The sequence below is a fragment of the Pseudomonas sp. 10B238 genome (genome assembly GCF_000970615.1).
Taxonomy (GTDB): domain Bacteria; phylum Pseudomonadota; class Gammaproteobacteria; order Pseudomonadales; family Pseudomonadaceae; genus Stutzerimonas.
The window spans coordinates 1-167,921 of the sequence record NZ_KQ033939.1 but is presented as its reverse complement, the minus strand read 5'-3'; the positions used below and the strand labels follow the sequence as shown (position 1 = coordinate 167,921).

At 61.9% G+C, this 167,921-nt stretch carries 157 protein-coding genes and 7 pseudogenes; 96 read left to right on the top strand and 68 right to left on the bottom strand.

Going from position 1 to position 167,921, the window contains the following annotated elements; translation table 11 throughout:
* A partial coding sequence (locus tag RT21_RS18980; protein ID WP_046163974.1) for an HAD-IC family P-type ATPase occupies positions 1-1,222 on the bottom strand: 1,222 nt, incomplete at its 3' end.
* A gap of 307 nt (positions 1,223-1,529) precedes the next feature.
* Between RT21_RS18980 and RT21_RS18975 the strand changes: the two genes are divergently transcribed.
* Together RT21_RS18975 and RT21_RS24200 are read left to right on the top strand one after the other, a co-directional pair.
* On the top strand, positions 1,530-2,162 hold the full coding sequence (locus tag RT21_RS18975; RefSeq protein WP_036998676.1) for an HAD family hydrolase: 633 nt from the start codon (positions 1,530-1,532) through the stop codon (positions 2,160-2,162).
* A 34-nt stretch (positions 2,163-2,196) separates the two neighbouring features.
* A pseudogene (locus RT21_RS24200) lies at positions 2,197-2,322 on the top strand (arsenic resistance protein); the annotation flags it as partial.
* Between the two features lie 193 nt (positions 2,323-2,515).
* Here the strand turns inward: RT21_RS24200 and RT21_RS18970 are convergent.
* The gene (locus RT21_RS18970) at positions 2,516-3,409 is read right to left on the bottom strand and encodes a cation efflux transmembrane domain-containing protein (protein ID WP_046163957.1); all 894 of its coding nucleotides are present in this window, start codon (positions 3,407-3,409) and stop codon (positions 2,516-2,518) included.
* Positions 3,410-3,503: 94 nt separating this feature from the next.
* Between RT21_RS18970 and cadR the strand changes: the two genes are divergently transcribed.
* A complete protein-coding gene (gene cadR, locus RT21_RS23355) occupies positions 3,504-3,908 on the top strand; it encodes a Cd(II)/Pb(II)-responsive transcriptional regulator (protein ID WP_082082189.1) in 405 nt (134 codons plus the stop codon).
* A gap of 22 nt (positions 3,909-3,930) precedes the next feature.
* Here the strand turns inward: cadR and RT21_RS18965 are convergent.
* Positions 3,931-4,791 (bottom strand): annotated as a pseudogene (locus RT21_RS18965) (DUF4158 domain-containing protein); the annotation flags it as partial.
* A 129-nt stretch (positions 4,792-4,920) separates the two neighbouring features.
* Between RT21_RS18965 and RT21_RS18960 the strand changes: the two are divergent.
* Positions 4,921-5,475 (top strand): annotated as a pseudogene (locus tag RT21_RS18960) (IS3 family transposase); the annotation flags it as partial.
* A gap of 270 nt (positions 5,476-5,745) precedes the next feature.
* Here the strand turns inward: RT21_RS18960 and RT21_RS24480 are convergent.
* Entirely contained in the window at positions 5,746-5,958 is a 213-nt protein-coding gene (locus RT21_RS24480) for an MbcA/ParS/Xre antitoxin family protein (RefSeq protein WP_082082188.1), read from the bottom strand.
* A 468-nt stretch (positions 5,959-6,426) separates the two neighbouring features.
* Here RT21_RS24480 and RT21_RS18955 point away from each other — a divergent pair, with 468 nt between their 5' ends.
* Positions 6,427-7,647: a Fic family protein gene (locus tag RT21_RS18955; protein WP_052724768.1), complete on the top strand. Its 1,221-nt coding sequence runs from the start codon at positions 6,427-6,429 to the stop codon at positions 7,645-7,647.
* Between the two features lie 56 nt (positions 7,648-7,703).
* Here the strand turns inward: RT21_RS18955 and RT21_RS18950 are convergent, their stop codons facing one another.
* Positions 7,704-7,994 (bottom strand): helix-turn-helix domain-containing protein, encoded by a 291-nt coding sequence (locus RT21_RS18950; protein ID WP_046163955.1) that lies wholly within the window; start codon positions 7,992-7,994, stop codon positions 7,704-7,706.
* 86 nt (positions 7,995-8,080) lie between these two features.
* Here RT21_RS18950 and RT21_RS18945 point away from each other — a divergent pair, with 86 nt between their 5' ends.
* Positions 8,081-8,506, top strand: coding sequence for a hypothetical protein (locus tag RT21_RS18945; RefSeq protein WP_046163954.1), 426 nt, complete (start codon positions 8,081-8,083; stop codon positions 8,504-8,506).
* 247 nt (positions 8,507-8,753) lie between these two features.
* On the opposite strand, the gene RT21_RS23345 is transcribed toward RT21_RS18945, so the two are convergent.
* Complete coding sequence (locus RT21_RS23345; protein ID WP_082082187.1) at positions 8,754-9,137, bottom strand: antitoxin Xre/MbcA/ParS toxin-binding domain-containing protein; 384 nt, start codon at positions 9,135-9,137, stop codon at positions 8,754-8,756.
* Positions 9,138-9,773: 636 nt separating this feature from the next.
* Here RT21_RS23345 and RT21_RS18940 point away from each other — a divergent pair.
* Entirely contained in the window at positions 9,774-10,658 is an 885-nt protein-coding gene (locus RT21_RS18940) for a sugar nucleotide-binding protein (protein ID WP_046163953.1), read from the top strand.
* Positions 10,651-11,580, top strand: coding sequence for an NAD-dependent epimerase/dehydratase family protein (locus RT21_RS18935; protein WP_046163952.1), 930 nt, complete (start codon positions 10,651-10,653; stop codon positions 11,578-11,580). The genes RT21_RS18940 and RT21_RS18935 overlap by 8 nt, the downstream gene beginning before the upstream one ends.
* Positions 11,581-11,654: 74 nt before the next feature.
* Here RT21_RS18935 and RT21_RS18930 read toward each other — a convergent pair whose 3' ends face one another.
* On the bottom strand, positions 11,655-12,341 hold the full coding sequence (locus RT21_RS18930) for an OmpW/AlkL family protein (protein ID WP_046163951.1): 687 nt from the start codon (positions 12,339-12,341) through the stop codon (positions 11,655-11,657).
* Positions 12,342-12,539: 198 nt separating this feature from the next.
* On the opposite strand from RT21_RS18930, the gene RT21_RS18925 reads away from it, so the two are divergent.
* Genes RT21_RS18925 through RT21_RS18900 form a run of 6 tightly spaced genes read left to right on the top strand, consistent with a single transcriptional unit; the run spans position 12,540 to position 17,418 of the window.
* Positions 12,540-13,310 carry a DUF3450 domain-containing protein gene (locus RT21_RS18925; protein ID WP_046163950.1) on the top strand — a complete coding sequence of 257 codons (771 nt, stop codon included), beginning with the start codon at positions 12,540-12,542 and terminating at the stop codon, positions 13,308-13,310.
* Positions 13,307-14,653 carry a MotA/TolQ/ExbB proton channel family protein gene (locus RT21_RS18920; protein WP_046163949.1) on the top strand — a complete coding sequence of 449 codons (1,347 nt, stop codon included), beginning with the start codon at positions 13,307-13,309 and terminating at the stop codon, positions 14,651-14,653. Before RT21_RS18925 ends, RT21_RS18920 begins: the two co-directional genes overlap by 4 nt.
* Complete coding sequence (locus RT21_RS18915; protein WP_046163948.1) at positions 14,646-15,191, top strand: MotA/TolQ/ExbB proton channel family protein; 546 nt, start codon at positions 14,646-14,648, stop codon at positions 15,189-15,191. The genes RT21_RS18920 and RT21_RS18915 overlap by 8 nt, the downstream gene beginning before the upstream one ends.
* A 10-nt stretch (positions 15,192-15,201) precedes the next feature.
* On the top strand, positions 15,202-15,615 hold the full coding sequence (locus tag RT21_RS18910) for an ExbD/TolR family protein (RefSeq protein WP_045430526.1): 414 nt from the start codon (positions 15,202-15,204) through the stop codon (positions 15,613-15,615).
* Positions 15,615-16,325, top strand: coding sequence for an energy transducer TonB (locus RT21_RS18905; RefSeq protein ID WP_046163947.1), 711 nt, complete (start codon positions 15,615-15,617; stop codon positions 16,323-16,325). The genes RT21_RS18910 and RT21_RS18905 overlap by 1 nt, the downstream gene beginning before the upstream one ends.
* A 1-nt stretch (position 16,326) precedes the next feature.
* A complete protein-coding gene (locus tag RT21_RS18900; protein WP_046163946.1) occupies positions 16,327-17,418 on the top strand; it encodes a tetratricopeptide repeat protein in 1,092 nt (363 codons plus the stop codon).
* Between the two features lie 321 nt (positions 17,419-17,739).
* Here RT21_RS18900 and RT21_RS18895 read toward each other — a convergent pair whose 3' ends face one another.
* The 4 genes from RT21_RS18895 to RT21_RS18880 all read right to left on the bottom strand — a co-directional run bounded on the left by RT21_RS18895 (position 17,740) and on the right by RT21_RS18880 (position 20,880).
* Positions 17,740-18,252, bottom strand: coding sequence for a DUF3299 domain-containing protein (locus RT21_RS18895; RefSeq protein ID WP_046163945.1), 513 nt, complete (start codon positions 18,250-18,252; stop codon positions 17,740-17,742).
* Positions 18,253-18,260: 8 nt separating this feature from the next.
* Positions 18,261-19,526: an ABC transporter permease gene (locus RT21_RS18890; protein WP_046163944.1), complete on the bottom strand. Its 1,266-nt coding sequence runs from the start codon at positions 19,524-19,526 to the stop codon at positions 18,261-18,263.
* Positions 19,527-19,529: 3 nt separating this feature from the next.
* Positions 19,530-20,237 (bottom strand): ABC transporter ATP-binding protein, encoded by a 708-nt coding sequence (locus RT21_RS18885; RefSeq protein ID WP_046163943.1) that lies wholly within the window; start codon positions 20,235-20,237, stop codon positions 19,530-19,532.
* A gap of 70 nt (positions 20,238-20,307) precedes the next feature.
* Complete coding sequence (locus RT21_RS18880) at positions 20,308-20,880, bottom strand: DUF2796 domain-containing protein (RefSeq protein ID WP_046163942.1); 573 nt, start codon at positions 20,878-20,880, stop codon at positions 20,308-20,310.
* Positions 20,881-20,987: 107 nt separating this feature from the next.
* On the opposite strand from RT21_RS18880, the gene RT21_RS18875 reads away from it, so the two are divergent.
* Positions 20,988-21,329: a hypothetical protein gene (locus RT21_RS18875; protein ID WP_046163941.1), complete on the top strand. Its 342-nt coding sequence runs from the start codon at positions 20,988-20,990 to the stop codon at positions 21,327-21,329.
* Positions 21,330-21,350: 21 nt separating this feature from the next.
* On the opposite strand, the gene RT21_RS18870 is transcribed toward RT21_RS18875, so the two are convergent.
* Positions 21,351-22,211: a KPN_02809 family neutral zinc metallopeptidase gene (locus RT21_RS18870; protein ID WP_046163940.1), complete on the bottom strand. Its 861-nt coding sequence runs from the start codon at positions 22,209-22,211 to the stop codon at positions 21,351-21,353.
* Between the two features lie 89 nt (positions 22,212-22,300).
* Positions 22,301-22,735, bottom strand: coding sequence for a DUF411 domain-containing protein (locus tag RT21_RS18865; protein WP_046163939.1), 435 nt, complete (start codon positions 22,733-22,735; stop codon positions 22,301-22,303).
* A gap of 173 nt (positions 22,736-22,908) precedes the next feature.
* On the opposite strand from RT21_RS18865, the gene RT21_RS18860 reads away from it, so the two are divergent.
* Positions 22,909-23,448, top strand: a complete 540-nt coding sequence (locus tag RT21_RS18860; protein WP_046163938.1) for a DUF4345 domain-containing protein — start codon at positions 22,909-22,911, stop codon at positions 23,446-23,448.
* A 90-nt stretch (positions 23,449-23,538) separates the two neighbouring features.
* On the opposite strand, the gene RT21_RS18855 is transcribed toward RT21_RS18860, so the two are convergent.
* The 3 genes and pseudogenes from RT21_RS18855 to RT21_RS18845 form a co-directional block, all read right to left on the bottom strand.
* Entirely contained in the window at positions 23,539-24,321 is a 783-nt protein-coding gene (locus RT21_RS18855; RefSeq protein WP_046163937.1) for a type IV pili methyl-accepting chemotaxis transducer N-terminal domain-containing protein, read from the bottom strand.
* 157 nt (positions 24,322-24,478) lie between these two features.
* Positions 24,479-25,087 (bottom strand): two-component system response regulator NarL, encoded by a 609-nt coding sequence (gene narL / locus RT21_RS18850; protein WP_231108059.1) that lies wholly within the window; start codon positions 25,085-25,087, stop codon positions 24,479-24,481.
* A pseudogene (locus RT21_RS18845) lies at positions 25,065-27,083 on the bottom strand (ATP-binding protein). Before RT21_RS18845 ends, narL begins: the two are co-directional and overlap by 23 nt.
* A gap of 228 nt (positions 27,084-27,311) precedes the next feature.
* Here RT21_RS18845 and RT21_RS18840 point away from each other — a divergent pair.
* From RT21_RS18840 to glp, 11 genes are all read left to right on the top strand, one after another.
* Positions 27,312-28,913, top strand: a complete 1,602-nt coding sequence (locus RT21_RS18840; protein ID WP_046163936.1) for an MFS transporter — start codon at positions 27,312-27,314, stop codon at positions 28,911-28,913.
* Between the two features lie 15 nt (positions 28,914-28,928).
* The gene (locus RT21_RS18835) at positions 28,929-29,387 is read left to right on the top strand and encodes a universal stress protein (RefSeq protein ID WP_045430483.1); all 459 of its coding nucleotides are present in this window, start codon (positions 28,929-28,931) and stop codon (positions 29,385-29,387) included.
* Positions 29,388-29,401: 14 nt separating this feature from the next.
* Complete coding sequence (locus tag RT21_RS18830) at positions 29,402-30,889, top strand: MFS transporter (RefSeq protein ID WP_046163935.1); 1,488 nt, start codon at positions 29,402-29,404, stop codon at positions 30,887-30,889.
* A gap of 104 nt (positions 30,890-30,993) precedes the next feature.
* Positions 30,994-34,749: a nitrate reductase subunit alpha gene (locus RT21_RS18825; protein WP_046163934.1), complete on the top strand. Its 3,756-nt coding sequence runs from the start codon at positions 30,994-30,996 to the stop codon at positions 34,747-34,749.
* A gap of 99 nt (positions 34,750-34,848) precedes the next feature.
* The gene (gene narH / locus RT21_RS18820; RefSeq protein WP_046163933.1) at positions 34,849-36,387 is read left to right on the top strand and encodes a nitrate reductase subunit beta; all 1,539 of its coding nucleotides are present in this window, start codon (positions 34,849-34,851) and stop codon (positions 36,385-36,387) included.
* A gap of 3 nt (positions 36,388-36,390) precedes the next feature.
* Positions 36,391-37,146: a nitrate reductase molybdenum cofactor assembly chaperone gene (gene narJ / locus RT21_RS18815; RefSeq protein ID WP_041014930.1), complete on the top strand. Its 756-nt coding sequence runs from the start codon at positions 36,391-36,393 to the stop codon at positions 37,144-37,146.
* Positions 37,139-37,936: a respiratory nitrate reductase subunit gamma gene (gene narI / locus RT21_RS18810; RefSeq protein ID WP_046163932.1), complete on the top strand. Its 798-nt coding sequence runs from the start codon at positions 37,139-37,141 to the stop codon at positions 37,934-37,936. Before narJ ends, narI begins: the two co-directional genes overlap by 8 nt.
* Positions 37,937-38,018: 82 nt before the next feature.
* A complete protein-coding gene (locus tag RT21_RS18805; RefSeq protein ID WP_046163931.1) occupies positions 38,019-38,975 on the top strand; it encodes a peptidylprolyl isomerase in 957 nt (318 codons plus the stop codon).
* Between the two features lie 172 nt (positions 38,976-39,147).
* Positions 39,148-40,137 carry a GTP 3',8-cyclase MoaA gene (gene moaA / locus RT21_RS18800; protein ID WP_046163930.1) on the top strand — a complete coding sequence of 330 codons (990 nt, stop codon included), beginning with the start codon at positions 39,148-39,150 and terminating at the stop codon, positions 40,135-40,137.
* A gap of 231 nt (positions 40,138-40,368) precedes the next feature.
* Entirely contained in the window at positions 40,369-40,914 is a 546-nt protein-coding gene (moaB, locus tag RT21_RS18795) for a molybdenum cofactor biosynthesis protein B (RefSeq protein ID WP_014821507.1), read from the top strand.
* The gene (gene glp, locus RT21_RS18790; RefSeq protein ID WP_046163929.1) at positions 40,911-42,143 is read left to right on the top strand and encodes a molybdopterin molybdotransferase MoeA; all 1,233 of its coding nucleotides are present in this window, start codon (positions 40,911-40,913) and stop codon (positions 42,141-42,143) included. Before moaB ends, glp begins: the two co-directional genes overlap by 4 nt.
* Before the next feature lie 55 nt (positions 42,144-42,198).
* Here glp and RT21_RS18785 read toward each other — a convergent pair whose 3' ends face one another.
* The 8 genes and pseudogenes from RT21_RS18785 to RT21_RS18755 form a co-directional block, all read right to left on the bottom strand.
* Positions 42,199-42,750, bottom strand: a complete 552-nt coding sequence (locus RT21_RS18785; protein WP_046163928.1) for a cytochrome b — start codon at positions 42,748-42,750, stop codon at positions 42,199-42,201.
* Between the two features lie 202 nt (positions 42,751-42,952).
* On the bottom strand, positions 42,953-44,365 hold the full coding sequence (locus RT21_RS18780) for an ATP-binding protein (RefSeq protein WP_046163927.1): 1,413 nt from the start codon (positions 44,363-44,365) through the stop codon (positions 42,953-42,955).
* Positions 44,359-45,018, bottom strand: a complete 660-nt coding sequence (locus tag RT21_RS18775; protein ID WP_046163972.1) for a response regulator — start codon at positions 45,016-45,018, stop codon at positions 44,359-44,361. The genes RT21_RS18780 and RT21_RS18775 overlap by 7 nt, the downstream gene beginning before the upstream one ends.
* Positions 45,019-45,080: 62 nt before the next feature.
* Positions 45,081-45,731, bottom strand: coding sequence for a tetratricopeptide repeat protein (locus tag RT21_RS18770; RefSeq protein WP_046163926.1), 651 nt, complete (start codon positions 45,729-45,731; stop codon positions 45,081-45,083).
* A complete protein-coding gene (locus RT21_RS18765) occupies positions 45,728-46,561 on the bottom strand; it encodes an SDR family oxidoreductase (RefSeq protein WP_046163925.1) in 834 nt (277 codons plus the stop codon). Before RT21_RS18765 ends, RT21_RS18770 begins: the two co-directional genes overlap by 4 nt.
* Positions 46,548-47,219 carry an iron-containing redox enzyme family protein gene (locus tag RT21_RS23930; RefSeq protein ID WP_200598896.1) on the bottom strand — a complete coding sequence of 224 codons (672 nt, stop codon included), beginning with the start codon at positions 47,217-47,219 and terminating at the stop codon, positions 46,548-46,550. The genes RT21_RS18765 and RT21_RS23930 overlap by 14 nt, the downstream gene beginning before the upstream one ends.
* Before the next feature lie 27 nt (positions 47,220-47,246).
* A pseudogene (locus RT21_RS18760) lies at positions 47,247-48,683 on the bottom strand (AMP-binding protein); the annotation flags it as partial.
* Positions 48,667-49,356: a thermostable hemolysin gene (locus RT21_RS18755; RefSeq protein WP_046163923.1), complete on the bottom strand. Its 690-nt coding sequence runs from the start codon at positions 49,354-49,356 to the stop codon at positions 48,667-48,669. The gene RT21_RS18755 and the pseudogene RT21_RS18760, both read right to left, overlap by 17 nt.
* A 191-nt stretch (positions 49,357-49,547) precedes the next feature.
* On the opposite strand from RT21_RS18755, the gene RT21_RS18750 reads away from it, so the two are divergent.
* From RT21_RS18750 to RT21_RS18725, 6 genes are all read left to right on the top strand, one after another.
* Positions 49,548-50,231, top strand: a complete 684-nt coding sequence (locus RT21_RS18750) for a response regulator transcription factor (protein WP_003302056.1) — start codon at positions 49,548-49,550, stop codon at positions 50,229-50,231.
* Entirely contained in the window at positions 50,221-51,498 is a 1,278-nt protein-coding gene (locus RT21_RS18745; protein WP_046163922.1) for a sensor histidine kinase, read from the top strand. Before RT21_RS18750 ends, RT21_RS18745 begins: the two co-directional genes overlap by 11 nt.
* Positions 51,499-51,579: 81 nt before the next feature.
* On the top strand, positions 51,580-52,257 hold the full coding sequence (locus RT21_RS18740; protein WP_041014918.1) for a class I SAM-dependent methyltransferase: 678 nt from the start codon (positions 51,580-51,582) through the stop codon (positions 52,255-52,257).
* Positions 52,258-52,259: 2 nt separating this feature from the next.
* The gene (locus tag RT21_RS18735; protein ID WP_046163921.1) at positions 52,260-52,979 is read left to right on the top strand and encodes a lipopolysaccharide kinase InaA family protein; all 720 of its coding nucleotides are present in this window, start codon (positions 52,260-52,262) and stop codon (positions 52,977-52,979) included.
* Positions 52,969-53,397, top strand: a complete 429-nt coding sequence (locus RT21_RS18730; protein ID WP_082082186.1) for a diacylglycerol kinase — start codon at positions 52,969-52,971, stop codon at positions 53,395-53,397. Before RT21_RS18735 ends, RT21_RS18730 begins: the two co-directional genes overlap by 11 nt.
* A 10-nt stretch (positions 53,398-53,407) precedes the next feature.
* Positions 53,408-55,573 carry an LTA synthase family protein gene (locus RT21_RS18725; RefSeq protein ID WP_046163920.1) on the top strand — a complete coding sequence of 722 codons (2,166 nt, stop codon included), beginning with the start codon at positions 53,408-53,410 and terminating at the stop codon, positions 55,571-55,573.
* 63 nt (positions 55,574-55,636) lie between these two features.
* Here RT21_RS18725 and RT21_RS18720 read toward each other — a convergent pair whose 3' ends face one another.
* Genes RT21_RS18720 through RT21_RS18710 form a run of 3 tightly spaced genes read right to left on the bottom strand, consistent with a single transcriptional unit; the run spans position 55,637 to position 57,067 of the window.
* Positions 55,637-56,098: a periplasmic heavy metal sensor gene (locus tag RT21_RS18720; RefSeq protein ID WP_031298365.1), complete on the bottom strand. Its 462-nt coding sequence runs from the start codon at positions 56,096-56,098 to the stop codon at positions 55,637-55,639.
* Positions 56,099-56,128: 30 nt separating this feature from the next.
* Entirely contained in the window at positions 56,129-56,650 is a 522-nt protein-coding gene (locus tag RT21_RS18715; protein ID WP_046163919.1) for a diheme cytochrome c, read from the bottom strand.
* Positions 56,651-56,659: 9 nt separating this feature from the next.
* The gene (locus RT21_RS18710; protein ID WP_046163918.1) at positions 56,660-57,067 is read right to left on the bottom strand and encodes a DUF1924 domain-containing protein; all 408 of its coding nucleotides are present in this window, start codon (positions 57,065-57,067) and stop codon (positions 56,660-56,662) included.
* A gap of 141 nt (positions 57,068-57,208) precedes the next feature.
* Between RT21_RS18710 and RT21_RS18705 the strand changes: the two genes are divergently transcribed.
* Positions 57,209-58,780, top strand: coding sequence for a 2Fe-2S iron-sulfur cluster-binding protein (locus tag RT21_RS18705; protein WP_046163917.1), 1,572 nt, complete (start codon positions 57,209-57,211; stop codon positions 58,778-58,780).
* Between the two features lie 165 nt (positions 58,781-58,945).
* Here the strand turns inward: RT21_RS18705 and RT21_RS18700 are convergent, their stop codons facing one another.
* From RT21_RS18700 to RT21_RS18690, 3 genes are all read right to left on the bottom strand, one after another.
* Entirely contained in the window at positions 58,946-60,340 is a 1,395-nt protein-coding gene (locus RT21_RS18700; RefSeq protein WP_046163916.1) for an MBL fold metallo-hydrolase, read from the bottom strand.
* 69 nt (positions 60,341-60,409) lie between these two features.
* Positions 60,410-61,498 (bottom strand): tRNA (uridine(54)-C5)-methyltransferase TrmA, encoded by a 1,089-nt coding sequence (trmA, locus tag RT21_RS18695; RefSeq protein WP_046163915.1) that lies wholly within the window; start codon positions 61,496-61,498, stop codon positions 60,410-60,412.
* A gap of 121 nt (positions 61,499-61,619) precedes the next feature.
* Positions 61,620-62,915 (bottom strand): NCS2 family permease, encoded by a 1,296-nt coding sequence (locus RT21_RS18690; RefSeq protein ID WP_046163914.1) that lies wholly within the window; start codon positions 62,913-62,915, stop codon positions 61,620-61,622.
* A gap of 357 nt (positions 62,916-63,272) precedes the next feature.
* Here RT21_RS18690 and RT21_RS18685 point away from each other — a divergent pair, with 357 nt between their 5' ends.
* The 4 genes from RT21_RS18685 (at position 63,273) to RT21_RS18670 (ending at position 67,792) form a co-directional block, all read left to right on the top strand.
* Positions 63,273-63,875 (top strand): nucleotidyltransferase family protein, encoded by a 603-nt coding sequence (locus RT21_RS18685; RefSeq protein WP_046163913.1) that lies wholly within the window; start codon positions 63,273-63,275, stop codon positions 63,873-63,875.
* 199 nt (positions 63,876-64,074) lie between these two features.
* Positions 64,075-64,608: a (2Fe-2S)-binding protein gene (locus RT21_RS18680; protein WP_046163912.1), complete on the top strand. Its 534-nt coding sequence runs from the start codon at positions 64,075-64,077 to the stop codon at positions 64,606-64,608.
* A complete protein-coding gene (locus tag RT21_RS18675) occupies positions 64,605-65,591 on the top strand; it encodes an FAD binding domain-containing protein (protein ID WP_046163911.1) in 987 nt (328 codons plus the stop codon). Before RT21_RS18680 ends, RT21_RS18675 begins: the two co-directional genes overlap by 4 nt.
* A complete protein-coding gene (locus RT21_RS18670) occupies positions 65,588-67,792 on the top strand; it encodes a xanthine dehydrogenase family protein molybdopterin-binding subunit (RefSeq protein WP_046163910.1) in 2,205 nt (734 codons plus the stop codon). The genes RT21_RS18675 and RT21_RS18670 overlap by 4 nt, the downstream gene beginning before the upstream one ends.
* A gap of 110 nt (positions 67,793-67,902) precedes the next feature.
* Here RT21_RS18670 and RT21_RS18665 read toward each other — a convergent pair whose 3' ends face one another.
* The 4 genes from RT21_RS18665 to RT21_RS18650 all read right to left on the bottom strand — a co-directional run bounded on the left by RT21_RS18665 (position 67,903) and on the right by RT21_RS18650 (position 71,357).
* Positions 67,903-69,129, bottom strand: a complete 1,227-nt coding sequence (locus RT21_RS18665; protein WP_046163909.1) for an MFS transporter — start codon at positions 69,127-69,129, stop codon at positions 67,903-67,905.
* A gap of 280 nt (positions 69,130-69,409) precedes the next feature.
* Positions 69,410-69,799, bottom strand: coding sequence for a carboxymuconolactone decarboxylase family protein (locus RT21_RS18660; RefSeq protein ID WP_046163908.1), 390 nt, complete (start codon positions 69,797-69,799; stop codon positions 69,410-69,412).
* A 56-nt stretch (positions 69,800-69,855) separates the two neighbouring features.
* A complete protein-coding gene (locus RT21_RS18655) occupies positions 69,856-70,233 on the bottom strand; it encodes a MerR family transcriptional regulator (protein ID WP_082082185.1) in 378 nt (125 codons plus the stop codon).
* Positions 70,230-71,357, bottom strand: a complete 1,128-nt coding sequence (locus RT21_RS18650) for a methyltransferase (protein WP_046163907.1) — start codon at positions 71,355-71,357, stop codon at positions 70,230-70,232. Before RT21_RS18650 ends, RT21_RS18655 begins: the two co-directional genes overlap by 4 nt.
* Before the next feature lie 223 nt (positions 71,358-71,580).
* Here RT21_RS18650 and RT21_RS18645 point away from each other — a divergent pair, with 223 nt between their 5' ends.
* Positions 71,581-72,357, top strand: a complete 777-nt coding sequence (locus RT21_RS18645) for a ferredoxin--NADP reductase (RefSeq protein WP_046163906.1) — start codon at positions 71,581-71,583, stop codon at positions 72,355-72,357.
* Between the two features lie 118 nt (positions 72,358-72,475).
* Here RT21_RS18645 and siaD read toward each other — a convergent pair whose 3' ends face one another.
* From siaD to ettA, 5 genes are all read right to left on the bottom strand, one after another.
* Positions 72,476-73,261: a biofilm regulation diguanylate cyclase SiaD gene (siaD, locus tag RT21_RS18640; RefSeq protein ID WP_046163905.1), complete on the bottom strand. Its 786-nt coding sequence runs from the start codon at positions 73,259-73,261 to the stop codon at positions 72,476-72,478.
* A gap of 9 nt (positions 73,262-73,270) precedes the next feature.
* Entirely contained in the window at positions 73,271-73,648 is a 378-nt protein-coding gene (siaC, locus tag RT21_RS18635) for a biofilm regulation phosphoprotein SiaC (protein ID WP_045430385.1), read from the bottom strand.
* Between the two features lie 20 nt (positions 73,649-73,668).
* Positions 73,669-74,214 (bottom strand): biofilm regulation protein kinase SiaB, encoded by a 546-nt coding sequence (gene siaB / locus RT21_RS18630; protein WP_046163904.1) that lies wholly within the window; start codon positions 74,212-74,214, stop codon positions 73,669-73,671.
* Positions 74,215-74,242: 28 nt separating this feature from the next.
* On the bottom strand, positions 74,243-76,234 hold the full coding sequence (siaA, locus tag RT21_RS18625) for a biofilm regulation protein phosphatase SiaA (RefSeq protein ID WP_046163969.1): 1,992 nt from the start codon (positions 76,232-76,234) through the stop codon (positions 74,243-74,245).
* Positions 76,235-76,386: 152 nt separating this feature from the next.
* Positions 76,387-78,054, bottom strand: coding sequence for an energy-dependent translational throttle protein EttA (gene ettA, locus RT21_RS18620; RefSeq protein WP_046163903.1), 1,668 nt, complete (start codon positions 78,052-78,054; stop codon positions 76,387-76,389).
* Positions 78,055-78,269: 215 nt separating this feature from the next.
* Between ettA and RT21_RS18615 the strand changes: the two genes are divergently transcribed.
* The 6 genes from RT21_RS18615 to RT21_RS18590 all read left to right on the top strand — a co-directional run bounded on the left by RT21_RS18615 (position 78,270) and on the right by RT21_RS18590 (position 85,855).
* Complete coding sequence (locus RT21_RS18615; RefSeq protein WP_234463551.1) at positions 78,270-81,278, top strand: bifunctional diguanylate cyclase/phosphodiesterase; 3,009 nt, start codon at positions 78,270-78,272, stop codon at positions 81,276-81,278.
* A gap of 131 nt (positions 81,279-81,409) precedes the next feature.
* Positions 81,410-82,663 (top strand): serine hydroxymethyltransferase, encoded by a 1,254-nt coding sequence (gene glyA, locus RT21_RS18610; protein WP_046163902.1) that lies wholly within the window; start codon positions 81,410-81,412, stop codon positions 82,661-82,663.
* A 174-nt stretch (positions 82,664-82,837) separates the two neighbouring features.
* The gene (locus RT21_RS18605) at positions 82,838-84,190 is read left to right on the top strand and encodes a cache domain-containing protein (protein WP_046163901.1); all 1,353 of its coding nucleotides are present in this window, start codon (positions 82,838-82,840) and stop codon (positions 84,188-84,190) included.
* 34 nt (positions 84,191-84,224) lie between these two features.
* Positions 84,225-84,863, top strand: a complete 639-nt coding sequence (locus RT21_RS18600; RefSeq protein ID WP_046163900.1) for a response regulator — start codon at positions 84,225-84,227, stop codon at positions 84,861-84,863.
* Between the two features lie 100 nt (positions 84,864-84,963).
* Positions 84,964-85,425, top strand: coding sequence for a methyltransferase family protein (locus RT21_RS18595; protein WP_046163899.1), 462 nt, complete (start codon positions 84,964-84,966; stop codon positions 85,423-85,425).
* A gap of 58 nt (positions 85,426-85,483) precedes the next feature.
* Positions 85,484-85,855, top strand: coding sequence for a PilZ domain-containing protein (locus tag RT21_RS18590; RefSeq protein WP_046163967.1), 372 nt, complete (start codon positions 85,484-85,486; stop codon positions 85,853-85,855).
* An 8-nt stretch (positions 85,856-85,863) separates the two neighbouring features.
* Here RT21_RS18590 and radA read toward each other — a convergent pair whose 3' ends face one another.
* Complete coding sequence (gene radA, locus RT21_RS18585) at positions 85,864-87,225, bottom strand: DNA repair protein RadA (RefSeq protein ID WP_046163898.1); 1,362 nt, start codon at positions 87,223-87,225, stop codon at positions 85,864-85,866.
* A 115-nt stretch (positions 87,226-87,340) separates the two neighbouring features.
* Here radA and RT21_RS18580 point away from each other — a divergent pair, with 115 nt between their 5' ends.
* Positions 87,341-87,775: a CopD family protein gene (locus RT21_RS18580; protein WP_046163897.1), complete on the top strand. Its 435-nt coding sequence runs from the start codon at positions 87,341-87,343 to the stop codon at positions 87,773-87,775.
* Between the two features lie 156 nt (positions 87,776-87,931).
* Here RT21_RS18580 and RT21_RS18575 read toward each other — a convergent pair whose 3' ends face one another.
* Positions 87,932-88,201, bottom strand: coding sequence for an HP1242/YdcH family protein (locus tag RT21_RS18575; protein WP_045430358.1), 270 nt, complete (start codon positions 88,199-88,201; stop codon positions 87,932-87,934).
* 210 nt (positions 88,202-88,411) lie between these two features.
* Here RT21_RS18575 and mscL point away from each other — a divergent pair, with 210 nt between their 5' ends.
* Positions 88,412-88,822, top strand: a complete 411-nt coding sequence (gene mscL, locus RT21_RS18570) for a large-conductance mechanosensitive channel protein MscL (protein ID WP_046163966.1) — start codon at positions 88,412-88,414, stop codon at positions 88,820-88,822.
* A gap of 47 nt (positions 88,823-88,869) precedes the next feature.
* Here the strand turns inward: mscL and RT21_RS18565 are convergent, their stop codons facing one another.
* The 6 genes from RT21_RS18565 to RT21_RS18540 form a co-directional block, all read right to left on the bottom strand.
* Positions 88,870-90,906 carry a nitric oxide reductase activation protein NorD gene (locus RT21_RS18565; RefSeq protein ID WP_046163896.1) on the bottom strand — a complete coding sequence of 679 codons (2,037 nt, stop codon included), beginning with the start codon at positions 90,904-90,906 and terminating at the stop codon, positions 88,870-88,872.
* 77 nt (positions 90,907-90,983) lie between these two features.
* Positions 90,984-91,799, bottom strand: a complete 816-nt coding sequence (locus RT21_RS18560; protein ID WP_046163965.1) for a CbbQ/NirQ/NorQ/GpvN family protein — start codon at positions 91,797-91,799, stop codon at positions 90,984-90,986.
* Positions 91,800-91,806: 7 nt separating this feature from the next.
* Complete coding sequence (locus RT21_RS18555) at positions 91,807-93,177, bottom strand: cbb3-type cytochrome c oxidase subunit I (RefSeq protein WP_046163895.1); 1,371 nt, start codon at positions 93,175-93,177, stop codon at positions 91,807-91,809.
* A gap of 45 nt (positions 93,178-93,222) precedes the next feature.
* A complete protein-coding gene (locus tag RT21_RS18550) occupies positions 93,223-94,092 on the bottom strand; it encodes a c-type cytochrome (RefSeq protein WP_045430347.1) in 870 nt (289 codons plus the stop codon).
* A 198-nt stretch (positions 94,093-94,290) separates the two neighbouring features.
* Positions 94,291-94,623 (bottom strand): cupin domain-containing protein, encoded by a 333-nt coding sequence (locus RT21_RS18545; RefSeq protein WP_046163894.1) that lies wholly within the window; start codon positions 94,621-94,623, stop codon positions 94,291-94,293.
* A 115-nt stretch (positions 94,624-94,738) separates the two neighbouring features.
* Positions 94,739-95,770 (bottom strand): cytochrome-c peroxidase, encoded by a 1,032-nt coding sequence (locus RT21_RS18540; RefSeq protein WP_046163893.1) that lies wholly within the window; start codon positions 95,768-95,770, stop codon positions 94,739-94,741.
* A gap of 424 nt (positions 95,771-96,194) precedes the next feature.
* Between RT21_RS18540 and RT21_RS18535 the strand changes: the two genes are divergently transcribed.
* The 5 genes from RT21_RS18535 (at position 96,195) to RT21_RS18515 (ending at position 100,948) form a co-directional block, all read left to right on the top strand.
* Positions 96,195-98,645 carry a Lon protease family protein gene (locus RT21_RS18535; RefSeq protein ID WP_046163892.1) on the top strand — a complete coding sequence of 817 codons (2,451 nt, stop codon included), beginning with the start codon at positions 96,195-96,197 and terminating at the stop codon, positions 98,643-98,645.
* A 175-nt stretch (positions 98,646-98,820) separates the two neighbouring features.
* Positions 98,821-99,156 (top strand): PA4575 family protein, encoded by a 336-nt coding sequence (locus tag RT21_RS18530; protein ID WP_045430335.1) that lies wholly within the window; start codon positions 98,821-98,823, stop codon positions 99,154-99,156.
* A 165-nt stretch (positions 99,157-99,321) separates the two neighbouring features.
* Positions 99,322-99,810 (top strand): TIGR00645 family protein, encoded by a 489-nt coding sequence (locus tag RT21_RS18525; RefSeq protein ID WP_045430332.1) that lies wholly within the window; start codon positions 99,322-99,324, stop codon positions 99,808-99,810.
* A 111-nt stretch (positions 99,811-99,921) separates the two neighbouring features.
* Complete coding sequence (locus RT21_RS18520; RefSeq protein WP_046163891.1) at positions 99,922-100,227, top strand: DUF6482 family protein; 306 nt, start codon at positions 99,922-99,924, stop codon at positions 100,225-100,227.
* A gap of 103 nt (positions 100,228-100,330) precedes the next feature.
* Complete coding sequence (locus tag RT21_RS18515) at positions 100,331-100,948, top strand: BamJ family beta-barrel-assembly machinery protein (RefSeq protein WP_046163890.1); 618 nt, start codon at positions 100,331-100,333, stop codon at positions 100,946-100,948.
* 10 nt (positions 100,949-100,958) lie between these two features.
* Here the strand turns inward: RT21_RS18515 and RT21_RS18510 are convergent, their stop codons facing one another.
* Positions 100,959-101,186 carry a PA4570 family protein gene (locus RT21_RS18510; protein ID WP_046163889.1) on the bottom strand — a complete coding sequence of 76 codons (228 nt, stop codon included), beginning with the start codon at positions 101,184-101,186 and terminating at the stop codon, positions 100,959-100,961.
* Between the two features lie 153 nt (positions 101,187-101,339).
* Positions 101,340-102,308: a polyprenyl synthetase family protein gene (locus tag RT21_RS18505; protein ID WP_046163888.1), complete on the bottom strand. Its 969-nt coding sequence runs from the start codon at positions 102,306-102,308 to the stop codon at positions 101,340-101,342.
* Between the two features lie 248 nt (positions 102,309-102,556).
* Between RT21_RS18505 and rplU the strand changes: the two genes are divergently transcribed.
* The 5 genes from rplU to RT21_RS18480 all read left to right on the top strand — a co-directional run bounded on the left by rplU (position 102,557) and on the right by RT21_RS18480 (position 106,233).
* The gene (gene rplU / locus RT21_RS18500; protein WP_003302133.1) at positions 102,557-102,868 is read left to right on the top strand and encodes a 50S ribosomal protein L21; all 312 of its coding nucleotides are present in this window, start codon (positions 102,557-102,559) and stop codon (positions 102,866-102,868) included.
* 35 nt (positions 102,869-102,903) lie between these two features.
* Entirely contained in the window at positions 102,904-103,161 is a 258-nt protein-coding gene (gene rpmA, locus RT21_RS18495) for a 50S ribosomal protein L27 (protein WP_019339713.1), read from the top strand.
* A gap of 163 nt (positions 103,162-103,324) precedes the next feature.
* Positions 103,325-104,542: an Obg family GTPase CgtA gene (cgtA, locus tag RT21_RS18490; protein ID WP_046163887.1), complete on the top strand. Its 1,218-nt coding sequence runs from the start codon at positions 103,325-103,327 to the stop codon at positions 104,540-104,542.
* 104 nt (positions 104,543-104,646) lie between these two features.
* Positions 104,647-105,765 (top strand): glutamate 5-kinase, encoded by a 1,119-nt coding sequence (gene proB / locus RT21_RS18485; RefSeq protein WP_046163886.1) that lies wholly within the window; start codon positions 104,647-104,649, stop codon positions 105,763-105,765.
* Positions 105,766-105,774: 9 nt separating this feature from the next.
* Positions 105,775-106,233: a CreA family protein gene (locus RT21_RS18480; RefSeq protein ID WP_046163885.1), complete on the top strand. Its 459-nt coding sequence runs from the start codon at positions 105,775-105,777 to the stop codon at positions 106,231-106,233.
* Positions 106,234-106,331: 98 nt separating this feature from the next.
* Here the strand turns inward: RT21_RS18480 and rpsT are convergent, their stop codons facing one another.
* Entirely contained in the window at positions 106,332-106,610 is a 279-nt protein-coding gene (rpsT, locus tag RT21_RS18475; protein ID WP_003281567.1) for a 30S ribosomal protein S20, read from the bottom strand.
* A gap of 217 nt (positions 106,611-106,827) precedes the next feature.
* Here rpsT and murJ point away from each other — a divergent pair, with 217 nt between their 5' ends.
* The 6 genes from murJ (at position 106,828) to ispH (ending at position 114,461) form a co-directional block, all read left to right on the top strand.
* The gene (murJ, locus tag RT21_RS18470; RefSeq protein WP_046163884.1) at positions 106,828-108,375 is read left to right on the top strand and encodes a murein biosynthesis integral membrane protein MurJ; all 1,548 of its coding nucleotides are present in this window, start codon (positions 106,828-106,830) and stop codon (positions 108,373-108,375) included.
* A gap of 84 nt (positions 108,376-108,459) precedes the next feature.
* The gene (gene ribF / locus RT21_RS18465; protein ID WP_046163883.1) at positions 108,460-109,410 is read left to right on the top strand and encodes a bifunctional riboflavin kinase/FAD synthetase; all 951 of its coding nucleotides are present in this window, start codon (positions 108,460-108,462) and stop codon (positions 109,408-109,410) included.
* A gap of 1 nt (position 109,411) precedes the next feature.
* Entirely contained in the window at positions 109,412-112,243 is a 2,832-nt protein-coding gene (gene ileS / locus RT21_RS18460; RefSeq protein ID WP_046163882.1) for an isoleucine--tRNA ligase, read from the top strand.
* A gap of 189 nt (positions 112,244-112,432) precedes the next feature.
* Positions 112,433-112,936 carry a signal peptidase II gene (lspA, locus tag RT21_RS18455; RefSeq protein ID WP_046163964.1) on the top strand — a complete coding sequence of 168 codons (504 nt, stop codon included), beginning with the start codon at positions 112,433-112,435 and terminating at the stop codon, positions 112,934-112,936.
* The gene (fkpB, locus tag RT21_RS18450) at positions 112,929-113,366 is read left to right on the top strand and encodes an FKBP-type peptidyl-prolyl cis-trans isomerase (RefSeq protein ID WP_045430300.1); all 438 of its coding nucleotides are present in this window, start codon (positions 112,929-112,931) and stop codon (positions 113,364-113,366) included. Before lspA ends, fkpB begins: the two co-directional genes overlap by 8 nt.
* A 150-nt stretch (positions 113,367-113,516) precedes the next feature.
* Entirely contained in the window at positions 113,517-114,461 is a 945-nt protein-coding gene (gene ispH / locus RT21_RS18445; protein WP_046163881.1) for a 4-hydroxy-3-methylbut-2-enyl diphosphate reductase, read from the top strand.
* A gap of 18 nt (positions 114,462-114,479) precedes the next feature.
* Here the strand turns inward: ispH and RT21_RS18440 are convergent, their stop codons facing one another.
* On the bottom strand, positions 114,480-114,983 hold the full coding sequence (locus tag RT21_RS18440) for a GspH/FimT family pseudopilin (RefSeq protein ID WP_046163880.1): 504 nt from the start codon (positions 114,981-114,983) through the stop codon (positions 114,480-114,482).
* 137 nt (positions 114,984-115,120) lie between these two features.
* Between RT21_RS18440 and RT21_RS18435 the strand changes: the two genes are divergently transcribed.
* From RT21_RS18435 to speA, 10 genes and pseudogenes are all read left to right on the top strand, one after another.
* Positions 115,121-115,690, top strand: a complete 570-nt coding sequence (locus RT21_RS18435; protein WP_082082183.1) for a GspH/FimT family pseudopilin — start codon at positions 115,121-115,123, stop codon at positions 115,688-115,690.
* Positions 115,680-116,117, top strand: a complete 438-nt coding sequence (gene pilV, locus RT21_RS18430) for a type IV pilus modification protein PilV (RefSeq protein ID WP_046163878.1) — start codon at positions 115,680-115,682, stop codon at positions 116,115-116,117. Before RT21_RS18435 ends, pilV begins: the two co-directional genes overlap by 11 nt.
* Positions 116,114-116,197: pseudogene (locus RT21_RS24475) on the top strand (prepilin-type N-terminal cleavage/methylation domain-containing protein); the annotation flags it as partial. The gene pilV and the pseudogene RT21_RS24475, both read left to right, overlap by 4 nt.
* Positions 116,198-116,254: 57 nt before the next feature.
* Entirely contained in the window at positions 116,255-117,157 is a 903-nt protein-coding gene (locus tag RT21_RS18425) for a PilW family protein (protein ID WP_177327106.1), read from the top strand.
* A gap of 17 nt (positions 117,158-117,174) precedes the next feature.
* A complete protein-coding gene (locus tag RT21_RS18420) occupies positions 117,175-117,666 on the top strand; it encodes a pilus assembly PilX family protein (RefSeq protein WP_052724767.1) in 492 nt (163 codons plus the stop codon).
* A 21-nt stretch (positions 117,667-117,687) separates the two neighbouring features.
* Positions 117,688-122,673 carry a PilC/PilY family type IV pilus protein gene (locus tag RT21_RS18415; protein ID WP_046163875.1) on the top strand — a complete coding sequence of 1,662 codons (4,986 nt, stop codon included), beginning with the start codon at positions 117,688-117,690 and terminating at the stop codon, positions 122,671-122,673.
* Positions 122,670-123,122: a type IV pilin protein gene (locus RT21_RS18410; protein WP_046163874.1), complete on the top strand. Its 453-nt coding sequence runs from the start codon at positions 122,670-122,672 to the stop codon at positions 123,120-123,122. Before RT21_RS18415 ends, RT21_RS18410 begins: the two co-directional genes overlap by 4 nt.
* A 54-nt stretch (positions 123,123-123,176) precedes the next feature.
* A complete protein-coding gene (gene thiO, locus RT21_RS18405; RefSeq protein WP_046163873.1) occupies positions 123,177-124,265 on the top strand; it encodes a glycine oxidase ThiO in 1,089 nt (362 codons plus the stop codon).
* A gap of 393 nt (positions 124,266-124,658) precedes the next feature.
* Positions 124,659-125,030 (top strand): translation initiation factor Sui1, encoded by a 372-nt coding sequence (locus RT21_RS18400; RefSeq protein ID WP_046163963.1) that lies wholly within the window; start codon positions 124,659-124,661, stop codon positions 125,028-125,030.
* Between the two features lie 120 nt (positions 125,031-125,150).
* A complete protein-coding gene (speA, locus tag RT21_RS18395) occupies positions 125,151-127,064 on the top strand; it encodes an arginine decarboxylase (RefSeq protein WP_045430274.1) in 1,914 nt (637 codons plus the stop codon).
* A gap of 234 nt (positions 127,065-127,298) precedes the next feature.
* On the opposite strand, the gene RT21_RS18390 is transcribed toward speA, so the two are convergent.
* Together RT21_RS18390 and RT21_RS18385 are read right to left on the bottom strand one after the other, a co-directional pair.
* Positions 127,299-127,640: a zinc ribbon domain-containing protein YjdM gene (locus RT21_RS18390; protein WP_046163872.1), complete on the bottom strand. Its 342-nt coding sequence runs from the start codon at positions 127,638-127,640 to the stop codon at positions 127,299-127,301.
* A 157-nt stretch (positions 127,641-127,797) separates the two neighbouring features.
* Positions 127,798-128,280 (bottom strand): acyl-CoA thioesterase, encoded by a 483-nt coding sequence (locus tag RT21_RS18385; protein ID WP_045430271.1) that lies wholly within the window; start codon positions 128,278-128,280, stop codon positions 127,798-127,800.
* Between the two features lie 356 nt (positions 128,281-128,636).
* Here RT21_RS18385 and RT21_RS18380 point away from each other — a divergent pair, with 356 nt between their 5' ends.
* Together RT21_RS18380 and RT21_RS18375 are read left to right on the top strand one after the other, a co-directional pair.
* Entirely contained in the window at positions 128,637-129,317 is a 681-nt protein-coding gene (locus tag RT21_RS18380) for a c-type cytochrome (RefSeq protein WP_046163871.1), read from the top strand.
* A gap of 92 nt (positions 129,318-129,409) precedes the next feature.
* Positions 129,410-129,613: pseudogene (locus RT21_RS18375) on the top strand (hypothetical protein); the annotation flags it as partial.
* Here RT21_RS18375 and cynS read toward each other — a convergent pair.
* The 5 genes from cynS to RT21_RS18350 all read right to left on the bottom strand — a co-directional run bounded on the left by cynS (position 129,614) and on the right by RT21_RS18350 (position 137,923).
* Positions 129,614-130,063, bottom strand: coding sequence for a cyanase (cynS, locus tag RT21_RS18370; protein WP_045430260.1), 450 nt, complete (start codon positions 130,061-130,063; stop codon positions 129,614-129,616).
* A gap of 118 nt (positions 130,064-130,181) precedes the next feature.
* Positions 130,182-130,943 (bottom strand): phytanoyl-CoA dioxygenase family protein, encoded by a 762-nt coding sequence (locus tag RT21_RS18365; RefSeq protein ID WP_046163962.1) that lies wholly within the window; start codon positions 130,941-130,943, stop codon positions 130,182-130,184.
* 239 nt (positions 130,944-131,182) lie between these two features.
* Positions 131,183-134,839: an AAA family ATPase gene (locus RT21_RS18360; RefSeq protein WP_046163870.1), complete on the bottom strand. Its 3,657-nt coding sequence runs from the start codon at positions 134,837-134,839 to the stop codon at positions 131,183-131,185.
* Positions 134,836-136,071 carry an exonuclease SbcCD subunit D C-terminal domain-containing protein gene (locus RT21_RS18355; RefSeq protein ID WP_046163869.1) on the bottom strand — a complete coding sequence of 412 codons (1,236 nt, stop codon included), beginning with the start codon at positions 136,069-136,071 and terminating at the stop codon, positions 134,836-134,838. Before RT21_RS18355 ends, RT21_RS18360 begins: the two co-directional genes overlap by 4 nt.
* 979 nt (positions 136,072-137,050) lie before the next feature.
* On the bottom strand, positions 137,051-137,923 hold the full coding sequence (locus RT21_RS18350) for a helix-turn-helix transcriptional regulator (RefSeq protein ID WP_046163868.1): 873 nt from the start codon (positions 137,921-137,923) through the stop codon (positions 137,051-137,053).
* 318 nt (positions 137,924-138,241) lie between these two features.
* Here RT21_RS18350 and RT21_RS18345 point away from each other — a divergent pair, with 318 nt between their 5' ends.
* Positions 138,242-138,457 carry a hypothetical protein gene (locus tag RT21_RS18345; RefSeq protein WP_045430251.1) on the top strand — a complete coding sequence of 72 codons (216 nt, stop codon included), beginning with the start codon at positions 138,242-138,244 and terminating at the stop codon, positions 138,455-138,457.
* Positions 138,458-138,473: 16 nt separating this feature from the next.
* On the opposite strand, the gene RT21_RS18340 is transcribed toward RT21_RS18345, so the two are convergent.
* The 4 genes from RT21_RS18340 to RT21_RS18325 are packed head-to-tail and all read right to left on the bottom strand — an operon-like array spanning position 138,474 to position 141,092.
* Positions 138,474-139,817 (bottom strand): sensor histidine kinase, encoded by a 1,344-nt coding sequence (locus tag RT21_RS18340; RefSeq protein ID WP_046163867.1) that lies wholly within the window; start codon positions 139,815-139,817, stop codon positions 138,474-138,476.
* The gene (locus RT21_RS18335) at positions 139,814-140,479 is read right to left on the bottom strand and encodes a response regulator transcription factor (RefSeq protein WP_046163866.1); all 666 of its coding nucleotides are present in this window, start codon (positions 140,477-140,479) and stop codon (positions 139,814-139,816) included. Before RT21_RS18335 ends, RT21_RS18340 begins: the two co-directional genes overlap by 4 nt.
* The gene (locus RT21_RS18330; RefSeq protein ID WP_045430242.1) at positions 140,479-140,784 is read right to left on the bottom strand and encodes a PepSY domain-containing protein; all 306 of its coding nucleotides are present in this window, start codon (positions 140,782-140,784) and stop codon (positions 140,479-140,481) included. Before RT21_RS18330 ends, RT21_RS18335 begins: the two co-directional genes overlap by 1 nt.
* Positions 140,784-141,092 carry a PepSY domain-containing protein gene (locus RT21_RS18325; RefSeq protein WP_019339745.1) on the bottom strand — a complete coding sequence of 103 codons (309 nt, stop codon included), beginning with the start codon at positions 141,090-141,092 and terminating at the stop codon, positions 140,784-140,786. Before RT21_RS18325 ends, RT21_RS18330 begins: the two co-directional genes overlap by 1 nt.
* A gap of 161 nt (positions 141,093-141,253) precedes the next feature.
* On the opposite strand from RT21_RS18325, the gene RT21_RS18320 reads away from it, so the two are divergent.
* Both RT21_RS18320 and RT21_RS18315 read left to right on the top strand, forming a co-directional pair.
* Positions 141,254-141,613 carry a copper-binding protein gene (locus RT21_RS18320; RefSeq protein ID WP_046163865.1) on the top strand — a complete coding sequence of 120 codons (360 nt, stop codon included), beginning with the start codon at positions 141,254-141,256 and terminating at the stop codon, positions 141,611-141,613.
* Positions 141,614-141,718: 105 nt separating this feature from the next.
* The gene (locus RT21_RS18315) at positions 141,719-141,985 is read left to right on the top strand and encodes a PepSY domain-containing protein (protein ID WP_045430236.1); all 267 of its coding nucleotides are present in this window, start codon (positions 141,719-141,721) and stop codon (positions 141,983-141,985) included.
* A gap of 12 nt (positions 141,986-141,997) precedes the next feature.
* Here RT21_RS18315 and RT21_RS18310 read toward each other — a convergent pair whose 3' ends face one another.
* From RT21_RS18310 to RT21_RS18290, 5 genes are read right to left on the bottom strand one after another with little or no spacing between them, the layout of a single operon-like run.
* A complete protein-coding gene (locus RT21_RS18310) occupies positions 141,998-143,656 on the bottom strand; it encodes a GMC family oxidoreductase (RefSeq protein WP_046163864.1) in 1,659 nt (552 codons plus the stop codon).
* Positions 143,646-144,287, bottom strand: a complete 642-nt coding sequence (locus RT21_RS18305) for a gluconate 2-dehydrogenase subunit 3 family protein (RefSeq protein WP_200598848.1) — start codon at positions 144,285-144,287, stop codon at positions 143,646-143,648. The genes RT21_RS18310 and RT21_RS18305 overlap by 11 nt, the downstream gene beginning before the upstream one ends.
* On the bottom strand, positions 144,287-145,258 hold the full coding sequence (locus RT21_RS18300; RefSeq protein WP_052724766.1) for a hypothetical protein: 972 nt from the start codon (positions 145,256-145,258) through the stop codon (positions 144,287-144,289). The genes RT21_RS18305 and RT21_RS18300 overlap by 1 nt, the downstream gene beginning before the upstream one ends.
* A 10-nt stretch (positions 145,259-145,268) precedes the next feature.
* Positions 145,269-146,378: an enolase C-terminal domain-like protein gene (locus RT21_RS18295; RefSeq protein WP_046163862.1), complete on the bottom strand. Its 1,110-nt coding sequence runs from the start codon at positions 146,376-146,378 to the stop codon at positions 145,269-145,271.
* Positions 146,375-148,186, bottom strand: coding sequence for a thiamine pyrophosphate-requiring protein (locus tag RT21_RS18290; RefSeq protein WP_046163861.1), 1,812 nt, complete (start codon positions 148,184-148,186; stop codon positions 146,375-146,377). The genes RT21_RS18295 and RT21_RS18290 overlap by 4 nt, the downstream gene beginning before the upstream one ends.
* Before the next feature lie 335 nt (positions 148,187-148,521).
* Here RT21_RS18290 and RT21_RS18285 point away from each other — a divergent pair, with 335 nt between their 5' ends.
* From RT21_RS18285 to RT21_RS18205, 17 genes are all read left to right on the top strand, one after another.
* Positions 148,522-149,409 (top strand): pseudouridine synthase, encoded by an 888-nt coding sequence (locus RT21_RS18285; RefSeq protein ID WP_200598849.1) that lies wholly within the window; start codon positions 148,522-148,524, stop codon positions 149,407-149,409.
* A 310-nt stretch (positions 149,410-149,719) separates the two neighbouring features.
* Positions 149,720-150,496 (top strand): DNA-formamidopyrimidine glycosylase family protein, encoded by a 777-nt coding sequence (locus RT21_RS18280; protein WP_046163860.1) that lies wholly within the window; start codon positions 149,720-149,722, stop codon positions 150,494-150,496.
* A gap of 68 nt (positions 150,497-150,564) precedes the next feature.
* Positions 150,565-150,987, top strand: coding sequence for a DUF192 domain-containing protein (locus RT21_RS18275; RefSeq protein ID WP_046163959.1), 423 nt, complete (start codon positions 150,565-150,567; stop codon positions 150,985-150,987).
* A gap of 200 nt (positions 150,988-151,187) precedes the next feature.
* Complete coding sequence (phnC, locus tag RT21_RS18270) at positions 151,188-152,039, top strand: phosphonate ABC transporter ATP-binding protein (protein WP_046163859.1); 852 nt, start codon at positions 151,188-151,190, stop codon at positions 152,037-152,039.
* Positions 152,040-152,101: 62 nt separating this feature from the next.
* Complete coding sequence (phnD, locus tag RT21_RS18265; protein WP_046163858.1) at positions 152,102-153,112, top strand: phosphonate ABC transporter substrate-binding protein; 1,011 nt, start codon at positions 152,102-152,104, stop codon at positions 153,110-153,112.
* A gap of 52 nt (positions 153,113-153,164) precedes the next feature.
* Complete coding sequence (phnE, locus tag RT21_RS18260) at positions 153,165-153,959, top strand: phosphonate ABC transporter, permease protein PhnE (RefSeq protein ID WP_046163958.1); 795 nt, start codon at positions 153,165-153,167, stop codon at positions 153,957-153,959.
* Between the two features lie 16 nt (positions 153,960-153,975).
* Complete coding sequence (gene phnF, locus RT21_RS18255) at positions 153,976-154,698, top strand: phosphonate metabolism transcriptional regulator PhnF (RefSeq protein ID WP_256203900.1); 723 nt, start codon at positions 153,976-153,978, stop codon at positions 154,696-154,698.
* A complete protein-coding gene (gene phnG, locus RT21_RS18250) occupies positions 154,698-155,150 on the top strand; it encodes a phosphonate C-P lyase system protein PhnG (RefSeq protein WP_045430216.1) in 453 nt (150 codons plus the stop codon). The genes phnF and phnG overlap by 1 nt, the downstream gene beginning before the upstream one ends.
* A complete protein-coding gene (gene phnH / locus RT21_RS18245) occupies positions 155,150-155,749 on the top strand; it encodes a phosphonate C-P lyase system protein PhnH (RefSeq protein WP_046163856.1) in 600 nt (199 codons plus the stop codon). The genes phnG and phnH overlap by 1 nt, the downstream gene beginning before the upstream one ends.
* Positions 155,749-156,873, top strand: coding sequence for a carbon-phosphorus lyase complex subunit (locus tag RT21_RS18240; RefSeq protein ID WP_046163855.1), 1,125 nt, complete (start codon positions 155,749-155,751; stop codon positions 156,871-156,873). The genes phnH and RT21_RS18240 overlap by 1 nt, the downstream gene beginning before the upstream one ends.
* The gene (locus RT21_RS18235) at positions 156,870-157,754 is read left to right on the top strand and encodes an alpha-D-ribose 1-methylphosphonate 5-phosphate C-P-lyase PhnJ (RefSeq protein WP_046163854.1); all 885 of its coding nucleotides are present in this window, start codon (positions 156,870-156,872) and stop codon (positions 157,752-157,754) included. The genes RT21_RS18240 and RT21_RS18235 overlap by 4 nt, the downstream gene beginning before the upstream one ends.
* Positions 157,751-158,563, top strand: a complete 813-nt coding sequence (gene phnK / locus RT21_RS18230; protein ID WP_046163853.1) for a phosphonate C-P lyase system protein PhnK — start codon at positions 157,751-157,753, stop codon at positions 158,561-158,563. The genes RT21_RS18235 and phnK overlap by 4 nt, the downstream gene beginning before the upstream one ends.
* 661 nt (positions 158,564-159,224) lie before the next feature.
* On the top strand, positions 159,225-159,926 hold the full coding sequence (phnL, locus tag RT21_RS18225) for a phosphonate C-P lyase system protein PhnL (RefSeq protein WP_046163852.1): 702 nt from the start codon (positions 159,225-159,227) through the stop codon (positions 159,924-159,926).
* Positions 159,916-161,061: an alpha-D-ribose 1-methylphosphonate 5-triphosphate diphosphatase gene (locus RT21_RS18220; protein ID WP_046163851.1), complete on the top strand. Its 1,146-nt coding sequence runs from the start codon at positions 159,916-159,918 to the stop codon at positions 161,059-161,061. The genes phnL and RT21_RS18220 overlap by 11 nt, the downstream gene beginning before the upstream one ends.
* On the top strand, positions 161,061-161,621 hold the full coding sequence (gene phnN / locus RT21_RS18215) for a phosphonate metabolism protein/1,5-bisphosphokinase (PRPP-forming) PhnN (RefSeq protein WP_046163850.1): 561 nt from the start codon (positions 161,061-161,063) through the stop codon (positions 161,619-161,621). Before RT21_RS18220 ends, phnN begins: the two co-directional genes overlap by 1 nt.
* Positions 161,612-162,358, top strand: a complete 747-nt coding sequence (gene phnP, locus RT21_RS18210) for a phosphonate metabolism protein PhnP (RefSeq protein ID WP_046163849.1) — start codon at positions 161,612-161,614, stop codon at positions 162,356-162,358. The genes phnN and phnP overlap by 10 nt, the downstream gene beginning before the upstream one ends.
* 51 nt (positions 162,359-162,409) lie before the next feature.
* Complete coding sequence (locus RT21_RS18205) at positions 162,410-163,660, top strand: MFS transporter (RefSeq protein WP_046163848.1); 1,251 nt, start codon at positions 162,410-162,412, stop codon at positions 163,658-163,660.
* An 11-nt stretch (positions 163,661-163,671) separates the two neighbouring features.
* Here the strand turns inward: RT21_RS18205 and RT21_RS18200 are convergent, their stop codons facing one another.
* Positions 163,672-164,139 carry an Lrp/AsnC family transcriptional regulator gene (locus RT21_RS18200; RefSeq protein ID WP_045430192.1) on the bottom strand — a complete coding sequence of 156 codons (468 nt, stop codon included), beginning with the start codon at positions 164,137-164,139 and terminating at the stop codon, positions 163,672-163,674.
* 239 nt (positions 164,140-164,378) lie between these two features.
* Here RT21_RS18200 and RT21_RS18195 point away from each other — a divergent pair, with 239 nt between their 5' ends.
* Entirely contained in the window at positions 164,379-167,849 is a 3,471-nt protein-coding gene (locus tag RT21_RS18195) for an indolepyruvate ferredoxin oxidoreductase family protein (RefSeq protein WP_046163847.1), read from the top strand.
* Positions 167,850-167,921 lie beyond the last annotated feature (72 nt).

The following is a 167,921-nucleotide window of genomic DNA, read 5'->3' as shown; positions in this document are numbered from 1 at the left end:
CCCATGCAAAGAATGTCAGCAAGGCGATACCGATGACCGTCAGCACGAAATAACCTGCAACCGTGTCTGCCATTCGCTGCATGGGTGCTTTGGAGCGTTGTGCATTCGCAACCATCTGGACGATTTGTGAAAGCATAGTCCCGGAGCCAACCCTGGTGGCTCGCATGACAAGCGAGCCGCTCGTGTTCATCGTCGCGCCGATAAGCGAATCGCCTGTCCGCTTCGTCACCGGAACCGGCTCGCCCGTTAGCATGGATTCATCGACGGCGCTCTCGCCCTCCAATACCTCTCCATCAACGGGTACCTTTTCACCAGGACGAACGCGCAGATGGTCGCCCTCATGAACATGTGTGAGCGGGATGTCCTCCTCTGAACCATCTTTGGCGATACGGCGAGCGGTTTTAGGTGATAAGCCAAGCAGGGACTTAATTGCCGAGGACGTCTGCGAGCGGGCCTTCAATTCCAGCAACTGGCCCAGCAGAGTCAATGAAATGATCACCGCGGCGGCTTCGTAATAAACGCCTATCCGGCCGCCTACTGTGAATGACTCTGGAAACATGCTCGGTAAGAGGGTTGCTACGACGCTGTAAATATAGGCAGCCCCCGTGCCAAGCCCGATCAAGGTCCACATGTTTGGGCTGCGATGTTTGACCGAGGCGAGACCGCGCGCGAAAAATGGCCAGCCTGCCCACAAGACAACCGGGGTCGTGAGGGCCAGTTCAACCCAGTTCTGGCTAGCCCCGTGAAACAGCGGTATCGCATGTCCCGCCATTGCCAACAGGGTTACTGCTACGGTCAGGGGCAGAGACCACCAGAATCGCTTCGAGAAGTCCTTGAGTTCGGGATTCTCCTCCTCGTCGAGTTCAGGGATCAGAGGTTCCAATGACATCCCGCAGATAGGGCAATCACCTGGACCCATTTGGCGGATCTCAGGGTGCATCGGGCAGGTGTACTCGGTCGTTGCATCACCGGCGGACGCCTTCTGTGCGGGCGGCGTGGATGCCTGAGGCGATGACCCATGAGCCTGCTGTGCAGCAAGATATCTAGCAGGGTCAGAACGGAACTTGGTCCGGCACCCCTGGCTGCAGAAGCGGTAAGTGGTTCCTTGGTAATCCTGCTCATGCTCGCTGTTCTCTTTCACCTTCATCCCGCAGACCGGGTCTGTGAGCGGTGCTGATCCTTTCGTTTGGTCAGGCTGATGGTGGCAATGCGAGGAGGTCATGCGGGCTCCTTATGGATTGGTTAGCAACGAACAGCCTACTGCGGGGACGTTTGTGGTTTTTCCGATGCTTACAGCGTCCGACAACCAATATATGCAAAGCGTCCTGACCAAAGGCTGAAGTAACCATTACATTTCTGTCAGGTTCTCCGGTATGTCAGGTCGTACGAATGCTGAAGCGAGCTGCTGAAAAAAGTAGCTCGCGCGAATACCGCTTGCTGGCCTAGCCTATGTCTCCCTTATCCGAAGCCCGGCCGCTTTCTTTTAATGAATACCGAACCGTGCAAAGCCTAAGCGCAGGTGCTCTGTTTTGATAGAAGCCGTAATTTTTGATGTCTATGGCACACTCCTGCAAATCAGTGAACGACGGCGGCCATTTCGCAAGCTCTTAAAACAGGTACGCAGCCAAGGTCGTCAACCTAGGGCCGATGATGCCAGGACATTGATGACACGAAACTTGGGGCTGGCCGGCGCCGCCGACCTGTTTGGTACACAACTAGGTAACGATGAGCTTGCTATTTTGGAGCTTGATCTCTACGCGGAACTGGCCAGCGTGCGTCCCTATGATGATGCCCTGCGGGCACTGGAAAGCCTTAAGAGAGCGGGGCTGAAAGTGGCGCTGTGCTCCAACTTGGCTACCCCCTATGCCATACCTGCCAAGTTGCTACTGCCTGAGTTTGACGCCTATGCCTGGAGCTTCGAGGTGGGCGCGATCAAACCGGAGCCAGCGATCTACGAACATCTGCTAAAGCGGTTGGGTTGCAAAGCGTCTTCCATTGCAATGATCGGCGATACATTGGAGGCCGATGTGTTCGGTCCCGAAAGGCTGGGAATGCATGGCTTCCACCTCCAGCGCGATGCCATCCGTGGTCCTGACCGATTAGCTAGCCTGATCGAATTTGCAGACCACATTTTGGGCACGGGGACTGTCACTAGAACGTAGCACTAGCGCACATCGAGATCGCCTCCAGCTATCGGCCTTCAGTTCAAGCACTCACAACTCGCTTGTAGTGCTTTTCCTGACGATGGCGCTCCCAAAGTCCGTTCGCGCATTGGCCGCAGCGGTTGTGATCACTCAGGCATTCGTAGAGCTGATTGGTTAAGCGGGGCTACCACCAACAGCGTGAAGGAAAGCCGATCAGTGCGGCTTCGTCTCGCTGATGGACTTTGCAGCCCACGTTCTACAATACCCACCATCCGCTAACGGCTAAAGCTGCGTCGCCAGTTTTAGCTGACGCCGCTAGACCCGGATGGCTTAGAGGCATGACGACGCCTTTTTCTGTAACGGGAGCTTCTTTAGCTCTTGAGCGCCAGAATACGCCGAGCGCCGTTTAGAACGATGAATCCCACAACGGTACCGATAATCAGGTCTGGGTAGTTGGACCCAGTCCAAGCGACGAGCGCTCCGGCGACTATAACCCCCATGTTGATGACCACATCATTGGCGGAGAATATCCAGCTCGCTTTCATGTGAGCACCACCTTCCCGGTGTTTGGAAATAAGCAGCAGACAGCCCGTATTGGCGAGCAATGCCAGGAACGCAACGGCGATCATTATCAGCGACTCGGGCTCACTACCGAATACAAAGCGCCTAATCACCTCTACGAGCACGCCGAGTGCCAAAATTAGCTGGAGAACACCAGCAAGGTGTGCAGCACGCACCTGCAGACTGACGCTACGTCCAACTGCATAAAGGGCTAGGCCGTACACTGCCGCGTCAGCGAACATATCGAGCGAATCGGCAATCAGGCCCGTGGACCTGGCGATCAGGCCAGCGGTCATCTCTACCACGAACATGAAGGCGTTGATGCCTAACAGTAAACGCAGGGAGCGGGATTCCTGTGTAGAGTCCGCCGAATTCTCGGCGGCTTTGATCATCTCTGGGTCGGCAGCGACGGTTTTCTGAAGAGTGGCGCCTAGCCCTAACGTCGCCAGCTTTGTGGTTATGGGCTCAACGGCACCGCAATGCATGACATCTAACCGACGGTCCGACAAATCAAAAGTCAGCTTCCGAATTCCGTCCAAACCACTCAGGGCCAAGCGGATCATTCGCTCTTCTGATGGACAATCCATTTTTGGCACGGCGTAAACACTGACCCATTGTGCTGTCGTATCGGCAGGGTTTTGCACACCGGCATCGGCGGCTGGTGTCGCATCGCAGCCGCAACGATCGCCATCGGATTTGCTCATGATACGGCTCCACTTGAAATCGAAGATGGGATCATTAAAAACCTTATAGCTACCATAAGGTCAATAACGCAGAGAACCGAAGAGGATTCGCGCGATGCGCATTGGTCAGTTAGCAAGGCTAGTAGGGATTGATACACAGACGATCCGCTTCTATGAGCAGCAGGGATTGTTACCTCCGCCTAATCGTCAGCCGAACGGCTATCGGGTTTACAACGAGAAGCATGGCGAGCGGCTAGCGTTCATCCGACGCTGCCGAATTCTGAATCTTTCACTTCCAGAAATTCATGCACTCCAAAGTTACCAAGATGACCCTGGCCGGCCTTGTGCGGCCGTTAATGCCTTGCTTGATGATCACATTTCTCAAGTCAGGTCTCAGATAGCCGCTTTGCAATCACTGGAACGACAACTCGTTTCGCTGCGGGCAAATTGCAACGATGGGCGGGAAGTTAAGGCTTGTGGAATTCTCGCGGGAATAAGCGAGGACGCATGCGTTAAATGAATGGCGTTCGGCGCGCGGGGCTGAACATCTCGGCCATATGATCCCGGGTCCGCATGCGCATGCGGTAGATTAAGGCCAGCATCAGCGTGTAGCGCTTCGGCAGTAAGCAGTCCTTCAACTCGGCTACGTCCGACGCCGCGGCTTGGGCAGCAATGTGGCGGATCTTAGTGTCGACAATTCCTTCAAAAATGGAACCCAGATCCCCGAAGCTCTCTAGCTAAGCCAGATGGTCGATCAGTACCTCTAGGTGCTTGCGAGATGGCTTCTTGGGTGACTGCTTCAGCGTATTGAAGTCACTCTGGCGTCGGCCGAAGTCAGTGTCGAGCAGATCCTTTAGCTTGTGGATCACCTCGACTGGCGTTCTGGTTACTACGAGGTTGAATATTGCCTCTTGGGATTCGGCATGAATTCGCTCAGCGAGATCATTTAGAGTCGAGTAATCTTGGCAGATCAGCTCTTCGATTACGGAGTTGATGATGTCGGCGCGCTGGTCAAGCACAAACGACATCGCTTTGGCATGCCGCTCGGCGAGCTCCATGGCATCGGAGCCGTAGAATACCGTCACACCGAGGCGAGCTCGGATCGCGTTCATGTGGCGATATTGCTGGAACCACTTGTATTCCGCGAGTTTCACCTTGCTACGCTGACCTAACTCTCCGCGAATGAAGTCCACCAGTTGACCAGGGACGTCGGTGATATCAGGAAAATATCGGAGCACCTGAAAGGTCTTGAGAAGAACGGCGAGATTGAGGTGAAAGGGGGCCTTGGACTTGCTCCGTACCCACTTAATCTCATCATCTGAGAACGAAAAATCACGCTGCAGTTCAGCTTTTGAATACGCCTTTGGCAGGGTGGGATACGCCGTACGCTCTAATGAAGCCATAGGAACTCCTTTTCTGAGGAGTCAGAAAAGATAGTCCACGATCAGAGGCTGTGCGGTCTATTTGGTAAACTCGTTTGGCATCAACACGTTACGAGCGGAGTGAGTGAATTTTCCCTTTATCTCGGCATGACCCCTCCAGTGGCCTCACCAAATCATCTTGAGCGTCGATTCAATGTCACCGAACCCAACAAGGTCTGGGTTACGGACATCACCTACATCCGCACCTATGAGGGCTGATTATTTTTGGCGGTGGTACTCGATCTGTTTTCGCGGCAGGTAATCGGTTGGTCGATGAAGCAGCAGATGACCAGCGACCTGGCTATCGATGCATTGCTGATGGCGGTTTGGCGGCGTAAGCCAAAGCAGGAGCTGATGATTCACTCAGACCAAGGTAGCCAGTTCAGCAGCGGCGACTGGCAGAGCTTCCTGAAAACCAACAACTTGCTTGGCAGCATGAGTCGACGTGGTAACTGCCATGACAACGTGGTAGCGGAAAGCTTTTTCCAGTTGCTGAAGCGAGAGCGGATCAGGCGAAAGATCTACAGCACCAGGCAAGATGCTCGCGCTGATGTGTTCGACTACATCGAGATGTTCTACAACCCAAAACGCCGGCATGGTTTCAACAACCAGCTGTCGCCGGTAGAGTTTGAAAAACGCTATTTCCAGAGCCTGGAAAGTGTCTAGGAAATCCGGGGCGATTCATGCACCATCATTTGCCTCCCCCTCACGCAAGGATTGGATCTCACCGCTTTCGATCTCTGCTGAGTCTGGGGAAGTTCCAGCAAAGCAATGAAAAGCCTTTTTAGACATACTCGATTGACCACTTCTGGCCCAAAGCGGACTACTACTCAGTGATAAACCAAGACTCTACTGCGGTTTGGCAGAGGCTAAGGATCGAGCCCTAGCGCTAGGCTCATTCGGATTATCGCCATAGCCGCATTACTAGTTACGCCACTAAACTACGCCGCCATAAGCAATAGCCCACAGTACTCTCCGGACTTCCTGTGCGCCACGGACGGAGGAGCAGCTGATAACTGGAGAGTTTCCACCAAGCGCTAAGTTTGGTCTGGCCATCCACTCCGACGCGAGTGCGCGATCCTCGAAAACTTGCTCCGCTAGATCCTGCACGTCTTTAAGCAGTTCTTTTTCCACCACATTTGGTTCCATATTCAGTCACTCGAATCACGGTCCGTGTTGATGACAGCCATTTGTAGCGACGTGCGACTAGCTATGTGGCAACAGGCCAAGCGCAACACTACAACGTCTTCGCGCTCGCTATTCTGTTCAGACTGCGCTTGCCTGTTGCGCTTGGCTTGCCGCCAGACTATCAGTCGGATGACGAAGCTTACTTCTCATATAGATTAGCGTGCCATGCAAGGAAGGGGATTCTGCTTCAGCAGGCGAACTAGGATATTGCTTGACGAACATTTGATAACAAGCACGTCAGAGGCTTCTGAAGTGCAGCCAGGCAGCATCCGCGCAGGTGCTGAGATGTGCTATGAGATGTGCAGAATGGAAACACTCGGAAATACGCGGCGCCGCATTCGGCGAGTGTTACAGGGAGAAATTGTAGGCAGGGAAATGTGCATATGTCATTGTAAGCAGACCAGCGAATAAGCGCGGCAGGCGATTCCGATGACGCTCATCTCTTCAAAGAGCTGGCTGGACCCAGTCCTTCCCGAGCTGCTTCCCCAGTCGATCATCGACAAGGCCGACGCACTTCCTGTCAAAGTGGGGTTTCTTGCCGGCCGGCTTGCTCCTGAAACGGCTGCTCGGTTGAGTAATTTGCTGCTCATCACCAATGCCTACTATTCGAACCTGATCGAGGGCCAGTACTGCGAGCCAGCCTCGATGCAGAAAGCACAAAGCACAGCGAGGAAGGAACGCCAGCTGCTCCGGGACCTTACCGTTCAGCATATGGATACGCAGCGGTTGTTCGAGCGCGCCATGCGCTGGAGGCGCCCTGAGTTCCGAGCCATGTTTTCGCCCCAACTGATTTGTTCCGTGCACGAGCGGCTTTTCAGCGGGACAGGCGAAACCAGCCGGCGTATGTCAGACGGCAGGTTCCTGGTGCCCGGACAACTGCGTAGCGGGCCTGATGACGAAGTGGTAGTTAGGAATCACGTCGCACCAGCCGCGGCGGCCGCCCGGTCGATGCTAGAGCATCTGCAAACATTCTTTGGCTCGAGTCTGGATCCCCGGCGCCGGCTTATCGCTGCGCTTGCCAATCACCACCGACTGGCATGGGTTCACCCGTTTCTCGACGGCAACGGCCGTGTGGCGCGCATGATGACGCATCTGCAGCTCGCTCAGCTTGGCCTTCAACCGTACCTTTGGTCCCTGTCGCGTGGGCTGGCTCGCCGGCACGATGACTACTACCGAGTGCTGTCTATGGCAGATCGCCCGAGAGAGGGTGATTACGATGGCCGCGGGCAGATGTCGCAAAAGTACTACTTCGCTTTCATCGAGTTCATGCTCGATGTCTGCCTCGACCAGGTCGATTACATGACCGAGGCTCTAAACAGAGAAAAGCTGCGGGAAAGGGTTATCCGGTCCTTCAAAACGAATGAGCGCCTTTTGGCTATCGGGGCTCGAGCGGAAAGTGCACCGGTTGTGCTGGCCTTGCTTACACAAGGTTTTCTGCCTCGCAGCGAGTTCAAGGCGTTCACTGGACTGTCGTCGCGTGCATCAATCGATGAGCTTTCCCGGCTAGTTGGTGCTGGGATTGTTGTCAGCCCAACGCCCAAGTCGCGAACAGTCGAGCCGGGCCTTCCGGCGTGGTTTGCTCAAGACATCTTCCCTGATCTTCATGTCTCTTCCGGTAACAGGCCTGCAGGCCTGGGCCTTGTGATGTAGCCCTTACAGCCGCGTTAGCAGCTGACGCCATCACCCTCCCGTGTTCGGCATAAATTTCACTCTTCAGCCCGAAGGTATGGTTGAACCTGAGCAGCTACCAAAGCTAATAGTTGCTCAAAGTCTTGATTTTGATCCTTTACTAAATACGCCCTAAACAGCAGGGACAATGGATGAATTCCCAGGCGACCAGCAAGTTCGTCGACCTTCTCTAAAGTCGGACTTTTGAGTCCGCGCTCCAAGATGCTGAGGTAGGTACGACTGCTAACGTCTGAAAATGACTCCTGAGTCAGTCCTTGCGCTTTGCGAGCGTCTCGAAGGGCTTGCCCGAATGCTTCATTTAGCTCCATTTCGCCAACCCGCAAAAGGAACTATAAGGCACTAGCGCACACTATAGAGCTACAAACTATAGTGTTCATTTCTGGTGGAGGTCTTTATGTTTACCACGCACCTGCAAGCTCTTGATTTAGGAATCGAGCCGAACGGACTCGGTTTCCAGCTATGGGACACCGTAGAGATGCTCGGCCAGTCGTCATGGTTTTTTGTGAACATAGCGATTGGTTCCGGAGCAAATATCTGTCCGAAATCTGCATTTTTTGCCAGTTGGCGCAATCTGGATGAGCTATTGAAAGCCCAGAATGAGGAACTAAGCGTAACTAATGTCATGCTTGTTAGTTCGCCGGTTCTCAATGGGACTAAACACTGGCGGATGGAGAGACTGGTGTCACTTTATCTTGCCCTTGAGCAGGCCGGGGGCGAGCTCCGTTGTGTCTATGATGTAGCTGACACGACCTATGTAGAGCCCAGCACCGTCGCGGCGTTGGTTGGAGAGTTTTTGATTTACCGAGAAAGCGGGTCTTGACTAACCCGATGGGTCCTGACGACACCCAGTTATTTTCTCATTTTTAACGAGAAGCCACATTTACACGCCCAAAAACAGTTGCTGCCTTTAGCTTGTCGTTTGCAAAGTTGGACGGCACAACCCTGGTGTTACGTCTTGCCTAGGTCATGCGGATGAGAGATTAGCTTGAGTGAGCGGCAGGTACGAATGATGGGGTTTTATTTTTTAAAATCGAATGCGGATATATTCAAACAAAGCGCGTTAAAATCTAGAAGTAGCCACTCTTTAATTGCGCCAATCGTTCCATTACTTCGTCCATGCGTCCGCCTCTTGCTGCCTCGAGAGGGCTGAGGCCATTGAGGTAACCTTTAGGATTCGATAACCAGCGATCAGCCATCTCTCTTGATGAAAATATTGTCAGAGCGAGATTCTCGAGTTGCTGCACTTGATAGTGATTTTCATGGCATGCGTCGGACATGGAGGGGGCTTCCGGATGCACCGGCGAGCTTGTTACGACGATGCGTTTCATTCCGTCAGCTGTTACCTCCCAAATATATAATCTATCGCCGGCGGTAATATGCATTGATCTAACCAATTGCTCCGGAAGCTCTATAAGATATTTTCCGCTAATGTGCTTTACAAAGGTATGCATAATTTCCCCATTTTCTGCTTGAAAAGCTGAGTCTCAGGGTGTCCCGCAGTTTCGCACAATCATAGAGGATACTACTTAGCCCGGGCTGGTTATATGCGTGATTGAACCTATTAGTAAAGCCCAGTCTTGCTCTTCTCATGATTTATTTACAGATACTTTCGTCGGTCCTTCACTGATGATACTCATCAGTAGCTAAAGCTTCGTTCATAGTGCGGTCTGCAATGTGTTGCCGTTAGGGGCGCGATTAATCATTTCGTAGAGCCATTTCTCCATCGTAGGCTATAAGCCATGAAGCTGCTTCAACTGGCTTGGGCAAGGCAGCTGACTTATAGCAGTCTATGCGTGAAATGGGCCTATTGTTCAGAAGGGCGCGTGACGTTACGATATGTGAGCACATGCTGCATGCAGCAAAAAAGGCAGCTGGCCAAAAACAGCATGCTGGACCGAGCGCATCGCTCGGCTAGCAATATCATCGTGGAAAAGCGATTTTGTAAAGATTTTCTACCTGTTCAGGCTAAAACCATACGAATTTCTTTACAGTTCAGTATCTGCGCGGTGTTGGATGGCGCGCAGCTGAGGGGTAAGCAAAATTTTCGTAAGCTGCAAGGTAGATACTACCATTTTAGAGTTCACTCCATGCGAATGCGCCTGATGCTGTTGGGCGGCGGTAATGCCCTGGGTCAGGCGCTTATCCGCCTGGGTGCCGAGGAGGACATCGGCTTCCTCGCGCCACGCCCGCCCAGCCAGGGCTGGGATGCGCCAAGTCTGACTACTTTGCTCGACGATAACCGCCCGGATATCGTGATCAACCTCGCCTATTACTTCGACTGGTTCCAGAGTGGGCGTGTCGATGAAGCGGTGCTCGCCAGTCAAGAGCGCGCAGTCGAGCGCCTGGCCGAACTGGGCCAGCATCATCAGTTTGTACTGATGCAACCGTCCAGCTACCGCGTCTTTGATGGGGCCAGAACCACCTCCTACAGCGAGAAAGACGAGGTGGCGCCGTTGGATGCTCGCAGCTGCGCCCTTTGGCGTATGGAGCAGAGTGTGCGTTCGCTTTGTCCTCGGCACGTTTTGCTGCGGTTTGGTTGGTTGCTCGACGATAGCTCAGAGGGCTTGCTGGGTCGGTTCCTTCAGCGTCTTGAGCAGAACGACGAGCTGTGTCTCGCTGATGATCGTCGCGGCAACCCCACGCCCGTTGAAGATGCTGCGCGGGTCATTCTGGCTGTGTTGAAGCAGCTCGATTGCGAGGCGCCGTTGTGGGGCACCTATCACTATGGTGGGCACGAGGCGTCAACCCCGTTGGTGGTTGGCCAAGCGCTTCTGGCCGAAGCGGCTAACCATCGCCAGCTGGCGGTTGCGAGCCTGACTCCCATCGCACACGCCGCCTGCTCGGATGCAGCGGACGAGCCGCAGCATGGCGTGCTGGCGTGCAAGAAGATATTCAATACCTTCGGCATCAAGCCGCGCGCCTGGCGCACTGGGCTGCCGAGCCTGCTGGAGCGCTACTATCGACATGGCTGACTTACCGATTCTGGTTACCGGTGGCGCCGGTTTCATTGGCTCCAACCTTATCGATGCGCTTGTCGCGCGAGGCTACCCTGTTAGGGTGCTGGACAACCTGTCCACCGGAAAACGCAGCAATTTACCGGACGATCCGAGCGTTGAGCTGATTGTGGGTGATGTGGCGGATGCACAAGCCATGCGCAGCGCAGTTCAGGGCTGTCGCGCCGTTGTGCACCTTGCCGCGGTGGCGTCGGTACAGGCTTCGGTCGATGACCCGGTTGGCACGCACCAGAGCAATCTGGTCGGCACGCTGAATTTGTGTGAGGCCATGCGCGAGGCGGGCGTACGCCGGGTTGTTTTCGCTTCCAGCGCGGCGATCTACGGCAACAATGGCGAAGGCCAGCCCATCGACGAGGACACGCCCAAGGCGCCCTTGACTCCATATGCGGCGGACAAGCTGGCCAGTGAGCACTATCTTGATTTCTACCGGCGTCAGCATGGGCTTGAGCCGGCAGTCTTCCGCTTCTTCAATATTTACGGCCCTCGGCAGGATCCATCCTCTCCCTATTCAGGTGTGATCAGCATTTTTACCGAGCGGGCACAGAAGGGATTGCCTATTGCTGTTTATGGGGATGGACAGCAGACCCGGGATTTCCTCTACGTAGGCGATCTGGTAGAGCTCCTGCTGCAGGCGCTAGAGCTGCCTGTTGTGGAGGTGGGGGCTGTGAATGTTGGTTTGAACCAGTCGACCTCTTTGAACCAGCTGCTCGATGCGGTTGGCGATGTGCTGGGCGGATTGCCCGAGGTGAGGTACCAGGCGGCGCGACAGGGAGACATCCGTCATTCGCGAGCTAACAATACGCGGCTGCTGCAGCGCTATCGTTTACCTGAGCCTGCTACCGGAATGCGCGAGGGTCTAGCGAAATTGCTAGGTTTGTAGCGTTTTCCGCGGGCATAGAAAAGGCGCCGAGAAGGCGCCTTTGTCTTGTCTGAGATTCGGCAATGCCGACGGATTCAGAACTTGTAGCCGAGACCGACCATGTACACCATCGGATCGACGTCCACATCGACTTTGACCTTGGCGCCGCCGTAGTTCGTTGTGCCTGTCGTATCGATGTCGATGTAGCGAACCTGGGCGTTGATCATCACATTATCGGTCAGCATGTAATCCATGCCCACTTGTGCAGCCAGACCCCATGAGTCCTTCATGTCCAGACCGCTGAAGCCTTTGCCCTCGGCTTCGCTGCTGAGCTTGTCATCGAAGAACCAAGTGTAGTTGATGCCAGCGCCTACGTAGGGTTGGAACGCTGACTTGCTGTCGAGCGGGTAGTACACGACGCTTAGGGTCGGCGGCAGGTGCTTGAGCTCGCCCAGCTTGCCGTTCAACGCGGCAAAACCGCCGGGCATGCCAGCAACACCGACGTCATGGGTGAAAGGGCTAGCGGCGAGCAATTCGATGCCGACTTTGTCGGTAACCATGTAGGCGAAGTTCAAGCCCAGCTGGGTATCGCTATCGAGGGTGGCCTTGGTTCCTGCAACGCTCGTGGAGAGCGCGCCTACATAGATGTCACCGCTTTCCTCGCGCGGATCAACAGTGATCGCACCAGCACGGACAATCACGTCACCAGCCTGATGGGCCTGGGCGAAAGGGGAGGCGAGGGCTACGGCCAGCACGGACGCGGTAAACAGGGTCTTGCGCATAATGGAACTCCATCCAGACATGGTGTGTTGCGACTGGTGGCCATGGTAGGGCGTGCGAGCCCGCCGACTTTGATCCAGCTCAACGAAACGTTCCGCTTTATCCGGGCTGCGACGTATTGCCCGGGTTGCCTTCTTTTGCGGATCTAGATGATAATGTTTCTCTTTTCTGGTCTGACCTTCGTCTGCAAGGACCCATCAATGCAAGCCCTTATACCCCGCCTCTTGGCGGTCGCCGTGTTGCCCTGCTGCATGCAGCTCCATGCAGCTCCGCTGGACGCTGCGCTGGAAGAAAGCCAGCAGCTGGCTGCTGAGGCCAAAGCCTCGCAGGCGCGCATCGAGCAACTCGATGACGCGACGCGGCAGATGCTCACCGAATACCGCAACGCCGTTCAGCAGGCGGAGGCCTTGAAGGCCTACAACGAGCAGCTGGTCGAGCTGACCGCTGCGCAGCGCAAGGAACTGGACGGATTCCAGCGTCAGTTGGACAGCATCGAACGCACCCAGGAAGCCGTTGCACCGCAGATGGGGCGGATGATCGAAGTGCTCGAGGAGTTCATCGCGGCAGACCTTCCGTTCCTCCCCGACGAGCGCGCCGATCGCCTCGCCAGCCTGCAGGACATGCAGGCGCGCGCAGACGTCAGTCTCGCTGAGAAATACCGGCGCATCCTCGAGGCCTATCAGATCGAGAGCAATTACGGACGCACTCTGGAAGCCTGGCGCGGTGAGCTGCCGGTCGAAGGTGGCAGCCGCAGCGTTGAGTTCCTGCGCCTGGGGCGGACCATGCTGTATTACCAGACGCTGGATGCTCACGAAAGCGGATGGTGGAATCCGCAGACCCGCGCCTGGGAAGTACTCGATGGCAGCGCGCGTCGACCAATCACCAAGGCCATCGCCATCGCTCGTCAACAGCAAGCCCCAACCTGGCTCGAACTGCCCATCAAAACCCTGGCCAAGGAGGCTGCGCAATGAGCCGCTTGTTGACGTTGTTGCTCATCGGCTTGTTGCCGGCAATGGCTCAGGCTGCCGAACCGTTGAGTCCTGACCAGCTGCTGCAGCGCATTCGCAGCGAACGCGCCGCGGAAGTCGACGCCATGCAAGCGCGCGAGCAGGCCTTTATCCAGAATCGCAGCGAGCAAGCCCAACTGCTGGCGCGAGCCAACGCCGCGCTTGAACAACAGAAAGCCGAAGCCGAGCGTCTTAAGACAGAATTCGACCGCCAGGAAGCCGCGTTGGCCGAGCAGGAAAAGCTGCTGGCGCAGCGCGTCGGTCACCTTGGCGAACTGTTCGGCGTGGTGCGGCAGAGTGCTGGTGACATCGCTGGGCAATGGCAGGACAGCCTGCTCAACGCGCAATACCCAGAGCGCCTGCAGCGCCTGCGGGCATTGGCGGAAAGCCGCACGCTGCCGTCAGCTGAGGATCTGGACAGCTTCTGGATGACCCTGCTTGAAGACCTGACGGCCAGTGGCCAGGTGGAGCGCGTCGAGCTGCCGGTAGTGGGCGTCGACGGGCAGCGCACCACTCAGCCGGTCCTGCGGGTCGGTAACTTCTCGGCGTTCACCGCCGATGATTTCCTTCGCTACGACAGCGACGCCCGCGAATTGCTGACGCCTAGCCGCCAGCCTGCCGGCATGGGGATGGTCAATGACTATGTCGACAGCAGCGAGGCGTTGGCCACTCTGCCGATCGATCCGAGCCGCGGCTCGTTGCTGGCTCAACTGCAGCGTCAGCCGCAACTGTGGGACCGCGTTCAGCAGGGCGGGCTGGTCGGCTGGGTGATTCTTGCCTTGGGTGCCGTCGGCCTGATCCTCGCCATCTGGCGCATGGTCTACCTGGCACGGGTTGGGCGAGCAGTGAGCCGGCAGACGCGCGAGCTCAATCAACCGCGTGACGACAACCCGCTGGGGCGCATCATCGGCGTGTTGGGACCGAAGCCACAGCTGTCCGATCTCGAGACGCTTGAGCTCAAGCTCGACGAGGCGATCCTTCAGGAAACACCGCCACTCGAACGCGGTCAGCCACTACTCAAGTTGCTTAGCGCCGTCGCGCCGTTGCTCGGCCTGCTGGGTACGGTGACGGGCATGATCGTGACCTTCCAGGCGATTACGCAGAGTGGCGGTGGTGACTCTCGGCTGATGGCTGACGGTATTTCCCAGGCATTGGTAACCACGGTGTTGGGTCTGGTTGTGGCAATACCGCTGTTGTTCCTGCATAGCCTGCTGGCCAGCCGCAGCAAGGCGCTGATCCAGCTGCTCGAACAGCAAAGTGCTGGCTTGATCGCGCTGCATCTTTCGGGGACTCCGCGTCGTGACTGATCTGCATGGCCAATGGCTGCGTCTGGTCGACAGCGGTCATGCGCTGCTCGACTTCATGGCGGCGGGCGGCGCAGTGATGTGGGCGCTGGCTGCGCTGTGCGTGCTGTATTGGACGCTGGTCTTTGAGCGTTTGTGGTTCATGCGCCGGGTGTTTCCGCGCTGGGTGGAAGCCCGGCGCCAGGCCTGGGGTCAGCTGCCCAACGAACCTGGCAGCTGGCAGCGTGCGGTACGCAGTGCCTGGCTCGCTCAGGCGCAGCAACAGCTTTCCGGCCCGCTGCGGATGAGCAAGACCATGGTGGCGATGTATCCGTTGCTCGGGTTGCTTGGCACCGTGACCGGCATGATCGCGGTGTTCGATGTGTTGGCACTCAACGGTACCGGCAACCCCCGCGGCATGGCAGCGGGCGTATGGCAGGCGACCCTGCCAACCATGGCCGGCATGGTGCTGGCCATTACTGGACTGTTCAGCCTGGCGCGTCTCGAACGTATTTCGCGCCTGGCTCTCGACCGGCTGGCCGACCAGCTGCGTCACGATTGAGGATTTACGGATGCGTATGCGTCGTCATCATTATCAGCAGGAAGAAGACACCGGCATCGACTTGACGCCGATGCTCGACGTGGTCTTCATCATGCTGATCTTTTTTATCGTCACCAGCTCTTTCATCAAGGAGTCTGGCGTCGAGGTTCAACGGCCACAGGCTGACACCGCCAGCGCGCAGGACAAAGGCAACATCCTGATTGCGGTGACGGCCGATGGTCAGGTCTGGATCGACAAGCAAGCCGTGGACGTCCGCAGCGTGAGGGCTCACGTCGAGCGCATGCGTGTCGACCAGCCGGAAGGCGCAGTCGTGGTGCAGGCCGATCAGGATGCGCGCACCGGTCTTGTGGTTCAGGTGATGGATCAGGCACGTCTCGCCGGGGTTCAGGACGTCGCCCTGGCCGCCAGTTCGGGAGCGCAGTGATGGTTCGTGGACTGACCCGCGTCGGGTTGTCCTTCATCGCTGCCTGCGTGGTGGCGTTGCTGTTGTTTGCGTTGATGCTGAGCATGGTTAACCCGCCCCGTAGCGAGGTGGCCGACGACCCGGTTGCCATCGCCAATTTCGTGCGGATGGACAACCGCAACGAAAGCACTGCGACCCGCTCGCGGCAGCAGGCACCGCAACCGCCTCAACCCAAGACACCCCAGACCCCAACGCCGCCGACGCCGAGCATGGCCACTCCGAGTGCCAATCTGCCGAAGCTTGATCTGCCCTTGCCGAACATCGATACCGGTGTGTCGGTTGCAAGTGCGCCCGCGCCCAGCCTCGCGGGACTGACGGCCGCCTCTGCTCCGGCAGCACCGCCCGCACCCGCAGCGCCGTCAGCGGACGAGACGGCATCGCAATCTGGACCTGAGCAGGAGGTCATGCCGCTCAATGATGTGCGTCCGGAATATCCCTATCGGGCGCGTCAGCGCGGTATCGAGGGCCATATCAAGCTCGCGTTTACCATCACCGCCGCCGGTAAGGTCGAAAATATTCGAGTGATGGAGGCTTCGCCGCCGAACGTGTTTGATCGCGAGGCCCGTCGTGCTGCCGCCCGCTGGCGTTTCGCACCGCGTACCGAAAACGGTTCTGCGGTATCGCGCGAAGCCGTTAAAACCCTGCATTTCCGCCTGCAAGGAGAACGCTGACATGCCCCGTTTGCTGTTATTGATCTCGTTGTTGTTTGCTGTATCAGCTCAAGCGGCGCAGAGCATCGATCCCTCGGTGTTCAAAGCGCTGGAACGTGCCCAGAGCGCGCAGGAGAAGGGGGACTACGGCGCTGCCCACCGAGCGCTCAAACAGGCCGAGGCGAAACCGGGCAGCGCAGAGGAAGCACTGTTGTGGCGCAGCCGTGCCTATCTGTCCTGGGCTGAAGGCAACAATCGCCAAGCGCTGGAACTGCTCGACAAGGCGATCGCCAGTGGCAAGCTTGACGAGTCGATACTGCCCAACGAGCGGCTCAATCTGGCGAAACTCAACCTGGTTGAACGCCGCTATGCCAAGGTCGTCAGCCTGCTGGGCTCACCCGCCAATGCAAGCGAAGAAGTCCTGCAGATGCTGGTGCAGGCTTATCAGGGGCTCGGGCAGCATGCCAAGGCATTGCCACTGGCCGAACGCTATGTCCAGGCCAACCCCAACGCGGCCGACACCTGGTTGCAGTTTCTGGTAGCCGGTAACGCTGAGCTGAAGCGTTACGAGACAGCAGAGCGCTGGCAAAGCAGGCTTCTCGCCCGCCACCCGAATCAAGCCAAGAGCTGGCGGCAATTGGCAGGCTTGCAGCAGATGGCCGGCGATGAGGACAAGGCGCTGGCAACCCTGCGTGCGGCCCATGCCAAGGGGCTGCGCTTCAGCGAAGCCGAGCTGGACAATCTGGTATTGCTTGCCGGTGCCGCTGGCCAGCCCTGGCAAGGTGCGAAGCTGCTGCAGGGCATGCTTGAGTCACGCCTTCTAGCCGGCGATGCCAAGCGGCGTGAGCGTCTGGGCATGCTCTGGTGGCAGGCACGCGAGCGTTCGGAAGCGGCGCAGATCTACCGCGATCTCGCGGCTCAATCCGGTAGCGCCAAGTTCTGGCTGAACGTTGCTCAGTTGGAACTGGAGCAAGCCCACTGGCAGGCTGGTCTCGATGCGCTGAAACAGGCCGAGCGCGCAGGCGCCGAACGGCGCAAGGTTCGTTCCTGGCGCGAGTGGGCCGAAGGCGAGCTCAGCTTCGAGCGGCAGCGCCAGGTTGCCAGTACTCGTTGATCGGGTTGTCTGGACCGTTTGAGAAGGGGTGTCCAAGCAACTTCGGGCCAATCAGGCCTAGCGCGGAGCACGCTGCATAGCAGATGCACACAGAACCCCCGCCACAGTGGCGGGGTTTCGCGTTTATGCGTTATGGACATAGAGCGCTGATCGACGCACAGCGGTTCGGCGCAAATAACACGCATCGCTATCAGCTCGTACATGGAGTGCGTTGACAGCAGGCATCCCAGATGCCAATCAGCACCCGCATGAATGGCGTGGGGGCAGGAGTGGTATTGCCCGATGCCGCTCAGCTTGCCGTTCAGGCTGGGTTTCGCTGCCTTATTCCAGCTCGTAGAGGTAGATCTTCTGCGCTTCCATGCGATACCCGGCATCGGCCAGTTCGCTGGTGGCGTGTTCGACTTTTAGCGGGCCTTCGATCCAGAAGGGCTGGTACAGCTCGTCCACCTTTACGCCAAGCTCGCTGGTGGCATGCACGATCTGGTTGGAGGGCGGTGGCGGCACGTGAATACAGGCGCCGAAGTAGGGCACCAGCAGAAACTCCGTCACTCGCCCATCCTCGCTCATGTCCAGCGGCACAATGTAGCCGGGCAGCTTGACCTGAACGCCATCTAGCTCTTTGACGACCGGCTCGGCCGGCGATTGTTGAGCCGCTGCCGGACCCGCTTCCGCAGCGAGCGCATCGGCCAGTTGCGACATGTCGTGAAGCGCCACAGGCGGTGGAGGTGGCGGCGCGTCTGCCGGGATCAGGTCCGACCATTGCAGCTCACGAACATCGGCAATCGCGAAGGGCGCCGCGAGGGCGAGCAGGGTGGCAAGCAGCAGGCGAGACATGGAATTCCTCATAGTCTGATCGACAGGCCGTCGGCCAGCGACTGCCGATAGGCGCGCCACGCTGGCACACAGCCCATCAACAGCCCAGCCATCAGTATGCCCGCCAGCAATGACCACTCATAGGCGCTTGGCAGCGCCAGCGGCAGATAAAGACCGTAGTGACTTTGCAGCGGCCCTTGCGCGACCGCAATGGCGATATACAGCAGCAAGAGCCCGAAAAGCGCACCCGCAAGTGCCAGGCTGAAAGCTTCGACCACCAGCAGGCCGGCGATATGCCAAGGCCGCGCACCAACCGAACGCAGGATCGCCATCTCCCGGCGCCGCTCGTTGAGGCTGGTGAGAATGGCGGTGAGCATGCCGATCAATCCGGTCAGCACGACAAACAAGGACACCACGAACAGCGCCTGTTCAGCCGTGCCCATCAGGCTCCAGAGCTCCTGCAGCGCCACGCCGGGCAGAATCGCCAGCAGCGGCTCGCCACGATAGCCATTGATTTCGCGCTGCAGCGTGAAGGTGGCGATCTTGCTGTTGAGGCCCAACATGAAGGCAGTGATCTGTTTGGGTTGTAGGTCTAGCTGGCGCGCCTGTTCGGCATCGATGCGCGCTGCACCTCGCGCCGGCATGCCGTTCTGCCAGTCGATATGCAGCGCCTCCATGCCTGCCAGATTGATATGCAGCGTGCGATCCACCGGCGTGCCGGTGCGCTTGAGGATGCCGACTACACGAAAAGGCTTGTCGTCATGTTTGACCAGGCTGACCGTGGCGACGCCATGCGCCAGCACCAGCTGGTCGTCCAGCGTGTATTTCAGTGCCTCGGCCACTTCGGCGCCCAGCACCACTTCAAACGGGTCGTCGGCGAATGGCCGACCTTGCGCCAGTTGCAGCGGCTGCTTGCGACCGTAACGGTAATGGTCGAAATAGGCGCTGCTGGTGCCCATCACGCGATAGCCGCGGTGAGAATCGCCCAGCGAAATGGGAATGGCCCAGCTGACTCTGGGATGCTCGGCGAAATGCTCGAAGCTCTCCCAACGGATATTGTTAGTGGCATTGCCGATCCGGAACACCGAATACAACAACAGATTCACCGAGCCGGAGCGGGCGCCGACGATCAGATCGGTGCCGCTGATGGTGCTGGCAAAGCTGGCGCGGGCTTCGGTGCGCACCCGCTCTACGGCAAGCAGCAGGCATACCGAGAGCGCAATGGCGAATACGGTGAGCAGGGCAGTGAAACGGCGGTTGTTCAGGCTCGCCAAGGCCAGACGCAACAGGTACATGGCCTATATCTCCGGGGCGCGAGCGGCGCGATTGAGGTCTGCCAATGAGAGGCTGCGGTCGAACAGTGGCGCCAGGCTCTGGTCGTGGCTGACGAACAACAGGCTCGACCCGGCCTGTTCGCATTCGGCAAACAGCAACTGCAAAAAAGCTTCTCGACTGTCAGCGTCGAGGGCAGAGGTGGGTTCGTCAGCGATCACCAGTTCCGGCTGCCCGATTAGTGCACGCGCTGCGGCGACGCGTTGTTGCTGGCCGATCGACAGCGCTTCGGCACGTCGATCGAGCAGGCTTTTCGGAATGCCGAGATGCTGGAGCAGGCTTGCCGACGCTTGCGCAACGCTGCCGTGCCGCTGGCGGGCGCGCTCGGCTCTTGTCTTGGAGAAATGGCAGGGCAGGCCGACGTTTTCGGCCACCGAAAGAAAGGGCAGCAGGTTGAACTGCTGGAAGATGTAGCCGGTGTGGTCGACCCGGAAGCGATCCCGAGCACCGGCAGACAGCGCGGCGAGGTCGGTGCTGAGCAACTGGACCGTTCCGCGTTGGGCTTTCTGTACGCCGCCAATCAGTCCGAGCAGGGTCGTCTTGCCGCTGCCCGACGGACCCTTGAGAAACAGGCTCTGGTTGCGCGCCAGCGTGAAGCTGGGGATGTCGAGCAGCTCTGCCTGGCCCGGCCAGGCAAAACCCAATTGGTGCAGTTCGAGCAACGGTGCGGTCATCGAGATGATCCGTGTCAGGCGAGCCGGTGAGTTTACTGCGTCGGGCCAGGCGGCGGCAGACGGGATCGGATCAGAACGTCGCGCGTGGCTGGTCCGCGGTGAGTTGCACGCCCCGTTGACCCTTTGGACCGATCAGCTGTGCCTGGATTTTCTGAGTGCCGGGGAACGCCTTGAACAAGCCTTGCAGATCGAGCGCCTGCAGCGCTTGGGACGTGGCGCAATCGAAGCGGTAGTGCGCGTGAATTTCGCTGTGCTGGCTTTCATGTTCTTCATCGTGCTCGTCATGATGGTCATGGGCTTCGCCTTCGAATAGCGGACTCTCGAGCTCAGTTTCAGCCAGGGTGCAGCCGGCTGCTGCAGGCAGGCCAAACAGGCTGTTCGGTTGTTCCAGCTGTTTGCGAGCGTCGGCAATCTTGCGTTTGTCTGCATCGCTGCTCGGCGCATGCTCGAACCCCACCAGATTCATCGCCGGGCTGCGCAGCTCGATTTCCAGCGTGGAGCCGTCCAGCGCCGCATCCAGTTCCGCAGCGCCATGCTCGTGGGCGCTGAGACTGTCGTGGTGCGCATGGTCGTGATCGTGTTCAGCAGCCAGAGCAAAACCGGGCAGTAAGGCGAAGGGCAGGGCAAGCAGCAGACGGCGCATGGTGATCTCCATATGGTTGAGAGTTACGTTATAACAAACGTGCGTAACGCCTGGCCAGTGTCCACCTCCCATGGGAGCATGCGATCTAGTTTTTCAGGAGAGTGGCGATGATTCGAATTCGCGGCCATGTGGGCGATCTAGCGGTCGACCTCAGCATTGATATGGACGATCACGATTGGGCGCAGTTGGGGCGTCAGATGCCCGCTGCACAGGTTACGGCTGCCCCGTCGCAACCGGCCGACAAGCCTACCGTTGACCCTCATTGGCACGAGGCGCAGCAGTTGCTGCGAACGGCACAGAACATGGACGGGCCTCAGCTGTTGGCTGAGCTGCAAGCGCTGGCGGGCAGCGCTCAAATGGGCAAGCGACTGCTGGTGCGCTTGCGCCACTGCGCGCAGGTCAAGGTGGATAGCGGTGCGGATGCACCTGTCTATCGCTGGGTCGACTGAACGGCGCGACTGCGATCCGGGTTACAGACGCTGCGTCTGGAAGGTATCGCAGCGTGTCGGGTCGCCACTGTCGAATCCAATACGAAACCACTTCACCCGTTGCGCAGAGGTGCCATGGGTGAAGGCATCTGGAACGACCCGGCCCTGACTTTGTTGCTGCAAACGGTCGTCGCCGATCGCGTTCGCCGCATTCAGTGCTTCCTCCAGATCCCCCGCCTCAAGCCAGTCATGACGCTGTTGGGCGTGGTTGGCCCAGACCCCTGCGAAGCAATCCGCCTGCAATTCCTGGCGAACCAGAAGGCCATTGTCGCCCTCCATGCGCGCGCCGCGCTGACGGGCAGCCTGCATCTGCTGCGAGACGCCTAACAGTGTCTGTACGTGGTGGCCGACCTCATGGGCGATCACATAAGCCTGAGCGAAATCGCCCGCGACCGAAAAACGCGACGCCATGTCGTCGAAGAACTGCAGGTCGAGATACACCTGCTGGTCGCCCGGACAGTAGAAGGGGCCAACCGCGGAATTGGCGAAGCCACAGGCCGAGTTCACGCCACCACGAAATAGCACCAGCGTCGGGTCGCGGTACTGCTGGCCGGACTGCTGAAACAAGGCGCGCCAGGTGTCCTCGGTGTCGCCCAGGATGGACTGGACGAAGGCAACCTGCGGGTCCTCACTATTGGCTGGGGCGTTGCTCTGCTGGGTCGTTGCGGGACCTGATTGGTCGGCCAACTGACCGAGAATCTGCATGGGATCCTGGCCGGACAACAGGCCGATTACCACCACGATTGCGACGCCCGCCAGGGTCAGGCGCCCGCCACCGATGCCCCCGCTTCGGCCGCGAGCGTCCACCACATTGTCACTGCGACGAGCCTTCTTCCAACGCATGCCTGAGTCCTTCTGTCAGTTCTTACCTGAGTCAGACCGGCCTCAGCCTCAGCAAATTCAGCGGCGCTACAAACGTTTCGTCTGTTACGTCAGTCTGCCGGGTACTCGGCCAGCACCGACTGCTCACCTTCGTCGCTCACAGCGATTACTTTGAACGCGTCTTTACGGTCGCCCATCTCCATACCTGGCGACCCCATCGGCATGCCGGGTACCGCGGCACCGATCAGATCGGGCTGTGCTCGAAGCTTGAGAATGTCGGCAGCCGGGACGTGGCCTTCGACGAATTTTCCATCGATCACGCCGGTATGGCAGGAACCCAGGCTATGGGGCACGCCGAGGCGGGTCTTGACGGCGGCCATGTCGGGTTCAACGTGGTCGTCGACCTCGAACCCGTTGGCTTCCAGATGCTCTATCCAGGCCTTGCAGCAACCGCAATTGGCGTCGCGGTGCACCTCGATCGCGATGGGCTCGGCCGCTTGAGCGAGGCTGGCGAAAAGAGCGGTGGCAAGCAATAAACGACGCATGAAGGTCTCTCCGGCGGGGTTGAGCGCAGCATAGCCCCATGCTCGCAGGCACCCAAGCCTGCTGGTGTGAGCGAATGTCACAGGAGTCGGCGAACAAGCATGGAGCGAACCAAAACGGGGCGATCCGGTCGGATATCCATCGTGGTGCGGAGCCGCTGTGAGGAGAGTTTTCGATGCGTTTTGCCCGTTTCGTTCTGCTCGCGCAGGCATTGGTGATGGCCTGTCTCAGTTTGGCCTACTGGCTGTGGCCTCACGAGATGGCCAATCTCAACGGCATGCTGCTGATGGAAACCGCGTCGGTCAGTCACATGCGTGTCTATTACGGCGGCCTGCAGCTGGGGCTGGCATTGTTCCTGATCTGGGCCGTTCGTGCACCGGAGCGAGCCCGGCCAGCGCTGATCATGCTGGTGATGACCATGGCGGCGCTGGTGCTGGGGAGGCTGGTGTCGCTCTGGCTGGATGGCGGTGACTTGGTCGGCTTCGATCTCGCCTCCACGCTCTATCGCGTGCTGGCTGTGGTGTTCGCCGGTCTCGCCTGGCGCGCTATTCGCGAGCGTCCGGAGCCAGAGCCTGAGCGCCTTGAGCCTGCCACCCATCGCCTCGTCAGCGAATCACCGATGCCATTCAAGCTTGGCGACACGCCTCCGGCCGTAGAGCCTGCGTCCGGTGATGCGGCACCGCAGCCGTTCCGCCGCGGGGATCCGCTCGCCTGACCGATGCCGCCGGAAGCAGGTCAGCTTCGCATTGGCGCTGACGAAGCGCCGTTGCCTCTCGGTTGAGCCGGAGGGCTCTGCCTCGTGCACTCATCGGCCGCTACCGGCCAGGCGTTCATAATCCAACGTTAACTGTTCAAGCTTGCGCAGCAGCGAGTCGCTGGTGGTGACGATTACGGTCGGCACGAAGCGTGAATCGTCCGCCAAGGTGAATCCGGCCCGGGCGAAACGCCATTGGGTATCGATCTTTTCGAGCTGGCTGACGATTTGCGCGGTGTTCTGCGGCGCGGCCTTCAGCTCATTCAGCCCGTGTTCGAACTCCGTAACCGCCGCGTCGAAGTCGCTGCGCAAGCGCTGCTCTGGAAGCTTCCAGCTCATGGCCAGGTAAAGCATGGCGATGCGCTGACTGAGCATGCGTTGGCGCCCGCTGCGATTGACCAGACGGGCCGCCTGATTGCCGCTGTAACGCTCGATTTTCCCGACCAGCGCTTCGCTCTGGCTGAGGAAGCGGTCAGCCAGGCGCAGGAGTTCGGCGGATTGGCTGCGGTCCGGGCGGCTCAGAGCCAACTGACGATACTGGTGCCAGGTGTCAGTTGCCTCGTTCAATGCTTTGCGGATATCCCCGTCAGCGGCGTATTCATCGAGCCACTGAGCATTCTCCTCGACGCTGGCAATGCTGTTGTCGAGCTGACTGGCGGCGAGGTCAACACGGGTGTCGGTGCCGATCATCAGGTACGTCTTGGCGATGCGTTGGCTGAGCATACGCTGCATGCCGGCTCGGTTGACCGCTTCAGCGTCGCTGATGCCTGCTTGGCAGGGAAGGCTGCCAAGCAGGCCGAGTAGCAGTGCAATGGTTAACGGAAATTTGAACATGGAGCGCTCCTGACGTCCGGACGGGCGCGATGCTGACGGTTCGGTCAGTCGGCGTGGCGAGACGATAGAGCCGTGCGCGCTAACGGCATTGATGGTTATCAAGGGCGCTGGAGTGTTGTTGCAGCCTGAGCCGTGGCGCACACCGGGCGCATCCGGTTCAGCCTTTGGCCTCGTTCTCCAGTACCCAGACCGCCGCTTCCACCCGCGAACGCAGGCCCAGCTTGTGCAGCAGATTCTTAACGTGGACTTTGACGGTGCCTTCGGTAATGCCGAGCTTACGGGCAATCATCTTGTTGCTCTGGCCCTTGGCAATCAGGCGCAGGACCTCTTTTTCGCGCTTGGTCAGGCTGGAGAATGGCACCTGGCCGGTGGGTTTCGGACGTACCCGGATCGCTTCGGCGAGCACCTGGGTCAGTTCGGGGCTCAAGGCCATACGGCCGGTCGCCGCCAGGCGGATCTGCTCGACCAGTTGTTCGGCGTCCATGTCCTTGAGCAGATAGCCGTCCGCACCGTTGCGCAGGGCTTCGAGTACATGGCTTTGTTCATCGGAGACGGTAAACATGACGATGCGTGCGTCGATGTCGGCATCGCGCATGCGGCGGGTGGTTTCCAGTCCGTCGATACCCGGCATGTTGAGGTCCATCAGGATGAGATCGGGCTCGGTCTGTTGCGCGAGGTGGATGGCGTCCTCGCCGTTACCCGCCTCACCGACCACCTCCAGATCACTTTCCAGTTCCAGCAGGTCACGCAAGCCTCGACGCATCATGGGGTGGTCGTCGACCAGCAGGATTCGTGCAGTAGTCCCTTCGTTCATGCGTGACATGTTCCTGGCTCCGGGGAAATGTGGCGGTAGGCGGGCGGAAACCTCAGGTACACCAGCGTGCCTCCGGCGGGGCGCCGACCGATATTGATGGTGCCGTTCAGGCTGTTGGCGCGCTCGCGCAGGATGATCAGGCCGTAATGGCCGGCACGCTGCTCCTCGGGGTTGATGCCAATGCCGTCGTCCTCGATCCTCACGTGGATGGTGCCGATGCTGTCCTGCGTCAGGCTCAGCCAGCAGTGCTCCGCCTCGGCATGCTTGACCACGTTGCTAAGCGCCTCGCGGACGATCTGCAGGCAGTGCACTTCCTCGTTGGGCGTGAGCGGGCAGTGATCGAGCTGATAGTCACTCTCGACCTGCAGTCCCGAATTAGCGCTGAACTCTTCGATCGTTGCATACAGCGCCGGTTTGAGCCCTGGTTCGTTGACCTTGATGCGAAAGGTGGTGAGCAGTTCCCGTAGCTGGCGGTAAGCCGCGTTCAGGCCCTGATCGATCTGCTGCACGCTGTCGTCCAGTTGTGCCTGGTCGCTTTGCTTCTGCATCAGACGCTTGAGGCGTGCCAGTTGCAGCTTCTGCGCGGCCAGCGCCTGGGCCAGTGAATCGTGCAGTTCACGGGCGATCACCGCCCGCTCCTCCATCAGTGCCAGGCGTGCCTGTTTCTGGCCCGATTGAGCCAGGCTCAGCGATGCGGCGAACAGGTCGGCCAGGGTCGTCAGCGGTAGCGTCTGCCAGGGCTGCAATGGCTCGCCTGGGCGATAGGCCACCCGCAGCGAGCCCAGGTCATCCGGCCCGGAGCGCAACTCGAACGTCAGCAGTTTTTCGCCGCTCGGCAGTCGGCCGCTCTGGTTCACCGGGCAGGCATCGCACTGGGGTAGCTGGCAGTATTCCGGCGGCTGCAAATCGTGCGAAGTCATCGCCGTGTGGCTGCCCGCTTCGGCGGAACGGTTCAGGCACAGCGATATCGGGCCGGTGTCGAGGACCTGCTGCACCTTGTTGAGTTGCGCGCCCATCATCTGCGTGGGGTCGTCCGGTTTGCTGTAGAGCAACCGGGCGCTGTCGAACAACAGCTGCAGCGTGGCGTTGCTGCGGGTCAGGGCGGCTGTCTTGTCATCCACCTTCTGTTCCATTTGCGCGTAAAGGCTGGCCAGTTCCTGGCTCATTTGGTTGAGCGTGCGGGCCAGCAGGCTGAGCTCGGTATCGCCGGGGATCTGCACCTGGCCGCTGAAGTCGCCCTTGCCGATATCGCGCGCCATCTTGGTCAGGCTGCGCAGTGGCGTGGCCAGGTTGTTGTGCAGGCCGTAGATGAGCACGAAAGCGATCAGCACGATGACGAACAGGGTGCTGGCCTGCAGTGCGCGGATGACGCTGAGCTTGCCTTCCGATGCCTCCTGCAGCGTACGGACGAAGGTGTCCAGCTCACTGACGAAGGCCGGCGCCTCTCGACGGTAGTCCTCTAGCCGCGCCGGTTGCGCATCAAGCAATGGGCGCATGTCTTGTTCCCAATGCTGCGAAACCGCAGCGTGCAAAGCCGGCAGACGGGTGCTGCCGTGGCGGTGCAAGGCCGAGCGCAACGAGGCGGAGCGCAACGTCTGCTGCAGGGTTTCGATGCGCTCGTAGAGCAGCGCCTGCGAGCCGTGTTCGGCAGTGAAAGCCAGGCGGTAGGCCTGCATGCGCAGACTGCCGGCCTGATTGATCGCCTCGGCATCGCCTTCCAGGGCGTCGGCCAGGTAGAGGTTGGCAAGCATGCTGAGCAGCGAGACACCGATGATCACCACGAAGGCCACCAGCGTGTTGAATACGATCGAGTGACGGGTGGAGAGCGGCTCGCTTTCGGTTGAAGGCATGTTCGGCTCGACGGTCGGACGATGCCTCATTCTGCGCCTCGTCGATCCCGCTGACCACGGGTGAGAGCGTACCTCCAATGCGTTTTGGCCCCCTTCAGGCCCCCCGCAACTGACCCCGTGATGCTACCTAACCTACTGATTCGCTAACGGTTTGACTGTTGGAAAAGGAATACCTCGGAAGGGGTAGTCAAAGAGCCTGTGGCAAAACGCCAGTTTCGCTGTATTGACTCCAGTCAAATTCGGATCGATCCCCCCCGCTTAGCGTGCGAGCCATTCCTGAACCCGCTGCGCTTGCAGGCAGGGTCTTGGCGCCAAGAGGATCGACCATGAGCAATATCGAAAAGTGGGACGTGGAGGACCAGATCTTCTGGGACACCACTGGCAAGCGGGTCGCCAATCGCAATCTGTGGATCTCTATCCCGAGTCTGCTGATGGGCTTCGCCATCTGGCTGATGTGGGGCATCGTCACGGTGCAGATGCTCAACCTGGGCTTTCCCTTCGCGCCCGCCGAGCTGTTCACCCTGACCGCCATCGCCGGCCTCACCGGCGCCACTCTACGCATCCCGGCGTCGTTCATGATCCGCATCGCCGGCGGGCGCAACACCATCTTCCTCACCACCGCATTGCTGATGATTCCGGCGGCCGGTGCGGGCATTGCGCTGCAGAGTCAGGACACGCCGCTGTGGGTATTTCAGCTGCTGGCCTTCCTCTCCGGTATCGGCGGCGGCAACTTCGCCTGCTCGATGAGCAACATCAGCACCTTCTTCCCGAAGAACCAGCAAGGATTGGCGCTGGGCCTCAACGCCGGCCTCGGTAACTTCGGTGTCACCACCATGCAGATCCTGATCCCGCTGGTGATGACTGCCGGTGTGTTCGGCTTTATCGCCGGTGACCCGATGACACTGGTCAAGGACAGCGGCACGTTGATCGGCGGCATTCCTGCCGGAACCGATACCTGGATCCAGAATGGTGGCTGGGTCTGGCTGCTGTTCCTGGTGCCGCTGGCTTTCGCCGGCTGGTTCGGCATGAACAACCTGCTGGTGATCTCGCCGACGCCGGGTTACCCGCTGAACGCCTTCGGCAAGATTCTCGGTCTCTACGCCGTGGCCTTTTTCGCCGCCGCCGTCGGCCTGTACCTCTACTTGCCTGCGCCGACCGGCCTCGGCGTGCTGAATATGTGGGGCGTGATGCTGCTGACCATCGGCGCGACGCTCGGCATGCTGCGCCTGCTGCCGGGCAGCATCAGCCCGAACATCAAGCGCCAGTTTGCGATCTTCCGCGACAAGCACACCTGGTCGATGAGCGTTCTCTACATCCTGACCTTCGGCTCGTTCATCGGCTTCTCCATGGCGCTGCCGCTGTCGATCACGGTGATCTTCGGTTTCATGAACGAGGTCGGCGCTGATGGCGTGGTGACCCGCGTCGCCAACCCCAACGCACCGAGTGCGCTGACCTACGCCTGGATCGGGCCGTTCATTGGCGCCCTGATCCGCCCGCTGGGCGGTTGGATTTCAGACAAGGTCGGCGGCTCCATCGTCACCCAGGTGATCTCGGTGGTCATGGTTGGCGCCTCGGTCGCGGCCGGCTACGTGATGCAACAGGCCTACGGCTCGGCCCAGCCTGAAGAGTACTTCTTCCTGTTCCTGGTGCTGTTCCTGGTGCTGTTCGCCGCCAGCGGCATCGGCAACGGCTCGACCTTCCGCACCATCGGCGTCATCTACGACCGCGAGAAGGCCGGCCCGGTACTCGGCTGGACCTCCGCTGTCGCCGCCTACGGCTCCTTCGTCGCCCCGATCGTGATCGGCGAACAGGTCAAGGCGGGCACCCCGGAAGTGGCGATGTACGGCTTCGCGGTGTTCTACGCGCTGTGCCTGATCCTCAACTGGTGGTTCTACCTGCGCCCCAACGCCTACGTGAAGAACCCCTGAGTCCGGAGAGCCGCCATGAACATCATGCTTGCCTACGACAACTCGCGTAACGCCCGGAAAGCCCTGGACGCCACCCTCGAGATGTTCGGTCCGCTCAACCCCCTGATCATGCTGATCGGGGTGGTGGAAGACACCCGCGATACAAGCGATTCGGCCGCCGAGCTCTACGAGCGTGAACGCCGAGAATTCCAGGCCTTCCTGCAGGAGGCGGCGGCCAAGGTCAGCGCCTTCGGCCTGGACGTCGACGTGATGCTCGCCGAAGGCGACGCCCGCAAGATGATTCTCAAGGCCGCCGAGCACAAGAAGCCCGACCTGCTAGTGATCGCGCGGCATTCCAACGAACCGGACGGCGGCTTCATCTCCCGCTCGCTGAATCTCTTGGTCGACGAGCTCGACTACATGACCTTCGGCAGCGTCAGCGCCTTCCTGGCCCGCCGGGCGCCTTGCCCGGTCCTGATCCAAGCCTGCCCCTGAGTGAGGAGCTCAACATGAGAGTTTCTACGCTGTTCGAATGGAAGCGCCCCGAGATCCGGGCCCTGCATCTGACCTGGATCGCCTTCTATATCTGCTTTTTCGTCTGGTTCGGCATGGCGCCGCTGGCCTCAAGCATGCTGAAAAGCGTGAACTGGCTGACGCCCGAAGACCTCAAGCTGTTCGCCATCGCCAACGTGGCGCTGACCATCCCGGCGCGCATCCTGGTCGGCATGGCGCTCGATCACTGGGGCCCGCGCCGGGTGTTCTCGGTATTGTTGGTGGTGATGGCCGCGCCCGCGCTGTTCTTCGCCTTCGGTGACACCCGCGTCCAGCTGCTGGTGTCGCGGCTGATCCTCGGCTCCATCGGCGCCAGCTTCGTGGTTGGCATCCATATGACGGCCATGTGGTTCAAGCCCAAGGACATCGGTTTTGCCGAAGGTTTCTACGCCGGCTGGGGCAACTTCGGTTCCGCCGCTGCCGCCATGAGCCTGCCGGCCATCGCCATCCACGCCTTCGGTGGCCCGGAAGGCTGGCGCTGGGCGATCGCCAGCTCGGCGATCGTCATGGCCGTCTACGGCGTGTACTACTGGTTCGCGCTCACCGACGGCCCGGTCGGCACCATCCACCGCAAGCCGCACAAGGCCAGCGCGCTGGAAGTCAGCACCTGGGCCGATATGATCAAGCTGATCGTCTGGACCATTCCCATGGTCGGTGTGCTCGGCATCCTGGTCTGGCGCATCGAGGGGCTGGGTTACCTGGGCGCGACCGGCGCGGCGATCTGCTACTCGGTGATCGCGCTGGTGGTGATCTTCCAGGTGGTGCAGATCCTGCGGGTCAACATACCGATCCTGAAGAAGGGTGTGCCGGAAGACGACAAGTACCCCTTCAACACCGTGGCCGCGCTGAACTCCACCTACTTCGCCAACTTCGGTGCGGAGCTGGCGGTGGTGTCGATGCTGCCGATGTTCTTCGAGCTGACCTGGGGCCTGACCCCGACCACGGCGGGCATCATCGCTGCCTCCTTCGCCTTCGTGAACCTGGTGGCGCGGCCCATGGGCGGGCTGGTCTCCGACCGCTTCGGCAACCGCCGCTTCGTCATGCTCGCCTACATGCTCGGCATCGCCGTCGGATTCTTCCTGATGGGGCTGATGAACGCGTCCTGGCCGCTGATCGTCGCTGTCGCCATCACCGTGGCCTGCTCGATGTTCGTCCAGGGCGCCGAGGGCGCGACCTTCGGGATCATCCCCTCGATCAAGCGCCGGGTTACCGGGCAGATCTCCGGCATGGCCGGGGCCTACGGCAACGTTGGCGCCGTCTGCTACCTGACCCTTTACACCTTCGTGACCCCCTCGCAGTTCTTCATGGTGATTGCCGCCGGTGCGTTCGTCAGCTTCGGGCTCTGCCTGCTCTGGCTGAAGGAGCCCGAGGGCGCGTTCTCCGACGAGTACTACGTATCCAGCGTCGACCGCGAATTGGAGGCCCGCCAGAAGCTCGCGTCCTGACGTTCATAGCCCTGATGCGTCGGTCCCAGAGGCGGGCGCCAGCCGAGATTGATAAGCCGACCGGTCGGGCCAGTGGTTCGCAACCGGAGTGAGGAGAGAAACCAATGAGCCACTTGCTCGATCAACTGCGCTTCTTCAACAGGAAGCAAGGCGAGTTCGCCGACGGTCATGGCGAAACCCGCATCGAATCCCGCGACTGGGAGAACGTCTACCGCTCGCGTTGGCAGTACGACAAGATCGTGCGCTCCACCCATGGGGTGAACTGCACCGGTTCGTGCTCCTGGAAGATCTACGTGAAGAACGGCCTGATCACCTGGGAAACCCAGCAGACCGACTACCCGCGTACCCGCAACGACCTGCCCAACCACGAGCCGCGCGGCTGCCCGCGCGGCGCCAGTTACAGCTGGTACATCTACAGCGCCAATCGCCTGAAGTACCCCAAGGTGCGCAAGCCGCTGCTGAAGCTGTGGCGTGAAGCCCGGCGCAGCATGAGCCCGGTGGACGCCTGGGCCAGCATCGTCGAGGACAAGGCCAAGGCCGAGTCCTACAAGAGCAAGCGCGGCATGGGCGGCTTCATCCGTTCCAGCTGGGAAGAAGTCAACGAGATCATCGCTGCCGCCAACGTCTACACCGTCAAACAGTACGGCCCGGACCGTGTCATCGGTTTCTCGCCGATCCCGGCCATGTCCATGGTCAGCTACGCTGCCGGTAGCCGCTACCTGTCCCTGATCGGTGGCGTGTGCCTGAGCTTCTACGACTGGTACTGCGACCTGCCGCCGGCCTCGCCACAGGTGTGGGGCGAGCAGACCGACGTGCCGGAATCGGCCGACTGGTACAACTCCAACTACATCATCGCCTGGGGCTCCAACGTCCCGCAGACCCGTACCCCGGACGCGCACTTCTTTACCGAAGTCCGCTACAAAGGCACCAAGACCGTTGCCATCACCCCGGACTACGCCGAGGTCGCCAAGCTCACCGACCTCTGGCTCAACCCGAAGCAGGGCACCGACGCCGCCCTGGCCCAGGCATTCGCCCACGTCATCTTCAAGGAATTCCACCTCGAGACGCCGAGCGAATACTTCCGCGACTACGCCAAGCGCTACACCGACCTGCCGGTGCTGGTGCGCCTGAACGAAAAGGACGGCAGCTACATCGCCGACCGCTTCCTGCGCGCCTCGGATCTTGCCGACAACCTCGGCCAGGAGAACAACCCCGAGTGGAAGACCATCGCAGTCGATGGCACCACCGGCGAGCTGGTTTCGCCGCTCGGCTCCATCGGCTACCGCTGGGGCGAGAAGGGCAAGTGGAACATCGAAGCCCGCGAAGGCAAGGACGGCCGTGACGTCGACCTGAGCCTGACCCAGATCGATGGCGGCGAGACGGCCGAGGTCGCCTTTCCGTACTTCGGCGGCATCCTCCACGAGCACTTCCAGCACGCTGAAGGCGAAAGCATCCAGCTGCGCCGCGTACCGGTACGCAGCATCACCCTGGCCGACGGCAGCACCACCAAGGTCGCCACCGTATTCGACCTGATGGCCGCCAACCTGGGTATCGACCGTGGCCTGGGTGGCGCCAACGTCGCTTCCAGCTACGACGACGCCAGCGTGCCCGGCACCCCGGCCTGGCAGGAAATCATCACCGGCGTGTCCCGCGAGAAGGCGATCCAGATCGCCCGTGAATTCGCCGACAACGCCGACAAGACCCATGGCCGCTCCATGATCATCGTCGGTGCGGCGATGAACCACTGGTACCACATGGACATGAACTACCGCGGCCTGATCAACATGCTGATGTTGTGCGGTTGCGTGGGGCAGACCGGTGGTGGCTGGGCGCACTACGTCGGCCAGGAAAAGCTGCGTCCGCAGTGCGGCTGGCTGCCACTGGCCTTCGGCCTCGACTGGAGCCGGCCGCCGCGCCAGATGAACGGCACCAGCTTCTTCTACAACCACAGTTCGCAGTGGCGCCACGAGAAAATGAGCATTCACGAAGTGCTCTCGCCCCTGGCCGACAAGTCGCAGTTCCCCGAGCACATGCTCGATTACAACATCCGCGCCGAACGCGCCGGCTGGCTGCCGAGCGCGCCGCAGCTCAACCGCAACCCGCTGCAGATCTGCCGTGACGCCGAAGCGGCCGGCATGTCGCCGGTCGACTATGTCACCCAGTCGCTCAAGGACGGTTCGCTGCGCTTCTCCTGCGAGCAGCCGGACAGCCCGGAAAACTTCCCGCGCAACATGTTCATCTGGCGCTCTAACCTGCTGGGCAGCTCGGGCAAGGGCCACGAGTACATGCTCAAGTACCTGCTGGGCACCAAGAACGGCGTGATGAACGAGGACCTTGGCAAGCGCGACGGCTTCAAACCGCTCGAAGCCGAATGGCAGGACGACGGCGCCATCGGCAAGCTCGACCTGGTCACCACCCTCGACTTCCGCATGTCCTCGACCTGCGTGTACTCCGACATCGTCCTGCCGACCGCGACCTGGTACGAGAAGGACGACATGAACACCTCGGACATGCACCCCTTCATCCACCCGCTGTCCGCCGCCATCGACCCGGCATGGGAAGCGCGTTCGGACTGGGAAATCTACAAGGGCATCGCCAAGGCCTTCTCGAAGATGGCCGAAGGTCATCTGGGCGTGGAAAAGGACCTGGTCACCGTGCCGCTCTTGCACGACAGCCCCGGCGAACTGGCCCAGCCGTTCGGCGGCACCGACTGGAAAACCGCTGGCGTCGATCCGCAGCCGGGCAAGAACTGCCCGAACATGGCGGTGGTCGAGCGCGACTATCCCGCCACCTATAAGAAGTTCACCTCCCTCGGCCCGCTGCTCGACAAGCTCGGCAACGGTGGCAAGGGTATCAACTGGAACACCCAGGCTGAAGTCGATTTCCTCGGCGAGCTGAACTACAAGGTGCGCGAGGAGGGCGTCAGCCAAGGGCGTCCGCAGATCGAGTCGGCCATCGATGCTGCCGAGGTCATCCTCAGTCTGGCGCCGGAAACCAACGGTCACGTTGCCGTGAAGGCCTGGGCCGCGCTGTCGGAATTCACCGGCCGCGACCACAGCCACCTGGCGCTGCCCAAGGAGCACGAGGCGATCCGCTTCCGTGATATCCAGGCGCAGCCGCGCAAGATCATCTCCAGCCCGACCTGGTCAGGCCTGGAAGACGAGCATGTGTCGTACAACGCCGGCTACACCAACGTCCACGAGTTCATCCCGTGGCGCACCATCACCGGCCGCCAGCAGTTCTTCCAGGATCACCCCTGGATGCAGGCCTTCGGTGAGCAGCTGATGAGCTACCGGCCGCCGATCAACACCCGCACCATCGATTACGTGAAGGGCAAGAAGAGCAACGGCAACACCGAAATCGTCCTCAACTGGATCACCCCGCACCAGAAGTGGGGCATTCACAGCACCTACTCGGACAACCTGATCATGCTCACCCTGAGCCGTGGCGGCCCGATCGTGTGGATGTCGGAAGTCGACGCCAAGAAGGCTGGCATCGAGGACAACGACTGGATCGAGTGCTTCAACGCCAACGGCGCCCTGACCGCCCGTGCGGTAGTCAGCCAGCGCGTGATGGAAGGCATGGTGATGATGTACCACGCCCAGGAACGCATCGTGAACGTGCCCGGCAGCGAGACCACCAAGACCCGCGGCGGCCACCACAACTCGGTGACCCGCGTGGTGCTCAAGCCCACCCACATGATCGGCGGCTACGCCCAACAGGCGTACGGCTTCAACTACTACGGCACCGTGGGCTGCAACCGCGACGAGTTCGTCGTGGTGCGCAAGATGGCCAAGGTCGACTGGCTCGACGGCCCGAACGGCAACGACCTGCCGCAACCCCTGCCGCAAGACATCTGAGGAATAGGCCATGAAGATTCGTTCACCCAAGGTGGCAGCGCATGGTCCCCGGACCATGCCCGCTCTGAAGATCAAGGCGCCGGTTGTGGAGGTTGCACAATGAAAATTCGTTCACAAGTGGGCATGGTCCTGAACCTGGACAAGTGCATCGGCTGCCACACCTGCTCGATCACCTGCAAGAACGTCTGGACCAGCCGTGAAGGCATGGAGTACGCCTGGTTCAACAACGTCGAGACCAAGCCTGGCATCGGCTACCCGAAAGAGTGGGAGAACCAGGACAAGTGGAAGGGCGGCTGGGTGCGTAATGGCGACGGCACCATCAATCCGCGCATCGGTGGCAAGTTCCGCGTACTGGCGAACATCTTCGCCAACCCTGACCTGCCGACCATCGACGACTACTACGAGCCGTTCGACTTCGACTACCAGAACCTGCACACCGCGCCGATCTCCGAGCACCAGCCGGTGGCACGTCCGCGCTCGCTGATCTCCGGTCAGCGCATGGAGAAGATCGAGTGGGGCCCGAACTGGGAGGAAATTCTCGGTACCGAGTTCGCCAAGCGTCGCAAGGACAAGAACTTCGACAAGATCCAGGCGGACATCTACGGGCAGTACGAAAACACCTTCATGATGTACCTGCCGCGCCTGTGCGAGCACTGCCTGAACCCGACCTGCGCCGCGTCCTGCCCGAGCGGTGCGATCTACAAGCGCGAGGAGGACGGCATCGTCCTCATCGACCAGGAGAAGTGCCGCGGCTGGCGCATGTGCATCAGCGGCTGCCCGTACAAGAAGATCTACTTCAACTGGAAGAGCGGCAAATCCGAGAAGTGCATCTTCTGCTTCCCGCGCATCGAGGCCGGCATGCCGACCGTGTGTGCCGAAACCTGCGTAGGCCGCATCCGCTACCTCGGCGTGCTGCTGTACGACGCCGACCGCATCCATGAAGTGGCCAGCACGGTCAACGAGCAGGACCTGTACGCCAAGCAACTGGAGATATTCCTCGATCCGTTCGATCCGAAGGTCATCGAGCAGGCGCTCAACGACGGCGTACCGATGTCGGTGATCGAAGCCGCGCAGAAGTCGCCGGTGTACAAGATGGCGGTGGACTGGAAGCTGGCTCTGCCGCTGCACCCGGAATACCGCACGCTGCCGATGGTGTGGTACGTGCCGCCGCTGTCGCCAATTCAGAACGCTGCGGCGGCTGGCCACGTCAGCATGGACGGCGTGCTGCCGGACGTCGACAGCCTGCGCATCCCGCTGCGCTACCTGGCCAACCTGCTCACCGCAGGTGACGAGGAGCCGGTCAAACTGGCGCTCAAGCGCATGCTTGCCATGCGTGCCTACAAGCGCGCCGAGCAGGTCGACGGCGTGCAGGACTTGGAGGTGCTGGAGAGCGTCGGGCTGTCGGTGGCCCAGGTCGAGGACATGTACCGCTACCTGGCCATCGCCAACTACGAAGACCGCTACGTGATCCCGACCGCGCATCGTGAGGAGGCCATGGGCGATGCCTTCGCCGAGCGTTCCGGTTGCGGCTTCAGCTTTGGCAGCGGTTGCTCGGGCGCCTCGGACACCAACATGTTCGGTGCCAAGAAGGCCAACCGCCGCGACATCATCAAGACCGTCCAGCTGTGGGAGGACTGAGCCATGCGCATCCTTAAAGTGATTTCCCTGCTGCTGGACTATCCCGACCAGCATCTGCGCGACGGCCATGCCGAACTGGCTCAGGCCATCGGCGCGGCGCGCGAGATCAGCCCGGAGCAGCGCATCGCGCTGCGCCGCCTGCTCGATGAGCTGACCGAAGACGACCTGATGGACGTGCAGGAGCGTTACACCGACCTGTTCGACCGCGGTCGTTCACTGTCGCTGCTCCTGTTCGAGCACGTGCATGGCGAATCCCGCGACCGCGGCCAGGCCATGGTCGACCTGATGGCGCAGTACACCGAGGCCGGTTTCGACATCGGTGTACGCGAGCTGCCGGACTACATTCCGCTGTACCTCGAGTACCTCGCCACCCGCGATGACCTCGAGGCCCGCGAGGGGCTGGCCGACGTGTCGCACCTGCTGGCCCTGCTGGCGGCGCGTCTGCAGGAGCGCGAAAGCCCGCATGCGGCGTGCTTCCGTGCGCTGCTGCAGATCGCCGGCGAGCCGGTGCAGGAAACCCTGGCCGGCCTGCAGGAGCAGGTCGCCGCCGAGGAACGCGACGACTCGCTGGAAGCGCTGGACAAGATCTGGGAGGAGGAACAGGTCAATTTCCTCCAGGCCGAGCAGCAGGATCGCTGCCCATCCATGCCGAGCGGGCCGGGCAAGGCTCGCGAGGAAAGCCCGGTGCCGCTGCACTGGACCGATTTCAAGCATGACGGGCAGGCCGCCGCGCTCGCCCAGGAGGTGCGCAATGTCTAACTTCAATTTCCTTCTGTTCGGGGTCTACCCCTACATCGCCCTGGCCATCTGCCTGATCGGCAGCTGGGCGCGCTTCGACCTGTCGCAGTACAGCTGGAAGGCCGGCTCGAGCCAGATGCTGTCAAACAACCGCATGCGCCTGGCGAGCAACCTGTTCCACGTCGGCATCATCTTCATCCTGGCCGGACATTTCGTCGGCTTGCTGATGCCCGAGGCGCTGTATCACTCGTTCATCAGCAGTGGCCAGAAGCAGATCGTGGCGATGGTGTCCGGCGGCTTTTTCGGCATCCTCTGCCTGATCGGGCTGGTGATGCTGATCCACCGCCGGATGACCGACGCCCGCGTGCGTGCCACCTCCAACACCAGCGACATCATGATCCTCTTCGTGCTGCTGGCGCAGCTGGTGCTGGGGCTGCTGACCATCATCGCCTCCACCGGCCACCTGGACGGTTCGGTGATGGTGCTGCTGGGCACCTGGGCGCAGAGCCTGGTGACCCTGCAGCCGGTCAAGGCCGCAGGCGCCATCGAAACGGTCGGCATCATCTACAAGCTGCACGTGTTTCTCGGCGTGACCCTGTTCGTGCTGTTCCCCTTCACCCGTCTGGTGCACATCGTCAGCGCACCGGTGTGGTACCTGGGGCGGCGCTACCAGATTGTCCGCCAGAAGGGCGTCAAACCGACCATTCCGCGCCCGCAACGCCCGCGTACCTATGAGGCACCCGCCCGCGAAACATCCGCGCCGACGGCTGTGCCCGGTTACGCCACGGCTAAGAACAAGACGCCGGCGTGATGGCTCGGCGGCTGGCGTCTCTGCGTCAGCCGTCCTGGCTGGATCGACCAAACGTTCAAATGGCTTTATCGAGGTGATCATCATGGGTTGTGGATGTGGTGGAAGCACAGGCGGAGGCGGCTGCGGTGGCGGCGCGCGTCCGGAGATCGAAGTGCCGGTCGAGGCCCCGCTGTTCGAGGAGCTGGCGCACGAAGTTCATACCCATACTGCCGCTGAGCAGGCGTCCGGCGAACCCTCGCTGATCGCCAGCAGTGAACAGGAATGGCCTCGGGTGCACGTCAATGGCGTGGCGATCGCCTCGCAGGCCATTGCCCAGGAACTGCAATATCACCCGGCCGAAAGCCACGATGAGGCCGTCTACCTGGCGACCCAGGCGCTGGTGCTGCGTGAGCTGTTGCAGCAGCGCATCGGCGAGCTGGGGCTGATGGTGCGAGCCGAGGCCGGCGAGAGCGAGGAGGAGGCGGCCACCCGCACCCTGATCGAGCAGGAAGTGCCGCTGCCGCTGGCCGATGAGGCGGCCTGCCGGCAGTACTACAACGGCAACCAGCAGCGCTTCTTCAGCGCACCCTTGCTGGCCGCGCGGCATATTCTGCTGGCCTCCCCGGCGGACGATGCCGAAGCCCGCAGCCTGGCTCGGGAACAGGCCTTGGCGTTGATCGCGCAGCTGCAGGCCGACCCGCAACGCTTCGCCGAACTGGCACTGCTGCATTCGGCTTGCCCGTCGAAGGGGCAGGGCGGTGCACTGGGACAGATCAGCAAGGGCCAGACGGTGCCGGAATTCGAGCGTCAGCTGTTCCGTCTGCCGGTCGGCCTCTGCCAGCAGCCGCTGGAGAGCCGTTACGGCTATCACCTGGTGGCCGTCGACCAGCGCATCGAAGGCGAGCAGCTGCCTTACGAGGTAGTCGCCGGCTCGATCCGCGCCGAGCTCAACCAGCGCGTCTGGCAGATCGGCGTCAGCCAGTACCTGCAGAACCTGGTGGGTGCGGCGCACATCGATGGCATCCATATGCAGGGCGCGGACACGCCACTGATGCAATAACGGAGACTTAGCTCAACGTAGGGTGGATGACGCTTCACCCATCCACCTTTGCGGGCTGGGGGTGGATGGAAGCGGCGGCACTCGCACCACCCCACCGGGTCGCGCCACCGGACGGGGGCTCTGGTGGATGAAATGAGTTCATCCACCCTACGAAGGTTCAGAGGTGTTATCGATGACTCAATTACGCGATGCCCACAACCGCCAGATCGACTACCTGCGCATGTCGGTGACCGACCGCTGTGATTTTCGCTGCGTCTACTGCATGGCTGAGGACATGACCTTCCTGCCGCGCCAGCAGGTGCTCGGCCTGGAGGAGCTGGAACGCATCGCGCGGATATTCGTCGGTCTGGGGGTAAAAAAGATTCGTCTCACTGGCGGCGAACCGCTGGTGCGCCAGGGCATCGTCGGCCTCAGCGAGCGCATCGCTGCACTACCCGGCCTGCGCGAACTGGTGATGACCACCAATGGCTCGCAGCTGGTCAAGCTTGCAGCACCGCTGGCGCGCGCCGGGGTCAAGCGGCTGAACATCAGCCTGGATAGCCTGGATGCCGCCAAATTCCACGCCATCACCCGCACCGGTCAGCTGCAGCAGGTGCTCGACGGCATCGAGGCGGCGCGCGAGGCCGGCTTCGAGCGGATCAAGCTCAACGCGGTCGTGATGAAGGGCCGCAACGCCGAGGAAGTCGCCGACCTGGTGGATTTCGCCATCGCCAGCGGGCTGGACCTGAGCTTCATCGAGGAAATGCCGCTGGGTGACGTAGGTCGTTCGCGCGGCGAGAGCTTCTGCTCCAGCGACGAGGTGAAGGCGCTGATCGCCGAGCGGCACACGCTGATCGATTCGGCCGAGCAGAGCGGCGGCCCGGCGCGTTACGTGCGCCTGCCGGACCATCCGCAGACGCGCATCGGCTTCATCTCGCCGCATTCGCACAACTTCTGCGCCACCTGCAACCGCGTGCGGCTGACGGTGGAAGGGCGCCTGCTGCTGTGTCTGGGGCACGAGAACGCCATCGACCTGCGTGCCTTGCTGCGTCGCCACCCGATCAGCGATCAGCCGGCGATCGATGCGATTCACGCCGCGTTGCAGCGCAAGCCGTTGCGTCACGAATTCTCCAGTGGCGGTGAGGTCCAGGTATTGCGCTTCATGAACGCCAGCGGTGGTTGAGCCAATGCCCCATGGGCTACGAGTCGACCGCTTAATTCGCTACCATCGGCCGGTATTGCCGGCTTGACTCACATGCCAGGTGCCACAGTCGGGCCTTGTCGCAGAAACCGCTCGTGCCATCGCCTGCAACGCTCACGGCACCACTCAGCGCGCACATACCTCCAAAGGGTAATGGGTTCGCATACGGCACGGGTGCAGCCTGTGCACACATCTTCAAAGGAGTTTCGAGCCATGGCTCATCTGTCCAACACCGAATTCCAGCCCCTGAGCATCGCGGTGCTTACGGTGAGCGACACCCGCAACATTGATTCCGATACCTCCGGCCAGGCGCTGATCGATGGGCTGCAGAGCGCCGGCCATACCTTGGCCGAGCGGGCCATCGTCAAGGACGACATCTGGCAGATCCGCGCCCGCGTCTGCAGCTGGATCGCCAGCGAGAACGTGCAGGTGGTGCTGATCACTGGCGGCACCGGTTTCACCGCCCGCGACAACACTCCGCAGGCGGTGCAGCCACTGCTAGACAAAGACGTGGACGGCTTCGGCGAGCTGTTCCGCTACGTTTCACTGGGTGAGATCGGCACCTCCACCGTGCAGTCCCGCGCGCTGGCCGGCATGAGCAACGGCACGCTGGTTTGCTGTCTGCCCGGTTCGACCAATGCGTGCCGCACCGCCTGGAACAAGATCCTCGTCGAGCAGCTGGACAGCCGTACCAAGCCCTGCAATTTCGTGCCGCACCTCAAGGCTAGCGCGGTCGAATACTGCGGGCCACGCTCATGAGCGCCTGTGGCTGCGACACCAGTGGCCTGAAGCCGGTCGATGAGGCCATTGCCGAACTGCTGGCGCGGGTGCCCGCGCTGCCGCCGGTCGAACATGTGGCGCTGCCCGATGCCCTTGGTCGGGTGCTGGCCGAGTCCCTCGATGCACCCTTCCCAGTGCCGGCCTGGGACAACAGCGCGATGGACGGCTACGCCCTGCGTGCCGCTGACCTACCTGCCGAAGGCGGCTGGCTGCCGCTGGCCGGGCGCATTGCCGCCGGTGATGCGGCCGACCAGCAACTGCCTGCCGGCCACGCTGTGCGCATCTTCACCGGCGCGCCGCTGCCACCGGGCGCCGATACCGTGGTGGCGCAGGAGGATTGCCAGATCGAGGCCGATCGCGTGCATTTCCCCGGGGTGACTCCGGGTGCCCATGTGCGTCGGCAGGGCGAAGAAGTGAAGGCCGGTGAGGCCGTGCTGCAGGCCGGCAAGCGCTTGCGACCGCAGGAAATTGGATTGCTGGCAAGCTTCGGCGTCGCCCGCGTGGCGGTCTATCGTCGTTTGCGTATCGGTCTGCTCTCCAGCGGTAACGAACTGCGTGAGCCCGGCGAGCCGCTGGCGCCGGGACAGATCTACAACTCCAACCGTTACTGCCTGCTCAGCGTACTGCGCAGCCTCGGGATGGAAGTGCACGACTACGAAATCCTGGTCGACGAGCTGGCTGCCAGCCGTGACGCCCTGGCGCTGGCCGCTTCCGAATGGGACATGCTGATCACCTCCGGCGGCGTATCGGTCGGCGAGGAGGATCACCTCAAACAGGCCATTCGCGAACTGGGCGAGTTGCACATGTGGCGTCTGGCGATCCAGCCCGGCAAGCCGTTGGCCTTTGGCGAGGTCAATGGCAAACCGTGGATCGGCCTGCCCGGCAATCCAGCTGCGGCGCTGATCACCTCGCTGGTGGTGGCGCGGCCGTTCCTGCTCAGTGCCCAGGGCTGCACCGATGTGCTGCCCAAACCGTTGCGGCTGACCGCCGGCTTCGCCTGGCGCAAACCGAACAACCGCCGCCAATACCTGCGTGCGCGGCTGGAGCACGTCGATGGCGAGATGCGTGTGTGCCTGCACCCGCGGCAGGGCTCGGCGATGCTGACCTCGGCCAGCTGGGCGGAAGGCCTGGCTATCGTCGAGCGCAACCGCACGCTGGAAGAAGGGGAGACGGTGGAGTACCTGCCGTTCAGCGAGTTGCTCGGCTGACAAACAAAAACGCCCGGTCGATGACGAGTCGCCCGGGCGTTTTCATGTCTGCGCGTTAGGCCTGGTGGCGCTGCGGCAGCATCCGTCGAAGGACGTCGTCGCGGCGAACGTAGTGGTGAAACAGGGCTGCTGCGGCATGCAGACCGATCAGCCAGTAACCGAGCACGGCCACGGTTTCGTGAACTTCCTTGATATCACCGGCTAAGGCCTTGTCCGGGCCCAGCAGAGCGGGTAATTCAAGACCGAAGAACGGAATGGGTTTGCCAGCGGCGCTCAAGGTCAGCCAGCCCAACAGCGGAAGGCCGATCATCAGCGCGTAGAGCGCCAAGTGCGCCAGCTTGGCCAACCGTTGCTCCCAGGCTGCGCTGGCAATGGCGAGCGGCGCCGGGCGCAGCCATCGAGCCAGCAAACGCAGCCAGACCAGCATGAACACCGACAGGCCGAGCATGAAATGCCACTGCTTGAGCAGCTCTCGCGGCTCGCTGCCCTTGGCGAAATTACCCTTCAGCTCGATCGTTGCGTAGACCGCTGCAATCAGCAGCACCATCAGCCAGTGCAAGCCAATGGACAGCCGTCCGTAGCGGATCGGCATCAGTTTATCGTTCATTTCACCTACTCCTCGTGTGGATACTTGCCGCCGAGTCTAGGCCTCGAAACTTAAGCGAAGCTTATCTGGGCAAGCGTCGCGACGATTCGACGCGGTGTTGTTGCCCGGCATGCCTCAAGGCAGCGCAGCGACGGCTGATACGGGGCGCGACGATCAGATACCGGTGCTGCGCGAAGGGGATGGCGTAGGATTGGGGGCAGGCTCAGGTACGGGGAATACGCACAATCGCGCGTAATCCACCCAGTGCCGAATCGAGCAATTCAACAGTCGCACCGTGCAGCTCGGCGATGCGCGCCACAATCGACAGGCCGAGCCCAGCACCCTGACCGTCGCCGAGGCGAACGAAGCGCTCGAACAGTTGCTCACGCAGCTCGGGCGCAATACCGGGCCCGCTGTCCGCAACCTCAATGATCAACTTATCCGGGGTGCTGCGCAGCTGTACCTCGATCCGCCCGCCGCTGGGGGTGTAGGTCAGCGCGTTACCGACCAGGTTCTGCAACAGCGTGGCCAGGCTTGCGGCATCGCCGGTCAGTGAGTAGTCACCGTGCTCATCGATTTCCAGCGTGAGTTCCTGATCGCGGGCGATGGCCAGTGGCGTCAGCTCGGCGAGGGTGTCGCGTGTCAGCCGACGCATGTCCAGCGGTGCCAGGCGCAGTTGCTGGGCGCTGGGTTCCAGTCGCGCGAGGGTCAGCAGCTGAGTGACTACGCGTGTCGTACGGTCGACCCCGGCGAGGAGCTGCCTGAGGGCTTCGTCACGGTCTGCCTCGCTGCCGGCCTGTTGTGCGTTCTGGGCGTGAATGCGCAGCACTGCCAGGGGCGTGCGCAATTCATGAGCCGCATCGGCGATGAAGCGTTTTTCCCGATCGACCAGTTGATTGACCTGTTGCAGCAGGCGATTGAGCGAGGCGGCCACCGGCTCCAACTCCTGCGGCAGCGGTGCCAGCAGCAGCGGCGCGAGGTTGTCCGGATCGCGATTCTTCAGCAGCTGTGCCATGTGCGCCAGCGGGCGCAAGCCCCAGCCCACCGCCAGCCAGATCAGCAGCGCCAGCAGAGGCAGACCGATCAGGTCTGGCAGCAGGCTGCGTCGGGCGATCTTGCCGACCAGCTCGCCGCGTACATCGTCGCGCTCGCTGACCAGAATCCAGAGTTCGTCCTCGGGATCGTGCAACAGGAACAGGCGCCAGGCATGGCCGTCGAGCTGCACGTCGTGATAACCGCCACTCAGGGCGCTGAAGGGCGACGCCGAGGCTGCCTTGGCCAATTCCTGCAAGGCGCCGTTCGGCGCACCGGCGGACTGCAGCACGCTGCTGCCATCCGCGGCGTAGACCTGAAAGCCGAGTTTGGTTTCGTAATCGTGCCCGGGCACCCCCTGATTCCGCCGCGCGTTCACCGCGGCGTCCAAGGCGCTCTGCAGCGCGTGGCGGGCTGATGGCTCCATTTCGCGCATCACCAGCCCCTGCACCAGCCGCGCGCTCTGCGCCAGCTGGGCGTCGAACAGCTCTTCGATCTCGTGGCGAGCGTCGCGATAACTGCGCCAGGAGATCAGGCTCAGCGACAGCAGCAGGATGCCGAGCACCAGCACTAGGGTGCGGTTGCGGATAGAGCGCCTCAGCATTTGTCCACCAAATAGCCGACCCCGCGCACGGTGCGGATCAGCTCGGGGAAGAATTTTTTGCGCAGGTGATGGATATGCACCTCCAGCGCGTTGCTCTCGACCTCCTCGTCCCAGCCGTAGAGCACCTGCTGCAGCCGATCGCGGGTCAGCACCCGACCGGGCTGGGCGATCAGCTCGTGGAGCAGGACGAATTCCTTGCGCGGCAGGTTGATCGGCGCGCCCTGGTAGCTGACCTGCTGGTTCACCGGGTCGAGCAGAATGCCGCGATACTCCAGGGTCGGCTCCGGGCGATTGAAGCTGCGCCGAAGCAGGGCGCGCAGGCGAGCCTTGAGTTCGGCGACATCGAAGGGTTTGACCAGGTAATCGTCGGCGCCGGCGTCCAGCCCGGCAATGCGATCACTGGTGGCATCGCGCGCGGTCAGTACCAACACCGGCACGGGGTTGGCGCTGGCGCGCAGCCGCTTGAGTACTTCCAGACCGTCCATACGCGGCAGACCGAGGTCGAGGATCGCCAGCTCGAAGCTCTCGTGACTCAGCGCATGCAGCGCGCTAGCGCCGTCCTGCAGCCAGTCCACTGTATAACCCTCCGGCTTCAGCGCAGTGCGGATGCCCTCGCCAAGAGCACGATCGTCTTCCACCAGCAGAATGCGCATGTCGTTTCTGTCGTCCTGAAGGGTTTGTGGCATTGCTTTGCATTCAACGCCGTCGCGCGCGGTTATTCCAGTTTTTCCTTGACCTGCGCGAGCAGCGCGCGGGCTTCGTCGCGGCGACCGGCATCGGCGACTTCACGACCCGCGCGGTCGGGCGCGGCGAGGGCCTTTTCCAGCGCCGCGCGCGCTTCCGCGTAGCGCTTCTGACGCAGCAGGAAATCACCGTGGAAGTAGTTCGGGTCGATGCCGTTCGGGTTCAGCGCCAGCGCCTGCTTGAACAGCGCCTCGGCCTTGTCCTCGTCACCGAAGCCGATCGGCCAGCCGGGCACCTGGTAGTAGAGACTCGCGAGGCTGGTGTAGGCCGAGCCATCCAGCGCCTGCGGATCAAGTTCGATGGCTTTCTCCAGTTCGGCCTTGGCCTGCTTGACCAGGCTCAGCGCACCGAGCCCGCCCTTGGCGCCGGCCCAGGTGCTGAGCACGATGCCGTGCCAGATATGCAGCTCGGCGGCCTGGGGTTCGCCGGCCACCGCGCTTTCCGCCTCTGAGGCAAGCCGGGCGAAGGCCGCTTCGCGCTGTGCCGCGGGCAGCTGGTAGTTGATCTCCGCCCAGCGCGTCTGGATCTGGCGCAGCGAGGATTCGCTGGCCGGGCTGAGGGCGAAGGAAGGCTGGCAGGCCAGCGCCAGCACAAGGGTGAACAGGCCGAGCAGATGCTTCATGGGTGATCTCCGGTCGAAGTGGATTGGGAGGGCGGCAGCGGTTGTTCAGCACGGGCGAAGCGCTTGATCACCGGCAGCTGCTTGCGCAGCGCCTGATCGACCAGACGCGGCAAGAGGCCGTTAAGGCGCACGAAGAGCTTTTCCGGCCAGCCGAGGTACATCTCTTCACGCTCGGTGGCGATGGCGTGGACGATCTGCCGTGCGACTTGTTGCGGATCGTCCATCTCCACCTTCAGCTCGTTGTTCATCGCCACCACATCGTCGCTGTTCATTGTCGTACGGGTGGCGCGGGGCGCGATGTAGAGCACCTTGACGTGACTGTCGGCCAGCTCGCGGCGCAACGCCTCGGAAAAGCCGCGCAGGGCGAACTTGCTGGCGCAATAAGCGGCGAAACCCGGGTAGCCGATGGAGCCGAAGGTCGAGCCGAGGTTGACCAAGAGCGCCTGCGGTTGCTGGCGCAGCAGTGGCAGCAGCAGGTGGGTCAGCTGCAGCGTGGCGGTGACGTTGACGCCGATCAGGCGGGCGATGGCGTCCTCGTCCTGCTGTTCGAGCAGGCTGAACTGGTTGATTCCGGCGGCATTGATCACGCAGTTGAGGCCGCCGAAACGCCGCGCGGCATCGAGCACCGTGTACCGGCCGCTGCGCTGGGTGAGGTCCGCGCAGACCAGGCTGACCTGCCCTGGATAGCGGCGCGCCAGCGCTTCCAGGGCAAGACTGTCGCGTCCCACCAACAACAGCCGTGCGCCGTTCGCGCAGAGCCGCTCGACCAGCACCTGGCCGATGCCGCCGCTGGCGCCAGTGAGCAGGATGCGCGCGTCACGCAGTTGCATGGCTGTGCTCCGGCGCGCTCAGGCTGCGGAAGATATCGCCGTAGAGTCGGTAGACCACGCGAGCGGTGTGCACCACGGCGGCCTTGTCGTCCTCGTCGTCGAGGCGGTTCATCAGCTTCTTGAAGAACTCGATGTGCTCCATGTCCAGGCTGCCGTGGGAGGTCAGGTAGCTGAATGCCTTGGCCGGCAGCTGCAGCTTGTCCTGCAGCACGCCAGCGGCCTGGGTCGCCAGGGCGATGCTGGTACCTTCGAGTACGTTGACCATGCCGAAGAAGCTCGCCGGGTTGTGCCGCGCGATGCGGTCGTAGACGTAAGCGACCATCAGTTCGGTGGGCAGTGCCGGCTGGCCGTGGCGCACCGCCTCGGCATCGCCGCCACAGGCGCGGATGTCATTGAGGATCCACTCCTGATGGCCGATCTCTTCCTCGATGTACTCGGCGATGGCCTCGCGCAGCCATTCCAGCCGTTCCGGCAGGCGCGCACCGCATGCCATCAACAGCGGCACGGTGTGCTTGACGTGGTGGTAGGCCTGGGTGAGAAAGGCGATGTACTGCGCGCGGGTCGCGGTGCCGGCTAGCGCGGCGTGGATGATCGGCGCGCCGAGCAGGTACTCGCGCTCGCTGTTGGTCTGGTGTTGTAGTTGGTCGAAAAATTCCATGCTGCGTACCTCGAAGTCAGGAAAAAGTAGGGCGTTAATGGCCGGTTGGTAGTGGCTGAACAGGACGTCGCGGCGCAGGCGGCCATTGGCGGTGGCCAGGCCGTTGTCGGGGCGAAAGGCTTGGGCGGCGCGCAGCCAGTGGTGTACGCGGGCGTAGTCCGGCAGGCCGGCATTGACCCGCTCGACCGCCGCCTGCAGCTCGGCATCGCTCAGCTCGGGGCGGCGAGGTACGAGCACGGCGACGTTCTGCGCCAGCGCCTCCCCATGCAGCCAGGCCTGGGCGATGGACGCCTGCTGTACCAGTTCGGCCTCCACCCACTCGGGATTGACGTTGCGTCCGTACGCGGTAACGAACTGATGCTTCTTGCGCCCGTGCAGGATCAGGAAGCCATCCTCGAAATGGCCTAGGTCGCCGGTGGCCAGCCACTCGCCGGTCAGCGGCGGTTCGCCGAGGTAACCGAGCATGTGCGGGCCGCGCACCAGTACCTCGCCATCGTCGGCCAAGCGCAGCTCGACGTGTGGCAGCGGCCGGCCGACCGTGCCGATGCGCCGCGCCTCGGGTGTGTTCAGGCAGACCACCGAGGCGCATTCGGACAAGCCGTAGCCCTCGAACACCGGCAGCCCGAGGCGCTCGGCGCGCTCCAGCAGTTGCGGCGCCACGCGACCGCCACCCACAGCGACAAAGCGCAGCGAATCCGGCAGCGGTACGCCTTGTTCAGCGGCGCTGACCAGCGCCAGCAGCAGCTGAGGCAACAGGATCAGGCTGTGCGGCTGGCTGGCCTGCAGCGTGGCCAGCAAACGTTGCAGCTCGAAGCCCGCCGCGCCGCTGAAGCCGATCTCGGCCAGCGGCCGCAGCTCGACCCGCGAACCCGCCAGCAGCGGCGCATAGAGCCCGGCGATGTTTTCCAGCAGAGTCGCTAGCGGCAGTACGCACAGGTGCTGCTGCACATCGCACGGCAGGCTGGCCTGCCGCAGGCTCTCGGCCACCGCCAGCTGTGCTTCGGCGTTCAGGCAGACGCCCTTGGGCTGGCCGGTGGTGCCGGAGGTATAGGTGATCTTCAGGGTGCCGTCGGGCACCGGCGTGACGGTACCCGGCTGGCGCAGTAGCAGGTCGCCGGCGGTCGGACGAAAGCCGCAGCGCTCGCTGAGCGGGCTGACTGCGCCGATCAGGCAGTCGATGCCGGCATGGTTCAGCACATGCTCCTGCTGCGCCGGGGAAAAGAATCCCGGCAGCGGCACGCAGACCAGACCGGCGCGCAGCAGGGCCAGATCCCACAGCGCCCACTCCAGACCGTTGTCCAGCGCCAAGGCGACGCGCTGCACGCCGAGCCGTTGCAGCTGGGCGGCACGCGCGGCTACCTCGTGGCGCAATTCGGCATAGCTCAGCTGACGCGGCCCTTCGCTCAGCGCGATGCCGGCGTGCTGGTCGAGCGTCGTCCAGAAGCGTTCAGCTGCAGGCTGCATGGGGCACCTCCGTGGCATCGAATAACGGCCGGTAGCCGAGTCGCGCATAGAGGCCGAGTTGCAGCAGGCGCTGGTGGCCGGGCAGGATCTCGCCGGCCATCAGCTGCGGGCGGCTGGCGTAGTAGCTTCCCCAGTCGGCCAGCTCATCGCCCATGCGCGCCGGATCGGCCAGGCCGAGTGGCAGCGGATCGAGCGCGAGGCGCTGAAAGCTGTTGAGCAAGGCTGGCGTGCCGGTGAACACCACCCAGCGAAAACCCTGGGCGACCAGCAGGTCGGTCAGTGCGACGATCAGCAGGCGCGCCGAGGCGTTGCCGAACGCAGCCAGGTTGCCGACCTCGACGATCTCCTCGCGCGGCACCGTACGCCCATGGCGCAGGCTCACGGCCTGCTCGATGGGTTCGTCCAGATAACGCTCGAGAAACAGCGGCCGACGCTGGGCGCTGCGCAGACCGACCGCGCCCTGCACCTCGCCGTTCTGGTCATGCAGGCCCAGCAGGCAGGGCATGAAGTGCCGCACCCGTGCCTGATAGTGCTCGGCGAATCGTTGGTGGATGAAGCGTTCCAGTGCTGCGCGCCGCTCGCCTGCATCGGCCTGCGCCAGTTGCAGGGTCAGCGCCGGCTCACGGCCGATACACGCCAGTACGTCAGTTTGATCAACCCAGGGCAGTTCCATCGGGGAACCTCGGTTAGAAGCCTGGGGCGATTGTTGGGCGGCAAACTTAAGGCAGCCTTAAGCCGCACGGCGCTAAATGCGGGGCTGGCGAGGCGACGTTTTTTTCACATCGTCTCGGCTATGTTCTGCGCCGCGCGCAGGCGTAATAAGCAGCGTCTGCCGTTCCAAAACTTCTAGCGAGTACCCCAGCGATGCGCATCCTGGTCATCGAAGACAACCGTGACATTCTCGCCAACGTGCTGGATTACCTCGAGCTCAAGGGCTACGTGGTCGACTGCGCGCAGGACGGCCTCAGCGGCCTGCACCTGGCCGCCACGCAGGACTACGACCTGATCGTGCTGGACCTGATGCTGCCGGGCATCGACGGACTGCAGGTGTGCAAGCGCCTGCGTGACGATGCCGGGCGTGATACGCCGATCATCATGCTCACCGCCCGCGATGCCCTGCCTGACCGCATCAAGGGGCTGCAGGCCGGTGCCGACGACTATCTGATCAAGCCCTTCGCGCTGTCCGAGCTGGTTGCCCGTATCGAGGCGATCCTGCGTCGCTGCCAGGGATCGCGTCGCCGGCAGCTGCAGGTGGCCGATCTCTGCTACGACCTGGACACCCTGGAAGCCAGTCGTGGTGGCCAGCCGATTCGCCTCAACCCTATCGGCCACAAGCTGCTGGCGATCCTCATGCAGCGCAGCCCGGCGGTGGTGCGCCGCGAAGCGCTGGAAGATGCCGTCTGGGGTGATCACGTGCCGGACAGCGATGCGTTGCGCAGCCATATCCACCAGTTGCGCCAGGTGCTCGACAAGCCGTTCGCCAAGCCGTTGCTGCATACCGTGCACGGCCTTGGCTTCCGCCTGGCGGAGGACTGCGATGCTCGCTAAGCAGCCGCTGGCGCGGCGGATCGTCATCGCCTTCACGCTGATGACGCTGGTGGTGAGCGGTGCGTTCGCCCTCGGCATCGTCGGCGTCGTGCACTTCATCGAGGAGCAGCTGGTCACCGAGGAGCTGAGTCGCCACCTGGACATCGTGCTCAACGAGGACCTGCCAAAGGGACGGACACCGCAGCTGGACACCAGCACCCACTTCTTCGCCTCGCATCTGCCCGAGCACCCGATGCCAAAGGCGTTTGCCGGGCTCGGTGAGGGGTTCACCGAGCTGGTTCGCGGTGACGATGCCTACTACGTCTATGTGCGCAATGTCGGCGCTGACCGCTACGTGCTGGTGCAGGAGCAGCACGAGTTCGAGGCCCGTGAAGATGCGCTGTTCAACGTCGTGCTGGCCGGCTTTCTGCTCAGCGTGCTCGGCGCCTGGGCGCTGGGGCGGCTGATGGCCAACCGGGTGTTGGCGCCGGTCAGTCGCCTGGCCAACCAGGTGCGCCACCGCGACCAGCTGCATCCGCTGGCGCCGCCGCTGGCCCTGCAGTATCCCGATGACGAGGTCGGCCATCTGGCCGCGGCGTTCGACAGCACCCTCGGCCAGCTGCGCCAGACCCTGGAGCGCGAGCGGCTATTCACCGCCGATGTCAGCCATGAACTGCGCACCCCGTTGATGGTGGTGCTCGGCGCCTGCGAGCTCCTCGAGCAGCAGGCCGAGCTGTCGCCAGCTGCGCAGCGACCGCTGGCGCGCATCCAGCGCGCCGCGCGGGAAATGCACGAGCTGGTGGAAACCTTCCTGATGCTGGCGCGGGCGCGTCCGCAACAGACGTCCTTGGCCGGCGACGCCAGCTTGCGGAGCGTGGCGACCGAGCAGAGCGAGCGCTGGGCACCGTTGCTGGCGGAGAAGGGCCTGGCCTTCGAGCTGCTGGAGCAGGGCGAGGACCGCGGCGTCTACAACCACACCTTGCTCGGCACGGTGATGTCCAACCTGCTGCGCAACGCATTGCATTACACCGACTGCGGCACGGTGCGGCTGGTCCTCGACGAAGGTGGCTTTCGCGTCGAGGACAGCGGCGTGGGCATTCCCCTGGCGGAGCAGGAGCGCATGTTTCAGCCGTTCGTGCGGGGTGCCGAGGGGCGCGGCGAAGGGCTGGGGCTGGGGTTGTCGCTGGTCAAGCGGATCTGCGCGCACCAGGGCTGGCAGGTAGGTGTGGTGCCGCGGCAACCGCAGGGCAGCTGTTTTCAGGTGCGCTTTCATGACGGCGCGGTTTGACGTTTTTTTCACATCCCGTTGACGTGCCCTTGATGTCTGCCTGGTTAGTTTGGCGTTCCGTTTCCAACCGGAATGCCCGCCATGACCACATCGAGCCCTATCGAACTGGAGTTCTCGCGCAAGTACGACCGCCAGCACGCCTACGAATACCTGCACAAGCATCAGGATGGCCCGGCCCGGCGGCTGTCGCACTGGCGTGACGAGCAGATGGCGCGCCGCGCACTGAAGATCGCCGGCGATCCTGATCTGGTGCTGGACCTGCCGTGCGGCGCCGGGCGCTTCTGGCCGCTGCTGGCCGAGCACCCAAGCCGGATGATCTTTGCCGCCGACAACTCCGCCGACATGCTGGCGATCGCCGAATCGGCGCATTCGCTGGAAGTGCTCAAGCGGGTCGAGACCTTTCAGACCTCCGCCTTCGCCATCGACATGGGTGACAACGCGGTAGACAACATCTTCTGCATGCGCCTACTGCACCACATCGCCGACCCGGAGCACCGGCTGGCGATGCTGCGTGAGTTCCACCGCGTCACCCGTGACACGCTGATCGTCTCGCTGTGGGTCGATGGCAACTACAAGGCCTGGAAGCGCAAGCGCCTGGAGCGTCGCCGGCCGGCAAAGGACAACCAGAACCGCTTCGTCGTCGCGCGCTCGGTGATCGAGACGGAATTCGCCGAGGCCGGCTTCGACATCCTCGACCGCAATGACTTCCTCCCGGGCTACGCCATGTGGCGGGTCTACGTGCTGCGCAAGCGGGGTTGAACATGAGCCGACCACTCGTACTGCCGGCCCGCGAAGCGCGTACCAGCACCTTCCAGCGCTGGTGGAACACCCAGGGCGAATGGGTCGAGGAACCTAACCAGCGCCGCGCCGGCGAAAGCGGTGTGCAACGGATACGGCTGCGCGATCCGCAGCAGCCGCTGCTGTACTGCAAACGGCAGATTGGCCACCTGTATCGCTCGCTGCTGCATCCGTTCGGCCGGCCCACGGTGCTGCGCGAATTGCGGGCGCTGCAGGCCTTCGCCCGGCTCGGCGTGCGGGTGCCGGAACTGGTCTACTGCGGCACGCGGCAACAGGCCGGCCAGTGGCAGGCACTGCTGGTGACGGCGGAGCTGGAAGGCTTCGTCAGCCTGGAGGACTGGTACGCCGAGGGCATGGCCGAGTATTACGGTCACGCGGTGCAGAAGCGCATGCTCGACGCCGTCGGCATTACTCTCGGTCGCATCCACCAGGCGCGCTGGCAGCACGGCTGCTGCTATCCCAAGCACATCTTCCTCAAGGTTCACGGCGAAGGTGACGCGACCGGGGTCGAGGTCGCCCTGCTCGATCTGGAAAAGAGCCGCCGCCGGCTACGTCGTAGCGCCGCGGCACGGCATGACCTGCGCCAGCTCAAGCGTCATCGCCAGGCCATGCCGGAACAGGACTGGCAACGATTGCTGGCTGCCCACCGCACCTTTAGCGAGTTGCACTGCGATGTCATCTGAGCCGACTTGCGTGGTTGCCGAGGCCGTGACCCGTGTTGGCGTGCCGGCCGACGGTGCGGCGCTGAAGGGGCGCAGCGGGCTGGCGCGCATCTGGTACGCATCCGGCTATTCGGTTGCAGGCCTCAAGGCTGCCTATCGGGGCGAGGCAGCGTTTCGCCAGTTGGTGCTGCTGAACCTGCTGCTGATTCCGCTGGCCTTCCTGCTCGACGTCAGCCGCGTCGAACGCGCCGTGCTAATTGCCGTGGTGTTTCTCGGCCTGATCGTCGAACTGCTCAACTCGGCCATCGAAGCGACGGTCGACCGCATCTCTTTCGAACTGCATCCGCTCGCCAAACAGGCCAAGGACATGGGCAGCGCCGCGCAATTGCTGGCGCTGTGCCTGATCGGTCTGGTCTGGGCGGTGATTCTCATCCCCTGAAGGACGTACCATGCTTTCCTCTTTGCGACGCTCTGCTCGAGAGCGCCCGGCGTCCGGCTTCAATGGCCTGGCCGCCCACCTGCGCTTCACGTTCGCCTGTGCGCTGGCCCTGCTGGCGCTGTTCGCGCTGTTGCGGCTGGGCTTGCTGCTGTTCAACCGCGAGCTGATCGGCAGTACACCGCTGGCCAGCTTCGTCGAGGCGTTCGGCAACGGCCTGCGCTTCGACCTGCGGCTGACGGTGTACATCCTGCTGCCACTGCTGCTCGGGGTGCTGAGCATGCGAGTGATGGCCGCCCGGGGCCTGCTGCGGCTGTGGTTGAGTGTGTGTGCCAGCCTGACGATCCTGCTCGGGCTGATCGAGCTGAACTTCTATCGCGAGTTTCACCAGCGCCTCAATAGCCTGGTGTTCCAGTACCTGCAGGAAGACCCGGCCACCGTGCTGAGCATGCTCTGGCATGGCTTCCCGGTACTGCAACTGCTGGCGAGCTGGGGTGTGGCGAGCGCGGCGATGTACGCCCTGTTCGGCTGGCTGGAGCGGCTGACCCGTGGCGCGCCGGCTGTGCGCGAGACCGCCGCGCGCCGCCGCGGCTCGGCCTGGTATACCCGCGCGGCGGTATTCGGCGTGCTGATACTGGTCTGCGTGGTGGCTGCCCGAGGCACGCTGCGCCAGGGACCGCCGCTGCGTTGGGGCGATGCCTTTACCACCGAGTCGATGTTCGCCAATCACCTCGGCCTGAACGCGACACTGTCGCTGTATGACGCGGCGAAGAACCGCTTTTCCAGCCACCGCGACAACAGCTGGAAGGCGACGCTGCCGGCCGAGCAAGCGCAGGCGATCACCCGCGAGCTGCTACTGACCGGCAACGATCAACTGGTGGATGCCGAACTGGCGCCGGTACGCCGTGATTTCCGTCCGCCGGCGGACGGGCAGCTGCCGGTGCGCAACGTGGTGGTGATCCTGATGGAGAGCTTCGCCGGGCGTTTTGTCGGCGCGCTGGGCAGCGGGGAAGGCATCACGCCGAACTTCGATCGCCTCGCCGAAGAGGGCCTGCTGTTCAGCCGCTTCTTCGCCAATGGCACCCATACCCATCAGGGCATGTTTGCCAGCATGGCCTGCTTCCCCAACCTGCCGGGCTTCGAGTACCTGATGCAGACGCCGGAGGGTGGCAACCGCTTCTCCGGCCTGCCGCAACTGCTCAGCGCGCGGGCGTTCAACGACCTCTACGTCTACAACGGTGATTTCGCCTGGGACAACCAGTCCGGTTTCTTCAGCAATCAGGGCATGACGCGCTTCATCGGCCGCGGCGACTACGTCGACCCGGTGGTGGCCGATCCGACCTGGGGCGTTTCCGATCAGGACATGTTCACCCGCGCTGCCGAGGAGCTGGCGCAGCTGGACCGCAGCAAGCCGTTCTATGCGCTGTTGCAGACGCTGTCCAATCACACGCCCTATGCGCTGCCGGAGCAGTTGCCGGTCGCTCCGGTAAAGGGGCATGGCAATCTGGATCAGCACCTGACCGCGATGCGCTATTCAGACTGGGCGCTGGGGCAATTCTTCGACAGCGTGCGTGGCGAGCCCTGGTTCGAGCAGACGCTGTTCGTGGTGGTCGGCGATCACGGCTTCGGGGTGCCGGAGGAGGTCACCGAGATGGATCTGTTCCGCTTCAACGTGCCGCTGCTGTTAATTGCGCCGGGCATTACCGAGCGTTTCGGCAGCCGTCGCGATGTGGTGGGTACCCAGGTCGACGTAGTGCCGACCATCATGGGCCGGCTTGGCGGCGAGGTACGGCACCAGTGTTGGGGCCGCGACCTGCTCAGCCTGGCGGCGAACGACCCCGGTTTCGGCATCATCAAGCCGTCGGGCAGCGATCAGACGGTGGCGATGATTCGCGGTGACCGCGTCCTGGTGCAGCCCAAGGAGCAAACGGCGCGCCTGTATCGCTACCGCCTGGGTGCCAACCCGCAGGGCGAACGACTCGCGCCGGATGCCGAGGCGACGCAGTTGCAGCGCCAGCTGGAGGCCTACCTGCAAACCGCGACCGCCAGCTTGCTGGCCAACCGCAGCGGTGATCGCGAGCGTGAGGCTGCGCCGGGCGGCGTGCCGCTGGCCAGTGCGGTCATACCCGCAGAGCCGTCCAAGACGCCGAGCCAGGTGCGTAAGGCGAGCGAAGGCTGAGATTCAGCGCGTCGGTGGCGAACGTCGCGGCCGAGAGGTTCGCGGCGTTCGGCTGTATGACGGCTACTGATCGTGCAGCGAGGCCAATTCGGTCGACGCGTTCTGGCGGGCGAGGAAGCTCACCAGCTTCTGCCGCTGACGGGCGTCGAGCAGCTCGCGTTCGTTCAGCAGCTGCTCGATCTGCAGCTGTTGGCGAGCATCGCGCAGTTCACCGAGCTTTGCCTGCTCGCTGGCGATCTGCGCGGGGTCGACCCGCTCGCCGAGCAGCGCCTGTAGCAACTTGCTGCGCTGGGCATCGAGGTCACTGTCGAGGGCACGCAGCCGGGCCAGATAGGGCGCCTGGCCGTCATGCCAGCGCCCGAGCTGGTTGGCGCTCAGCTCCAGCTGGTGCGAAAGTTCGGTTGGTGCGCCGGACGGCATGGGCAGCCCGTCGGTTTGCAGTTTCTGCCAGGCGAGCGCGCCCAGCACGCCACAGTTGACCAGTAGCGACAGCGCCAGGGCTCCGCGCAGAGTGGAAGTCGTCATCATGGATTACCTCAGTGGGGAAACAGCCGCTTAGCGCGGAATCTTTACGCGGTCGTCATCGAAGTCACCGCGTTCGGCGTCGCGGTGGCAGGCCACGCAGTTGGCGCGACCGCCGACCGACTCGCGGGCAAACTTGGCTTCGCTGACCTCGTCATGCTTGCGCTCGAACCAGCGGGTCTGGCTGATGCGTGGCGGCTCGCCGGCGGTCGGCGACGGCTCGACCGGCAACCTGTTGCCCGCCGAGGCGCGCAGCAGGAATTCGAGGATCTCGCGCTCCTGTTCGGGGTCGAGCGTGGCATTGCTGCCGTAGTGCTCATCGAGGGTTTGCATCTGCCGGCGCCAGGCCTCGGCCGGCAGCAGGCCCGGTGCGTAGAGCATGTGACAGGCGGCGCATTCCTCCTTCCAAACCAGTGGTGCGTCGCTCGGAACCGACAGACGCTTGGGGCGCTTGTAGCGCTGGCGGTCGTGGTCGTCGTTGTCAGCGAAGCTGAGGCCGGCCAACGCCAGGGCAGAGGTCAGCCCGGCGACGGCAACGATGGAGGCGATCTTCATGGCGCACTCCTATTGGATGCTGTCGATCCAGCTGATGAAGTCGCCTTTTTCCTGCGCCGTGCATTCGCGGGCGAAGACGTCGTCGCAGTTGCGGCGGAACCACTTTTCGACCTTCTTAAGCTTGGTGAAACGCTCGGGATTGGTCGCTGGCGCCAGCGGCTCGACCTTGCGGTGAGCGGGCGTCTTGCCCGGCTGGCGTGGGTCGGCGGTGTGACAGGTGGTACAGCTCATGGTCTTGCCGTCGCGCTGCTCTTCGGCGAAGTACAGCGCCTTGCCGCGTTCGGCGGAAAAGCCGGCGAAGTTCGAATCCTGCTGACGGGCTTGCGCGGCGTAGCCGGCCAGCAGCGGATGTTCGGTTTCGGCCAGGACCGACAAACTCAGGCAGCAGGACAGGAGGATGATCCAGCGGGCTTTCATGGTGCGCTCTCCGGTTGGGAATGAGCGCAGCCTAGGCGCGCTGCCTTACGCCAAACTGAACATGGCCGCATGATGGCATTCAGCTTGGCTTCAGCTGCGGGGCATACAAGGGATGCATTCCCTATATCGAGGATTGCCACCGTGGCTGCCTTCAACCGCTTTCGCTTGTTCCACTGGCTACTGGCCGGTTTCTTCCTCGCGGTGTACCTGACTGGCGACGACGCCGAGTCGTTGCACCTCTGGCTGGGTTACGGCCTGGTGGTGCTGCTGGTGTGGCGTCTGCTGGTCGTGCCGCTGCGCCTGCGGGGCTTTCCAAAGTTGCTGCCGCCGAAGGGACAGCGGCGCAAGCCGGGCCTGTCGGCAATCGGCAAGTGGCTGACGGTAGGTGCGCTGGGCAGTTTCGCCATCGCCAGCCTGGTCGGCCTGGGCATGGCCGACAACGGCGACGTGCTGGCTGCGCTGCCCGGTGTGGGGCCAGAGGTGTTCGGTGCTGCCAGCGACATCGATTTCGTCGGCTGGATGGGGGATGCTGAAGAGGTGCACGAGTTTTTTGCCAACCTGGGGCTGGGGCTGATTGGCCTGCACGTCGGCTACGTGCTGCTGTTCCGTCGCAAGACGGTGTGGCCAATGCTGCGCGGCGTGTCCGCGTCGGGGCCGACTTCGACAGCGACACCGACTTCTGGCATGACCTCCCTGTCTGCGTCCCCGGCTCCGGCCACCGGCGAGTTCACTCGCCTGCAAATCGCCTCGCGTCAGGCCGAAACCGCCGATAGCTGCTCGTTCACCCTGCAGGTACCGGCCGCCCAGCGCGCACGCTTTGCCGCGCGGCCGGGGCAGTTCCTCACCTTGAAGGTGCGCTGTGGCGAAGAGCCGTTGCTGCGCTGCTACTCGCTGTCGCAACGGCCGGAGGGCAACGCTGCCCTACGCATCACCATCAAGCGGGTGCCCGGCGGCCGGGCGTCGAACTGGCTGCTGGACAACCTGCAGGTGGGCGACTGCATCGAGGCGCTGCCGCCGGCTGGCGTTTTCGTGCCGCGCAGTCTCGACTGCGACCTGCTGCTGCTCGGTGCCGGCAGCGGCATCACGCCGCTGATGGCGATTCTGCAGGCCGCGCTGGTCGAGGGTAATGGACGGGTGTGCCTGTTTTACGCCAGCCGCGACGCCGCGTCGCTGATCTTTGCCGAGGAGCTGACCGAGTTGTCCGCCCGCCATCCCGAACGCCTGCAGCTGCGCATTTGGCTCGATGCGGAACAGGGTGCGCCGAATGGCCCGGCCATCGCCGCGAAGATCGCAGGTTGGCCCGCCGCAGAGGCTTACATCTGCGGGCCGCAGCCGTTCATGGATGCTGCCAGTTCTGCGCTGAGCGAGCTGGGCGTAGAGGCTGCGCGCATCCATCTGGAGCGCTTCGGCGCGGCTGCGCCAGTGGCCACCTCGGGCGGCAAGCGCAGCCGCCTGCGGGTCGCTCTCGATGGCCGTCGCCACGAGCTGGATGTGCTGCGTGGCGAGGTACTGCTGGAGGCGATGGAGCAGGCTGGCCTGCAGCCACCGAGCGCCTGTCGCTCGGGTGTCTGCGCCGCGTGCAAGTGTCGCGTGGTCGAGGGCAGCGTAAGCATGCGCAGCAATCAGGTGCTGAGCGAAAGCGAGGTGCGTCAAGGCTGGGTCCTGGCTTGCCAGGCCGAACCGCGCAGCGCCGAACTGCAGGTGGAGTACTGAGGTGGAACAGGCCGTTGCTGTTTTCCCCTACGAATCGCCTAAAGTGGACGGGGCGTAGGGTGAATAACGGCGCAGCCTTAACCACCGACACGGTAGTGCCTTTGCACTTGGGTCGGGTGGAAAATCCGTTGGTTCTCAACCTTATGCAGATCGTGCCCAGCTGGCTCAGCGCTCCGCCACTGGCAGGTCGTCCTTGCGCCAAGCGATCCATGAACCCGGCACGTTGACTACCCGGCTGAACCCGTGGCGCTTGAGAATACTGGCGGCAATCGAGGCGCGATAACCGCTGCCGCAGTAGGTCGCCACGGTTCTGTCCTTATCCAGTTGATCCAGTCCTTCGGGCAGATGTGCGACGAAGGCATGCCTGGCGCCGGGCACGCGCCCTTGCCCGACCTCCTCGGGTGCACGCACGTCGAGTACCTGAACCTGCGGATCCTCGCGGCGACGGTTCAGCTCGTGCACCGTCCATTGGCCGACGCTGGCCAGGGGCAGGCCGGCGTTCTGCCAGTCGGTCATGCCGTTGCGCAGATAGCCTGCCACCCGATCGAGACCGATGCGGTACAGCTGCAGTGTCGCCTGGTGGACCTCGTGGCTGTCTTCGCCGATCAGGTAGATCGGCCGCTTGTCGTCGAGCATCCAGCCGGCCCAGCTGACGAACTCGTTGCGCAGCGCGATGTTCAACGCGCCCGGCACATGGCCACCGCCGAAGGCCAGGATCGAGCGCACATCTACCAGTTGCACGACACTGTGGTCGGCGGTGCGCTGGCGGAACTCCTCCGGTGCCAGCGGCGGCGGCAGCGCTGGTCCGCCGGTATTCATTGCTGGACGGGTGTTGAGCTTCTTCAGCCGCGCATAGTGGCGCGGCGGCTCGGGCATGCCGCTGAGCAGCCAGTCGATGAACTCGCCTTCGTTACGCCGCTGGTTGAGTGCCGGATTGAATAACAACTCGTTACCCAGGGTGGAGCGCCGGCGATCACCGATGGACTTGCCGCAGGCCGAGCCGGCGCCATGACACGGGTAGATCTCGATGCGTTCACCGAGGGGTAGGTAACGGGTGAACAGGGTGGCATAGAGCTGCGCGGCCAGTTGCCGGGTGCTGTCTTCGCCGAGCAGGTCGGGACGGCCGACGTCGAGGTTGAACAGGGTGTCGCCGGTAAACAGCGCGCACGGCTCATCGCCCTGCTGGCCGTCGCGCAGCAGCAGCGAGATGTGTTCTGGCGTGTGGCCTGGCGAGTAGATGATTTCCAGGCTGACCTGGCCGAGCTCCAGCACCTCGCCATCGGCAGCCTGGCGCAGCTCGAAACCGTAGTTCGGCGAGCAGCCACCGATGATCTCTGCGCCGCTGCGTTCGGCCAGCGCCTGGGCACCGGAGACGAAGTCAGCATGGATGTGGGTCTCGATGACGTAGCCGATGCGCAGGCCTTTTTCGCGGGCCAGGTCGAGGTAGATATCGATGTCGCGCCGCGGGTCGATCACCGCGGCGACCGCGGCCTTGCTGTCGCCCACCAGGTAGGAAATCTGCGCCAGGCCGTCGGTATAGATCGGCTCGAATATCAGCATGCTCGCTCCTCCGTAACGATTGATCGTCGCGGTTGGGACGCCGACAGCCGGTTCGGGTTCAGTACCCGCTCATTTGCGGACCAGCAGCACCCCGGATTCCATGTGATGGGTGTAGGGGAATTGGTCGAACAACGCGCAGCGCTCGATGCGGTGGGTGTCGTGCAGCTGGGCGATGTTCGCCGCGAGGGTTTCCGGGTTGCATGAAATGTAGAGGATGCGCTCGAAACGGCGGGTCAGCTCGCAGGTGTCCGGGTCCATGCCGGCGCGTGGCGGGTCGACGAAAACGCTGCCGAAGTTGTAGCTCTTCAGGTCGATGCCGGCTAGGCGGCGGAACGGGCGCACCTCGTTCAGCGCCTGGGTCAGCTCTTCAGCGGAGAGACGAACCAGGGTGACGTTGTCGATGCCGTTGTCGTCGAGGTTGGCCAGCGCCGCGTTCACCGAGGATTTACTGATCTCGGTGGCCAGCACTTTGGGTACGCGAGTCGCCAGCGGCAGAGTGAAGTTACCGTTACCGCAATAGAGTTCGAGTAGGTCGTCGTTTCGCTCGCCAAGGACGTCATGCGCCCAGTTCAGCATCTTCTGGCACACCTCGCCGTTGGGCTGGGTGAAAGCGCCTTCTGGCTGGCGATAGCTGAAGGTGCGGCCGGCAACGGTCAGTTGCTCAGTCACGTAGTCGCGACCAATGACGATGCGCTTGCCTTTGGAACGGCCGACGATGCTGGCGCCCAGCGCCTCGGCTAGCTTTTCTGCCTCCTGCTGCCAGGCATCGTCCAGCGGCCGGTGATAGGCGAGGGTGATCAGCGCATCGCCGGAGAGCGTGGTCAGGAACTCGACTTGGAATAGCTTGAAACTCAGGGTCTCGCTGGCTTGCCAGGCGGCCTTGAGCTGCGGCATCAGGTCGTTGATGCGACGGCTGGCGATGGGGAATTCGTCGATAAGAATGGGCGTGTGTTTGTCGCCCTGCTCGAACATCGCGTAGTGGCGTTGGCCGTCCTCGCGCCACAGGCGGAACTCGGTGCGAAGCCGGTAGTGTTCACGTGGCGAGTCAAAAACTTCCGGCGCGGGTGCGTCGAAGGGCGCCAGCAGTTCCACCAGCCGCGCGGCTTTCTCGGCGAGTTGGGCGTCGTAAGTGGCGGGGTCGAATTGCGGAGCGCTCATGAAGACTCTTGGAATGGTAGGTAAATCGTAGGGTGGATCGGGGCGCGCAGCTGACGCTTCATCCATCCACCGTAGCCGTATGAAGGGTGGATGAAAAAAGCGTCATCCACCCTACGGAACGTCAGCCGGCAAACCAGCCCAGCTTGACCACGAACAGGATCGAGAGGATCCACATCGCCGGGCTCAGCTCGCGCCAGCGGCCGGCGAGCAGCTTGATCGCGGTCCAGGCAATGAAGCCGAAGGCGATGCCGTTGGCGATGGAGAAGGTCAGCGGCATGGCCAGCGCGGCGATGGCCACCGGTGCGGCGACGGTGAGGTCGTCCCAATCGATGTTGGCGAGGCTGCTCATCATCAGCACGGCGACGAACAACAGCGCCGGTGCGGTCGCGTAGGCGGGCACGGCACCGGCCAGCGGCGCGAAGAACAGGCTGAGCAGGAACAGCAGCGCCACCACACAGGCGGTCAGCCCGGTGCGGCCCCCAGCGCTGATGCCGGCTGCCGATTCGATGTAGCTGGTGGTGGTCGAGGTGCCGAGGGCGGCGCCAGCCATGGTCGCGGTGCTGTCAGCCAGCAGCGCGCGGCCGAGGCGAGGCATGCGACCGTCCTTGTCCAACAGGTTGGCTTTCTGGGCGACACCGATGAGGGTGCCGGAGGTGTCAAACAGGTCGACGAAGAGGAAAGCGAAGATGACGCTGAGTAGACCAATGTCCAGCGCGCCCATGATGTCCAGCTGCATGAAGGTCGGCACCAGCGAAGGCGGCATCGACACCACGCCGTTGAGCTCGGAAAGGCCCAGCAGGATCGACAACCCGGTCACCACCAGAATGCCGATCATCACGGCACCGGTGACCTTGCGATAAGCCAGCGCGGCGATCAGGAAGAAGCCGAGGCAGGCCAGCAGCGGGCCGCCGGCTGTGAGATCACCCAGGCCCACCAGCGTGGCCGGGTTGTCGACGACGATGCCGGCATTTTTCAGCGCGATGATTGCCAGGAACAGGCCGATACCCGCCGCGATGCCCGAACGCAGCGCCAGCGGAATGCTGTGGATGATCCACTCGCGGATCTTGAAGATCGACAGCAGGAAGAAGATTGCGCCCGACAGGAACACCGCACCCAGCGCGGTCTGCCAGGTGTAACCCATGGTCAGCACTACGGTGTAGGTGAAGAAGGCGTTCAGGCCCATGCCCGGTGCCAAGGCGATCGGGTAGTTGGCAACCAGGCCCATGATCGCCGAGCCGATGGCAGCGGCCAGGCACGTGGCGACGAAGACCGCGCCGTGATCCATGCCGGTTTCAGCGAGGATGCTCGGGTTGACGAAGAGGATGTAGGCCATCGTCAGGAAGGTGGTGAGACCGGCCAGGATCTCGGTGCGCAGCGTGGTGTTGTGCGCCTTGAGTTGGAACAGCTTCTCCAGCATGGTGATTCCTCTTCTTGCCGGTCTTTCGTGCGGTTGGGGTACAGCAAAGCTTATCCGGGCGAAGCCCGCAAAAAGCGGGGCATCTTACACCGTCGCTCGAGCGGGTTGAATTTCCATTCGGTGACTTGTGAGTTCTGCTTTTCACGGTTGGATCGCGCCGGCCTGTACCCAGCACCGGGCGAGATTGTGAAGCCGGCGCGCAACGGTTGTACTCGCGACGGGTCTGTGTGACTAACGGCCCGATTGGCCCCGTTCTGCGAGGAGGGAAGATGACCGAACACCAGACCGACCGACGGCTGGGCGGAAGCCACAGGCGCTTAGGCAAGCCCGGCTCGCTGCGCATGAGAGAACACCCGCATGGTTGAACCCGTACGCGGTGTATGCGCGCTGGTGCTGGCGGCTGGGCAGGGCAGCCGTTACCGCGAGCATGCCGATCAGGACAAACTGCTCGCCCCCTGCAATCGCACGCCTGATGCCCCGCCCGTGCTGGCGGCAACGCTTGGTGCGCTGTGCGGGGTCGCCGAGCGGCTGGTCGTCGTGACCCGTGACGACAACAGCGAGCTGCTTGCCTGGCTTGGGCAGCAGGCTGACCGGTACGGTGCCGAGGTGCTCGCCGTGCACACGCAGGGGTTGGGCCACAGCCTGGCGCAGGCGGTCAGGCAGTTCCCGAGCGACAAAGGCTGGCTGGTCGCGCTCGGCGACATGCCTTATGTGCGGCCCGCCACCTTCCGTCGCATCGCTGAGCAGATCGAGCCACCGCGCCTGGTGGTTGCAAGCCATCAGGGGCAGCGCGGCCATCCTCGAGGGATCGGTCGCGACCACGCGTTGCAGGTGATGTCGCTGGACGGTGAGCGCGGTGCTCAGGCGCTGTTTTCGAGTGGTGCCGCCTGGGAAGTCGAGGTCGATGACTCCGGCGTGTTGCAGGACATTGATCGCCCCGATGATCGACGCAACAGCTGACCGGCTGTAGCTCCCTGCCGGTGGGGCGCCCCGGCGGCTCTATAGCGCACCTTGCATGCCATGTGTGCGCTCGGCTGAACGATTTTTCCGCGTGGGCAGTCGTACTTCCTAGGCGCACGGAAAGCGCATCGAATGCCTGAGGTCTTCGGCGATCCTGCATAGAACAGGCACCCGAAGCCCCCCAAACCGTGAGGCTGCTATGAGCGAAACGTCTTCCGCCCCAGGTGGGATTACCGCCTGTTCCATTTCCCTCCAACTGAACGGCCAACGTCGTGAAGTCGAGGTCTATCCCTGGACCACCCTGCTTGATCTGCTGCGTGAGCAACTGCACCTGACCGGCACCAAGAAAGGCTGTGACCACGGCCAGTGTGGCGCCTGTACCGTGTTGCTCAACGGCAAGCGGATCAATAGCTGCCTGACCCTCGCCGTGATGCACGACGGCGCAGAGCTGACCACCATCGAAGGGCTGGCGCAGGGCGAGGAACTGCACCCGATGCAGGCCGCCTTCGTCAAACACGACGCCTTCCAGTGCGGCTATTGCACGCCCGGGCAGATCTGCTCCGCTGTGGGCATGATCGCCGAAGGACGGGCAGAAACCCGTGATGATCTGCGCGAACAGATGAGTGGCAATGTCTGCCGTTGCGGCGCCTACCCGAACATTGTCGCCGCCATCGAGGACGCTACGGCGGACACTCGCGAACGCCTGGCCGGTGCGAAGGAGGTGACGCCATGAACCCCTTCAGCTATGCACGCCCAAGCAGCGTCGAGGAAGCCATCGGTCAATTCCGGCCGGACAGCCGCTACATTGCCGGTGGCACCAACCTGCTGGACCTGATGAAGGAAAACGTTACGCGTCCTTCCCAGCTGATCGACATTACCCAGCTACCACTGGCCGACATCGAAGAGACGGCGGATGGTGGCCTGCGCATTGGTGCGCTGGTGAGCAACGCGGACCTGGCCTGGCATCCGCTGGTGGAAGCACGCTATCCGCTGCTGTCACAAGCGATCCTGGCCGGCGCCTCGCCGCAGCTGCGCAACATGGCCACCACAGGCGGCAATCTGCTGCAGCGCACCCGTTGCTACTACTTCTACGACAGCACCACGCCGTGCAACAAGCGTGAACCGGGCACTGGCTGCTCGGCGCGCGATGGGCTCAATCGCATCCACGCGATTCTCGGCCACAGCGACGCCTGCATCGCCGTCCATCCCTCCGACATGTGCGTGGCGATGGCAGCACTAGAGGCAGTGGTGCATGTGCAAGGGCAACGGGGCGAGCGGCGCATTCCCATGGCCGACTTTCACCGCTTGCCGGGCCATACACCCGAGCAGGACAACACCCTGGTCGATGGCGAGCTGATTACTGCGGTCGAGTTGCCGCCCCAAGACTTCTCCGCACACAGCAGCTACCTCAAGCTGCGAGATCGTGCGTCCTATGCGTTCGCTCTGGTTTCGGTCGCCGCTGCACTGGAGATGGACGGCGACAGCATTCGCAGTGCCCGTATCGCCATGGGCGGGGTGGCACACAAGCCCTGGCGCAAAGCCGAAGCCGAGGCGGCGCTGGTCGGCAAAACGGCTGACGAGGCCGCGTTCACGACCGCTGCGGACATCCTGCTCGAGGGAGCCAGTGGCTTCGAACACAACGCCTTCAAGATCGAACTCGGCCGTCGCGCCATCGTTCGCGCCCTGACCGACGCCGCCAGAGGAGCCGCCCAATGAAACCAGCCAACTCCCCGTTCGGGCAGCCGCTTAACCGAGTCGATGGCCCACTGAAAGTCACGGGACAGGCCCAGTACGCCGGTGAGTTCGATGTGCCCGGCCTGCTCTACGGCAGCGTAGTCAACAGCAGCATCGCGCGTGGCCGAATCATCAGCATTGATGCCAGCGCGGCCGAAGCAGTGCCTGGCGTGGTGCTGGTACTGACCCACCAGAACCGTCCGCCCATTGCCAGCTATGACGAGCCCTACGAGGACGACGATGCTGCCGATGGCTCGCCGTTCCGGCCGCTGTTCAATGACCGTATTCTCTACAGCGGCCAGCCGATCGCGCTGGTGGTGGCGGAAAACCTCGAACTGGCCCGCTACGCCGGCAGCCTGGTGCGCGTCGAATACGAGCGCGAGCCCCATCACACCGACCTGCTCAGCGAGCTGGAAACCATGCACAAGGCGCCGGCCGACCTGCCGGAGCCGCGCGGCGATGTGGACAGCGCCCTGGCCAGCGCGCAATTCAAGGTCGAAGTGCAGTACACCACGCCGGTCGAGCACCACAATCCGATGGAGCCGCATGCCTCGACCGTTCACTACTTTCCCGAAGGCAACCTGGAGATCTACGACAAGACCCAGGGCGTGCAGAACTGCATGCGCTATCTGGAAGGCGTGTTCGACATGGAGGGCAAGATCCGCATCCTCTCGCCGTTTGTCGGCGGTGCCTTCGGTTCCGGATTGCGTCCTCAGTACCAGCTGACGCTGGCGGTGATGGCGGCGCTCAAGCTCAAACGCTCGGTGCGCGTCACCCTCAAGCGCCAGCAGATGTTCACCTTTGGCTATCGTCCGCGCACCGTGCAGCGGCTGTCGATCGGCGCAAACGCCAGCGGAGAACTGCAGGCCATCACCCACCAGGCGATCGGTCAGACCTCCAGCTTCGAGGATTTCACCGAGCATGAGGTCGAGTGGTCCGGGATGCTTTACAAGTGCCCGAACGCAAGGCTCGACTACCAACTGGTGCCGCTGGACGTATACACGCCGCTGGATATGCGAGCACCGGGCGCGACCATTGGCGTCTACGCCCTGGAAAGCGCGATGGACGAACTGGCCTACGCGGCGAACGTCGATCCGCTGCAGTTACGCCTGACCAACTATTCCGAGCGCAACGCCAACGAGGACAAGCCCTATTCGAGCAAGGAGCTGCGCCAGTGCTACGAGCAGGGCGCCGAGCGCTTCGGCTGGTCACGCCGCTCGATGGCGCCGCGCTCCATGCGCGACGGCAACCAGCTGATCGGCTGGGGCATGGCTACCGGGGTGTGGGAGGCGATGCAGATGCCGGCCGCCGCCAAGGCGTGCCTGGAGCCAGACGGACGGCTGGTGGTCAGCAGCGCCACCTCCGACATCGGCACTGGCACCTACACGGTGATGACCCAAATCGCGGCGGCGGCCATGGGCCTGCCGATGGAGCAGGTCGAGTTTCGCCTGGGTGATTCGAACCTGTCGCAGGCGCCGCTGGAAGGCGGCTCCTTCACGGTGTCGTCCGTCGGGACAGCCGTGCAACAGTCGTGTGAGGGACTGCAGGCCAAATTACTCGATGCCGCTCAGCAGTCGCCGGTATCGCCGTTCACCGGGGCCAAGCTGGAGGATGTGGAGTTCGTCGACGGCCAGATGCGCTTGAAGACCTCGCCCGAGCAGCGGGTCGAGCTGGCGAAGATCGTCTCCGCCAGCGGCGTGCTCGAAGCGGAAGTCAGCGCCAAGCCGGGCGAGAAACGCAACGAGTATTCAATCTCCACGCACTCGGCGATATTCGTCGAGGTGCGGGTGGACGAATCGCTGGGCACGGTAAAGGTGAGTCGCGTGGTCAGTGCTGTGGCCGCCGGGCGTGTGGTCAATCCGAAGACCGCGGGTAACCAGATCGCCGGTGGTGTGGTCTGGGGCATCGGGCAGGCGCTGCATGAGGAAACCATGATCGACCACAACCTCGGTCGTTACATGAACCACAACCTGTCCGAGTACCACGTCCCGATCAATGCCGATATCAACGACATCGACGTATTCTTCGTCGAGGAGAAGGACGAAATCGTCAACGCGCTGGGCTCCAAGGGCGTGGGTGAGATCGGCATCGTGGGGGTGGCGGCGGCGGTGGGTAACGCCATCTACCACGCCACCGGCAAGCGGGTGCGTGATTTGCCGATTACCTTGGACAAGGTCTTGTAACCGGCCGGATGCGTGGAAAAGGCGTTGCCGTTTTCCACCCTACGGATGCGCGACTGTCGAGTGTGCAGGAGTAGGGTGGAAGACGCGCGACGCGTCTTCCACCGAGCCCGCTAATCCAGATCCCGATGCAACTGGTCGCGATTGGCCAGCGTCGGGAACAGCTTCATCCAGGTACCGGTGATGATCAGCGTTCCGACGCCACCGATCACCACAGCCGGCACGGTGCCGAACCAGTGAGCCGTCAGGCCGGACTCGAACTCGCCGAGCTGGTTGGACGCGCCGATAAACAGACCATTGACCGCACTCACCCGGCCGCGCATGGCGTCCGGCGTTTCCAGCTGCACGAACGCGCCGCGGATCACCATGCTGATCATATCCGCCGCGCCCAGCACCACCAGCACACCCATCGAAAGCCAGAATGAAGTCGACAGGCCGAAGGCGATGGTTGCCAGGCCGAACACCCCGACGGCGGCGAACATGACCCGGCCGACCCTTTTGTTGATGGGATAGCGCGCCAGCCACAGCGACATCAGCAGCGCACCCACCGCCGGTGCTGAGCGCAACAGCCCTAGGCCCCAGGGGCCGGTGAGCAGGATGTCCTTGGCGAACACCGGCAACAGTGCCGTGGCGCCACCGAGCAGCACGGCAAACATATCCAGGGAAATGGCGCCGAGAATGTCCGGCCGGCTGCGGATGAAGCGCATACCCGCGAGCAGGTTGTCCATCGCCGGGCCGGTTTGCTTGGGCGGCGCCGGGCGTTTCGGCAGGCTCAGCATCAGGCTACAGGCCAGGGCGAACAGCAGCGCCACCGGGCCATAGACCCACAGCGGGCCGATGGCGAACAGCAGCCCGCCGAGTGCGGGCGCGACGATGGTGGCTGTCTGCATGGCGGACGATGAAGCCGCGACCGCAGCGGGAAACAACTGGGTCGGCACAAGGCTGGGCAATAACGCCTGGGTCGCCGGCCCCTCGAACGCCCGCGCCGTGCCCAGCAGGAACGCAAGGACAAAGATCATTTCGCGCGTCACCCCCAGCCCACCGGCGCCAAGCACCAGCGACAGGGCGATCAGCCCTTGCAAGCCCTGACACAGCGCCGCCACTCTTCGACGGTCGAAGCGGTCAGCGACATGGCCGGTCCAGAGAATGAACAGCAGGCGAGGGAAGAATTCGGCCAGGCCCACGAGACCGAGGTCGAGCACGCTGCCGGTCAGCTCGTACATGTGCCAGCCGATGGCGACCGCCAGCATCTGGAAGCCGCTGGCGGTGAACACGCGGGCGAACCAGAACTTGATGAAGGGGCGTTGGTGACGCAGCAGGAGTTTGGTGTGTGTGGACATCAGGTCGAGGTGCAGGGTGGGCAGTGAGCCAGATTAGCATTCAGTCGCGGTGGCGCTTTGAGGGAATCTGCCTGTTGAAAACCGCGCAAGGAGGACGAGCGGGGTTTTGCTTTGGCCCGCCAGCAGTCGAAACAGGTTGCTCTGGTGGGCTGAAGCGCACCCTACGTAGAACATCATGCGTTGGCTTTCCCCCGTAGGGTGGGCTTTAGCCCACGGTGGACGCGTGTTGGTATCTGTGGCGGGCCGGGTTCACCGTGCGTACGCGATCAGGCGTCGGGCTTCATTCGGGCAACAACCCGCGCTCTGCAAACACCACCTTGGCGGTCGCCATGCCGTTCAATGCTGCAGGAAAGCCGGCATAAACGGCCATTTGGATGATTACCTCGACGATCTGCTCCGGCGTGCAGCCGACGTTCAATGCGCCATGGATATGCACCGCTAATTGCGGCTGGCAATGTCCCAGTGCCGTTAGCGCCGCGACGGTCGCAAGCTCACGCTGTGGCAGGTCGAGGCCAGGGCGCTGGTAGATATCGCCGAAGGGAAACTCGATGACGTAGCGGGCCAGGTCCGGTGCGATGGCTTGCAGGCTGTCGATGACCTTTCGGCCGGCCTCACCGTCGATCTCTTCGAGTTTGGCCAGGCCTTCGGTGTAGCGGGTGGATGCGGACATGGAGCGTTCCTCTTGATTGGGAAGAGGAAAGCCTGAGGGTTGGAGTGGACTCCAGGTCAAGGGGTTGTTTGTTGGCGGTACAGCTCGATCTTTGCCTGCAGCGCGGTCAGATGCTCGCGGTCGCGCTCCAGACGGTCCTGCAGTTTGGCTGCATGGACTTCGAGCAGCGCCTGCCTCGCCGCCAGAGTCGATTCGCCGCGTTCACGCAGATCGGCGTAGCGAATGATGTCGTCCAGCGCCATGCCGGTGTCTTTGAGACGCAGGATGAAGCCGACCCATTCCAGATCGCGCGGGCCGTAGACACGAAAGCCGCTGGCGTCCCGCGCGACATGGCGCAGCAGGCCGATCTTTTCGTAATAGCGCAGGGTGTCGGCGGAAAGGCCGGTTCGCAGTGCGAACTGCTGGATGCTCAGCCGAACCGGCGCTTCGCTCACGGCTTGATGGCTCGAAGGATGACGAACTTGGGCGTCGCCGCGACCTGCTCCACCTTGCCGAACAGGCGCTTGAGCTTGAGGTGATAGCCGAGGTGGCGGTTGCCGACGATCCACAGCTCGCCGCCCTTGGCCAGTGCCGTCTTGGCCTGGGTGAACATCCGCCAGGCGAGGAAGTCACCGACCACCTGCTGCTGATGGAAGGGCGGATTGCACAGCACCAGATCCAGCGAATCCATGGGCTGTTCGGCCAGCCCGTCACCGGCCCGTATATCCGCAGTGCGATCGCCGAGGATCGCCTGCCAGTTCTCCAGCGCCGACTGCACTGCCATGTAGCTCTCGTCCACCAGCGTCATCTGCGCTTGCGGGTTGCTCAGGGCGTAAACGATACCGAGCACACCGTTGCCGCAACCCAGGTCCGCGACGCGCAGGTTGCCGAGCGCCTTCGGCAGGTGCGGCAGGAAGGCTCGGGTGCCGATGTCGAGGTCTTCTCGGCAGAACAGGTTGGCATGGTTAATCAGTTCGACGGCTGGCTTATCGAGGTGATAGCGGGTCGGGTAGGGCGAGCGCGGTGCCGGCTTGTCGCTCGGAGTCGCGGTCAGCAGACGCGCTTTCTTCACCGCCAGCGAGGCTTGCATTGGGCCGATGTACTTCTCCAGCAGATCGCCCGCTGCACGCGGCAGGTGCTTGATCATCGAGCCGGCGATCACTTGGGCACCTGGCGCGAGTTGGCCATGCAGGCGGATCAGCTGTTCCTCCAGCAAGGCAAGCGTCTTGGGGACGCGAATCAGCACCCGGTCGAACGGCCCTTGAGGCACCTCACTGGCGGGCACGAAGCTCACCGCGTCAGCCGGCAGCGCGTTGCGTTGCAGATTTTTTTCCAGCGCCAGGTGCGCCAGGTGAGAGTCGCCACTGCTGGTGACCTGCGCCTGCTTCGCCAATGAACAGGCCAAGGCGCCAAAACTGTCGTTGAGGATCAGCACCCGCGTTGTCGCAGCCAAGCCTTGCTCGTGCAGCTGCGCCAATAGGTATTCGTCAGCCGCATCGAACGCCTGCAAGGGTTCGTTGGGCTGTTCCGGCTGGCGGATCAGATCGAGGCGTGCGTAGGCGGATTCGAGAATAGGCATAAGAACTGGCGGTGTTTACATGCGTCAGAAAGGAGTATCAAGGGTCCAGGCCGCGGAAAACTACCTGCGTTGGCAATACTGCGTTAGAAACAGCCTCAGAATGCTCATTTAGAACGCCTAAACTCCGCTTCTTCGGCTGTTTCTGCCTTGTCTTGCCTGCCTCGCCTACGTTTTCCGCGGCCCGGACACGCTGGTGTCCCCCGATGTCCGGAAGGAGCGAAGTATGACCGTCAGCGAAGAGAAGTTCACCCGCCAGCGTCTGCTCGAGGTGCAGACGCTGACGCCCACTCTGTTCACCCTACGTACCACCCGCGACACCGGCTTCCGCTTTACTGCCGGGCAGTTCGCCCGCCTCGGCGTTCGTAAGCCCAGCGGCAGTATCGTCTGGCGGGCGTACTCGATGGTATCGGCGCCCCATGATGAGTTTCTCGACTTCTTCTCCATCGTGGTGCCGGATGGTGAATTCACCAGCGAACTGAGTCGCCTCAAGCCCGGCGACGAGCTGCTGGTGGACAAACAGGCGTTCGGCTTTCTCACTCTTGATCGTTTTATCGATGGTCGGGATCTCTGGCTGCTGGGCACCGGGACGGGCATCGCGCCCTTTCTCTCGATCCTGCAGGACTTTGAGGTCTGGCAGCGCTTCGAGCGGATCATCTTGGTGTATAGCGCGCGCACCGCATCCGAGCTGGCCTATCAGGACCTGATCCGCGAGCTGCCGCAGCGCGATTATCTGGAAGGCCTCGGCTCGAAGCTGACCTATCTGCCGGTAGTGACCCGCGAGCAGATGCCCGGTGCGCTGCACGGTCGTGTCACCACGCTGATCGAGAACGGCGAACTGGAGCGAGCGGCCGATCTGCAGCTCGAGCCCGAACACTCGCGGATCATGCTCTGCGGCAATCCGCAGATGATCGAAGACACCCGCACCATCCTTAAAGCGCGCGACCTCAACCTGAGTCTGACCCGGCGTCCCGGCCAGGTAGCCGTGGAGAACTACTGGTAACGCGGCGTTGGAGGCGCCTTGATACGGCCCTGGCTATCAGGCCTTCCCCCGCGCGGATCGTCGAGTCGATCTTGGAATGCTTGCCGGGCGGCGGGCCGCGAACTGACCCGCCGAAGGCTCAATCCGCCAGCTCGTAGCGATCACGGCCGTTGCGCTTGGCCCGCAGCAGTGCCACGTCGGCGCGGTTGATGGCGCTCGAATAGTTTTCATCGGCTCTTAGCTGCGCCATGCCCAGGCTCACCGTGACCGACAACGAGTCGTCATTGACCCGCACCCGCAGGTTGGCGACGGCTTCACGCAGACGCTCGATCACCCGGACCGCGCTTTCGGTGGAGGTCTCCGGCATCAACAGGAGGAATTCTTCGCCGCCCCAGCGGCCGCAGAGGTCATGCTCGCGGATCTCCGCCTCCATCACCCGCACCACTTCCATCAGCACGTTGTCGCCGACTTCGTGCCCGTAATCATCATTGATGGCCTTGAAGCGGTCGATGTCGACCATGACCACACACAGCGGCCGTGAGTAGCGCTTGGCCCGTTCGGTTTCTTCACGCAAGCGCTCGGTGAGCAAGCGCCGGTTGGCGATGCCGGTAAGGGCATCATGGGTAGAGGCTTCTTTCAGAGCGATATTCAGATCACGCAACATCGTCTGATAGCGATCGGAAATGCGTGCGACTTTCTCCAGCTGTCGGAGCTGCTTGTCGAAGCGTGCCGAGAGGGTCATTTCGCGGTCACGCACGATGCTCTGGTACCCGTCAGAAACGCGGGCGATCCGTTCGATGCGGTTGAGTAGGCTGTGGTGTGCTTCCCACAACTGGCTCAGCGTTTCATGCAGCGGATGGCCTTGGTTCTGTGGATCGGACAGCGATTCCACAACCTGGCTTTCCAGCGGATTCTGCCCGCGCATAAGGACCTTCTAATCGTGGCTGAGGATCATGAATGGAAAGGTGCAGTCTTCCTTGAACTCTTCGGCCAGTTCTACCACACGCTCGTTGCGGCGGTCATAGTGCCAGTTGACGGCCACCGCCTTTCCCTCTTGATGGGCGGCTTCGAGCATGTCGAAGATGTCCATCACGGCCTTGATGCTGCTGGTATTGAGGTACAGCAGATGCAGTTCCAGGCGCAGCGGACGGCCGGCTTCGGCCAGGTAGCGTTCGATCCACTCGATGACCTGGTGGAACAGCTCGTAGGAATTTTCCGGGTAGGAGTCGCCTTGCATGGCGAGCACGCCGTTTTCCCAGTCGGACTGAATGGCTGGCGATGACTGGCTGCCGGCGATGGAGAAATCATTCATGTGCAGTTGGCTCTTGTAAGTCAGATGACCGCGCTCAGGCTGATGAACGAGCGGCCGTTGGCGACGGTTTGCAGCGACGCTTTCAGTGGTTCGCTGGATTTGCGGGCGATGTCGATCAGGCCGAGTCCTGCGCCGCTGACACTGTTGTCTTCGCGTGGCTTGCGCAATTGTTCTTTGTAACGAGCCTTAAGTTGCGCCTTGTCCAGGCGGGCCAGCTCTTCGATGCTGGCGATCAGGGCTTCGCCATCGGCTGTTTCGATCAGATTGCCGGCGGAGACTACATAGCGGCCGTCGGTATCGTTGCGTGCGACCACTACCGTGGCGCCCGCTTCCTGGTCTGCCCAGTTACGGACCTTGGCGTAGTGGCGAATGTTCTGCGTCATCTCGATGTATACCGCAAACACATCCATGGCCGATGACGGGTTGGCGTGATCGGCGGCGAGGTAGTTACGCAGCGCATTGCCGATTTCCTCAATCAAGCTGCGCGAGATCGGGCCGTTGAAGCACAGCATAATCTGCTGTCGGTTGTAGCTTTCGCGCATGGCGAACAGGTCAAGGGTTTCCATGGGGCAACTCAACTCCGGTGGATGGCGCTCAATCGAAACGGAAACACAACATCGTAATGTCGTCACGCTGGGGGTAATCGCCCTGATACTCGTCCAGGGTCGCTTTGAACGCCGCACCCTGTTCGCCCATAGGAAGGCGGGCATGCCGCAGGATCATCTCGGCGAAGCGACTGTTGCCGAATCCATAGCCCAGCTCACCACCCGCCTGATCGAGGAAGCCATCGGTGGCCAGGTAGAAGGTTCGCCCGGGCTGCAACTCTACCTCAGCATTCTGATATTCGCCGATGCGTCGGTCGCCGATGGCGCGGCGCCCGGCCGCTAATTCGTCGAGGCGTTCGCCATCGCTGTAGTAGAGCGCGATCTTGGCGCCAGCATAAACCACCAGACGACGCTGGAAGTCGACGTACGCGAGGCCCACATCCATGTTGGTGGCGAGGGCGTGTTGGGTTGAGTCGTCGCGCAGCATCTTGCGTACGATGCCATCGGTACGCGCGAGGACGGCGGCTGGGTCGGCGTGCCCGGCGTCGGCAATTGCCTGTTCGATTGCAGCGTGAGCGAGCATGGTCATCAGCGCGCCGGGCACACCATGGCCAGCGCAGTCGACCACGCCGAGCAGGCAACCTTGTTCGGTGGCGCGATAGACATAGAAATCGCCGCCAACTACGTCGCGGGGGTGCCAGAGCACGGCGTGGCGTTCGTCGAGGTCGGCCACCAGCTGGCGCTTGGGCAGGATGGCGTGCTGGATCAGGCTGGCGTAGTCGATCGAGTCGTCGATCTTTTTATGTGCGGCGGCCATGTCGCGGTTGGCCTGCTGCAGCTCCCGCGTGCGCTCGTTGACGCGACTTTCCAGCTCGCTGGTGTGGCTATGGATTTTCAGCGCCATGCTGCGAAACGCAGCGCTGAGTTCGCCGATCTCGTCATCCCGATCGGTCGGCAGCGGCGCGTTGTATTGTCCAGCGGCTATAGCCTGGGCGCTCTTGCGCAGTTGCCGCAACGGGCTCAGCACACGACGATCGACCAGCCAGGCGCCGGCTGCAATCAGCAGCAGCAACAGCAGCAACACAGCACCGAGGGCAGGCAGCAGGGGCTTCAGCTCGATGACTTGGGCGGTTCGTAGATCCACAGCGCTGGTGACGAACCATTGCAGTTCCGGAATCCAGGTCATGGCCAGCAGGCGAGGCTCGCCATCGAGGCTCGCCTTTAACGTGGCCGTCTCGCCAGGATGTTCGCGGCCGTAGCTCATGGCCTGGCGCAGCGCCTTGGCCTGGTCGATATCGTCGAGCAGGCCAAGCAGGCTGGTGGACAGCGAGCGGCCCTGCGAGGTGTCGGCGTTCAAGGTGACGAGATTATGGTTGGGGTGGACCAGGATCGAGCCGTAGCTGTCGAGCACCATCGACTCGACGCCGGTCTTGTCTTCTTCGATGAACTGGGTGACGAACGCGTTCAGGCTGATCCCGGAGCCGACGATGCCGAGCGGGCGACCGCCATCACGGACCACAATGTTGAACCAGATCTTCAGGTCGCCGCTGATGGCCGAGCGGTCGACATTGAGATGATAGGGCGCGTCCGAACGCAGGGTGGCATAGAACCACTCGTCTTCCTGCGCATCGGGCTTCATCTCATAGCGGGGCGCCTCGCTGGGAGGTTGCTGGTCGCCGTTGGAGTAGTAGCGATTGGAGGCTACCGATGCGGCGAAGTAGGAGTGGTCGCTGAGTGCCCGTTGATAGCCAGCCGCTTCGCGGAAAAATAATTCCCGCTTGGCCGGATCATTCTCATCGAGCAGCCAGGCGCGGGTAATCTCCGATTCCGCCAGCCGCTGCGCCAGCGCCAGTTCCCGCGTGACCGGTGCGAAAAGTCGTTCACGGTTGAGCTGAACCACGTTGCGCGCATAGGCTTCGCCAAAGCGGCTTTGCACGCCCTGCAATGCTTCGCGGCCAACCAGTACAGCCACTCCGATTGCCAGCAGGAAGGTCAATAGCAACGCCAGCAGTGATTTGCCGCGTAATCCCAGTGCTGCCATGGTGACCGTGACCTTCCCTTGCGATTGCTGCCGGCCTGACATCCAAGTGTCGTGCCAAGCGTCGAAAAAGCGCGATTATCCGGTATTGGGCCAGTTGCCACCAGAGGCGCTTCGCCACACAAAAACGGAGCCTTTCGGCTCCGTGGTTGATGCTACTGGGCAAGCTTCTTGTATTTCACCCGATGCGGCTGGGATGCGGCATCGCCGAGGCGCTTCTTGCGATCGGCTTCGTACTCGGTGTAGTTACCCTCGAAGAATACGATGCTGCCGTCATCCTCATAGGAAAGGATGTGTGTGGCGACGCGGTCGAGGAACCAGCGATCGTGGGAGATCACGATGGCGGCGCCGGGGAAATCCAGCAGCGCTTCTTCGAGTGAGCGCAAGGTTTCCACGTCGAGGTCGTTGGAGGGTTCGTCGAGCAGCAGTACGTTGGCGCCTTCTTTCAGCGTCAGCGCCAGGTGCAAGCGACCGCGCTCACCGCCGGAGAGATCCTTGACGAACTTCTGCTGGTCACCGCCCTTGAAGTTGAAGCGCCCCACGTAGGTGCGCGACGGGACTTCGTAGTTGCCGATGCGAATCATGTCGGCGCCGTCGGACACTGCTTCCCACACGGTCTTGCTGCCGTCGAGATCTTCGCGGCTTTGATCGACACAGGCCACCTGCACCGTGTCGCCAATCTCGATGCTGCCCGAATCCGGCTGCTCCTTGCCCATGATCATGCGGAACAGCGTCGACTTGCCTGCGCCGTTGCCGCCGATCACGCCGACGATGGCGCCCTTGGGCATGCTGAACGAGAGGTCGTCGATCAGTACGCGGTCGCCGTAACCCTTGGTCACATTGTGGAAGTCGATGACCTTGTCACCCAGGCGCGCGCCAGCCGGAATGTAGATTTCGTTGGTTTCGCTGCGCTTCTGGAATTCCTGCGACTGCATTTCCTCGAAGCGCTGCAAGCGGGCCTTGGACTTGGATTGGCGGGCCTTGGCGCCTTTGCGCACCCACTCAAGCTCTTCCTTCATGGCCTTTTCATGGGCCGACTGCTGCTTGGATTCCTGCGCCAGGCGGTTGGATTTGGCTTCCAGCCAGCCGGAGTAGTTGCCTTCGTAAGGAATGCCCTGGCCGCGGTCGAGTTCCAGAATCCAGCCAGCCACGTTGTCGAGGAAGTAACGATCGTGGGTGATCGCAACCACGGTGCCGGGGAAGTCATGAAGGAAGTGCTCCAGCCAGGCCACCGAGTCGGCGTCCAGGTGGTTGGTCGGCTCGTCCAGCAGCAGCATGTCGGGCGCTGACAACAGCAGGCGGCACAGCGCCACGCGGCGCTTCTCACCGCCGGACAGGTGCTCGACCGTTGCGTCCCATGGCGGCAGGCGCAGGGCATCGGCGGCAACCTCCAACTGGCGCTCGAGGTTGTGCCCGTCGCTGGCCTGCAGGATGGCTTCGAGCTTGGCCTGCTCGGACGCCAACTTGTCGAAGTCCGCGTCGGGTTCGGCATAGGCAGCGTAAACCTCGTCCAGGCGTGCCTGGGCGTCCTTGATGCTGCTGACCGCTTCTTCCACCACTTCGCGAACGGTCTTGTTCGGATCAAGCTGAGGCTCCTGCGGCAGGTAGCCGACATTCAACTCAGGCATCGCCCGCGCTTCGCCATCGAATTCGGTGTCGACACCCGCCATGATTTTCAGCAGGGTGGACTTGCCCGAGCCGTTGAGGCCGAGCACGCCGATCTTGGCGCCGGGAAAGAAAGACAGGGAGATGTTCTTGAGGATTTCACGCTTCGGCGGAACGACTTTGCCGAGCCGGTGCATGGTATAGACGAATTGAGCCATGGAGACGAGTGCCCGTGACGAGGAAAAAGTGAGGCGAATCCCGCCGCTGTGGGCGGGTCGAACCGAACTCGCAAAGCTACCGGAATGCATCTGGCAGGGCAAACCGGGGTGCTGACTCGATGCTGGCGCTTTGATGGCTCTCAGGGCATCCTTGACGCTGTTCGGGCGTTGGTCCGATGCCGCGCTCGCCGCAACGCCACAAAGGACTTAATCGTTTGATCGATCAACATCCTTCCCCATCAGCGCCAGCCCGCCTCGACAGGCTTGTCCGCAGGATTGCTGTCACCTGTGCGCGCCTTCTTGTGCCGCTGCGCCTGCGTGCTCGTTGGCAACTGTTGCGCTATTCGGCGACGGCGCTCGGGGCGATCGAAGAGCGGATTCTGATCAGCGACTTCAGTGGCCGTCTGCAATTTCTCAACAACCAGGCCGAGACAATGTTCGGCCTGAGTAGCCGCGAGGCTCCACGTTATCGTCTGCAGGAGCTGCTGCCGAATCTGGATCCCCTGGCGTTCGACGCGGCCAATTCGACGGTTGATCTGTGCCTTGAGGCCGTGCGACTGCTTCAGGAGGGGGAGAGCCGTCTCTTTTCGATCACGCGGCGGGCTTTGCACCTGGCGGGTGAGCTGGAGCCGTCTGGTTTTGTCTGGGTCATGCGCGATATCACGCGTGAGCGGGCGGCGCAGGCGGCACTGGTTGAGCGTGAACGGTTCTGGTCGGAGGTGCTGCGCGCAGTGCCGGACACCCTTTATGTGCAAGATCTTGAGGCCGGCAAGCTGCTGTTTAGCAACAGCAACCTGGCCGCGCGGCTGGGCTACAGCGACGAAGAGCGCGGCGACGACAGCAACCTGTTCTGGCGACGCATCAGCCACCCGGACGATCAGGAGTACATCTGGCGGCTGCTGGCCCTGCGCGGTTCTATGATTGACGGCGTCGTGCAGGAGTCGTTACTGCGCTGGCGCCACCGTGACGGCAAATGGCATTGGTTCTGCGTGACTGAACAGGTCCTGACGCGCAATGAGCAGGGGAAGGTGCAGCGCTTGATTGGCGTGGCCCGGGATGTCACTGCGAACATGGAACACAGCCATTCCTTGCGTGATAGCGAACGCCGCTACCGGATGCTCGCCGGTAGCCTGCGCGATGTGGTCTTCACCACCGACAGTTCGCTGCGCATCGACTACATCAGCCCTTCGGTGCAGACCGTGCTTGGCTACAGCCCGGAGTGGGCGGCGCAGCATGGCCTGGATCGAGTGGTGGCCAAGCCGCGCCAGGCGGCGCGCTTCTATGACCTGATGAGGCGGGTGCGTGATGCTTCGGCCAGCCCGGTTGAACTGGCTAAGCTGGGGCAGACCTTGCAGGCGCAAACCCTGTATTTCGACTGTCTCGCGGCCGATGGCCGGTCGGTCGCGATCGAGCTGCGGATGATGCTGATCTCCGACGAGAACAACCGGTTCGATGGAACCCTGTGCATTGGCCGGGATGTCAGCGAACAGCGCCAAGCCGAGACGGCATTGCGCCGCGCGGCGACCGTGTTCGACCATTCCACGGCGGCCATCGTCGTCACCGATCCCGCCGGCAAGATCGTCCAGGTCAATGCGGCATTCGTCCGGATCACCGGCTACAGCGTCGACGAAATCAGAGGCGAGCTGCCGATGGTGCTCAGCGCCGACCGTCAGCAGGCCAATCAAATGGACTACGTGCACAGCCAGGTCCTGCAGACCGGCAGCTGGGAAGGGGAGTTCTGGCTCAAGCGCAAGGGTGGCGAGACTTACCCATGCTGGATCGGCATTACCGCCGTTCGCGACGATGAGAATGAGCTGGTGAGCTATGTCTGCTTTTTCAGCGACATGAGTGAGCGCAAGGCCAGCGAAAAGCGTATCCACCGGCTGGCCTATTACGACGGGCTGACTCAGCTGCCCAATCGCACACTGTTTCAAGACCGTCTGCACAGCAGCCTGCAATTGGCCGCCCGGCGCCGTGGCTGGGTGGTGCTGATGTTTCTCGATCTGGATCGCTTCAAGCCAATCAACGATTCGCTCGGTCATGCGGCCGGTGACCGCATGCTCAAGGATGTCGCAGTGCGCCTGGCGTCGTGCGTTGATGAAGACGACACGGTGGCGCGCATGGGCGGCGATGAGTTCACCTTTCTGTTGCGCCCCGGTGTTGATCGCGACGAGGCGCTGAGCCGGGCAATCCATGTGGCTGAACGGGTCCTCGGCAGTCTGGCCGAACCGTTCGTGCTGTCTGGCCGAGAGTTCTTTGTCACCGCCAGCATTGGCATTGCCCTGAGCCCACAGGATGGCAACGACATCAGCCAACTGATGAAAAATGCTGACACCGCGATGTACCACGCCAAAGAGCGCGGCAAAAACAATTTTCAGTTCTACCAGGCCGAGATGAATGCCAGCGCACTGGAGCGCCTCGAGCTGGAAAGCGATCTGCGCCACGCCCTCGAACAGCAACAGTTCGTGCTGCACTACCAGCCGCAGTACCTCGCCGACGGCCATACGCTGACCGGTGTCGAGGCATTGCTGCGCTGGCAGCACCCGTCCCGTGGTCTGGTGCCGCCCGGCGAGTTCATTCCGGCGCTGGAGGAACTGGGGCTGATTGTCGAGGTAGGCGACTGGGTCATCGGCGAAGCCTGCCGGCAGATCGGAAACTGGGAGCGGGAGGGCATGGTGGTGCCGAAGGTTTCGGTGAACCTTTCGGCCCGCCAGTTTGCTGATGGCCAGCTAAGTCAGCGCATCGCCGGGATTCTCGCGTTCAGCAAAATTGCACCGAGCCGGCTGGAGCTGGAGCTGACCGAGAGCATCCTGATGCAAGATGTCGGGGGCGCGATGCGTATGCTCGATGCGCTCAAGCAGCTCGGCCCCTCGATTGCCATCGACGATTTCGGCACCGGTTACTCTTCGTTGAACTACCTCAAGCAATTCCCCATCGATGTGCTGAAAATCGACCGCAGTTTCGTCGATGGTCTACCCGAAGGCGAGCAGGATCGGCAGATAGCCCGAGCGATCATTGCAATGGCGCATAGCCTCAGTCTGTCGGTGATCGCCGAGGGCGTCGAAACCCAGGCGCAGCTGGACTTCCTTCGCGAGCATGGCTGCGACGAGGTGCAGGGTTTCTATCTCGGCCTGCCGATGCCAGCGGCAAAGTTGAAAGCGTCAGTTTCAAACTGCAAGCATCAGGCCGCAATCGGCCAGCCAGAACCAGGGGCTGCGTTGTAGCGGGGCTGCAAGCCGCTTGCAGCTTGTCTCATGTTGCAGATGACCACCGCTCATACCCGCGTTCCGGAGGATGAGGTAGAATCCGCGCCTCTCTTTATTACCGCCAGCTGATTCTCAGGGGACTGCCAACCATGTTCAGCCGTGATTTGACCCTCGCCCGTTTCGACGCCGATCTCTTCGCTGCCATGGAGCAGGAAGCCAAGCGTCAGGAAGACCACATCGAGCTGATCGCCTCGGAGAACTACACCAGCCCGGCGGTGATGGAAGCCCAGGGTTCGGTCCTGACTAACAAATATGCCGAAGGCTATCCGGGCAAGCGCTACTACGGCGGTTGTGAGTATGTCGACGTGGTCGAGCAGCTGGCCATTGACCGCGCCAAGGAACTGTTCGGCGCCGACTACGCCAACGTCCAGCCGCACGCGGGTTCACAGGCGAACAGCGCCGTCTACCTCGCCCTTTTGCAGGCCGGTGACACCATCCTCGGCATGAGCCTGGCCCACGGCGGCCACCTGACCCACGGCGCGAGCGTCTCGTCCTCGGGCAAGCTGTACAACGCCGTGCAGTACGGTATCAACGACCAGGGCCTGATCGACTATGACGAAGTCGAGCGCCTGGCCCTGGAGCACAAGCCGAAGATGGTCGTCGCTGGTTTCTCTGCCTACTCGCAGAAACTGGATTTCGCCCGTTTCCGCGAGATCGCCGACAAGGTCGGTGCCTACCTGTTCGTCGACATGGCCCACGTAGCTGGTCTGGTTGCTGCAGGCGTTTACCCGAACCCGGTGCCGTTCGCCGACGTCGTGACCACAACTACCCACAAGACCCTGCGCGGCCCACGCGGTGGTCTGATCCTGGCCCGCGCCAATGCCGAGATCGAGAAGAAGCTGAACTCTGCAGTGTTCCCAGGCGCCCAGGGCGGCCCGCTGGAGCACGTCATCGCCGCCAAGGCGGTGTGCTTCAAGGAAGCGCTGCAACCTGAGTTCAAGACCTACCAGCAGCAGGTTGTGAAGAATGCCCAGGCCATGGCCGAAGTGTTCATCCAGCGCGGCTTCGACGTGGTTTCCGGGGGCACCCAGAATCACCTGTTCCTGCTCAGCCTGATCAAGCAGGACATCACCGGTAAGGACGCCGATGCTGCTCTGGGCAACGCTCACATCACCGTAAACAAGAACAGCGTACCGAACGATCCGCGTTCGCCGTTCGTCACTTCCGGCCTGCGCATCGGCACTCCGGCCGTCACCACCCGCGGTTTCGGCGAAACCGAGTGCCGCGACCTGGCTGGCTGGATCTGCGACATCCTCGACAACATGGGCGATGAGTCGGTAATCGAAGCAGTTCGTGCCAAGGTCGAGGCGGTCTGCGCCAAGTTCCCGGTCTACGGTCAGTAAGACGCTTCATGCAGTAACGAAAGCCCGGCCCTGTGCCGGGCTTTTTCGTTTCAGTTAGGAATCGCCCGCGTCACGGCGCGTCAAGGCTATGTGCCATCTGGTACTGTGCCTGCCGCGCCGCCTGGGTTAAGTTTCACTCACGTTTTGCCAGACATAGGTCATCGGAGAGGCTCGATGCAGCTCAAGCACAAGATTGCCGCGCTCAGCATCCTGCCCCTGCTATTGGCTGTGGCGGTAGTCTGCGCGCTGGTGCTGTTCCAGAACCAGCGGCTCGGCGAGCAGCAGGCGAAGCTGATCGAAAGCAGCATCCTGGCGAGCAAGCAGGCCGAGCTGAAGAACTACGTCGAGATGGCCTTGAGTACCATCGCGCCGTTCTACGACAGCGGTCTGAACGATGAGGAGACCAAACAGAAGGTGCTCGCTGCCTTGGGGCGCTTCAGTTTCGGCAGCGATGGCTACTTCTTCGTCTACGATCGCAGCGGGCGCAACCTGATGCATCCGCGTCAGAGCGAGCTGGTTGGCAAGGATCTGTGGAACATGACCGATCCTAACGGTTTGCCAGTGATCCAGGCACTGATGCGCAGTGCCGAGACAGGTACCGGATTCCAGCGCTACGCCTGGCAGAAGCCGTCGACCGGACAGTTCGCTGCGAAGCTGGCCTATGTGGTGATGCTGGAGCGTTGGGGTTGGATGCTGGGCACCGGCATCTATCTCGAGGACGTAGATGAGGCGATTCTGCAGGTGCGCGAAGAGGTCGCCAGTGGCATCTACACCACCATGCTGGCCATCGCCGGCGTCGCGCTCGTCGCGGTGTTGCTGGTCTTCGCCAGTGGGCTGACGCTCAATGTCAGCGAACGGCGACTGGCTGACCGCAAGCTGCAGTTGCTGACCCAGCGCATTGTCAGCTTGCAGGAAGAAGAGCGTTCTCGTGTTTCTCGCGAGCTGCATGACGGCATCAGCCAGCTGCTGGTGTCGATCAAGTTCCAGTTTGAACTGGCCAGTCACGAGCTGGCCAGCGGCAATCCCAATGCGCTGGCAACGCTGGATCGCGGCACCGAGCGGCTGGCGGGGGCGATTGGCGAGGTGCGGCGCATCTCCCATGATCTGCACCCATCGCTGCTCGACACGCTGGGCCTGTCGGCGGCTGTTGGCCAGCTTGTGGCCGAGTTCGAACAGCGCAGCGGGCTGAAAATGCTATACAGCAACGACCTCGGTGAGAACGATCCTGACGATTCGGTGGCAGTTGCACTGTTCCGGGTGTTGCAGGAAGCGCTAGCCAATATCGAACGTCACGCTGCAGCGCAGTCGGTGCACATCAATCTGGACGGCGACGACGCGTCGGTGCGCCTGCGGGTGAGGGACGACGGAGTCGGCTTCAATCCGCGCCATCTCGACAGCATCAAGGGCGGCGGCATCGGTCTGCGAAACATCCGCGAACGGGTGGAACACTTCGGTGGTCGTTTCAGCCTGCTATCTGAATCCGGTGGCACCGAACTGGATGTCACCTTGCCGGCCCGGGCCGGTTGAATTGTCGAACATTCAATAATAAGAGGCTCGCTCGATGAACCCGCAAGCGTGTATCAAGGTGGCTTTGATCGACGACCATGCTTTGGTTCGGGACGGCGTCCGCGCCTTGCTGATGGCCGTGCCCGAACTGGACGTGGTCGGCGAAGCTGGCAGCGGCGCCGAGGCGCTTGAGCTGCTGGGTCGTGTCACGGCCGATGTCGTGTTGATGGACATCGGGCTGAAGGATGTAAACGGTCTTGAACTGACGCAATCACTGCGCCAGCAGTTTCCCGGCTTGCGCGTGCTGATTCTGAGCATGTACGACAATCAGGAATACGTGAACACTTCAGTCAAGGTCGGCGCCAGCGGCTATGTACTGAAAGATGCGCCTTCACGGGAAATCATTGTCGCGATCCAGGCGATTGCCGCCGGAGGCACCTATTACAGCGAGGGTATTGCCGAGAAGCTGGCCAGCCGGAGCGCCGAGGAGCGCGAGCTCACGCCTCGTGAGCGTGAAGTGCTGCTGATGCTGGCTCAAGGACATAACAACAAGACCATGGCGCGTACCCTGCAAATCAGCGTACGGACGGTCGAAACGCACCGCCTGAGCATACGCCGCAAACTGGATATCGACCGCCCGGCGGATCTGATGAAGCATGCAATGGTGCATGGCTGGCTCCCAGGGCAGCATTAACTTGGCAACTGTCAGCGCCGCCGGGATGCGCTACTAAAAGCAGGCGGCGTTACGCGGTGGCTTCTGTAGGATAGGCGCATCCAATACATCGGGACGCGCCATGAGCCACGCCTCTGTCAGAATGATTCCGCCTCCACCCCTGGTCTATCTGGCGTTCATGGGTGGTGCTTGGGGGGCGTCGAAATGGGTGCCTCTCGACCTGCCTGAACACGAACTGGTGTTTTATGCCGGCTGGGTATCGATAGCGATCGGCATCGTGCTGATGCTCTGGTCGGCGCTGGAAATGCATCGTTATCGCACCACTATCAACCCCTACGGCAAGCCGAGCAGTCTGTTGCAGAGCGGGCCGTTTCGTTTCTCGCGCAACCCGATTTATCTGGCCGACACCTTCATCTATTGCGGTGTTGGGCTGTTGCTCAACAGTGTCTGGCCGTGGCTGCTATTGCCCTTGCTGATCGTCTGCATGCAACGCACCGTGATCGTTCACGAAGAGCACCTGCTGATGCGGCTGTTTGGTGACGACTATCGAATTTACCGACGGCGTGTCCGGCGGTGGCTCTGAGCAGGTGGGTGATGATGTCGCCTATAGTGAGAAATGAAGTTTTCGGGGAGTGGACATGATGAACGAGACAACCAGCGACCGCCGGCGCTTCCAGCGCTTTGAATTCGATGCCGAAACGGAGCTGGTGCAGGGCCAGCGTCGCTGGCCTGTCCAGCTGCACGATCTTTCCCTGAGGGGCTTGTTGGTGCACCGCCCGGCTGGCTGGGATGCCGATCCCTCCCAGCCGTTCGAAGCCCGCATTCGGCTCTCGGATGACGCCGAGGTGCGCATGGAAGTAGAGATGACTCGTGGCGACGGTGAGTTGGTCGGTCTGGTCTGCCGGCATATCGATGTCGACTCGATCAGCCACCTACGGCGGTTGGTCGAGCTCAACCTGGGCGACGAAGCGCTGCTCGAACGTGAGCTGGCAGCGCTTGGCGAGCCGCGATAGCGCCGGGATTACTCGAACAGCGCGTCCAGGGCCTGTTCAAGCCGCGTCACGGCAATTACTTGTAGCCCGGCCGGCGCCTCCTTCGGTGCGTTGCCCTTGGGCACGATGGCGCGCTTGAAACCATGCTTGGCGGCTTCCTTCAGTCGCTCCTGGCCGCTTGGCACCGGACGAATTTCCCCGGACAGACCGACCTCGCCAAACACCAACAAGTCGGTATCCAGCGGGCGGTTGCGCAGGCTGGATATCACCGCCGCCATCAGCGCCAGGTCTGAGGCCGTCTCCAGTACCTTCACGCCGCCGACCACGTTGATGAACACGTCTTGGTCGTAGGTCGGAATGCCGCCGTGGCGGTGCAGGACCGCCAGCAGCATGGCCAGGCGGTTCTGGTCGAGGCCAAGGGTGACGCGGCGCGGATTGGCCATGTGGCTGGTATCGACCAAGGCCTGTACCTCGACCAGCATGGGGCGGGTGCCTTCCCAGGTGGCCATTACGACGCTGCCGGGCACCGCTTCCTGAGCGCGGGTGAGGAAGATCGCCGAAGGGTTGGTGACTTCCTTGAGGCCTTTATCGGTCATGCCGAACACGCCCAGTTCGTTGATCGCGCCGAAGCGGTTCTTCACCGCCCTTAGCAGGCGCAGACGCCCGTCCGATTCGCCCTCAAAGTAGAGCACTGTGTCGACCATGTGCTCGAGCACGCGCGGGCCGGCCAGCGCACCTTCCTTGGTGACATGGCCGACCAGGAAAATCGCCGTACCACTCTGCTTGGCGAAGCGCACCAGCAGCGCGGCGCTTTCACGGACCTGAGCGACGCCGCCGGGGGCGGACTGCAGCTGCTCGGTGAAGATGGTTTGGATCGAGTCGATCACCATCACCTTGGGCTTTTCCAAGCGTGCAGTGGCGATGATGGTTTCGATGCAGGTTTCGGTCATCACTTTGAGCCGGTCCTGCGGCAGATCGAGGCGTCGTGCACGCATGGCGACCTGCTGCTGTGATTCTTCGCCGGTCACGTAAAGGGCCGGAAACTGGCGGGCTATGTTGCAGAGGGTCTGCAGCAGGATGGTCGACTTGCCGATGCCAGGATCACCGCCGATCAGCACCACCGAGCCGTCAACCAGCCCGCCTCCGAGCACCCGGTCCAGCTCACCGGAGGCGGTGGAGAAACGTGGTACTTCCTCGACGCTGACTTCGGCCAGCGTTCGGATGTTGGCTTGCTCCCCAGCCCAGCCTGCGCGGCCCGATGGTGGGGCTGCGCCATCGATAATGGTCTCCACCAGCGTGTTCCAGGCGCCGCAGTCACCACATTGACCGGCCCATTTGGGAAAGGTCGAGCCGCATTCGGTACAGCCATACATGCGCTTGGCCTTGGCCATGGGAGACTCCGCGTCGGATGAGTGGAGTCGCATGATAGCGGCTGACTTGATCGCCATCAGCCACAAGCGCCACTTAACCCTCCAGACTGTAAACAAACCGAACAGGAGTCATCCCATGCGCCATTTGTTGTTTCTGCACCTGCTAGGTGCCAGCGTCTGGGTAGGCGGCCACCTGGTTTTGCTGTTCAGCGTGCTGCCCGGGGCTCTGCGCCGGCGTGATGTGCAGCCGGTGCGGGCTTTTGAGCAGCTCTATGAACGGGTCGGAATCCCGGCCTTGCTGTTACAGATTGCCACCGGCATATGGCTGGCAGGGCAGTGGTTGCCGCACGCGCAATGGTTCGGCAACTCGCCAATCGCTCATCTGGTTCAGGCCAAGCTGGTGCTGCTGGTTTTCACCGCAGCGCTGGGTGTACATGCAAGGCTGGCGATAATCCCGAAGCTCGATGCGCAGCGCTTGCCGCAACTGGGTGTGCATATCGTGCTGATCACACTGACAGCGGTGGCCTTCGTCTGGGTTGGGTCTGGCTTTAGATTCGGCGGGTTGTTCTAACAGCCACAGCGCGGTCTTTCAGTTCTCACAGAAGAGAGAAACCGGCTGGATGCTAGCGGCTGGACGCGTTTGAAAGGTTAGCCAAGGGGGAGAAGATATCCGCGACCCGTCACGCCAGGCGAACCGAGGCTGACGGGTGGGGAGGGCCGAGCAGGATTAGCCGCAGCAGCCACCGCAGCAGCTGCCGCTGGCACGCTTGAGGTCACGCGCAATGTCGTCCTTGAGTGATACACGCTCCAACTTGAGCGCGCTGAGGGCTTCGTCATCGAGCAGTTCAACACCGTCCTCGACACGGCAAATCTGCTTGTCCAGTGCCTCGTAGGTTTCAGCCTTGCGGGCGAACTTGGGGTCCTGCTGACGCAGCTGATGAAGCTGCTCGAGCTTTTCGGGGAAATCCTTGACCAGGGGGTGATGTTCGACGTGCATGGTGCCGCTCCGGTTGGATGAGAAGAGCTGTACCTTAGCGTTGCGCCACACGATTCTTTTTGACGGCGATCAAGCAGTCCGTACTGTCGCCTGCCGCTCATCGCTGAAGCTCTCTGGCTCGCGACTTGAACCCAATCTATGCTGCAGCTTGTCGAAGCGCTACGGCGGACGATCCGACTGCAAAAAACTATCCGATTGAAGGAAAGCAAGATGGGCATGATCAACGAATTCAAGGCATTTGCCGTCAGAGGCAACGTCATCGACATGGCGGTGGGGATTATTATCGGCGCCGCCTTCACCAAGATCGTCTCGTCCTTTGTCGCCGATGTCGTGACGCCGCCGCTGGGTATGTTGATCGGCGGTGTCGATTTCTCGGACCTCTCCATTGTGCTCAAGCAGGCGGTTGGGGATTCGCCCGCAGTGACCTTGAGCTATGGCCGCTTCCTGCAGACAGTGTTCGATTTCAGCATTGTGGCCTTCGCCATCTTTCTCGCCGTCAAGGGCCTCAATAGCTTGAAGCGCAAGGAGGCGGCGGCCCCGTCTGCACCGCCAGCGCCGAGCAAGGAGGAAACGCTGCTTACCGAGATCCGGGATGCGCTGCGTGCGCAAAACCGAACCTGAGCCTGAGGGATTCCACCGGCGTTCGATCTCTAAAGGCTTTGGCCTGATCAGGTCGCGATCAGCCGCTTGAGCCACTCCAGCAATACGCTCGGCAGTAGTTCCGGTTTTGGCAGCAAGGCGTATTGGTGAGCGCCGAATACTGTGGGTAAGTAGTTGGCTGCCTGGCGGTCGATTGTCAGGCAGAACGTCGAGATGCCCTGCAGATTGGCCTCGGTCACGGCCTGTCGCATGTCCTCTACGCCGTAGCGACCCTCGTACTCATCCTTGTCGTTCGGCTTGCCATCGGAGAGCAGCAGCAGCAGTCGATGCGTGGCGGCCTGCTGCAGTAGCTCGCTGCTGGCATGACGGATCGCCGCGCCGGCGCGGGTGTAATGTTCCGGCTCGAGCGCGCTGATGTGCAGGGCCACTTCCTGGCTGAAGGGTTCGTCGAAGCGTTTCAGTTGTCGCACGATCACGGCGTCCGGGCCTTCGCCCGAAAAGGCCTGCACGGCGTAAGGCTCATTCAGGCTTTCCAGCGCGATGCAGACGACGAGCAGCGCTTCACGCTCCACATCGATAATCCGGCGCCCGGCTGATACCCAGCCGTCCGTCGAGCCGCTGACATCGATCAGCAAGGTAATCGCCAGATCCCGTTCCGCAGTGCGTCGGTTCTGATACAGCGCATCGGACAGCGAGCCGCCGGCTCTGAAGTCGGCATAGCTGTCAATATAGGCCTGCAGGTCGATCTCGTCGCCATCCAGTTGTCGGCGACGCGTCACGCGGCGGGCCCTCAGCATTTCGAAGCGCCTGCGGATCTGGTTCAGCATCGAACGGTGTTCATCCAGCGTGGCTTCTACCCATTGCGGGGAGCCGGGCAGATTGGGCAGCACGCGGACGATGGCGCCGGGCTGGCGGTAGTGCCCGGTGTGGTAATCCCATTCCGGATAGGAAAGGCCTTGGCCGTCGGCGATGGCACGTTTGAGCTGCAGGGCCGTGTTGCTGTCTGGCGGGTCGTCCGAAATCAGCACCTCTTTTGGACGCCCGGGTGTCGAGACCAGGCGTGCCTCGGGCAGTTCGGAAAGCATGTCGCCGTATTCGTCTGCGCTGGTGTCCTCGTCATGGTCTACTGGGCGACTCAGACCTAGCGGGTCCTCTGCGTGCTGGTGCGGCTCATCGGCTTGCACCATGAACACTCCCTCGTCGTGTTTGTCCTCGTCCTCGGCGGCGTTGCGGATATCCGGGCGCCTGGGCAAGTGGGCGCTGCGCGGCGGCGCTGTGTCGATGGAGGTTTGGCCGTCTGCGGTCGGCGCATTTTCCAACCCTTCCGCGGCGTTGCTGGGTCGAAAAAGGTGGCCGGTCCAGCAGTCCAGCAGTAGCGGGGCATTGCCCAGTGAACAGTCCTGCGGTGACAACCCCAGCGTGCTCAGTACGGGATCGATTAGCCGCTGTGAATGCGCAGGCGATTCGCTGAGTGGAAAGTCTTCCGGCGCGCGGCCGCACGGGCTCGCGAGCAACTGACGCAGCAGCGATTCGAGCGGCTGGCGCGCTGGAGAGAACGCGCTGAGTAACGGGCGTTGCCGCAAGGCCTGTCGCCGTAAATGCTCAATGGCCGAGCCCATGCCTGGCAGCATTTCGACCAGCGTTTCATCGACCGCCCAGGCTTCAAGTAGCAGATAGACGTCGGCCTGTAGCGGTGAAAGCGTTCCATCGATGAAGCTGGCACTGCCACGTTGAGCACGTATCGCCTGTTGCAGTGCCATGATTCGATAGTGTTCGTGACCGCGCTCGATGTCCTCAATACAGGAGTCGGCCGGCAGCCACAGGTGCTTGCCGTCGGTGGCCGGAATTGCCTGGCTCTGCCAGGGATGTTGAGCCCGGCGAAACAGCCGAGCCAGCACGGTGGGTATCGGCGGGAGCTGCGCAATCCTGATCGGGTAGCTTGTACCCGTGACGGCGGTAATCAGCAGGTCGAGGCGAGGCGCCGCATCAGCAAGCGTTACTGTAGGCGGGCCTTTCGGCAGCGGACGATGACGGCGCCATAACCTCTGAACGAACACCGTGGCATGGCGTGCGGCGTCGCTGACCAGCTCCTCGGCTTCAGCCATGCCGACAGGAGCCGATGCGGCGACGTTGCTCGGCGTATTTGTTGGCCGCGGCTGGGGGGCGAGGGGACATGCAATGTCTAAACAAAGGTGCCGTTAACCAGATCGCGCAGGGTGTTGACCATCGAGGGCTCGTCGGACAGCGGTGACACAACGGCGGCATAGCAAGCCTCCCGTACCGGAATGCCGCAGAGGGTCAGCGTGCCCGCCGCAATCAGCAGTCGGGTGCTGGGGACCTCTGCCAATCCGCGGTCACGCAGCTGGCGGATACGGCCTGCGAGGCTGACCAGTCCCTTGGCCAGGGCCGGCTCGACTCCGCTTTCATGCTGCACGATCAGCGCCTCGTGCTCGGGTGCCGGGAAATCCAGATCCATCGCGACGAAGCGCTGACGAGTGCTGGGTTTGAGGTCTTTGAGCATGCGCTGGTAGCCGGGGTTATAAGACACGACCAGCTGAAAACCGGGTGCTGCTTGGACGTTCTCACCGGTCTTGTCGATCGGGAGAGTGCGCCGGTAATCGGTCAGTGCGTGCAGCACCACCACCGTGTCCTGCCGCGCCTCGACGACCTCATCGAGATAGCAGATCGCACCCTCACGAACGGCTCGGGTCAGCGGTCCGTCCTGCCAGATGGTACCGTCATGTTGGATCAAGTAACGACCGATCAAATCACTTGCTGAAAGATCGTCATGGCAGGGGATGGTGATCAGCGGCCGACCAAGCCGCCAGGCCATGTGCTCGACGAAACGTGTTTTACCGCAGCCGGTCGGGCCCTTGAGCATGACTGCCAGGCCGCGCTTGTGGCATTGCTCGAACAGCGTGACCTCGTTACCCGCCGGCCGATACCAGGGCTCGTCCTGCGGTCGGCGAGCGGTGAGATCATGAACAGACTGATCCACGCCCACCTCAGACGGCCCGGTCTGCACGCATGCCGGTTTCTGTTAGCTCGTGTTCGTCTACCTCGAAACTCGGCCGGTAACTGAAGAAGTCGTAGATAAATAAGCCGACGCCGACGGAGAAGATGCTGGCGGTGGAGATCAGCATCACGAAGTGAATCTGGATTTTCAGCTGCGCATCCAAGTAGCCCATGCCCATGATCCGCTCCAGATACACCTGGCCGATCCCCGCCGTGGCGAAAGAAAGGGTCATGCCGAACATGCCGGCCAGCTGCAGCCAGAAGGCCCAGTAACCGATCGTTGTGCCTTGCTCCGGCCGCTTGTTGGTCAGCGATGGCAGGGCATAGGTGATCATCGCCAGCACGATCATGGCGTAGGCGCCGTAAAAAGCTGCGTGGCCGTGCATGGCGGTGATCAGCGTGCCGTGGGTCCACTTGTTGACGCTTGGCCAGGTGTGCGCCAGCCCCAGCAGGCCTGCACCGAACAGCGTGAAGATGGTGCTGCCAAGGGCCCAATGCAGCGCCAGCGAATTGGGGTGCGCCATGCCCGAGCGGCGCATGGCGCTGTAGGCGTACATCGCCATGCCGATGATGGCCAGCGGCTCCAGCGCGCTGAAGAAACCGCCAATTGGTAGCCAGTAATGAGGCACGCCGACCCAATAGTAGTGGTGCGCCGTGCCGAGAATGCCGGCAATGAACACCAGGCCGACGATGACGTACAGCCACTTCTCCAACACTTCACGGTCCGCCCCGGAGAGGCGAATCAGCAGATAGGCGAGGAAGGCCCCCATGATCATCATCCACACTCCCTCCACCCACAGGTGAATGGTCCACCAGCGGTAAAAGATGGAAACCGTGTAGTTCTCGTAGTGCAGCAGCGCGGGAAAGAACAGCACGGCGGAGCTGACCAACCCCAGTAGCAACACGCCTTCGGTGGTGGTGAATCGGCCGGATTTCTTGATGGTCATGCCGATGTTATAGAGGAATATCAGCATGCAGATGACGATGACGATCTTGTGCGGCAGCGGCTGCTCCAGAAGCTTGTTGCCTGTGCCGTAGCCGAACAGGTAACCGATGACGGCAGTAACCCCCATGGCGGTCCATAGTCCCAGCTGGATGTAAGCGAGCTTGGTGCTGTGTAGTTCGGTGCGCGATTCATCGGGCACCATCCAGTAGGTCGCGCCCATGAAGCCGGTCAGGACCCAGACGATCAACAGGTTGGTGTGGATCACCTTGGTGACATCGAACGGCAGGATACTCAGCAGCGGGTCCGGCCCCAGGTATTTGGTTGCCGACAGCAGGCCGAACACCAATTGCAGTCCGAAAAGCACCATTGCTACGGCGAAGTACCAGTAGGCGACCGATTGTGATTTATAGCGCATGGCTGAACCCCTGCATGTTCGTCCGGCGAGCATTGCGCACCGCACTCATTTGAATGACGCCAGGTACTGCACCAGTTGATCGACTTGCTCGTCGGTCAGCGATTCGCCGTAACCGTTGGGCATGAACGACACGCCCTCGGCCGAATACATTTCCCCAGGATGCAGGTAGGCGCTTGGCGAAACGATGGATTCGCGGATATAGCCTTCGACGCTGTCGGCTTCGCCCTCGTAGCCGGGCGAATCGAGGGTTTGCTGGGCCCGTGTTGCTAGCCCAGCCAGTGTTGGCCCGGCTAGGTTCACACCGGGAGCGATGGAATGGCAGGCGTTGCACGCCGGGGTAGCGGTGCGGAATAGCGCCTCGCCGAGGGCAATCGGGCTTTCGTCTCCGGTGACTGGTCGAGCGCCCGGCGGCATCTGGTTCTCCGTCTTGCCGGGTCCGGAAATGTCCTGCTGGGCGATGGTCAGGCTTGTGCCGGGGATCGAGGAGCCGGTGACCAGGATCGGTCTCGGTGGCCAGCCCTGATTGTCGACATTAGCGACCCAGTCGAGGAACGCGATGAGGTCGTCGATCTCCTCGTCTTCGAGGTTGGGGTTGGGCATCAGTCGGCGATGCTGTTCCTCGTTGTAGAACCGCTCCGGCTCCTTCATGAAGGCCTTGAGATAGGGCGCACCGCGAAGTTGCGTGATCTTAGTCAGGTCCGGTGCGTAGTAGGCACCTTCGCCAAACAGCGTATGGCAATTGATGCAGTTGTTTGCGTGCCATACGTCGTTGCCGCGGGTTACGGCCGGGGTAATGCTGTCGGCATTGGTCAGCTTCGGGAACTGTCGGTGGCTGTCAATCGTCAGCCCAAGGAATACCAGTGAGGCAACCAGGGTTGAGATGATGGCGAACAAGCGGGTCTGTCTTTTGTTCATCGTAGGCTCCGCTCAAACACCGATACCGGCCCAATGGACGATACCCATGACGCCGGCGTAGATGACTGCAGCTGCCATCAGCGCCAACACCACAAAACTGAGAACTCTGAAGAACTTCACCAAAGTGATGATCCTTTCGTTGGCCGAAGCGTTGTTGCACGGCTGGCGTTAGCCAGAGCTTGTTTGGCTTGCGTCCGCTCAGGTTTCAGGCCGGCGCTGGATGTTCACCAGTACCACGGCATCGGAGAGCGCCCGAAGTGCGTGTTCGGCGTGGCCTTCGAGATAGAGGTGATCATTCACCTGCATGGTGTGCCAGGTGCCGTGCGCATGGACGTCTACCCTGCCTTGCAGGCACAACAGCGTGATGGCGCCGGCGACGGCGTGGGGCGGGAGCTGCTTGCCTTCCGGCATGCACAGGCGCATGACTTCGAGATCGGGTGTGCTGACGATTGCTTGCGATTGAACTGCTGATAGTTCTGAGTGTGTGAGGACGTTGACCACTTCCCCAGATTGAGCATGGTGCAAAGCCATCGGCGTTCACCGTTTTGGTGCATTTCACCGGAGGCTAGTTGACGAAGGGGGATGCGTCGAGGCGAATTCCGGATCGAACCTGCGGCCTCAGGCCGCAGATTCGACTTGCTGCCCCTTATTCGGGGCGAGGGGTGTTTGACGTGCTGGCTGGCAAAACCGGGTATGCCACGTGAGGCTGTTCGCCCGTCAGGCTGCGCAGGAAGGCCGCGATGGCACCGACCTCGTCTTCCTTGAGTGTGCGACCTAGCTGGCTGTCGCCCATGATCGCCACTGCCTGTTCCAAGTCCCAGACCTCACCACTGTGAAAGTAGGGTGGCGTCAGCGCTACGTTGCGCAGGGGCGCGGCGCGGAACACGTACTCGTCAGTTGCCGTATTGGTTACGGTGAAGCGCCCCTTGTCCCCAGACGGCAGGATTTCGGCACCAGGCTTTTTGATCACGCCAAACGGGAAGTAGCCCTGGCCGCCCACGTTGACGCCGCTGTGACAGGCGGTGCAGCCCGTGTCCATGAACAAAGCCAGGCCTTCTTTCTGCTTGGCGTCGAGCGCGGTGTCGTCGCCCTTGAGGTACCGGTCGAAAGGCGCGTCCGGTGTGATCAGGCTGACTTCAAACGCCTCCAGCGCATAAGCCATGTTGTCGAAGCTGACCGGGTCCTTGTCGTTCGGAAAGGCCTGCTTGAACTCGTTCGCATACTCCGGGATGCTCTTGAGCGTCGCAACGACCCGCTCTGGGGTGTTGTTCATCTCGACCCCGGCTTGCACCGGGCCCTTGGCCTGGGCCTGGAGGTCTTCTGCGCGGCCATCCCAGAACTGTGCGGCATTGAATACGGCATTGAGCACGGTGGGTGAGTTGCGTGGGCCTTTCTGCCAGCCGTGACCGATCGAAGTGGTGACGTTGTCGCCACCGCCGAGGCTGAGGTTGTGGCAGGTGTTGCAGCTGATCACATGGCTGCGTGACAGCCGTGGATCGAACCAGAGTTTGTGTCCGAGTGCCGCCTGGTCGGGGCTGACGGCGTTGCCGCGAACCTCCGTTACCTTTGCCGGGATCGGCTTGAAAATCGCATTGGCGCGTTCGCGCAACTCGTCGGCGTTAGCCATGTTTGAGATCAGCATCAGTCCGCTGAGCAGAACGGGTACAGAGCAGCGCATCACGGAGTCCTTTTTCTATGTTGGCTGCCCTATGAGGCGCTTGTTGCGCGCCAGGCAAGTTGACTTGAATCAAGGCGGCGGTCGTCATCGCCTGCCCGTCTGTCGCGGGGATGGACGCAGGGCTCTGCTTTGCCGCCAGAGCTCGGACATTCTCGGCCTGCGCACGCCGATGGCAGGCAACAGATGCGGTCTCTGAGACGGAAATTCGTCAGGCGTCTTTTTCTAAAACGCTGAGCCCCACGAAAAAGAAACCCATGGGGAAATAGAAAGTCGGCAACAACGCCAGGCAGGCGTCTTTGTGCTGGGGCCGACGCTGCCGGCAAACCTTCAAGTCGCATCTTGCTGGACCTTGCAGCCAGCGGGAGGCATCGCCAGAATGGCAGCATCAATCGTGGCCAAAAGGCCACTCCTGCAAGGATTTCCAATGCCCGAAACTGTCGCTGCCGGCCTGCGCCTGGCGCCTGATGCGCTCACCCGTCCCTTCGAACCCAGCCTGTTCGCCTTCAAGACCACCGATGAGCTGGAACCCTTTCTTGGCGTGCTCGGGCAGGAGCGGGCTGTCGAGGCGCTGCAGTTCGGCGTGGCGATGCCGCGCCCTGGTTATAACGTTTATGTAATGGGTGAGCCGGGAACTGGGCGGTTCTCGTTCGTACGTCGCTACCTCAAGGCTGAAGGCAAACGACTGGATACGCCCTCGGACTGGCTCTACGTAAACAACTTTGACGAGCCACGCGAGCCGCGCGTGGTAGAGCTGCCGCAGGGCGGAGCGGGCGAGTTCATTGCCGACATTGGTCAGCTGATCGACAACCTGATGGCGACCTTTCCGGCGGTATTTGAGCATCCAAGCTTTCAGCAGAAGAAGAGTGCGATTGATCGTGCCTTCAACCAGCGCTACGACAAGGCGTTGGATGTCATCGAAAAGCTGGCGCTAGAGAAAGAAATCGCGCTCTACCGGGACAGCACCAACATTGCCTTCACACCCATGAAAGACGGCAAGTCGATGGACGAGGCGGAATTCGCCCAGTTGCCGGAAGCCGAGCGCGAGCGTTACCACGAAGATATTTCCGCGCTCGAAGTTCACCTTAATGAAGGACTGGCCAGCCTGCCGCAATGGAAGCGCGAATCCAGTAATCAGCTGCGGCAGCTTAATGACGAAACCATCAGCCAGGCGTTGCAGCCTTTGCTGGCACCACTTTCAGAGAAATACGGGGAAAACGCGGGCATTGAGGCCTACCTCCAAGCCGTGCAGGTCAACCTGCTGAAAACGGTGGTCGAGCAGCTGGTTGACGAAAACCGTCCCGATGCCCAGACCCGTCAGCTCCTCGAAGAGCAGTACAGCCCCAGCCTTGTGGTCGGTCATCCGCTCGATGGGGGCGCGCCTGTGGTGTTCGAGCCGCATCCAACCTACGACAACCTGTTCGGTCGCATCGAATACAGCACCGATCAGGGCGCGCTCTACACCAGCTATCGTCAGCTGCGTCCCGGTGCGCTGCATCGGGCCAATGGCGGCTTTCTGATGCTTGAAGCGGAAAAGATGCTCAGCGAGCCCTTTGTCTGGGAAGCGCTGAAACGTGCGCTGCAGTCGCGCAAGTTGAAGATGGAGTCGCCGCTGGCCGAGTTGGGGCGACTGGCCACGGTGACGCTTAATCCGGAAGTCATCCCGCTCAATGTCAAAGTCGTGATCATTGGCTCACGTCAGCTCTATTACACCTTGCAGGACCTGGATCCGGACTTTCAGGAAATGTTTCGCGTGCTGGTGGACTTCGATGAAGAAATTCCGCTGGCCGAGGACAGCCTTGAGCAGTTCGCACAACTGATGAAAACGCGCACTTCCGAAGAGGGTATGGCGCCGTTGACTGCCGCGGCCGTGGCGCGCCTGGCCACTTACAGTGCACGTTTGGCTGAGCACCAGGGACGACTGTCGGCAAAGATTGGTGATCTGTTCCAGTTGGTCAGCGAGGCGGATTTCATCCGTCAACTCGCCAAGGATGAAGTCACCGATGTCGGCCACATCGAGCGTGCGCTGAAAGCCAAGGCCACTCGAACCGGACGTGTCTCGGCGCGCATCCTTGAAGACATCCTTGCCGGCGTGATCCTGATCGATAGCGAAGGCGCTGCGATCGGCAAGTGCAACGGTTTGACCGTCCTCGAAGTGGGCGATTCGGCGTTTGGCATGCCAGCGCGGATTTCCGCCACTGTTTATCCGGGTGGCTCGGGGATTGTCGACATCGAGCGTGAGGTTAACCTCGGTCAGCCGATTCACTCCAAAGGCGTGATGATCCTGACCGGCTTTCTCGGTAGCCGCTATGCGCAGGAGTTTCCGCTGGAGATCTCCGCAAGCATCGCGCTTGAGCAGTCTTATGGGTACGTCGATGGCGACAGTGCTTCGCTGGGAGAATGCTGCGCACTGATTTCGGCCATTTCGCGGACGCCGCTCAAGCAGTGCTTCGCGATCACTGGTTCGATCAACCAGTTCGGCGAGGTGCAGGCGGTCGGTGGCGTCAATGAAAAGATCGAAGGCTTTTTCCGACTGTGCGAAGCACGCGGATTGACCGGAGAGCAGGGCGCAATCATTCCCTTTGCCAACGTCACGACGCTGATGCTCGACGAGCGCGTGCTGGAAGCCGTGCGTCAGGAGCGGTTCCATATCTATGCGGTGCGTCATGTCGATGAGGCGCTTTCGCTGTTGGTAGGGGAACCGGTAGGCGGGGCGGACAAGGACGGACAGTTCCCGAAGGGCAGCGTCAACGCGCGGGTGGTCGAGCGTTTGCGTGACATCGCCGAGATCGAGCTTGAAGACGATCATCGAAGCGATGCGGCGTCACCCGAGGAAGTACTCGCGGCGGCGCAGGCAAAGGGAGCAGAGCAAGGGTAATCGGACGAACGATCCGAGCAGCAACTGGACGGAACGATACGGCGTGCGGCGGGTCTGCAATGGAAGAGAGTTTCCACTCTCTATCCACAAAGTTATCCACAGCTTGTGTGGGTAACGGACTTGCGGGCCTTTCCTCCTGAATGAGGGCGCGCAACCGAGCGCGAGGATCGCCGTCATGTCTCAAACACTCTGCTTGAACCGCCAGTGCCTGGGTTTGGTTACCCGTATCGAATGCATCATTCGTCCGCTGTCTGGCGGCAATGGCTTGTGGACGTTGCTTTGCGCGGCTGGAATCGACGCAGGGCAGCCTACCGCTATCAAGGCCCAAGGCCCGTTCCACGGGCCACGCGAGGCCGAGTCGGTGCTGAAGGCGATTGCCGAAAACCTATATGGACAAGGTTATACAGAATCGGAGTCGCCATCGATCTGGCAACTGCATATGCAGGCTGAGCTGCGCAAGGTCAACGCAAACCAGGCGCGCTATCTCAGCGGCTGGGGCGCCAAGTCCTGACCGTCCGATTCAAGTACGGCTGTCTGGCCCCTCGTTTTGGGGCCGGCAATTACCCTCTGCTAATTCTTATCCACAAAGGAAACATGTCGCCATAGCGTCTTCTTGAAGACTCGACCGCGCTGCGTATACTCGCTTGCCGAAACCCGCCACACCCAGTGAGAACAGATGGAACGCTTGATCGAAAACACCATGTACGCCGCCCGCTGGTTGTTGGCGCCTATTTATTTTGGCCTGGCCTTTGCCCTGCTGGCCCTGGCGATCAAGTTCTTTCAGGAAATTTGGCACATCCTTCCTGCCGTGCTTTCGCTGAGTGAAGGCGACCTGATCCTCAAGCTGCTGTCGCTGATCGATATGGCCCTGGTTGGCGGTTTGCTCGTGATGGTAATGCTGTCTGGTTACGAGAATTTCGTCTCGCAACTGGACGTGGAGGAGGGCAAAGAGAAGCTCGACTGGCTCGGGAAGATGGACTCCGGTTCGTTGAAAATGAAGGTCGCTGCCTCGATTGTGGCGATCTCGTCGATCCATCTGTTGCGCATGTTCATGGATGCGCAGCAGCTCGAGAGCGAGCAGTTGATGTGGTACGTGATCATCCACCTGACGTTCGTCTTTTCAGCCTTCGCCATGGGCTACTTGGATAAGCTCACCAAGCACTGAGGTGACTACGATTCGTAGCGTGCTGCGGCAGGCAGGGAAACGTGGTAGTGGTTGTGATTGGTTCTCCTGATGTTGTACAAGAGGTTCGTTTCTGTACACGGAGAAGGTCGCATGAATCTGCAGGCATTGCTGGATGGCGCACAAGCACACCATGTCGACGCGCTGGATCTGGTGTCACTCGAGGGCGGCTTCTATCTATTGAATGTCCACGTCCGGGGCAAATCGTATGTGTTGCGCGACGAACAGAGCAACGTGATCCATCTGCGATCCGTGGAGCATGCGCGAGATCTACTTAGCGAGATGCCAGTAATCCCTTTCTTTCTGGTTCACAGCTCGGCATACGATGAAATGTGCGGCTTGGCCGAGGGCGTTCGGGAACCGTTGCGCGTGCCGATTAGCCTGCGTTCCGCCTGGTAGGCCCCGTTTTGTGCCGTCTATGTGCCGTTCGAAAAACAGTCTTGGGTGGCGCTGCTGGTCGCTGTGCTAGGCTGTGCGGCCTTTTTTCCAGTGGAGCCGATGCATGACTGATCTGAACCTATCAACCGACGAAACGCGCGTGAGCTACGGTATCGGCCGTCAACTGGGTGATCAGCTGCGTGAGAACCCGCCGCCTGGGATCAGCCTGGATGCTGTGATCGCCGGTATTCGCGATGCCTTTGCCGGAGCAGCCAGCCGGGTCAGTCCGGAAGATCTGAATGCCAGCTTCGCCGTCATCCGTGAACGTATGCAAGCCGAGGCACAGCAAAAGGCAGAAGCTGCTGCAGGCGAAGGCAAGGCCTTCCTGGCTAAAAACGCCCAGCGTGAAGGGGTTTCGACCCTGCCATCGGGTCTGCAGTACGAAGTGCTGACAGCAGGAGAGGGCGCCAAGCCCAGCGCTGAGGACCAGGTGCGTACGCATTATCACGGCACTCTGATCGACGGCACTGTATTCGACAGCTCCTACCAGCGCGGCCAGCCGGCCGAGTTTCCGGTGGGTGGCGTGATCGCTGGCTGGACCGAAGCGTTGCAGCTTATGGGCGTGGGCAGCAAATGGCGGCTTTACGTGCCGAGCGAGCTGGCTTACGGCGCGCAGGGTGTTGGCAGTATTCCTCCGCACAGCGTACTGGTGTTCGACGTCGAGCTGCTGGCTGTTCTGTAAAACGCTGCTGCTACGGGCGCAACGCCCTGGCATAGGAGAACAGGAACAGGTTTCGCACCTGTTCCTTGAGCACGTAAGGTTCGCTGGTGCTCAACTCCTGCAGATCCAGATCGCCCTGGTCGCGAAGCTCGTCCAGGGCGTCTCCCTCTAAGGTAACGCACACCGCACCGGTGCTACGGTCGAGTATCCGCAGGTAAGGTTGCGGGCGGTCCAGCCATGCATCGATCAAATAAGTCATGTGCACCTCCAATTAATCTCCTTAATGAGAATAATTGTTATTTGCAAAGATGCAAGCGCAAAGATACCGATGCGACTGATGGCGATCAGGACGCAGGTGCGGCGATGGCGTGAATTCAAGGGTGCCCAATCGCACCCTTACTAAGCGGTGTGCTCAGTGAGTGCGAGCGACGGCGAAACGGCTTAATTCGACCAGGGCGTCGCGATACCTGTTGGCAGGGATCAGCTCAAGGCAGGCTATGGCTCGATCGGCGTAGTCGCGCGCCAATCGGGCGGTGTAATCCAGTGCGCCGGCGGCTTCTACAGCGCGGCGGATACTCTCTAGATCCTCGATGCCGCCTTTCTGAATGGCCTGACGCACCAGTGCGGCCTGTTCTGCTGTGCCCTCGCGCATCGTGTAGATCAGCGGCAGCGTCGGCTTGCCTTCGGCGAGATCATCACCGACATTCTTGCCCAGCGCTTCGGCATCGCCCTGATAGTCGAGCAGATCATCGACCAGTTGGAACGCAATGCCGAGGTAGTCGCCGAAGGTGCGCAGCGCCTCGCGTTGCGCCTCGTTAGCACCCGCCAGAGTAGCTGCGCTATGCGTGGAGGCCTCGAAGAGCATCGCGGTCTTGCCGCGGATGACTTCCATGTAGATTTCTTCTGTGGTGCTGGCGTCGCGCACTTTGGACAGTTGCAGTACTTCGCCTTCGGCGATGACGCGAGTGGCCTGCGAGATGATTCGCATGACTTCCATCGAGCCAAGTTCTACCATCATTTCGAAAGAACGCGCGTAGAGGAAGTCACCGACCAGCACGCTGGGCGCATTACCCCACAAGGCGTTGGCGGTTGAGCGGCCGCGGCGCATGCCGGACATATCAACGACGTCATCGTGAAGCAGTGTCGAGGTATGCAGGAATTCAATGATCGCTGCCAGCAGGCGCAGCTGCTCACCCTTTAGTCCCAGCGCATTACCGCTGAGCAGGACGAGCAGAGGGCGCAGGCGTTTGCCGCCGGCCGAGGTAATGTAGTCCCCGATCTTTTCCACCAGCGGTACGCGGGACGTCAACTGGTTGCGGATAATGCCGTCAACAGCGGCGAAATCTTCAGCCACTACTTGGTAAAAGGCCTGGGGTTGCATCGGGGACGAGTACTCCTCGGAGATTGCGCGGCATGCTATGGGGCGGGTCATGCAGTGTCAAGGCAAGGCCCGGCGGCTATTGCGCAGGGTCAGGTGGATGCGTACAATCGCGGACCCTGAACTTTCCCCCTGGGCATTTCCCTGCCTTACGCAATTGCAAGGGCGTCCTTTCCGGCCCCGTGCAGCCATGCCAGCCTCTAACTATTTCACTTAAGCGCTGGGTGAGCAGGATCAACGGAGATACACAGATGTACGCAGTTATCGTTACCGGCGGCAAGCAATACAAGGTCGCCGAAGGCGAATACCTCAAGATTGAAAAACTCGAAGTTGCCACTGGCGAAGCCGTCACTTTTGACCGCGTTCTGCTGATCGGCAACGGCGACGATGTAAAGATCGGCGCTCCGGTGGTCGATGGTGCCAAGGTCACTGCTGAAGTGATCGCTCAGGGCCGTCATGACAAGGTCACCATCATCAAATTCCGCCGTCGTAAGCACCACATGAAGCGTCAGGGCCACCGTCAGTGGTTCACTGAGGTCAAAATCACCGGCATTCAGGGCTAATCGGCCCTGAATCCCCTTATAGGAGTATTGAACTCATGGCACACAAAAAAGCTGGCGGTTCTACCCGCAACGGTCGCGACTCAGAAGCCAAACGTCTTGGCGTGAAGATGTACGGCGGCCAGGTCATCAAGGCCGGTAACATCATCGTGCGTCAGCGCGGCACTCAATTCCATGCCGGTTACGGCGTTGGCATGGGCAAGGATCACACCTTGTTCGCCAAGGTGGAAGGCGTGATCAAATTCGAAGTGAAGGGTCAGTTTGGCCGTCGCTACGTGAGCGTCGTCGCAGCCTAATCGCGGCGTTGCTGGAAAAGCCCTGTCATGCGACGGGGCTTTTTTGTTTCTGTATCCTCTGTAGGGCTCTTGCAAAACACTGCTGTGCTCTCACTATCGCTGGGTTTTGCAAGACCCTTATGTTCCTGTTTTCTAGCCCGTCCTTGCGGCGGGAGGCGTTCCCATGAAATTCGTCGATGAAGTATCGATTTTTGTAAAGGCCGGCGACGGCGGTAACGGCATGATGAGCTTCCGTCGTGAGAAGTTCATCGAGAAAGGCGGTCCCAACGGGGGCGATGGCGGCGATGGCGGGTCCGTGTATCTGGAGGCTGACGAGAATCTCAACACGCTCGTCGACTACCGTTACACCCGCCGCTTCAATGCGCCCAATGGTCAGAAGGGCGGCAGTACTGAATGTACGGGTGCCAAGGGCGACGATCTGATCCTGCCGGTGCCGGTCGGTACCACGGTGATCGATGCCGCCACTCAGGATGTGATAGGTGACCTGACCAAGGCGGGTCAGCGCCTGCTGGTCGCGCAGGGTGGCTGGCATGGGCTGGGCAACACGCGCTTCAAGTCCAGTACCAACCGTGCTCCTCGCCAGACCACGCCAGGCAAGCCGGGCGACGCGCGCGACCTGAAACTTGAGCTGAAGGTGCTGGCGGATGTCGGACTGCTGGGGTTGCCGAACGCTGGTAAGAGCACCTTCATCCGCTCGGTGTCGGCTGCCAAGCCGAAAGTTGCCGATTACCCGTTCACCACGCTGGTGCCGAACCTTGGGGTGGTGAGTGTTGGCCGCTACAAGAGCTTCGTGGTCGCTGACATCCCGGGTCTGATCGAGGGTGCTTCGGAGGGGGCGGGGCTTGGTATTCGCTTCCTCAAGCACCTTGCGCGGACGCGTCTGTTGCTGCACCTGGTGGACATGGCGCCGCTAGATGAAAGCGATCCGGCCGATGCGGCAGAGGTGATCGTGAATGAGCTGGAGAAATTCAGTCCTGCACTGGCGCAACGAGATCGCTGGCTTGTGCTGAACAAGGCTGATCAGCTTCTCGAGGAAGATCACGACGAGCGGGTTCAGCGGGTAGTCGAGCGGCTTGAGTGGGACGGTCCCGTATTCGTTATCTCTGCGCTCGAGCGCGAGGGTACCGAGGCGTTGAGCCAGGCCATCATGCGCTATCTGGATGAGCGCACGGTGCGTATCGCCGAGGAGCCAGCATACGCGGAAGCGCTTGCCGAGCTGGATCAGCAGATTGAAGACGAGGCGCGTGCTCGCTTGCAAGAGCTGGATGATCAGCGAGCCTTGCGGCGTGCCGGTGTCAAGCCTGTCGACGAGGTCGATGAAGACGACTTCGACGATGATGACGACGATGAAGGCGGTGCTGAGATCTTCTACGTACGTTGACGCATGCCCGCATCGTCGCGGGCGTCGCTAGCAAATGGTTGCGGGCTGGCTTAACTGCCGCTTGCTGAGTGGTTTGGTCGGGTACCGATTGGAAGGCAGGATCGATGCGGGACAAGGTGAGCGGCGCGCGGCGCTGGGTGGTGAAAATCGGCAGCGCCTTGCTGACTGCTGATGGGCGCGGGCTGGATCAGGCGGCAATGGCTGTCTGGGTCGATCAGATGGTGGCGCTGCGCGAGGCGGGTGTCGAGCTGGTGCTGGTGTCGTCTGGCGCTGTCGCTGCTGGTATGAGTCGTCTCGGTTGGGTCGCCAGGCCAAAGGCCGTCCATGAGCTGCAGGCTGCGGCGGCGGTCGGGCAGATGGGGCTGATACAAGCCTGGGAAACCAGCTTTGCGCGCTGCGAGCAGCAGACCGCGCAAATCCTTGTAACCCACGATGATCTTTCCGACCGCAAGCGTTATCTCAATGCGCGCAGCACGCTTCGCACGTTGATAGATCTGGGTGTGGTGCCGGTTATCAATGAGAACGACACCGTGGTCACCGACGAGATTCGCTTTGGTGACAACGATACCCTCGCTGCCTTGGTGGCGAACCTGGTTGAAGCGGATTTGTTGGTGATCCTTACTGACCGCGACGGCATGTTTGATGCTGATCCGCGCAATAATCCTAACGCCAATTTGATCAGTGAGGCGCGTGCCGATGATCCTGCGCTGGATGCGGTGGCGGGTGGCACAGGTGGCGCGCTCGGGCGGGGCGGTATGCAGACTAAGTTGCGCGCGGCTCGTCTTGCGGCGCGCTCTGGTGCCTATACGGTCATTATTGGTGGCCGAATCGAGCGCGTGCTGGCGCGGCTGAAGGCGGGTGAGGTGCTCGGTACGCTGTTGGCGCCTGAATGTAATCGTCATGCTGCGCGAAAGCAGTGGTTGGCTGGGCATCTCCAGACGCGTGGTACGGTCGTTCTTGATGATGGTGCGGTACATGCCTTGAAGCAGGGTAATCGCAGTCTGTTACCTGTCGGAGTTAAAGCGGCGCACGGTGGTTTCCGGCGTGGCGAAATGGTGGTCTGTGTGGGTCTGGATGGTCGCGAGGTCGCGCGCGGTCTGGCCAACTACAGTGTGGCTGAAACGCAACGAATCCTTGGTCGCCCGTCGGACGAAATTGAGAAGCTGCTCGGTTATGTTGATGAGCCAGAGCTTATTCATCGCGACAACATGATCTTGGTCTGAGGTGGTTTGATGCGATTGGCAAAAGCGTTAATGGTGTTGCTGGCGTGGCCGGCGGTCGGTATGGCGCGAGAAGTGGGTGAGGTCGATACGGTTTTCAAATGGCTCGGACCGAATCATAAAATCGTGGTCGAGGCGTTTGACGACCCCAAGGTTGAGGGCGTGACCTGCTATCTGTCACGTGCCAAGACGGGCGGCATAAAGGGTGGGCTCGGTCTGGCTGAGGATCGCGCCGAGGCGTCGATCGCTTGTCGGCAGGTCGGGCCGATTCGGATGGGCGAGAAGCTCAAGGATGGCGAAGTCGTCTTTAAGGAGCGGACGTCTTTAGTGTTCAAAACCATGCAGGTGGTGCGCTTTTTCGATGAGGCGCGCAACACGCTGGTCTATCTGGTGTATAGCGATCGTGTTATCGAAGGGAGTCCGCAGAACGCCGTTACTGCGATTCCAATACTGCCGTGGGCTCAGCCATAAAGGTGCCTGGTTGGGCTCGCAGAGATCGATGCCTTGGCATCGAATCGCAGACATAAAAAAACCGGCTCAAGGCCGGTTTTTTCACAAGAGCGTACAGCTTAGGCTGCAGCAGCTTCGCCGAGGGCCTTGATATGGCCGTTCAGGCGGCTTTTATGCCGGGCTGCTTTGTTCTTGTGGATGATGCCTTTGTCGGCCATGCGGTCGATTACAGGCACGGCTGCAGTGTAAGCAGTACGAGCTTTATCCAGATCTTTTGCATCAATGGCTTTGACCACATTCTTGATGTAGGTACGAACCATGGAGCGCAGGCTGGCGTTGTGGCTGCGACGCTTCTCAGCCTGAATTGCGCGTTTTTTGGCGGAAGGGCTGTTGGCCACCGTCGAACTCCTCGAAAACGTGGGATTACAAAGCAAATAAGGCCGCGAATCATGCCGATGCTGCGGGCTCTTGTCAACCCTGATTGAACAATCGAGACACTGGCCGGACAGATGGGGTGCCGCTAAACTCGCGACCTCTTTCACTGTCGTAACTGGCTATCGAGACGATGCCCGGTGACTGGCCGTAACCCCTCGCGCTGCAACTCTAGGAAGACAAATGTCCGATACATCCGGCAAAGGCGGATTGCTGCGGTCCAGTGCGGTAGTCAGCGTGATGACGCTGCTGTCACGGGTGCTGGGCATGGTACGCGATATGGTTGTGGCCAGCTACTTCGGTTCTGGCGCCGCTGCTGACGCATTCTTCATAGCCTTCAAAATCCCAAACTTTTTGCGCCGTCTGTTTGCAGAAGGGGCTTTCGCCCAAGCCTTTGTTCCGGTGTTGTCGGAATTCCGGACCAAGCGGACCCAGCTGGAGGTCAAGCTGCTGGTTGACCGCACAGCTGGCATGCTTGGGCTGATCTTGACGGGCATCACCGCAGTCGGGGTGCTGGCTTCGCCTTACGTGGTCATGCTTTTCGCGCCCGGCTTTCATGATGACCCAGCTAAAATGCAGTTGGCCGGCGAGCTGCTGCGCATCACCTTTCCTTATCTGTTGCTGATTTCACTCACGGCGTTTACGTCCGGTGTGCTCAACACGTACGGGCATTTCGCAGTACCGGGCTTCACGCCTGTGTTGCTCAATGTCTGCATGATCAGCTCGGCCGTTTTTCTGACACCTTACTTTGATCAGCCCATTATGGCGTTGGCATGGGGCGTGTTTATCGCAGGCTTCGCCCAGTTGGCCTTCCAGCTTCCTTACGTTGCCAAGCTGGGATTGCTGCCCCGGCCTCGGGTGAAGTTCGGAGACGAGGGGGTGCGGCGAATCATGCTGTTGATGGTGCCGGCGTTGTTCGGCGTGTCGGTCAGCCAGATCAATCTCTTGCTCGATACGGTTCTTGCCTCGTTTCTGCAGACAGGCAGCGTCTCCTGGCTTTATTACGCAGACCGCCTTTCGGAGTTGCCGTTGGGCGCCTTCGGTATTGCGATCGGCACCGTGATCCTGCCTAGCCTTTCTCGTCAGCATGCCGGAGATGACCCCAAGGCTTTTTCCAACACGCTGAACTGGGCGCTGCGAATGGTGCTGCTGGTTGGGGTTCCTGCGGCGCTCGCGCTGGGCATCCTGGCTGAGCCGATGATTGCCAGTCTGTTCTTTTATGGTGCGATGAGTGAGGAGGCCGTCGTCCAGTCGGCCAGCGCGCTCGAGGCGTACTCGCTCGGCGTCCTGGCATTCATGCTGATCAAGGTGCTGGCGCCGGGCTTCTTTGCTCGGCAGGATTTAAAGACGCCGGTGCGTATTGCAATCATCTGCATGATCGCCAACATGGTGCTGAATCTAATGCTGATCTGGCCGCTCCAGCATGTGGGCTTGGCCCTGGCGACTTCGTTGTCCTCGATGCTCAATGCTGGGTTGCTGTTCTGGGGGCTGTATAAGACGGGCGTGTTCCTGTTTGCTCCGGGTTGGGGTTTGTTCCTTTTGAGGTTGGCGGGCGCCTGTGCCGCCATGGTGGCGATGGTCTGGTGGCTAAACGCACCGTCGGTCGAGTGGTTCGCGTGGGGCTGGCAGCAGCGAGCGCTGCGGCTGGGGCTGCTGGTTGTAGCGGGGTTGGGCGCTTTCGCGGTGGGCTTGGTAGTGCTCGGTTTGCGACCGCGGCATCTCCGTCATTGATCCTTACCATACGCGGGTGGCAAGCCTGTCCGCGACTGCTGCCTCATGCGTATAATCGACGACTTTTCAAGCAAGAAGTGCGGTATGCAGCTGGTTCGAGGTCTTCACAACCTGCGACCCCGACATCGGGGTTGCGTCGCCACCATCGGCAATTTCGACGGGGTTCACCGGGGGCATCAAGCTATCCTGGCGCGTCTGCGCGAACGTGCCGCCGAGCTCGGGCTCCCCAGCTGCGTGGTGATCTTCGAGCCGCAGCCGCGTGAGTATTTTGCCCCGGACAAGGCCCCTGCTCGGCTGACCCGCCTGCGAGAAAAATTGCAGTTGCTGAGTGAACAGGGTGTCGATCTGGTGCTGTGCCTGGCATTTAATCGTCGTTTGCGCGAGCTGAGTGCCGCAGAGTTCGTACATGCGACGCTGGTAGACGGCCTTGGCGTTCGGCATCTGGAAGTCGGTGATGACTTCCGTTTCGGTTGCGACCGAGCCGGGGATTTCAACTTCTTGTTACAAGCTGGTGGTGCGGAAGGCTTTACCGTCGAGGCAGCCACCACCATAGAAGTGGGCGGTGAGCGCGTCAGTAGTACGCGGCTGCGCCAGGTGCTCGCTGATGGCAATCTGGTGCTGGCGCAACAGTTGCTGGGCCGGCCGTTCAGCATGACCGGTCGGGTCATGCATGGGCAGGCGCTGGGACGCCAGCTTGGCGCGCCGACCGCTAACATTCAGCTCAAGCGCAAGAGCACTCCGCTTAGTGGTGTGTTCACGGTGAGCGTCGAGATCGATGGTGTAGTACAGGCGGCGGTCGCCAATATCGGTATGCGCCCCTCGGTCGAAAGCGACGGCCAGCCGCATCTGGAAGTGCATTTGCTTAATTATCAAGGCGACCTTTATGGCCGTCTGCTGCGCGTGACCTTTCATCGTAAGCTGCGTGACGAGCAGCGCTTTGCCTCGCTGGAGGCGCTCAAGACGGCGATCGACGCAGATATCGCCGCGGCTCGCGAATACTGGCGGGCTTCACCCTTTACCACGAGTCAGGACTGAAATGACCGATTACAAAGCGACCCTCAATCTGCCGTCCACGGCGTTTCCGATGAAGGCCGGTCTGCCACAGCGCGAGCCGGAGACCCTGCAGCGCTGGAACAGCATCGACCTGTACGGGAAGCTGCGGCAGATTGGCGAGGGTCGCCCGAAGTTCGTCCTGCATGATGGCCCTCCGTATGCAAACGGCAGCATTCACATCGGCCACGCGGTAAACAAGGTCATCAAGGACTTCATTGTTCGCTCCAAGACCCTGGCCGGTTTCGACGCGCCCTACGTGCCGGGATGGGACTGTCATGGTTTGCCCATCGAGCACAAGGTTGAGATCACCTACGGCAAGAACCAGCCGGCCGACCTGACGCGCGAGCGCTGCCGTGCCTACGCGGCCGAGCAGATCGAAGGGCAGAAGGCTGACTTCATCCGCCTCGGCGTACTGGGCGAGTGGGACAATCCCTACCGCACCATGGACTTTGCGAACGAAGCCGGGGAAATCCGCGCGCTGGCGAAAATGGTCGAAGGTGGATTCGTCTTCAAGGGCCTGAAGCCGGTGAACTGGTGCTTTGATTGCGGTTCGGCGCTGGCCGAGGCGGAAGTCGAATACCAGGACAAGAAGTCCGATGCCATCGACGTAGCCTTCCAGGTGGAGGACGCGGATAAGCTGGCGGCTGCGTTTGGTGTCGGAGCACTGGCCAAACCGACCAGCATCGTGATCTGGACCACCACGCCTTGGACCATCCCGGCGAACCAGGCGCTCAACGTACATCCCGACTTCGTCTATGCCTTGGTCGATACCGGCGACAAGCTGCTCGTTCTCGCCGAAGAGTTGGTTGAGTCCTGTCTGCAGCGCTATGACCTGCAGGGTCAGGTCATCGCACGCTGCCAGGGCAGCGAACTGGAGCTCATCCGCTTCCGCCACCCATTCTATGAGCGCTTCGCGCCGGTCTATCTGGCCGATTACGTAGAAACCGGTGCAGGAACCGGTATCGTCCATTCGGCACCTGCTTACGGTGAAGACGACTTCCGCTCCTGCAAGCATTACGGCATGGAGAATGATGACATTCTCAGCCCCGTTCAGAGCCACGGCGTATACGTATCGGACCTGCCATTCTTTGGCGGGCAGTTCATCTGGAAGGCCAACCCGGCCATCGTCGAGAAGCTGGAAGAAGTCGGCGCGCTGCTCAAGCACGAGTCGATCCAGCACAGCTATATGCATTGCTGGCGGCACAAGACGCCGCTGATCTACCGTGCGACGGCGCAGTGGTTCGTTGGCATGGATAAAGTGGCGCATGACGGCAGCTCGCTGCGTCGTCGCGCGTTGGATGCCATTGAGCAGACTGAGTTTGTTCCGGCCTGGGGCCAGGCGCGGTTGCACGGCATGATCGCCGGCCGTCCGGACTGGTGTATCTCCCGTCAACGGACATGGGGCGTGCCGATCCCGTTCTTCCTGCACAAGGAAAGCGGCGAGCTGCATCCGCGAACCGTGGAGCTGATGGAAGCCGTCGCGCAACGCGTCGAGCAGGGAGGCATCGAGGCTTGGTCGAAGCTGGATGCCGCCGAGCTGCTGGGCGACGAAGCAGCGCAGTACGAGAAGATCAGCGACACCCTGGACGTCTGGTTCGATTCCGGCACTACCCATTGGCATGTGATGCGCGGTTCGCATCCTATGGGCCACGAGAGCGGCCCTCGCGCGGATCTGTATCTGGAAGGCTCCGACCAGCACCGTGGATGGTTCCACTCCTCGTTGCTAACCGGCTCGGCTATCGACGGGCACGCACCGTACAAAGGGTTGCTGACGCATGGTTTCGTGGTCGACGAGAACGGCCGCAAGATGTCCAAGTCGCTGGGTAACGTCGTTGCGCCTCAAGAAGTCACTGACAGTCTGGGCGCAGACATCCTCCGTCTCTGGGTGGCCTCGACCGATTACTCCGGTGAAATGGCTGTCTCCAAGGTGATCCTGCAGCGCAGCGCAGACTCCTATCGCCGTATCCGTAACACTGCGCGCTTCCTGCTCTCCAACCTTGACGGTTTCGATCCGGCGCAGCATCAGGTTCCGGCCGACCAACTGATCGCCCTCGACCGCTGGGCTATCGATCGTGCCTTGCTGCTGCAGCGGGAAATCGAAGAGGCCTATGGCACCTACAAGTTCTGGAACGTCTACCAGAAAGTGCATAACTTCTGCGTACAGGAGCTGGGCGGCTTCTACCTCGACATCATCAAGGATCGTCAGTACACCACCGGTGCCGACAGCCTGCCGCGCCGCTCCTGCCAGACCGCGCTTTACCACATTGCAGAAGCACTGGTGCGCTGGATCGCGCCGATTCTGTCGTTTACGGCTGATGAAATCTGGCAGTATTTGCCGGGCGAGCGCAACGAATCGGTGATGCTCAACACCTGGTACGAGGGGCTCGCTGAGCTGCCTGCCAGCGTCGAACTGGGTCGCGAGTTCTGGGAAAAGGTCATGGCCGTCAAAGCGGCGGTGAACAAGGAGCTGGAAGCCCAGCGGGCCGCGAAGACCATCGGTGGCAATCTACAGGCCGAGGTCACCTTGTACGCCGAAGACGCGCTGGTTTCCGACCTGGCGAAACTGGGCGGTGAACTGCGCTTCGTCCTCATCACCTCTGCAGTGAACGTGGCGCCTCTAGCCGACGCACCGGCCGAAGCCGTGCAAAGCGAACTACCGGGGCTGAAGCTGCAGATCAGCAAGACTGGCCATGCCAAGTGTGGTCGCTGCTGGCATCACCTGCCCGACGTCGGTACCCACCCGGCGCATCCGGAGATCTGCGGTCGCTGCGTTGAGAACATCGAAGGCGCAGGCGAGGTTCGCCACTATGCGTGACCGCGCACCCGTCTGCACGGGCCAGCTTGCTGAGGATCGCGGCTTGATGATTGTCGTAGGATGGGCTGGGCTGCACTTGCGCGAGGCGCGCCCTCGCAACGAATGCTCTGTAACAGGACAGCGGCAGAGCTACTTTAGCCCCGTAGGGTGGGCTTCAGCCCACCGGCATCTTTCTTCGAGGGCAGCAGCATGACCGCCCGCTTTGGCAAGCTCGCCTGGCTCGGGCTAAGCGTGCTGGTGATTGCACTGGATCAAGCTACCAAGCACTACTTCGAGGCCAACTTCAGCCTGTATCAGAAGGTCGAAGTGATCCCTGACTATTTCGCTTGGACGCTGGCCTACAACACGGGCGCTGCTTTCAGCTTTCTCGCCGATCATTCCGGCTGGCAGCGTTGGCTATTCGCATTGATCGCCATCGGCGTCAGCGCCGTGCTGGTGGTCTGGATGAAGCGTTTGAAAACCGGCGAGACCTGGCTTGCCGTAGCCTTGGCGCTGGTCCTGGGGGGCGCCGTAGGCAATCTTTACGATCGAGTCGTACTTGGACATGTCGTCGATTTCATCTTGGTGCATTGGCAGAACCGCTGGTACTTCCCGGCATTCAATATCGCCGACAGCGCTATCACCATTGGCGCTGTGATGCTGGCGCTGGATATGTTCCGTAGCAGTAAAACGGGAGAAACGGTAAATGACTGAACAGCGCATCGGGCCGGACATGCAGGTGACCCTACATTTCGCGCTCAGTATGGAAAACGGCGAGCAGGTCGACACGACCTTCGATAAACAGCCGGCTACCTTTAAAGTGGGCGACGGTAACCTGCTTCCCGGTTTTGAACAGCAGTTGTTCGGGCTCAAGGCGGGTGACAAGCGCACCTTTCAGATTGCCCCGGAACAGGGCTTCGGCCAGCACAACCCGCAGAACGTGCAAACCATGCCGCGCAATCAGTTCGAAGGCATGGAGCTGTCCGAAGGGCTATTGGTGATTTTCAACGATGCAGCCAAGACGGAGCTGCCGGGGATCGTCAAAGCTTTCGATGATCGTCAGGTAACCGTGGACTTCAACCATCCGCTGGCCGGCAAATCGCTGACATTCGACGTGGAAATATTCGAGGTTAAGCCGGTCTGAGTATCGGCTGGCTAATCAAGCTGCTCTGCAGACCAAAGTCCTTGGTTAGGCGTGTTAACCACCGCCCGCGTGCTGGTACCGGTTTCGCTTCTTGCTCCTGACCAAGCAGTACACTCCACAACTCACCCGCCCCGAGCGTCGAGAACCCACATGCAAATCAAACTCGCCAATCCGCGTGGCTTTTGTGCCGGTGTCGACCGCGCCATTGAAATCGTTAACCGTGCGCTTGAGGTGTTCGGGCCGCCGATCTACGTGCGCCACGAAGTCGTGCATAACAAGTTTGTGGTGGAGGACCTGCGCGAGCGTGGCGCTATCTTCGTCGATGAGCTGGACCAGGTGCCGGACGGCTTCATCGTCATCTTCAGCGCTCATGGCGTGTCCCAGGCCGTGCGGATGGAAGGCGAACGGCGCGGCCTCAAGATATTTGACGCTACTTGCCCATTGGTGACCAAGGTCCATTTGGAAGTGACCAAGTACAGCCGGGAAGGGCGCGAATGCATCCTTATCGGCCATGCAGGCCACCCGGAAGTAGAAGGCACCATGGGGCAGTACGATACGGCCAATGGCGGCTCGATCTATCTGGTGGAAGACGAAAAGGATGTTGCTGAATTGCAAGTACGCAACCCGGAAGCCCTGGCGTTCGTCACCCAAACAACTCTGTCGATGGACGACACCAGCCGTGTAATCGACGCTTTGCGCACACGCTTCCCGAGTATCGGTGGCCCGCGTAAAGATGACATCTGCTACGCCACCCAGAATCGTCAGGATGCGGTCAAGCAGCTCGCGGCTGAGTGCGACTTGGTATTGGTCGTGGGCAGCCCGAACAGTTCGAACTCCAATCGTTTGCGCGAGCTGGCGGAGCGGATGAGCACGCCGGCTTATCTCATCGACGGCGCGGAAGATCTCAGGCGCGAATGGTTTGAGAACGTCGATCGGATCGGTATCACCGCCGGCGCTTCAGCGCCAGAAGTGCTGGTGCTTGGCGTGATCGAGCGGCTCCGCGAGTGGGGCGCTACGGGCATGGATGAGCTGGATGGCCGGCCGGAGAACGTGACGTTCTCGATGCCTAAAGAGTTGCGGTTAAAGGCAGTGTGACCGAGCTGGCGCTTTTTCTTAGCGGCAGTTCGTCAGCTCCTGCCGCAGCCGGCCGCCGCTGCTTAGCACCAGCTTTATGCCCTGCGAGTTTCCAGTCGCGTGACAAAGCGTCAGGGTTCCAGCTTGAAAGGCGCCGCTATATAGTCGGGCGGTGCCGTCGGGCATATAGCGGATGTAGTTGCTAACTGGCGTATTTCCACTAAGGGTAATGTCCCCCTCCGGCCCGGCCTGCTGGCGGATGACAATGTCCGAGGTGTCAAGCGTACCGTTGCCATCAAGGTCGACCATCGCGGTCCAGCCATTGGACCAGTCACCGTTGCGTTGTAACAGCGTTACTGCGCGGTTGCGATAGACCGCTTCCTGCCGGGTCATCTTTATTGCGCTCACTAATTTCATCCGGGCCGCATCAAGAGCCTGTTTATGCAGCATCTGGTCGAAGCTCGGCACAGCCAGGCCGAGGACAACGGAAATAATGACGAGCGCCACCATGCACTCAATAAGCGTGTACCCCTGTTGTTTCATATGGCTTTCTGCCGTGTGATTTTGTTCTCAATTATTCATGTCGCCGGCCCGCTAAGCTGCCAACCATCGCCCCGAGAGGCCATCTCGTCTCCTTGCGAGTGTCATGCTGATCGGCGGCGGTTAGGCTTAAGCCGTCGATGAAGGATATCGGAATGAAGTTCTTGAGAGGATTTACGCTGCTCGAATTGATGATCGCGATCGCAATTTTAGGAATTGCGTTAGGCATTGCTGTTCCGGGTTTCACTGATCTGCTGCGATCCTACCGGGCCCAGAGCCAGAGTTCCGAAATCACCCGAACGGTGGCGCTTGCCCGTAGCGAGGCCATCAAGCGCGGCGGCAACGTTTATGTAACCGCGTTGACTGACGGTGATAACTGGGAGGCTGGTTGGCGTGTCTGGCACGACGCCGACAGTAATGGCATTTATGCGGCAGCCGAGCTGATTCGCGCGTTCGGCCCGCTGGCTGGAAATGGCGTTTCCCTTGAGGGCAAAAGCTACACAACTGTCGGCGGTGTCGTCACGCCGGGCAGCGCCTCCGAACAGTTTCGCTTTACCGCGCAAGGATTGCAGCAGGGCGTACCGCCAGGACAGGGCCTCCTGTTTGCGTTCAGCATGGGCGACAACTTTTGCCCGCTCGCAAGGGATATGCAGATCAACCATATAGGGCGCGTGTCCACCGCTCGCAAGGATTGTGACGATGACGACTAGTAAGGGATTGCATCGGCGAGCTGCTGGCTTCAGCCTGATCGAAGTGCTTGTCTCGATGCTGGTGCTGGGCATCGGTATTCTGGGCATGGCTGCGCTGCAGCTCAATTCGATGAAGTTCAATCAGACGGCGGCAGTTCGCACCCAGGCGACATTTTTAGCCTACGACATGTCGGACCGCCTGCGTGCCAACCGAGCGGACGCCCGGGGTGGCTCCTACGACACGGACCTCGATGACGCCGCTCCGGCGGGCGCGAACATCACTGCAACTGATCTGCGGCAGTGGAAAGCCGCGCTGGGTACCCAGCTTCCGGCCGGGTCCGGGTCCATCGAGCGCAGCGGCAACGTGATCTCGATTACGGTGCAGTGGAGCGAAGGACGCATCGGCGAAAGCGAAACCCAGCAGTTCGTATTCGAGACGCAGCTATGAGTGGACCTACCTTTCACCGTTCGCGAGGCATTGGCCTGATAGAGCTGCTGATTGCCCTTGCGCTGGGCCTGATCATCAGCGCCGCCGTAATGCAGGTATTCCTCACTAGTCGCACAACGTATCGGATGCAGGAGGCGATGGCCCGCGTACAGGAGAACGGCCGATTCGCTGTGGGCTACATGGCGAACGATATCCGTATGGCTGGGTATATGGGATGCGGCAATCTGGGCAGCATCACCGTGAATGACATTATCGACCCGGCCGATGTGCCGGCTGGGTTCGACTTCGACATTAGCCAGGAGGCCGTAATTGAAGGGCACGATGCGGTTGCCGCCGTCAATGGCTGGGGCGCCAAGGTTGGAACCGATGTGATTGAGATCCGGCGTGCGGCCAGTACCGGCGTGACGCTGACCGGCAACATGAGTGCCGACAACGCGCAAATTCACGTGACCAACAATGCGCCCGGTTTCGATGCCGGCGATGCGCTGTTTATCACCGACTGCACGACTGCCGATCTTTTTCGAGCCACTACTGTTTCAAATGGCGGCGGTTCGACAATCAATATCGCACATGCAAACAACATAAACATAGATAACCGGCTGAGTAAGCCGTACGGTGAAGAGGCGGAGGTGCTGGCATTCGAATACAGCGTCTTCTTCGTTCGCAATACAGGCCGTACGACGCCAAATGGCACCGCCATTCCGTCTCTTTACGTAGAGACGATGCGTGCAGGGAGCGGAGCGACTACCGAAGTGCAGGAGCTCATCGAGGGGGTCGAGGATATGCAGCTCGAATACGGTGTCGACACCTCCGGCAATCGGGCTGCCAACGAATACAGGCCCGCCGATGAAGTCGCCGACTGGTCGCGCGTGGTCAGCATCCGGATGAATCTGCTGATGCGCAGCACCGAGGAGAACGTTGCTCCCGCGTCTGGCGAGGCAAGCCAGATTCTCACCTATAACGGCAGCGCGGTTGCCGCGGATGGATTCCTCAGGCAGGTGTTCAGCTCCGTGGTCACCGTGCGCAACCGGGTTCCCTAGTCATGGTCGGATCAATCATGCGTGTATCGAAATCTCAGCGTGGTTCGGCCCTGCTGGTCAGCCTCGTGTTTCTTCTGTTGCTAACCATGATCGGCATCAGTTCGATCCAAGATTCGATCCTTCAGGAGCGGATGGCGGGTAACAACCGCGACCGCGAAGTCGCCTTCCAGGCGGCGGAGGCCGGGCTGCGGACGGCCGAGCGTTACCTGCAGGGTGCCGTGGTCGGGCCCTTCGAGACCAATGCCAGTGGTTTGTTTACGGCCGGTAGTGTCTCCGTGCCGGATTGGGCCATGAGCGGCAGCACCAACTGGCTCGCTTTGCCGGCCGACACCCTTGCCGGTGTCGACAGCCAGCCCCAGTACATCATCGAGGAAGTCACCCAGACAGGTATGTTCGGCCTGGGCGCGGATGAACCGGAGGAGTCCATCTCTTCCTATCGAGTGACCAGCCGTGGCTACGGGGCCAGCCCCGACGCTCGCGTCGTGTTGCAATCAACCTACCGTAGATAACGGCTTGGCAGGGAGCGAAAAATGCCGGTAACCAGCAAAAGTAAAGTTCGTGTTGGCGTGTTCATAGCTGCGCTCACAGTCGTTAGCGGTTCGGTACAAGCCGCGATCGATATCGCCCAGACACCACTTTTTATCAATGCAGCGGTGCCGCCACTGAACATGCTGGTGATGGGGCGTGACCACACGCTGTATTACGAGGCCTATAACGACGCTTCGGACCTTGACGGTGATGGTTTGCTCGATACCCGGTTTAAGCCGGACGACATTGACTACTACGGCTATTTCGACTCGGCCAAGTGTTACCAATACGTCGAAGGCGATACCCGTTTCGAGCCGGTTGGCGCCACGAGCAACAGCCGGTTCGATGGCAGTTGCAGCGGTAATTGGAGTGGTAACTTCCTCAATTACGCGACCATGTCCCGCATCGATGCGCTCCGTAAGGTGCTTTATGGCGGCAAGCGCGTCGTTGATACTCACACGGGCGCTGGTGCAGGCGTGACCGTGCTCGAACGCAGCGCGATTCCGCAAGACGGGCATAGTTGGGGAAAGGAGTACACCAGCGTCGCGGTCGATGGGTATGACATCTCGAATTACACGCCGCTGGCCGTCCCTCAGGCTGGTACGCGTCATCTTTTCGCTAACGTGACCATCGGGGCTTCACCTGCAACCAGCGGCAATGACCCCCTGTTGCGCGTGCTGCGCAACTCACGATTCCGAATCTGGGAGTGGGTTTCCATCGAAGCCCCGGTGGCCGGTGATCGTTGCGAGCATGGTAGTAGCGGGCCGACCTGTGTGTATGGCGCCGGGGTAGATACCAACCATCCAAGTTCCAGCCTTGAATTTGCGGATCTGATCAAACGGATGGAGGGCAATGTACTCATTGACGGTGTTGCCCGGACCCGTATCAACAAGACAGCAAACGGAGCGGGAGCGCTTGCCGACAGCGGGACTACCGCAGGAAATGCTGACAATTATGTGTCCGTGTTAAAGGGTACTATCAAGGTACCAATCAGCGGACTCTACCAGTTCGCCGTCAACGGTGACGATGCAGTCGAGGTGCTGATTGATGGCCAGTTGGTCGTTGGTTGGTATGGTGGCCACGGTACGGGCAACTTTGCCGATCATGCTGGCTCCATCACGCTGACGGCCGGTGCTCACAATATCGAGTATCGCCATGAGGAGGTTGGCGGTGGCGATAGCTATAGCCTTGGTTGGTGGAACGGAGCGGCCTGGGAGGTGGTGCCGGCATCTTGGTTCGAAGACCTCAAGCTCTGGGCCTATGGCCGTAGCGTACCGGCTTCCACCCGAGACGATCCGGACTATGTTATACGGGTTCAGGTCTGCGCGACCGGCCTGCTGGAAGACAACTGCCAAAGCTACACACGTGTTGATGACGGCATAAGCCACGTCACCCACAAGCCGGAAGGCCTCTTACAGGAGTTCGGCTCAGCCGCTGACGAAACCTCGGTGGCTCGGATGAAATTCGGCCTGCTTACCGGAAGTTATCGCAACAACCTTAGAGGTGGCGTACTGCGGCGCACGGTCGGTGACATCAGCGACGAGCTTGACCCTGAAACGGGTGTGTTTGACGATCGCGTCGTTGGCGTCATTGAAACCATTAATCGCTTGGGGTTCATGGGCTACAACGGATCCCAGCATGGCTCCAACGGCAACAGCGGCGGGTGTGGCCTGATCACCAACCGGGCTATCAGCAACAATGAATGCAACATGTGGGGCAATCCGGTCGCCGAAATGATGTACGAAACCCTGCGCTATTTTGCTGGGGCGAGTTCGGCGACATCGGCTTTTTCGAGCAATGTCAGCTCCAACAGTTACGAAACCGGGCTCGAGCTGCCGTTGGCGACCTGGGACAACCCCTATGTCGGCCAGGGCGCGTATAGCTGCGCTGCGCCGGTCCAGACGATAATCAGCGACATTAATCCCTCCTATGACACCGATGACCTGCCCGGCACGGCGTTCGGTGATGGCCTGACAGCGTCTCCTTCACGCCTGTCGTCACTCAATGTGGCGAACGAGGGGCAAACGATCTGGAACGGTGAGTTTGGCTCGGGTTTCAGCCGCCAGCATTTCATTGGCCAGTCGGCTGCGGTCAGCGACGGCGCTCCAACGGCAAAAACCGTGACTTCGTTCGGCAATATTCGAGGCCTCGCTCCGGCCGAACCGACCAAGATGGGCGGCTACTACTCAGCCGGCCTGGCTTATTACGGTTTGCGCAACGACCTCAGCGCTGCCACAGGCGACCAGAAGTTGAGCAGTTATGTTGTGGCACTTGCCTCCCCCCTTCCGCAGTTCCGTATTCCTGTAGGCGACCACTTCATCACGCTGGTACCTTTCGGCAAGTCCGTTGGCAGTGGGTCGACGCCATACAGTGCGTATTACCCGACCAATACCATTGTTGATTTCTATGTCGAGGACATCGCCGAGGATGGACGCAGCGGTACCTTCCGCATCAACTTCGAGGACGTCGAACAGGGCAACGACCACGATATGGATGCGATCGTGCGCTATGAGTACGAAGTGATCGGTGACAGCCAGTTACGGCTGGAGCTGACCTCCGAGTACGCGGCCGGTAGCGTGGTGCAGCATATGGGGTACGTCATTTCAGGTACGACCGCGGATGGGGTCTATCTCGAAGTTCGGGACGAGGACACTCCCGCTGCCAACGACGTCAGCGCTGCCTATACGCTGGATACACCTCCGAGCCGTGCAACGCCATCGGATCCGCGGGGTGCGGACGAGCTGCCTTTGCAGGCGACTCGCACTTTCACAGTCAATACCTCGAGTGGCGCCAGCACGGCCTCGCTCCTCAAGGGCCCGCTGTGGTACGCGGCCAAGTGGGGTGGTTTCAAGGACCGTAACGGCAACGGCATTCCGGACCTGCGCGAGGAGTGGACGAGTGCCGCCGCCGGTGAGTCCGATCCCGATCCAGACAACTATTACCTGGTTACCAACGCGCTAGGCTTGCGTGATCAACTGACCAGCGCCTTCAACAATATCCTCATCCAGACATCTTCGGCTTCGGCGGTTGCGACCAACTCTACGCGATTGGATACCGGAACCCAGATTTTCCAGGCGCGCTTCAATAGCGAGTTCTGGTCCGGTGAGCTGCGTGCGCTCAACGTCAACGCCAATGGGTCTATTGGCTCGACCGCCTGGGAAGCCTCCGAGCTGATTCCGGCCGAAAACGACCGGACGATCGCGACCTGGGACCACGCCGCCGAAGAGGCTGTAGAGTTCGAGTGGGGCGAGCTTAGCGAGACTTATCAGACCGCGGTGGGTAGTGAGGCATTGATCAACTATCTGCGTGGCGACACCGCGGGAGAGGAGCGCAACGGCGGCAGCTTCCGTGACCGTCCTTCCGGCCTGCTGGGTGACATCGTCAACTCAGACCCGGTATTCGTTGGCAATCAAGACTACGGTTTCAGCCGCCTGCCAATCGGTGAGCCGGAGCGGCCGGCGGCCGACAGTAACCCCTATCGCACCTTCAAATCTGGCATCAGTCGCAAGGCGATGGTCTATGCAGGCGCCAACGACGGCATGTTGCATGGATTCTGCGCAGGAGGCTGCGGCAGCGCGAGCCCGGGGCAGGAAATTCTTGCTTATATACCTGGCGCCCTTGCCAACGGGCTCAGCCAGTTAGCCAATCCCGCCTACCAGCATCGCTACTATGTGGATGGTTCGGCACGGGTGGTGGATGCCTACCTTGGCACCGGAAGCGCTGCCGGCTGGGCCACCGTGCTGTTGGGCAGCCTGGGAGCTGGCGGGCGTTCGGTGTTCGCCCTGGATGTAACCGATCCTGATAGTTTCGGGCCGAACAAGGTCTTGTGGGAGTTTCCGAATGCCGATACTCCGGAAGCGGACAGTGTAGAGGTTGGGCAGGGCATCACCCAGCCGACCATCGCTCGTCTCGCCGCTAATGACAAATGGGTCGCCATCTTCGGCAATGGCTATAACAGCCAGAGTGGCCAGGCTGCTCTGTTCATCGTCGACCTTAATTCCGGTGAGCTGCTCAAACGAATCCCCATCGGCGTAGCCGGGGACAACGGCTTGTCGGTGGTGTTTCCGGCCGACCTGAATGCCGATGGAATTACGGATTACGTTTACGCGGGTGACATGAAGGGGAACGTCTGGCGATTCGACCTCAACGGATCAACTCAGGCCTCGTGGGCGGCTGGGCTGTCCGGCAAACCGATCTTTACAACTCAGGCCAGTCAGCCGATCACCACCCGACTCGTCGCCGGCAATCACCCCAGCGGTGGTGTGATGCTCTATTTCGGCACGGGCCGCTACCTGGGCGACACCGACCGGATCGTCGGGGACGAACCGCCGGTCCAGTCGTTCTACGGTGTGTGGGACCACGATGTGCACACCTCGGTCAACATGAACAGAAAGACCCAGCTCGTGGCACTTAGCGATTTGCAGCAGCAGACGATTGTCTACGAGTCCTCGTCGGCCACCACCCGCTCTGGTTCAGCTGCTCATTTTGCGGTGCGTGTCATGTCTGACTCCACGTTTGAATACGGCACTAATGGCGGCAGCCGCAAGCAAGGTTGGTATTTGAATCTGGTGTACCCCACCGGGACCACGGGAGACGGCGAGCGGGTCACGTCTGCCGCAACATTGCGCGGTGGCAAAATCATCTTCGCCACCAGTGTTCCCTCCGGCGACGCGTGCGCCTATGGAGGAAACAGTTGGCTGATGGAGGTCGACGCAATGTCCGGTGGTCGCCTCGAAGGCTCGGTGTTCGATGTGAACAACGACGGCGTGATAAATGACGACGATTTCGCCGAGTGGGGTGATGATGGCGAAAATCAAGGCAGCGTCGGCGGCAAGGGCTTTGAGGAGCTGATCCGCAACCCAGGGATTATTTCGGGTGGCGAAGTCGAGTACAAATACACCTCCGGCTCCAGCGGCAACATTGGCGTGACGTTGGAAGATGCAGGCACGGCCGCCACTGGTCGACAATCTTGGAGACAGTTGCAATGACAGGAGCACGTCACCGCGCTACTAGGCAATTCGGGTTTACCCTCATCGAACTTATGATTGTGATTGCCATCATGGGTATCCTCGCTGCGATTGCCTTGCCGGCATATCAGGAATATTTGCGTAAAGGAAAGCGCGCAGAGGTCAAGGCCACGCTCCTTGAAGCAGCGCAAGCGCTTGAGCGGCACTACTCGCTAAACAGCACGTATCTGAACGCAGATGATTCTGGGCTGGCTGCAGTATTCCCTACCCAATCCCCGCAAAGCGGAAGCGCAAATTACACCATAGCTGCGGAAGGAACTCCGACTCGCTCAACCTACGTTTTGAGGGCTACCCGTGCTGGAAGCATGGCTGGAGACCTCTGCGGCGATTTTCAGATTGACCACGCCAACAACCAGACGCTCAATCAGACAGGTATTCAGAACCCGATGTCGCTGGAAGCGTGCTGGTGACCTTAACTGAAGTGTTTTATAACCTCGCCATTTGAAATAGGTGAGTAACGGTTTATGAATGTCTTGGTCATCGGAGCTGGAGCGATAGGGCTCCAGTCTGCTTTTTTGCTAGCACAGGCTGGTTGTAAGGTCATGGTAATTGATCAATCCGCGGCCGGCCAGGAAGCCTCCTGGGCAGGCGGAGGTATCGTTTCTCCTCTTTATCCTTGGCGTTACGGCCCGGCGATAACGGCGCTAGCACACTGGTCACAGGACTACTACCCCAAGCTCGGTGAGACGCTGTTACAGCAGAGCGGGGTCGATCCGGAGGTTCACGAGACGGGTCTCTACTGGTTGGACTTGAAAGACGAGGATCAGGCCCTAGCCTGGGCACACCGCCATGGTCGGCCGCTGCACCCGGTAGACATGGAGCAGGTACACACCGCTGTGCCCTCGCTTGGCGAAGGTTTCTCCAGCGCGGTTTACATGCCAGGCGTCGCCAATGTCCGTAATCCTCGTTTATTGCAGGCGCTGCGTGCAGCTTTGGCGAAGCTGCCCAATGTCACGATCATCGAACATTGCCCTGTAAGCGGTTTCATTAATGACGGAGCGCGAGTCGTCGGCGTGCAAACGGCGCAGGGTGAGATGCGTGCCGAGCAGGTTGTCGTTGCGGCGGGCGCCTGGAGTGGGCGGCTGCTTGCAACGCTGGGGCTCGAGCTGCCGGTCAAGCCCATGAAGGGCCAGATGATCTTGTTCAAGTGCGCCGAAAATTTCCTGCCGAGCATGGTGCTGGCCAAGCGGCGTTATGCGATTCCGCGGCGTGACGGTCACATTCTCGTGGGCAGTACTTTGGAGGATGTCGGTTTCGACAAGACGCCAACCGAAGATGCCCTGGAAAGCCTCCGAGAGACGGCCATTGAGCTGCTTCCTGGGCTGGCTGATGCAACAGTGGTCAAGCATTGGGCGGGTCTGCGTCCTGCTTCGCCTGAGGGCATTCCTTATATAGGGCCGGTGCCAGGCCACGAGGGGCTTTGGCTCAACTGCGGACATTTCCGAAACGGCCTGGTATTGGCGCCTGCTTCATGCCAGCTATTGACGGATCTGATGCTGGATCGATCGCCTTGCATTGATCCTGAGCCGTACGCTCCTGCTGGTCGACTCTGATTCTGATACTGCCAAGGACCTCGAGCGCACGGTGTATCGATGACCAACGCGGCGCTGGTTTTGGGTTTGATTGTCGGGCGCGTCGTTTCGTTGAACCGTCATGTCCGGCACCAATACCCTTGGGCTGAGGCGCGTCGGCATTCGCCGCGGATCGGACCGTACACAACGTCTGCCGTTACGCATGCGTAACCGATGGTCAAAAGGCAGAGCGGCGGGTCTTTCAGCAGCTTGAACGCAGCATTTCATCACTCAGTGCGGTGCTGTCGTGCTATTCGGCGGCGTTTGCAGCAAAGCGCTGCGCAGCCCTTCGAGTGCGCGGGTTTTGCTGTTAAATTGGACGGCTTTATGGCGCTGAGCCTTGTCGCGCCGATTTCTGTCTTCAAGAGGTTGTGTGTGGCCAAGAAAACCACGTCCCTTTCAGGCCTTGGCGGTCTGGTCTTTTCCACCGACACGGGGCGCCACTGCCCAGATTGCAGCCAACCGCTGGACGCCTGCATCTGCAAGCAACTGCTGATTCCCGCGGGTGATGGCATCGCTCGTGTTCGCCGGGAAAGCAAAGGGCGGGGCGGCAAGACGGTAACGACCATATCCGGCGTTCCCCTCGCTGAAGCTGAACTCAAGGAACTGGCCAGTGCGCTAAAGCGCCGCTGCGGTACCGGCGGCGCGCTCAAAGAAGGCGTGATCGAGATCCAGGGCGACCATGTTCAATTGCTTATCGACGAACTGATCAAGCGCGGATTCAAGGCTAAGAAGTCGGGCGGTTGACCGCTCGACCTGATCAATCCGGCGCGTGCGCTTATTTCCGGGCACGCCGGCTGTCCAAGCTCGGACAGCCCTGTTGTCGCACCAGCTCGACAGACTCATCCCATTTCGCAGGAGGCCTAGATGCCTGTAAGACGCACACGTAAAGATGACGGCAGCCAATGGACCGCAGCGGATAGCCGTAGCGTCTACGGTATTCGCCACTGGGGTGCAGGATATTTTTCGATCAGTGACGACGGTCATGTCGAGGTGCGCCCGCAGGGTCCCAATGGTGCGGCGGTTGAATTCACCGGGCTGATTGAGCAGCTACGCGACGCTGGGTTGACCCTGCCGCTGCTGGTGCGCTTCCCGGACATTCTTCAGGACCGAGTGCGTCATTTGACCGGTGCCTTCGATGCCAATATCGAGCGCCTGGAATACCAGAGCAAGTACACCGCGCTGTACCCGATCAAGGTCAACCAGCAAGAGGCGGTGATCGAGAACATCATCGCCACGCAGAATGTTTCGATCGGCCTCGAAGCGGGCTCTAAACCGGAACTGATGGCCGTGCTGGCGCTGGCGCCGAAGGGTGGCACCATCGTCTGCAACGGCTACAAGGACCGCGAATTCATCCGCCTGGCGTTGATGGGGCAGAAGCTTGGCCACAACGTCTTCATCGTCATCGAGAAGATGTCGGAAGTGGGCATGGTCATCGAGGAAGCGGCCGAGCTGAAGGTGATCCCGCAGGTTGGCTTGCGCGTGCGGCTTTCGTCGCTGGCTTCGAGCAAGTGGGCTGACACGGGGGGTGAGAAGTCCAAGTTCGGCCTGTCCGCCGCGCAGTTGCTCACCGTCATCGAGCGTTTCCGCGCGGCGGGCGTCGAGCAGGGCGTGCGGCTGCTGCACTTCCACATGGGCTCGCAGATTGCCAACCTGGCGGACTATCGTGACGGCTTCCGCGAAGCCATCCGTTATTACGCCGAGCTGCGCGCGCTCGGGTTGCCGGTCGATCATATCGATGTGGGTGGCGGCCTCGGTGTCGACTACGACGGCACGCACTCGCGCAATGCCAGTTCGATCAACTACGACATCGATGAATACGCCGGCACCGTGGTCGGGATGCTCAAGGAGTTCTGCGATCGGCAGGAACTGCCGCACCCGCACATCTTCTCCGAAAGCGGCCGGGCCATGACCGCGCATCACGCCGTGCTGGTGATGCAGGTGACGGACTTCGAGCGCCACAACGACGAAGCGCCGACCATCGAGAACTACGACGAGCTGCCAGAGATCGTCCAGGCGCTGGCCGATCTGCTCGGTCCAACCGATCCTGAAATGGTTACCGAGACCTATTGGCGCGCCACTCACTACATGAGCGAGGCCGCGGCGCAATACGCGTCCGGCAAGCTTAGCCTGGCGCAAAAGGCGCTGGCCGAGCAGAGCTACTTCGCCATCTGTCGCCGACTGTACAACCAGCTCAAGGCGCGCCAGCGTTCACACCGCGCGGTGCTCGATGAGCTCAACGACAAATTGGCCGACAAGTACATCTGCAACTTCTCGGTATTCCAGAGCTTGCCGGACACCTGGGCGATCGACCAGATCCTGCCGATCGTGCCGCTGCAGCGTCTGAGCGAGGAACCGGTGCGCCGCGCGGTGCTGCAGGACCTGACCTGCGACTCTGACGGCAAGATCAAGCATTACGTGGATGAGCAGAGCATCGAGAACAGCATGCCGGTGCATGAGATCCAGGCAGGAGAGGAATACTTCCTCGGGGTGTTCCTGGTAGGGGCCTACCAGGAAATTCTCGGCGACATGCACAACCTGTTCGGCGATACCGATTCGGTCAACGTCTATCAGCGCGAGGATGGCACCTTCTACCACGCCGGCATCGAGACCCATGACACCATCGAAGACATGTTGCGCTACGTGCACCTGTCGCCCGAAGAGCTGATGACCTACTACCGCGACAAGGTCTCCAGTGCGCGGCTCAGCGCCAAGGAACGCACCCAGTACATCGATGCGTTGCGGCTGGGGCTGACGCGTTCTTCCTACCTGACGCCCTGATTCAGTATCTATGCTGGCATCGGGAGCAATCGAGCACCGATCGCCAGCAAGCTAGCTTCTATCGGACCGTTGGGTGGATGTCGCCTTTTACATCCACCGTGGCTCCGCTCGGTGGATCGATGAAGCGCGATCCACCCTACGGACTGCATTCGCCGCGGGGCGCCTCCCACCGGAGCGCGCGGTGTGGTTTTTTTGCTTATGTGGGAGGGCCGCCCCGGCGCGAAGCTTTTCGCTTCAAACCTTTCTGACGAACTCCGACTTCAGCTTCATCGCACCGATGCCGTCGATCTTGCAGTCGATGTCGTGGTCGCCGTCAACTAGGCGGATGTTCTTGACCTTGGTGCCCACCTTGACCACCAGCGAAGAGCCCTTGACCTTGAGGTCCTTGATCACGGTGATGGTGTCGCCGTCCTGCAGCGTGTTGCCCACCGAATCCTTGATCAGCTTTTCGTCTTCACCAGAGGACTCTGCAGCATTCGCCGACCACTCGTGGGCGCACTCCGGGCAGACCAGCATCTGGCCGTCTTCATAGGTGTATTCGGAGTTGCATTGGGGGCAGGCTGGCAAAGCGCTCACGGCGGATCCTCATTGGCGGTGCGAAAAGCCGCGGATTGTATAGGGTTTTATTGGCTCGCGGGCGGGTGCGCCAGGATGGGGAGGCTTGCGAACCTAACGAGAATCGCTGGCCGCTCCGCCTGATCGAATGAAGGCGGAGATTGGCAGCCAGCTGGGCTCAGTAATCGTCTTTGAGCGCGCGGTAGCGCTCTTCCAGCTCCCGGCGAATCTGTCTGCGCTGCTGGGCCTGGGCGAAACGACGCTTCTGGTCGGGTGTTTTTGGCTCCAGCGAAGGCACTGTGGCGGGGCGGCCATCTTCACCAACCGCCACCATCGTGAAGAAACAACTATTGGTATGACGAACCGTTTTTTGTCGGATGTCTTCGGTGATTACTTTGATACCGATTTCCATTGAAGTGTTGCCGACGTAGTTGACCGAGGCGAGAAAGGTCACCAGCTCGCCAACATGCACCGGTTGGCGGAAATTCACCTGATCGACCGACAGGGTCACCACGTATTGGCCGGCATAGCGGCTGGCGCAGGCGTAGGCCACTTCGTCCAGATATTTCAACAGCGTGCCGCCATGTACGTTGCCCGAAAAGTTGGCCTTGTCCGGGGTCATCAATACGGTCATGGTCAGTTCGGCATGTCCATCAAGCATGTTGCGCGGCTCGTGCTGGCAAAAAGGGCTGCTACTTTAGTCGAATACGAGACGGCTGTGGCCCAGAAATCTGCGCCGTCAGCCGTTTTTTTTTGGGGTGGTCAATGTGGCAATAGCGCGCAGGCCGGTGTTGCCTGATCGCCCTTTGATGAACCGGGTCCAGCATGGTCGCTCGCGCCCGCCCGTTGCGGCGCGGATCGTGAAGCACTCAGATGTTGCGAACAGCTGCTCGGAGCCGGAATTCCAGTGCGGTGGTGTGCGGCTTTATTGACCTGCGCCAGTATCGCGACTGTTTTTCTCCCTATAGTCCGGAGGCTGCCATACACGCCACATCACCCCTCAGCGCCGGACTTGCCATGCGTTTATTCAGCCTTCTTCTGCTCAGTTGCCTTGTTCCTTTCGCCCATGCCAGCGAAGAGGCGATGGAGCGCTTTCAGCATGTAATGGGCGATGCGTCCCGGCGCCAGCAGGCGTATGCGGCCGGCCAAGAACGCGCGCTCTTCTGCGGTTACTGCCATGGCGAAAACGGCAACAGCAAGCGCCCGCATATTCCCAATCTGGCTTCGCAGAATCCGATCTATCTGTTCCATTCCTTCGAAAAGTTCGCCAAGGGCGAGCGCGTCGATTTTGTGATGTCGAAACTGGCGAAAAGCTTGTCGCTCGAGGATCGCGTCAACATAGCCGTCTACTTCAGTCAGCAGAAGGTCGAGCCTACTGCCGCTGCCTCGGATGCGGCGCTGGTCCAGCGTGGTGGAGCATTGTTTCAGCGCACCTGTACCGCCTGTCACGGCAGCCATGCGCAGGGCAAGGAGACCATGCCGCGATTGGCCGGTCAGCCTGATGAATACATCCGCAAGGCCCTCGGCCGTTTCCGCAGCAATGACCCGAGCCGAGCCGGTTCAGTGATGATCGGCATCGCTGGCCAGCTGTCCGAGGCGGACATAGAGGCGCTGGCCGCCTATCTGACGCAGCTGCAGCTGAGTGAACAGCAAGAGCAGCAGGCCGCCGCGCAACTGCTCGGATCAAATACGCGCTGAGCTCATCCGCAACGCCACGATTGATACACCCGCTCTCTTGCGTGCTGGTGCGCGTCGCTTATCTTGAGGCGTGAAACACCCAGAATCTGGAGCGCATTGCCAAGCGCTTGCTGGCCACCGAATGCGACCCCGACCAGCGCAACCATGCAGGCTAGACCCCAGCCATGTATGCCGCGCTGTTCCAGCGGGATGCCTTGCTTCAAGCGCTACGCGAGCGCGGGGCCGATCTCGAGGCAAGCGATCCGATGGGCAACAAGGTCGAGAGCCTGGCGCGTGGAGAAATTCGTACCCGCTGATCAATAGCTCTTGTACGGCAGGAACTTGCCCGACAGGACGACGTTGACCCGGTCGCCCTTGGGATCCGGCTGGCGTTGGATGTCCATGGAGAAATCGATGGCACTCATGATGCCGTCGCCGAATTCTTCGTGGATCAGCTCCTTGATGGTGCTGCCGTAGACGTTGACCAGCTCATACCAGCGATAAATGAGCGGATCGGTGGGCACGGAGGTGGGCAGTGACCCTTTATAGGGCACGATCTGTAGCCAGGCGACGGCTTCGTCTGGCAGCTCGAACAGCTTGCCCAGGGTTTCTGCCTGAGCCTTGTCGAAGGCCATCTGACCCAGGCAACCGGCGGTGGTCCATTCCTTGGACATGCCTATGGATTCCGCGACCTGGGTCCATTTGAGGTGCTTGCGGACCTTGGCAGAAACGATCATCTGGGTCACTTGGCTACGGCAGGAAATCATTGCGGGTTCCTCTTCGACTGGAGTGAGCGAGCCGCGTATTGCGGCCGGATGCGCACTCCGATGCAGAGGATGTGCCAGTCGGTTGCGTATCGGGCTGGCCGCGCCGTATCCATCCAACTCAATCGTATTCCGACGCCTCATGCTCGCCGAGCAAACGCCGCTGCCTTGGCGTGGCAGCGGCGATCACATCCGGGTTGAACCGCCATTGCAGGTAAGGCGAGAACTTCTGCGCCACCATGCGGCGGCCGTAATGCACCTGCAGCAGGTAGCGGCTGCGGTCGGCCGCGCGATTGCGACTGCCGGCGTGCCAGAGGTCGCTGCGAAACAGCAGCACGTCACCGGCTTCGCAGAGCACAGGCTGTGGCTCGCGACCCTGCCAGTGGATTTCACCCGTGCGTGGTTTGCGACCGGACCGGTGACTTCCGGGTATCACCAGGGTAGGGCAGAGGTCTGCATCGATCTGATCGAGATAAATATGCGCCGTGCAGACCTGCATCGGCAGCTCGAAAGCTGGATCGTGAAAGCAGTGCTCGGGCAGCTCCAAGGCCAGGTAATCGGCATGCAGTTCACCGCCAACGAAGCCCGGATGGCTGCGCCAGGCAGTCTGGCCGATGACGTGGCAATCCGTGCCGAGACAGGCTTCAGCCAACTCGATCACACCAGGAGGATCGAGCAGGGGCAGCCAGGACGGATCACGGTTAAAGACGCATTTGTAGTGATCGTCGACCAGACCCTGGTAGTCCCAGTGGATGGGTTCGAGGCGATCGATGGCCGTTCGCACAGCCTCAACCTGCGGCGGCTGCAACACCTGGCGCAGCAGAACGAAGCCCTGCTCGTGCATGGCCTGTAACTGCGCGGCGGTGCTGCGGCAGGGTGACATGGCGGTCGATTCAGTGATGTTCACCGTTATCGACAGTTTGTTGAAAGCTTGGGTTCGTATCCTGCTGGCGCTGGTGATGACCTCTCGTCGCAGCAGGCACACGGCCACAAGCGGTGAGCCCGTTTCACCCTTTCCTGTGCGAACCCTGGCGCGCAGCCACAAGCGGCGTCTGCCGGGTTCGCTTCTAGCCTCGAATGACAGCGAAGCTGCTGCTCAAGGCCGTCAAGTTTGCCTGAGTTCTAGACGCCCCCTCCGCTGACGATCCTCAACCCGCTCTGACCATTGCCTTGTCGCTGCACCTGAATCTGCACCGGGATGCGCTCATGCATCTCCGCCACGTGTGAGATCACCGCCACCTTGCGGCCCTGAGCCTGTAGCGAATCCAAGGCGTCCATGGCGATCTGCAGGGATTCCGGGTCGAGGCTGCCGAAGCCTTCGTCGATGAACAGCGATTCGATCTTGAGCTTGCTCGATGCCATCGAGGCCAGTCCCAGCGCCAAGGCCAGCGAGACGAGGAAGGTCTCTCCACCCGACAGCGAATGCACCGAGCGCAGCTCGTCGCCCATCTCCGTATCCATCACCAGTAACCCCAGCGGGCTGCCGCCGCGCTTGAGTCGATAACGCCGGGCCAGCTGGCGCAGCTGCACATTGGCGTGCTGCACCAAGAGGTCGAGGTTGTAGGCCTGGGCGATCTTGCGGAAGGCGCCGCCATCGCTGGAGCCGATCAGCGCGGCGATACGGCCCCAGCGCTGGTTTTCGCTGGTGGCCTCGGCGATCTGTTGAAGCAGTGCCTGGCTCTGGTTGCGCCGGCGGTCATCGTCGAGCAGCGCCGCGCGGGTCTCAGTGCTGCGTTGCTCGGCTGCGTTGCAGTTGATTTCCTGCTCCGCGTACTGGCGTTTCAGGGTTTCGCCATCCGGCGCATCGGGCTGCCCGGCCTGATGCGCGGCCAGCCGCTGCGTGCAGCCGTCCAGCCGTTCACGGCTGCGGGCGAGCAGTTCGGTGTTGGCGCGCAGACGTTCGCGGGCTTCGGCGAGCAATGAGTCGTCCAGTTGCAGCAACTGGGTGAGGGTCGCATCGTCTAGATCGGGATGCGCAGCGCGCCAGGCGTCAAGCTCGTCGCCTAGCGTTTTGCGTTCGGCCAGCAGTTCGTCGCGGCGCCCGGCGCAGTTCTGCTGCTCGCTGGCAAGCCGGGTCAGCTCGACGCGCGCTTCGTTGAGTTGCCGGTCAATGTCGGCCTGGTGCTGGCGAGCAGTCTGGATCGTGTTCTCCAGTTGCTGCTGCCAGGCCGCAGCGCTGGTTTGCTCGCGCAGGCTGTCGCGCAGGCTCTGACGGCAAGCCAACTCTCGGGCTTCGAGTTCACTGAGGCGGGCGGCGCAGGCCTTTTGCTGATCGAGACGATTCTGTTGCTGCAGCTGCTCACGTTCCAGTGCGCTCTGGCGCTGTTGCTGCTCCTCAGCTACCTCAGTCTGTTGGTCGATCTGCTGGCGCCGGGCCTCGACCTGGCTGTCGAGCTGCATAAACGTTTCGGCGGGTGCCTCGCGCCACCGGCTGAGCAGGGTGGCCGGCAGCAGGCTGGAGAACTCGGCCAGTTCCTCGTCCAATCGTTCCTCATCGCGGGATATGGCGTCGCGCTGGCCGGTGAGGGCCTGGGTCGTCTGAACGCAAGCGTCGCGTGCACTTTGCCAAGCGTGCTGCAGGGTTTCGCTGCGCTGCTGCAGCGCCAGCAGTTCGCGCTGGCGGGCGTTGGCTGCGGTGATCTCGTGTTTGAGCGTGGCGAGTTTCGTGTCCAGCCAGGATTGGCGTCCTGTTTCCGGCTCTTGCAGCAGCTCGGCATAGAGGGGAAGTGCGGTCAGTTGCGGCTCCAGCTTCGCCAGCTCATCGGCGATTTCCGCGTGTCGCTGCGCGTTCTGTTTGATGCCCATGGTCAGGGCGATGTGCTGGTCGCGCAGCGCCTGGAGTTTTTCATCGTGACTCTTCAGCTGCAGCTGGGCCTGCTCGGCTTCGCGCTCGTCGCCCTGGTCAAGGGCGGCGAGCAGCGCCTTGCCGTCATGCCAGGGATGCTCATGGCTGCCGCAGACGCTGCACGGCTCGCCAGGGGCCAGCGCCGCGCGCAAGGCTTCGACATTAGCGCTGCGGGCCATGCGCTGGCGCTCCAGCAGGGCCTGCACCACCTTGAGCGCCTTTTCCGCGTCATCGCGTTCCGTGCGAGCGAGTTTGCCGGCTTGCGTCAGAGCGTCGAGCTTCTGCTGCTGGCGGCGCTGCTCATGGCGCAACGTCCGCTGCTGATCTGTTAGCTGCTGATAGCGGGACCAGATCCCGACCAGGCTTTCGCCTTCGCGCTGGGCGTCGCGCCAAACCTCGAGCCCTGTGTTCAGTTGCGCGAGCTGGTCGGCCAGGCCCGTTGCGCCGCCAATCCCAGTTTGCAGTTCGTCGAGCGCCTGGCGCGCCTTCACCTGTGCAGCCTCGGCGGTCTTGGCAGCAGTTTCCAGAGCGGGGAGCTCCTGGCGGCCCTGTTGCAGGCGCGCCGCAATTTGCACGGCCTGCTGCAGGCGAGGCCGGTAGCCATTCCAGGCGGCGCACAACGGCTGCAATTCGGTGCTGCGGGCGAGCCCTTCGGTCAAGGCCGCCAGTTGGGTGGCGGCCCGTTCCTGTTGCTGTCGCAGCTGAGCGAGGGTCTGTTCGCCGGCCTTGCTCGCGGCTTCGGCGTGTTCGGTTTGCCGCCGCGCGTCACCCAGGTCATTGGTCAGATGGCTAAGGCGCTCTTCTTCGCGGCGCGCCTGAACCAGTCGGGGTTCGGCAGATTTGAGCGCCTGCTCCGCTGCTTTCAACGCATCGGTCGACGTCTTGCAGAGCTGCTCCAGCTCGTCGAGCCGCTGCTGCACTGCGCTGTGCTCGCGACCATGGCGAGCCAGGTTCTCTTCAACCTTCGCCAGCAGCGGTGCCAGCTCCTGCTCGCGGATGAAGCGATGCCGCTGCGGCGCCAGGAGTTCGAACAGCCCGAGGATGCGGCGGGCGTCGGCCAGGTTCTCATGCTCGGATTCAGCATCGCTCAGCTGCTGCCGGGCGGTTTCGTGATCGCCTTGTAAGCGGGCCAGGTCCTGCAGCCATTGGCTTTGCTGTTTCAGCGTTTCGAGCTGTTGTTGCAGCGCCTTGAGTTCGGCCAGTTGCGTCTGGTGCTGGGCTTCCAGCGCCTGGCGCGCTTCGGGTTCGAGCGGCTGTACGCCGCCTGCCTGTTGTTGCAGAGCGGTGAGCGTTTCGCGAGCGCGCTTGGCGGCTTCGAATGCTGCCTGGCCGAGGCGGCTGTAGAGGCCGGTATCGGTGAGCTTTTCCAGCAGGGTGCCGCGGTCGTTGTCGTCGGCTTTAAGAAAGGCGGAAAACTCGCTCTGCGCCAGCAACACGGCGCGGGTGAACTGCGGCAGGGTCAGGCCGAGCTTGGCTTCGAGCAGTTCCCTGAACTCGCGCTTCTTGCCGCTTGCCAGCAGCTGGTCACGGTCCAGGTCCATCAGGCTCTGGTTGCTGGCCTGCAGGCGCCCGTCGACCTTTTCGCGGGCGCGCTTGACCTCCCAACGGGCGCGGTAGCGATGGCCATCCACGCCGACAAAATCCACTTCCGCGTAGCCGCTGCCACAGCCCCGGCGCAGCAGGTTGCGCTCATCGCCACTGCCGATCTCGTCGCTACCGTCAGGCACCTTGCTCAGCAGCGAGGCGCCGTCGAGTCGCGGCGTGCTGCCGAACAGCGCTAGGCAGAGGGCATCGAGAATGGTGCTTTTTCCGGCGCCTGTCGGCCCGGTGATAGCGAATAGGCCAGCGCTAACCAGGGGTTCGGCGGTGAAATCGATGACCTGCTCACCGGCCAGCGAGGCGAGGTTCTTCAGGCGGATGGCGAGGATCTTCATCGGGCGTCTCCTTCGCCAGCGAACTCAACGCCTTGCAACAGGCTGGCGAAATCATCCAGTGCCTGCTCATCCGGCGGGTTGCCGAACTGTTCTTCCCAGGCGCGCGCGAAGAGCTCCTGCGGGGTGATCTGGTCGAGGCCCAGTAGCACCTCCGAGTCGGCCTCACCGCGTTTCCCTGCATATTCACTGGCGATTCGCACCAGCCGGCAGGCCTTTCCGGTGATCGCCGTTTCGATGCGCTGGCGCAGGTCCGGAAGCGGCTCGTCGAGCTGCACGCGCACTTCCAGCCAGGGCAGGTTCTCGGCGAACAGGCCTACCGGCGGCAGCGATTCGAGCTGGCTGATGACCTCCGCCAATGGTGCACGGCCGACGCGGATCATCTCCACGGCGCGGGGCACGGGTAGCGCCTCGACGCGGGCGAGCCGATCACCGTCGAAGTTCACCAGCAAGACCTGATGCGGGTAGTTGATCTCGCCGAACGACAGCGGCAAGGGCGAGCCGCTGTAGCGGATGCGCTCCTGCCCGGCAACCTTTTGCGGCTTGTGCAGGTGGCCGAGGGCAACGTAGGCGATGGGTTCGGGAAACAGGCTGGCCGGCAGCGCTTCGGCATTACCGATGACGATATTGCGCTCCGAGTCCTCCGACACCGCACCGCCGGCCATGTGCGCGTGACTCATGGCGATCAGCGCCTGGCCGGGCTGGCGTTGGGCTTCGGCCGCGACGATCAGATGCTGGTGCACGTGGCGTATGCCGGCCATGTAGTCCTCGCCCGCCTCACCGCCGGTAACTTCCGCCGGGCGCAGAAAGGGCAGGGCCAGGCACCAACCGGCCACCTCGCCCTTGGCATCGTGCAGCGGCACCAGCAGCCGACCGTGGTCGAGCTGATGGTCCGCCAGCCAGCTGATCCGGCCGATCGCGTGTGCGTTGAGGCGCTTCATCAGCGGCCCGGGCAGTTCGATGCGCCCGCCGGAATCGTGGTTGCCGGCGATCATCACGATATCCAGCTGCGGTAGCTTTTCGTGGGCGCGGACGATGAAGTCGTAGAGGCGTTCCTGGGCCTTGAGCGGCGGGTTGACCGTGTCGAAGATGTCGCCGGCGATGAGCAGAGCGTCCGGCTGGTGGACGGTTAGCTGGTCGAGCAGCCAGGCGAGGAACTGCGCGTGTTCGTAGTCGCGGTCCTGGCCGTGGAGGGTCTGGCCGAGGTGCCAGTCGGAGGTATGGATCAGACGCATACGAGGGGGCTTTTTTCGTGGGAGTCGCAGCGGGGCGCGACTGGATGCGAACGTCTGGGCATGGAACTCAGGGTAGGATTATCCCTCACTCCGGTAACGCTCCAGGGGCACGCCGCGAAGGGCCATCCATGGCCAATCACGGCTCTCGCGGCATCCATGCCGGTCAACCCCTTACGCGCCACCTGCGATCGGCCTTCTGAAAGGGGCGATTTGGTGGTGTCTGATGGCCTGTGTAACGAGCCGGTTTTGCGATCTTCAAGAGATCGTAGGGTGGGTAACGCGAAGCTTACCCACCGCTTTTGGTGGGCAAGGTCCGATATCAATTGTGGGATCAATCGTGGTGGAAAGTGCTTCGCAGTTTTCCATCCTACGAAGCTGCGGGGGCCGGCGTACAAGGGCCAGGTCCTCCCTCGGCATCCATGCCTCGCGTCCCCCTGCGCAGCGCCCACGCTCGGCCTCCTGAAGGGGGATTGGGACCGAGTTGTCTGAAACTTCGCAAACAGCAAAAGAAGCACGCTTTGCTTGTTTGCTGACGAACTAACTAGCAGACGACGCCGAACGCCCCTTTCAGGAGGCCGAATGGAATCCGCGCGGAGGGGCGCGAGCGGCATGGATGCCGCGAGAGGCGTAAAGGGCCAGGGATGGCCCTTGTACGCCGGCCCCCGGAGTGTGCATGGAATGAGGGGAGGCGAGCGAAGCGAGACCCGGATGCAGGGGCAAGCGTTTTTGGTTACTTTTTCGGCGTTTGGAAAAAGTGACTCGCCCAGCAGAGCGAAACCTGAGGTTAGGGCCATCTTAAGCGCTTTGTCTGCCAAATCTGGTTGTGCCTCCGACGCCGGATCGCGAGCAAGCTCGCTCCTACGAATGGCGACGGGCCAGTGCGTTGCCCAATCAACAGGCGCTTCACTCGCAATCGGCCTAATGGAGGAGGGCGGGCGTATGAATTCGCCCTTACAGGGAACGCGGCCGCAGGTAATGGTCATGTGTACAACCACACCTTCAGCCCCTGCAGATTCCTCACTTGAATCTGCTGCGCCGCCGCATTGGCCTGCACCGTATTCGGATCGATCTGATAGCGCTGCAGCACGTACTGCACCAACGCGCCACGGGTGGCGATGCGCAGCTCGCCATCCTGCATGCCGTAGTCGGTTTCGATGATGGATTTCTGCTCCGCACTGAGTCGCACATCCGGCTCGATGACCACATCTACCGGTGTGTTCCAGGCTTCGTCCTGCTCGAGCCTGTTCTCGCTTTCATCCATCAGGTCCGGTTCGCCACGGAAGCGACTGAGGACAAAGTCGCGAAAGCCACGGTTCTTCTCGCAATAGGCGCGCACATGCCAGCGGGTGCCGGTGAACACCAGGGTATGCGGCGCCATCACGCGGATTTCGACATCCGGGTGGGCGAGGGAGACGTACTCAGTTTCCAGTCGCAGCCCTTCGCGGCAGGCCTTGAGAATTGGTCGCAGCACCTCGGGCCGGATGCTGCGGTCAGGCATGTGCAGCACTTCGGTGTGGGCGTATGCCAGCGCCAGGCCTTCGATATGCGGGGCGCGGTCGCGGTTCTGATCCAGCAGGTGCAGGTAGGCGCTGGCGCTGCCATCGATGAACAGCGGCTCGAACTGCGGGCTCGGCTTGTAGCCTTTCAGATGGCGGTCATATGTAAGGTTTTCCGGCGCATGTTCGTTCAGGTAGGTGTTGATGTCCTTCGACGCTTGCTGCCGGCTGATGCCAAAACTCTGCATCAGGTGACCTGTGGTCAGGCGGCCTTCCCACCAGGCAATCGTCTCGATCAGGCGGTACCGCAGTGCCAGATCCCAGCGAACCTGACTGATCGATTGCTTGCGTTTCATGCGCGCCCCATCTGTTGGAAATGTTTACGTGCGACTATCGGGTGACTCGACGTGTCGTGCGAAGCTACATATATTCAGGGCGTACTTCAAGCAAGCAGATAGAGGAACGCCCCCATGAGCCTGTTATTGAATGCGCTTATTTTTTCGTTTACTGCCTTTGCCGGAATGGGCGTTCTGGCGTGGCTGGCTTACGGTGCTAACGAACGGAAGTGAGGGGTGGTTACAGTTTCGTTGCCGATGAACAGTCATCCGATGAGTGGTTGGAATCTCCGAGTGTAAAGCAGGGTCTTTGTTTCAGACCCAGCGCACGAGGCCCCCATGAAAACCCTGTCCCGTCACCTTGCCGATAACTTTCCGCCTGATTACAAGACCCGCGTGGAACCGCAAGAAGACGGTTACCTGGTCGTCCGTGTCGGTTATCCGCTCAACGGCACCGAGGCCACTCGGATGATGTCGGGCCGACAGGTTCAGAACGGTCTGCTGGTTGAGACCCTTCTGGAAGACATGCGCAACGAGTTGGCACGCGCCCCGTAACTCTCCGCGTCATCCGCTACGACCCGCTCCGCTGTATCTGCCCTTTGCGTTGCATCGGAAGGCGGATGCGTACGCAGAGCCCTCCGAGCTCGCTCTGCTCCAGTGACAGCTCACCCCGCCAGGCAACCAGGATATCGCGCACGATACCAAGCCCCAGCCCATGCCCTTCGGCATGTTCATCGAGGCGGATGCCGCGCTCCAGCACTGCTTCGCGACGTTCCGTCGGGATGCCCGGCCCATCGTCATCGACTGAGATGAGATAGCCGTCGGTGATCGGGGCGATCGTTAGCCGCACCTGCGACCGGGCAAATTTGCAGGCGTTGTCCAGCAGGTTGCCGAGCAGCTCCAGCATGTCTTCACGGTCCCAAGGCAAGCGGCATCCTTCATGGCTGTTCCAATGCAGATCGAGATCCCGACGGTGGATCATCCGCAACGTTTCGAACAGCGGGGCGAGTTCTACCGCGCAATCGAAATAGCTGCCGGGCAGCACTTCGCCAGCCAGGCGTGCGCGGCCCAGTTCCCGCGTGACCCGTTGTTGAATCTGCTCGAGCTGTTCCGCAAGGTTGGCCTGCAGCTCCGGATGCGCTGTCATTTCCTCACGTCGGACCAGGCTGCCGAGCACGGCCAGGGGCGTCTTCAATGCGTGGCCCAGATTACCCAGCGCATGGCGTGAGCGTTTCAGGGTGTCGTCGGTGTGCGCCAGCAGATGATTGATCTGCTCCACGAGCGGCTGCAGTTCGATCGGGGCCTGGACGTCCAATTGCTGACGTTGCCCCTGCTGCAGCTGCGCAATCTGCTGGCGCGCTCGCTCCAGCGGCCGCATGGCAAGCTTGACGGCGTAGCGTTGCAGCAAGAGCAACACCAGCAGCGCCAGGCCGACCAGTCCCAAGCCACTGAGCCTGACCTGGGTAAAGCTTTTGAGGATGGGCGTGTAATCTTGCGCCACGTTGATGGTGATGGTTTGCCCGTCGCGCCGATAGGTGGCTCGATAAGCCAACAGCCGCTGATCCTGCGGGCCATCCAACAGATCCTCGGCCATGCCATTGCCTGCCGGCCAGGTCGGATCCGCGTCCCACAGTGAGCGTGAGCGCCAGCTGCGCGCCGGCAGGTCGATGCGGAAATAGTGGCCGGAAAATGCGCGCTGATAACGAGGGTTGAGCCGGCTCGAATCCAGCACAAACCCCTCCGGGCCCTGAACGACAGCCATCAGCAGGCCTTCGGTCTCTTCCCGCAGATCGGTGGCCAGGTTGCGCCGCAGGCCCGACTCGAACAGCCAGAGACTGCTCTGGACCAGCAACAGGCCGACCAGCAGCAGCACCGAGATCAGTCCGATACTGAGACTGCGCTGGATCGACTTCAAGGCGCGCCGCCGAAGCGATAGCCCTGGCCGCGGCGGGTTTCGATCAGCTCGCGGCCGAGCTTGCCACGCAGGCGATTGACGTGCACCTCGATGACGTTGGAGTCACGCTCGGTTTCGCCGTCGTAAAGGTGTTCGGCCAGCTGGTTTTTCGACATCAGCTGGCCGGGATGCAGCATGAAATAGCGCAGCAGACGAAATTCGCCAGCGGTCAGTTCGATGTCCTGACCATCCTTGTGGCAGCGCTGACGTGCTTCGTCCAGGGCTATTCCTCCTGCCTGCAGCAACGGCTGGTTGGCTACGCCGTGGGCGCGCCGCAGCAGTGCCTGGATACGCAGTAGCAGCTCTTCGGGATGGAAGGGTTTGGTCAAGTAGTCGTCGGCACCGGCTTTCAGCCCTTCGATGCGTTCGGCCCAGGAATCGCGGGCCGTCAGGATCAGCACCGGTGTCGCCAGGCCACGGCTACGCCAAGCGCGCAACACCTCGAGCCCCGGCTTGCCAGGCAGGCCGAGATCCAGAACGATCAGATCATAGGGTTCGCTGCTGCCCTGATAGTCGGCGTCGCGACCATCTGCCAGCCAGTCGGTGGCATAGCCCTGGCGCGTAAGGCTGGCGACCAGTTCATCGGCCAGCGGCACATTGTCTTCGACCAGTAACAGGCGCATCAGTCTTCTTCGTCCTTGAGCAGGCGACCGTCGCGCGCGTCCAGTTCCAGCTCGCGGGCGACGCCGTCTGCAGTCAGCAGTTCGATCTCGTAAACGTAGATGCCATCCTCTTCTTCCAGTTCGGCTTCCAGCAGCCGGGCGCCGGGGTGGCGCTCCATCGCCTGGTTCAGCAGGCTTTCCAACGGCTGGATCAGCCCCTCGCGGCGCAGGCGCAGGGCTTCATCCTGATCCAGGTCGCGGCTCGCCACCGGAGTGGCGGCGAGCAGCAAGGTCAGTGGAATGATGAGAAGAGGGGCGGGTCGCATTAGTCGTCCTGATGGTCCTTGAGTACTTCGCCGGTCTTGGCGTCGAGCTCCAGGTCCCATTGCACACCTTTGTCGTCGCGCAATTCAACCTGATAGATGTGGCGACCGTATTCTTCTTCCAGTTCGGTTTCCTCGACGGTGGCCCCGGGGTGCTTGGCCAGTGCAGCTTCGTTGAGTTTCTCGAAGGATTGGATGGTGCCCGCATCGCGCAGCTTCAAAGCTTCATCTGGTCCCAGATCGCGAGCCATGGCCAGATTGGCGCCGAGGGCGAGGGTGGCGGCAGTGATCAGCGTAGTGAGTGTTTTCATGGTTTCGTTTTCCTGTGTGGGTTTCGACGATTCACAGGCTACGAGGCGCGGCTTACGCGAAACTGAACGAGGCGTCGTGAGACGGAGGCGCAGGTGGGCAGTAATCCTCGCCGCGGCATTGTCCAATACGAGGTACGTCCACCTGTTGCGGGAGGTCTGCCATGAAGATATTCCATTGCGTCACGCTCAGCCTGATATTGCTCGCCCCGCCTGCGCTGGCCCAGGATCTGCTCAAGCCTGAGGGGCCCACGGGTTCGCCGGAGATCAACGGCGGACCCGCCACCGAGATGGTTTCCGAGCCGGTGATTCACGCCACTGGCACCATCGAAGCCCTGGATCGTGAGCGGGGTGTGGTGACCATCGTGCATGGTCCGATCCCCGCGTTGAAGTGGCCAGCAGCGACCATGGACTTCCAGGCTCTGCGTGAGCAGCTGGAGGGGCTTTCACCCGGTGATCAGGTTCGCATCAGCTTCCAGAGTGAGGGCGACGAAGCGGCTCTGGTGTCCATCGAGAAGCCCTGAAAGGCGCATTCCAGACGAATTGCGATGAACCCTCGATGAATGATGCTGCTCGAATGTAACAGGGCTGTCATACGCCCAACGCTCATTCAGCAGAGAGGATCGACCATGTATCACAAGAAACTGACCGCCGCGCTTGCCATTGCCGTATTGGGTTCTACCAGCACCATCGCACTGGCTGACTCGCCGGGCGCTGACTGGATTACCTTCGAGCAGGCCATGGAAAAGGCCAAGGCGGCGGGCTACACCGAGCTGCATAGCCTGGAAGTCGACGACAAGAGCTGGGAAGGCAAAGGCCTGAAAGCTGATGGCAAGAAGTACGAATTCCAGATGGAAGGCACGACCGGCAAGATCATGCTGGACGAGGAAGACTGACAGCTCGACAGGTTACAACTCACCGCGGGCCGCTAGCTCACAGATGCGGTCTGCGGTACGGCAGGCGATGGCCTGGATGGTCAATGAGGGGTTCACGCCACCCGAGGTCGGAAACACGGAGCCGTCGCAGACCCACAGGTTGGGGATGTCCCAACTGCGGCAGTCAACATCCACCACGCTGGTGGCCGGATCGTAGCCCATACGTGCGGTGCCCATCAGGTGCGCGGTACCGTCTGCTTCGCTCCAGATGTCACGCGCACCCATGCAGTCCAGACCACGGCGCATGAAGTCGATGGAGTGGTCCACCAACCGTTGGTCGTTGTCGCCCATCGACCAGGTGACCCGTGCGATGGGTAACCCGTACTGGTCTTTTTCTTCGGCGAGGGAAACGCGGTTGCGTTCCTGCGGCAGTGTCTCGCCGACGATCTTCAGCCCGACCTGATGGTTGTAGTGCGTCATTTCATCCACAAGCGCCTGGCCCCAGAGACCGTGATTGCCGGTCTGGGTCGCAGCCCAGGCGGCCGGCAATGGCCCCTGGCTCATGATCGCGTAGCCGCCATGGAAATCCTTGCCGCGGTCCTCATAGTTCCAGTGCTCGGTGATCGCTAGCGATGGCGGCCCCTTGTACCAGCGGATCTCTTCATCGACACGCCCCCACACCGCCTGGTTGGTATGCACCATCAGATTCCTGCCGACCAGACCGCTGCTATTGGCGAGCCCGTCCGGATGGCGCGGATTTGCTGAATTGAGCAGCAGTCGTGGCGTCTCGATGGCATAGCCAGCAACCACTACATGGCGTGCGCGCTGGAAGCGCCACTCGCCGTTACGGTGGTAATGCACGCCGTTGGCGAGGCCATCGACGTCCGTGTCGATGCGACCAACCATGGCCAGGTCGCGAATCTCCGCGCCCGCCTTCAATGCCCGTGGAATCCAGGTGTTCAACACGCTCTGCTTGGCATTCGTCGAGCAACCGGTGACGCAAAAGCCGCGGTAGACGCAGGGCGGCGCGTTGTCGCGCGGCGCCGAGAGCGTCGCCAGGGGTGTCGGCGCCCAGTCCACGCCCATGGCTTCGCAGGCCTTGGCCAATGCCAGGCCGGAGGCATTCACTTCATGCTGTCGATAAGGGTAACGGGGGCGCTTCGGGCCCCACGGATAGCGCACCGGACCGGCGATTTTCAGGGCCTGCTCGACCTCTTCGTAGTAATGCCACATCTCCTGCCAATCGATTGGCCAGTCGAACCCGTAGCCGAGCAGCGAGCGTGACTTGAACCACTCCGGACGCATGCGCAGCGAAACCATGGCGAAGTGCACCGTGCTGCCGCCGACTGCCTTGCCGCTGTTGTTGGTGCCGAGCTTCAGCGGGTTTTCGCCGTCGCACAGGCGTTCGTCGGTCCAGAACAGCTTTTCCTGATGCGCCTCGTCAGAGGCGAACTCCTCCAGCGGTCGCCACCAGGCACCCGCTTCGAAAGCGACCACCGAGAAACCGGCCTCGGCCAGCTTGCAGGCGAGCGTGCCACCGCCGGCGCCGGTGCCGACAATGGCGAAGTCCACCGGCTCGTGCTCTGGATATTCACGCATTGGCACCCAGCCATGGCGCTGAAAGACATCCGGCGCACGGCCGTCACCGCCGCGTGGGTGATAAAGCGCATCGAGTAGTCGATCAGCGGACATGACGGTTCAACTTTCTGGCTTTGGCTTCTTCGCCGGGATGGGCTTCGGCCGCTTCCCAGCTGTCGCGGCTGTCTTCGGCGAGGCGCACGTAGCCGCGAGGGCTGGCCGGGCCGCCGAAGCCGAGTTCGTTCCAGGCGGTCGGGTGGCTGTAGTAGGCGGCGCTGATGTCGTGCACCACCCGGTGGCTGAAGAAGGCGGCGGCCGGTACGCCCTGCCAGGCATCGCCGTTCAGCTCATCGCGCTGCATGACCGCGATCAGCGCGTCCTGCTCGGCTGCGGCCAACTCCGCGAAGGTGCGTTGATGGCGCTGCTGCGCTTCGCTGTCGAGGGCGTCGAGGCCGAGCGGCCAGGCCTGCTGCAGCGGTGGCAGTCGCGCATCACGGTAGCCGTCGCCACGTCCCTCGGTGACCTTGAATTGCACCAGCGCGGCGACCGGTATCGGTGGTCGATCCGTTGGCTGCGGGACGATGCGCTCGCACAATGCCTCCAGCGTGCGTCGTTGCGTCGTGTTGAAAAAACCATGCTCGCGCGGCACCGCCAGCCGGCGGTCGACGACCTGACGGCTCTGCTCGTTCCACGATGGCCCTTGGCGTTTGCGCAACACGTCGTAGTCGGGGTAGCGGTTGTTCATCATTTCCACCATCGGTATTGGGCCAGTTCCTTTTCCTCATCCAGTAGCGAATGCGCGGCCAGCCCGGCCAGCGCCAGGCCGGTGAAGCTTGGCGGGGCTGGCAGCGGCGGGCCGGCCTGCAGATTCTGTCGCCAGTTGCGCCAGCCGCCGTTGTTGCGAGCGATCCCCAATGCGTGAAAGCTGGCACCGGCAAAGCCCATGAAGGCGGTGAAGCGCAGCACCAGGCGCGACGCCCAGCGCAGCCGTCGACGCCGCGGGCTGGTCAGGGCGCTGGTGGCGAGCAGCGCGGCGGCGAGCGGCGGGGCGGTCACGGGCAGGTACATGGCTGGGTTCTGAAACGAGCCGCGAAAGTGCAGCAGCCCGGCTTCGGCTGTGGTGCCGAGCAGGCCGGCAGCGGCCATCAATGCGACCGACTTGCCGGCCGGTAGGCCAAACACCCGAGGCACAGCATCGCCACTGGCGTTGCGCAAACGTTCGGAGTAGTACCCAAGCAGGCCGGACAGCACCAGCGCAGCCGGCGCTCCCAATGGCGCCGCATAGAACAGGTTGCTCCAACTCAGGCCACCGGGACGTTTGGTCACGTTGTAAAGGTGAAAGCCGGCACCGACCAGCCCGGTCAGGCCAGTCAATACGTAGATCGGGTCTCGCACCCTGCTGGCGAAGGCGTCCGGGTCCTGCTGGCCTTGGCCGCTGGCCAGCAGCGAGAGCGTCGAGGCCGCCAGTGGCGTGTACATGGCGCGGTTCTGGAAGTCCCCCCGGTAATGCTCCAACGCGCTGTCCAGCGCTACTGAAGTCGCCAGCAAGCCCGCGCCACGGTTCAGCGTCCGCGCAGCGTCGACCATTGTGCCCTCGCTAGGGCTGAACAGCAGACCGCGACCGCGTTTCTCGTGCTTCTGCCAGCTCAATGCAGCGAGCCCCAGCGCAGTGGTTGCGCCAACAGCCAGTAGCCTGAGTTGCGTCCGTGAAACCATGAGTCCCCCGTCAGATGGCGTAGCGGCGAGCATCGGCCTCGCGCAGCGTCAGGCCGTGGCCCGGCCGTGTCAGGTCCGGCGCTATCCCGCCGCTTTCAACCTGTGGCGCGCCGTCGAACAGCAGCGACTCCAGCCGGACGTGATCGTGAAACCATTCCTGATGACGAAGGCGCGGCGCGGCGCAGCAGGCGTGCAGGTGCAGCGCCGGGGCGCAGTGCGCAGACAGGTCGAGATGAAACGCCTCACACAATCCGGCCGCCTGGAGGAAGCCGCTCACACCGCCGCAGCGGGTAAGGTCCGCCTGCAACACGTCCACCGATCCGTGCTCGACCAGTCGGCGAAAGTCGTCCGGCGTGTAGGCGTATTCGCCCGCCGCTACATCCATGGCCTGGCCGCTGGCACCGAGGGCTTCACGTACCTGGCGTAGCCCGGCCAGATCGTCGGAACTGACCGGCTCCTCGAACCAGCCGACCTGTAGCTCGGCGATGCGGTGGGCAAAGGCGATGGCACTGCGCGGTGTATGCGCCCCGTTCGCATCGATGAACAGCCCTGCTTCGCCGATTGCCTCGCGTGCGGCGCGAACGCGTTCGGCATCACGCGGCGAGTCGGCACCGATTTTCATCTTCACCCAATGGCAGCCGTCCTCTTGCACCCAGTTGCCCAGCTGCTCGCGTAAGCGCCCATCGTCGTAGCTGGTGAAGCCTCCGCTGCCATAGACAGCGACGTTCTCACGGCGCATGCCCAGCAGGTGCGCCAGCGGCAGATCGAGTAGCCGCGCCTTGAGATCCCAGAGCGCCGTGTCCACCGCCGAGATGGCGCAGGCTGCGAGGCCGGAGCGCCCCAGGTTGCGTACGCTCGCCCAGAGCCGCTCGTTGAGCCGGCCAATGGAGAACGCGTCCGCGCCTTCAAGCAGATCGCGAAAATGACCCTCGATCAGCCGCACCAGCGACGCGTCGGCATAGGTGTAGCCCAACCCGGCCTGGCCGCCGGCCTCCAGCTGCACCACTACCAGAGTGGTGGCGTCCCACTGGAAGGTGCCGTCGGCCTCGGGCGCATCGGTCGGGATGCGGTAGGCCGCCACCCGCATGCTGCGGATGGCGGCGTCCTGACGCTTGGTCATCCCTTGTCCCTGTCCTCATCCCTGTCACGCCCAGGCATGAACTTGCTGAGCACCTGCTTGGCCGATTGCTTGATGATCCCGGCTTGATCCGGATCACCATGCAGCAGTACCGAGGCGTAAGCTTTAGCCTGTTCCAGCGTGATGTGCGGGGGCAGTGGCGGTACGTCCGGGTCGGTCTTGAATTCGATCAATACCGGCCGATCCGCCGCGAAGGCCTTGTCCCAGGCTGCCGCGACCTGATCTTCGCGGTCGACGTAGATGCCGATCAGGCCAATGGATTCGGCGAAGCGGTGGTAAGGCACGTTGGGAATATCCTGCGACGCCTCGAATTTCGGGTCGCCCTCCATCACGCGCTGTTCCCAGGTGACCTGATTGAGGTCCTCGTTGTTGAACACGCAGCAGATCCACTGCGGGTTCTGCCATTCCTTCCAGTACTTGGCGACCGTGATCAGCTCGGCCATGTTGTTCATCTGCATGGCGCCATCGCCGACCATCGCCACTACCGGGCGATCCGGGTGACAGAACTTGGCGGCAATGGCATAGGGCACCGCTGCACCCATCGAAGCCAGGCCGCCGGAGAGCGAGCCCATCATGCCGCGGCGCATCTTCACATCGCGGGCATACCAGTTGGCGCAGGAGCCCGAGTCGCTGGTGATGATCGAGTAATCCGGCAGGCGTGGTGACAGCTCGAAGGCGACACGCTGCGGGTTGATCGGGTTGGCCTCCACCAGGGCTCGCTTCTCCAGCACGCTTTCCCAATCCATGCGCCACTCTTCGACGCGCTTGCGCCATTTGCGCTCGGTCTTCTCCTGCAACATGGGCAGCAGCGCGCGTAGGGTTTCAGCCGAGTCGCCCTGAAGATTCACTTCCATCGGATAACGGATGCTGAGCATGTCGGCCTTGAGGTCGATCTGCACGCCGCGGGCCTGACCTTCTTCAGGCAGGAATTCGGAGTAGGGGAAGCCCGAGCCGATCATCAGCAGGGTGTCGCACTCGGTCATCAGCTTGTAGCTCGGCTCCGTGCCCAACAAACCGATAGAGCCGGTGACCCAAGGCAGATCATCAGGCACGGCAGCCTTGCCCAGCAGCGCCTTGGCAACGCCAGCTCCGAGTTTCTCGGCCACGGCGATGACCTCATCGGTGGCATTCAACGCACCGGCGCCCACCAGAATGGCGACCTTCTTGCCGTCGTTGAGTACCTCGGCGGCACGCTGCAGGTCAGCTTCGTAGGGGACCATCTTCGGCCGCGTATAGCCGATGCCGGAATGCACGGCCCCGTGGGCGCGGGGAGGCTCGCTGTACTCGGCGTCCTGCAAGTCGCTCGGCAGGATGATGGTGGCGACCTTGCGCTCGCCCACTGCGGTGCGGATCGCCCGGTCGATCAAATGCCGAACCTGCGGCGGTGCGCTGGCCTGCTCGACGAACGCACCGGATACATCCTTGAAGAGCGCCGGCAGGTCGATTTCCTGCTGATAGTGGCTGCCCAGTGAGGTACGCGATTTCTGACCAGTGATTGCCAGCACCGGCATGTGGTCCAGTCGGGCGTCATAGAGGCCGGTAATCAGATGCGCCGCACCCGGGCCGGACGTGGCGATACAAACCCCCAGGCCGCCGTTGAACTTGGCGTCGGCCGAAGCCATGAACGCGGCCATTTCCTCATGTCGGGCTTGAATGAAACGGATCTTTTCGTTGGAGCGATTCAGCGCGCCGAACACACCGTTGATGCCGTCGCCGGGGTAGCCATAAATGCGACGCACGCCCCATTGGTAGAGGCGTTCGATTACGTAGTCACCGACTGTCATTGCCATGGAAACCTCGCGTGGTCTGGGCGTGAGCGTTCAGACACAAGGGGCTGGAACCTCAAGGCTGCCATCGTGCGCTGCGCAACGAAGCGGCCTTCGCAACCCCATGCCTGGCTGTTCACGTCTGGACCGGACTGTGCCCTGAGGGTTTCCCGAAAGTTCACTTGGGTGACGGACGAGCCTCTTCTTCGGCGCCGCGGCGGTAGGCAGAAAAGGTAGGAAGGGACTGCCGTCCTCGTCGCGGCTGAAATCGCTTCCGGCCGAGGACAGCCAACGGAACTGCCACGGCTCGGCTGCGATGTTGAAGTATCATTTCGCGCCTCTTCGTTCAGACGGTCGCCATGTCCATGCCTGCCCCCAACGCTCGCAGCACGCTGCATCTCCCCCAAGGCAACTGGGCGACGGTGCTCGACTGCCTGTGCGCGCATTTTCCGGCGATTGACCGAGACACCTGGGCTGATCGCTTCGTGCGAGGGCGGGTACTCGGCGCTGACGGGCAGCCACTGGAGGCGACGCATCCTTATCAGGTCGGGTTGAAGGTCTATTACTTCCGCGAGGTGCCGGACGAGAAGCCAATTCCCTTCGAGGAGCAGGTCCTGCACCTCGACGAGCACTTGCTGGTAGCGGACAAGCCGCACTTCCTGCCCGTGATGCCGGCTGGGGAATACGTCAACGAGACCCTGCTGGCGCGCCTGAGCAAGCGTGTGGAAAATCCAAATCTGGTGCCGATCCATCGCATCGATCGCCTGACTGCCGGGCTCGTGCTGTTTTCGACCAATCCCGAAAGTCGCGGGCGCTATCAGGCGTTGTTTCGCGAACGTAAGATCGACAAGCGTTACGAGGCGATCTGCCCGGCGCTGCCTGATCTGGACTTTCCGCGTGATGAACGCTTGAACATGATCGACGGCGAGCCTTTTTTCCTGATGAAGCGGGGCGACGGCGGACCCAACAGCGAGACGCGCATCGAGGTGCTCGAACGGCGCGGCGAGCTCTGGCGCTATGCGCTTTATCCAGTCACCGGGCGCAAGCATCAACTGCGTCTGCAGATGGCCACGCTGGGGGCCGGCATCTGCAACGACCCGTTCTATCCCGAACTGCTGGAACGCAGCCGCCGCGATCAGGACGACTACGCCAACCCGCTCAAGCTGCTGGCGCGTGGTCTGGAGTTTCAAGATCCGGTGACCGGTGAGCGGCGGCGGTTCGAGAGTCGGCTGCAGTTGGATTGGTAGTTTCCAGCGTTTCTTCGCCGCCTTCGCGGGGTGCCTTGGCTTCTGGATCGCCAGCAAGCTGGCTCCTACGGGAATAATCAGCATTGCAGATCGCGGAATTGGCGACCCGTAAAACCCGCCTCGGCGTGCCCAGCTGGTGCGTACGACCACCGCACCGCTTGTGTAGGAGCCAGCTTGCTGGCGATCCGCTTCCGCGCCAGTGTTGCAGCGCCTGCAAGGACGCCGCGCCTCGCACAACTGTGCAGCGTCGCGGCACCTTCTTGTCAGGTCCCAGTCGATATTCCTGTCCCCGCACCGAAGCGATAACGCCATGCCTGAAGGCCCATCCATCGTCATCCTTCGCGAAGAAGTTGCCGTATTCACCGGCAAGACCATCGAGCGCGCGGAGGGTAATAGCAAGCTCGACAAATCAAGCCTGGTCGGCCAGACGGTTCGCTCATTCCGCAGTTGGGGCAAGCACTTCCTGATCGAGCTGGACGACGTGTCCTTGCGTATCCACCTGCTGCTGTTTGGCAGCTACCGGATCAATGAGCGCAAGGAGTCGACGCCGCGCCTGAGCCTGGGTTTCCCGAACGGTGAGCTGAATTTCTACGGCTGCTCGGTGCAGTTCATCGAAGGCTCGCTGGACGAGGCGTACGACTGGAGCGCGGACGTCATGAGCGACGCCTGGGACAACCGCACAACGCTCAGGAAGCTGCGCAAACGGCCACGACTGCTCGCCTGCGATGCACTGCTGGATCAAACGCTGTTTTCCGGCTCCGGCAACATCATCAAGAACGAGGTGCTGTTTCGCACCCGCATCCATCCGCTTTCGCTGATCGGCGATCTCTCTGCGCCGAAGCTCAGGGAGCTGACGCGTGAAGTCCGGACCTACAGCTTTGAGTTCCTGCAGTGGAAGCGAGAGGGCACGTTCAAAGCGCACTGGCTCGCGCATACCAAAACCACCTGTCCGCGCTGCAAGATTCCCTTCGTCAAAGCCAAGTCGCCGGGCCGCAGCAAGCGCCGCGCTTTCTACTGTGAGCGCTGTCAGAAGCGCTACGGCGACAGCGATCAGGTTTCGGTCGATGCACCGGTCGCTGAAGAGTAGCAATGCTTGCGGATATGCTTACGCCGCTTATTCGCTCCCGCTTTTCCCGATTCGAGGACTGCTCGTCGATGCGTACCGCGCTGCTGCTGCCCCTTATTGCTTTAGTTGTGACATCGATGGCCAGTGCCGGTGAGCCGTCGCTCGATCTGCGAGTCGGCGATGCGCGGCTCAAGGCGGAGTACGCGCGCACCCCGGATGAACGCGAACGCGGCTTGATGGAGCGCACCGAGATGCCGGCAGACCACGGCATGCTGTTTCGCTTCGATGATTTTCGCCGGCACTGTCTATGGATGAAAAACACGCCACTTCCCCTGTCTGCAGCCTTCATGGACGAGTCAGGGCGCATCGTTGACATCATCGACCTGGAGCCGTTGAGCACCGCAATTCGCTGTTCCCGCGAGCCGGGGCGCTATGCCCTGGAGGTCAATCAGGGCTGGTTTGATCGGCACCAATCAGGGATTGGCGATCAAGTAAGCGGCATTCCGAAATAACCCGCTAAACCCACAACACGCGCCGGCACGCGAGCTAGACGGTAAGCGGCGATACGCCTCTGTCCGGCCCGCTCCGCCTGTTTAGACAAGTCACTGAACGGTCATAGTCTGTTCACCGAAGCGACATTGGTCGCACCTAACGTAACGCCTCATCTGATGGCCACCGACGGTGGCCATCGTTCTCGATGAGGAGTCGGTCCATGAGTGCGGTTATCCGTGTCGACAGTCTGAACAAGACCTTCGCAGGCAAACTTGCCCTGCATGATCTGGCGCTGTCCGTGCAACCGGGCGAAATGGTCGCGCTGATCGGCGCGTCGGGTTCTGGCAAGTCCACACTGCTGCGGCACATCGCCGGGCTGGCCTGTGGCGATCGCAGCGGCGGCAGCATTCACGTGCTAGGGCGCGAAATGCAGTCCGCGGGTCGCCTTAACGGCGACGTAAGGCGCTTGCGTGCCGACATCGGCTACATCTTTCAGCAGTTCAACCTAGTCAACCGCCTCAGTGTGCTGGACAACGTGCTGCTGGGCTTTCTTGGCCGCATGCCGCGCTGGCGTGGCTCGCTGGGCATGTTCAGTGCCGAGCAGAAGCAGCAGGCGCTGGCTGCGCTGGACCGCGTGGGGCTGGCTCACCGCGCCGGGCAGCGCGCTTCCACACTGTCCGGTGGTCAACAGCAACGCGTGGCCATCGCCCGCGCACTGACGCAGCAGGCCGAAGTGATACTCGCCGACGAGCCAATCGCCTCGCTCGATCCCGAATCCGCACGAAAGGTCATGGATATTCTCGCCGACATCAACCGACGTGACGGCAAGACCGTCGTGGTGACGCTGCATCAGGTCGACTACGCCCTGCGCTACTGCCAGCGAGCGGTGGCACTGAAGGATGGGCGCATCCATTACGACGGCGCCTGTGCCGACCTGGATTCGCGGCTTCTCAATGATCTCTACGGTGCCGACCTCGACGCCACCTTGCTGTTTTCCGATCAGGCCCGCTCGCCTGCCGCGGCCGCTCCCGTGCCGGCGCAGACCCTCACGCTGAGTCTGGCTCGGGCCTGAAACCGCCGTTCCGATCCCACGTCATGCCAACCCAAAAGTCATCCAATGACAGGAGCTACTCCATGTTCAATCGTATAGGCCGCGTTCTGGCCGCCTCCGCCTTACTGACCGGGTCCCTGCTGGGCGGCGCACACGCCGACGATAACAAGGAACTGAACTTCGGCATCATCTCTACAGAATCCTCGCAGAATCTGCGGACCGTCTGGGATCCCTTCCTCGCTGCCATGAGCGAGCGTACCGGGATGAAGATCAATGCCTTCTTCGCGCCGGACTACGCCGGCATCATCCAGGGCATGCGTTTCGACAAGGTCGACCTGGCCTGGTACGGCAACAAGTCGGCGATGGAAGCGGTTGATCGCGCCGGTGGCGAGATCTTCGCCCAGACCGTCGCGTCCAGCGGGGCGTCGGGTTATTACAGCCTGCTGGTGGCGCACAAGGACAGCCCCATCGGTTCTGTCGACGACATGCTCAAGAACGCTTCCAACCTGACCTTCGCCAATGGCGATCCGAACTCCACCTCAGGCTATCTGGTGCCGGGCTACTACGTCTTCGCCAAGAACAAGGTAGACGCCAACAAGATCTTCAAGCGCTCGCTCAATGGCAGCCACGAAGTGAATGCGTTGTCGGTCGCCAACAAGCAGGTAGACGTCGGCACCTTCAACAACGAGAGCATGGAGCGTCTGGAGCTGACCGCGCCGGATAAGGCCGCGCAACTCAAGGTGATCTGGACCTCGCCGCTGATTCCAGCGGACCCCATGGTCTGGCGGAAAAACCTGCCGGAAGCGACCAAAGCCGACATTCGCGAGTTCTTCATGACCTACGGCGACAAGCCCGGCGAAATGGATGTGCTGGCTGACCTGCAGTGGGCCAAGTTCCGCGCCTCGGATGATGACCAACTGCTGCCGATCCGTCAGTTGGAGCTGTTCAAGAAGCGTAGCGAAGTCGCCAACAACGCCAAGCTGGACGAAAGCGACAAGCAGGCTCAGTTGAAGGAACTGGATGCCCAGCTCGCTGCGCTCGAGCAGCGCATGGCCGAGCTCCAGCAGAAACCCGCAGCCGCCACCGCAGGTTGATCCACTGGCCGCCGCGCAAGCGGCGGCCAGCATTTCGTTCGCCGGAGCATCCATGACTTCTCTGACCGCACCTACCCCTGTTGCCGCACCACAGAAACACTCGTGGTTCAAGCTGGTTGGCTGGGGACTGTTTCTCGCCCTGCTGGGCTGGTCCTGGCAGGGCGCCGAGATGAAGCCGCTTACGCTGATCCGTGACGCCGGCAACATGGCAACCTTTGCCGCCGACTTCTTTCCCCCGGATTTCGGCAACTGGGAGCTCTACCTGACGGAAATGATCGTCACCGTCCAGATCGCCCTCTGGGGCACGGTGTTGGCGATCCTCTGTGCCATTCCATTGGGCGTGCTCTGCGCCGAAAACATCGTGCCCTGGTGGGTTTACCAGCCGGTACGGCGGGTCATGGACGCGTGCCGTTCGATCAACGAGATGGTGTTCGCCATGCTCTTCGTCGTCGCGGTCGGCCTTGGTCCGTTTGCCGGCGTACTGGCGCTGTTCGTTGGCACCACCGGCGTGCTCGCCAAACTCTTTGCCGAAGCGGTGGAGGCCATCGAACCGGGCCCGGTAGAAGGCGTGCGGGCCACCGGTGCCAGCGCACTGCAGGAAGTCATTTTCGGTGTGATTCCACAGGTGCTGCCGCTATGGATTTCCTACGCGCTGTATCGCTTCGAGTCCAACGTGCGCTCGGCGACCGTGGTGGGCATGGTCGGTGCGGGCGGCATCGGCGTGATTCTCTGGGAGGCCATCCGCGGCTTCCAGTTCAGCCAGACCTGTGCGCTGCTGATCGTCATCGTGGCGGTGGTGAGCGTGATCGACATCGTTTCTCAGCGCCTGCGCAAACTCTTTATCTGACGGAGACGGGCGCCGTGTGCGTCCTTTTTTAGCCATGCACCTGTCTAGACAACCTCAACCGCGCTACCTGCAACTGGCCGCTCAGTTGCGTGAGGAGTTGCGCCACTTGCAGCCCGGCGATCAGTTGCCCGGCGAGATCCAGCTGGCGACCCGGTTTGCGGTCAATCGGCACACGCTGCGCCGCGCCATCGATGAGCTGGTCAGCGAGGGCCGGGTGTTGCGCCAACAGGGCCGCAGCACACGAGTGCTGGCGCGTCCGCTGATCTATCCGCTGGCGGCCGGCAGTGCCTACAGCGAGTCACTCTCGGCGCAAGGGCACGGTGTCCAGGCGCGTCTGCTGCAGCGCCAGCTGCGTTCAGCCACGGCCGAGGAGGCTGGTCATCTGGAGTTGCGTGAGGATGCGGCACTGCTCGAGCTGCACACGCTGCGCCTGCTCGACGAACAGCCGGTCAGCCTGATCCGGCACCGCTTCTGTGCCAGTCGCCAGGTGTTGCTGGAGGACTACAACGGCGGGTCGCTGCGCCAGTACCTGGCCGAACGTCAACTGCCGCTGCACCGCGCCTTCAGCCTGATCGGCGCCCGGCTGCCCACATCGGACGAGGCCGATCAGCTGCTGATGCCGCGACACGCACCACTGCTGACCGTTCTCACCCTTTCTCACGACCTGGCCGGGCGGCCGGTGGAGCTGTCGTTGTCGACCAGCCGTGCCGACCGCTTCCAGTACCAGGTTGCCACCTGATGGAGACGCGCATGACCCCAGAAATAGCCACTCGCCAACGCTGGATGGGCGTGCTTGCCCGTGCTGGCGATGAGCTGGCGCGCTACGAGGCCGAGCTGAAGGACACCGACTACCAGTTGGTACGTGCCCCGGAAATTGGCATGACGCTGGTCCGCGGCCGCATGGGCGGTACGGGTGCTGCGTTCAATCTCGGCGAAATGACCGTCACCCGTTGCGTGGTGCGGCTTGGCGACGGCCGGACCGGCTACAGCTACGTCGCCGGGCGCGACAAGCGCCACGCTGAACTGGCCGCCTTGGCCGATGCGCACTTGCAAGGTCGCGATCAGGCGCATTGGCAAGCGCAAGTCATCACGCCGCTCGCCTCCATCCAGGCGGCACGCCGGGCGGCGCAGGACGCCGAGACGGCCAGCAGCAAAGTGGAATTCTTCACCCTGGTCAGAGGAGAGGACTGATGAGCGCGGATCTTTTGCACCCGGCGTTCAACGATCAGGTGCTCGACAGCCAACGCGTGTTCCGCGCGGCACTGAAAGCGCTTGCCGAGCCCGGTCTCACGCAGCAGCTGATTCCCATACAGGCGCTCGAACCCCTGGCCCCGGCGAGCTACGCGCTGTGCCTGAGCCTGCTCGACGGCGACACGCGGTTGTGGCTGGCACCTGCGTTCGATACGCCGACGGTGCGCGCCAACCTGGCGTTTCATTGCGGTTGCCCGATCGTGGACGAACGCGAATCGGCTGATTTCGCGCTGCTCGGGGTTCAAGAACTGGTCGACCTGTCCGGATTTTTCACCGGCAGCGAACGCTTTCCTGATCAGTCCTGCACGTTGCTGGTCCAGCTCGACGCGCTCGGCGACGGCGCCGCGCTGAGCTGGAGCGGTCCAGGCATTCTCGGTCAGCGCGAGGTGAGCCTGCCGGTACCGGCTGCGTTCTGGCAGCAGCGCGCCGCTCGCAACGATTTTCCGCGCGGGCTGGACCTGTTTTTTGCCGCTGACCAGTCACTGATCGGCTTGCCCCGCAGCACCCGCATCGCGGTATCGATAGAGGAGGTCGCCTGATGTACGTAGCCGTCAAAGGTGGCGAACAGGCCATCGACAATGCTCACCGGCTGCTGGCGAAGAAACGCCGCGGCGATACCGCTTTGCCCGAGTTGAGCGTCAAGCAGATCCGTCAGCAACTGCCGTTGGCGGTGGCTCGGGTGATGGCCGAGGGTTCGCTGTTCGATGAGGAGCTGGCGGCGCTGGCGATCAAGCAGGCGGCTGGCGATCTGCTCGAAGCGATCTTCCTACTGCGCGCCTATCGCACCACGCTGCCGCGCTTCGGCGCCAGCGTTCCTCTGGAAACGGCGCAGATGCGTCCGAACCGGCGCATCTCGGCCACCTTCAAGGATTTGCCCGGCGGGCAGCTGCTCGGTCCGACCTTCGATTACAGCCATCGCTTGCTTGACTTCAGCCTGCTGGCCGAAGGCGAGCATCCCGGTCCGGAGCTTGATCCTCAAGCCGAGCTTGATCCTCAAGCCGAGCTTGCAGCCTGTCCACGTGTGCTCGATCTGCTCGCCAAGGAAGGCTTGATGAAGCCCGAGCGGGGCGACGATCAGGCGGTGCCGGACATTACCCGCGAACCCCTGGAGTTCCCCAGCGGTCGCGCCCAGCGGCTACAAGCGCTGGCCCGTGGCGATGAAGGTTTTCTGCTGGCGTTGGGTTATTCGACCCAGCGTGGCTATGGCCGCAATCACCCCTTTGCCGGGGAAATCCGCATTGGCGATGTCGAGGTCTGGATGGAACCGCCAGAGCTGGGCTTCGCCGTACCGCTGGGCGATATCGAAGTGACCGAGTGCGAGATGGTCAACCAGTTCGTCGGCGGCCAGGGCATCGATCCGCAGTTCACCCGCGGCTACGGGCTGGCCTTCGGTTACGCCGAGCGCAAGGCCATGGGCATGGCATTGGTCGATCGTGCGCTGCGCGGCGCCGAGTATGGCGAGACGGTGCAAGGCCCGGCGCAGCAGGAAGAGTTCGTGCTGATGCACTGCGACAACGTCGAGGCCGGTGGCTTCGTTTCCCACCTCAAGTTGCCGCATTACGTCGACTTCCAGTCCGAACTGGAGTTGATTCGCAAGCTACGCCGCGCACCGGTCGAGGAGACCGCCACGACCGAGCCCAACGCCGAGGAGCGCCGCGCATGACTGCTATCGTCAATGACCGTCCACAGGCCGCTGCGACGGAGCAGGGCTACAACTTCGCCTACCTCGACGAACAGACCAAACGCATGATCCGCCGCGGGCTGCTCAAGGCCGTGGCGATTCCCGGTTATCAGGTGCCTTTCGGCGGGCGCGAAATGCCGTTGCCCTACGGCTGGGGCACCGGCGGCATGCAGCTGACCGCGGCCATTCTCGGCGCCGAAGACGTGCTCAAAGTGATCGATCAGGGCGCCGATGACACCACCAACGCGGTGTCGATCCGCCGCTTCTTTGCCCGCACCGCGGGAGTCGCCACCACCACCCGCACGCCCGAGGCGACGGTGATCCAGACCCGTCATCGGATTCCCGAAACGCCGCTGCGCAACGATCAGATCATGGTCTATCAGGTGCCGATTCCCGAGCCGTTGCGCTTCATCGAACCGTCGGAAAGCGAGACGCGGACCATGCACGCGCTTTCCGACTACGGGGTTATGCACGTCAAGCTCTACGAAGACATCGCCACCTTCGGCCATATCGCCACCAGCTACGCCTACCCGGTGACGGTGGACGGCCGCTACGTGATGGATCCCTCGCCGATCCCCAAGTTCGACAACCCGAAACTGGACATGAGCCCAGCGCTGATGCTGTTCGGCGCCGGCCGCGAGAAGCGCCTCTATGCATTGCCGCCCTACACGAACGTGCGCAGCCTGGATTTTGAGGATCACCCCTTTTCCATCCAGGCCTGGGACCAATGCTGCGCCTTCTGCGGCAGTGACAGCTCCTACCTCGACGAACTGATCGTCGACGACGCCGGCACCAAGCGCTTCGTCTGCTCGGATACCGATTACTGCACGCAACGCCGCGACGCCCAGGAGGCTGCTGAATGAACGCTGCGCTCGAACTGCAACAACCCGCCAGCAGCCTCGATCAGCCCTTGCTGTCCGTTCGTGGGCTGACGCGCCTGTACGGGCCGGATACCGGCTGCCAGGGCGTCGACTTCGACCTTTATCCTGGCGAGGTACTGGGCATCGTCGGCGAGTCCGGCTCCGGTAAATCCACGCTGCTCAGCCTGCTGGCCGGACGCTGCCCGCCTGACCGGGGCTCGGTGAGCTACCGCGGACGCGACGGCGCCTGGCTCGATCTTTACGCCGCCAGCGAGGCGGAGCGCCGCAGCCTGCTGCGCACCGAGTGGGGTTTTGTCGAACAGAACCCGCGCGACGGCCTGCGCATGGGTGTTTCGGCCGGCGCCAACATAGGCGAGCGGCTGATGGCCCAGGGGCAGCGGCATTACGGCCAGTTGCGTCAGGCCGGGCTGGACTGGCTGAGCCAGGTGGAAATCGACCCGGCGCGCATTGACGATCTGCCGCGAACCTTCTCCGGCGGCATGCAGCAGCGCCTGCAGATCGCCCGCAACCTGGTATCCGGCCCGCGCCTGGTGTTCATGGACGAGCCCACCGGTGGGCTCGATGTTTCCGTGCAGGCGCGCCTGCTGGACCTGCTGCGCGGGTTGGTGCACGAGCTGGATCTGGCCGTGGTGATCGTCACCCACGACCTGGCCGTGGCAAGGCTGCTGGCGGATCGGCTGATGGTCATGCGCCGCTCCCGCGTCGTGGAAACCGGCCTTACCGATCAGATTCTCGACGACCCACAGCATCCCTATTCGCAGCTGCTGGTGTCGTCGGTGCTGCAGCCATGAGTGGGCTTGCACGCAAGCCGCATCTGGCAGCCGGTTCGTCGCGAAAAGCATCGCCAGCAAGCTGGCTCCTACAGGGGAGCGACGCCGGCCTCAACTGCAGGGAGGCTTCCGCTTTCGTAGGAGCGAGCTTGCTCGCGATCCAGACTGCCGGTCTCGTCAGTGTTGCAGCCATGAGTGGGACCGCACGGCGGCCGCGAAAAGCTTCGCCAGCAAGCTGGCTTCTACAGGGGAGCGGAGCGGGCCGCGAGCGCTGGGAGGCTGCCGCTTTCGTAGGAGCGAGCTTGCTCGCGATCCAGACGGCCGGTCTCGTCAGTGTTGCTGCCATGAGTGGGGCCGCACGGCGGCCGCGAAAAGCTTCGCCAGCAAGCTGGCTCCTACACGGGAGCGGAGCGGGCCGCGAGCGCTGGGAGGCTTCCGCTTTCGTAGGAGCGAGCTTGCTCGCGATCCAGACTGCCGGTCTCGTCGGTGTTGCAGCCATGAGTGGGACCGCACGGCGGCCACGAAAAGCTTCGCGAGCAAGCTGGCTCCTTCACGGGAGCGATGCCGGCCTCGCCTGCAGGGAGGCTTCTGTTCTTGGAGGAGCGAGGAGCGCCGGGCCCTTGCTCGCGAGCCAGGCACACAGGCCCGACTTCAGCCCCTTTCCTATATTGCGAGGTTACCCATGAGCAGCCCGATCGAGGTCCGCGACCTCCGCAAATCTTTCACCCTTCATCAGCAGCACGGGGTAACCCTCGATGTGCTACGTGCAGTCAGCTTTGCTGTTGAGCCAGGCGAATGCCTGGTACTGCACGGGCGCTCTGGTGCGGGCAAGTCGACACTGTTGCGGTGCCTGTACGGCAACTACCTGGCCACGGGCAGCATCCGCCTGTGCCATCGCGGTGAGCCGCTGGAGCTGGTCGGTGCCGAGCCGCGACAGCTGTTGGCGGTCCGCCGGGAAAGTCTGGGCTATGTCAGCCAGTTCCTGCGGGTGATCCCTCGTGTGCCTTGCCTTGACGTGGTCATGGCGCCCGCCCTGGCGCGTGGCTGGGATCGGGAGCAGGCGCGTGCACGTGCCGAAAGCCTGTTGACCCGGCTGAACATTCCCGAACGGCTCTGGCAGTTGGCGCCCGGCACCTTTTCCGGCGGCGAGCAACAGCGCGTGAACCTGGCGCGAGGCTTCATGGTGCAGTGGCCCGTGCTGCTGCTGGACGAACCAACCGCTTCGCTGGACGAGGCCAATTGCCGAGTAGTGCTGGAGCTGGTCGCCGAAGCCAAGACCGCGGGGGCTGCGCTGATCGGCATCTTCCATGACCGCGCGATCCGCGAAGCGGTCGCTGACCGCTACCTGGACATGACTGCCGAGGAGCATCGCCATGCCTGCTGAACTGATTCTGACGAACGCCCGGGTGGTCACGGCCGATCGCGTGATAAATGGCACGCTGATGATTCGTGATGGGGTGATCGCCGCCCTCGACGAAGGCAACAGCCAGCTGCCACAGGCCCAGGATCTGGGTGGCGACTACCTGATGCCGGGCCTGGTGGAGTTGCACACCGACAATCTGGAAAAACACATGACGCCGCGCCCAGGTGTCGACTGGCCCACGGCGTCGGCGGTGCTGACCCACGACGCGCAAATCATCGCTGCGGGCATCACCACGGTGTTCGATGCGCTGTCCATCGGTGATATCAACCCGCGCGGCAAGCGCATGCAGCAGCTGCCCGCCATGCTCGACGCCGTGGCCTCGGCCGAGGCGGCTGGCGATACCCGGGCCGAGCACCGCTTGCACTTGCGCTGCGAGGTCTGCCATCCGGATGCGCTGAGCCTGTTCCGCGACCTGGTGGGGCATCCGCTGGTGAAGCTGGTGTCGGTGATGGACCACTCACCGGGTCAACGACAGTTCGCCCGAGAGGACAAATACCGCGAGTACTACATGGGTAAGTACCACCTGAGCGCGGCCGAGATGGATGCGTTCAGCGACCAGCAGACGGCCAACTCGAGTCAGTACAGCGATCGTCAACGCCTTGCAGTCGTCGAGATCTGCCAAGCGCGCGGGCTGGCACTGGCAAGCCACGATGACGCGACGCTTGCGCATGTCGAGGAATCGGCCGGTCTTGGCATGGCCATCGCCGAATTTCCGACGACGCTGGAAGCAGCCGAAGCCAGCCATGCGCGCGGTCTGAAGGTGCTGATGGGCGCGCCGAACGTGGTTCGAGGGGGCTCGCATTCGGGCAACATCGCTGCGGCGGATCTGGCGCAGCGCGGCGTGCTGGACATTCTTTCCAGCGATTATTACCCCGCCAGCTTGCTACAGGCCGCCTTCCTGCTCGCGGCGTTCGACAACAGCTATGACCTGCCCAAAGCCATCGCCACGGTGAGCCTCTTGCCCGCCCAGGCGGTGGGTCTCGATGATCGCGGTGAGATCCGCCCTGGCTTACGCGCGGATCTGCTGCAGGCCAGCGACAGGCAGGGCCAGCCGGTGGTCCGGCAGGTATGGCGACAAGGGCGACGGGTGTTCTGATGGCGGGACGATTGATCTACCTGATGGGCCCATCCGGTGCCGGAAAGGACAGCCTGCTGCTGGCTGCTCGTGAATCACTGCAGGCTCGCGGTTGTCGCGTCGCACGGCGCGTCATCACCCGTTCCGCCGAAGCGGTGGGGGAGGACGCCTTGGCGGTGACTGAGGCGGAGTTCGCCCAACTGCGCCGCAATGGGGCCTTCGCCCTGGATTGGCAAGCCAACGGACTGCACTACGGCATATCCCGGCAGATCGATGAGTGGCTGGAAGCCGGCGAAGATGTGCTGGTCAACGGGTCGCGTGGTTATTTGGGCGAGGCACGTGATCGTTATCCGCAGTTGCAGGCAGTACTGCTTTCGGTGACCTTGCCGGTGCTGCGCGAGCGGCTGTTGGCGCGGGGGCGCGAGTCGCTCGAGGAGATCGAAGCCCGGCTCGCCCGCAACCAGAACTTCCAGTCAACGGCCGAGCAGGACGAAACGCTGCTGCTGGACAATTCCGGTCCCCTGGAAGAAACCGTGCAGCGCCTGCTGCAGCTGATCGATCGGGCGCGCGCATGCGCCTGACCATCCTTGGCAGTGGCAATGCCCGTCAGGTGCCGGTGTACAACTGCGATTGTGCGGCGTGCCAACTGGCGCGGCTCGACCCGGCCTGGCGCCGCGGCCCGTGCTGCGCCTTGATCGAATGTGGCGCACAGCGCTGGCTGATCGACAGCGGCATCACCGATATCACTGAGCGGTTCGCACCCGGAAGCCTCAGCGGAATTCTGCAAACCCATTACCACGCCGACCATGCGCAAGGCCTGCTGCATCTTCGCTGGGGATTGGGAATGCGTATTCCGGTGCATGGCCCAAACGACCCGGAAGGCCTGGCCGATCTCTACAAGCATCCCGGAATTCTGGATTTCTCGGAGCCGTTCACCGCGTTTGAACGACGCGAGTTGGGCGAGCTGAGCGTGACCGCATTGCCCCTCAACCACTCCAAGCCGACCCTGGGCTATCTGTTGGAAGGGGCGGGACGACGCATCGCTTACCTCACCGACACCCTTGGTGTGCCGGAGGCCAGCCTGAGCGTGCTACGCCAGGCCCCGCTCGACCTGTTAGTGCTGGATTGTTCGAGCCCGCCCCAGACGTCACCTCAGAACCACAACGACCTGACCCTGGCGCTGGCAGCGATCGCCGAGCTGAAGCCGGCCCATGCGCTGCTGACCCATATTGGTCACAACCTGGACAGCTGGTTGATGGACAACCCCGCTGCGCTGCCGGCGGGCGTCAGCTTGGCCTCGGACGGCCAGCTGTTGTGACGGACCTGATTCATGCCGCTATGAGCGCGCCAGTGCTGACATGAGATCCAAATGAACGCAACTGACCCTTCACCGCTTGGTGCCGAAGCGAACCCGTCTGCACGTCGCCTTACCATGGTGATGTGTCTAGCCGAAACCCTCGGCATGGCCGGCTTTGCCTTGTTTGCTGCGCTGCTGCCCGAATTTCAACAGCTGTGGAATCTGAGCAACACCGAAGCGGGCTGGATCGGCGGCGGTTTCTTCCTGGGCTACATGCTTGCAGTGCCGGTGCTGACGGGACTGACGGATCGCTACGATGCTCGGCTGATCTATCTCTGGGCGATGCTGCTGACGGCGTTTGCCAGCACCGGCTTCGTGCTGGCCGATGGCTTCTGGTCGGCGCTGCTGTGGCGTTTGTTGGCCGGCATTGGTCTGGCCGGCACCTACATGCCGGGGCTCAAGGCGTTGTCTGAGCGCATCGAAGGTCCCACGCAGTCGCGGGCTATCGCCTTTTACACGGCGAGCTTCGGGCTCGGCACAGCGTTGTCCTTCCTGCTCTCTGGCGAGCTGGCCAAGCTCGGCGGCTGGCAACTGCCTGCGCTGCTCAGCGGAGGTTGCGCCCTGGCTGGCTGGCTCATGGTTTGGCGCGGGCTACCGCCCAAGCCGCCTGCGAAACATGAGCCTCGACGCCTGTTGGACCTGGCGCCGCTGATGGAGCGCCCGGTCATCGCTTACTGCCTGGCTTATGCCATGCACAATCTTGAGCTGTTCGCCTTCCGTGCCTGGCTGGTAGCTTTCATCGTGTTTGCCGGTGACTGGCAAGGCCAGGCCGCCTGGCTAAACGGAACCTGGGTGGCCATGATCGCGACGTTGATAGGAATGCCGGCGAGCATCCTTGGAAACGAGATGGCAATACGCTTCGGCCGCCAGCGCTGGCTGATAACGGTAATGCTGCTTTCCGCCTTGCTGGCAGCACTGATCGGGCTCGGCGCCGCGCTGCCATTTTGGGCTCTGCTGAGTTTGATCCTCTGTTACAGCCTCACGGTGACGGCCGACTCGGCTGCCTTGACCGCAGGCCTGGTGGCCGTAGCGCCTGCCAGCCACCGTGGCGCGGTTATGGCGCTTTATTCCTGTACCGGCTTTACCGGCGCGTTCTTCGGGCCATTGCTGTTCGGCATGGTGCTCGATGCGCTGGGCGACGATCAGCTGCTCGGCTGGTGGGCGGCCTTCGCCTTGATGGGCCTTTTGCTATTGATCGGGCCGCTGGCGCTGCGCTGGGCAAGCCAGCGCGTGGACTTGCGTCCACAGCCTGAACCGGCCTGAGCCTGCCGCGCTCAATCCAGCGGCAGCTCCGTGGTCCGTTTCACCTCGCTCATCGCGATGTGTGAATGCGCTTCCTGAACATGGGGCCGCTGCAACAGTTGATCACGCAGGAAGCGTTCGTAGCTGTCGATGTCCTTGGCCACCACCTTGAGCAGGTAGTCCGACTCGCCGGCCATCGTGTGACATTCCAGCACTTCGGGATAACCCACCACCGCGCGCTCGAACTCGTCGAGGTTGCTGCGGCCATGCGCGGAGAGCTTGATGTTGACGAACACCGTCATGTTCAACCCGAGCTTCTTCGGGTTGAGCAGGGCGACCTTGCGTTCGATCAGTCCTTCTTCCTGCATGCGATGAATGCGGCGCCAGCACGGCGATTGCGACAGCTCGACCTTTTCGGCCACCTCGGCGGCGGACAAGTCGGCGTTGTGTTGCAGCAGTAGCAGAATCTTGCGATCGATGCTGCTCAGCGGGGTCTGCATGGTTGTTCTCTTTTTGTTGTTGTTGGTGGATGGATCATGCACGGGATCGCACTTACACCGCAAAAGTAGAAAGAAAATCTCTCCCTGTCACAGCCAGACTTTTATCCAACGCGCAACGGTGGGGTGATCCCCTGCTGTGTGCTGGCGTGGGAAAGCTTTCCGTGCAGCTCCCACAGCCTTGTTAGGCGGATGGCTTAAGAAGCCGTCCAGACTCCGATAAAAACAAACAGGAGCGCCACATGTCATTGGCCGAGATCCGCCTGGATGACAAGTACCGGCTCGCAACCGGACATCTGTACCTCACCGGCACCCAGGCGCTGACCCGCCTGCCCATGCTGCAGCATCAGCGCGACCAGGCTCAGAACCTGAATACCGGTTGCTTTATCTCCGGCTACCGCGGCTCGCCGCTTGGCATGCTGGACAAGAGCCTCTGGGAAGCGCGCGATTTCCTCAAGCAGAACGCCATCCACTTCCAGCCGGGCCTCAATGAGGAACTGGCAGCGACGGCCGTGTGGGGCAGTCAGCAGACCAACCTGTTCCCCGGTGCCAAATACGACGGCGTGTTCGCCATGTGGTACGGCAAAGGACCGGGCGTGGACCGCTCCGGCGACGTCTTCAAGCATGGCAACGCGGCTGGCGTCTCGCCCCATGGCGGTGTGTTGCTGCTGGCCGGTGATGACCACGGCTGCAAGTCCTCGACACTGCCGCACCAGAGCGAGCACGCGTTCATTGCCGCGTCGATCCCGGTACTGAACCCGGCCAACGTCCAGGAAATCCTCGACTACGGCATCATCGGCTGGGAGCTGTCGCGCTACTCCGGTTGCTGGGTGGCGCTCAAGACCATCGCCGAAAACGTCGACTCCTCCGCCGTGGTGGAAGTCGATCCGCTACGCATCAAGACTCGCATTCCCGATGACTTCGAACTGCCCGAAGACGGCGTGCACATCCGCTGGCCGGACCCGCCATTGGCGCAGGAAAAACGCCTCAACCTGTACAAGATCTACGCCGCGCGCGCCTTTGCTCGGGCCAACAACCTCAACCAGGTGATGCTTGATTCGCCAAACCCGCGTTTAGGCATCATCACCACCGGCAAGTCCTACCTCGACGTGCGTCAAGCGCTGGATGATCTCGGTCTCGACGAAGCGCTGTGTGCCTCGGTCGGCTTGCGCGTGCTCAAAGTCGGCATGAGCTGGCCGCTGGAACCGGTCTCGGTGCATGAGTTCGCCCAGGGTCTCGACGAGATTCTGGTGGTCGAGGAAAAGCGCAGCATTCTCGAAGACCAACTCACCGGGCAGCTCTACAACTGGCCGCTGGACAAACGCCCGCGCGTGGTGGGTGAGTTCGACGAGCAGGGCAATTCGCTGCTGCCGAACCTCTCCGAACTGACCCCGGCGATGATCGCCCGGGTGATCGCCAAGCGCCTCGCGCCGATCTACACCAGCGACAGCATCCAGGCGCGTCTGGCGTTTCTGTCGGCGAAGGAAAAAGCGCTGGCCGCACGCAGCTACGACACCGTACGCACGCCGCATTACTGTTCCGGCTGCCCGCACAACAGCTCCACCAAAGTACCGGAAGGCAGCCGCGCCTCGGCCGGCATCGGCTGTCACTACATGGTGCAGTGGATGGACCGCCGCACCGAGACCTTCACCCAGATGGGCGGGGAGGGCGTCAACTGGATCGGCCAGGCGCCGTTCACCGAAACGCCGCACATGTTCCAGAACCTTGGCGATGGCACCTACTTCCATTCCGGCAGCCTGGCCGTGCGCGCCGCGGTCGCCGCCGGGGTGAACATCACCTTCAAGATCCTCTACAACGATGCGGTGGCCATGACCGGTGGCCAGCCCATCGACGGTGAACTGCGGGTCGATCAGCTCAGTCGGCAGATCGCCGATGAAGGCGTTAAACGCATCGCACTGGTCAGTGACGAGCCGGACAAGTACCCGACCCGCGAGACCTTTGCGCAGATCACCAGCTTCCATCACCGTCGCGATCTGGACGCCGTACAGCGAGAGCTGCGCGAGTTCAAGGGTGTCTCGGTGATCATCTATGACCAGACCTGCGCCACCGAGAAGCGTCGTCGGCGCAAGCGCGGCAAGCTGGAAGACCCGGCCAAGCGTGCCTTCATCAACCCGGCCGTGTGCGAGGGTTGCGGCGACTGCGGCGAGAAGTCCAACTGCCTGGCGGTGATGCCGCTGGAAACCGAACTGGGGCGCAAGCGCGAGATCGATCAGAACGCCTGCAACAAGGACTTTTCCTGCGTCGAAGGCTTCTGCCCGAGCTTCGTGACCGTGCATGGCGGCGGGCTGCGCAAACCGGAGGCCATGGCCGGTGGCATCGCGGGCGACCAGCTGCCCGAACCGCAGCATCCGACGCTGGATCGGCCCTGGAACGTGCTGATCCCCGGTGTCGGCGGCAGCGGCGTGACCACCCTCGGCGCGCTGCTGGGCATGGCCGCGCACCTGGAAGGCAAGGGCTGCACTGTGCTCGACCAGGCCGGGCTGGCGCAGAAGTTCGGCCCGGTGGTGACGCACATCCGTATCGCTGCCAAGCAGGACGACATCTACGCCGTGCGTATCGCGGCCGGAGAAACCGATCTGCTGCTGGGGTGCGATCTGGTGGTGGCTGCCGGCGAAGATTCGCTGACCCGCCTCAATGATCAGATCAGCCATGCGGTGATCAACAGCCACGAATCGGCGACTGCCGAATTCACCCGCAACCCCGATGCTCAGGTGCCGGGCAAGGCCATGCGCGAAGCGCTGATGGATGCGGTTGGCGCCGAAAAGACCCATTTCATCGACGCGACCTACCTGGCCACTCGGCTGCTGGGCGATAGCATCGCCACCAACCTGTTCCTGCTGGGCTTTGCCTATCAGCAAGGGTTGTTGCCGCTGTCTGCCGAGGCGATCGAGAAGGCCATCAGCATCAACGGCGTCGCCGCAGAGCTGAACCAGCAGGCGTTCCGCTGGGGCCGTCGTGCGGCACTGGAGCGCGAGGCGGTCGAGAAGCTGGCGCGTCCGGTGGAAATGGCCGAGCCGATATGCCAGACCCTGGAAGAGATCGTCGACTGGCGCATGAACTTCCTTACCAAGTACCAGAGCGCGGCCTATGCCAAGCGCTATCGCTCGATGGTCGAGCGCGTACGGGCGGTGGATACCGCCGATGACCTGGCGCTCTCGAAAGCCGTGGCGCGCTACTACTTCAAGCTTCTTGCCTACAAGGACGAATACGAAGTGGCGCGGCTCTACAGCGAGCCGGAGTTCCGCCAGCAGCTCGAGGCGCAGTTCGAAGGCGACTACAAGCTGCAGTTTCACCTGGCACCGGCCTGGCTGGCCAAGCGCGACAGCACCACTGGCGAGCCGCGCAAGCGTGAACTCGGGCCTTGGGTGCTGAACGCCTTCAACGTGCTGGCCAAGCTGAAGTTCCTGCGCGGCACGCCGTTGGACGTGTTCGGCTACGGCCATGACCGCCGTGTCGAACGCGAACTGATCACCGAGTACGAGCGCAACCTTGATCAGTTCCTGGCTCAACTGAAGCCGAGAAACTACCGCACGGCCGTAGCCATTGCTGCACTTCCGGAACTGATCCGCGGCTACGGCCCGGTGAAGGAGCGCTCCATCGCCAAAGCGCGGCAACAGGAGAAGTTGCTCAAGGAGCAGCTGAACCGCGGCGACGAGGTGCAGACCGTGCGGCTGTTCGAGCCGGCGGCCTGAGGCGCCCCGGCGCTGGGCGCTCGTCGAGTTAGGCAGAGGTGTTCGGTGGGCTGAAGCCCACCCTACAGAACC

What these genes read in the sequence shown, in the direction of transcription:
- RT21_RS18970 (WP_046163957.1), bottom strand. Translation starts at nt 3,409, where the DNA reads ATGAGCAAATCCGATGGCGATCGTTGCGGCTGCGATGCGACACCAGCC.
- cadR (WP_082082189.1), top strand. Translation starts at nt 3,504, where the DNA reads ATGCGCATTGGTCAGTTAGCAAGGCTAGTAGGGATTGATACACAGACG.
- RT21_RS24480 (WP_082082188.1), bottom strand. Translation starts at nt 5,958, where the DNA reads ATGGAACCAAATGTGGTGGAAAAAGAACTGCTTAAAGACGTGCAGGAT.
- RT21_RS18955 (WP_052724768.1), top strand. Translation starts at nt 6,427, where the DNA reads ATGACGCTCATCTCTTCAAAGAGCTGGCTGGACCCAGTCCTTCCCGAG.
- RT21_RS18950 (WP_046163955.1), bottom strand. Translation starts at nt 7,994, where the DNA reads ATGGAGCTAAATGAAGCATTCGGGCAAGCCCTTCGAGACGCTCGCAAA.
- RT21_RS18945 (WP_046163954.1), top strand. Translation starts at nt 8,081, where the DNA reads ATGTTTACCACGCACCTGCAAGCTCTTGATTTAGGAATCGAGCCGAAC.
- RT21_RS23345 (WP_082082187.1), bottom strand. Translation starts at nt 9,137, where the DNA reads ATGCATACCTTTGTAAAGCACATTAGCGGAAAATATCTTATAGAGCTT.
- RT21_RS18940 (WP_046163953.1), top strand. Translation starts at nt 9,774, where the DNA reads ATGCGAATGCGCCTGATGCTGTTGGGCGGCGGTAATGCCCTGGGTCAG.
- RT21_RS18935 (WP_046163952.1), top strand. Translation starts at nt 10,651, where the DNA reads ATGGCTGACTTACCGATTCTGGTTACCGGTGGCGCCGGTTTCATTGGC.
- RT21_RS18930 (WP_046163951.1), bottom strand. Translation starts at nt 12,341, where the DNA reads ATGCGCAAGACCCTGTTTACCGCGTCCGTGCTGGCCGTAGCCCTCGCC.
- RT21_RS18925 (WP_046163950.1), top strand. Translation starts at nt 12,540, where the DNA reads ATGCAAGCCCTTATACCCCGCCTCTTGGCGGTCGCCGTGTTGCCCTGC.
- RT21_RS18920 (WP_046163949.1), top strand. Translation starts at nt 13,307, where the DNA reads ATGAGCCGCTTGTTGACGTTGTTGCTCATCGGCTTGTTGCCGGCAATG.
- RT21_RS18910 (WP_045430526.1), top strand. Translation starts at nt 15,202, where the DNA reads ATGCGTATGCGTCGTCATCATTATCAGCAGGAAGAAGACACCGGCATC.
- RT21_RS18905 (WP_046163947.1), top strand. Translation starts at nt 15,615, where the DNA reads ATGGTTCGTGGACTGACCCGCGTCGGGTTGTCCTTCATCGCTGCCTGC.
- RT21_RS18900 (WP_046163946.1), top strand. Translation starts at nt 16,327, where the DNA reads ATGCCCCGTTTGCTGTTATTGATCTCGTTGTTGTTTGCTGTATCAGCT.
- RT21_RS18895 (WP_046163945.1), bottom strand. Translation starts at nt 18,252, where the DNA reads ATGTCTCGCCTGCTGCTTGCCACCCTGCTCGCCCTCGCGGCGCCCTTC.
- RT21_RS18890 (WP_046163944.1), bottom strand. Translation starts at nt 19,526, where the DNA reads ATGTACCTGTTGCGTCTGGCCTTGGCGAGCCTGAACAACCGCCGTTTC.
- RT21_RS18885 (WP_046163943.1), bottom strand. Translation starts at nt 20,237, where the DNA reads ATGACCGCACCGTTGCTCGAACTGCACCAATTGGGTTTTGCCTGGCCG.
- RT21_RS18880 (WP_046163942.1), bottom strand. Translation starts at nt 20,880, where the DNA reads ATGCGCCGTCTGCTGCTTGCCCTGCCCTTCGCCTTACTGCCCGGTTTT.
- RT21_RS18875 (WP_046163941.1), top strand. Translation starts at nt 20,988, where the DNA reads ATGATTCGAATTCGCGGCCATGTGGGCGATCTAGCGGTCGACCTCAGC.
- RT21_RS18870 (WP_046163940.1), bottom strand. Translation starts at nt 22,211, where the DNA reads ATGCGTTGGAAGAAGGCTCGTCGCAGTGACAATGTGGTGGACGCTCGC.
- RT21_RS18865 (WP_046163939.1), bottom strand. Translation starts at nt 22,735, where the DNA reads ATGCGTCGTTTATTGCTTGCCACCGCTCTTTTCGCCAGCCTCGCTCAA.
- RT21_RS18860 (WP_046163938.1), top strand. Translation starts at nt 22,909, where the DNA reads ATGCGTTTTGCCCGTTTCGTTCTGCTCGCGCAGGCATTGGTGATGGCC.
- RT21_RS18855 (WP_046163937.1), bottom strand. Translation starts at nt 24,321, where the DNA reads ATGTTCAAATTTCCGTTAACCATTGCACTGCTACTCGGCCTGCTTGGC.
- narL (WP_231108059.1), bottom strand. Translation starts at nt 25,087, where the DNA reads ATGATGCGTCGAGGCTTGCGTGACCTGCTGGAACTGGAAAGTGATCTG.
- RT21_RS18840 (WP_046163936.1), top strand. Translation starts at nt 27,312, where the DNA reads ATGAGCAATATCGAAAAGTGGGACGTGGAGGACCAGATCTTCTGGGAC.
- RT21_RS18835 (WP_045430483.1), top strand. Translation starts at nt 28,929, where the DNA reads ATGAACATCATGCTTGCCTACGACAACTCGCGTAACGCCCGGAAAGCC.
- RT21_RS18830 (WP_046163935.1), top strand. Translation starts at nt 29,402, where the DNA reads ATGAGAGTTTCTACGCTGTTCGAATGGAAGCGCCCCGAGATCCGGGCC.
- RT21_RS18825 (WP_046163934.1), top strand. Translation starts at nt 30,994, where the DNA reads ATGAGCCACTTGCTCGATCAACTGCGCTTCTTCAACAGGAAGCAAGGC.
- narH (WP_046163933.1), top strand. Translation starts at nt 34,849, where the DNA reads ATGAAAATTCGTTCACAAGTGGGCATGGTCCTGAACCTGGACAAGTGC.
- narJ (WP_041014930.1), top strand. Translation starts at nt 36,391, where the DNA reads ATGCGCATCCTTAAAGTGATTTCCCTGCTGCTGGACTATCCCGACCAG.
- narI (WP_046163932.1), top strand. Translation starts at nt 37,139, where the DNA reads ATGTCTAACTTCAATTTCCTTCTGTTCGGGGTCTACCCCTACATCGCC.
- RT21_RS18805 (WP_046163931.1), top strand. Translation starts at nt 38,019, where the DNA reads ATGGGTTGTGGATGTGGTGGAAGCACAGGCGGAGGCGGCTGCGGTGGC.
- moaA (WP_046163930.1), top strand. Translation starts at nt 39,148, where the DNA reads ATGACTCAATTACGCGATGCCCACAACCGCCAGATCGACTACCTGCGC.
- moaB (WP_014821507.1), top strand. Translation starts at nt 40,369, where the DNA reads ATGGCTCATCTGTCCAACACCGAATTCCAGCCCCTGAGCATCGCGGTG.
- glp (WP_046163929.1), top strand. Translation starts at nt 40,911, where the DNA reads ATGAGCGCCTGTGGCTGCGACACCAGTGGCCTGAAGCCGGTCGATGAG.
- RT21_RS18785 (WP_046163928.1), bottom strand. Translation starts at nt 42,750, where the DNA reads ATGAACGATAAACTGATGCCGATCCGCTACGGACGGCTGTCCATTGGC.
- RT21_RS18780 (WP_046163927.1), bottom strand. Translation starts at nt 44,365, where the DNA reads ATGCTGAGGCGCTCTATCCGCAACCGCACCCTAGTGCTGGTGCTCGGC.
- RT21_RS18775 (WP_046163972.1), bottom strand. Translation starts at nt 45,018, where the DNA reads ATGCGCATTCTGCTGGTGGAAGACGATCGTGCTCTTGGCGAGGGCATC.
- RT21_RS18770 (WP_046163926.1), bottom strand. Translation starts at nt 45,731, where the DNA reads ATGAAGCATCTGCTCGGCCTGTTCACCCTTGTGCTGGCGCTGGCCTGC.
- RT21_RS18765 (WP_046163925.1), bottom strand. Translation starts at nt 46,561, where the DNA reads ATGCAACTGCGTGACGCGCGCATCCTGCTCACTGGCGCCAGCGGCGGC.
- RT21_RS23930 (WP_200598896.1), bottom strand. Translation starts at nt 47,219, where the DNA reads ATGGAATTTTTCGACCAACTACAACACCAGACCAACAGCGAGCGCGAG.
- RT21_RS18755 (WP_046163923.1), bottom strand. Translation starts at nt 49,356, where the DNA reads ATGGAACTGCCCTGGGTTGATCAAACTGACGTACTGGCGTGTATCGGC.
- RT21_RS18750 (WP_003302056.1), top strand. Translation starts at nt 49,548, where the DNA reads ATGCGCATCCTGGTCATCGAAGACAACCGTGACATTCTCGCCAACGTG.
- RT21_RS18745 (WP_046163922.1), top strand. Translation starts at nt 50,221, where the DNA reads ATGCTCGCTAAGCAGCCGCTGGCGCGGCGGATCGTCATCGCCTTCACG.
- RT21_RS18740 (WP_041014918.1), top strand. Translation starts at nt 51,580, where the DNA reads ATGACCACATCGAGCCCTATCGAACTGGAGTTCTCGCGCAAGTACGAC.
- RT21_RS18735 (WP_046163921.1), top strand. Translation starts at nt 52,260, where the DNA reads ATGAGCCGACCACTCGTACTGCCGGCCCGCGAAGCGCGTACCAGCACC.
- RT21_RS18730 (WP_082082186.1), top strand. Translation starts at nt 52,969, where the DNA reads ATGTCATCTGAGCCGACTTGCGTGGTTGCCGAGGCCGTGACCCGTGTT.
- RT21_RS18725 (WP_046163920.1), top strand. Translation starts at nt 53,408, where the DNA reads ATGCTTTCCTCTTTGCGACGCTCTGCTCGAGAGCGCCCGGCGTCCGGC.
- RT21_RS18720 (WP_031298365.1), bottom strand. Translation starts at nt 56,098, where the DNA reads ATGACGACTTCCACTCTGCGCGGAGCCCTGGCGCTGTCGCTACTGGTC.
- RT21_RS18715 (WP_046163919.1), bottom strand. Translation starts at nt 56,650, where the DNA reads ATGAAGATCGCCTCCATCGTTGCCGTCGCCGGGCTGACCTCTGCCCTG.
- RT21_RS18710 (WP_046163918.1), bottom strand. Translation starts at nt 57,067, where the DNA reads ATGAAAGCCCGCTGGATCATCCTCCTGTCCTGCTGCCTGAGTTTGTCG.
- RT21_RS18700 (WP_046163916.1), bottom strand. Translation starts at nt 60,340, where the DNA reads ATGCTGATATTCGAGCCGATCTATACCGACGGCCTGGCGCAGATTTCC.
- trmA (WP_046163915.1), bottom strand. Translation starts at nt 61,498, where the DNA reads ATGAGCGCTCCGCAATTCGACCCCGCCACTTACGACGCCCAACTCGCC.
- RT21_RS18690 (WP_046163914.1), bottom strand. Translation starts at nt 62,915, where the DNA reads ATGCTGGAGAAGCTGTTCCAACTCAAGGCGCACAACACCACGCTGCGC.
- RT21_RS18685 (WP_046163913.1), top strand. Translation starts at nt 63,273, where the DNA reads ATGGTTGAACCCGTACGCGGTGTATGCGCGCTGGTGCTGGCGGCTGGG.
- RT21_RS18680 (WP_046163912.1), top strand. Translation starts at nt 64,075, where the DNA reads ATGAGCGAAACGTCTTCCGCCCCAGGTGGGATTACCGCCTGTTCCATT.
- RT21_RS18675 (WP_046163911.1), top strand. Translation starts at nt 64,605, where the DNA reads ATGAACCCCTTCAGCTATGCACGCCCAAGCAGCGTCGAGGAAGCCATC.
- RT21_RS18670 (WP_046163910.1), top strand. Translation starts at nt 65,588, where the DNA reads ATGAAACCAGCCAACTCCCCGTTCGGGCAGCCGCTTAACCGAGTCGAT.
- RT21_RS18665 (WP_046163909.1), bottom strand. Translation starts at nt 69,129, where the DNA reads ATGTCCACACACACCAAACTCCTGCTGCGTCACCAACGCCCCTTCATC.
- RT21_RS18660 (WP_046163908.1), bottom strand. Translation starts at nt 69,799, where the DNA reads ATGTCCGCATCCACCCGCTACACCGAAGGCCTGGCCAAACTCGAAGAG.
- RT21_RS18650 (WP_046163907.1), bottom strand. Translation starts at nt 71,357, where the DNA reads ATGCCTATTCTCGAATCCGCCTACGCACGCCTCGATCTGATCCGCCAG.
- RT21_RS18645 (WP_046163906.1), top strand. Translation starts at nt 71,581, where the DNA reads ATGACCGTCAGCGAAGAGAAGTTCACCCGCCAGCGTCTGCTCGAGGTG.
- siaD (WP_046163905.1), bottom strand. Translation starts at nt 73,261, where the DNA reads ATGCGCGGGCAGAATCCGCTGGAAAGCCAGGTTGTGGAATCGCTGTCC.
- siaC (WP_045430385.1), bottom strand. Translation starts at nt 73,648, where the DNA reads ATGAATGATTTCTCCATCGCCGGCAGCCAGTCATCGCCAGCCATTCAG.
- siaB (WP_046163904.1), bottom strand. Translation starts at nt 74,214, where the DNA reads ATGGAAACCCTTGACCTGTTCGCCATGCGCGAAAGCTACAACCGACAG.
- siaA (WP_046163969.1), bottom strand. Translation starts at nt 76,234, where the DNA reads ATGGCAGCACTGGGATTACGCGGCAAATCACTGCTGGCGTTGCTATTG.
- ettA (WP_046163903.1), bottom strand. Translation starts at nt 78,054, where the DNA reads ATGGCTCAATTCGTCTATACCATGCACCGGCTCGGCAAAGTCGTTCCG.
- glyA (WP_046163902.1), top strand. Translation starts at nt 81,410, where the DNA reads ATGTTCAGCCGTGATTTGACCCTCGCCCGTTTCGACGCCGATCTCTTC.
- RT21_RS18605 (WP_046163901.1), top strand. Translation starts at nt 82,838, where the DNA reads ATGCAGCTCAAGCACAAGATTGCCGCGCTCAGCATCCTGCCCCTGCTA.
- RT21_RS18600 (WP_046163900.1), top strand. Translation starts at nt 84,225, where the DNA reads ATGAACCCGCAAGCGTGTATCAAGGTGGCTTTGATCGACGACCATGCT.
- RT21_RS18595 (WP_046163899.1), top strand. Translation starts at nt 84,964, where the DNA reads ATGAGCCACGCCTCTGTCAGAATGATTCCGCCTCCACCCCTGGTCTAT.
- RT21_RS18590 (WP_046163967.1), top strand. Translation starts at nt 85,484, where the DNA reads ATGAACGAGACAACCAGCGACCGCCGGCGCTTCCAGCGCTTTGAATTC.
- radA (WP_046163898.1), bottom strand. Translation starts at nt 87,225, where the DNA reads ATGGCCAAGGCCAAGCGCATGTATGGCTGTACCGAATGCGGCTCGACC.
- RT21_RS18580 (WP_046163897.1), top strand. Translation starts at nt 87,341, where the DNA reads ATGCGCCATTTGTTGTTTCTGCACCTGCTAGGTGCCAGCGTCTGGGTA.
- RT21_RS18575 (WP_045430358.1), bottom strand. Translation starts at nt 88,201, where the DNA reads ATGCACGTCGAACATCACCCCCTGGTCAAGGATTTCCCCGAAAAGCTC.
- mscL (WP_046163966.1), top strand. Translation starts at nt 88,412, where the DNA reads ATGGGCATGATCAACGAATTCAAGGCATTTGCCGTCAGAGGCAACGTC.
- RT21_RS18565 (WP_046163896.1), bottom strand. Translation starts at nt 90,906, where the DNA reads ATGGCTGAAGCCGAGGAGCTGGTCAGCGACGCCGCACGCCATGCCACG.
- RT21_RS18555 (WP_046163895.1), bottom strand. Translation starts at nt 93,177, where the DNA reads ATGCGCTATAAATCACAATCGGTCGCCTACTGGTACTTCGCCGTAGCA.
- RT21_RS18550 (WP_045430347.1), bottom strand. Translation starts at nt 94,092, where the DNA reads ATGAACAAAAGACAGACCCGCTTGTTCGCCATCATCTCAACCCTGGTT.
- RT21_RS18545 (WP_046163894.1), bottom strand. Translation starts at nt 94,623, where the DNA reads ATGGCTTTGCACCATGCTCAATCTGGGGAAGTGGTCAACGTCCTCACA.
- RT21_RS18540 (WP_046163893.1), bottom strand. Translation starts at nt 95,770, where the DNA reads ATGCGCTGCTCTGTACCCGTTCTGCTCAGCGGACTGATGCTGATCTCA.
- RT21_RS18535 (WP_046163892.1), top strand. Translation starts at nt 96,195, where the DNA reads ATGCCCGAAACTGTCGCTGCCGGCCTGCGCCTGGCGCCTGATGCGCTC.
- RT21_RS18530 (WP_045430335.1), top strand. Translation starts at nt 98,821, where the DNA reads ATGTCTCAAACACTCTGCTTGAACCGCCAGTGCCTGGGTTTGGTTACC.
- RT21_RS18525 (WP_045430332.1), top strand. Translation starts at nt 99,322, where the DNA reads ATGGAACGCTTGATCGAAAACACCATGTACGCCGCCCGCTGGTTGTTG.
- RT21_RS18520 (WP_046163891.1), top strand. Translation starts at nt 99,922, where the DNA reads ATGAATCTGCAGGCATTGCTGGATGGCGCACAAGCACACCATGTCGAC.
- RT21_RS18515 (WP_046163890.1), top strand. Translation starts at nt 100,331, where the DNA reads ATGACTGATCTGAACCTATCAACCGACGAAACGCGCGTGAGCTACGGT.
- RT21_RS18510 (WP_046163889.1), bottom strand. Translation starts at nt 101,186, where the DNA reads ATGACTTATTTGATCGATGCATGGCTGGACCGCCCGCAACCTTACCTG.
- RT21_RS18505 (WP_046163888.1), bottom strand. Translation starts at nt 102,308, where the DNA reads ATGCAACCCCAGGCCTTTTACCAAGTAGTGGCTGAAGATTTCGCCGCT.
- rplU (WP_003302133.1), top strand. Translation starts at nt 102,557, where the DNA reads ATGTACGCAGTTATCGTTACCGGCGGCAAGCAATACAAGGTCGCCGAA.
- rpmA (WP_019339713.1), top strand. Translation starts at nt 102,904, where the DNA reads ATGGCACACAAAAAAGCTGGCGGTTCTACCCGCAACGGTCGCGACTCA.
- cgtA (WP_046163887.1), top strand. Translation starts at nt 103,325, where the DNA reads ATGAAATTCGTCGATGAAGTATCGATTTTTGTAAAGGCCGGCGACGGC.
- proB (WP_046163886.1), top strand. Translation starts at nt 104,647, where the DNA reads ATGCGGGACAAGGTGAGCGGCGCGCGGCGCTGGGTGGTGAAAATCGGC.
- RT21_RS18480 (WP_046163885.1), top strand. Translation starts at nt 105,775, where the DNA reads ATGCGATTGGCAAAAGCGTTAATGGTGTTGCTGGCGTGGCCGGCGGTC.
- murJ (WP_046163884.1), top strand. Translation starts at nt 106,828, where the DNA reads ATGTCCGATACATCCGGCAAAGGCGGATTGCTGCGGTCCAGTGCGGTA.
- ribF (WP_046163883.1), top strand. Translation starts at nt 108,460, where the DNA reads ATGCAGCTGGTTCGAGGTCTTCACAACCTGCGACCCCGACATCGGGGT.
- ileS (WP_046163882.1), top strand. Translation starts at nt 109,412, where the DNA reads ATGACCGATTACAAAGCGACCCTCAATCTGCCGTCCACGGCGTTTCCG.
- lspA (WP_046163964.1), top strand. Translation starts at nt 112,433, where the DNA reads ATGACCGCCCGCTTTGGCAAGCTCGCCTGGCTCGGGCTAAGCGTGCTG.
- fkpB (WP_045430300.1), top strand. Translation starts at nt 112,929, where the DNA reads ATGACTGAACAGCGCATCGGGCCGGACATGCAGGTGACCCTACATTTC.
- ispH (WP_046163881.1), top strand. Translation starts at nt 113,517, where the DNA reads ATGCAAATCAAACTCGCCAATCCGCGTGGCTTTTGTGCCGGTGTCGAC.
- RT21_RS18440 (WP_046163880.1), bottom strand. Translation starts at nt 114,983, where the DNA reads ATGAAACAACAGGGGTACACGCTTATTGAGTGCATGGTGGCGCTCGTC.
- RT21_RS18435 (WP_082082183.1), top strand. Translation starts at nt 115,121, where the DNA reads ATGAAGGATATCGGAATGAAGTTCTTGAGAGGATTTACGCTGCTCGAA.
- pilV (WP_046163878.1), top strand. Translation starts at nt 115,680, where the DNA reads ATGACGACTAGTAAGGGATTGCATCGGCGAGCTGCTGGCTTCAGCCTG.
- RT21_RS18425 (WP_177327106.1), top strand. Translation starts at nt 116,255, where the DNA reads ATGGCCCGCGTACAGGAGAACGGCCGATTCGCTGTGGGCTACATGGCG.
- RT21_RS18420 (WP_052724767.1), top strand. Translation starts at nt 117,175, where the DNA reads ATGCGTGTATCGAAATCTCAGCGTGGTTCGGCCCTGCTGGTCAGCCTC.
- RT21_RS18415 (WP_046163875.1), top strand. Translation starts at nt 117,688, where the DNA reads ATGCCGGTAACCAGCAAAAGTAAAGTTCGTGTTGGCGTGTTCATAGCT.
- RT21_RS18410 (WP_046163874.1), top strand. Translation starts at nt 122,670, where the DNA reads ATGACAGGAGCACGTCACCGCGCTACTAGGCAATTCGGGTTTACCCTC.
- thiO (WP_046163873.1), top strand. Translation starts at nt 123,177, where the DNA reads ATGAATGTCTTGGTCATCGGAGCTGGAGCGATAGGGCTCCAGTCTGCT.
- speA (WP_045430274.1), top strand. Translation starts at nt 125,151, where the DNA reads ATGCCTGTAAGACGCACACGTAAAGATGACGGCAGCCAATGGACCGCA.
- RT21_RS18385 (WP_045430271.1), bottom strand. Translation starts at nt 128,280, where the DNA reads ATGCTTGATGGACATGCCGAACTGACCATGACCGTATTGATGACCCCG.
- RT21_RS18380 (WP_046163871.1), top strand. Translation starts at nt 128,637, where the DNA reads ATGCGTTTATTCAGCCTTCTTCTGCTCAGTTGCCTTGTTCCTTTCGCC.
- cynS (WP_045430260.1), bottom strand. Translation starts at nt 130,063, where the DNA reads ATGATTTCCTGCCGTAGCCAAGTGACCCAGATGATCGTTTCTGCCAAG.
- RT21_RS18365 (WP_046163962.1), bottom strand. Translation starts at nt 130,943, where the DNA reads ATGTCACCCTGCCGCAGCACCGCCGCGCAGTTACAGGCCATGCACGAG.
- RT21_RS18360 (WP_046163870.1), bottom strand. Translation starts at nt 134,839, where the DNA reads ATGAAGATCCTCGCCATCCGCCTGAAGAACCTCGCCTCGCTGGCCGGT.
- RT21_RS18355 (WP_046163869.1), bottom strand. Translation starts at nt 136,071, where the DNA reads ATGCGTCTGATCCATACCTCCGACTGGCACCTCGGCCAGACCCTCCAC.
- RT21_RS18350 (WP_046163868.1), bottom strand. Translation starts at nt 137,923, where the DNA reads ATGAAACGCAAGCAATCGATCAGTCAGGTTCGCTGGGATCTGGCACTG.
- RT21_RS18345 (WP_045430251.1), top strand. Translation starts at nt 138,242, where the DNA reads ATGAAAACCCTGTCCCGTCACCTTGCCGATAACTTTCCGCCTGATTAC.
- RT21_RS18335 (WP_046163866.1), bottom strand. Translation starts at nt 140,479, where the DNA reads ATGCGCCTGTTACTGGTCGAAGACAATGTGCCGCTGGCCGATGAACTG.
- RT21_RS18330 (WP_045430242.1), bottom strand. Translation starts at nt 140,784, where the DNA reads ATGCGACCCGCCCCTCTTCTCATCATTCCACTGACCTTGCTGCTCGCC.
- RT21_RS18325 (WP_019339745.1), bottom strand. Translation starts at nt 141,092, where the DNA reads ATGAAAACACTCACTACGCTGATCACTGCCGCCACCCTCGCCCTCGGC.
- RT21_RS18320 (WP_046163865.1), top strand. Translation starts at nt 141,254, where the DNA reads ATGAAGATATTCCATTGCGTCACGCTCAGCCTGATATTGCTCGCCCCG.
- RT21_RS18315 (WP_045430236.1), top strand. Translation starts at nt 141,719, where the DNA reads ATGTATCACAAGAAACTGACCGCCGCGCTTGCCATTGCCGTATTGGGT.
- RT21_RS18310 (WP_046163864.1), bottom strand. Translation starts at nt 143,656, where the DNA reads ATGTCCGCTGATCGACTACTCGATGCGCTTTATCACCCACGCGGCGGT.
- RT21_RS18305 (WP_200598848.1), bottom strand. Translation starts at nt 144,287, where the DNA reads ATGAACAACCGCTACCCCGACTACGACGTGTTGCGCAAACGCCAAGGG.
- RT21_RS18300 (WP_052724766.1), bottom strand. Translation starts at nt 145,258, where the DNA reads ATGGTTTCACGGACGCAACTCAGGCTACTGGCTGTTGGCGCAACCACT.
- RT21_RS18295 (WP_046163862.1), bottom strand. Translation starts at nt 146,378, where the DNA reads ATGACCAAGCGTCAGGACGCCGCCATCCGCAGCATGCGGGTGGCGGCC.
- RT21_RS18290 (WP_046163861.1), bottom strand. Translation starts at nt 148,186, where the DNA reads ATGGCAATGACAGTCGGTGACTACGTAATCGAACGCCTCTACCAATGG.
- RT21_RS18285 (WP_200598849.1), top strand. Translation starts at nt 148,522, where the DNA reads ATGTCCATGCCTGCCCCCAACGCTCGCAGCACGCTGCATCTCCCCCAA.
- RT21_RS18280 (WP_046163860.1), top strand. Translation starts at nt 149,720, where the DNA reads ATGCCTGAAGGCCCATCCATCGTCATCCTTCGCGAAGAAGTTGCCGTA.
- RT21_RS18275 (WP_046163959.1), top strand. Translation starts at nt 150,565, where the DNA reads ATGCGTACCGCGCTGCTGCTGCCCCTTATTGCTTTAGTTGTGACATCG.
- phnC (WP_046163859.1), top strand. Translation starts at nt 151,188, where the DNA reads ATGAGTGCGGTTATCCGTGTCGACAGTCTGAACAAGACCTTCGCAGGC.
- phnD (WP_046163858.1), top strand. Translation starts at nt 152,102, where the DNA reads ATGTTCAATCGTATAGGCCGCGTTCTGGCCGCCTCCGCCTTACTGACC.
- phnE (WP_046163958.1), top strand. Translation starts at nt 153,165, where the DNA reads ATGACTTCTCTGACCGCACCTACCCCTGTTGCCGCACCACAGAAACAC.
- phnG (WP_045430216.1), top strand. Translation starts at nt 154,698, where the DNA reads ATGGAGACGCGCATGACCCCAGAAATAGCCACTCGCCAACGCTGGATG.
- phnH (WP_046163856.1), top strand. Translation starts at nt 155,150, where the DNA reads ATGAGCGCGGATCTTTTGCACCCGGCGTTCAACGATCAGGTGCTCGAC.
- RT21_RS18240 (WP_046163855.1), top strand. Translation starts at nt 155,749, where the DNA reads ATGTACGTAGCCGTCAAAGGTGGCGAACAGGCCATCGACAATGCTCAC.
- RT21_RS18235 (WP_046163854.1), top strand. Translation starts at nt 156,870, where the DNA reads ATGACTGCTATCGTCAATGACCGTCCACAGGCCGCTGCGACGGAGCAG.
- phnK (WP_046163853.1), top strand. Translation starts at nt 157,751, where the DNA reads ATGAACGCTGCGCTCGAACTGCAACAACCCGCCAGCAGCCTCGATCAG.
- phnL (WP_046163852.1), top strand. Translation starts at nt 159,225, where the DNA reads ATGAGCAGCCCGATCGAGGTCCGCGACCTCCGCAAATCTTTCACCCTT.
- RT21_RS18220 (WP_046163851.1), top strand. Translation starts at nt 159,916, where the DNA reads ATGCCTGCTGAACTGATTCTGACGAACGCCCGGGTGGTCACGGCCGAT.
- phnN (WP_046163850.1), top strand. Translation starts at nt 161,061, where the DNA reads ATGGCGGGACGATTGATCTACCTGATGGGCCCATCCGGTGCCGGAAAG.
- phnP (WP_046163849.1), top strand. Translation starts at nt 161,612, where the DNA reads ATGCGCCTGACCATCCTTGGCAGTGGCAATGCCCGTCAGGTGCCGGTG.
- RT21_RS18205 (WP_046163848.1), top strand. Translation starts at nt 162,410, where the DNA reads ATGAACGCAACTGACCCTTCACCGCTTGGTGCCGAAGCGAACCCGTCT.
- RT21_RS18200 (WP_045430192.1), bottom strand. Translation starts at nt 164,139, where the DNA reads ATGCAGACCCCGCTGAGCAGCATCGATCGCAAGATTCTGCTACTGCTG.
- RT21_RS18195 (WP_046163847.1), top strand. Translation starts at nt 164,379, where the DNA reads ATGTCATTGGCCGAGATCCGCCTGGATGACAAGTACCGGCTCGCAACC.